Origin of the sequence: Pseudomonas phytophila, assembly GCF_025643095.1 — a bacterium.
Classification (GTDB): Bacteria; Pseudomonadota; Gammaproteobacteria; order Pseudomonadales; family Pseudomonadaceae; genus Aquipseudomonas; species Aquipseudomonas quasicaspiana.
The window spans coordinates 4,635,515-4,866,200 of record NZ_CP081201.1; the positions used below are offsets into that span (position 1 = coordinate 4,635,515).

Consider the following 230,686-nt stretch of genomic DNA (forward strand, 5'->3'; position numbering starts at 1 on the left):
ACGAATTACTACGGCAAGACCGAGCGCAACGTCACCCACTACTACCAGACCGTCGAGCACAACCTGCTGGAAGAAATGACTGCCGAGCTGGAAGAAAGCAGTCAATACCACGAACGCCGCGAAGCGATTCGGGCGTTCAACGCCAGCAGCCCGATCCTCAAGAAAGGCCTTGCACTGACCCCGGTCAAGTTCGGCATTTCCTTTACTGCCAGCTTTCTCAATCAAGCCGGGGCGCTGATCCATATTTACACCGACGGCAGCATCCACCTGAACCACGGCGGCACAGAGATGGGTCAGGGCTTGAACGTCAAAGTCGCGCAAGTCGTGGCCGAGGTGTTCCAGGTCGATATCGACCGGATTCAGATCACCGCAACCAACACCGATAAAGTGCCTAACACCTCACCAACTGCTGCTTCCAGCGGTACGGATCTGAATGGCAAGGCGGCGCAGAATGCGGCCGAAATTCTCAAGCAGCGTCTGGTGGAATTCGCCGCGAAACACTTCAAAGTCGAAGAAGCCGATGTCGAGTTTCGCAACGGTCATATTCGCGCTGGCGAACAGCTGGTGTCGTTCCAGTCTTTGGCGCAACTGGCGTGGATGGGGCAGGTTTCGCTGTCCAGTACTGGCTATTACAAAACGCCGAAAATCTTCTACGACCGCAGTCAGGCACGTGGCAGACCGTTCTACTACTTTGCCTTTGGCGCCGCTTGCAGTGAAGTGATCGTCGACACGCTGACCGGCGAATACAAGATGCTGCGCACGGATATCCTCCATGACGTCGGTGCGTCCTTGAACCCGGCCATCGACATTGGTCAGGTCGAAGGCGGCTACATTCAGGGCATGGGCTGGCTGACCACTGAAGAGCTGGTGTGGAATGACAAAGGCAAACTGATGACCAACGGACCGGCGGGCTACAAGATTCCGGCGGTCTCGGATATGCCGTTGGACCTGCGCGTCAAACTGGTGGAAAACCGCAAAAACCCGGAAGACACCGTGTTCCACTCCAAGGCTGTAGGCGAACCGCCATTCATGCTTGGCATCTCGGCATGGTGTGCAATCAAGGATGCGGTGGCGAGCCTGGGCGACTATCGCCATCAACCCAGTATCGACGCGCCTGCGACGCCGGAGCGGGTGTTATGGGGGTGTGAGCAGATGCGTAAGACCGAGTCGCCTCAATCGCGAGCAAGCTCGGCTCCCACAGGGGACCGTATTCCCCTGTTGGAGCCGAGCTTGCTCGCGATAAGTTCGACACCGGTGTCAAGCCCGGAGGTAAAACCATGAATAACTGGATCAGCGCCCTCGCCGACTTGCAAACCCAGGGTGAAGCCTGCGTCTTGGTCACCATCATCGAAGAGCGCGGTTCGACGCCACGCAATGCCGGTTCGAAGATGGTGGTCAGCGCCGAGCGTATCTTCGACACCATTGGTGGCGGGCATCTGGAATACAAGGCCATGGAAATCGCCCGGGAAATGCTTGCAAGCGGCAGCCAGAACACTCGACTGGAGCGTTTCAGTCTCGGCGCAAGCCTGGGCCAGTGTTGCGGTGGCGTGAATGTGCTGCTGTTCGAGCCCATGGGCCAGCCCCAGGCGCAGATCGCGGTGTTTGGCGCCGGTCACGTAGGCCGGGCGTTGGTACCCTTGCTGGCCAGCCTGCCTTGTCGAGTGCGCTGGATCGATTCCCGTGAGCAGGAATTTCCAGCGCAGATCCCCACCGGCGTTCGCAAGATCGTCGCTGAAGACCCGCTGGATGAAATTGATGAGTTGCCCAAAGGCAGTTACTGCATCGTCATGACCCACAACCATCAACTGGACCTGGAACTGACCGCCGCAATTCTCAAGCGCGGCGACTTTGCCTACTTCGGTTTGATTGGCTCGAAGACCAAGCGGGTCAAATTCGAGCACCGGTTACGTGATCGCGGTTTTGATTCGGCACTGTTGCAGCGCATGCGCTGTCCGATGGGGCTGAGCGAAGTCAAAGGCAAGCTGCCTATCGAGATAGCCGTGTCGATTGCCGCCGAAGTCATCGCCACCTACAACGTCAATTTCGGGCAGCACAGCGCCAGCGCCGAGCCTGTTGCCAAACTCCTGCCGGTGTCACGCCGCAGCCAGGTGTAACAAACATGTCTCCTGTAGGAGCTCATGAGCACCGCGAGGCAGCGATAGCGTTCTATCTGCTACACCGCCGCTATCGCTGCCTCGCGGTGCTCTTACAGAAAAGTATTCCAATTTAGATCGTTGCGTTTTGTTTGACAGGACCTATATGAACCCAAGTAAAAAAGCCTACCGCGCTGCCATTCTGCACAGCGTTGGCGACCCGGCCGAAGTCGGCATCGATGCTTCTTACGAGTATTTTGCCGATGGTCTGATGCTGGTAGAAAACGGCAAGATTGTAGCCCTTGGCCACGCAACCGAACTGCTGAATACACTGGGTCACGATGTCGAAGTGACCGAGTACAAGGACGCATTGATCACGCCTGGCTTCATCGACACCCACATCCATTTGCCGCAGACCGGCATGGTCGGCTCCTACGGCGAGCGCCTGCTGGACTGGCTCAATACTTACACCTTCCCGTGTGAAAAACAATTCGCTGATCCGGCGCATGCCGCCGAGGTCGCGGACATTTTCCTCAAGGAACTGCTGCGCAACGGCACCACCACTGCGCTGGTGTTTGGCAGCGTGCACAAAGAGTCGGTGGAGGCGTTCTTTCAAGCGGCAGAAAAGCTCAACCTGCGGATGATCGCAGGCAAGGTGATGATGGATCGTAATGCTCCGGACTACCTCACCGATACGGCAGAGTCGGGCTACGCCGATAGCAAGGCGCTGATCGAACGCTGGCACGGCAAAGGCCGTTTGCACTACGCGGTCACGCCGCGTTTTGCGCCGACCAGCACCCCGGAGCAACTGACGCTGGCGGGACAACTGCTCACCGAGTATCCCGACGTGTACATGCAGACTCACATCAGCGAGAACGTCGAAGAGGTGCAGTGGGTAAAAGCGCTATTCCCGGAGCGCAGCGGTTATCTGGACGTGTATGACCATTTCAAACTGCTGGGCGAGCGCTCGGTATTTGCCCACGGCGTACACCTCTGCGACAGCGAATGTGCACGCCTTGCCGAGACCGGTTCAGCCATCGCCTTCTGCCCGACGTCGAACCTGTTTCTGGGCAGTGGCCTGTTCAACCTGCCCATGGCTGAAAAGCACAGGGTCAACGTCGGCGTCGGCACTGACGTGGGCGGCGGCACCAGCTTCTCGATCCTGCAGACTCTCAACGAAGCCTACAAAGTCATGCAGATGCAGGGTGCAAAACTGAGCCCTTTCAAATCGCTCTACCTGGCTACGTTGGGCGGCGCGCGGGCGTTGCGCCTCGATGACCGCATTGGCAGTCTGCAGGTGGGTAATGAAGCTGATTTTCTGGTGCTGGATTATCACGCCACGCCGCTGCTGTCCTATCGCTTGAAACAAGCCAGAGACATTGCCGAGATATTGTTTGTGCTGATGACACTGGGGGATGACCGGACGGTGCTGGAAACGTATTCGGCTGGGGAGTTGGTGCATAGCAGATAAGGCGGAACTGCCGCAAAACCCTTGTGGGAGCCGGGCTTGCCCGCGATAAGGCTGAATGCGATCTAAAATGAACCGCGTCCAGCCTTATCGCGGGCAAGCCCAGCTCCCACAAAGTTATGGGCTGCTGCGCGACAGCGTCCTCTGAAGTAAGCCATCGCGGGCTAGCGTTGCTTTGCTAGGCGATCACTTTCTCCTGTGGGAGCCGGGCTTGCCCGCGATGCAGACGCTGCAGTGTTGCAGGGCAACCGAGTTGTTCTTATCGCGGGCAAGCCCAGCTCCTATCAAACAAAATATAACTATCTGATTTGGAATGCTTTTTACTGTGGGAGTGAGCTTGCTCGCGATAGCTCCAGTACAGGCAATATATTCATCGACTGACAGGCCGAATCGCGAGCAATGTGGATCGCCACCCCGGTCACTCCTACAGGGTGCGTGTTTGCTGCGCGACAGCGTGGTGTCAGGGACACCGGGGCGACTCCCACAGGGATATGCAGTATTGCTCAACCCTTCTTCCCCACCATCACATGCGAAAACACCGCCTGCAGATCATCCGACGCGCTGTCCTCGTCCAGACGGAGTTTTCTGTCGATGTGATCCATGTGATGCATCATCAGCTCTACCGCACGCTTCGCATCACGCGCTTCGATGGCGTCGATCAACTGGCTATGTTCATCCCATGAACAGTGCGTGCGATTGCCGCTTTCATACTGGGCGATGATCAGCGAGGTCTGCGAGACCAGGCTGCGCTGGAAACTGATCAGCGGACTGTTATTGGCCGCCACCGCCAACTGCAAGTGAAACTCACCGGACAGGCGAATGCCTGCGCCACGATCGCCTCTGGCAAAGCTGTCGCGTTCGTCGCTGACCATCTGCCGCAAGGCCGACAACTGCTGGGCCGTTGCATGCTCGACCGCCAATTCGGTAATGGCTTTCTCTACCAGTCGACGCGCGAAAAATACATGGCGCGCTTCATCGATACTCGGGCTGGCGACCACTGCGCCACGATTGGGACGCAAAAGCACCACACCTTCGTGGCCAAGGCGCGACAAGGCTCGACGAATGATCGTACGACTCACGCCAAAAATTTCACCCAGCGCCTCCTCGCTCAGCTTGGTACCCGGGGCAAGGCGCTGTTCGAGAATTGCCTCGAAGATGTGCGCGTAGACAACGTCGTCCTGAGTACCGCTGCGTACTGTTTTTTCGATGCGTGGCTGCTTTTTGAAGGGTTGCAACAGTTCGTTCATGAGCGCTCGAGGCAGTCGCCGGTAAAATGTCCGCGCATTGTACACGGCGACTTGTTCGCCAGGCATCGCGACACCCGCAAGGTGCCGCGAAGCCTTTGAGCGCGGTGTTGATCAGCGCTGGTGCATCGAGATGTCATCGGGCAAGCGCATGACGAACACCTGTGTGCCACGGTCCGCCAGGCTGGTGATATTGGTGCCCCCCAATAATTTGATCACTTTGCCTTGCTGCCTGGCCTGTTCAAGGGTGTGGGAAATGGGTTCTGCGGCATAGATGCGAATCAAGGGTTCGACCATCCCGTCTCCGTCCAGAGGATCGCGGAATGCACCACTCGGAGGGGTCGTAATATCCCCGGTTGTTGAACGACGAAGATAGAGCAGGTAGACCTCTTCCTGCCCTGGGCGACGAAACGCCATGAACTCACGCCCACCGACCGCCAACTGGTCATGCAGGATTTCGTAGCCGTTGCGCGTCAATACATCGGCCATCAGACCTCTGAGGCTCTGGATGCTGCCTGGTAGCCTGGCCTCGGAAGCCGATCTGATCAGCCATTCCACTGTCACGGGATGGTGGGTGGCAAAGTCCAGGCGTTCAAAGCTGTCCAGCGCGCTTTCGTTACCGATGCTCCAGTGCAGTTGATTGTCGGCCTGATTGGTCGGATAGGCCTTGTTGAGCATCAAAAGCGGATCGTTAAGTTGCGCCAGCGGCGCCGTTTGGCCGGTACGCCACGCATTCACGGTAGCTTTGAGGTTGATCATGCGGGTTGCGGTCACGGCTGACGTCGACGCGTCGGCCATCTCGAACAGCTTATGCGCCAGCACCAGATTCGTGATGTCGGTAAACCCCGGGCGACTCTCTGCGAGATAGGCCTCGATTTTGCGATTGAACAGCGGGCCCTCCACTGCCCACTGACCTGTCGCTGGCTGATATTTCGCCATCATCGGCTGATCGAAGGGATTGCGTCGAATCACCTCACTGAGTTCCGCAAAATTGCGGCACTGTGAATGGCTGCCAGGATTGCGAATGAACGCAGTATTGGTCCTGCGCTGTCCGCCGGCGGGCAGGATTTCGTAAAACTTCTGACCGATGCGGATCACGTCGTAATCATGAGCGAAGTCGAGCCGGTAAATCGGCGGGTTGACGCTGATCTGATCCAGCACGGCCATATTGTCCACCTGCTTTTCCCATCCCTTCCACGCATCGGCGCTGGCCGCCTGCCGGGAAGATCCCGCGACGGGTTGCGGCGGACGACGGTCCGGTTCAACCTGTGGCGAATCAGGCTCCTTGCGTTTTGTTGGCAACGGTACGGTCTGAGTCGCTGGCGGGAGTCGGTACTGCTCAGCCCAGTCAGGCAGCGACCTGGTCTTGCGGTAATGCTCGGCGAGCAGCAACTCCATGCGCTGTTGTTGATCGACAGGAAAATTGAATTGATCCAGCAGTTCACGGGCTTGCCTGGTTCGAAAAGCACTATTGCCATGGGCTTCAACCAGCAGTATCTCCGCGATCATTGAGCGTCCACCGCCCTTGAGGCCGACGTCGCTGTGATAGACCCATTCCCCGCCCACCTGACGCACTGGCTGCTCGTAACCATGCGCAGCGGTTTTTTTCAGGCGCAAGGTTTGCTCACCCGGTCGGCGGTAAATCCGGTAAGCGGAGCCCTGTTGATGGATGAACAGCTCACCGTTTTTCAGCCAGGTGCCCGCGTCATTTCCGCTCTGCGCGACGGCGCCTGACAGCGAGATATCGGCCTCGTAACCGACAAATTTTGTGATTCTGGAACGTCCGGACATCGATGGTAATGCGCGCCCCAGGCTCGTTAGCTGCCGCAAGCGGGTCGCTCGACGGGCTACCACCACGAGAGCGCTCACGGTGCTCACTCCGGGGATTACCGAAAGCAGCACGTCGATCACCGAAAGCATCGTGCTACCGGCCGTCAACAGACCTTCATCAAGCTTGCCCGCCCTCAATGCCTTGCTTGCAGCATGACCGTCACTCCAGCCGTCTTGCACACTGAACAACACGCCCAAACCCGGCACGAACGAGACAACACCTCTGAAGAACATCAGATACAACTGATTGCGCCGCTGATTGTGCTCCCCTTTGAGGTCGTGATTACTGCGCGCTTCGGTCAGGGATTTTTCGTAAAGCAGGTCCTCACGCACATGCAGTTGCTGCTCGCTGATCAACAGATCCAGCGCGGGCACTATCGCGACAAAACCTTCAAATCCACGCCTGAGTGCTTCCCGGATATAACGCTCGGCGGCAGCTTGCTCACTGGCGTTCTCCACACAGGACGCCAGCCAGGCCACCCGTGCAGGCAGACGCAGCAAGCTGCTGATCAGACGCTCGCGAGCTTCCTGCACACTGTCGGCCTCTATGAAGCACTCTCCATCCGGCGCCTGGGGCAGATACATCAGCACCTTGCCGCTCGCCTTGTGCTCGATGACGCTGATGCCTCGCAAGGTCCGGCTACTGCGCTCTCCTGTCAGAGCCTGGCCCGGTTTGAACACCAGTCGATTGATAAACACCCCTGCCTGGCTCAACACGGCAGTGGATCTGGCTTTAGCCGCCTGGGTCAGCAGTGCATAACCGGCCTCGCTCAATAGGCGACGCTGGCGTGCACAGAAGCCATCGAGAATGATGTGCAGCTCATAGGCTTTGATCATCAGCTCAGCGTCGCGGGCCGATGCCGGTGAGCGCAACTGGAACACCGAGCGCAGCAGGCTGCGATACTGTCCGGCGATATCCAGCTCGGGAATGATCTTGAGCAGGTAGTCTCCGGTAATGCGCTGCAAACCTGCCATCTGAGGCGATGGTGGATACGAGAGTTCAAGCATGCCCAACCTTGCGATGGTGTTCTCATCGCGGGCATCGAAGTTTTCCCGGGCCAGCCCGGACAGGCTCGACTGCACACGCGCTTCGCTGCCCTTCCAGGGCTTGTGATGCAATGGGCTTCCATACTGCGGATCAATATCAACGTGACGATGGACGCTCTTCGGCAGATCTATGATCAGTTGATCGGCATCGATGTCCATCCTCAGGTCGTTTTTGATACGAGCATTCAGTTGCTGAGCAGTGAAGGCATTGAAGGTCGGAAGCTTAGCCGCCAGATGCGACTCCAGGCGACCCGCAGCACTGTGAAATTCAGCCAGTCGGGTTGCGTATTCCTGACGTATTTCGAGAGGTGCATTGAGCAACCATACGGGAAATTGCGGCACCAGTTCGGCGGTACGTTGCTGTTCGGCAATCAGGTCGATGGCCCGCTCACGGGTTTCGCCAAGGGCTACACCGAGGTTGCTCACTCGCTCACGACTGTCCATCTCCAGGAGCGCGCTTGCCCGCGATGGCGTTGAATCAGACGATGATGTTTTGACTGAACGGCCGCCATCGCGGGCAAGCGCGCTCCTACAGGAGTTGGGCTGCGTACACAGAACTTCAAGCTCCCTGAGCTGGGTGTTCACCCCATGCTGAATCGGCTTTATGGTGATCACACGGGTCACGAATGTGAGCGGCGCCGCCATGGCCGCAGCGCGTTGCGTCTTGCTGACATGGCGCCACAGCGTGGTTTCCGCCCCTGTGCCCAAGGTAAAACCCAGCCGGTCCTTGAGCGTCTGCAACGATTCGAATTTTTGCAGACCGCCCGCTTCACCGGGCACGTACAGCAAAGCCGGTTCGATCAGCGCTGGAGTTTTCAGCGCCTGTTCAGTGGTGACGATCATTGCACCGCTGAACACCAAGGGCTCGTCCGGATCGCCAACGCCCACATCGAGATGCAGCACGTCGTCATCCGGCTCATCCGCAAGCCCCAGCGCATACTGAAGCCGCTGCAGGTCCGCCGCACTCAGCGTGCCTTCGCAGATCTGTAATTGAGCCAGCGCCAACAGCGCTGCCTGCCGCTGCGCAATCAGTTGCGGTTTCAGCGCCAGCAATGCTTCGCTGTCGAGGGGGGCCGCAAGCAGCGTGCGCAGTGACTTGCCAGCAGCATGGAGCCGCATGCGGCACGTCTGATAAGCAGACAACACATCAACCTGTTCACAAGCCTCGCCCACGTGATTGAGGATGCGTTGCAGGTGATCGGCGATGCGCCGCTGATTGAGGCTTTCCGGGAAGCTTTCCGGCAGGCTGTCGAAGGCTATCAGGTCGCAAGCCCGGCCCGTCCAGTGGATGCCGGCGTCCGGGGTTGCGAGGGTTGTCGAATCATTCACAGGGTCATGCTCCATTGATCAAAGTCTCTGGAGCGTCCCGAATCTGCGAATGACTAAGTGACTACATAACTATTGCTTACAAAACTATTGCTGACAAAACAGTCAGCTGCCGCGATACGTCGAATAGCTGTAGGGCGAAACCAGCAGCGGTACATGATAGTGGTCCTGCCCTGCATCAATCCCGAACCGCAGCACCACCACATCAAGAAAAGCCGGCTCTGCCAGCTGTGTGCCCCGCGCCCGATAATAGTCACCTACATGGAACTGCAACTGGTAGACACCGGAACGGTAATCTTCGCCGTGCAACAAAGGCGCATCGCAACGACCATCGCTGTTGGTCACCGCGTCGGCAAGCAATACCAGGCCTTCGTCTTGAACCCGATACAGCTGAATTTTGATGGAGCTGCCGGGGCAACCATGAGCGGCGTCCAAAACATGCGTCGTCAATTTCCCCATGACCAATCAATGCCCCGTTATGAAAGTAATGAGTTTGCGGTCGCACCCTATGAGTGCAGGCAGGCGACCAGACGATGTCGAATTAAGACACTTTTACGAAAATCTGTACACAATAAATACCGTTGGCAAAGCTCGGTGACAGCCTCTGTTCTGATGGACGCCGATTTATCGGGACCTTAGGAATTGAATGGTTTTTTTGTGGATAACCTGACCAGTCAGGCAAGTTTCTTGCAAGCGTTCTTCCCAAGGTTTCGAAACCAGCTGGATGGGAAATGGTGGTTACAATCCTCAAATCACTTTGTATACAATCTGCCCATCACAGGACTATTTGAATGAAAGGAAGACTGCAGTGAGTGCTGACTACCCTCGCGACCTGATCGGTTACGGCAGCAACCCGCCCCACCCACGCTGGCCGGGCAACGCGCGTATTGCGCTGTCCTTCGTGCTTAATTACGAGGAAGGCGGCGAGCGCAATATTCTGCATGGCGACAAGGAGTCCGAAGCATTCCTGTCCGAGATGGTCTCCGCTCAACCGCTGCAAGGCGAGCGTAACATGAGCATGGAATCGCTCTATGAATACGGCAGCCGCGCGGGCGTATGGCGCATCCTCAAGGTGTTCAAGCAATTCGATATCCCGCTGACGATCTTTGCCGTGGCCATGGCAGCCCAGCGTCATCCGGATGTGATCCGCGCCATGGTCGCAGACGGTCATGAGATTTGCAGCCACGGCTATCGCTGGATCGACTATCAGTACATGGACGAAGCCAAGGAACGCGAGCACATGCTCAAAGCGATCCGCATCCTCACCGAGATTACCGGCGAACGTCCGCTGGGCTGGTACACCGGCCGCACCGGGCCCAACACCCGGCGTCTGGTCATGGAAGAAGGTGGCTTTCTCTACGATTGCGACACCTACGACGACGATCTGCCCTACTGGGAGCCGAACAACCCGACCGGCAAGGCGCATCTGGTGATCCCGTACACGCTGGACACCAACGACATGCGCTTTACCCAGGTGCAGGGTTTCAACAATGGCGATCAGTTTTTCCAGTACCTTAAAGACGCCTTCGATGTGCTGTATGCCGAAGGTGCAGACGCGCCGAAGATGCTCTCCATCGGTTTGCATTGCCGCCTGATCGGTCGCCCGGCACGGCTGGCCTCTCTGAAGCGTTTTATCGAATACGCCAAAAGCCACGAGCAGGTCTGGTTTACGCGTCGGGTCGACATCGCGCGCCACTGGCACGCCGAACATCCCTATCAGCCGGAGACTGCGCGGTGAGTCATTTCACGACACTAAAGCCGTCGACACTGAGCCGCGATGAGTTCATTGCCACTTTTGCTGATATCTACGAGCACTCGCCGTGGGTCGCAGCCGCCGCTTACGATCAAGGCTCAGTCGATGAGCTGGACGATATCGAGACCCTGCATGTGCGAATGAGCCAAATCCTGCTCGGCGCCGATCATGAGCAGCAGCTCGTACTGATCAACGCCCACCCGGACCTTGCCGGTAAAGCCGCCGTGCAAGGGCAACTGACCGAAGCCAGCACCAGCGAACAGGCCGGCGCCGGTATTCACCAGTGCACGCCTGAAGAGTTTCAACGCTTCACTGAACTCAACGACGCTTATAAAGCCCGATTCGCCTTCCCGTTCATCATGGCGGTCAAAGGCAGTAACCGGCACCAGATACTCGCAGCCTTTGAGACCCGCATCGATAATACGGTCGACGCCGAATTCGCCTGCGCCCTGGCCGAGATCAACAAGATTGCCCTGTTTCGTTTGCAAGCCCTCTAACCGCCCTACCCAGGCCACTGATCAAAAGGCAGACCTAAAAGAATGAAAGCTTACGCCGCACCCTTCGAGAAGTTCGTCAACCTGGCCGACGCGCGCCTGGGCACCAAAATCCTTTCCGTCACTGACGACTGGTTCGCCGACGCCAACCGCCTGTTCCAGCCAACCGCTGCGGTGTGGAAAGAAGGCGTGTTCGACGACAACGGCAAGTGGATGGACGGCTGGGAGTCGCGTCGCAAGCGTTTCGAGGGTTACGACAGTGCAGTGATCCGTCTGGGTGTGGCGGGCTCGATCAAGGGCGTGGATATCGACACGTCCTACTTCACCGGTAACTATCCGCCATCGGCCTCTCTGGAAGCGTGCTTCCTGGCCAGCGGCGATCCGGACGAGAACACTCAGTGGACTGAAATCCTGTCCGCCGTAGAGCTGAACGGCGACAGCCATCACTACCATGAAATCAATGCTGAACAGGCTTTCAGCCATCTGCGTTTCAATATCTATCCTGATGGCGGCGTTGCACGTCTGCGCGTGTACGGCGTGCCGTTCCGTGACTGGTCGGCGGTGGGCGAATCCGAGCAGATCGATCTGGCCTCGGCGCTCAACGGTGGCCGTGCTCTGGCATGCTCCGATGAACACTACGGCAGCATGAGCAACATTCTCAATCCGGGTCGCGGCGTGAACATGGGCGACGGCTGGGAAACAGCACGTCGTCGCACACCCGGCAACGACTGGGTGATCATCGCCTTGGGTCATGCGGGAGAAGTGGAAAAAGTCGTGGTTGATACCCTGCACTTCAAAGGTAACTACCCGGACAGTTGCTCGATCCAGGGCGCGTTAGTCAAAGGCGGCACCGACAGCCAGATCGAAACCCAGAGTCTGTTCTGGCGCGAACTGCTGCCAAGCCAGAAACTGAGCATGCACGCCGAGCACGAGTTCGCCGAGCAGATCAAGGCGCTGGGCCCGATTACCCATATCCGGTTGAATGTATTTCCGGATGGTGGCGTGAGTCGTCTTCGGGTGTTGGGTAAGGTTTCACGCTAAACCGGTACAGACTGTGTGAAAACGTAGCGAGCGACGGCAAGACAAGGCAAAAACAGGCGAAAAACGGCCGGGGTCGCGTCCGACTCTAGGTGTTCTAAATGAGCATTTTTCGCCTGTTTTTAACGCAGCATTGTGCGCGTAGCACCGAAGGTGCCCAGCCTGCAGTAGTTTTCACACAGTCTGTGTAGGAGCGCGCTTGCCCGCGATTGCGGTGTGTCAGACAACGAAGGTCCTTCGGCCCTTATCGCGGGCAAGGTGGAGCGCCACCCCGGTCGCTCCTACAGCAAATCAAATGAATTCAAACAGAAGACCCAGCATGCGCACACTGACCATCGAACCGTTGACCAAAGAAGCTTTTGCCCCGTTCGGAGATGTCATCGAAACCGACGGCAGCGATCACTTCATGATCAACAACGGTTCGACCCAGCGCTTTCATCGTCTGGCCGAGGTGCAAATCGCTACGCCGGACGACAAGGCGATCATCAGTATCTTCCGCGCGGAGGCGCTGCAGATGCCTTTGATCATCAGCATGCTGGAGCGCCATCCGCAGGGCAGTCAGGCGTTTGTGCCACTGCTCGGCAACCCTTTTCTGATCGTGGTCGCGCCCATTGGCGATGAACCTGATTCAGAGCTGACCCGCGCTTTCGTGACCAACGGCAGGCAGGGTGTTAATTACCATCGCGGCGTCTGGCACCACCCGGTGCTGACGATCGAAAAGCGGGATGACTTCCTGGTGGTTGATCGCAGTGGAGCTGGCAATAACTGCGATGAGCATTTTTTCGCTGAGAGCCAGAAGCTGGTTCTCGACCCCCACCCGTAGCAGCCTGAGCGTCCGGCAAGTGACGCAGGCTTGAGGTAATACCGTGGAAGCACATCTGATGGAATGGCTGAATCTCAGCGTGCGCTGGATTCACATGATTGTCGGTATCGCCTGGATCGGCGCATCGTTCTACTTCGTCTGGCTGGAGAACAACCTTAATCGGGTCAACCCGCGCGACGGTCTGTCCGGAGATTTATGGGCCATTCACGGTGGCGGCATCTACCACCTGGAAAAATACAAACTTGCACCGCCGACCATGCCCGAGAACCTGCACTGGTTCAAATGGGAAGCCTACTTCACCTGGCTGTCAGGCGTTGCCCTGCTGTGTGTGGTGTTCTACACCAATCCAACCTTGTACCTGCTCGCACCGGGCAGCAGTCTGTCTGGCGTTGAGGGCGTGGCACTAGGGCTGGGTTCGCTGTTCGTCGGCTGGTTCGTTTACAGCTTTCTCTGCGATTCGGCGCTGGGCAAACGCCCCGCTCTGCTCGGCCTGATTCTGTTTGTGCTGGTCATCGCGGCGGCGTATGGCTTCAGCAAAGTCTTCAGCGGGCGCGGCGCTTACCTTCATGTCGGCGCGATCATCGGTACGATCATGGTCGGCAACGTGTTCCGCATCATCATGCCCGCCCAGCGTGCGTTGGTAGCCGCCATCGCCGAGAACCGCACACCCGATCCATCGCTACCAGCCAAAGGCTTGCTGCGTTCGCGCCACAACAACTACTTCACCTTGCCGGTGCTGTTCATCATGATCAGCAACCATTTCCCGAGCACTTACGGGAGCGCGTATAACTGGCTGATCCTGGCCGGGATCGGCGTGTTGGCGGTGCTTGTCCGTCATTACTTCAATACTCGGCACAACAGCCACAAGTTTGCCTGGACCCTGCCCGTCGCAGCACTGGGCATGATCTGCCTAGCTTACGTCACCGGCCCTGCGCCAATGCCAAAGCCTGCCCAAGCGACGAAGATCGAATATCAGCCATTGCCGGGCACTGCCGTCGGCGGCTATCGCCACGACGAAGTTCGGCCAGCCCCACCTCCGGAACCTGTGGCCGAGGTTGCCGCTGCAAGCCCAGGCATCGACTTTGGCAAGGTGCAGAGCGTGATTCATGAACGCTGCACGGTGTGCCACTCCGCCAAACCTACCAGCCAGCTATTCAGCGCTGCGCCTGCCGGCGTGATGTTCGACACCGCAGAACAGATCAGGCAAATGGCCCCGCGCATCCAGGCCCAGGCCGTAACGTCGCAAATCATGCCACTGGGCAACATTACCCAGATGACTCAGCAGGAACGGGAATTGATAGGAGCGTGGGTGACTGCAGGTGCGCAGACCCACTGATCTTTGGCCGAACTAACTGTAGGAGCTGCCGAAGGCTGCGATGGCAATCTTCCTGATAAACCGCCATCGCAGCCTTCGGCAGCTCCTACAGTAAGCCAATGAAACTTCCACACACGCCCCACAATTGCTCGCCCTGCCCTGTCCCAGAGCACTTGCACTAAACTTCCGCACCCCATATCCTCCGCCGCCGCGTTAAAACCCACCCTGTTGCAATGCTGACTGAACAGACAACTAATTGACCAACCGGTCAACTGTGACGTTTTCTGAAAAAAAGCCTCGATCGACTGCTAAAAATGCAGCCGACAGCACTTTCGTGCGCTTTTCAATCGGCATTGGCTCAGCTCTTGCTATGTAGTCAAAGCTGACCAAACAGACATGTTTTAAATGCGGAAAAGTGCCTAAAAAGAGCACCAAAAAAAGACCATCACGATCCATCAGGGGAGCATTGAATGAACCGTATTATTTCCAGCGCGATAGTTGCCGGTAGTCTTCTGGCGTCCGGACAAAGCATGGCCGACGGCCTGCTGCAATGGCAGAGCAACAGCCTGACTTACCTCAACGGCCGCGACTTTACAGTCAACCCGTCAAACCAGCAGACGTTCACTTTTGAACACGCTGACGGCTGGAAATACGGTGATAACTTCCTGTTCATCGACAAGATCTTCTATAACGGCAAAGGCGACGCCACCAACGGTGATAACACTTACTACGGTGAAATATCCCCGCGCCTGTCCATGGGCAAGATCTTTGGTCAGAAATTCGAGTTCGGCCCGATCTCCGATGTATTGCTGGCGGCCACTTACGAGTTTGGTGAAGGTGATAACGAGTCGTACCTGATTGGTCCGGGTTTTGATTTGAACATTCCGGGCTTCGATTACTTCCAGTTGAACTTCTACAAGCGCTACACCGACGGTCATCGTGCAGGTTACGGCGCCTGGCAGGTCACGCCGGTCTGGTCCTACACGATCCCGGTAGGCAAGTCCGACATCCTGATCGACGGCTTTATCGACTGGGTGGTGGACAACAAGTCCGACCGCAACGGAGAATACAAATCCAACGTTCACTTCAACCCGCAAATCAAATACGACCTGGGCAAAGCCATCAACTTGCCTGAGCGTCAGCTGTATGTGGGTATCGAGTACGATTACTGGTCAGACAAATACGGTATTGAAGACACCAAGTTCTTTGATACCAACCAGAACACCGCAAGTTTGCTGGTGAAAGTGTTCTTCTGATAAACCTGCGAAATCTGTAGGAGTGAGCTTGCTCGCGATAAATGATAACGCGGTATGTCTTCTGGCTGCGTCTCATGCATCGCGGGCAAGCCTCGCTCCCACTGGAGTCTCGTGAGCCCAGAGTTCTGCGTATCTACTCCCACGGCAACGGTTTTCCCGCCCGCACTTTCGAGTTGATCGCACGCAGCAACTCCAAAGGATCACTCTCGGTTTGCGCGTGACTCTGTTCATCGACCCAGGCCGAAACCTGCTTGCGATCCAGATTGGGCCGCAAATGCAGAATCTCGACCAACTGCCGCTCACATTGCTGGGCGTACGCAACAACACTGGAAAACAGTGGGCTATTCATTCAAGTCGACCAGCCATCAGGCCCTGATTAGTTTCCAGACTTTCCCCGCTACCGTGACCAGCAGCAGGACCAACGCACCAGCTATGATACCGGCGACCGCGTCCAGCAGAGTAGGTACAACCATCGAAAAACCGCCGACCGTTTGGGCCGCCTGTTCTGTTACGCCTTCTATCCAGTGATGAGCGATCGGCACACCATGGGTGAGGATGCCGCCGCCCACCATAAACATCGCGGCAGTCCCGACGATGGAAAGGATTTTCATTAATACCGGTGCCAGCCACAGCAACCCTGAACCGATACCTTGAACGGCCGACTTGGCGCTTTTCTTCAGATAAAGGCCTAGATCGTCCAGCTTCACGATGCCCGCCACCAGACCATATACACCGACAGTGATCAGTACCGCGACGATAACCAACACGCCGACCTGATCCAGAAAGGGCCGGGTGGACACGACGCCAAGCGCCAGTACGATGATTTCTGCCGAGAGGATGAAGTCAGTGCGAATCGCACCTTTGACCCTGTCTTTTTCGAACGCAACCATGTCGACATTCTTGTCGGTTGCAGCCTCCCGCCGTTGCTGACGCTGTTGTTCGGTTTCGGGGTGTAGCCATTTGTGGGCAATCTTCTCAAAGCCTTCGAAACACAGGTAGGCACCGCCGATCATCAACAAAGGCAGAATCGCCCAGGGTGCAAACGCACTGATCAACAACGCTGCCGGTACCAGGATTGCCTTGTTGATCAAAGATCCCTTCGCCACCGCCCAGACCACCGGCAATTCACGGTCGGCGGACACCCCTGTCACCTGTTGCGCATTCAGCGCCAGATCATCGCCCAGCACGCCAGCGGTTTTCTTTGCGGCCAGAGAGACATCATCCAACAGCGTCGCGATGTCATCCAAAAGGGTAAGCAAGCTTCCAGCAGCCACAATCAATATCCTTGAATACGTCATTTAAGTTCGATAGCGCAGCACAATTGATGCCACGCGGCGGCCATTGAAGCACAGCGCGGCCAGAGTCGTTGTCCGATGTTGAGGCGTTCTTGAGGCGGGTGCTACCATGCGCGACCGCCGACCGGGCAAGGAAACCTCTGGTTTATGAGCAGTATTCGCGAGCGCAACAAAGAGCTGATCCTGCGTGCCGCCAGTGAAGAGTTCGCCGACAAAGGCTTCGCGGCCAGCAAAACCAGCGATATCGCTGCCAAGGCTGGTGTGCCCAAGCCCAATGTCTACTACTACTTCAAATCCAAGGAAAACCTTTACCGCGAGGTGCTCGAAAGTATTATCGAGCCGATCCTTCGCGCTTCCACTCCCTTCAATCGCGAGGGCGTTCCCGCCGAGGTGCTCAGCGCCTATATCCGTTCGAAGATTGTGATTTCCCGCGACCTGCCGTTTGCCTCCAAGGTATTTGCCAGCGAAATCATGCACGGTGCGCCGCACCTCTCGCCCCAGCAGGTTGAACAGCTCAACGGGCAGGCCAAACACAATATCGATTGTATTCAGGGCTGGATCGACAAGGGCCTGATAGCGCCCATCGACCCGCATCACTTGATGTTCACGATCTGGGCCGCGACCCAGACCTATGCCGACTTCGACTGGCAGATATCGACGGTGACCGGCAAGGCGAAGCTGGAAGACAGTGATTACGAAGCTGCGACCCAGACAATCATTCGATTGGTGCTCAAAGGCTGCGCTCCGGATATTGAATAGTTCTTGCAGGAGCTGCCGAAGGCTGCGAAGGCACTGCTCCTGACACACTGCTGTTCGCAGCCTTCGGCAGCTCCTACAAAGGGTTGTTAGCAAGACAACGCCATTTTTCGCAGACAACAAAAAACCCGCCGAAGCGGGTTTTTTGTATGACCATTGCGACATCCTGTCAGTAGCCGTCCTGGCGATGGTCGATCATCCCTGATCCCGAAGCGCTTCCTTCGCTGCGGTGATGGATCCAATCTACCGTTCAAATGTGACAGCTCATAGAGCGAAACTCCTGTCCTCGTGTAAGCCTTTCGCTATACCGCAAAACATTTCGAGAAATCTCCTGCCGCTCGCTCAGGTTTATCCTTTCAGCGCCGACATCCACTTTAGTAGCGGTGGGCTAGACGACGGGTGTCAAAAGGCTATTATCGAAGCGAGACCGACTTCATTGTGAATCTCACGGCGCAAAGCGCTCTACACAATAAAAAATAAGACGGAGCAACCGGTCATGACAATGCGCAGCTTATCCATCAGCCGAAGACTCTGGCTGATCCTCGTCGTTTCCGTGTTGATGCTGTTTATCCTGACAGCCGCCATGCTAAAGCAAGTGCACACGGACCTTTACGCCGCCAAGGCGGAAAAGACCATGCACGTGGTACAGAGCGCCAGTGGCATCCTGGATTATTACCAAGGCCTGGAAGCGGCTGGAACGCTGACCCGTGAGGTCGCACAGAAGCAGGCACTGGATGCCATTCGCGGCATGCGCTACAACAAGGACGATTACTTCTGGATCAACGATATGCGTCCAGTGATGATCATGCACCCCATGAATGCCAAGCTGGTCGGTCAGGACCTGTCAGCCATCAAGGATCCGGACGGTTTCGCAGTCTTCAATGAAATGGTTGCCGTCGCCAAAGAGAAAGGCGCAGGCATGGTTCAGTACCGCTGGCCCAAGCCGGGAGCCAGTGAACCCGTCCAGAAAATTTCCTACATAAAACTGTTCACACCCTGGGGCTGGATTCTCGGCTCCGGTGTGTACGTCGATGACGTGAAAGCAGAATTCCAGCAACAGACGATCAATGCTGCCTTGTTCAGCCTGGCAATCATCGTGATCATGGTGCTGCTGGTCATCATGATTGCACGCAGCATCGTCCGCCCTCTTCGCGACTCCGTGCAGGCCATGGCCGACATCGCCAGTGGCGAAAGCGATCTGACCCGCTCTCTGGAAACTCAAGGCAACGATGAAGTCACGCAACTGGCCAGGCACTTCAACGCCTTCACTGCCAAGCTGCGCGGTGTCGTCTTACAGCTTCAGGCATCGGCCAATGGCCTGGAAAAAGCCTCATCAGATCTGGGCATCAATGCCGAACAGGCCCAGGCACGCAGCCAGCAACAGTCACAGCAGATGGAGCTGGTGGCGACCGCAGTCAACGAAGTGACCTACGGCGTCCAGGATGTAGCAAAAAACGCCGAGCACGCCGCCAACGAAATGCGCGACGCGGAATCTCAGGCGCATCAGGGTCAGGTCAACATCGACAGCAGCCTGCGCCAGATCGATCACCTCTCCGGCACGATCAATCAGGCGGTAGAAGTGATTCGCACGCTGTCTTCGGAAAGCACGCAAATCGGCGGCGTACTTGAGGTGATCAGCTCGATTGCCGAACAGACCAACCTGCTGGCCCTGAACGCAGCTATCGAAGCGGCGCGAGCCGGTGAACAGGGTCGCGGCTTTGCCGTGGTGGCCGATGAAGTTCGCTTGCTGGCCCAGCGCACACAGAAGTCGACAGCAGAAATTCAGAGCATGATCGAACGCTTGCAGACTCACTCTGACGCAGCGGTGAAAGTCATTGCCGACAGCAGTCGCTCATCGCAACTGACCATCGAGCAAGCCAATCAGGCCGGGCAAAGCCTGACGTCGATCAGTCAGGCCCTGCGCAACCTCAACAGCCTCAACGCATCGATTGCCAGCGCGACTCTGCAGCAATCCCATGTAGTAGAGGACATCAACCAGAACGTCACCCAGGCGGCGCAACTGTCCCAGAGCACCGCCATCGCAGCTGAACAGTCCACAGGGGCAAGCGTGCACTTGCGGGAAATGAGCGAACACTTGAATGGGCTGTTGAGGCAGTTCCGGGTTTAGACATTTTCGAACCGGTAGGAGCCAACTTGTTGGCGAGGTGGTGCATCAGGAAAACCGCTCGCCAACAAGTTAGCTCCTACCGGTTTTGTGCGCCCCAGACAATGCAATCCAAAACCGGAAATTTGCGTAGACTGCTCCGATCTTGAATTCGGAATGCACCATGGACAACACCATCAGTCGCCGCGAACAGTTGCGCATTGTTATCTTCCAGAACGATACGCCTGCCGGACGACGCTTCGACAAAACGTTACTCGTGGTTATCCTTTGCAGCCTGATTGTGGTGGTTCTCGACAGCATTCCTGCGGTACACGCCAATTACGGTGACTGGTTGGCGTATGCGGAATGGGGCTTCACCGCCATATTCATCGTTGAATACGTTCTGCGACTCTACTGCTCTCCGCAACCTCTGAAATACGCCTTTAGCTTCTATGGCCTGGTGGACTTGCTGGCCATCGTGCCCGGCATCCTCGCAATCTATTACACCGACGCGCAGTACCTGCTTATTGTGCGCGTCGTCCGCATGTTGCGAATTTTCCGGGTGCTCAAACTCAGCCCATACCTGAAGCAGGCCAATTACCTGCTTTCGGCGCTACGCGGCAGCAAGCAGAAGATCATCGTGTTTTTGCTGACTGTGTCTACGCTAGTGGTGGTGTTCGGCACGCTGATGTACGTGATCGAGGGTCCCGAGCATGGTTTTACCAGCATCCCGAAAGGCATCTATTGGGCGATCGTGACCCTGACGACTGTGGGCTATGGCGATATCGTGCCCAGAACCGCGGTCGGCCAAATGCTCTCGGCACTGGTGATGATTACCGGTTATTCAATCATCGCGGTTCCCACCGGGATCTTCACTGCGGAGCTCGCCACGGCCATGCGTGGCGAACAGCTCAAGCATGATTGCCCGGTCTGTTCGAAGAACAGTCACGAGCACGGCGCGGCGTTTTGTTCGCGCTGTGGCAATGCGCTTTTCCCGCGTGTTGAAAACAAGGCATAAGCAAATGCCTTTTAAGTCTTTAAGAGCGTGTAGCTGCGCGGCTATAGTCGCGGGCACTATGCCATGAACATCTGGCCATCAACATCTGGTCATCAACATCTGGCCATCAATGTCGGTACATCCAAAAAAAGGAATTGCGCAGTGAACAAACTTCTCGCCGCTTCGTTACTCGCCGCTGGCCTGGCTTTCGGCAGCGCGGCCCAGGCCGCCCCGACCCTGCTCAACGTGTCGTATGACGTAATGCGTGACTTCTACAAGGACTACAACGCTGCGTTCCAGAAGCACTGGCAGGCCGAGCACAAGGAAAACATCACTGTGCAGATGTCCTTCGGCGGCTCCAGCAAGCAAGCCCGCTCGGTCATCGATGGCCTGCCGGCTGACGTGATCACCATGAACATGGCCACCGACATCAACGCTTTGGCTGACAATGGCGAACTGGTACCGAAGAACTGGGTAACCCGCCTGCCAAACAACAGTGCGCCGTTCACTTCGGCCACCGTGTTTATCGTCCGCAAGGGCAACCCAAAAGCCTTGAAAGACTGGCCTGATCTGATCAAGGACGGCGTGGAAGTCATCGTGCCCAACCCGAAAACTTCCGGTAACGGCCGCTACACCTACCTGTCGGCGTGGGGCTATACCCTGAAAAACGGCGGTGATGAAGCCGCTGCCAAGCAATTCGTCGGCAACCTGTTCAAACACGTACCCGTGCTGGATACCGGTGGCCGTGGCGCAACTACCACGTTCATGACCAACCAGATTGGCGACGTGCTGATCACTTTTGAAAACGAAGCAGAAATGATCGCCCGTGAATTCGGTCGTGATCAGTTCGAAGTGGTTTATCCGAGCGTATCCGCAGAAGCCGAACCGCCGGTGAGCGTGGTAGATAAAGTTGTCGACAAGAAAAACAGCCGCGCCGCCGCCGAGGAATACCTGAAATACCTGTGGTCCCCGGAAGGTCAGGAAATCGCTGCCAACAACTACCTTCGTCCTCGCGATCCAGCAGTACTGGCCAAATACACCGACCGCTTCCCGAAAGTTGATTTCCTCTCGGTAGAGAAGACCTTTGGCGACTGGCGCACCGTGCAGAAAACCCACTTTGCTGATGGCGGGGTTTTTGATCAGATTTATACCGGCAAGTGATTGGGGTGATCTGAAATGAAAAACGGCGACCTTGGGGTCGCCGTTTTTGCTAATCAACTGCGTATGTCCATCGAATGCCTCACAAATAAATTGTCAGGTGAAGAAGCTGATAACCACAGTCTCGCTCACCGCCCCCTTTTGCCCATATTTTCCGGCAAGGATGATTGAGTCCGCTTCCAAGCGCATGGCGCTCGCCAAATTAACTCCGGGCCCAAAGCTAGCGGTATTCCAACCTCGCCTTGCAAAAGAAACATCAGCGGCTCCGTCGGCATTAAAGCGCGCCACGATAAATTTGGCAGATGCCGGATCAACGTATAAGTTTTGTTCTGATACCGATCCCGCCACAACCACCTTGCCGTTTGATTGCCAGCCTGCAAATACAAATGCCAGAAACTCTCCCTGCGCACCGAATACCACAACCTTTCCGCTATTGAATGACGTGTCCGGAAGCCCTGTACCCTCCAGCTTCACAACGACACCCTTTGAACTGTGCACGCCGCCTGTATAAGTACTCATCTCTCCGGAGCAGACTAGACAGTTGTCAGACGCCTCAGCAACCGATTGAAAGTAATATATAGTGGAGTAATCTTTTCCCGAGAGATTTTCAGGCAGATCAATCATGACAAGTCCTTGATTACCGAACGACGGATCGCACGAGCCATCGTCATTTAACTTAAGGACCAGACCTTTTGGCTCGGACATAAACACGGAGTCAGCATATATTTTTACACCGCCGCAAATGGCAATTTGCCCATTCGACAGTTCCGTGACGCCTTGCAAAAACACATAGTCTCCTTCATAACCTGGCACCACGATCTGAATGACTCCATCATTACCAAAGCTTGTATCAAGTTCACCACTTGGAAGGAATCTGACTACCAGACTTGGGCCGGGCGCTGATGATGTTTGAGAGACGAAAAAAAACTTCCCGGAAGCTGAGGTAATAGTTGCGCCCGTCTGAACCGGGCTCACATTCAAAACGTCTACCAAGGCAGGTTGGGCAGCGCCCGCAGATTGCTTAAAATAAGCAAGGTCAGAAAAATTATGTACTCTCAGCCCTCCAATACCGAAATCTGCATCCAGGTCGCCATCACTGTTGAAGCGTACCAGTGCCACTATTGGACCCCGATCAGGTCCAACAATGGCGCGCACCAGGACGGCTACACCGCCATCTGTATGAACAGCCATGGATGAACCAATAATGCCCTGTGAGAGCTCAGTCCCCTCAAAGCTGACTTCGGCCAAGCCATCTACACCAAACGCTGGATCGACAGTATTATCAGGATGAAACCGGGCGACAATCACACGAGCATATCTAAATAACGACGATGGATTGATTGCGCTCGCGACATACACCTTACGACTGCCAGACTGTCGTGAAACTCCGAAAACGTTTTTCAGCTGATCGGTAGGCGGCATTGCGCGAAAGGAGGCCCTTACTTCACCAGAAGCACCGTTAACGTCCATGATCCATAGTCCTTTATAGTCACTCTTTAAGTTAAGCTGCGGAAACCGACAGATAAACGCTCACAATTACACCACCATGTAACACCCTGCAACGTCGTAATGCAACGCCGGGCGAAGACGATTTGGCTATTAGCAGGCGCTTTATAACTTCAATATCTCTAACCGATCGGAGGTTTCAAAAACCACCTACTTACGCCATCCGTTACAACTTCGAAGTCACGGAAATAAAACTATTTATCTGACATTCGAAGCGTTTCCCTCAACGATGGTTTTCCCCGCAGGTGTTTTTTGAGGCGGAATGAAACTCGCTCAATGTGGCGGCATTTTTTACTGGGGATTGCGATTCACTTGAAATGCCTGGGAGCTCAAGAGCGACGTGAGACAACCATGATGATCGGCCCGGATGGCCCGCTTCGCGACCGTTGTAACCTCCGATGCTCTCTAGGGTTCGCGCTTTCTCGGGTAACAACCTGAGCAGTAGGAGTCGCCCCGGTGTCCCTGACACCACGCTGTCGCGCAGCAAACACGGACCCTGTAGGAGTGACCGGGGTGGCGATCCACATTGCTCGCGATGCGGTTTTTTCTGGCGATAAATTATCGCCAGACTTGGCTCTACCGCGAGCGAGCTCACTCCTACAGAAAAATACTTAAATTCATATAGTTATTTTATGTTGGCGAGCACGAATCCACCTATTAATCAATTCCCGAACTGCTTACCCAACCCAGCCGGCACACCGCTGGAATCCGTCTCCTGCCATGGCCCGTTACGGCCAGTGGACCAGGTCCAGCCATTGTTCCAGCGGTAGTAGGTGCGCTGGCGGTAGAAGGTGTCTGTTTCATCGTCCAGAACGTGTACACCCAGGCTCGCGTCCCAGTGGCTGTTGCCACCCGGTGGCGGTGCGAAGTTGCTGGAGGTCTTCGGGCCTGCTGCAGGTGCTTTCGGGGTCGGCGTGGGTGTTGGCGTGCTCGGCGTACCGGGTTGGGATTTACCAGGCAGCGTCGGGATCGGCTCCTGGCTGCGCGGTCCGGTGGGCTGGACCGCACAGGCGCTCAAGCCCATAACCAGACCCAATAACGTAATACGTGCGGCTGCGCGGTACATAAGCGTGTGCTCTCTACTGATCAGGGCTGTCGATGGTCAGTGTCTGCAAGACCGTGGTGTTGCTCGCCAGCGGTTTGCTGCGGCCGATCCACTCGCCGGTGGTCGGCTGACCTGCGCGGGATATCCGTGCCACGAGTTGGACTTCCGGAAAGTTCGACAGTTTCAGTTGCGGCATCATCGCGTCCGCATCGCCCAGTTCGACTTCAATGGGCAAGTCTGCCACCGTCACTCGCTTGACTGCCAATGGCGCCGGAGGGCCGCCTACCGCGCGGGCGAAGATGAATACGCTGTCACCCGGCGCTGCTTTGGCTTTCAGGTCAGCGGCCAGAGTGACACGCACTTTGATAGATGCGGTTTTATTCACCACTGCGGCAGGCGGTTCAACCTTGCCACCGCTTTCGGCGAGCTTTTCAGTGGCGCGGGCAATGCCGCCTTCCAGTGCTTGCCGGGATGGATCCTGCGCAGGCAGAACAGCCAACAGGCGCTTCCAGTAATCAACGGCCTGTTGGTAATGCTGGCTTTCAAAAGCAGCAATCCCTAACAGACCAAGGCTGGTGACTTCCTTGGGGTCCCCCTGCAACGCCTCATTGGTCAGGGCTTGCACCTGAGGGCTGAATTTCTTGTCACTGGCAAAGTACAGCGCTTGCGCCCACTGACCGAGCAGTTCGGGCTGACGACCTGCCAGCGCGACGGCTCGTTCGAACATTGCAGCAGCGTCAGCCGGGCGATCCTGAGCCATGTAGGTGCGGGCCAGGAAGTATACCCCCTCAGCCGAATCCGGCTGGGCTTTAACGGCACGCTCCAGGCGATTGGTCATCTCGGCAATCGAGCCAGGAGGCTGGGCGAATTCGCGAGTCAGCTCAACCTTGTCACTGGCACCAAAATGCAGATAAAGACCGATACCCATCAGCGGCACCAGAAATGCAACCAGCAGTGGCAAGGTTTTGCCCAGGCGCGAGGTACGCAGCGGTTCAGCCCCCTCTGTGTCTGCCAGCAACTCACGGGCCGCTTCGGCGCGCCCGCTGTCCATTTGCGTCGAGGTCAGTACGCCCTGCTCCTGCTGACCTTGCAGTTCGGCAACGCGCTCCTGATATAAAGCAACGTTGAGCGCGGTACGGTCTTCTTCACTTTGCGCGCGACGGCCACGCAGGACGGGGATCAGCAGGAAACTCATGGCCACCAGCAACAGCAGGCCGGCGGCTAGCCAGAAATCAATCATTCGCGGTTTTTATCCAGCAGATTTGCGAGGCGCTGACGCTCCTCGTCGGAAAGCACATCGGTTTCCTCGCGACCCTGGCCACGACGACGCACGACAATCACACCAATCACCACCAGGCCACCGATCAGCAACCCGGCAGGCCCAAACCACAACAGCCAGGTTTTGGCGCTCAACGCAGGCTTGTAGCGCACGAAGTCTCCGTAGCGATCAACCATGAAGTCGATGATCTGCTGATTGCTCTGCCCTTCGCCGAGCATGCGGAAAATCTCTTTGCGCAGGTCTGCCGCGATGGGGGCGTTTGAATCGGCGATGTCCTGATTCTGGCACTTGGGGCAGCGCAGCTCTCTGGTTAGCTCGGCATATCGCGCGCGTTCGGCGTCATCACGAAACTCGTAAGCATCGATGGCGGCATGCGCCACGCTGACAATACCAAGGCTGAAAACCACTGCGGCGAGTAAACGCTTCATTGACGCGCCTCATCCACAAGGCCCTGATACAGGCCAGCGAGTTTTTCACGCCAGACGGTTTCATCCACGACACCGACAAACTTATGACGAATGATGCCCTTGCTGTCGATCAGGAAGGTTTCCGGTGCGCCATAGACGCCGAGGTTCAAGCCCAGGCTGCCTTCGTCATCACGAATGTTCAGCTGATACGGGTTATGAAAATCCTTGAGCCACTTCAAAGCATCAGCGTTGATGTCCTTGTAGTTGACCCCGTAGATCACCACGCCCTGCTGCGCCAGCTTGTTCAGCACTGGATGCTCAACCCGGCAGGCGACACACCAGGTGCCCCAGATGTTCACCAGTGCCGGTTTGCCAAGCAGATCAGCACGGGTGATGATCCGGTCGCTTTGCACATCCCGCAGAGAAAACTCCGGGAATGGTTTGTCGATCAACGCCGAGGGCAGCTCGGCCGGGTTCAGATACAAACCGCGATACAGAAACACCGCGACGCCAAGAAACAGCACCAGCGGCAACAGCATGATCCAGCGCCTCATACCGCAGCCTCCATGCCCAAGGCATCACGCACCTTGCTTTTCACTTTGACCCGATAGCGCTTGTCCATCGCCGCCAGCACACCGCCCAAGCCTGTGATCAAGCCACCGAACCAGATCCAGCGCACAAACGGTTTGACGTGAACACGTACGGCCCAGGCACCATCGCCCAGCGGCTCGCCCATGGCCACGTAAAGATCGCGAGTGAAACCAGCGTCGATCCCGGCTTCGGTCATCATCGACTGCTGCACGGTGTAGAGGCGCTTTTCAGGGTGCAGGATGGTCACTTGCCTGTCGCCTTCAAGTACGCGCACGGTGCCGCGATCAGACGTGAAATTCGGTCCCTGATAATGCCGGGCACCCTCGAACACGAACGTATAACCGCCCAGCTCCATGGATTCGCCTGGCGACAGGCGCAAGTCCCGCTCGGCGCTGTTCTGGCTGGACAACACCACGCCGAGGGCGCACACCGCGATACCGATATGAGCGAGCTGCATCCCCCAGTAACTGCGGGTCAGACTGCGTGAACCTTTGATCAAACCTTTGTGGCGGGTCTTGTCCAGCAGATCGCGGACACCCGCCAACAACACCCAGGCAGCCAGCATGAAAGTCGCCATCACGGCCCAGTGGAAATCATCCATGGCGAAACCGGCGATCACCGCCAGTACGGCGCTGCCGATCAGCACCGGCGCGAGCATGCTTGCCAGCCATTTGACCGGAGTGTCTTTCCAGCGCACCAGCACACCAATGGCCATGACCGCCATGAGCAAGCCCATCAAGGGCACGAACAGCGCGTTGAAATACGGCGGGCCTACGGACATCTTCGCGCCACTCATGGCGTCGAGTACCAGTGGATACAAGGTGCCGAGCAGAATCATCGATGCGGCGACCACCAGCACCAGGTTGTTGCCCAGCAGCAGGGTTTCCCGGGACCACAGGCCGAAGCCAACGTGGCTTTTGACCACCGGCGCGCGGAAGGCAAACAGGGTCAGCGAACCGCCGACCACGAACAGCAGGAAAATCAGGATGAAAACGCCGCGCTCCGGATCAGAGGCGAAGGCATGCACCGACGTCAGCACGCCGGAGCGAACCAGGAATGTCCCCAGCAGGCTCAGAGAAAATGCAGCGATGGCGAGCAGTACCGTCCAGCTTTTGAACACGCCCCGTTTTTCGGTCACAGCCAGCGAATGTATCAACGCAGTGCCGACCAGCCATGGCATGAACGAGGCGTTTTCCACCGGATCCCAGAACCACCAGCCGCCCCAGCCAAGTTCGTAATAGGCCCACCAGGAGCCCAAGGTAATGCCGACACCGAGGAATGCCCAGGCGACGATGGTCCACGGACGTGACCAGCGCGCCCATGCAGCGTCGAGCCGCCCGCCCAGCAACGCGGCAATGGCAAACGCGAACGCCACCGAGAAACCGACATAGCCCATGTAAAGCATCGGCGGATGGACGATCAGCCCAATGTCCTGCAGCAGCGGATTAAGATCGCGGCCGTTGGCGGGCACTTGCGGCAGGATGCGGGAGAAAGGGTTGGAGGTCAGAATCAGGAACAGCATGAAGCCGACGCTGATCATGCCCATGACGGCCAGCACCCGGGCAAGCATCACTTGCGGCAACTGACGGGAAAATATCGAAACAGCGAACGTCCAGGCACCGAGAATCAATGCCCAGAGCAGCAGCGAGCCTTCATGCGCGCCCCATACGGCGCTGAACTTGTAGTACCAGGGCAAGGCGCTGTTGGAGTTTTCGGCGACATAAGCCACGGAAAAATCGTCGACCATGAACGCGTAGGTAAGACAACCAAAGGCGAAGACCAGAAAGCTGAACTGCCCCCAGGCAGCGGGTTGTGCGAGGCCCATCCACAGACGGTCGCCACGCCAGGCGCCAATCAACGGCACGCTGGCCTGCACGACGGCGAAGCAAAGCGCCAGAATCATGGCCAGATGGCCGAGTTCAGGAATCATGATCAGCCCTGCTTCGATGGTGTTGAAGAAATCGGGGCGGGTTGACCGCTTTCCTTGAGCGCCTTGGTGACTTCCGGCGGCATGTACTTTTCATCGTGCTTGGCCAGCACTTCATCGGCGACGACCACGCCGTCTGCGCCGAGCTTGCCAAGGGCAACAATACCCTGCCCTTCGCGGAACAGGTCCGGCAGGATGCCACGGTAGGTAATGGTTACGGCCTTGTTGAAATCGGTGACGATGAATTTCACGTCCAGCGAGTCCGGAGAGCGCTGCAAGGAGCCTTTTTCCACCATGCCGCCCGCACGAATCCGCGTATCCAGCGGCGCTTCGCCATTGGCAATCTGGGTCGGGGTGTAGAACAGGTTGATGTTTTCTTTCAAGGCACTCAAAGCCAGAGTTACGGCGATGCTGACACCGGCGAGGATCGCCACGATGATCAACAGGCGCTTTTTACGCAGCGGATTCACTTCTGTTTCTCCCAGCGCAGGCGACGCGCCTCTTGTTGCAGGTAACGCCGACGTGCCAGCAGCGGCAGCGCCACATTGATCGCCAGCACCACAAAACAGATGCCATAGGCCGACCAGACGAACAGACCATGATGACCCATGGCCAGAAATTCGCCGAATGAATCAAATTTCATGGTGCCTCTCCCTTCACCGGCTGCTGCCCCAGGGATTTGAGCACTTCGGCCTTGACCCAACTGGCCCGGGCTTCACGCTTGAGCACCTCAAGGCGCATGCGCAGCAAAACGATCGCGCCGAAGAAGCAATAGAAACCCAGTACCGTAAACAGCAGCGGCAGCCACATTTCCGCAGGCATCGCCGGTTTTTCGGTGAGGCTGAATGTGGCGCCCTGATGAAGGGTGTTCCACCACTCCACCGAGTATTTGATGATCGGAATATTGATCACCCCGACAATGGCCAGCACTGCACAGGCCTTGGCGGCGCTGTCGCGGTTGCTGATGGCGTTGCTGAGGGCGATCAGGCCCAGATAAAGGAACAGCAAAATCAGCATCGAGGTAAGGCGCGCGTCCCAGACCCACCACGAGCCCCAGGTGGGTTTGCCCCAGATAGCCCCGCTGATCAGTGCCAACGCCGTCATCCAGGCACCGATGGGCGCAGCACTTTGCAGCGCGACGTCGGCGAGTTTCATTTTCCACACCAGCCCGACCACGCCGCAGACAGCCAGCATCACGTAGCAGGACTGGGCGAGCATGGCGGCCGGAACATGGATATAGATGATGCGAAAGCTGTTGCCCTGCTGGTAATCCGGTGGCGCGAAGGCCAGGCCCCAGACGACGCCGATGCCGATCAGCAACACTGCGGCGATACTCAGCCAGGGCAGCAGACGCCCACTGATGCCGTAGAACCATTTAGGGGAACCGAGCTTGTGGAACCACGCCCAGCTCAACCCGCGTTTAGCGTTGTCTTTCATCACGCTGCCTTTCATCAAACTGCCTTCTCACGGTGTCGCTCGGGTTTGCTGCTGACTAAAAGAGTCATTCAGGCAGAACCTCATTTATTCGCCGACGCTGATCTTCAGGCCAGCCGCTATTGCAAAGGGGGTCAGGGTAACCGCAAGCGCGGTCAGGCTGCCGAGCCAGAGCAGGTAACCCGTCGCAGGCATACCTTGCAGTGCCGCTTGCAGCGCGCCACTTCCCAGAATCAGGACCGGGATATACAACGGCAGAATCAACAGGGCCAGTAACAAACCGCCTCGCTTCAGCCCCACCGTCAATGCCGCGCCGACCGCACCGAGCAGACTCAATACCGGCGTCCCCAACAGCAATGACAGTAACAACACCGGCAGGCACTGAGTGGGCAAACCCAGCATCAGTGCCAGCAGCGGCGCCAACAATACCAGTGCCAGCCCGGAAAAGGTCCAATGAGCCAGCACTTTGGCCAGCACCAGCATCGCCAGAGAGTGCGAGGAAAGCACCCATTGCTCCAGAGAGCCGTCCTCGAAATCGCTACGGAACAGGCCGTCCAGCGAGAGCAGCACCGATAACAGAGCCGCTACCCAGACTAATCCCGGCGACAAGGTTTGCAACAGTTGCGTCTCCGGACCGACCGCTAGCGGGAACAACGCAATGACAATCGCGAAGAACACCAACGGGTTGGCCAACTCGGCGGGACGCCTGAACAACAAGCGTGCCTCGCGTGCGATCAACAGGGTAAACACATGACTCATACGGCCCATTGCCCCAGATCAATATCGCGATAACCGGCCGGTGTTCGGCTCAAGGTGTGGTGAGTGGTCAACACAATCATGCCGCCCCGCTCGCAATGTCCGGCCAGATGTTCCTCCAGTTGCGCGACGCCTTGCTTGTCCAGCGCCGTGAAAGGTTCGTCGAGGATCCAGACCGGCGGGCAGTCCAGATACAGGCGCGCCAGAGCTACCCGTCGCTGTTGCCCGGCCGACAGCGTGTGACACGGGACGTCTTCGAAGCCTGCAAGACCGACGGCTTCGAGAGCCTGCCAGATAGCCGTTGATTCAACCGGACGATGCAACGCACTCAGCCAGACAAGGTTTTCCACCGGGGTCAGCAAATCCTTGATGCCCGCAGCATGGCCGATCCAGAGCAGATTACGAGCCAGCTGGATTCGCTGTTCGCCCAACGGCAAGCCGTTGACCAGTACCTGGCCCGCAGTCGGCTGCATGAGCCCGCAGAGCAGGCGCAACAGACTGGTCTTGCCGCTGCCGTTTGGGCCACTGATCTGCAGCATGTCGCCAGCATTTACGTGCACGTCGAGGTGCTCGAAAAGCATTCGCCAGTCGCGCTCGCACGCCAGATCAATGGCTTGCAGAAAAGGTGCAGAAGGAGTCATCAGGGGTCCCGGTGCCGCATAGTCGCATCAGAACACAGCGCGGAAAATGCGGTCTGAGGAAATGGCTGTTCAAGTCAGCTTTGAAACGGCCGTTACATTGGCAACTTCATTTGTATCGGTGGCTGCCACAGCGGGCCGCATTATACATGGCATGTCCGCCACAAGAGGGCATTTTCAACAGGTCGCGATTCCATGACAGGTGACATCACCAGCCTTCAACCGACTACCGCCGCTGCCGCTCTGGGCCGCGCAGGCCTCTCCCCGGCGCAAGTGCTTCAACTCCTCCAGCCGATGGAAAACCTTATAAAGCCGGGCGAGACTGTCGCTGCCGAGGTGATCACCCTCAAGCAACTGCAACAGAATTTTCAGTTACTGATCAAGATCGCGTTGGGTAATGGTCTACAGACCAGCGTCAGTGTAACCAGCCCCCTGCCCCTCACGCCGGGCACTACGCTCTCAATCTCGCAAGCGTCCCCCAATGCGCTGACCATGACCTTGCAACAGGTCAACACTGCATTGAATAACCTGCAGACCAGCATCGACACTGAAAAGTTACCGCAAGGCACATTGCTGCAGGCGCGGGTGCTGACGACTCAGGTCGTGGCTGATGCCGTGAATCAATTGACCGGCTTGGGGACGGCGCAACCTGGTACACAATCCGCCGCACAGCCAGCCCTGTATAAATCCATTGTGGTTCTGCTTAATACGGCCTTGGCGGGCACCAGCCTGAGCATCGAAAGCCCTCAGCCGTTGCGCCCCGGCTCATTGCTGAGCGCCCAGGTGCAGGGCAGCCAGTCGCTCAATTTCGTGCCGCTGCCCAGCAACCTTGATCAATTGGCGGTGACCCAGCAACTCACCACTCAGCAAAACCGTCAGGGTTCGCTGGACGTGCTGATCAATGCGCTGCGCAACCTTCAACCCCCTCCTTCTACATCGTCTGCGCCCTCAACACCGTTGCAAGCGAGCATTCAGCAGTTGCTGGCGGACTTGCCGGACATGGAGCAGATGAGCAATCCCCGCGTCGTCGCCCAGGCGATCAACGCCAGCGGCCTGTTCATGGAGGCAAAGCTGCTCTCGGGAATGAACCCGATGGCGATGCCAGACATGAAGGCCAACCTGATGCAACTCATCGCGCAGTTGCTGCCCGGCTTGCCCGCCAACACCAGCTATGACGCTGCCGCCGCCTCCAACATGCTGGCCCGAACCATGCCCGGTGTATTGCGTAGCGCGCTGGGCACTATGGGACTGGTCGCGCCACCGCCATTGCCAGTCCATTTCCCGCTGCCCTCGCGAGCGATCAAGAGCGGCAAAGAGGATGACCTGGAGATTCTGCTGAAACTCGCTGCCGCAGCCGTTTCACGCGTGCAGAGTCATCAGTTGGGTAGCCTGGAGCAGACCCGGACCAACGCTGACGGTACTCAAGTGACCGCTTGGCAACTGGAAATCCCGATGCGCAACGGCCAGGACATCGTGCCGATGCAGGTCAAGATACAGCGCGAAGACATGCCGGAAAAAGACAGCAATCAGGAGAAGGACGACAGCGAGCCGAAGGACGTACGGGAGAAACTCTGGAAGATCGACCTGGCCTTCGATCTGACGCCCCTTGGCGCACTTCAGGTTCAGGCGCAATTGCACCGTGGCAAGTTGTCGAGCCAGCTGTGGGCCGAACGCGCTGACAGTGCTGCCCTGATCAGCAATGAACTCGGGTATTTGCGCGAGCGGTTGATCGCCTCCGGCCTTGAAGTCGGTGAGTTGGCTTGCAGTCAGGGCGTGCCCCATCAAGGACCGCGCACTACCCTTCAACAACGCTGGATCGACGAGAACGCCTGATGAGCAAACCCGACCAAAACCCGCGCCAGGCGATCGCGCTGACTTACGACGGCACACACACGCCGACTCTGAGCGCCAAAGGTGACGATCAGTTGGCCGAAGCTATTCTGGCCATTGCCCGGGAATATGAGGTGCCTATTTATGAGAATGCCGAGCTGGTCAAGTTACTGGCGCGTATGGAGCTGGGGGACAGCATTCCAGAGCCGCTGTATCGGACCATTGCGGAGATCATTGCTTTTGCATGGCATTTGAAGGGCAAGTTTCCGGTGGGCCAGGATCCGGATGCACCGCCGGTGGAGCGGGATATTACGCCTAAGTGGTGAAGCTACTTTTGCGTACATATCCGTTGCTGGGGTGAAGGCTGACGTTGGTTGCGCTTTTACAGCGCCTCACTTTTGATAGAGCGCAAAAGTAAGCAAAACGCTCTTGCCCCATCACTTAGCACCTCGCTGTCGCTCGGTGTACCCGCCCGCACATCCTGAACCGTGGGCCGCCGCAATGGGCCATCCATGGCCCGGTGCGGCTAAACCGGCATCCTTGCCGGTTTACCCACACTTCAGAATCTGCGTTCGGCCAGCGTGATTAACGGGGCGCCTCAGATCAAAATCAACAGCGCGGCGGCCTGATAGCCGACCTGATGCGTGAACTTACCGATATTCGGTAGGAGCTGCCGAAGGCTGCGATTCGGTGTGTCATACGAAGAATGCGTTGGCTGTCGGGACGTCTCGCGAACAAGTTCGCTCCTACCGTTCGGCGGGAGTAAGCAAAACGCTCTTGCCCCAACACTCGGCACCTCGCTGTCGCTCGGTGTACCCGCCCGCAGATCCTGAACCGTGGGCCGCCGCAATGGGCCATCCATGGCCCGGTGCGGCTAAACCGGCATCCTTGCCGGTTTGCCCACGCTTCAGAATCTGCGTTCGGCCAGCCTGATTTAACGGGGCGCCTCAGATCAAAATCAACAGCGCGGCGGCCTGATAGCCGACCTGATGCGTGATCTTACCGATATTCGGTAGGAGCTGCCGAAGGCTGCGATGCGGTGTGTCAGATGAAGAATGCGTTGGCTGTCGGGACGTCTCGCGAACAAGTTCGCTCCTACCGTTCCGCGGTGAAACCGCTGTTTTTGATTTTGATCTTTGGCGCCCCGTTAAACCACGCCGGCCGTAATTCGATATTGCTGTGTGGGGCAAACCGGCAGGGATGCCGGTTTAGCCGCCTCAGGCCATGGATGGCCGGTGGCGGCGGCCCCACACAGCAATGTCGGATTACGGGCATGCCGAGCGACAGCGAGGCACCTAGTGGTGGGGGCACAGACTTTTTGGTTACTTTTGGGGCGTTTGCCAAAAGTGACCCGCCGTAAGGGCGGAACCATAGCTTCAGTTCAAAGAGATAATGGATATGTGCTCAGTACCAATGGGCCCGCGCAAGCGAACACCACCCTCACCCCTGATTATGACTATGCAGCTTGCTCATCAACTGAGCCTCTGCCTGAGTCAAACCACAAGCCTGAGTGAGTTCATCGACACTGGCGCCCATGCCAACCAGGCGTGCGGCCTGGGCGAAAGAAAGGGTTGATGGGTCACGCTGCTCCAATGCGGTGAGTTTGTCGGGCAAAGGCCCGACAGTCGCCCGCAGCTCGTGCAAGGCCTCACCCATTTTGACGGTACCGCTCTGGAAATGGTCCACCCGCCTGGCCAGCTCCCGAAAGCGCTGATCACGTAAAACGTCCAGCTCTTCCCTTTTCAGTTCGAGCTGGCGCTGACGCTTGGTGTATGTGATGAACCAACCCAGGGTCACTACCCAGAGAATCCCCAGGAAAATGACAGCTACCTCAAGCATCAATCAGATGTTCTCCAGCTCGGACCACTCTTCTTCGGACATCATCTTGTCCAGTTCGACAAGGATCAACAGCTCGCCGTTCTTGTTGCAGACGCCCTGAATGAACTTGGCGGATTCGTCGTTACCCACGTTTGGTGCAGTTTCCACCTCAGACTGACGCAGGTAAACCACTTCAGCAACGCTGTCGACCAGAATACCGACCACTTGCTTGTCAGCTTCGATGATCACGATACGAGTGTTGTCGCTGACTTCAACCGGGTCCAGACCAAAACGCTGACGCGTGTCGATCACGGTCACGACGTTACCGCGCAGGTTGATGATACCCAGCACGTAGCTTGGAGCACCCGGTACGGGAGCGATTTCGGTGTAGCGCAGCACTTCCTGAACCTGCATCACGTTGATGCCGTAAGACTCGTTATCCAGGCGGAAAGTAACCCACTGCAGAATAGGATCTTCGGAACCTTGTGCGGACGACTTCTTCATAACCCCAACCCCTCGCGTGTGTGCTGTGCAGGAGGCGTGCTGTACGCCCCCTCTTGATTATTTGGTTTTGTGCATCTGCTTGACCGCGCCACTGGCTATCAACTCGGCCAACTCTGAAACATCCAGCAAGGCGCACATGTGCTCTATCACTGTGCCCGCCAACCAGGGACGTTGCCCTCGCTGGGTACGCCATTTGATCTCCTTTGGGTCAAGGCGTAGCGAGCGACTGACCTGATGCACCGCCAACCCCCACTCGTAGCCTTGAACCGAAATTACGTACTGCAAGCCCTGGCGAAAATCATCGCGATAGCGATCCGGCATGATCCAGCGCGCGGTATCCAGGACTTTCAGGTTACCGCTCTGGCTCGGCAGGATTCCGAGGAACCATTCCGGCTGACCAAACAGCGGCGTCAAATCATGTCCGGCCAAGGGATAAATCGACCCCAGGCAAACCAACGGTACTGCCAGCGTCAAACCGGCCACATCAAACAACAGGCATTCGAACGGCTCTTCTGCCCATGCAGGTCGGCCGTCGCTGGCAGGCGGCGGCGTGGGTGTGCCATGGGCGGTTGCCAGATGCACGTCGGCAACCGGCTCAATCAACTCAACCTCTTGCACCGGAACCACTTCCGCGACTTCCGGCACCACTTCGACTTCAACCCGCGCCACCACTGGAGCCGCAACCGGCACGACCACTGGCGCAGCGACTGCAACCGGCACAGCGACAGGCGCAGGTGCGGCAACGGCCACCGCTATCGGTGTCGCCAGCGCCTGCATGCGCTTGTCATGTTCCTGCTCCTCACGCACCGCTGCTTCGAAATCATCCTCAGCCGAGAACTGCGGTTCGGCTGGCAATACTTCGGGCAAATCTTCGGTGGCGTCCTGAAGCAGCGCATCCAGATAAGACTGCAGCGCCAACTGCGGTCGTGTTGCTATCTCTACAGGCCGATTCAGGTTCATACAGGTGCCACACAATGATTGACGCGTTTACCGCTTGAAAGAGTTATCGGCCAATGTAAGCCCCGACTTGAATGGATCTGTGTGCCCGCTGCAAATAAAGATGACATGCTCATGTCAGGCCACCTGCGCCATGAGTTGTTCGGACAGCAAATGCTTGAGCAGTGCCCGATAAGCCAGCACCGCGCGACTTTTGTTATCAAACTGCGAAGGCGTCACGCCCTTGCGACTGGCGTCTCGTAAACGGGTATCCACCGGCACATAGGCTTTCCAGACGTGCTCGGGGAAACTGTCGCGCAGGAATTTAAGGGTGCCCATGGAGGCCTGGGTACGTCGGTCGAATAAGGTCGGCACGATGGTGTACGGCAATGGGACCTTGCGCGAACGGTTGATCATCGCCAGCGTGTTCACCATGCGCTCCAGACCTTTGACGGCGAGAAACTCGGTCTGCACCGGGATCACCAGTTGCTGACTGGCCGCCAATGCATTGACCATCAACACGCCCAGCAACGGAGGGCTGTCGATTAACGCGTAATCGAATTCCTGCCAAAGCTGCGCCAGGCTTTTGGCGATGACCAGGCCCAGGCCATTCTGGCCGGGTGACTGGCGCTCAAGCGTTGCCAGCGCAGTGCTCGACGGCAGCAACGAAATACGTTGATCGCTGGTGGGTAACAGCAACTGACCTGGCAGGCCGTCCGGAATGCTGCCCTTGTTCAAAAACAGGTCATAGACACTGTGTTCAAGGGTGTCCGGGTCGTGACCGAAATAACTGGTCATCGAGCCATGGGGATCCAGATCGACCACGACCACGCGCTTGCCCGCCTCGGCCAACAGCCCGGCTAACGCGATGGTGGAGGTGGTTTTACCAACGCCACCTTTTTGATTGGCTACTGCCCAGACTCTCATGTGTGCTCTTCCTCCCGCCATGGCGGTGGCCATACCGAGAAACGACTATCGTACGGGTGACGAAGAATTGACGGTATTGCTGCGCACCGCCGGGTTGACAGGCGCAGGTGCAGTTTGTGTGCCAGCACGGCGCAATGCAGCATCCGGTTGCGCATTGGCTGAACCGGAAGCGGTCAGGCTGCGACGCACATCAAGATTACGGGAGATCACCAGCACGACCCGGCGATTGCGGCCACGCCCTTCCGCCGTAGCGTTGGAAGCCACAGGCTGGAACTCGCCATACCCAACGGAAGCCATACGGGCCGGGTTCAAGCCTTCCATCGCCAGCATGCGCACGATGCTAGACGAGCGCGCCGAAGACAGTTCCCAGTTGGTCGGGAACTGGGAAGTGCTGATCGGCTGATCATCGGTAAAGCCCTCGACATGAACCGGGTTGTCGAACGGCTTGAGAATCTTGGCGACTTTTTCAATGATCGTGAACGCCTTGTCACTGGGGATGGCGTCCCCGCTGCCGAACAGCAGGCCGGAACTGAGCTCGATTTCGATCCACAGTTCGTTGCCACGCACCGTCATCTGATTGGACTTGATCAGGTCACCGAAACCATCACGCACTTCATCGGCAATTTCCTTGAGCGGGTCGGTCACGTTCTGGCCAATGCCCGCATCGACTTGCTCACTGTCCTTGACCAACGGCTCGGCCGGCTTGACCGATAAAGGACGCTGCTCGCCAATGGGAATCGGCTTCATGCTGCGCTCGGGTTCGTTGAACACGCCCACCAGCGCTTCGGAAAGGATTTTGTACTTGCCTTCGTTGACCGAAGAAATCGAGTACATCACGACAAAGAAGGCAAACAGCAGCGTGATGAAGTCCGCATAGGACACCAGCCAGCGCTCGTGATTTTCGTGCTCTTCGGGTCGACGACGTCGAGCCATGGCGTATTACTCCATGAAGCCTTGCAGCTTGAGTTCGATGGAGCGCGGGTTTTCACCCTCGGCAATGGACAGCAGACCTTCGAGAAGCATTTCGCGATAGCGCGACTGACGCAGGGCGATGCTCTTGAGCTTGTTGGCAACCGGCAACAGGATCAGGTTGGCCGAAGCCACGCCATAAATAGTAGCGACGAAAGCCACGGCAATACCGCTGCCCAGCTGGCTCGGATCAGCGAGATTGCCCATGACGTGGATCAGGCCCATGACGGCGCCGATGATGCCGATGGTAGGCGCATAGCCGCCCATGCTTTCAAAGACTTTGGCGGCCTGGATATCACGATGCTCCTGGGTCATGAAATCCACCTCCAGGATGCTGCGAATCGCTTGTGGTTCAGCACCGTCAACCAACAACTGCAGGCCTTTACGGGCATAGCTGTCAGGCTCAGCATCGGCCACCGACTCAAGGCCGAGCAAGCCTTCCTTGCGGGCGGTCATGCTCCAGTTGATGACCCGGTCGACACCACTCGCCAGGTCAATGCGTGGCGGGAAGAGAATCCAGACAGCAATCTGAATGGCACGCTTGAACGCGCTCATCGGTGCCTGCAGCATCGACGCCGCCAGCGTACCGCCAATCACGATCAAGGCCGCAGGACCATTGAGCAAGGCGGACAGATGCCCACCTTCCAGATAGTTACCGCCGACAATTGCAACGAACGCGAGGATGATACCGATCAGACTCAAAACATCCATCAGACACACGCCTCCACGAGGTGCCGGCCGATATCGTCCAGACTGTAAATCGCGTCAGCCAGATCAGCTTTGACGATCGCCATTGGCATGCCGTAGATCACGCAGCTCGCTTCATCCTGAGCCCAGACGTGGCTACCGCCCTGCTTGAGCAGACGCGCACCTTCGCGGCCGTCTGCACCCATGCCGGTCAGCACTACGGCCAATACCTTGTCACCGTAGGATTTGGCCGCCGAACCGAAGGTAATGTCTACGCACGGCTTGTAATTCAGACGCTCGTCGCCCGGCAGGATCTTCACCGAACCACGGCCGTCAATCATCATTTGCTTGCCGCCTGGCGCCAGTAGCGCAAGGCCTGGACGCAGAATGTCGCCATCCTCCGCTTCCTTGACGCTGATCTTGCACAGCTTGTCCAGACGTTCAGCGAAAGCCTTGGTAAACGCTGCGGGCATGTGCTGAATCAACACGATCGGCGCAGGAAAACTGGCAGGCAGCTGGGTCAGTACGCGTTGCAAGGCAACCGGACCGCCTGTCGAGGTGCCGATAGCGACCAGCTTGTAGTTCTTGCGTTTCGGTGTCCCTGACAACGGCGGGTGCGAGCTGCTTGCCGCCGGAGCTGGCGCGGCTGTCGCACGCGGGGTTATCGGCCGCGCTGGAGCCGGAGTCGGACTTGTAGTTCTGTTGGTGACCGGAGTCGCAGCCGGCGCATGGGCCGGGCTGTGAATCGGTGCATGAGACGACGCATGAGTCGGAGATGAGACGGGAGCTGCCACGGGCGCAGCAGAACCGCTCAAGCCGCGGCGATTACTGCGCGAAATGCTGTGGACTTTTTCGCACAGCAGTTGCTTGACCTTCTGCGGGTTACGCGAAATGTCTTCGAAATTCTTGGGTAGGAAATCCACCGCGCCGGCGTCCAGTGCATCCAGCGTAACGCGGGCACCTTCGTGAGTCAGCGAGGAGAACATCAGCACCGGGGTTGGACTGCGCTGCATGATCTGGCGAACGGCGGTAATGCCGTCCATCATGGGCATTTCGTAGTCCATGGTAATCACGTCAGGCTTGAGCGACAGCACCAGATCAATCGCTTCCTTGCCGTTGCTCGCAGTACCGACAACCTTGATGTTTGGGTCTGAAGAAAGAATTTCCGTGACGCGGCGGCGGAAGAAACCGGAGTCATCCACCACCAATACCTTGACTACCATAAACACTCCATTACAGGCTGCACGGAAACGACTGCGCTGTGCGACATGCCTTTGAAGCGCGATTCGGGCGATGACAACAAATCGACCGAACGCATCCCAAAGGGCCACGAGACGCATACGCTCTATTGCCAGCTACGCACGCGACTCGACGTTGTTGTTATTGCCTTCTCGTGCATTCGCAGCGTTTCGACACAACCTGACCAGGCGCCACAGGCAGTTGCCTGCCGGTGGCACCAGAATCAAATACGCCGTGCGGCGTACCGCTTGAGCATACTCGGCACATCGAGAATCAAGGCAATGCGACCGTCACCGGTGATGGTGGCGCCTGACATGCCAGGCGTTCCCTGCAGCATTTTGCCCAGAGGCTTGATGACCACTTCTTCCTGGCCGACCAGTTGATCGACAACGAAGCCGATCCGCTGAGTGCCCACGGAAAGAATCACCACATGCCCTTCATGCTGTTCTTCATGGACGGCCGAACTGACCAGCCAGCGCTTGAGGTAGAACAGCGGCAGCGCCTTGTCACGCACGATCACGACTTCCTGACCATCGACGACGTTGGTGGTCGACAGGTCAAGGTGGAAGATCTCGTTGACGTTGACCAGCGGGAAAGCGAAGGCCTGGTTGCCCAGCATCACCATCAGGGTCGGCATGATCGCCAGGGTCAACGGCACCTTGATGACGATCTTCGAGCCCTGGCCCTTGGTCGAGTAGATGTTGATCGTACCGTTGAGCTGGGCAATCTTGGTTTTCACCACATCCATGCCCACACCACGACCCGATACGTCGGATATCTCGGTCTTGGTCGAGAAGCCCGGTGCGAAGATCAGGTTGTAGCAGTCGGTATCGCTCAGACGATCTGCAGCATCCTTGTCCATCACGCCACGCTTGACCGCAATCGCGCGCAGGACGTTAGGGTCCATTCCCTTGCCGTCATCGGAGATCGACAACAGGATGTGGTCGCCTTCCTGCTCGGCAGAGAGAATGACGCGACCGCCACGGGGCTTGCCGGATGCTTCGCGCTCTTCCGGTGTTTCCACACCGTGGTCAACCGCGTTACGCACCAAGTGGACCAGTGGATCGGCAAGCGCCTCGACGAGGTTCTTGTCCAGGTCGGTTTCTTCACCCACCAGTTCAAGGTTGATTTCTTTCTTGAGCTGACGAGCCAGGTCGCGAACGAGTCGCGGGAAGCGACCGAAGACTTTCTTGATCGGCTGCATCCGGGTCTTCATCACCGCGGTCTGCAAGTCGGCCGTTACCACATCCAGGTTGGAAACCGCCTTGGACATGGCTTCGTCGCCGCTATTGAGACCCAGGCGAACCAGACGGTTACGCACCAGCACCAGTTCGCCGACCATGTTCATGATCTCGTCCAGGCGCGCGGTATCGACCCGCACGGTGGTTTCCGCTTCTGAAGCGACCGGCTTTTCAGCAGGTGGCGCAGCCGGTTTGGCAGGCGCGGGAGCAGGCGTCGCGGCCTTGGCGGGCGCTGGTGCAGCAGCCGGAGCAGGCTTCGCCGCTGGTGCCGCGGCTTTGGCAGGTGCTGCAACGGCGGCCGCAGGCGCAGCAGTCGCGACGGCTGTTGCTGCTATTTCCGGCTCGAACTTGCCCTTGCCGTGCAGCTCATCGAGCAAGGCCTCAAATTCGTTGTCGGTGATTTCGTTGTTCTTGCCAGCCGATGCAGCCCCGGCAGCAGCAGGCGCTGACGCAACTGCGGTAGCGGCTGGAGACACCACTGCGGTGGCATCGAACGAACCTTTGCCGTGCAACTGATCAAGCAGCGCTTCGAATTCATCGTCGGTGATATCACCGCTTTGAGCCTTGCCAGCCGGTGCTGCAGCGACCGGAGCGGCAGCAGGTGCCGCGTCAGGCGCAAACTGACCTTTGCCATGCAACTGGTCGAGCAGCGATTCGAATTCCGAGTCGGTGATTTCGTCAGTTGCAGCTCCGCCCGTAGCAGCCGGTGCGGCAACAACCGGTGGTTGCTCCTTGGCGGCATTGAGCGAATCAAGCAGGTTTTCGAATTCGGTATCGGTGATCTCGTCGGAAGCCGCTTCAGCGACAGCTTCGACAGGTGCCTCCTCCACGACTTCAGCAGCGGGCGCTTCGTCAGCAGACGCAGGCTCTGCCAGACGCGCCAGGGCAGCCAGCAATTCCGGTGTTGCCGGAGTCACTTCACTGCGCTCACGCACTTGGCTGAACATTGCGTTGACCGCATCCAGCGCTTCAAGGACCACGTCCATCAGTTCCGAGTCTACGCGACGCTCACCCTTTCGCAGGATGTCGAAGACGTTCTCGGCGATGTGGCAGCACTCCACCAGCTCATGGAGCTGGAGGAAGCCGGCGCCCCCTTTTACAGTGTGAAAACCGCGAAAAATTGCATTGAGCAGATCTGCGTCATCCGGTCGGCTTTCCAGCTCGACCAACTGTTCAGACAACTGCTCGAGAATTTCGCCGGCCTCTACCAGAAAATCCTGAAGGATCTCTTCATCGGCGCCGAAGCTCATTGGGGTGCTCCCTAAAATTAACCGTCAACAGACCAGACTTAGAAGCCCAGGCTCGATAGCAGATCGTCTACATCGTCCTGTCCGGACACAACGTCTTCCCGTTTATCGGCATGAATCTGCGGACCTTCACCCTGTTTGATATGTTTTTCTGGATCTTTTTCTGCGCGGATGGATTCGTCGTCATGTTCGATGCCCGCAAAGCGGTCCACATGACTGGCCATGAGCACCAATTTGAGCAGATTGCTCTCGACTTCAGTGACCAACTGCGTGACGCGCTTGATCACCTGACCGGTGAGGTCCTGGAAGTCCTGAGCCAGCAGAATGTCGTTGAGGTGAGAGGAAACCTGGTGGGTATCCTTTTCAGTGCGCGTCAAGAAACCATCGACACGACGCGCCAGCTCACGAAACTCATCAGCGCTGACCTCACGGCGCATGAAACGCCCCCAGTCCGCACTCAAGGCCTTGGCCTCGTCGTTCAGACTGTGCATCAGCGGGGTGCTTTCTTCGACCAGGTCCATGGTGCGGTTGGCCGCGTTTTCCGTGAGCCTGACGACATACGACAGGCGCTCGGTGGCATCCGTGATCTGGGACACCTCTTCGGCTTGCGGCATGTTCGGGTCAATCTGGAAGTTGACGATCGCGCTGTGCAACTCGCGCGTCAGCTTGCCGATTTCTTGATACAGGCCACGATCCCGAGCCTGGTTGAGCTCATGGATCAGTTGCACGGCGTCGCCGAAACGGCCTTTTTCAAGGCTCGCCACCAGCTCGGTTGCGTGTTTTTTCAGGGTCGATTCAAACTCGCCCATTGACGTTTCGTTGTTCTCCATAAAGCCCTCGCGGCATACATCAGCTATTTACGCGCTCAAAGATCTTGTCGATCTTTTCTTTCAGCGCCTGAGCCGTGAATGGCTTGACGACATAACCGTTGACGCCGGCCTGAGCCGCTTCAATGATTTGGTCGCGCTTGGCTTCTGCGGTCACCATCAACACCGGAAGGTGCTTGAGGCGCTCATCGGCACGCACTTTACGCAGCAGGTCGATACCAGTCATGCCAGGCATGTTCCAGTCCGTTACCAGAAAGTCAAAGGAACCACTTTCCAGCATCGGCAACGCGGTAAGCCCGTCATCGGCTTCGGACGTGTTGGTGAAGCCCAGATCACGCAGCAGGTTTTTAATGATCCGCCGCATCGTTGAGAAGTCATCAACGATGAGGATTTTCATGTTCTTGTCCAATTCGACCTCCAAGCAGTCTTTGACGCGTTCAGCACCTGAACGCGCTGTTCAATCAATACCGGCACAGCTCACATCGGCTGCACGTAAACGACGGGCTTGGCAAATCAACAACTATGGAAACCGCACAGCAAATCCACGGACTGCATGAAAGCTATTGCTTTTAACAGTCCGTGGCGCGAATGCCTGTATGGCTCCAGCCTTGTCCACTGTCCCACGTAACGCTTTGCACAGCCTGCTCACACGAGACACACAATCACCAGGGATTGCGTACCACCTGTCAACGCGCTCGCCACTCTCCCAAACGCCCTCGTAAACGAGCTGCGCACTGGCTGTGTAACTGGCTGACTCGAGATTCGCTGACCCCCAGGACCTCACCGATTTCCTTGAGGTTCAGCTCCTCGTCATAGTACAGCGCCAAAACCAGACGTTCACGCTCCGGCAAGTTGGCAATTGCATCCGCCAACGCAGCCTGGAAACGTTCATCTTCCAGGTCGCGCGACGGCTCAAGCGAACCGCTTGCGCCATCCTCATGCAGTCCTTCATGTTCGCCGTCCTGCAAGAGGTCGTCGAAACTGAAGAGGCGACTGCCCAAGGTATCGTTCAAAATCCCGTAATAATCATCGAGACTCAATTGGAGTTCGGCCGCAACCTCGTGATCTTTAGCGTCACGGCCGGTTTTTGCTTCAATTGAGCGAATTGCGTCACTCACCATGCGCGTATTGCGGTGAACCGAGCGAGGAGCCCAGTCTCCCTTGCGCACTTCATCGAGCATCGCACCCCGGATTCGAATCCCGGCATACGTCTCGAAACTGGCACCCTTGGTGCAATCGTACTTGGTGGAAACTTCCAGCAAGCCGATCATCCCCGCCTGAATCAAGTCTTCGACCTGAACACTGGCAGGCAGGCGCGCCAATAAATGGTAAGCAATGCGCTTGACCAGCGGAGCATACCGCTCGATCAACTCATATTGCGAGTTTCGGGACGCTTTGCTGTACATCTGATAGCCGCTCGCGGTCATTGAACAGGCCCTGCACTTGTCTGGTAAACCAGTCGCTCAACGAAGAACTCAAGATGTCCACGTGGGTTGGCAGGCAGCGGCCAGGTATCGACCTTCTGCGCAATGGCCTTGAATGCCAGCGAACATTTAGAGCGTGGGAAAGCTTCGTATACGGCGCGTTGTTTCTGGACGGCCTTACGCACACATTCGTCGTAAGGCACTGCACCGACATACTGCAAAGCGACGTCCAGGAAGCGGTCAGTCACCTTGGTCAACTTGGCGAACAGGTTGCGCCCTTCCTGCGGACTCTGGGCCATGTTGGCCAGGACCCGGAAACGGTTCATACCGTAATCGCGATTGAGCAACTTTATCAGGGCGTAGGCGTCAGTGATGGAAGTGGGCTCATCGCACACCACCAGCAAGACTTCCTGAGCAGCCCGGACAAAGCTGACCACCGACTCGCCGATACCGGCGGCCGTATCGATGACCAGCACGTCAAGATTGTCGCCAATGTCACTAAATGCCTGGATCAGGCCGGCGTGCTGCGCCGGGCTCAGATGAACCATGCTCTGCGTGCCGGAGGCAGCAGGCACGATCCGGATCCCGCCCGGGCCTTGCAACAAAACGTCGCGCAGCTCACAACGACCCTCCATCACATCGGCGAGGGTGCGTTTAGGCGTCAGCCCCAGAAGGACATCGACATTCGCCAGGCCAAGGTCGGCGTCCAGCAACATGACGCGCCGGCCGAGTTCGGCCAAGGCCAGTGAAAGGTTCACTGACACGTTAGTCTTACCGACGCCACCTTTGCCGCCGGTCACCGCGATCACCTGTACGGGATGCATGCTGCCCATTTAATTCTTTACCTTGTCTTGCGTAGACCGAAGCCAGATTGCAGGCGACACGCTCAATGAAGAGCAATGCCAGGCAGACCACCGATGCAGGTAACTCTCAATAGTTCGCTTCACTTAACCGACCCGTTTGTTGGGGTTGTGGTAAAGGTCGGCGAACATATCCGCCATGGCCTCTTCGCTTGGCTCTTCTTGCATCTGCACGTTGACCGCGCGTGTCACCAATTGGTGGCGGCGTGGAATGTGAAGATCGTCAGGAATTCTAGGCCCATCAGTGAGATAGGCAACAGGCAGCTCATGACTGATCGCAAGACTGAGCACTTCACCCAGGCTGGCGGTTTCGTCCAGCTTGGTCAGGATGCATCCGGCCAGACCACAGCGTTTGTAGCTGTGATATGCAGCAGTCAGCACCTGTTTCTGGCTGGTGGTTGCCAGGACCAGATAATTACGGGATTTGATACCGCGCCCTGCCAGACTTTCCAGCTGCATGCGCAACGCCGGATCACTGGCTTGCAGGCCCGCGGTATCGATCAACACGACGCGCTTGCGCAACAGCGGATCAAGCGCTTGCGCCAGCGACTGGCCAGGATCGACGTGAGTCACCGGTACGTTGAGGATACGGCCCAATGTCTTGAGCTGCTCCTGAGCGCCGATACGGAAACTGTCCATGCTGACCAGAGCGATATTCTGTGCGCCGTACTTGAGTACGTAGCGCGCTGCCAGCTTGGCCAGCGTGGTGGTCTTGCCCATGCCAGCCGGGCCGACCATGGCAATCACACCGCCCTCTTCAAGCGGCTCGACGTCCGGCACTTCAATCATGCGCGCCAGGTGGGCCAGCAACATGCGCCAGGCCTGACGTGGCTCGTCGATATCAGGGATCATTTCCAGCAAGTCGCGGGACAACGGGCCAGACAAGCCGACACGTTGCAGACGACGCCACAGGTTGGCCTGGGCCGGACGACTGCCCTGCAACTGATTCCACGCCAGGGAGCCGAGCTGGACTTCCAGCAGCTCACGCAGGCCATTCAATTCGAAACGCATCGAGTCGTAACCGCGCTGACCACCAGCAGGTGCCGCCGGAGCAGCCTGCGGCTGTGCGGAGGGACGTGGCGGCTCTTCCAGAGTCGGCTCGATGTGGGTGTCAGCGGTGCTCAATGGCAAACCGGCAAACAACTGGCGATTGGTCGCGCCGTCGCTGTCGCTGCGGTTGTTCAGTTCTGCCTGGGCCGAGACGATGCGCGACTGGGTTTTGCGCAACTCGTCCTCGAGCTCGATATTAGGCACACGAGGTGCGAGCGCGGACAGTTTGTAATCCAGAGCGGCAGTCAGCTCTACGCCACCGGCAATGCGCCGGTTACCGATGATGGCCGCTTCTGCGCCCAGCTCATCACGAACCAGTTTCATGGCTTGACGCATATCGGCGGCGAAAAATCGCTTAACTTGCATGACTCACTACCTCAGCCGTTAGGCCCGACAGTCGCTACGATGGTTACTTGCTTGTTGTCAGGAATTTCCTGATACGCCAACACGTGCATATTTGGTACAGCCAACCGTCCAAACCGCGACAGCATGGCCCGAACCGGGCCTGCTACCAGCAGAATCACTGGTAAGCCTTGCATCTCTTGACGCTGGGCGGCGTCGATCAGCGAACGCTGAAGTTTTTCCGCCATGCTTGGTTCAAGGAGAACGCCTTCTTCCTGACCCTGACCAGCCTTCTGAAGACTATTGAGCAATATCTGTTCCAACCTTGGCTCCAGCGTGATAACTGGTAGCTCCGGCTCAATGCCTACAATGCTTTGGACGATTGCGCGGCTCAATCCGACCCGGACTGCAGCCACCAGCGCGGCGGTATCTTGACTCCGCTGAGCGTTGTTGGCGATAGCTTCGGCGATGGTGCGGATGTCCCGCACAGGAACCTGCTCGGCCAACAGCGCCTGCAACACCTTGAGCAAGGCAGACAACGACAGAATGCCTGGAACCAGCTCATCAGCGAGCTTGGGCGAGCTTTTAGCCAGCAATTGCATCAGTTGCTGCACTTCCTCATGACCAATCAGCTCATGAGAGTGCTTGTAAAGAATCTGGTTGAGGTGAGTCGCGACCACCGTACTGGCGTCAACCACGGTATAACCGAGAGACTGAGCCTGGCTGCGCTGGCTGATTTCGATCCAGACGGCTTCCAGACCAAACGCCGGGTCCTTGGCGGTAATACCATTGAGCGAACCGAACACCTGACCCGGGTTGATGGCCAGCTCGCGATCCGGATAAATCTCCGCCTCAGCCAGCGTGACACCCATCAGCGTCAAACGATAGGCGCTGGGAGCCAGGTCCAGGTTGTCGCGAATGTGTACGGTCGGCATCAGGAAGCCCAGCTCTTGAGAGAGCTTCTTGCGCACGCCCTTGATCCGCGCCAGCAGTTGACCACCCTGATTACGGTCTACCAGCGGAATGAGGCGATAGCCCACTTCCAGGCCGATCATGTCGATGGGGGTTACATCATCCCAGCCCAGCTCTTTGGAATCCTGAATACGCGTCGGGGAAGGCAGCATTTCCTGCTGACGCTTGACCTCTTCCAGCGCGACGACCTTGACCTGATTCTCTTTCTTCCACAGCAGGTAGCCAATGCCGCAAGCGACAAGGCCCAGACTTATGAAGGAAAAGTGCGGCATGCCTGGCACGAGGCCCATCACGATCATGATCGCGCCAGACACACCCAGCGCTTTCCAGGAAGTGAACATCTGGCGGTTGATCATCTTGCCCATTTCTTCCGAACCGGAAGCACGGGTCACCATGATCGCTGCGGCGGTGGACAAAAGCAGTGATGGCAATTGCGCCACCAAACCGTCACCGATGGTCAGCAAGGTGTAAATCTTGCCGGCGTCAGCAAATGTCATGTTGTGCTGCAGCATACCCACGAGCATGCCGCCAATCAGGTTGATGAAGAGAATCAACAGACCGGCAATGGCGTCACCACGAACGAACTTGCTGGCACCGTCCATGGAACCGTAGAACTCGGCTTCCTGAGCGACTTCAAGACGGCGACGCTTGGCTTCAGGCTGGTCGATCAGACCGGCGTTCAAGTCGGCGTCGATTGCCATTTGCTTACCGGGCATGGCGTCCAGGGTGAAACGCGCGCTCACCTCGGAGATCCGTCCGGCACCTTTGGTGATTACCACGAAGTTGATGATCATCAGGATGGCGAATACCACGATACCGACGACGTAGTTACCGCCGATGACCACTTCACCAAACGCTTGAATCACTTTACCGGCAGCGGCGTGACCGTCCTGACCGTGCAGCATGACCACACGTGTGGAGGCAACGTTGAGCGCCAGCCTCAATAAGGTGGCGACCAGGAGGATGGTCGGGAATACCGAGAAGTCGAGTGGACGCAGTGCGTACACACAGACCAGCAGAACCACGATGGACAGCGCGATGTTGAACGTGAAGAACACGTCCAGCAGGAACGGCGGGATGGGCAACATCATCATTGCCATCATGACCAACAGCAGCAACGGAACGCCCAGCTGGCCGCGGCCGAGGCCTGCCAGATTGCTACGTGCGCTACTGATTAACTGAGAGCGTTCCACCGATTATTCACCTGCGCGCTAAATCAAAACTTTGACGCCGATGGCGACCTGATATGACCTATTGCAAGAAGCTTTCCAACTGTGGAATCGGTGATGAAATAGCGGGTGGGGTCTGTAAGAAAGTGTGAGATTTTTTGGAGGGAGGGGGGATTTTGTGTACATATCCATTGTTGGGTAACGGCTGATATTGGTTGCGCTTTTACAGCGCCTCACTTTTGATAGAGCGCAAAAGTAAGCAAAACGCTCTTGCCCCACCACTCGGCACCTCGCTAATGCTCGGTGTACCCGCCCGCAGATCCTGAACCGTGGGCCGCCGCAATGGGCCATCCATGGCCCGGTGCGGCTAACCCGGCATCCTTGCCGGGTTGCCCACGGTTCAGAATCTGCGTTCGGCCAGCGTGGTTTAACGGGGCGCCCAAGATCAAAATCAAAAGCTCGGCGTGCAGTGGTCAACTTTTTCCGGACACCTCAATCGGTGATTGTCAGGCTGCTTGCCGCTCATATTGATTGGGCGGCACATAGCCCAGTTTCGAGTGCAATCGCCCCTCGTTGTAGAACCGCACGATGTAGTCCGTGATGTCCTTTATCGCTTCGGCGTGGTTGGCGTAATCCTTCCTCCAGGTACGCTCCATTTTCAGGTTCAAAAAGAAGCGCTCCATAACCGCGTTGTCCCAGCAGTTACCCTTGCGGCTCATACTGCAACGCATTCCATTGCGGGTCAGCAGCGCCTGATAAGCCGCTCCTGCGTACTGACTGCCTCGATCCGAGTGGACGATCAAACCTGGCTCAGGTTGGCGTTGAGCGATAGCCAATTGCATGGCGCTGATTACCAGCTCGGCTCGCATATGAGGGGCCATGGCCCAGCCCACGATCTTGCGCGAGAAAAGGTCCATGACCACTGCCAGGTACACCCAGCCGCCGCGTGTGCGGATATAAGTAATGTCTGCAACCCAGGATTGATTGATCGCCGCAGGGTTGAACTGGCGATTTAGAAGGTTTTCAGCCACCGGCAAGTTGTGATTGCTGTTGGTTGTGTGAACAAACTTACGCTTCCAGACCGGGCGCAGACCTTGTTGTTTCATAAGGCTGCGCACCTTGAAGCGACCAATCGACAGGCCTTCTTTACGCAATGCGCTCACCACACGACGACTACCATAGCAACGCTCCGACGCTTCAAAGGCTGCCTTGATCCTGGCCGCTGCCGGACAGGCGGGCTTGGGTTTCAAACGACGCTGTTGGGCCTCATAAAGACCGGAGCGACTGATCCGCAGTACCCGACAGAGACGAGCCACCGGGTAGGCCTTACGTTGTAATTGGTGAACCAGTTGATGGATCACTTCAATTCGCGGGCAAAGAAGGCCGTAGCTTTTTTTAGGATGTCATTATCCATTTTCAGCTCACGAATCTGCTGCTCCAGTTGGCGAATACGCTGTTGCTCGCTGGTCAACGGGTTGCCAATTCCCGGGCCACCTAACAGCTCGGCCTTGTATTGCTCAACCCAGCGACGCACTGCCGTATCGCTCAGGTTCATATCAAGGCAGACAGAGTTCACACTCTGGCCTTGATCGACGATGAGCTTGCAAACATCAAGCTTGAAAGCGGCATCGAATTTTCTGTATTTCTTGGTCATGGTGACTCCTCAATGGATATAGTTTCCCCTATTGAGGTGTCCGGGGTCATTAGACCAGCGCAGCGGCCTGACAGCCGACCTGATGCGTGAACTTGCTACCTCTGCTCCGACCAGCACGGACCATGTGGGAGCGGTGCTTGCCCGCGATTCAGGCGCTGCGGTACGTCAGATGAGCCGCGTAATCGTTCATCGCGGGCAAGCACCGCTCCCACATAAAACCGCGTATATCCAGGCCCTGCTTTTGATCTGCTTTTGATTTTGATCTGAGGCGCCCCGTTAGACCACGCCGGCCGGAATTCGATATTGCTGCGTGGGGTAAACCGGCAGGGATGCCGGTTTAGCCGCCTCAGGCCATGGATGGCCGGTGGCGGCGGCCCCACGCAGCAATGTCGGATTACGGGTATGCCGAGCCTAGGCGAGGCACCAAGTGGTGGGGCAAGAGCGTTTTGCTTACTTTTGCGCTGTTCAAAAGTGAGGCGCTGTAAAAGCGCAACCAATAGTCGCCATGAACGCGGTAATGGATATGTACGCAGATGCAGTCAGCAAAAATCAAGAATCCCGCTGCAAATCCGGCGGAATGGTGATATCACCCAGCGGATCCGGACGCTTGCCCTGCCCTGCATGGTACTGACGAATCTGATACACATACGCCAGAACCTGAGCCACCGCCAGGTACAAACCGGCCGGGATTTCCTGATCAAGATCCGTGCTGTAGTAAATCGAACGGGCAAGACCCGGCGATTCAAGAATCAGAATCTGGTTATGCGCAGCAACCTCCCGAATCTTCAACGCCACAAAATCCACACCCTTGGCCACCAGCATCGGCGCCCCACCCTGATCAGGGTCATATTTAAGAGCCACGGCAAAGTGCGTCGGGTTAGTGATGATCACATCCGCCTGAGGAACCGACTCCATCATGCGGCGCTGCGATGCGTCTCGCTGCAACTGACGAATGCGCTGCTTGACCTCCGGACTGCCTTCGGAGTTCTTATACTCGTCGCGCACTTCCTGCTTGGTCATCAACAGCTTCTTGTGCGCTTCCCATAGCTGGAATGGCACGTCCACCGCCGCAATGAAAATCAGCCCGCACGCCATCCACAACGTACTCCAGCCCACCACTTGCAGGCTGTGAATAATCGCCTGCTCCAAGGGCTCGTGAGCAATCGAAACCAGTGCAGCCTTTTCCATGTTCAGCACCACCAATGCCACGATCAGCACAATGACGAACTTGGCGAAGGACTTGAGTAGCTCAATCAGCGCGGTGGGAGAGAACATGCGCTTGAGGCCCGCAAACGGGTTCATGCGGCTGAACTTGGGAGCCATTGATTTGGCGGCGAACAACCACCCACCCAGGGAGATCGGGCCAATGATCGCGGCAGCGAGCATGACCAGGAAAAAAGGCATCATGACGACCAGCGCGAGTTTGCCGGTCGACAAGAGCATCTTTGCCATGGACCCCTGATCCATGAGCACTTCACGGGTGATGGTGAAATTCGAAGTCATCATGTAGGACATTGCCTGAGCAATGTCCGACCCTTCGACCAGAAGCCCGATAGCGCCTGCCATCATGATTGCCAGGGTATTCAGCTCCTTGGAGCGGGCAATCTGGCCTTCCTTACGGGAATCACTTCGCTTTTTATCCGTGGGTTCTTCTGTTTTGTCCTGACCATTCTCGTTCTCAGCCATGTCAGCGAGCCCTCACCATATCGCGGAAGCCCTGCAGCGCTTCAGTTGCCAGCGGTTGGTACTGATTGAGAATGTCGGCCAGGCTGATCCACAGGATGACAAAGCCCATTACCAGCGTCAGCGGAAAACCAATGGAGAAAATGTTCAGCTGCGGTGCTGCACGGGTCATAACGCCGAAAGCGATGTTGACGACCAGCAAGGCGGTAATCGTCGGCAACACCAGCTTCAGACCGGCAGCCATGACCCAGCCCAGGCCATTGGCAAGCGCCCAGAAGTTGGATACCAGCAAACCACTCCCTACCGGCATGGTCGTAAAGCTCTCGATCAGGGTTTCTATCACCACCAGGTGGCCGTTCATGCCGAGAAACACCAGCGTGACCAGCATGGTAAAGAATTGACCAATCACTGCCGATGACACGCCGTTGGTAGGGTCAACCATCGAGGCGAAGCCCATGCCCATTTGCGTGGAAATGATTTGGCCGGCAATCACGAAAGAATGAAAGAACAGCTGGAGAAACAGCCCTAGACCCGCGCCGATAATGATCTGCTCACCGATCAGCAACAAGGCGGTCAGGTCCAGCGCGTTGACCTCGGGCATGGGCGGCAGGACTGGCGCCACAACCACGGTGATGGCCAGCGCAAGATAAAGCCGCACACGACGAGGGACCAGTGTGGTACCGATGATCGGCATGGTCATCAATAGCGCAACAATCCGGAACATCGGCAGCATGAAGCTCGCTACCCAAGTGCCGATCTGCCCGTTGGTCAGGGCTAGAATCGGTTCCACGGGGTCAGCCGATCACGGTCGGGATGCTGGTATACAACGCGAGGATGTATTCCATGAACACCTTGAGCAGCCAGGGCCCGGCGACGATCAACGTGATGAGCATCACGATGAGGCGCGGCAAAAAGCTCAACGTCTGTTCGTTGATCTGAGTGGCCGCCTGAAACATGGCGACCAACAGACCACAGAGCAGACTGGGCACTACCAGAATCGCCACCAGCAATGTGGTGAACCACAGCGCCTCGCGAAACAGATCGACAGCTACTTCTGGCGTCATTGCGCAGACTCCTGATCAGGACGGGTCATACACCACCGAAACTGCTGGCCAGCGTGCCGACGATCAACGCCCAGCCATCTACCAGCACAAAAAGCATGATTTTGAACGGCAGGGAAATAATCAACGGCGAGAGCATCATCATACCCATGGCCATCAGCACGCTGGCGACCACCAGGTCGATGACCAGAAACGGAATGAAGATCATGAAGCCGATCTGAAACGCTGTCTTGAGCTCGGAAATGACAAACGCCGGAACCAGGATCGTCAGCGGAGCCTGATCAGGAGAGGCGATGTCAGTGCGCTTGGAAAGCCGCATGAATAACTCAAGGTCGCTGGTGCGGGTTTGCGCCAGCATGAAATCCTTGATCGGTACTTGCGCCTTGGCCACTGCATCCTGAGCCGTCATGGTTTCCGCCAGATAGGGCTGCAAGGCATCCTGATTCACCCGGTCAAACACCGGGGCCATGATGAACATGGTCAGGAACAGCGCCATGCCGGTCAGGATCTGGTTCGACGGAGTCTGCTGCAGACCCAGGGCCTGACGCAGAATCGAGAAGACAATGATGATCCGCGTAAAACTGGTCATCAGCATGACGAACGCCGGGATAAAGCTCAGCGCCGTCATGATCAGCAGGATTTGCAGGCTGACCGAGTATTCCTGCTGACCGTTTGCACCGTTGGCCAACGTAATTGCCGGGATCGACAACGGGTCGGCACCGAACGCCACAGGCGCTGCCAGCACCAGCAAAACTGTCAACAGAATACGCAGCATTACTTCTTATCCTTCTGAACCTTGTTGCCCATCAAGTCCATCAAACGCTGCGCAAACTCGGAGTTCACCGGCTGGGTCTCCGGCACCCGCACTGGCTCGTTGAGCACATGCAACGGCGTGATTCGTCCCGGCGTGACGCCAAGCAGAATCTGTTCGTTGCCGACCTGAACCAGTACCAGGCGATCACGCGGGCCGATAGCCCGCGAGCCGACCAGCTCGATCACCTGAGCATTGCCCGGTACGCCGCGCTGAACCCGACGCATCAGCCAGGCCAGCAGAAAGATGAGACCGACGACCAGCAGAAGGCCGAACAGCAACTGCACTATCTGCCCGCCCATGCCTGATGACGCCGCGGCAGTCGCCTGAGGCGCCACCGCCTGAACGGCGGGCTCAGCCGCCAAAGCGCTCAGCGGCATGACGAGGAACACGGCTACGGCTTTGATCATCTTCACTAGCGCAGCTTCTTGATACGTTCGCTTGGGCTGATCACGTCAGTCAGGCGGATGCCGAACTTCTCATTGACCACAACCACTTCGCCATGGGCGATCAGCGTACCGTTGACCAGAACATCGAGCGGCTCACCCGCCAGACGATCCAGCTCGATCACCGAACCCTGGTTGAGCTGCAGCAGGTTACGAATACTGATATCGGTACTGCCCACTTCCATGGAGATGGACACCGGAATATCCAGAATCACATCAAGGTTGGGACCATCAAGCGTTACCTGAGCATTGCTCTTGGGCACGCTGCCAAATTCTTCCATTGCCATACGGCTGGACGCCGCCGAATTACCGGCATCTGCAGCGAGCAGCGCATCGATATCGCTCTGCCCGTCATCACCGGTTTCTTCCAGTGCTGCCGCCCACTCATCGGCCAACGCCTGATCTTCAGCAGACGTCATATCGTTTTCATCAGCCATCGGTTGTCCTCGGTGAACATTGATTCAGTGACACAAAAATTTTCGGCGAGAAAAACTCAACGCCGCTCTATCGGTTCGATGACTTGCAGGGCCAGATTGCCTTGATGCGATCCCAGCTTGACCTTGAAGGAAGGCACGCCGTTGGCGCGCATCACCATCTCATCAGGCATATCAACCGGAATAATGTCGCCCGGCTGCATGTGCAGAATGTCGCGCAGCAACAACTGACGACGAACAACCGTCGCGCTCATGGGCACTGCTACATCCAGAACATCCTGCTTGAGTGCATTGATCCAGCGCTCATCCTGGTCATCCAGATCGGACTGAAAGCCCGCATCCAGCATTTCCCGAATAGGCTCGATCATCGAGTAAGGCAAGGTGACATGCAGGTCGCCGCCACCTCCGTCCAGCTCGATATGGAAAGTCGATACGACAACCGCTTCGCTCGGACCCACAATGTTGGCCATCGCCGGGTTCACTTCAGAGTTGATGTACTCGAAGTTCACTTCCATGATCGCCTGCCAGGCTTCTTTCATGTCGATGAAAGCCTGGTCCAGCACCATGCGTACCACGCGCAGCTCGGTCGGCGTAAATTCACGCCCTTCAATTTTGGCGTGACGACCGTCACCGCCAAAGAAGTTATCCACCAGCTTGAACACCAGTTTGGCGTCAAGGATGAACAGCCCGGTGCCACGCAACGGTTTGAGCTTGACCAGATTGAGACTGGTCGGCACATACAGCGAGTGAACGTACTCGCCGAACTTCATCACCTGCACGCCACCTACCGCCACGTCGGCTGAGCGACGCAGCAGGTTGAACATGCTGATGCGGGTATAACGGGCGAATCGCTCGTTGATCATTTCCAGAGTCGGCATCCGACCCCGTACGATCCGATCCTGGCTGGTCAGGTCATAACTTTTGATGCTGCCGGGTTCAGCAGCGTTTTCAGTTGCAACCATTCCATCGTCCACGCCGTGCAACAGCGCGTCGATCTCATCCTGGGACAGCAGGTCTTGCACGGCCATGTCGTGTTCCTACTGCAATACGAAGTTAGTGAAAAGCAGTTGCTCGATCACGGTTTTGCCCAGTTCTTTCTGGGCGACTTCCTGAACGCTGGCGGTCGCTTTCTGACGCAGCATTTCCTGACCGATAGGCGACGCCAGGGACTCGAAAGGGATGCCGGCAAACAGCATCACCAGATTGTTGCGGATGACCGGCATGTGCACTTTCAATGCCTCAAGATCAGCCTGATTGCGCGCCAGCATGGTGATGCTGACCTGCATGTAGCGCTGACGACCGTTGGAGTTGAAATTGACAACGAATGCAGGCGTGAGCGCTTCGAAAATGGCCGGGTGTTTGGCATTGGGATCCGCCGCAGCGACAGCCGCCGGGTCTACCTTCGGCTCGGAGCTGTGCATGAAAAACCAGGTCGCGCCGACTGAAAGGCCGACGGCCAGCAATAAAGCCACTACCACAATGATAATGAGCTTGAGTTTGCCTTTTGAGCCGGGTTCTTTAACTTCGTCGCTCTTCGCCATGCCAATAATCCGTCACTATTCGGGGGGTTCACTAATGCGTGACAGAGGAAGAGCAAGTGTTATGCCAGAGTTGGGAGAGGATGGTCAGGACGGGGGTTTTAATGAGGTGATTTTTCGAGGGTTTATGTATTTGCAGCATCAGGCAGCGCCGGAATTAGAGCACTGGCTTTAGCCGTGAGGGCCAACACTTATACTACCCTCGTAGTCAGAACCAATGCCCTCCCGGCTAAAGCCGGTCCTACGGATCTTTGTTTGCTCCGCGACTGAGCGGCGCCAGGCACACCCCGCTCAGTTACTTGGCAGCAGTTCACCCATCAGGCGTAGAAATCGATCTCGCTGGTACCGACAACCCGCTGAACCGGCTGACTGATCGCAATGCCAGTATCTGCGTCGATACCGTCAACCGAGCCGTCCACGCCACTGACGCCCGAACCACCGTTGCCAGTGCCACGGGCATTGTTAGCCTGCTCTTGCTGCTGGGCCTGGTTCTGCTGGTTGCGGGACTGGTCGGAAACGTTCACGTCAACCTGCCCCATACCCTGCTGGGTGAAAGAATCGCGCAGGCGGGACATCTGGCTTTCCAGCGCTTCACGAACCCCCACATGAGCACTCATGAAGGTCACTTGAGTCTGCTGGTCAGGCGCCATGTTGATACGAATATCGAGGCGACCCAATTCAGCAGGCTCCAGCTGGATATCAGCCGATTTCAGGTTTTGACTCGACAGATACATGACGCGCTCTACCACGCCTTCACTCCAGCCACTCTGGTGCATCGCCAAAGGCTGGTTCATCAGAGGTACCGCAGGCGCTGCCACACGAGGCTGTTGAGCGGCTTGACTCAGGGCTGCCAGACGATCAGCGAAGTTATCCACCCGAGTATCGCCAGCAGCTGATTTGACATCCTTGAGACCACTATCGAGCAAGCCGTCGAATGATTTATCGCTGCTCTCGGTGCTGGGCTCGTCCGAAACAGATGAACGCTCATCCAGTGCTGCCAGGTTATTGGCGAGCTGGGATGGATCCGTTGCGGCGTTATCCAGCTTGGCGTTCTTGCCTGCCTGATTCGTTGCGTGAGCATTTTGCGCTTGCTGAGCCTGCTGCGCCTTGGCTGCTGCATTCTCCAGAGCAAACTGCAGCGCGGGCATGTCTTCGAGCGGATCAGCGCTCGGGTCGAAAGATGCTTCAGCCGGATCAGCGGCCTGCACGGTCGGCAAGGCGGTTGAGGCAGAAGCGACATCAACTTTCGGCTTGTCGATGTCTAGCTGGGTCGTGGCCTGACTGGCAATGGCTTGCAATGCAGGATCAAGCGCGGGATCAAGGGCCGGGTCTGGCGTTACTACCTGGGCCAGTGCCGGATCAACCTCTTCCTCGGCCTTGCCGTCGCTTGCGCTGGCAACTGGCTCGGCAGGCAAGGTATTGCCGCTATCGGCAACCGTCGTCGAGTCCGAAGCGGCAGTATCGTCCTTGTCGGAAGCTGCCTTGTCTGCAACCTGTTTGTCTTTATCGGCGGCAGATCTGGCCTTGACCGGAGCGTCGTTGCCCGCAGCCGATTTAGCCTGAGCCTGCTTGGCATAGACGTCAGAGAAGCTGGAGTTGTCGTCTTTGCTGCTGTCAGCCTGCCTGGCTGAGTTGCTGGCAGAACTGGCCTTCTGCGCAGCCACTGGAGTGGCTTGAAGAAGAGCATTGGGGGCGAGTGGCATGTCGATCTCCGCGAAAAACAGCTGAATACGCAGAACAGAGCAAGATACGGGCCAAAGACGATCAAGAGCAGCCCCGGTGTCCATGGTGCAGCTCTCTCGCAGCCAACACGCCCCTCCAGGAGCGCGATAGCGTCAGCAAAGCCGATAGATTTATCGAATGACAGACCGAGTCGCGGGCAAGCGCGCTCCTACAGGTAAATAACATTCCAAATGGTAGGCGCATTTGTTTGATAGAAGCGCGAGTCGACTCAGGGGTGTGCGATAAAAAACTGGCGTTCCGCGTCGAATAACCGACGCACAGTCGAGTATTCGTGATCAAGGGCGGCCAATAGATCGCCAAGACCGACGCTTTCCTCCCGACGGCTGCGCTCTTCAAGCTCACGGCACAGGTCGGCAAGGCGCAGCGCGCCCATATTGCTGCTGCTGCCTTTGAAGCTATGGGCCACCAGGCTCAGCTCCTGCAGATCAAACGCAGCCACTCCCATAAGCTGACGCAAACGGGAAATACGGTATTCAGAGTCTTTGAGGAACACATCCAGAAGGGTGGGATACTCGTCTTCCATGACTTCCTGCAACGTCGTCAATACGCTGTAATCCAGATGAATGACTGACACCTTGTTCACTCCTTTGATCAAGAACCCGGGGTTATGCCTTTGCCCCCCAGCAGAATTCCACGCGTGCGATCCGTCCGTCCTCAGACCACGAAGCCTCGTCACTCAGCTCTCGCACCAGCGCAAGACCGCGACCGTACAGCTCATTGAGTGTCGGCGGCAACGCAAGAATTGTATCAATGTTGAAACCATTACCGCTGTCCTCCACCTGCACACTCAAACGGCCGCCCCCATCCAGGGGGATGACCTGAAAATGTATGCGAATGAAGCCACTCTCCAGCGCGGCAAGCCGCTCTGCCCGCTGCTGATAATAGCGGGTAAATCCTGACGCGTTACTTTTCAGCGAAGAATCAAGCCCCAGAACGCCGTGCTCCAGCGCATTGCTATAAAGCTCGGTCATTACGGTGTAAAGCGCACCGCTCTGATGACGCAGGCCATGGACCTCCAGCAACAACTGCAACAGATAAGGCAGTGGATTGAAGCGCCTGAGGGTCGACGCCCTGAACTCGAACGTCGATGACCAATCCAGCGGCGTAGAGGTACCGCTGTCCGAGTAAGTCACGGTTTGCGGTCCCAGCTCTGCCTGCTCGACAGCTGTGATTTCCACCATGCTGACGTCATCCCGGGGCTGCCCGCCGAAATCATTCAACGCTCGCTGAATCTCCGTGATCAACAGCTGCGGATCGCGATTGGCTTCCAGCACCTCGTGTAGCCGCGCCACACCAAACAACTGCTCTTTGTTGTCTGCGGTGTCGATCACCCCATCCGAAAGCAGGAAAACCCTGTCGCCCAAGGCGAATGGATGAACCTCGGTCCGGTCATCGAACGAGCCCGAGTCCAGCACGCCAAGCGGCAAATGCCGGGAAACCAGTGCAGTACGCTCCCCTGTCGCAGCACTCAGCAGATAACCGTCAGGCAAGCCGCCATTCCAGACCTGAAACTGGCGCTGACTGAAGTTGATACAGACCATGGTCGCGCAGCAGAACATGTCCACAGGCAGGATGCGCTTGAGCTTGGCGTTCATCTCGCGAAGGGTTTCGGCCAGACCGAAACCCTTCGCAGTCATGCCGTAAAACACTTCCGCCAGAGGCATCGCACCGACCGCCGCCGGCAAACCGTGCCCGGTGAAGTCGCCCAACAACAGATGCATGTGGCCGGCGGGTGTGTAGGCAGCAAGCAACAAGTCGCCATTGAATAGCGCGTAAGGCGATTGCAGATAGCGAATATTGGTTGCGTCCAGGCAACCGGAATGCGCTACCTGATCAAATACTTCCTTGGCCACTCGTTGCTCGTTGAGCAGGTAATCATGGTGGCGGGCAATCAGGTCGCGCTGCCTGAGGACGGTCTCCTGCAGCAGCCGCAAGCGGTTCATGGCATTGATTTTTGCTGTCAGAACCGTCTGGTTGTAGGGCTTCGCAATGAAGTCGTCTCCCCCGGCATCCAGGCAGCGCGCCAATGCAGCACCTTCCGTCAGCGAGGTCAGGAAAATAATCGGAACCAGCGCCTCACCGGCCAGCTCCTTGATTCGCCGGGCAGCCTCGAAGCCGTCCATCACCGGCATCATGGCGTCCATCAATATCAGTTGCGGCCGATCTGTCTCGAACAACGCAATCGCATCGGCGCCATTGTCAGCGCACAACACACGATGCCCTTGTCGGGCCACGATAGTGGACAGCAACAGGCGGTCACTGGCGTTGTCGTCAGCGATCAGGATGCACAAGGATTCGCTGGACGGCTGCAAGGCTTCAACCTATCTGGAAAAGCTTCGAGAAATTGGAGATGGTCAGGATCGTGATGACATCAGGGCAACAATTGATCAGGCGAATCCGCGAACGCTCGCCCCCGGCATGATCACGCAGCAACAAGAGCATGCCCAGCGCCGAACTGTCCAGGTAAGTGGTGCCACTCAGGTCAACGACATAACGCAACTCGCTGCCCGACCTTTCATAAGCTTCACGAAAGTCCTGATGGGAAGCGAAGTCAAAGCGCCCAGAGATTGAGATGGTCAGTTGCTGACCGTCGGGAGAAAGCTCAGAAGTGACCGGCATGTAGAATTCCTGAGAGACGTACGTCACGTTATCAAGGTTTAGCACTGGCTAGTGATACCTGCAAATTCCTGTGTGGGAGCCGGGCTTGCCCGCGATGGAGCTTGACGCGATACAAGGTGAATTGCGTCCAGCCTCATCGCGGGCAAGCCCGGATACCACAGGAAAAATCATTAAAGTTCAATAAGTTGCGATGCAAATCTGTTTGTTAAAACGGCGCATGCCTGGGCAGGCGTTGCGATAACTCATCCAGCAGCTTCTGTTCGCGCTTGTCTTCCAGTTGACGGGCTTCGTCGATGTAGCGCTGGACCAATTTACGCAAGCCTTCAACTCGTGCATAAGCCTGCTGCCAACTGACGCGGGCTTTTTCGACATTGTCCTGATGCCAGGCCAGACTCCTGCGCTGCTGATCGACAGCGGTATCCAGTTGGGTAAGGAAGCGCTGATAACCCAGCAGCCACTGCCCGGACACGCCATGGGCGCCCTTGTCGATCCATTGTTGCTGGTAGTCCAGGCGAAACTGCTCAAGATCATTAAGCTTGCCTTCGGCGATGCGCACTTGCCCCTGGAAATGCCCCAACCGCTGGACGGCCGCGCGCTCGGCGCTTTCGGCCATATCCACCACGGGCGCCAGACGCGCTGCGCGACTTACGGCCATGACTTATCAGCCACCCGCAGCAGGACTGAAGACTGCAGCCAACTGGGCACTGCTGTTCTCCATGCTCTCGTTTTCGTTGAGCCCCTGACGCAGAAAGCGCACCAGGGTTGGCTGCAGATGAATCGCCAGGTCGGTTTCCCGATCCCCACCGGGCACGTAGGCACCGACGCTGATCAGATCGCGGCTCTGTTGATAACGCGACCACAACTGCTTGAAGTGCTGCGCCTGATTCATGTGGTCGGGGGTGACCACCGCAGGCATGACCCGGCTGATGGACGCCTCGATATCGATGGCCGGGTAATGCCCTTCCTCAGCCAGCCGACGGGACAACACGATGTGGCCGTCGAGCACGCCTCGCGCCGAGTCCGCGATCGGATCCTGCTGGTCGTCGCCTTCGGACAGTACCGTGTAAAACGCCGTGATCGAGCCGCCGCCCGCTTCGGCATTACCGGCGCGCTCTACCAGCTTGGGCAACTTGGCGAACACCGAAGGCGGATAGCCCTTGGTTGCAGGAGGCTCACCGATAGCCAGAGCAATTTCCCGTTGCGCCTGAGCGAAACGGGTCAGGGAATCCATGAGCAACAGCACGTTCTTGCCCTTGTCACGAAAATATTCGGCGATTCGCGTGCAATACATAGCCGCCCGTAGACGCATCAGCGGCGCATCATCCGCAGGGGATGCGACCACCACCGAGCGCTTGAGCCCTTCTTCACCCAGGCTGTGCTCGATGAACTCTTTAACCTCACGACCCCGCTCACCGATCAGGCCCACGATAATAATGTCGGCCTCGGTAAAGCGGGTCATCATGCCGAGCAGGACGCTTTTGCCGACGCCCGTACCGGCGAACAGCCCTAGACGCTGGCCGCGGCCGACCGTCAATAATCCGTTTATGCTGCGAATGCCCACATCGAGGGGCTGACTGATCGGGTTGCGCTTGAGCGGATTAATCGTCGGGCCGTCCATCGGCACCCAATCCTCGGCCCTAACGGCGCCTTTGCCGTCCAGCGCGCGACCCGCGCCATCAAGCACGCGGCCCAGCATTGCCATCCCCATGGGCAACCGGCCGGTGTCCGCCAACGGCACAACGCGCGCACCGGGCGCGAGACCGGACACGCTGCCGACGGGCATCAAGAATATCTTGCTGCCGGAAAAGCCCATGACTTCGGCTTCGACTTCTACCGGATGATGACTGTCATCGTTGATCACCATGCAGCGACTGCCCATGGCAGCCCGCAGGCCCTCGGCTTCAAGGGTCAGACCGACCATGCGCAGCAAGCGCCCTTCCACCACCGGCTGCACGGGCATTTCGATGGTTTCGGCATACGAACCCAGGCGCTTGCCGAAGCTGGTGCGATCAAGGCGCATCGGATTTCTCGACATCAGAACTGGCAGACGCTGGCGCGACTGGAGGGTTGTTCAGTTCCAGACTCAGGTCTGGAGCTGCCGGATGCAGTGACTGCTCGTGCATCTGGTCATACATTTTGCCAATGGCCAGCGCCAGGCGTGTCTCGATGCTGGCATCGATCCGGCTGTGCTCGGTTTCAATCCGGCAACCGCCAGCCTGCAATGTGTCATCTTCAACGATGCGCCAGGTTTCCTCATGACGCTCGCGCATGGCTTTGACCAGATCAAAATCCTGCGGATTGATGAAGATCCGCACATTATTGGCGCCCATAGGCAACAGCTTCAGCGCATCGCGCAGGACATTGCCAATCTGCCGTGAATCGGTGGTCAGCTCCCGCTGAATAACCTTGCGAGCGATGTGCTCCACCAGATAAATCACCGATTGCTCGATTTGCTTGTCCTGGCTGCCGATCGGATCAAACAGCTGGGTCATGAGCAGGTCGAGGCTGGCAAGCTTTTCCTTGAGGGCAACCTCGGCTTCCTGACGAACCTTGAGTTGCGTGCTGTGAAAGCCTTCCTTCTCGCCCGTGGCGAAGCCTTCGTTGTAGGCCTCCTGACGGATGCTCTCCAACTCTTCGAGCGTTATCGGCTGGACTTCTTCCAGAGGGACTTCTTCGATGGTGTCGACCGATTCCTCGATGACCGGTTCCGGCTCGGGTTCAGGCTCTTTGTACGGGTCGAAACTGGGCAGCGACCACACGTCAAAACCGCCGACGTCCTTGGCGCGGATGAGCTCGCTGACCGGTTCTTTGTTGGAGCTGGACATTTATAGTGCCTTAGAGTCTGTGATGTTTCAGCGCAGGCCGCCTTGCCGGACGACTGTCGCCAGGCAAGGCGGTGGACATCGGAGACTATATCCCCGGTCAGCTTTTCCGACAAAACGTCAACAGACTAGATCATTTCCTCGCCACCTTTGCCGCCAAGAACGATTTCCCCGGCCTCGGCCATACGGCGAGCAATTGTGAGGATTTCTTTCTGCGCGGTTTCCACGTCGCTGACGCGGACCGGGCCCTTCGCTTCCAGATCGTCGCGCAGCAGTTCGGCGGCACGCTTGGACATGTTCTTGAAGATTTTTTCTTTGATCGCCTCGTCGGAACCCTTGAGGGCGAGTACCAGCACGTCCGAAGACACCTCGCGCAACAGCGCTTGGATACCGCGGTCGTCCACGTCCGACAGGTTGTTGAAGACAAACATGAGGTCTTCGATCTGCGTCGACAGATCTTCGTCGACTTCGCGGATCGAATCCATGAGCGCGCCTTCGATGGAGCTGTCGAGGAAGTTCATGATATCCGCAGCACGCTTGATACCACCCAGGGTAGTACGCGACGTGTTGGCGTTACCCGAGAACTGCTTCTCGAGAATCTGGTTCAGTTCTTTAAGGGCCGCTGGCTGCACGGTGTTTAGTGACGACACCCGCAGAATAATATCCAGCCGCACCTTGTGATCAAAATGCCCGAGCACTTCACCTGCCTGATCGGCATCCAGATACGCCACAACGATGGCTTGAATCTGCGGGTGCTCGAAACGGATAACGTCAGCCACAGCGCGTGGCTCCATCCATTTCAGGCTGTCCAGACCGCTGGTGTTGCCACCCAGCAGGATGCGGTCGATCAGACCGTTCGCCTTGTCTTCGCCCAATGCCTGGGTGAGCATTTTACGGATGTAACCGTCAGAGCCGACGCCCAGGCTGGTCTGATCGCCAACGATTTCGACGAACTCGGTCATCACCTCTTCGACCTGTTCGCGATGCACGTTGCGCATCTGCGCCATGGCCACGCCGACCCGCTGGACTTCCTTGGGCCCCATGTGGCGCAAGACTTGCGCAGCATCGGTTTCGCCCAGGGAAAGCAGCAGTACGGCAGCTTTCTCGACTTTACTCAGTTTGGCTACAGCGGCTCGATCATTCATCAGTGTTAATCCACTCTTTCACGACCTGGGCCACACGACCCGGATCTTCAGCCACCAAACTCTTGATTGCGTTCAGCTGTGCGTCATAACCCTCGGTCGGGCTAGGCAGCAGAATACTTTGCGGGCCACCCAGGCTGACGCGGTCGTTGGACAGCTCATCGGAGCCACCACCGCCCATGCCACCCATACCGCCCATGCCGTCGTCAAAACCGGCGAGTTGCTTGCTCTTGCCGTTGGTGATGTTGTTCAACACCGGACGCAAGACACCGAACACCAGAACCAGAATGAAGATGACACCCATCGCCTGTTTGACGATGTCCCAGAACCACTGCTGCGAGTAGAACGGAATATCCGGGATGACTTCGCCCTGCTCGGCCGAGAACGGCACGTTGACAACGCTGACGCTGTCACCGCGGCTGGCATCGAACCCGACAGCGTTCTGCACCAGGCGGGTAAAGCGGTTCAAGTCTTCTGCGCTCCACGGTGTGCGTGTCGCTTCACCATTGGCCGGGTTGATCTTGAGCTGGTCATCCACCACCACGGCAACCGACAGACGATTCAAACGGCCCTGCTGTTGCTTGGTGTGACTGATGGACCGGTCCAGCTCAAAGTTCTTGGTCGACTGCACGCGCTTGTCAGCCGGGTATGGCGCCAAGGCTGGCTGACCCGTGGCCGGGTCCATGATTTGTTGGCCGTTTGCATCCAGCAACGGCTGGCCTGGAGCAATGGCGGCAGCAGCACCGGCTGCACCGGCGCCCGGGGTTTGCGGTGCGGTTGCAGGGCCTGGCGGCTGGTTGCTCAACGCGCCCGGAACACCTGATGCACCTGAACTGCTGGAACGCTGCTCGTTGACCGACTGCTCGCTGCGCAAGGCAGGCTGATCAGGGTTGAAGCTTTCTGCCGTTGACTCGACAGCACTGAAGTCCACATCAGCGGACACTTCCGCCTTGTAGCGATCAGTGCCCAGCACCGGACGCAGGATGTTCTGCACACGCTGAGTCAACATGCCTTCCATGCGACGGGCATAGTCAAACTGCTTGCCCGCCATGGTCAGCTCGGAGTTCTCCGCCTGATCAGAAAGAAGATTGCCCTTCTGGTCGACGACAGTGACCTGAGACTTGGTCAGCTCTGGAACGCTGGTCGCCACCAGATTGACGATGGCCATGACCTGGCTTGGCTCAAGGGAGCGGCCAGGGTAAAGCTCAACCAGAATCGAAGCACTTGGCTTGCGATCATCACGGACGAACACCGAGCTTTTCGGGATCGCCAAGTGCACACGGGCACCCTTGATGTTATTCAAGGACGAAATGGTCCGCGCCAGCTCACCTTCAAGGCCACGACGATAGCGCGTCGCTTCCATGAACTGACTGGTCCCCAGGCCTTGATCCTTGTCCAGGATTTCAAAACCGACGTTGGCGTCAGTCTGGGCGATGCCAGCAGATGCCAGCTGAATGCGTGCACGTTGCACGTCATCAGCTTTCACCAGCAGCGCGCCGGAATTAGGCTCGACGGTGTAGGCAATATTGGCCGTGGTCAGCGTGTCCATGACCTGTTTGGCGTCCATGCCGGCCATGCTGCCGTACAACGGACGATAGTCAGGTTGCTGCGACCAGAGCACTACGGCAAAGCCGATGGCCACACTGGCAGCCAGGCCGACCATAAGGCCAACCTGACGCAACATGGTCATCTCGGAGAGGTTTTCCAGGAAGGCCAGACCGAACAACGGTTTGCCTGCAGGAGCGCCTGCCTTGGCCGGAACGCTATCGGCGAGTGTTTCTGCCATGACTCAATACGTCCTTAAACCGGCATCTGCATGATGTCTTGGTAAGCCTGAACCAGCTTGTTTCGCACCTGGGTCAAGGCTTGAAAAGACACACTGGCCTTCTGGGACGAGATCATCACGTCAGTGAGGTCCACGCCGCTCTTGCCGATCTCGAAGGCGCTGGACAGCTGGCTGGAAGCCTGCTGAACGTCGTTGACCTTGTTGACGGCCTGGCCAAGCATGTCGGCAAAGCTGCTGGAGCCGATTTGCGGCGTAGCTGCAGCCTTGGGCGCAGCCATGGCATCCATCTGCATGGAGCGCATGTCCAACATCAAGCGATTAAATTCAACACCTTGGCTCATGGACGTTTCTCTCATAAGGGCCGCAAATTTTTGACACCGAGTCAGCGGTCAATAATGTCAAAGCAACAAGAGTGCCAGCTACATAGCAGCATATGGCCATCACGATGCATCCAATCTATCAGCGAATTCCGCTAAACCCTGCTCTGGATAAGCATTTGGCTGATCCAGAGAGGTTAAAATTTTTAAATTTCAGGTCGATCTGCGACAAATAAGCGCAGGCAGAAAAACTGTATCGGCTCTAAACGACAAACCATCAGGTCGCGAACAGATAACCTTCCACGTCCATCCCCGCGTCGCGCATTTGTGCCAGCTTGTAGCGCAACGTACGAGGGCTGATACCGAGGCGTTCCGCTGCTTCTTTGCGACGACCACGCTCAGCGCGCAGCGTGTCGATGATCATCTGAAATTCGCGCCGCCGCAGGTCATCCCCCAGCGCGCCAGCCGAATCGCTGCCCGCCAGCTCCATGGGTGCCGACACAGCCACTGGCGCGGCTGGTGCCAATGAACCGCCAGCTGTTCCACTCAACGATGGCGCTGGCGCATAAGACACGGGGCCGGTCAGACAGAAATCTTCAGCCTGAATCACACCGCCCTGCTGCAAAATCAACGCCCGTTGCACAGCGTTATCAAGCTCCCGGACGTTACCCGGCCAGGCATAACTCACCAGACAGGCTTGCGCCTGCGCCGAAAGCCTGACGGCGGCGTGCTTCATTTTATTGGCATGCTTGGCCAGCAGACGCTCGGCGAGCGGCAGAATATCGGCAGTCCTTTGACGCAGCGGTTGCCAGGCCAACGGAAAAACCGAAAGGCGGTAATACAAGTCTTCCCGGAAGCGACCTGCCGCTACTTCACCGGCCAGATCACGGTTGGTGGTCGCAACCACGCGAATATCCAGGGTGATCGTCTTCTTGCCGCCGACCCGCTCAACTTCACGCTCCTGAAGAACCCGAAGCAGCTTGGCCTGCAAACCCAAGGGCATTTCCGAGATTTCATCCAGCAAGATCGTGCCGCCGTCGGCCTGCTCGAATTTGCCAGCCTGGGCGGCGATAGCGCCGGTGAAAGAGCCCTTCTCGTGCCCAAATAACGTGGCTTCCAGCATGTTGTCGGGAATGGCTGCGCAGTTAATGGCAATGAACGGCTTTTCCGCGCGGGGCGAATGCTGATGGATAAAACGCGCCAGCACTTCCTTCCCCGTCCCCGACTCCCCTGAAATCAACACGGTCGAATCGCTTTTCGCCACGCGGCTGGCCAGGTTGAGCAACTGCGCGCTGGCAGGTTCGACGGCGATAGGACCTTCGTTACCTGCCGGCCCCAGACGCCCCAACGCATGTCGCTCTACCAGACCCAACAAAGCCTTGGGTTCGAATGGCTTGACCAGATAGTCGGCCGCGCCATGACGCATTGCATCTACCGCGCGATCCACTGCGCCATGAGCTGTCATCAACAGCACCGGCAATTGCGGGTGACGCTCGCGCAGCAAACCTAGTAACTGGTGCCCATCCATGCCGGGCATGTTGACGTCACTGATGACCAGCCCGAACGACTCATCGGCCGCCGCCAGCAACGCGTCTTCCGCGCAGGCGACGGCGTGATAATCATGCCCCGCCAGTTCAAGGGTATCGCCCAGCGCTTCCCGCAATGAACGGTCGTCCTCGACCAGCAACACCTTGATCGCCATCAGCAGATTTCCTTTGCAGCGGAAGCCGGAACCAGTGGCAACGAAACGATCGCACAGGTGCCGCGCCCTACACGGGATCGGTACTGCACGCCGCCCTGGTGCGCACGGGTAACCGCTGTCACCACCGCCAGCCCAAGACCTGTTCCCGTGGTCTTGGTGGTAAAGAATGGCTCGCCGATTCGGGCAAGTGCAGCGGCATCGATGCCACTGCCGTTATCACTGACACAAACCCGCAAAACGTCACCACGGGCATAAGCGTGGATTTTCAGACGCGTGCGCCCGGCGCTGGCCTGCACGGCATTCTCAACCAGATTGAGCAAAGCACCGACCAGCGTGTCGCGATTGCACAGCAACTGCCCTGGGACATCGTCACACTGCCACCGCACGGACAGATCGTCGGTTTGGGTGTGCGCCGCAGCCTGCAGTGCCGCAAACAGCTCGTGCGGTGTAATGCGATCCGTCAACGGCAACTCGCCACGGGCAAAGACCAGCATGTCGCGAACCTGATGCTCAAGCTCATGCAAACGCTCTTTGAGCCGTCCGGCGAAACGCTGCTGGGTTTCCACCGGTAACTGTTGCTCTGTCAAATGACTGGCATAGATCAGCGCAGCAGAGAGCGGCGTACGAATCTGGTGGGCCAGCGAGGCGACCATTCGCCCAAGAGATGACAGGCGCTCATGGCGCGCCAGTTGCCCTTGCAGGCGACGGGTTTCAGTCAGGTCGTTCAGCAAGACCAACTGCCCAGGCTCGGCATCCAGTGAACGCGTGGAGATGGACAGACGACGTCCATCCTTTAGAGAGATTTCATGACCATCGTCTTCGCGAGGCGCAAAGCAACGGCTGATCACGTGCCTCCAGAGCTCACCCACCAGAGGTTGCCCGAGCAGATCCACCGCAGCCGGGTTCGCTTCGCGTACAACACCCATGGCGTCAATCACGATCACGCCGCCGGGCAACAGATCCAGAAGGTTCTGCAAACGGAATGCAAGCCGTTCTTTTTCTGCCAGCTCCTGCATACGCTGAGCACTGACCACCGCCAGTTCGCCTTTGAGCTCAGTAACCCGTGCTTCCAGCAAGCTGTAGGAGTCCGTCAGTTGCGACGACATCTGGTTGAACAGCTGAAAGGCATGCTCAAGGCCCTGACGACTTTCCAGTTCGAGGGACAGCGGAACTTGGAGTGCAGAATCAGACGACAGCTGCTGAACGGCCTGGGACATAGGTAATCTCTCGCGTGGCGAACCGTCAGTAAAAACGGTATGTTCCAGGAGACTTAGCAATCCTCGTGCCGAAAAAAAAGCCCCTGATAATTCAGGGGCTTGGCTTTATTTCAACGCAACAAGCGTCAATCATCTGCCTGTTCATCACCGTCGCGACGCGTCATGCCGTACTTGCGCATCTTCTCGACGAGGGTTGTACGACGAATCCGCAGACGCTCGGCGGCGCGAGCCACAATGCCGTTGGCATCGTCCAGCGCCTGCTGAATCAGACCCTGCTCAAGACCACCCAGGTAATCCTTCAGATCCAGACCTTCCGGAGGCAGAACCGCGCTGTTGGCGAAGTTTGGCGTATGACCATTGATCGCAACGCGCTCTTCGAGATCGCTACGAATACCTTCAACCATCTGCTCATCTTCATCATCGACGTAGCGGAATTTCTTCGGCAACTCCGCGACGCCAATCACGCCGTATGGATGCATGATCGCCATGCGCTCAACCAGATTGGCGAGCTCCCGCACATTGCCTGGCCAGGCATGACGACACAGCGACATGATCGCTGCCGAGTTGAAACGAATAGAGCCACGCTTCTCGTGCTCCATGCGCGAAATCAATTCGTTCATCAACAGCGGAATATCTTCAACCCGCTCACGCAGCGGGGCCATTTCGATCGGGAATACGTTCAGACGGTAGTAAAGGTCTTCACGAAAACTGCCGATCTCGATCATGGTTTCGAGGTTTTTGTGCGTCGCGGCAATAATGCGAACGTCGACGCTTTGCGTCTTGTTGCTGCCCACCCGCTCAAACGTGCGCTCCTGAAGAACCCGCAACAGTTTGACCTGCATGGGCAGCGGCATGTCGCCGATTTCGTCAAGGAACAACGTACCACCGTTGGCCAACTCGAAACGTCCGGCACGACTGGTAATGGCGCCGGTGAAGGCGCCCTTCTCATGGCCGAACAGTTCGCTTTCCAGCAACTCGGCAGGAATCGCCCCGCAGTTGACCGGCACGAACGGCGCGTCACGACGCTTGGAATGGTAATGCAGGTTGCGGGCGACCACTTCCTTGCCCGTACCGGACTCGCCAAGGATCAGCACGGTGGCGTCAGTGTCGGCGACCTGCTGCATCATCTGGCGTACGTGCTGGATTGCGCGACTGGTGCCTACCAGGCTACGGAACAGGTTGGGTTCGCGATGCCGACCGCGCTCACGCGCCTGATCGTACATCTCGCGGTAAACCTGGGCCCGGTGCAGCGAATCGAGCAACTTGCTGTAGCTCGGCGGCATCTCGAGGCTCGAGAGCACGCGGCGACGCAAATCTTCGGGAAGTTCGGCAGGAGAAGAATTTTCTCCCAAAAGCAATACAGGAAGGAACTCATCCCATGCTGCGACTGTCTTAAGCAGTCCTTGAAGACTGCCCGGGGCATTGACACTGCCGACAAGCACGCAAAGCACTTCGCGAGTGGACGTCAGAGAGCCGACAACCTGCTGCCAGTCCTGGCTTGAGCAGGAAAGATTTTCTTCGCCAAGAAAATTCAGAATAACCGCCAAATCACGGCGGCGCTGGCTGTCGTCATCGATCAGGAGAATCTTGATTTCACGCCACATGCAATAGCAACTTCCCTAGTCAACTCAATGCCCATACATGGGGCAGCTTGGTATCCCGGCCACTGCTTATACCGAGAACCAGAAAATAGTAAACATCGCTAGTTAAGTCAAAATACCGTAAACAGTCAAATTTATGGCGTAAAGCTTTTTTTGACCAACCGGTCACGAATCAAATAGATGGTAAACCTTTGCTGCATTTTTGGCTTGGTTGATTTGCGTCATTTCATCGACGATAGCCTGACGCTCACCGGTAGCAGTGTCGATGAGTTGCCGGTAGACCGTCAATAACTCTTCAAGATTGCTGCGCAACTCAGGACCATCAGGCGCATCTTCGCGGATAACGTCTTCGACACAGGCACGACAGGCCAGGTCCAGCTTGACGATCGTTTCCCAGTCACGCTCGGCCAACGCGCCAACCAGCGCTTCGCGAGTTTCTTCGATACGCTTGAGTGCAGCACTCATGTCTATATCCTCAGTACAAGCCTGTTATTTGATCTTAGTGGCCCGCGATTGCGTCCCAGCCTTCTTTGACTGTGCCCAGCAAACCGCCAACTTCATCGAGAATTTTCGGGTCGCTTTTTATATTAGCTTCAGCCAGGCGTTTCATCATATAGACGTACAGGTTATCAACGCGAGTCAGCGTATCGGCAGAATTTTCCATATCCAGGCCTTCACGCAAACCGCCGACGATCTCGATGGCCTTGCCGATCAACACACCTTTGGAGGCAATGTCCTTGCGCCCGATAGCGCCCTTGGCCTGAGCAATACGATCCAGCCCGGCCTCCATCAGCATTTGCACCAGACGGTGAGGGGTAGCCTCCGAAGCCTGTGCATGGGAGTTCACTTTCTGATACTGCCGAAGGGCTAACATCGGGTTCATGATGTACCTCGTCAAAGATTTAAAACTTCGTATGAAAAGCTTATCGACGTATTGGCGAAAAACTTTAGGACAGAAGCCAAAAACCCGGCATGCGTATGGACGCAGCCGGGCCTTTGTGAACCAACCAGCCTCAGGAAGCAGAGGTACGGGCGTTCAGTGCATCGAAGAACGAGGTGATGCTGGACAACGTTGATTTCATTTGCCCAACAGCCAGGTCCATGGCGTTGTATTTGGCAGTCAACGTCGCGGTCAGGGTCTCAACCCTTAGATCCAGCGCGGCCTTCTGAGCGAGCAGGTCAGCCTTGGTCTTGTTCAACTGAGTGGTACGGACGTCCATGACGCCGCCCGTCGAAGTGTACGGGTCCAGCGCCTTGCTCATCCGCTTCAACAAGCCGTCGCTGCCATCCTCCTTGGTACCCGCGAACAGCTGCTGCACATCGCCGCCAAGCCCCTTGGCCATGGCCGCAGTGTACTTGCCAGTATCAAACGCCAGCTTGCCGCCCACTTGATCGGTTTGAATACCCAACTGCGAAAGGGTCGACAGCTTGCCACCCGAAGACGTGTCGTTCAGCACCGAACGAATGGTAGCCAACAAATCACGCGCCAGTGAATCACCGCCCAGCGCCGCAACGCCAGTCAAATCACCATTGGAGTCAGTCGTGGCCTTGGTCAGCGAGTTGATGGTACTGACAACGGTGTTATAGGCATCAACGAAGGCCTGTAAAGAGGTCTTCAAACCGTCGGAGTTGGCACCCACAGTTACTACTGTCGGCGTCTTGGTTTCAGCAACCGCCGTGAAGCTCAAGCCCGAGACAGCGGTGTCGTAAGTGTTGGTGGAGCTTTTGATCGACAGACCACCAACCTTGATCTCGCCATCAATTGGCGCGTCGCCGATTCGACCAGCACTGGTCGCATCGGAAGCATCCAGCGCACCCGAACCGATGGTCAGGCCGCTAACGCTGCTACTCGTAGTGATATCCGAACCGGCACCGGTTTTTGTCGAACCGAACACCAGGCGCGAGCCTGTAGCGTCAGTGATGATGTTGGCACTGACCCCACTGGTGGAGGTTTTGGAGTTAATCAGGTCTCGAACCGACTGCAGTGTCGAGCCTTCTGGAATGTTGAACTGCGTATCAACGCTATTTTGAGTGATGGTCAGGGAACCACTCGGAATAGCACTGGCAGCCGCCGTGTCAAAGGATGCCGAAGCCACGCTTGAACTGGTGGCCAGTTTCACGACCTCGACTGCGTAAGTACCCGCAACCGCAGTGTTTTTAGCAGTTACAGTCAATACGGTAGGCGCCGACGACGTTGCAGAAAAGCCGTTGAAAGCGGGCGTGTCTGTCTTTCCGAGATTAGTCAGCGCAGTCTGGAAGGCATCAAGCGCAGAGTTCAGCGTGCTGATCCCTGACAACTTGGTGGTGTTCAGCGTCGTCTGCTTGGCTATCTGGTTTGTTTTGGCGGACTTGTCCGAGTCAACCAAAGATTTAACAAGGTCACCAATTGGCAGACCCGAACCCAGGCCTGCAGATGTGACTGTACCAGCCATAAATTTCTCCTTCAGATTTCAGAAGTCTTTTGCCTTTTCAAAAAACAAAAGAGCCCATCACATCGCTCACACCAGCATCAAACCCTGGCGTCGAACAATAAGCTGTGTGCGTTATGAAGGCTGTCGGCGATTTTCAGTGCCTCCGCTGACGGCAACTGTCGCACGACTTCCCCGGTGTCACCCGCTATCACTTTTACAACAATTTCGCCCGACGACTCGTCGATCGAAAACTCGAGATTGCGTTTCACCGATTGCACAAATTTTTCAATTTCCTGTACTGCAGACTCAAGCCTCTGAGACTTTTCCGCTTCCGAAACCCTGAGCGCCTCTTTACTTTCGGATGAATCCGAAACTACGGCAGGTGTCAGCACAACCGCAGCCTGAGGGACCTCAGCCGGTTTTTCAGCAACAGCAGGCGTCGGTTTAACGGCCTGGTAAGACAAGCTCAATTTAACGCTCATGTCCATATCCATCACCTCCTCAAAGTAAAAAAGCGGAGGAGTACGAACCGCATACTCCCCCGCCAAGTCTTACACCGATATTACTGAAGCAGTTTCAGTACAGCGGATGGCAGCTGGTTGGCCTGCGCCAGAACAGCTTGCGAAGCTTGTTGCAGAGTTTGTTGCTTGGTCAGGTTAGCAGTCTCTTCAGCGAAGTCGGTATCCTGAACGCGACCCAGTGCAGCGGTGGCGTTTTCGTTTACGTTCTGCAGGTTGGAGATGGTGCTGGTCAGACGGTTTTGCGAAGCACCGAGGTTCGAACGGGTTTCGTTGATGGTCGACAGAGCGATATCGATTGCGCTGATTGCGGAGTCGATGTTAGTTGCAGCAGCGGCAGAGTCAGTACCAGTCAGAGCCAGAACGCCGCTGTCCACGGACAGAGCTGCTGCGCCGAAGCCAGTGCTCAGAACCAGGTCGATGTGGTTAGCGTCGCCAGTGTTGGAGCCGACTTGCAGAGTCATAGTGCCAGCAGTACCGTCGAGCAGGTTTTTGCCGTTCAGGTTGGTGCTGTTAGCGATACGAGTCAGTTCGTCAGACAGCTGAGCGAATTCGGCGTTGGTCGCTTTCTGCTCGGAAGTACCGTTGGTGCCGTTACGTGCCTGGATTGCCAGTTCACGCATACGCTGCAGAAGGTTGGTGGATTCTTGCAGAGCGCCTTCAGCGGTCTGAGCCATCGAGATACCGTCGTTGGCGTTTTTGATTGCTACGGTCTGACCGCGAACCTGGCTGGTGATACGGGTTGCGATCTGCAGGCCGGCTGCGTCGTCTTTGGCGCTGTTGATTTTCAGGCCAGAAGACAAGCGAGTCATGGAAGTGGACAGAGCGTCGGAGGCGCGACCCAGGTTCTTCTGAACAGCAAGGGAAGCAACGTTAGTGTTTACGCTTAAAGCCATGATGAAATCCTCATTGGTTGGGTGCTGCGGCTTCCGGCCCTGGCGACAGCCGGGTTGGCACAGAGAACCTTCGTAATAGTTATCGTCGTCTACCCTGTTTGCTTTAGGTGTATTTGAAAAAAAATTCCAGCGAACGAGTAATTTTCTTTAAAAACAATGACTTGACAAAAAAACGTATTATCCAGAAGGTCTTGCAACTTTCGATAAAACCAGAACGCCGTCAAAAAACTGCCTTGATCTGGCCTTTAGCCTTCAAGCAATCCTGCGAGTTCGTACTGCATATAGTCGGCCAGTCCAAGCCAATCCTGAGCCTGTTGACACGCCAGCATGGTCGTCAGCAACTGCACCCATTGCTGCTGGACATCGGGGGAACGCTTATCGAGATGGCAGCCAGCACTTTCGAAGACATCAATCATATCCAGCGCCGCCTCGACGCTACGCCCTAAACGAAACAGACCGGCGCATGCGGTGCAGTGCGCGATACTTTGCTCGACCGTCGTCATTGCACGAACTCCTTATTAAAAGCTGTGCCGGCAATCATCGCCCCTGCCCGGCTGCTGTTAAGGAACTGCACGTCAGGGTGCAAGTGGATATAGCGCTCAAGCTCGCCAAGATAGCGGCGGAAATTCAGCTGCGTCCTGACTCGTTGACCATAGCCGTCCAGCACCCATTGCCGCGCGTGATCGATAGAAGGACCTAGCACTCCATCACCCCACCCGGCATGGGTCTTGTTCATCGGGTAAGCGAAATCGGTACCGAACAGCGTCACCCGCGACGCCCCCATCTGCACCGCCAGATCCACCGCCGGATGAATCACGCTGCCGCCGCCGAACAACTCGCCACGGCTAACGTGCTTGCGCAACTCGTCATGGATCGATCCGGGTGAATAGCTGACGTAGCGCGGCCCTTCCCAGGCCTGGATCACCAGAGGGTCACTCAACGGCTTATAGACCAGCACGATTTCTGCCGAGTCAGCCGGTGGCAGGTGTGCAGTCGTGATCTTCTGATCAATGCTCACCACAAAGTCCGGCCTTATGCCCTGGGCAAGCAAAGGCTTGTAAGCGGTATCGACACAGATAAACAGAGGGCGCTGCTCGCCCCCACGAATGCTCAGCAGCTTTTCAAAGTGCTGCTCAAGAGTTGGGCCGGTGCCAATCACGTACATTTCCCGGTCCATGTGCGCACCGAAAAGCTCGGTCACATCCCTGTCGGACCTGACCAGATCAAGGTTCGCCAGCAAACGCTCAACGATGTGAGGCGCTTGCGGATCGAACTCACGGTTATTGAAATGCAGATGGACTTCGCTGACCAGTCGGTCCCGAATCCGCGCATTGACCTCGTCCGCCAACTCCAGCTCGGCAGGCAAGGCAAAGAACGGCAACTGAATCTCGCGGTCATCAGCGGCATAACCCAGCTCTACCCGTGGATCGCTGAGCCAGGAGGTCTGATCCGCAAGCCTGAGCACCAGCGAGAATAAAGCCCCGTTAAGGATATGCACCTGCAAGCGCTGCAAGTCGGAACGCTCCAGCAATACCTGCTGCAGGTCGCCAAGCCCGGTGCCATATAAATGCAGCAGTGATTTTTCAGCCGGCAGGCTGGCGGCCTGCAACCGCGCCTCGGCGTTCCGGTCATGGCGACTGGTCAGTTGTATGCCCGAGACACTCAGGGTCGCTTCAAGCCCATTAACCAGTTCGACCTGCAGCGCCTCGTAATCCTCATCCAGCAACCTGGCAAACACCTGCGGCCAGCGATCCTGAAGCACCGCGGCATTTATCTGGAAGTTATCAGCCATGAAACCTCACCAAACACCGGACAAAAAAATAGCGCTCAAGAGTAACCGTCTTGAGCGCTATTTTTTACTGCAATATTCGATCAGGGCCGATAAATGATCGCCGACCCCCAAGACAAGCCAACGCCAAAACCGCTGAGCGCAACGCGTTTCCAGCTGGCATCCAGCACATGCTTCTCAAGCAGCAATGGAATGCTGGAAGAAATGGTATTACCCGTTTCCAGCATGTCTTTGATGAATTTTTCCGGCTCGCCCTCAAAGCGTCGCGCCACGGCATCGACAATTGCCGCGCTGCCCTGGTGAATACAGAACGCGTCAATATCGCTTTGATCCAGATCCGACTCCTGCAACAACTCATGCAGGTGTGCAGGCACCTTGAGCAGTGCGAAGTTGAAGACCTGGCGGCCATTCATGAAAAACACGCCATTGCTGACTTTCAAGTGAGCGGCGCCGGAGCCGTCGGTCCCGAACTTGGCCTTGCCCAGTTGCCATGGCGCGTCCTCGCCCATCCAGGTTGCAGTGGCGGCATCGCCAAACAGCATCGTGGTGTTGCGGTCTTCCGGATCGACGATCTTCGAATACGGATCGGCGGTAACCAGCAGACCGTTTTTCAGGCCTGCTGCCTCCATGAAACCTTTGAGTGCATAAATGCCGTAGACATAACCGGAGCAGCCAAGGGAGATATCGAACGCTGCCACATTCGTTGGCAGGCCCAGTTTGTCCTGAACGATAGCGGCAGTGTGTGGCAAGCCTTCCTCATCACCGTTCTGCGTGACAACAATCAGCGCATCGATGGACTCGCGTTTGAGGTCCGGATTATTGGCGAACAGGGCATTGACTGCCTCGACGCACAGATCGGAGGTTTCCTGTGCATCATCCTTGCGCGGTAGAAAAGCGGAGCCGATCTTGCCAAGGATGAATTCGTCATCCTTGCCGAATTTCGCACCTTGGGCGTAGTTGTCGACGCCAGCCAGAGGTACGTAACTCGCTATGCTTTTTATGCCAATCATCATGGCTTCCCAATATAAATAGCTGAATATCACCGTTTGCCCGATGACTCGGCATCGAAAACAAATGGCTTTTGACCCATGAAAAAAGAGCAGCGAAGGAGTTTGACCGGTCCCGGATTACCGTGAAATCAGCCTGACGCCATCATCGCCCGCGAGCACGATACAGTGAAGATGCGCGTTATGACTCATAGGTCACTAAGTTTTATACCCTTTTAGCGCATGGCATGACACTGTTGAGGGCTGTCATCGTGCAGGGATTCACTAAAAAACTTCAAGATGTCATGGATATATGAGTGGGGTTTCTTCATATCTGTCGTGTCGCTACTCTTGTGTACATATCCGTTACCGTGTTCATGGCTGATATTGGTTGCGCTTTTACAGCGCCTCACTTTTGAAAGGAGCCCAAAAGTAAGCAAAAGGCTCTTGCCCCACCACTTGGCACCTCGCTGTCGCTCGGTGTACCCGCCCGCAGATCCTGAACCGTGGGCCGCCGCAACGGGCCATCCATGGCCCAATGCGGCTAACCCGGCGTCCTTGCCGGGTTGCCCACGGTTCAGGATCTGCGGGCGGCCATCGTGGTTAACGGGGCGCCTTAGATCAAAATCAAAAGCAGATCAAAAGCAGAGCCTGGATATACGCGTTTTTATGTGGGAGCGTGGCTTGCCCGCGATTCAGGCGCCGCAGTATGTCAGATATACCGCGGCGCCTGAATCGCGGGCAAGCCACACACAAAGTCCGTGCTGGTCGGAGCAGAGGTAGCAAGTTCACACAAACAGGTCGGCTGTCAGGCCGCCGCGCTTTTGATTTTGATCTGAGGCGCCCCGTTAAACCACGCTGGCCGAACGCAGATCCTAAAACGTGGGGCGCCCTTGAGTTGAAGAGGGGCAGGCGCCGGGTTAGCCGCATTGGACCATGGATGGCCCGTTGCGGCGGCACACGGTTTCAGATCTGCGGGCGGGTATCCCGAGCCTAGGCGAGGGACAGAGTGGTGGGGCAAGAGCGCTTTGGTTACTTTTGTCTGGGCCGGCTTCCGGATGTTCAAAAGTGAGGCGCTGTAAAAGCGCAACCAATAGAAGCCATGACTACGGTAACGGATATGTACACCGAAGTGCGAGCAAACCAAGAAACATAAACGCCCCCACAAACATCGCAAGGGCGTCAGGACTCAGCAGAACTAAACGAACAACTGCGACCAGTTCACACCGCTCGGCTCACCCAGTGTGAACCCCTCCCCCGTCAACGACAGGTTCTTGTTGTAAGCCTGATCATGCTCGAACTGTCCAGCCCACTTGCCCTTCAAAGCAGCAAGAGCCTGCGGCGCGTCCGGCATAACACCCGAATGACAGATATGAGCCTGCGGCGTCCATACCGTCATGAAACCCAGCTGGCCAATGTTCAGGCACAGATCGACATCACTGAAGGCCTGCGCGAAATCACTTTCGTCAAAGCCACCCGCCTCATCAAACAGTTCCTTACGCACCATCAGACACGCCGCCGAAATGGCCGAGTAGTTTTGCGTCAACTGCAGACGACGCATATAACCCGCTTCCTCCGAGTCCAGGCCAACAAACGGCGAGCCCACACCGCCATTCAAGCCCAGGATCAAACCAGCCTGAGTGATCTTGCCCTCTGCGTCCGTCAGCCTTGCACCCACCACACCGACCTCGGGACGCTGAGCCTGGTTGAGCAGGTTGCCTATCCAGTTCGGACCGACCACCTCACCGTCGGCCGCCAGCCACAACAGGTACTCGCCACGGGCCTGAGCGGCCATGGCATTACACGACGCGGAAGGACTGAGCTCCGCCTCGACTTCAAGCACCCGCACCCGGCCGCCAGGCTGCTCCAACTGACCCAGCCATTCCAGCATTTGCGGCGCCATGCCCTGATGACTGGCCAGCAGCACTTCAAAACGCAGGTAGCGGGTGCGTTGCAGGATACTGACCACGCAACGCTGGAGAGGCTCAAGCTCGACCTCGCCGTGCAGAATGACGCTCACCAATGGACGCTCGGTATGGCGATAGTCGATGTGATGGATACCATTGGCCTCGCAAGTGACCTGCGCCTTATAGCCACGGGCACCCAAATGGCGAGTCAATGCCAGTCGCTCCTGAGTATTTTCAGTAGTCGACGGCGTATCACAAATCATCAACGGCTCATCGAGATGAGCCAGCCAGCCCAGACCGCCTTGCTGGATAATTCTCAACAGCAGGTCGAATTCCAGGGCCTCGGTGAATTCAGCAGAGTAACCACCGGCCTCAATCAGCACATCACGACGGACCAGCCAGTGGCGGGCCATCAAGGACGGAATGCTTTGCAGCAAATCCAGGTTGAAGCCTGGCCGGAAAACATCACGCAACGCCCCGGTTGCCTGACGATGAATCTCGTCTGCGCAGACGGCGCGGCACTCCGGAGCAGCCAGCAACTCCAGGCCAGCTACCAGCAAGCCCGCAGCCGTGAACTGGTCACCGGCCTCTGCAAGCATCAGCCAGTCCGTGGATAGCTGGCGAGCAATCTGGTTGAGTTTCTCGACATAGTTGCTCTGGGTAACTTTGACGAAATGCAGCGTGCTGCCGAACGTCGTCGCACTCGGCGGCTCATCCGTGGTGAACACCACCACCTTGAAGCCCTTGTAGAGACCTTCGACCAGACTGTCGAGGGTGGTCTGCAATTTGTGTATGTCGTTGTCGAGGTTGAGCACCAACAGACCAAACTGCGGCGGCGTGCCTTTAGTCCGGAGATAGCGGCCGATTGCGCCCTGCTGCTCAGCGCTTGGGGTACGTGCTGCCAACCAGTTCAGCAAACGACCGGATTGCATGCCGGCGAACGTCTTCTGGCTATCATATTCATGAAGCGAATCAAGACGCTCGGCCCAGGCGCTCATCTTGCTCGCCTCGTCATGCTCCTGATTGAGCTCAAGCTGGTGTGCCAGTTCTTTGACCACCCGACGGTTGAAGGCATTGAGTTGCATTGCATCCCACAGACGGGAGATCCGTGTCTCGACCGTATCGCTGGCACGAGCGGTCAATAGCTCTTCCTGCAGGGCCCATGCACCTTCCAGCATCGTAAGCTGAATGCGCGCGGCAGGCATCGCATGCAGGAAAAACTCGATTTCGGTGAGTTGGTCAAAAAATGCCTGGTTGTAAAAGGGCATTTCCACGTACTGCATAGGACCAAAACGACGTTCAGGGCCCACCTCGGGGACGTTCCAGGTGGATTCGAAAATCGGTTCGTTAGTCAGCGAGCGGCGAGCCATCAGACATTCGCCCATCGCGGTGAAGCCATCCACCACCACCTGACGGCGCTGCTCCACGCTGAGATCTTTCATACCCACTGGCAGCGATGCGCAGAAATCAATAAACGCTTCACGCTCCCTGACCGATTGCTCATCAGTGAACAGAAGGGAGTGGGAGACTTCTGTCTTATGCTCAGAGCTGCCGATGTTGATTTCCCTTACGACATACGGAGCATTCAGCACTCGAGCCTTGGCCGAGGCGACCAGGAAATACGTGTGACCAATTTCCTGCCACTGAAGCGTGGTGTTTTCAGGCAGTGCTGCGTACCACTCCAGCAACAGAGAAGTGCGAGTAACCGCGTAGAACGGCGGCACGAACTGCCCCATGAACTCGACGACACGCTCATGGGGCGAGTCAGAACCATAGTCTTCCTGAATCTTCTTGTCGCGACGGAAGTATTTGACGTGTTTGCCCAAGGACGCATACATCAGGCAATAGCCGTGGCACATGCCGTAGTCAGGGTTGTCTTCCAGAAAGTCCACCGAAGCCTGCAAGGTGTCGTGCAGGATGAAATCGTCATCCGCCACGAACAGCATATAAGGCGTGGTGACCAGCGGAACACCGTAGACCAGTTTGGTCTGCATGCCCCAGTAACCGAACTGCGGCAAGTGCTGGTAGTCGATGTTGGCGACCGTCTGCGTAGGCAGATCAGTAGTTTCCTCTGCAGACGAGTCCAGTACCAGAATCCTGCAAGGCAGCGTCTGATAGTAGCGCAACGCCCGACGCAGAAAAGCCGGTCGATTATGACTGATGACCACCAGCGTAAGCAGTTCATTCAACGGCGGGCGATGGCTGGAAAGGTGCTGGCCTTGCATAAATAGTCCCCGTGCAACAGGCGATAAAGGATTCAATGACTTCGCGTTCAACGATCAGCGAACACGGCGCAGATAGCCGTCCATCGCCACGGTGATCAGCAATTTGTTGTGAATCGACTCATCGATCACAAAATCGGAGTTTTCCTTGAGGTATGCCCATACGGCGGTCTTCGGGTTGTCGCCCTTGCCCCATGGGCGATCCGGGAACGCGTCTTCGGGCATGTCTTCCACCACCGTATCCATCACCACGCAATAGCTGTCCACGGAAACCAACGGGGAATAGAGGCGCAACTCTTCAAGCACGTGCTCGTGAGTGTGATTGGAGTCCAGGACCACAATGACTTTCTTGCCCGCCGCAATAGCGCGCACTTGCTCGGCAGTTGCCGGATCAATGCTGGACGCCTCGATCATCTTGATACGCTTGCTCATCGGGTGGCTTTCAATGGCCTCGCGGTTGTGCGGACGAATATCCCGGTCAATCCCCAAGACTTCGCCGTGCCCCTGGAGCTCAAGCAGGGAAGCGTAATAGATGATGGAGCCGCCATGAGCGATGCCGCACTCGATCACCAGATCCGGCTTGATGCGCCAGATCAGTTCCTGCATCGCCATCATGTCTTGAGGCAACTGAATGATCGGGCGACCCATCCAGGAAAAGTGATAGGTGTATTTGTGCCGGGCCGACTCGTTGTAGAACTCTTGGGCAAGGGCCTTGAGCTTATGGTCCTGGCCTTGGTCGTTAACTTGCTCTTCGCATTCACGCTGGAATACTTGCAGTGCTGTATCAGTCATTTTGCTGTTCTCGATAAAGATGAGTTGAACCAGTGGCCAGAGGCCTTGCGAGAAAAATCCTGCCAATGTGCCGACGCGAATCGGCGCGCATGGTGGCGCTCAATAGCGTCAAGCTTCCTGCCGCCCTTCACTCAAGAGTCCCAGCAGTCGCTTGTTGTCACCCCAGAACGCCATGGGTTCGTGGGGGGAATAACCGTAATGCCCCAGATTCAAATGCAACGAGGCCCCTCTCTCCCGCAACCGCTGCTCGACCAGCGCTCGAACCGAGATCGGCTGACCGCTGGCGCAATTGACGATGCCCGAGAAATCCCGGCGGTGCAGCACGCCGACAAGATGGTTGGCAACCACTTCAATGGCCAGATAGTCCCGCAACTGGTCACCCGCCGACATGTTGAAGGAGCTGTCACCGGCATCAATCGCCCGGTCGAGGCTGGCCAGCAGACTGTTGCTGTTTTGCCCCTCGCCGTGCAGATAGAACAGACGAACCCATTGCAGCGTGAAAGCTTGCTGCCGCTGCAAGCTTTCCAGAAACAGACGCAAGGTGTTTTTAGCCAGGCCGTATGGATTGGTCGGCTGAGCCACGGCGCTTTCATCAAGAGCACCGCTTTGCATGCCGTACTCGAAGCAGGTGCCCGTCACCATCACTTGACCGACACCGGCCTCCACGACAGCTTTGATAAAGCGGTAGTCGGCGAACAGGTTCTGCTCGAAATGAAACAAACCCTGGTAGTTAGGCAGGCCTGGCCACGCCAGGTGCACGAGGGCATCAATACCCTCGGTCAGCGCCGCCACATCGAGATCATCAGCGTGAATATCCGCGCTGACGAACTCAACGTCGTTTATCCACGGCATGCTTTGTGCGACCTGAGCATTGCGGGCAACGGCGCGGACACGGCAGCCTTTGCTCAGCAAAGCGCTGACCAGATGGCGGCCGACAAAGCCTGTTGCTCCGGTGACCAGAACATGCAAAACCGTCACAGGACTTTCAACTCAGGAATGGCCACGACAAAGCGCCCTCCCCAACTGCTCACGCCCGCGAACTGCCCGGTGATTTCATCGATAAGGTTCCAGGGCAGCACCAACACGTAATCAGGCTTTTCCAGCGTGATGCGCTCAGGCCCGACTACCGGAATGCGACTGCCCGGCAAGAACTTGCCTTGCTTGTGGGGGCTGGCGTCAGCGACCCACGCCAACAGATCGGGCTTGATACCGGCGTAGTTGAGTAACGTGTTGCCCTTGGCCGCCGCGCCGTAGCCGACCACGCGTTTGCCATCGGCCTTGGCCTGCAGCAAAAAGCGCAGCAACTCATGCTTGATACGCTCGGCAGCCGGAGCGAGGCTGGCGTAGAACCGGTCAGTTTTAACCCCAGCACTTAACTCGGCCTCAAGTACACGCTGCACGGCAGGCAACTGTTCATGTTGTCCACCGTCAGCGCGCTGCACGAAGACCCGAAGCGAGCCGCCATGAGTGGGCAGTTCGCTGACGTCGAACACGCTCAGACCATTACGCTCGCACAGGGTCTGTACCGCAGTGAGCGAGAGGTAGGAATAGTGCTCGTGATACAACGTGTCGAATTGCGCGCCTGCCATCAGCGTCAGCAGATGAGGAAACTCGAAAGTCGCCACGCCGCCGGGCTTGAGCAAGGTGGCGAAACCGCTCAGAAAATCATTGATGTCCGGGACATGGGCCAACACGTTGTTGGCGGCCATCAAATCTGCAGCCCAGCCCTGCTCCAAAAGCTGCGAAGCGCTCTCACGGCCAAAAAACAGCTCGCGAATATCCAGACCTTTGGCCCGCGCCGCCTTCGCTGTGCTGTGCGTCGGCTCGACCCCCAGACAGGCAATCCCGCGCCGGGCTACGTACTGCAACAGGTAGCCGTCGTTGGCCGCGACTTCCACGACCCGGCTCTGCTCATTCAAGCCAAAACGCTCGACCATGATCGCCACGTAATGCTCGGCATGCTCCAGCCAGGTACTGGAAAAAGAACTGAAGTAAGCGTAATCGGCATCAAACAGGCTGTCGGCTCGCGTGTAGTCTTCTGTCTGCACCAGCCAGCAGGATTGGCAGACCTGAACTTTCAGCGGCACCCACTGCTCGGCGCTGTCCAGTTGCTCTGCCCGCAGATAGGCATTGGAAGGCGGCGAAGTGCCCAGATCAATCAGTGGCAGACTCAAGCCCGTACCGCACCCACGGCAATTCATAAACGCACTCCGGCGAATTGGGCATCCAGCAAGGGATGCGAAAGATCTCTTTCCGACAGATTCTTGACGGGCAACGGCCAGGGAATACCCAAGCGTGGGTCATGCACGCTGAGTCCACCTTCGTGACCCGGTGTGTAATCGGCGCTGTGCAAATAGAGTAATTCGGCATCGTCGGTCATGGCCTGAAAGCCATGGGCGAAACCCGCCGGGAGCAGCAGGCTGCGGCCATCACCAGCACGCAGGTACTCGACATGCCAGTGCAGGAAGGTGGCTGAATCAGGGCGCAGATCTACCGCAACATCCCAGACTTCACCCCGCAGGCAGCTGATCAGCTTGGCTTCCGGCAGGCTGGCGTTCTGATAATGCAGGCCGCGCACAGTCCCTCGCTCGCGGGTACAGGAATGGTTGATCTGACGGATATGAAAAGGCTGGCCAAACTGGCCCAGGCTGCCTTCGCAAAACAACCTGGAGAAATGCCCGCGCTCATCGGCATGATATTTATGTTGAACGCTGAACAACCCGTCCAGCGGCAACGCATGCAACATGAACTCGCTCAATGCGACCCCCGATACAGATTCAATTGAGTGAGGGTCACCTCACGCATGTCTTTGCCAGCCTTCCACGCCAGGTGCCAGTCCAGCGTCTGCTCCACGCATTGCTGCAACGACCAGCGAGGTTTCCAGCCCAGCACCTGCCGGGCACGGCTGCTGTCCAGGCGCAAGAGACCGGCTTCATGCAGATCACTGGGCTCGATACGCAAGCCGGGGGCTTGAGGCCAGCGACGGGCAAGCAGTTCGACCACTTCGCCCACGCTGCACATGTCTGCTTCACCAGGACCAAAGTTCCAGGCACCGGCAAACTCCGGGCCTTGCTGATACAACCCGGCCGCCAACAACAGATAACCGGCCAGCGGCTCAAGCGCGTGCTGCCAGGGTCGGACTGCCTGCGGGTAGCGCAGGGTTACCGGCTCACTGGCAGACCAGGCCTTGAGCACATCAGGTATCAAGCGCTCCGGTGCAAAATCGCCACCGCCCAGCACGTTACCGGCCCGGGCAGTGGCCAGCGCCAGGCCGTGCTCGGCGTAACGTTCTGCCGGAAAAAACGAAGCCGAATAAGACTGGGCAAGCAACTCGCAACAGGCCTTGCTGCTGCTGTACGGATCATGCCCGCCCAAAGGCTCGTCCTCGCGATAGGGCCAGAGCCATTCCTGATTCGCGTAAACCTTGTCGGTGGTCACCAGCACGCAAGCACGCACACCGCCGACCTGGCGGATGGCTTCAAGCACGTTGAGCGTGCCCATGACATTGCTTGAATAGGTCCCCAGCGGATCGCGATACCCTTCACGCACCAGCGGTTGCGCAGCGAGATGCAGAACGATTTCCGGCTGGGTCTCGGCGATGATTTCCAGCAGAGCACCCAGATCACGCAGATCGCCGCGCTGGTCATTGATGCCCTCGGCAACTCCGGCCAGCTCGAACAGGCTTGGCTCGGTGCCAGGCTCAAGGGCAAAGCCCGTAACGCTGGCGCCCATACTTTTCAGCCACAAAGCCAGCCAACTGCCTTTGAACCCCGTGTGACCGGTCAACAGAACGCGCTTGCCGCTCCAGAACTGCGAACTCAGCCCCACTGCTTCCATGGGGCCTCCCCGCTCTGCCACAGTTGTTCCAGGTGATTCTTGTCACGCAGGGTGTCCATGGGGTGCCAGAAACCATCGTGCTGGAAAGCCTTCAATTCGCCACGCGCGGCGAGGCCCATCAGGGGTTCTGCTTCCCAGGTGGTATCGTCCCCGGGGATCAGCGGCAACACTTTGGGTGACAACACAAAGAAGCCACCGTTGATCCAGCCGCCATCACCACGAGGCTTTTCAGAAAAACCGAGCACAAGGTCGCCATCGCGCTCCAGCGCACCATAACGTCCTGGCGGCTGAACGGCAGTGACCGTCGCGAGCTTCTTGTGAGAGAGATGAAAGTCCACCAGAGCGCTGATATTGAGATCGGACACACCGTCGCCGTAGGTAAAGCAAAAGGCTTCTTCGTTTTCCAGATAGCGGCCAGCACGGCGCAAGCGACCACCGGTCATGGTCTCTTCACCGGTATCGATCAGGGTCACGCGCCAGGGTTCGCTGTAGTTCTGATGAACGTCCATGCGGTTGTTACACATATCGAAGGTGACGTCAGAGGTATGCAGGAAGTAGTTGGCGAAGAAATCCTTAATGGCGTAGCCCTTGTAGCCCAGGCAAATCACGAAGTCGTTGATACCGTGAGCGGAGTACTGCTTCATGATGTGCCAGAGAATTGGCTTGCCGCCGATTTCGATCATCGGCTTGGGCTTGAGATGTGACTCTTCGCTGATCCTTGTACCCAGCCCACCGGCCAGAATTACTGCCTTCATCTCATCCCCTCTTCCACTTCACAGTGCCCCCGTCGAGCTTTCGGGGGCTTTGCAAACCATCTGGACAAACCGTCAACGCTACCTGGATAGCGCTCATCGGCTGGCGCAAATACACGTTTTATGACGATATAAAGGGGAATATGCAGGAAGCGCGCCAGCCTGGATTGCCCAGGCCAGCTTCAACAAAAGGTCAGTCGAGGTGCATCAGTCGGCCAGCCAGCCATTGACCCAATGTTCAAGGTTATCGCTACGCAGAACGAAATCCCGAAGCACCATCTCACGCAACTGATCACCCATGCGATAGCTGGCCTCAGGGTCGGCCAGGTGCATGCGAATCGCCTCCAGCCATTCCTGGGTGCTATTGCTCTTTACCCGGGTGCAGGGCAGATAACCACGATAGGCCGCAGTGTCGGTACACACTACCGGATAGCCACAGGCGCCGTACTCCAGCAAGCGCAGGTTGCTCTTGCAGTCGTTGAAGATGTGGAATTCCAGCGGTGCAAGGGCCAGATCAAGGTTCAGGCTGGCCAGTTTGGCCGGGTAAGCACTTAGGCTGATGACGCCATGAAACTCATGGATGTAAGGACGCAACTCGTCGGGGCACATGCCAAAGAACACCCATTCCACCTCGTCGGCCAACTCGCGAACAACCTCGGCAATGATCTCCAGGTCGCCGCTATGACTGGTGCCGCCGCCCCAACCCACCCGCGGTTTTTTGGATGTCCGGCGGCGGCTGCGTAGATTGCTCCACATGGACGCCTCCAGCATATTCGGCACCACCCGAATATCGTTGTGCATGCTCGAGAGCGCGTCGGCCAACGACTCGGTGGTGACCACCACGCGATCACAAAGACCTATGGCGCGGCGCACCATACGTTCCATTTCTTCCTGCTCAGGCTTGTTGCGGGCATGCAGGTTTTTCTTCGTGGACTCTATGACGTAGTCATCCAGTTCATAGATGCGCCGCGCCCTGGAGTAGGTTTTCATCGGCACGATTTCATTGATCGGGCCTTCGCTGTAGCGACATTGCAGGATGATCACGTCCGGATCCAGCCGCTCGAATTCAATAATCGACGGCGTGGAGTAGTAAACCTGTCCTGCCGCCCTGCCCGCTGCCTGAAGCTCGGCCAATGGCTGAGTCACCCGGTAATGTCCAACAGCACCAGCATTGATAGGCAGGGCCGCGACCACTGGCAGCGTCTTGCGCACGAACGGACGCCAGCCATTAACCAGCCCTGGGTCAAGGCCAAAACTACCGCCACCCAAGGTATTCAGTGACAGGTTGACGTTGTAGGCCGGATCCCGGGCAATGATCGGCAACCACCGTTTGTAGTAAGTCTGCGTCTCTACAGCCTTGCGCTCCTCCAGCCCGGCATCGACCGTGACCGGTCGATTGCCAAGGGCCAGTTGAGCATAAGGCGTCCAGACCACCAGATAACCTTGCTGGCGAATTCGCAGACACAGGTCCACATCGCCCAGGGTGCTGGAAAAACTTGACTCATCCAGCCCGCCCACCTCATCAAACACCTGCTTGCGCACCAGTAGACAGTCAGCCCCGACCGCACTGAGATCATGGGCAACCTGCAAACGGTGCATGTAACCAGCCACACGACCGGTAACTCCGTTGATTGCTGAGCTTGCCGGACCATGAAGCCCGAGGATCAACCCGGCGTGCACGACATTGCCAGACGGACCGAACAGCTTGGCTCCCACCACTGCAACCTCCGGACGCTGTCCGTGGTTGAGCAACTCATCGAGCCAGTCCGATTCGGTCACCACCGCAAAGGCGTTGAGCATGAGCAGATAATCGCCTCGGGCATGGTCGGCAGCGAAGTTATAAAGCGCGGCAGTGTTGCCCTGCTCCGGATAGCTCAACACGCGCAACTTGTCACCGCCCAGCTGCGCCATGGCTTCCAGCCAGGCCAGGGTGCCAGGCTGCTCGCTGCCATTGTCCACCAGCAACAGCTCGTACTCTGTGTAGGCCGTTTTTTCCAGCAGACTTTCTGCGCATCGCTGCAAGGCCGCTATCTGATCCTTGCAGGTGATGATGATCGACACCAGCGGGCGCGCTGCGTGCTGGTAATCGATCCGGTTGAGCAGCGGCATGCTGCCCTGACGCAGATCATGCTCAACCCCCAGACGCTGAAGATGTGCGCGCAGCACCGCCGGGTTTTGCTCGACCACTTCCGGCTGGGCCAGCCAACCAGACAGACCTAGCGGCGCCTCTACCAGAATGTTGCTGATGTGTTCCACAACATGGGTGCCATGGGTTTCTACCAGACGCCAGAGCACATCGTGAGGGGCCAGCTCGCCATACCCTGCATCAAAGCCACCGACGGCAAGAAACTGCTCGCGGTTAAATGCCAGCATTCGGCCCACGTAGGGGTAACTGCGCAGCAGATCCAGGTTGAAATCAGGCTTGAAGATCGGGTCTACAGACTCACTGTCGCGCAGCCCGCCTTCATCACTGTAGAGGCAAAAGGCATCGGCAAAGGCGACGATCCGCTCGGCCATCACCAGCAAGGCCGGCGCGATAACCCGGTCGCCCGCCTGTAGCAGATAAAACCAGTCCGCGCCCTGCAACTGCCCCAAAACCTCATTGAGCTGTTGCTGCCAGTTGTTCTGCAGCGGCATGCGCAGCGTATTACCCTCCAGAAGGGTCTCGGTGCAGCTGCGGGAAAGCACCAGCATCAGATGCGGCGGATAATCCTGCGCTTCGAGACTCTGCAAGGTTACCGCCAGCTCGCCGCCAGTGACCTGATCATCAATGATCACCGGGACGATTTTTGGCTGCCAGGACCATCCATCCAGGGTCTCAGGCAAGAGGTCGCGCTGCACCGCGGAGAGGGAGCGACACGCCAGCCATTGCTCATACAACTCTGAAAAACTCTGAGCCTTGACGCCGACTCGCCATGGAAGCGTGGTCTGCCGGGTCCCCATCGAACGGCTGATGCAAATCTCTTCCCAGATCCGCGGGGCCTCGTGGGCCCGGCTCAGCGGCAGATAACGAACCCAGCCATGGGCCGGTGCCGACTCACCACTACGCCCTTTGAGCATCTGCAGCAACCATTCGCGTTCGACGCGCACGGCGTCCTTCATCGACGGCTGTGTGCTCAAGCGATCGGGGTACAACCGCTCCACGCTGAGGATATCGTTGAGCAGCACGAGGTTGCCGCGACGCAACAGGCAAACATACAAAGCAAAATCCAGGCTTGCGACAAAGCAATGATCCGGCTGGGTCAGGGCTGGCAGCAGCTCCTGAATATCGGTGCGCCGGAATAAAGTACTGCTGAACCCACCCAGAAAATTGACCGGGAAAGACTCGATAATCGCCAGCAGATCATCGCCCTTGAGGATCGAACTGTGCGGACAGATCACGTCATTTTCCAGACGCTGCGGAAGCTGTATGTTGTCCGCATCCCAGAGCATTCGCTGTGCACAAACCAGGCTAGCATCGGCTTGCTCTATCAGTGCATTGGCCTGAGCTTCGATACAGCTGGGGAAAACAAGATCATCATCACAGAGAAACTTGATGAACTCGCCCTGTGCTTCATTTAAGCAGGCCAGCAGGTTACCCGTCAGGCCCAGATGCTCGGCGTTACGCACGTAGCGAAGGCTGACGCTCGCGGCGTCGCTCAACGAATCGAAGATGGACTTGATTTCGCTGCCGCGACTGTCATCACAGACGATGACTTCAAGATTGGAATACGTCTGGTGCAGGGCACTGACCAGTGCAGCGTTGAAAAAGCGCGGGTTGTAGGCGGGGATGACGATACTGACGAGAGGAGCTGGATTCACTGGACATACTCACGAGCGGCGGGCCTGCCTTACGGATCAAGCCCCTTAACCGCTGAAAAAAGACGGTTTGCTCGGCGATGCGCCGCATTTCTGCGGCGTTGCACTTACAACTGACTGAACAGATTCAACTGCGCCAGCTTGGTAAATACCAACTGCGAAGCCGTCAACATGGTCTGCTGCATGGTCAAACGCCCGATAGCATCCACCGGATCGGAGTCGGTAATCTTACCCTGCTCCAGCGTGTTGTTGCCCTTGAGCAGATCATTGGTTATGCCCTGAGCATCGGCACGGGACTGACGGGCACCACCGGCGGAAATGGCGGTTGAAACCCTCTCGGTGCCGCTGGTGATGTTACCGAGGGCAGAATCCAGAGCAGCCTGCAATTTCTGGGCGGCCTGTGGGTCTCCGTCGGCCGGGGTACTCAGCGCGGTGATCACCGATGAAAGGGTATTGAGCACGTTCTGGGTCTGCTGAGTACCACCCTTGACCACGAACTGGTCATTGATGTCAGGCGTACCATTGATTGTGAAATTAATACCGGAAGCACTGATGGTCGTGTTCGGTGGTGTCAGCGTCATCGTGCCGCTGGAAACCGGCGTGCTGCTGCTGGTGATCGGCGATGCATACAGCGCGTAGTCGGTAGCCGAGGTGAACTTGAGGACCGCGCCACCGGCAGGGAACGTATTGTTATACGCCGCCAACTCTAAAGCAGTGTTACCCACTGCCGCATCAGTGATCACTGCACCCGACGTGTTGCCGTTGCTGCGCGTAGTACTGATTTTGTCTGTCGTAGCCGCCAGAGTGAAGGTACGCTCAGGAGGCCCGGCAATAGCCGCGTCAGCAAGCGCCGGATCAGCCCGTTCGGCATCCGTAAGGTTCACATTGAGGGAAAACTGTACGCCACGAAAATTAACCGTCTGGGACCCAGCATTTGCCGAAGAGAAATTACCCCCGCTGCTGGCATCGATAGTGACGTCAGTGTTGGTCGCAAGACTCGTGATCTTGTACTGCGTGCTGCTCAGAAAGGTCAGCTCGTAGGGCTGCCCTGCCAGATACTCTGCCGAATAAGCGGCATTGGAACTGACGATACCCCCGGACAGGCTGATCTTGCCGTCATTGGTTCCAGGCGACGTCAGAGTCGACGAGGTACGGGTGGTGTTGACCGCCGTTTCGAAAGCGTCCCAGCCTGTAGTGTTGCTCGCAACGCTCAAGCCGTCGCCAATGGCGAGGTTGATGGAGGTCTGGTCACCGTTGTAAGAATACGTGCCATCCGAATTCAGGGAATAAGGTGCTGTCGTCGTCTTCGAGCCGGAAAACAGGTACTCGCCGTTGGCATCCTGGCTGTTCATGAGCCCCAGAATCTGGGTCTGCACCGCTTTCAATTCGCTGGCGGCGGATTTACGGTCGTTGTCTGTGTAAGTACCGTTACCTGCAGCAATAATCAGCTCAGACGCCCTTTGCAGCGCATCTTTGATACTGCCCAACGCCGTTTCTGACTTGGTCACGTTGGTGCCAATCGTACTGATGTTGGAACCGTACTGAGTCAGCATCGAGTTCTGTTGGGACAATGCCAGCACTCGCGCGGCACCGACCGGATCATCGGCAGCAGTATTGAGCTTGATCCCGCTGGAGACCTCTTCGCCCGTCTGGTTTACCTTGGCATAGGTGCGCTGGTAATTGGCGGTACTGGTTTCGTAAAACTGAGCAGTTGAAATACGCATGGATTACGCCCCCTTAAAGACTGTTGATCAGCGTGCTGAAAATGGATTGCGCCGCTTTGATGATCTGCGAAGACGCTGTGTAGTACTGCTGATACTTGATCAGGTTGGCGGCTTCCTCATCAAGGGAAACCCCGGATACTGCGTCGCGCGAATTTTTTGACTGGGTCAACAGTGCGGCAGTCGCAGTCGTATCGCTAAGCCCCTGAGCAGCCGCGGAACCGACGTTTGAAACGAGAGTGCCATAAGCAGCCGACATGCTCTGCCCAACGGTACCGTTGACACCTACGGTCTGCTTGGTCTGCAGCGTCAGCAAATCAGTCGCGTTGCGGTTGTCAGCAGACCCCGCGCCGGTCAGAGCAACGTTGTAGGCATCATTGCTGTTGGGCGCACCCGCAATGGTCATATCGAACGAAAAGGACTGAGCAGCGCTGGCAGAGTCGGTGTAACCCACATTAAAGGTCAGCGTGTTGCTTTGCCCTGGCACGATATTGCCGGTGATGGCGGTACCGGTCTTGTCCAGCACCGCGTTGCCCTGAGCGTCCAGCAACTGATAGCTCTGAACACCCCCTGACGCGGTACCGAACAGCAGCTTCAGCGGCGTCGAGCTGGTGATTGCATTACGCAGGTCAGCCGTTGCCGTGGTGTCGTAAATATTCGATTTAGTCGTGAGTGTCGGCTGGGTAAAAGTACCGGTACCCGAATTGCCTGCTGCGGCAGTCGCCGTCAGCGGTGCCGCCGCAGCGACAGTGCGCGGATCGGAAATCACGGTTGACAATGCCGAGGCCGCATTGCGGGTCGGCGTCAACTTGAAGCTGTCACCAAACCCCATGTCGTTGCCATTGAGGCTGACCGAGAAGCCATCGAACTGCTTGGGCGGATTGTCATCCAGACTGCCACTGCCGACCGACGTGCCGTCAGGCAAAGACCGAACAATAAATTTCTTGTTGTCACCGCTGTCGTTGAAAACAACCTCGTAATCGCTGGAGGTCAGTTTACTGGTGTCAGTGATCGTGACATCAAGATTGCCCGAGCCGGCGGTGTTGGTCGAACGACCGATACTGCGCTGGCTGGTCTGGCTCGGGTCGTTGATGCTGCTGAACAGATTGGAGCCAAAGTTGCCGTTGAGGTCGATGCCCTGATTCAACTGACTGTTGACCTGATCGGAAAGCACCAGCGCCATCCGGCCTAGTTCGTTGGTAGCCGGGGTCAAGACCTCGCTGCGATAACGCAACAGGCCACCGATGGTGCCGCCAGTGATCACCGACGTCACGTCTACATTCGCGGTGCCGTAAGTCAGCTTCAGGCCGTATTGCAGCGGATCGGTCGCACTCGGTGCGGCAGTCATTGTGTACGCAGTGCTGCCAGTGACCAGGGACTGCCCGGTACCGATGTAGACATCGAAGCTGCCGTTGGTCTCGACCACCTTGGCACCGACCAGCTCATTGAGCTGACGCACGGCCTCGTTACGCGAGTCCAGCATGGTATTGGGTGTCGCGCCGGTCGCAGTCGCCGAGGTGATCTGCTTGTTGAGCGAGGCAATAGTCGACGACAGCTTGTTGACCTGATCGGCCGTGGAAGACAACTGGCTGTTAACCGAGCCGTTCTGCGAACTCAGTTGTGAGCTGATCGAGTTGAAACGAGCACTTAACGCGCCTGCCTGGGTCAGGAACAGCTGCCGGGAGTTGGAGTCAGTAGCGAGTTTCGATACACCCTGCAACTGGGTGAAAAACTGCGACAGTGCCGTTGCAACACCCGTGGCGCTGTCCGACAGCAAGGTATCGGTCTTGGAAGCTTGCCCTGAATAAGCCACCGCATCGGCACTCAGCGCGGTACTGGTTTGCAATTGGGCGTCCATGTAGCTGTTGTAGATCCGACGAACGTCGGACAGCGTGGTCCCGGTACCGATATAGCCAGCACCCAGATTCTGCTGCAACGAAGCAGTGGTCATGACCTGCTGACGCGAATAACCCGCGGTATCCACGTTAGCCGTGTTATTACCGATGGTGTTCATCGCCGCACTACTCGCGGACAGACCCGACAACCCAATTGAAAGCAGCGACATGATTAAAACCTTATAAAGTCGTGGAAGAGCCCGTAGCGGCGGCGTAGTTCTGGTAACTCTTCATCTGTTTCGCAATCTGCGAAATCTTGCTGGCATAGTCAGGATCCGTAGCGTATCCAGCCTTCTGCAATTCTTTTACAAACTGTTCAGGGTTATCGGCAGAATTCACGACTTCTTTATAGCGATTGTTGTTCTGCAACAGGCTGACCAGGTCGTGGAAGCTGTCTGCATAGGAGTCATAGGAACGGAAATCCGCCGTCTCCTTGACCATCTTGCCGTCACGGAACTCGCTGGTAATTGCCCGCGCCTGCTTGCCATCCCAGCTACCCGTCGCCTTGATACCGAACAGGTTGTGACTGCTGCTGCCATCCTGCTGACGCATGATCGACTTGCCCCAACCGGTTTCCAGTGCGGCTTGCGCCACCAGGATCGCCGGATCGACGCCGATGCGCGCAGCAGCATCCTTGGCCAGTGGCAACATGGTCGCCATGAACTCATCGGAATTGCCGAACGCACGTTTGGCCGGAGCCAATGGCGGCTGAGCAATACTGCGCACGTATTGCGGGGTCGCTGGCGCCAGATTCGGGTCCATGGTCCAGTCGCCGTTTCCACTGCCTGTGCCTTTACTGGCCACGTTGTTGCGAGCAATAGGCGACAGCTCAGTAGCACCCGACGGCACGATGCCCGCCAGCAGACGATCAGTAAGTTTGCTGGGCAATGCCAAGCGGCGGGAATTGAGCGCTGCCACATCGTTGCGCCCTTCTGCCACTGCAGCGGTCCTGTCACTCGCGGCCGAACGCGTCGCCCACAGCGGACGTTGCTGAACGCTGGCAGCCAGACCGTTGGCGGCAGTCGAAGCATCGCCTTTTGCCGCATCAGCGGTAGCAGCCGTGTGCATGTTGCGAGTCTTGGACAATTGACGCATCAGCACGTCTTGCAGGCCGATACCATTGCCCCGCCCGGACAACGTCACGGACAACTGCTGGTCATACATGTCCTGATACTGCCGGGTTGCGGCGGTATTCATCGGATTGTCCTTGGCCAGCACTTCGTTGGCAGAGCGCATTGCCTTGAGCATCTGACTGACGAACAGCGACTCGAACTCCTGCGCAACCTTTTTCAGGTTGGCATCGCTGTTCACGTCACCGGTTTTCAACGAGCTCAGACGATTGAGGTCGGTGTACGCACCTGAGTCGATACCTGAAGAAACCGGGCTCTTTGGCATGTCCATTAACAGTGTCCTCAGATCACGATCAGGTCGGCCTGCAATGCGCCGGCCTGTTTCAATGCTTCAAGGATTGCCATCAAGTCGCCGGGAGCAGCGCCCACCTGGTTAACGGCACGAACAATCTCATCCAGCGTGGTGCCAGGGCCGAACTTGAACATCGGGTGCAGCTCTTGCTGAGCATTGACCTTGGAGCGTGGCACCACAGCCGTCTGGCCATTGGAGAGCGGCCCTGGCTGACTGACAATCGGGTCTTCGGTGATGGTCACCGTCAGGCTGCCGTGAGTCACGGCGGCAGGCGAAACCTTGACGTTCTGACCGATCACGATGGTGCCGGTACGCGAGTTGATGATGACTTTAGCGGCGGTCTGGCCCGGATCGATTTCGAGGTTTTCCAGCACCGACAGATAGTCAACGCGCTGACCCGGATCCAGCGGCGCGGTCACACGAACAGAGCCGCCGTCGAGCGCCTGGGCAACGCCAGGGCCGAGCAGGTCATTGATCTTGTCCACTACGCGCTTTGCGGTAGTGAAGTCCGAACGGTTGAGGTTCAGCGTCAGCGTATTGCCCTGATTGAAGCCGCTCGGCACTGCTCGCTCAACCGATGCACCACCCGGAATACGACCGGACGACGGCACGTTGACGGTGATCTTCGAACCGTCCCGGCCTTCAGCATCAAAGCCGCCGACGACCAGGTTGCCCTGAGCGATTGCATAGACGTTGCCGTCGACACCTTTCATCGGCGTCATCAACAGCGCACCACCGCGCAGGCTTTTCGAGTTACCGATCGACGACACGGTGATATCAACGGTCTGGCCTGGTTTGGCGAACGCGGGCAAGTCTGCGTACACCGCTACTGCCGCGACGTTTTTCAACTGCACGGTACCGGAACCGGTTGGCACCTTGATACCAAACTGGGCCAGCATGTTGTTGAAAGTCTGCAAGGTAAACGGGGTCTGAGTGGTCTGGTCACCCGTGCCATTGAGACCCACGACCAGGCCGTAACCGATCAACTGGTTGGCCCGTACGCCGGAAATACTGGCGATGTCCTTCAAACGCTCGGCATGGGCGCCGAACGCGGTAGACAACAGCAGTGCTGCCGCGAGCAATTGCTTGAGATTGATCATGTTTATCCCGCTATCAGAAAGGGAACAACGGGCTGAGGAAGAACCGGTCAAACCAGCCTGGCTGGCTCGAATCGGCAAATGCACCAGTACCTGAATACGTAATGCGCGCGTCGGCCACACGAGTGGACGAAACGGTGTTGTCAGTCGCAATGTCGTCAGCACGAACCAGACCGGCGATGCGCACCAGTTCGTCACCGGTGTTCAGCGTCATCCACTTCTCGCCGCGAACCGCCAGAATGCCGTTGGGCATGACGTCGGCAACGGTCACCGTGACCGAACCGGTCAAGCTGTTGCTCTGGGCAGCCTTGCCGTCACCGGCAGTGGTGCGTGCGCCGTTGTAGCCAGCGCCGAGACTCAAATCGTTACTGCCAATCGGGTTGTTGGTGGTCAGCCCAGAACCGAACAGCGAGGTCAAACCGATGTTCGCCGTGCTGTTCTTGGAGATGCCCGAGCTTGCAGCCTTGCTGGCGGCCATCCGCTCCGACAAGGTAATAGTGATGATGTCGCCGACCCGGAAGGCCTTGCGGTCGCCATACATGTTCTGCTCGAAACCCGCCTGATAAATCGAGCCGTTGTTCGCTGCAGCAGGCAGCGGCGTACGCGGCATCACCGGCGCGTAATAAGGGTCATTAGGCTTGGCATTAGGCGCAACGCAGCCTGCCAGCAGAGCGATTCCACAGAATGGCACCACCAACACAGAAAACCGCAGAACAGATAGCCGTTTCATGACACTTAAAACCTCGCGGTGTAACTGGCGCCGGGCAGGCGCCGTATCGAATTGAGCGGGTACAGCAACAGGTCAAACAGGTCGATCAAAGCGTTACAGGTTCTGCGTCAGGTTCTGCAGCATCTGGTCAGCCGTCGAGATCACTTTCGAGTTCATCTCGTAAGCACGCTGAGTGGTGATCATGTTGACCAACTCTTCAACGGTGCTGACGTTGGAAGCTTCAAGAGTGTTCTGCAAAGTCGTACCCAGGCCGTTCAGGCCAGGCGTTCCGACTTGCGGCGCACCGCTGGATGCAGTTTCCAGGAACAGGTTGCCACCTTGCGCTTGCAGACCAGCCGGGTTGATGAAGTCAGCCGTCTGGATGTTGCCGATAATCTGTGGCGTTGCAGTCGCACCGGCCAAGGTGATCGAAACAGTACCGTCCTGACCTACGGTGAAGGTCTGGGCGTTCTGCGGTACGACGATGGCGGGTTCCAGCGCATAACCATTGGCGGTCACGATCTGGCCGTTGCCGTCCAGGTGAAACGTACCGTCACGGGTGTAGGCGATGGTGCCGTCAGGCTGCATGATCTGCAGGAAGCCACGACCGTTCACTGCGATATCCAGTGGGTTTTCGGTGGTTTCCAGGCTACCGGCGGTGAAGTTTTTCTGCGTACCGACGATGCGCACACCAGTACCCAGCTGCAGACCGGACGGCAGTTCGCTGTCCTGGGTCGACTGAGCACCCGGCTGACGCTTGATCTGATAGAGCAGGTCCTGGAACTCGGCGCGATCACTTTTAAAACCCGTGGTCGAGACGTTTGCCAGGTTGTTGGAAATGGTCGTCAGGTTCATGTCCTGAGCGGCGAGACCGGTTTTCGCGACATATAGTGCAGGAAGCATTCTTTCTCTCCTCGTGCGTCGGTTTATCGACGCAAGCTGTCAATGGTTAGCCCTGCAAGATGCGCGTGGCGGATTCGTCGTTCTGCTCAGCGGTTTTCATCATCTTGACGTGCAATTCAAATTGGCGGGACAAGGCCAGAACGGAAGTCATTTCTTCCACGGCGTTGACGTTGCTCGCCTGCAAAAAGCCCGACTCGACCTGAACGTTGGCGTCGGCTGGAGCCGCTGCACCGCTCTTCAGGTGGATCAGGCCATCTGGGCCTTTTTCCATGGTTTTCATATCAGGTCTGACGAGCTTGATACGGTCGACCTGAGCCATGACTTGAGCGCTCTCGCCCAGGGAACGAACGCTGATGGTCCCATCAGCGCCGATTTCAATCTGTTGTTGCGGCGGCACGGCGATAGGACCGCCGTTGCCCATGACCGGCAAACCATTGCCAGCCCGAAGCACGCCGACGGCATCGATATTCATGCCTGCACTGCGTGTATAAGCCTCGCCACCATCAGGTGTCTGAACGGCAATCCAGCCATCGCCCTTGACCGCGATGTCGAGATCACGACCGGTCTGGATCATTGCGCCGCCACTGAAGTCAGTACCGGGACGTTCGCTCATCGCGTAGGCACGCGAAGGCTGAACCTCGCCAAACACTGGCATCGAGCGCGCTTGTTCAAGGTCGCGCATGAAGCCGTTTGTCGAGACGTTAGCCAGGTTGTTGGCATGAGCCTTTTGCGCAACGGCGTTTTCAGATGCACCGCTCATCGCGACGTAAAGCAACTTGTCCACAGTCTTCCTCCTCTGACAGACGTTTGCCGTCTGTAGCTGTTCTAACAGGGAGATAGCAATATCCGGACCAACTTGTCGGCGTTGATACAAAGCACTGATTGTTCAGCAAAAACAGGCGTGCTCGTCGTGAGGACTGAAGTACGGGATGGAAATGCGGCGGCGGATTGCCACATTTGCTTCGAGGGGTCGGATGGGCCGCCAAAAAAACTACGCTGTGTGTTTTTGTATGGCGATTTTGTGTACATATCCGTTGTCGCGGTAATGGCTTCTATTGGTTGCGCCCTTACGGCGCCTCACTTTTGATGGAGCGCAAAAGTAAGCAAAACGCTCTTGCCCCACCACTTGGCACCTCGCTGTCGCTCGGTGTACCCGCCCGCAGATCCTGAACCGTGGGCCGCCGCAATGGGCCATCCATGGCCCGGTGCGGCTAACCCGGCGTCCCTGCCGGGTTGCCCACGCTTCAGAATCTGCGTTCGGCCAGCGTGGTTTAACGGGGCGCCCAAGATCAAGATCAAAAGCAGATCAAAAGCAGATCAAAAGCAGGGGTTTCACCTCGGACCGGTAGGAGCGAACTTGTTCGCGAGACGTCAGCACAGCCAACACAGACGTTGTCTGACACACCGCTTCGCAGCCTTCGGCAGCTCTCATCAAACACAAAATAACTAACTGAATTTAAATGCTTTTTCTGTAGGAGTGAGCTTGCTCGCGATAGCGTCAGGCCAGGCGGTAACTTTTCAACAGGTCAACCGTTATCGCGAGCAAGCTCACTCCTACAGGATCCGTGTTTGCTGCGCGACAGCGCTGTGTCAGGGCACAGAGCGATCTCCTACAGGACATCGGCAAGTTCACACAATCAGGTCGGCTGTCAGGCCGCCGCGCTTTTGATTTTGATCTGAGGCGCCCCGTTAAACCACGATGGCCGAACGCAGATTCTGAAGCGTGGGCAACCCGGCAGGACGCCGGGTTAGCCGCATTGGGCCATGGATGGCCCGTTGCGGCGGCCCACGGTTCAGGATCTGCGGGCGGGTACACCGAGCGACAGCGAGGCACCTAGTGGTGGGGTAAAAGCCTTTTGCTTACTTTTGGGCCCAAAAGTGAGGCGCCGTAAGGGCGCAACCAATAGAAGCCATGAACGCGACAACGGATATGTACACAAGACATAAAAGATCTGTAGCCCCCCACACAGTGATAGTCTTACACCCAGCACTTACCCCGAGAGCACCAGCCAACCGACATGAAAGCTCATGCAGGTTTTACCTTGATCCTTGCCGCATCCATTGCATTGGCAAGCATCACTGTACAAGCGAAAAACGCCCGCTATTACCGGTGGCAAGGTGCGGACCGCATCGTCTGCGCGCAAACCAGCCCCGGCGAGGGCTGGAAGCGACTGAACGGCTCCTTTATCAAGTCCGACTGCTCAATCTGATCAGGTCGACTGAATCAACGTCTGCATCAACGTCACCTCGGTTGAAATCGCTTTAGAGTTCGCCTGATAGGCCGTCTGCGCCTGAATCAACTCAATCAACTCATCAGCCAGCGTCACGTTGGAACCCTCCAGCGACTGACCAATGATGACCCCCAGCGTCCCGACACCCGGCTCATCAAAATTGGCAGGCCCGGACGCACGCGTCTCACTCCAGCGCGTGTCACTCTGCGGCTGTAACCCCTGAAGATTAGCGAAACTGGCAAGCATTACCTGACCGACATCACGGGTAAGACCGTTGGTAAAACCCGCCCGCAGCACGCCATCGCGGCCCATGGTCAAACCGCTTAATTTCCCCGAAGGATGTCCATCCACCTGCTGTGCCGAACGATTCGAAGCACCGTTGTGCTGGCGCAACCCCGTCAAATCGATGGCAATACCGCCATCGCTGCCCGCCGCACCGTTGGATACCCAGCTCTCACGACTGGTCCCGCGATCACGAACAATTGCCGGCACCCAGCCCTCGAGCTGCAGGCTATCTGTACCGTTGCCGGTCATTCCCGGCATACCGACCAGCGACTTCAATGAGCCGTCCCGATTGAAAACAACGTTGGCCGTCATAGGCTCTGTGGACTCGGGCGCCTGAGGATTACGGTCATTAATCAACACATGCATCCGCCAGCTGTTAGTCCCGTCCTTGACGAAGTATTTCTTCAACTCGTGCTGATTGCCCTGCCCGTCAAAGATCGCGTTGGCGAATACCCTGCTGTAGGTCTTCAGATTGGTGGGATCGAAGACCGGCACAGGCCGGACCATCACAGGATCGCTGTCATCGAGGGCACTTGCCGCGCCATCGTTCAGGGACAAAGACACCGCCCCGCCATCTGCAGCACCATTGAAAACCCAATTACCGTTCACTTCTTTGGCGGGCCGCCAGCCATGCAGCGAAAACTCGGTGTCCGATACCTTCCGGATATGTTGTGTGTTGCCAGAGTATTGCAGCGTTCCGTTTGCCGCTTTCTCCAACGTGACATGCTGCGGAGCCGTGCTGCCAGGGTCGACGGGATTACGACCATCCACCAATACATACATCGACCATTGATTCTCGTCGGTCTTGACGAAGTACTGCTTGAGCTCGTGATCCACAGGCGGGGCTGGCGCGACGCCTGCGTCCTGAATGGTTCGGCTGGTCATGCGCGTGTAAGTCGCAGGGTTGTCCGGATCAAAGGCAGGCAACTGTGCAAGGGACGGCAGCGACGTATCCAGATTGACTGTTTCGGCAATTTTCGAGGTTGCCTTGGGCTCAATATTGGAAGCATTAATCTTCAGATCACTGCGTACTCCCGTCATGATCTCGCCTCTCTCGTTGGCCGCGTATCCCTGCAAACGCGCGCCTTCGCTGTCGACGATGAAATTGTCGGCATTCTTGAGGAATGCTCCGGCACGCGTATAAGCCAGCGAGCCGCGCTCACTCACTACAAAGAAACCATTGCCCTGGATCCGCATATCCAGGGCACGGCCCGAAGTGGTCATGGTGTCACCCTGGTTGAAGTTCTGCCGCACCTCCGATAAACGCACACCATCACCCGCAGCGTTCTGCCCACTTCCCAAGTGTGAAGACGAATACAACGCGGAAAATTGCGCACGCGAGGATTTAAAGCCAACCGTTCCGGCGTTGGCAATATTATTGCCCGCTACTTCAAGCCGTTTGTTAGCAGCTTTTATTCCACCAATAGCAATATTAAACGACATTGAAACTCCCTTTTACCGTCGACGGCTTTTATTGAGGAGTTTTTATTCTCACATTATCGCGAGTAGGAAATTTCCATAGTCGTTGAGTGACCGATCTGGAAATTAATATTCAAATGTAGGACGCCGTTTATTATTTAACGCCCATAAAAAAGCCCCTTCGAAAAGGGGCTCTTCAAGCAGCGTATACAGCGACGTTTATCACGTCATCTGGATAGTGGTCTGCATGATAGTGCTTTGCGTAGAGATGGTCTTCGCGTTCGCCTGATAGTTACTTTGTGCCTTGATCAGGTTAACCAGCTCCATTGTCAGGTCAACGTTGGAGTCTTCCAGCGCCTGGCCGGAAATTTCGCCCAGCGTACCCGACTGAGGAGCACCGGTAACCGGAACGCCTGAGGCGAAGGTTTCACGCCAGTTGGTACCACCGGCTGGAGACAGACCCTGCACGTTGGCGAAGTTGGTCAGCGAAACCTGACCAATCACCTTGGATTGACCGTTGGTATAACTGGCAAACAGGTTACCGGTAGCGTCAACGCTCATGGAACTGATCTGACCGGTCGCATAACCATCCTGAGACTTGGTGATAGCGCCCGACACAGAAGCCGTTTGAGTAGTCGACAGCATGTCCAGCTGGATACCGCCGACAGCAGCCGCCGCACCGTTATCAACCCAGTTTGGAACCGTCGCAGTGCCCGCGTTGTAAGCCGGATCCCAGTTGGATATCTGGAAGGTACCGTCAGTATTGACCACGACGTTCGCAGTCGACGTCGGCAACGGGTCAGTAATCAGTGCCCCTGCAGAGTCAAAGCTCAATACCGTCTGATCCGGAGTGGTAGCGGTCGCCAGATCAGCGTTGGCAGGGTCACTGATGCTACGGCCATCAATCAGCGAGTACATCGTCCAGGTGTTAGTGCCGGACTTGGCAAAGTATTGGTCCAGGGTGTGCTGGTTCCCCTGCGAGTCATAGATCGCAGTGCTGATAGGGAAATTGTAAGAAGCGGTATTACTCGGATCGAACGGAGTGACAGCAGGCACCGTCGCGGTAGAGTTCATGTTCGACGCGAGCGAGATCTTAGCAGTCGGATTTGGCGCCTGGTTCGAAGAATCGACCCGCAGGTTTTGGGAGACCCCCGTTACCACGTTACCGTTGGCATCAACGTTATAGCCCTGCAGGTTCATGCCGGAACTGTTAACGACGTAACCTTCCTTATCGGTATGAAAAGCGCCTGCGCGAGTGTACAGCTTCTCGCCATTGTTGCTGATCATGAAGAAACCGTTACCGTTAATCGCCAGGTCGAGGCTGTTGGCGGTGCCGGTAGTCAAGGTGCCCTGAGTAAACTGCTGGGACACTGCAGCGGTTCTTACGCCACTGCCAACGTTGGTATTGCCGGAAGTACCGCGAATGGATTGCGCGTACTGATCAGCAAACTCCACACGGGAAGCTTTGAACCCGTTGGTTGCAACGTTGGCAATGTTGTTGCCTGCTACGTCGAGACTTTTATTTGCTGCGTAGAGCCCACTAAGACCGGTATTGAATGACATGTAACACTCCTTCGCCGTCGAGTCGGCTCTAAATTCCGATAGTTTGTACTTTGGACAGCGCGATAGTTTGACCGCCCGCCAGGTTAAGCATCATTTCCCCACCATTGACCCCGGTGGTCACACTGTTGACCGTGGCAGGCAGATACGTGGCGAGACCTGTCGCAGCACCGTCCAGAGAGCCTGAAGCCACAAAGCTGTAGTTGCCGGAAGCGACTTTTTCACCCGCTTCGTTGGTGCCGTCCCAAGTGAAACTTGAGGTACCCGCAGACTGGCTACCCATGTCCACGGTCTTGACCAGATTCATCTGCGCGTCATAAATCTTGACGTTGGTTGTCGTGCTGGAAGAAGGCACAACTACAGAACCCGTCATGCCCTTCGTGGTATCAACCGAGGTTGAACCCGCATTCACAATTACTGAACGGCCTACCAGAGAAGAAGCTTGCAGTGCTTGCGAGGACTGATAGAGGCCAGCAATGCCGTCTACCGTGGTCGTCAGGTTCTGCATGCTTTCCAGGCTGCTGAACTGCGCCAACTGGGCAACGAACTCACCGTTGTCCTGTGGCTCGAGCGGGTTCTGGTTCTTCATCTGAGTAACCAGCAACTGCAGGAAAGCATCTTTGCCCAACGCGTCGTTGGAACTGGTCTTGGTTGCAGTAGGGTTTTGCAGCGTACTTATGAATTTCGCGGATACATCGTTTTCAACGGCCATTTACGCGCCCCTTATCACTGACCGAGGGTCAGGACTTTTTGCATCATGGATTTGGCGGTGTTCATGATTTCCGCGTTGGTCTGGAACGAACGACTGGCGGAAATCATGTCGGCCATTTCTTCAACGACGTTCACGTTCGGGTAGTACACGTACCCATTGCCATCGGCAGACGGATGATTCGGCTCGTAGCGCGCTTCGAGGTTGGAAGCATCTTCAATGATGCCGTTGACCTGTACGCCCTGACCGGCTTCACCTTGATCCTGGAACAGCGAACCGCCGCCCTGCTGGCTTTGCTGGAAAACGGTCGCGAACACCGGGTGACGGGCGCGATAAGTCTGGTCCATGCTCGAAGACACAGTCTCGGCGTTGGCGATGTTACTGGCGGTGGTGTTCAACCGAGTGGTCTGAGCACTCATGCCGCTACCGGCAATGTTGAAGACGTTGGCTAGAGACATGAATTACTCTCCACGAAGAGCTGCAACCAGCCCTTTGAATTTACTGTTGAGCAAAGTGAAGCTGGCCTGGAAACCGACGGAGTTTTCCGCGTAGTTGGCGCCTTCCACCTGAGCATCGACGGTGTTCTGATCCAGCGACGGTGCCGACGGCGTGCGGTACATCAGTGTGCCGTCAGTGTTGCCCATGCCTTCAGCTTCGATATGACGGTTGTTGGTCATATTCATCGCAAACTTGCCGTTGCTGACTTTGTCGCTTTCGGCGGCCAGCACGGAAGAGAAGTCCAGATCACGCGCCTTGTAGTTCGGCGTATCGGCGTTGGTGATGTTGTTAGCCAGGACTTCGGCACGCTGAGCGCGGAAGCTGAGTGCCTTTTCGTGAATGCCTAGCGCTTTATCGAAGCTAATACTCATTTCGGGAAACCTTTACCGGTTGACCAGATTTTCTTGATAGAGACATAGCAATCAGCGTGCCAGTTTAGGAAATGCCCTGTTTCAAAGGGCTGCAGGGCTGAGCGGCAGGAGGGATGACAGAAAAGCGGCAAGTCATTTCCGCTGAGAGCGGCATAAGCGGCAAGGTAAGTGCCGTAAAGTTGCCAGGGTGGAGTCAAATGTGCTGAGTTCTATGGTGTTCTTATCGCGGGCAAGCCTCGCTCCCACAGGCAGAACGCAATCTCATGTGGGAGCGAGGCTTGCCCGCGATAAGAACACCACCGACTCAACAGACCTGACATCAATCAATCGCCACTACCAAAACAAAAAAAGAGACCCTAAGGTCCCTTTCCTGAACAGCACAAGAGCTTACTTCGCCTGGTAAATAATCCCCGGGCTGCATTGCACCATCTGGTAGTGATCCGGCAGACCATTCAGCGCCTCGGACGCACCGAGGAACAGATAGCCGCCCGGCTTGAGCGTGCCGTGAATACGCAGCAGGATGTCTTTCTTCACCTCGGCCGAGAAGTAGATCAGCACGTTGCGGCAAAAGACGATGTCGAACTTGCCGAGGCTCGCATAGCTGTCCAGCAGGTTAAAGGCACGAAACTCGACCCGGCTCTTGATCGGAGCCTTGACCACCCAACGCCCCGGCGACTTGACGTCGAAGTAACGTTGCAAGCGGTCCGGAGACAAACCCCGACCGATTGCCAGGCTGTCGTACTCACCCGACTTGCAGTTGGTGAGCATCAACCCCGACAAGTCAGTGGCAACAATCTGCGCCCCGTTCTTCAACTGCCCGGAATTGCTGCGCTCAAACTCGTCGATGGTCATCGACAGCGAGTACGGTTCCTGACCCGAAGAGCAGGCTGCCGACCAGATGCGCAGACGCTGACCGGGAGCAGCCTTGATCGCTTCGGGCAGCACCTTGTTCTTCATCACCTCGAACGGATAGGTGTCGCGAAACCACAGGGTTTCGTTGGTGGTCATCGCATCCACCACCTGCTCGCGCAAACCGCTGCGTGGCTGTGACTGGATACGCTGAATCAGCTCCCCAAGGGTTTTGATGCCTTGCTGTTCCATCAACTTGTTGAGGCGACTGGAAACCAGGTACTGCTTGTTCTCACCCAAAAGGATGCCACAGGCTTTTTCCAAAAATACCCGGAACTGCTCGAAATCCAAATTACCCGTAGCCAAAATGCCGCCTCTCAAATCATGTAAAACCACCAGGAACGACGTTCCTAGCTGATGTCTGCTGCCTTGATTCTGTCCACAACGCGTGCTGCGAGATCATCAGGCCGGAATTTGGCAAGGAAGTCATCCGCGCCAACTTTCTTCACCATAGCCTGATTGAACACACCTGACAGAGAAGTATGCAAAACGATGTGCAATTTTTGCATCCGAGGGTCATTACGAATCTCGGAGGTAAGCGTGTAGCCGTCCATTTCCGGCATCTCGATGTCGGAAATCATCATCAGGAATTCTTCTTCAGGCTTCTTGCCTTCAGCGACCATCTGCTTGAGGTAATCCAGTGCCTGACGACCGTCGTTGAGCGCAACCACTTCCACGCCAACAGTCTGTAGACAGCGGCTGACCTGTTTGCGCGCCACTGACGAGTCATCGACCGTCAGCACTCGCAGAGAAATGGCTTTGTGATGGGTTTCCTCGTCGATCACACCGACAGACACGGCTTCCGACATCGGTGCCACTTCCGCAAGAATTTTCTCGACGTCGATGATTTCCACCAACTGGTTATCGACCCGCGTCACTGCCGTCAGGTAGTGATCGCGACCCGTTCCCTTGGGTGGCGGATGGATCTCTTCCCAGTTCATGTTCACGATGCGCTCAACCGAGTCCACCAGAAAACCCTGAACCTTGGTGTTGTACTCAGTGATGATCACGAACGCGTTATCAATCGACATCTGTCCTGGCAAACCGGTTGCCATGGCGAGATCGAGAATCGGGATCGTCCCGCCACGAATGTTGGCAACGCCGCGCACAATCCGACTGGATTTGGGCATCACAGTGAGCTTGGGGCATTGCAGCACCTCCTTCACCTTGAAGACGTTGATCCCATAAAGCTGTTTGCCATTGAGACGGAACAACAAGAGCTCAAGGCGATTCTGCCCAACCAGCTGTGTTCGCTGGTTCACTGAATCCATTACACCGGCCATGCTGCGACTCCCCTATCAAAGTAACCATCGCCACAGCACCTGGTCAGGTAAGCGGCACGGGCCTTGCTTTTCATACGTCATGAATGCAAAAACGACAATTTCCCGACACGCCATCTTCAAGAACCGCATCTTGCTCTGTTCGCTGGCTTTGCTGTGTCTTTCTGCCTTGGTGAATACCAGCCGGGCAGACAGTTTCACATTGCCTGAACAACTTATCGGCGTCACTCAGGGGTTTCTTGAATTCACAGTTGAAGACTATTTGGCGACTGCCCAGATCGAAGGGCGGTATGAAATTGAAGTGCGTCAATTGGACCCGCGTCTGCGCATGCCTTTTTGCGACAAGGAATTGACAGCAAGCCTGGAAAGCCCGCGCCCCGTAGGCCGCGTGACTACCCGGGTCCGCTGCGAGGGCTCGTCGCCCTGGACGGTGTTTGTGCCCGCCCAGGTGCGGTTATTCCGCAATGTGGTGACTGCCGTTCGTCCACTCAAGCGTGACGCGGTAGTTACCGAGCAGGACATCGCCATGCGCGAGCGCGACATCGGTTTGCTGGGTCAGGGATTTCTATCTGCCGAAGATCAGGCGATAGGACAGAAGATCCTCCGACCAATGGTCATCGATCAAATCATTGCACCCAACTTTCTGGAACAGCCCCAGATGGTTAAAAAGGGTGATCAGGTGGTGATCACCGCTCGCAGCGGCTCCATCTCCGTGCGGATGCCGGGCGAAGCGTTGTCTGACGGGACGTTCAACGAACAGATACGGGTCAAGAATCTAAACTCGAAGCGCATCATAAAGGCCAACATTACCGGGCCTGGACAGGTGGAGGCCCCTATGTGATCAGCAATGCGGCGCGATAGAACACTGGCGTGAAACGCTTGTTTTTCCTAGACTGCGAAACAACTTCTGCGGTTCGAGGTCCATTGGCTGCGCAAAACGCAAATGGATTTCACTTAGCAGGCTAAAGTTTTTTTGCATTTGGTCGAAACCATGGCAAGCGTCCAATTACCCAGAGGTTTTTATCATGGTCATTGACTTCAACAGACTGAACAGCGGCAACGCGGTTAGCGGCACTACACGTACCAACAGCGTTAAAGAAACAGGCAAGACAGAAGCAGCGGTTAAAACCGGCGCACTGGAAAAAACCGCCAGCACCGGCGAATCCGTAAAACTGAGCAGTGAGTCTCAACAGTTGCAAAAGATCACTGACAAGCTGGGCGAACTGCCGACCGTCAACAGCGCCCGCGTGGCGGAGTTGAAACAAGCGATCGCAGACGGCAGCTATAAAGTGGACAGCAACCGTGTAGCCAGCAAGCTGCTTAATTTCGAAGCTTCGCGCTAGCCCAATGCTCGCGCGGTATCTTCTGGACGCTTAAAAACCAGAGCATGCGATGCAAGACACTACTTTGCTCCAACTGATGACCGACGACATGGTCCCGGCCCAGCAATTGCTGGAAATACTGCAGGCAGAATCCCTTGCCCTGATCGGCCGCGACATGGTCGAGATGGAGCACGTTCTGGCTAAAAAGCAGGCGCTGGTGGTATTGCTCGAACAGCATGGCCGCAAACGCAGCCAGATCCTTAGTGGGTTAGGACTGAGTCCGGACCGCAAGGGGCTGAGCGCGCTTGCTGCCAGCTCATCGCTGGGCGAACAGTTGATCAAGGCAGGCGACGAGTTGAGCGCAGTGATTACTCAGTGCCAGCTCGTCAACACACAGAATGGCAGTTCTATCGTTATGCAGCAGGCTTCTACTGCGCATCAACTGCGGATACTGACCGGTGACATGCCCACGTTGTATGACAATCGTGGGTCGACATCGGGCCGTGCAAAACCACGGCCGTTAAGCCAAGCGTAGTTTTCTGTATCAAGGCGCTTTGCATGCTGGCAAGATGCCTGCAATTGCATTGCTGTCGTATTTTGCCTGGAGATGGAAAAAAGTGAATGGCTCAAGCGCGGACGATGCTCCGCAGCCCCCAAAGGTACTGAATACGCCTTTGGAAATTGCCGCCAATTTGCGGCTGCTACTTGAAAGTCATGATCCCCTGATCATCACTTTTCATGAGCGCACACAACGTTTTCAAAGTTATTTGATTGAGGTCGACCGCGAAAGCGATGTCATTGCCCTCGATGAAATGATCCCCCGTGACGGCGAAAAATTCCTCGCCAACGGCGAAGCTTACCGGGTCGAAGGCTTTCATGACGGCGTACGCATCGCCTGGGAAAGCAACAACCAGATGACCATTCATGAAGTCAACGGCGAACGTTTCTACCGCGGTCCGTTGCCAACTGAAGTTATCTATCACCAGCGTCGTAACGCGTTCCGTGCAGCACTGAAACTGGCCCAACTGGTCAGCATCGAGATGGGCGGCGACCGACTCAAATTCCCTTTAAGCGGCAAATTGCTGGATATCTCGGCGACGGGTTGCAAGCTTCGCTTTGAGGGCGATGTTTCAGAACGCATGCAGCTGGGCCAGGTGTATGAGCGTTTCGTTGCTCAACTGCCGTTCGGCACCATGACCGCCCCGGTTGAATTGCGTTACCTGCACTTCGAAGAAAGGGTCAATACCACCTTCGCCGGGATCCGTTTTCATAACATGAGCGGGCTGGTGCAGCGTCAGGTTGAACGTTTTGTGTACCAACTGCAGCGTGAAGCCCGTCGCTTCGACAAGGACGACGACTTCTGACAGCTGTCTTTGGCTGTTAAAAAAGGCGATTGCGCGGTGAGCGTAATCGCCTTTTTTGTTCATCCTGCCTGCAGTGACGCGGAACCTGTAGGGGTCGCCACGGTGTCCTTAACACCACGCTGTCGCGCAACAGACACAGGAACTGTAGGAGTGAGCTTGCTCGCGATGGCGTCAGGCCAGACGGTAATTTCCAACAGGTATACCGTTATCGCGAGCAAGCTCACTCCTACAGGGTCCGTGTGCCGCGAGACAGCGCGTGTCGGGGACACCGGGCTCCTACAGGAAATGCATTTCGATTTAGTAATTTTACATAGTGTTCACGAGCCTAAGGCCGGTTGATCTCCTCATCCTGCACAACCCCATCGGCCTCCCCTTCAGTCCTGGCCTCAACCGGCGCTTCAACCTCAGGCGCCGGTTCAACCACCGGTTCAACCGTGGTCTGCATCTGGTCCTGAACCACCTGCTCATCAACCCGCGGGTCAAGCGCAACCACCAGTGGCGAACTGGACATGCTGTCCGGCATCGCGACGTGGTGCAGTGGCGCGTCGTCCACCTGGTGCAGGTGAGTCACGGCTTTAGGTCGGATCAGGAACACCAGCGCCAGTGAAGTCAGGCAGACGAAGGCATAAAGCATATTGCTGCCTAGCGCCTTCATCAGCGCACCTGCCGCCAGCGGACCAATACTGGCGCCAATGCCGAAAGTCATCAGCAACATTGCCGTCAGCGACACCCGGCGCTCACCTTCCACGTGGTCGTTGGCGAACGCGACGGCCAGCGGGTAAAGGCTGAATTGAATCAACGACACAATGAAGCCGACGACAAACAACACCTCCAGCGGCATGCTGGGCAGGATTGCCAAAGGCAACGCCACGACCGTCAGGACGCCGGCAAAAGCTCGCATCAGTTGAGCACGATCATAACGGTCAGAAAGAAGCCCCAGTGGCCACTGAACCAGCAGGCCGGCCAGAATACAGCAAGCCATGAACATACCGACATGCTCGGTCGACAGGCCCTGTTGCGCTGCATACAGAGGCGCCAGACCATAGAAAGCACCGACGATAAGCCCCGCCCCCAATACGGTTGTCAGCGACTGCGGAACCCGACTGATAAAGAAGCGGGGCTCCAAAGGCGCGGGATGCAGGGGTGCCGGGTGAATGCTGCGGGTCATCGCCACAGGGACGAGACACAAGGCAAAACACATCGCCACCAACATCAACAGCTCTGGCCCCAATCCGGGGTGGACCACCAGAATCATCTGACCCAGCACCAAACCCAGGTAGGACGCGATCATGTAGCCACTGAAGACCATGCCACGCTGCTTGGGAGCTGCCTGCTCATTCAGCCAGCTCTCGATCACCATGTATTGGCACATCATGCCCAGGCCCACGATCATCCGCAGGAATAGCCAGGCTGGCAGCCAGTCAATCAGGCCAAGGCCCAATACCGCTGCCCCGACAATACCCGCACAGGTGGCATAGGCACGAATATGCCCGACACGACCGATCAGGCGATGCCCGACCTTGCCACCCAGCACCAGCCCCACGTAGTTGGCGGCCATCAGCGCACCGATCCACAGGCCATCGACCTGGTCAGCGGACAATCGCAAGGCAAGGTACGTACTCAGAAGACCGGAGCCGGTCAACATCATCAGGGAGGCAAAATACAGACCCTGAAAGGACTTCCAGATTTGGCGCATCGACTTTCCAAAAATTAGGAGCCGCCGAAATGGACGGCTCCTGAAACACGATTCTTAAGCCTGGGCAGCCAGAATGCGCCGTTCCCAGGGGGTGATTTCATCAAAAAAGCTGGTCAGTTCCAGGGTCTTCGATGCGATGTAGCCTTCGATGAACTCAACGCCAAACAGTTCCTTGGCCAACTGACTGCGTTTCAGACGCTCCAGAGCGGCATGCAAGGTACATGGCAATGACAATTCATCCGGCACATGGATGTCGCCCTGGGTCGGGGCCGTCGGCTCCAGTTGCTGATCGATACCATGAAGCCCCGCTGCCAGACTTGCAGCTATCGCCAGATAAGGGTTGGCATCAGCCCCCGGCAGCCGGTTTTCAACGCGTCTGGCTGCCGGTCCACTGGCCGGAATACGTAATCCCGCCGACCGATTGTCATGTGACCAGCAGGCGTTATTCGGCGACGCAAACGGATGACACAAGCGCTGATATGAGTTCACATTCGGGGCAAACAGCGCCGTGAAGTCAGCCATGCAGGCTTGCTGACCGGCAATGAACTGCCGAAACAGCGCCGTTGGCTCGCCCTGCTCATCGCTAAACACATTCGCGCCAGTGACCGAGTCAACCACACTCTGATGAATATGCATCGAACTGCCCGCCGTATGCGCCAGCGGTTTTGCCATGCACACCACGATCAAACCATGCTTGAGCGCCACTTCCTTTAGCAAGTGCTTGAACAGCAGCGTCTGATCGGCGAGCAGCAGCGGATCGCCGTGAAGCAGATTGATCTCGAACTGGCTGACACCCATTTCATGCATGAAGGTGTCACGGGGCAGCCCCAGTGCAGCCATGCATTTATAGACTTCGCTGAAGAACGGCCGCAGACCATTGTTGGAACTGACACTGAACGCTGAGTACCCTTCCTCGCGACGGCCATCGATTCCGGCTGGCGGCTGAAAAGGCCTGGCCGGATCGGGATTTGGCGCAAAGACAAAAAACTCCAGCTCGGTAGCAACCACCGGTGCCAGTCCACGCTCGGCGTAACGAGCGATCACTGCCTTGAGCAAGCTTCGGGTAGACAGGTTACAGGCGCCACCGCCCAGCTCTTCGGTATCACAAATCACCAGCGCGCGAGGCTCGACACTCCACGGCAAGCGATGGATCTGCTGCGCATCGGGGATCATTGCCACATCACCGTCATCGCTGCCGTAAAAACGCGAAGGCGGATACCCGCCCATGATGCATTGCAACAGAACACCCCGGGCCATCTGCAAGCGCCGACCTTCAAGGAAGCCTTCGGCAGTCATCACTTTGCCGCGGGGTATTCCATTTAAATCAGGGGTGATGCATTCAACTTCATCAATGCCCGTCAATCGCTGTGCGAGCGTTTTGTGGCCATCGCTGGTCATGACTCGAATCCTTCCTTTTTCTTACGGAGCGCTCCGTAGCTGGACGTACAAAATACGCATCACGTGTGGAGACTTTCAAGTATCAGAGGCTGATCAGCAGCAGGAGCGACCCGAACAGCTGAAAAAAACCCACCGTTTAAGGTGGGCTAATGAGTGCGCCGGAGTCTCCGGCCGATGTTGGAGAGCTCAGTAAGCGACGACTACGGCAGGTAGATCCGAAACAGCCCGCCCCCTAAAGCACCGCCATTAGCCAGCTCAATCCGCCCATGCACTCCATTACGCTGATGCTGCTCAGCAATACGAGCGGCGAAGTAAAGTCCGAGGCCGGTGCTGCCGCTGGCCTGGTTGATACCCAGTGCGTAATCAGCCTGCTTCTCAAGCATGCTTGCGGAAAAGCCGGCACCGTCGTCATTGATCGCGATGCAGAGTTGCCCGTCCTCTTCGCTGACGGTGATGGCGATGGTCTTGCGGGCATAACGAATGGCGTTGATGGTGACGTTACCCACCACCGTGCCGATCAATTCGCGGTCGAAGAAACCCAGGGGGATGAGCGCATCGACTTCGCAGGTCGCCACGATACCGCGACTGTTCAACACCTCTTGATGATGGGCCAGTTGCCCTTCGATGAAGTCGTCCATCTCATGGTAGTCAGGGCGCAGGGGCAGCTGATTGACGTCCAGCTTGTAGAGACCGAGTAACTGCACGAGCATGCCGTTGAGCCGGGCAAACTCGTACTCGATCACTCCATGTTCCGGGGTGTCTCGCTGCTCGTCGGTCAACTTCGCCAGCCATCGGTTGTGAGACTGACCCAGTGTCGACAGGGAGTTCTTCATATCATGTACCGTCGACGCAATGACCATGGAAAAATCCATACTCGTTTCGTTTTCGCTCATGCTCCAAATGCCTTGCTCTGCAGTTTTTGATAACGCTCGAAACGCGGGTCACTCTCCGGCATCTTGCCAACCATTTTCAGGCAGGCGCGACACTCTTCCAGTTTCGCTGCGTCAGGTGCTGTCGCCATGGAATGGAGCAATGCCTGCGCCAGGTTCAAGGCGATACTGATGTTCTTGGCTTGCAGTGCCAGAGCGCGACGGAAAAAATCCTGCGCATCGTTGAGATTACCGGCCTTGTAGGTGCGCACGCCCTGAACGTTGAGCTCGATGGCGGCTTTGTTGGCACCGAGGATCGTGGGGTCATCCGTCTGTTTGGCGATGCTTTGCATCACCTGCGGGTCATCACCGTAAATCTCGGCGCAGCTTTTCAACACGCCCGCCCCCGCCTCTTCATGCCCAAGACTCTGCAATTGCGAAGCAACGGCCAACGCGGCATCAGCACTCAGGAACTGGTCCATGCTCTGCAAGCGACCCATCGCATCCGCAGTCAGCTTGGCCGCCATCTCAGGATCGGAGTGCTTGACGCTGGCGGCCTTCATCAACCGCGTACGCACCTGCAGCCCCTGGTCGGCACCGTTTTCCTTGGCGACGTCACTCAGCGTCTGATTGATCTCGACACGAGCACGCGCATCCAGGCCTTGATCACCACCGCGACTGATCAATGCCTGAGCGAAACCAAGATTGGTTTCCGGATTCTTGAAACGCGAAAACTGACCTTGGTTGACCGCTTGGCGAAAGGCCTTGGAAGCGCCGTCAAAATCGTTGTTGTCCAGCGCCAGCTTGCCGAGCAATGTTTGTCGGCGCACTGCCAGTGGAGAAATCTTGACAGCGTCTTCCAGCACTTTCTGGGCACGCACAACATCACCACGTGCAACCAGCGCCTCGGCCAAGCCATCGTAAAGGGTTGGCATACCGGGAAAGGCTTTTATGGCCGCATCAAAAACGGCCTGGGCATCGGCGTGCTTGTTGCGCTTGAGCAATAGATTGCCGAGGGCCGCGTAAGCCCAAGGGGCCGGGCGATCAGCCAGAATCGACTTGAGGAATGCTTCAAGGGGTTCAAACTGTTTGAGGTCGCGCAGCGCGTCCGCCTTGTACCGCAGACACAGCGGTGCGTAGCGCGGGTCCTGCTTGGTCAGGGCCACGCACGCGGCGAGCACTTCGGCAGGCTTGCCGCGATCCAGCGCTTGCAGGATTGGCTTGAGTACGCCCTTGCGCTGCACCAGTTTTTCAAGACGCTGCGCCAGGCCTGCCCGGTTGAAAGGCTTGGTCAGATAAGCATCCGGCTCCCATTCCAGCGCACTCATTACCATGGCCTGGCTGTTTTCCGCCGTGACCATGACAAATACGCTTTCGTGGCTCAACAACCGGTCGACCATCAGGTCTTCGAGCACATGCTGGCCGTTTTTCTTGCCGTCACCGAGATTGAAGTCATGCAGAACAAAATCGTAGCGCTTCTGCGAACACATCTTCAGCGCCTGCTCTCCGGTGTCGGCGGTGTCGACATCCCTCACCCCCAATTCACGCAGCATAGAGCGCACCGAGCTGCGGAAGTCGGAGAAGTCGTCGACGATCAGAAAACTTTTTTGGTTGTACGCCAGCATCAGGGATCCTGTCAGGGAAGAAAGAAGATGAGCCCAAAGGCAAACATATAGACGGGTCCAGCTTCGCTGCCCATTTTTGGCGTGCAATTACCAGTAAATAGCATTACGCCATCACGCACATTCTACATCAAAGCCCTGCTCCAGAGCTCTGAACGGCACCTTGCGGCCCTGCCCGGTTCACGTACATCACCACCGCGTGAAATCAAACGGGCCATCGCCGATATGACGTTTATCGGCACCCTGCCAGTTTTCTAGAGCCTGAATAATGGTCGGTGACTGTGTTTTGATAGGCGCTCTGTGGGAGTCCGAAATAGAACTGCAAAACGGGAAAACTCACAAAGTAAGTTTCTGTAGGAGCGCACGAGCAACGCGAGGCCGCGATTGCGGTGTGTCAGACAGAACGCCATCGCGGCCTCGCGTTGCTTGTGCGCTCCTACAGGACCACCGTTTACTGAGCGACTTGAGCATCAAAAGCAAGGAATTCGAAAAAACCTGCGTATCCCCTGTCCCTTTTTTTCGCCTCACCGGTCATCACAGGTAAGTGAACAAATATGAGAGCCTACCTCCATGTCCCCAGCGTCGCCTTTTCGTTTGCGCCCCTTGCTGCATTTCAGCCTTTTGCTGACTTTGAGTTCCAGTCCTCTCTTCATTTCGTCCAGTTGGGCCGAGGGTGCAGACCGTCGCACTTACGAGGTGCCCGCAGGCAGTCTGGGCGCGGCGCTTACCCGCTTTGCCGGTCAGGCTGGCGTCAACCTGTCGGTGGACCCAGCCCTGGTAAGTGGTCGTAACAGCGCCGGACTGTCTGGCGATTATGCGGTGGAAGAAGGCTTCTCACGCTTGCTGCAAGGTTCCGGCCTGCAACTGGTGTCGGTGGCGGATCATGCCTACACCCTGATCCCGGCGCCGGAAGGCAGCAGTAGCCTGCAACTGGCGCCGACATCGATCCTTGGTGCAACAGGCTCGACAGACGGTCAGGCTTACGCCGGAGGCCAGGTAGCTCGCCGCGGATCGCAGGGCCTGCTTGGCTCACGGGATTTCATGGACACGCCTTTCAGCATGACCACCTACACCAGCAAGACGGTCAAGGATCAACAGGCCAGAACCCTGGGCGACCTGGTCGCCAGCGATCCTTCGGTACGTGCGACCAACCCCGCAGGCGGGCGTTACGAACAGTTCACCATCCGCGGCTTGAGCCTGTTCAACAGCGACGTTTCCTATAACGGTCTGTACGGCATTTTGCCGACCTATACGATCGACATGGAAATGGCTGACCGGGTGGACATCCTTAAAGGCCCGAGTCAGCTGGTCAACGGCATATCACCGCGAGGCAGCGTAGGTGGCGGCATCAACGTGGTGCCCAAGCGCGCCACGGACAAGCCCATCACCGAGCTCACCGGCAGCTACGCCTCCAATAACCAGCTGGGAACCGCCATCGACGTCGGCCGCCGGTTTGGTGACGAAGGCAAGTTCGGCATCCGCTTCAACGGCGTCAAGCAATCAGGCGACACCGAATGGGACCACCAGAGCGTCGACCGGGAGATGGCGGTGCTCGGTCTGGATTTCCGTGGCGAACGCCTGCGTCTTTCGACGGACATCGGGCACACCGAACGTGACACCGATGCCCCCCAGGAACGCGTACAGATCGGTGCCAACGCGCAAGTACCCAACGCCAACGACGTGCGTCGCAACTACGCGCAAGCCTGGAGCCAGGCGCGCACCCGAGATACCTTTGGTGCTGTGAACGCCGAGTATGACGTCAGCGACTCAGTCATGGTGTATGGCGGCGTGGGCGCGCGTAAAAGTAACCACGACTTTCTCCGTCATGCGGTTTCAATCACCAATGATGCGGGCGATTTCAGCGTCCAGCCCCGTGACTTCACCCGTGATGAAAATGTCCGAACTGCCACTGCAGGCGTGCGCAACTGGTTCCAGACCGGTCCTGTGAGCCATGAAGTCAATCTGGCCGCCAGTTACTTCTACATGGACTTCGAAAATGGCGGGGCACGGTACGCCGCATCCCCGAGCAACCTGTTCGATCCAGTAGACACGCCAACGCCCAGCAATCCCACACGGCAAGATGCAAAGGTTTACACAGAGAGTCGCTACAACAGCGTGGCCTTGTCCGACACCCTGGGCTTTTTCGATGACCGCCTGCTGCTGACACTGGGTGCCCGCTGGCAACGAGTCGAGGTCGATGACTGGAGCGATAACGTCAAAGGTGATACGGGCTATAACGAAGAGAAGATCTCACCATCGGGCGGCATCCTCTACAAAGTGACCGATCAACTGTCGGTGTATGCCAATTACATGGAAGGCCTGAGCCAAGGCAAGATTGCTCCTTCTACCGCAAGTAACGCAGACGACATCTTTCCGCCCTTCCTCAGCCGACAGGTTGAGGTGGGCACCAAATACGACCTGGGCACCTTCGCTTTCACCGCCAGCGTCTTCAGAATCAAACAGCCGGCTTACGAAAGGAACGAGATCTCCACCCGCTTTGGTCCAAACGGCAAGCGTGAAAACACCGGCGTCGAACTCACCCTGTTCGGCGAGCCACTTGAAGGCGTCCGCCTGCTGGGCGGCGTGATGTACATCGACAGCGAACTGACTGGCACAGTCAACGGCACCTTCGACGGCAAACGCGCCCCCGCCACACCTGAATACAACGTCAATCTGGGGGCCGAGTGGGACGTGCCAAATGTTAAAGGCCTGACCCTGACCGGCCGCGGCATTTACTCCAGCTCCCAGTACCTGAACCAGGCCAACACTAAGGAAATCGACTCGTGGGAGCGGTTCGACGTAGGCGCACGCTATGCGTTCAAGGTTGACGACAAGGACGTAACCCTGCGCGCTAACATCGAAAACGTTATGGATAAACGCTTCTGGAGTTCGGCAGGTGCGTCGGATGACAGCGAGCCAGGTCTGACGCTTTCTACGCCACGGACTTATCTGGTTTCGGCAACGATCGGGTTTTAAGCGCTAATGGATGAGCAGCGCCCAAGGACGGGCGCACCCTGCTCGCCTCTTCTCCAACGGTGCAATGCCGTGCAGGAACCTGAGTGACCGGTATCGGGTCGCATGCAAAGTTGCTTTATTCACGCGTCCCCCTCCCCCCGTAGGAGCGCACGAGCACCGCGAGGCCGCGATAGCGGTTTTTCAGGCAGATCGCTATCGCGGCCTCGCGGTGCTCGTGCGCTCCTACAGACTGATTCCAATCGCATGTTGATGACAGGAGCTTTCAACCTGAACCCCGTAACCCCGGATGGCCGTTATTTCATTGTCAAAGGGCAACTGTGGCGCTGTTCCAATCCTGCACTGGATGAGAATGAGCGCCAGCGCCTGGTGAAAGACCTGATGGCCGCACGCTGCTCCGTCAAGGCAGCAAAGGCGTCGGGTGATCCTGATGAGATGACGGCGGCGAGATCAGCCGTTCAGTCGGCGAAAGTGGCCTTGGGGGAACGTGGGCCGGTGTGGTGGAAGGACGGTGCACCGGACTTCAACAGGCACAAGGTCGTCAATACACCGTACGCGGAGTGGTATCGGTCGCTGGGAGACGTCACTTCTTAGCACCAGGAAATAGTGGTAGCCCGATAGACGCCGGTTTTCAGAAGAAAAAGGAGACCAGGAGACTGCAAGAAGCTTTGAGTCAGATGGTGTCCCAGGGCAGGTTCGAACTGCCAACCTTCCCCTTAGGAGGGGGATGCTCTATCCAATTGAGCTACTGAGACGCAGTGGCCAGCACACAGAACTGTGCCAGCGAGGACGGCGTGCATGTTAACGACACATGACCATTTTGTCATGTCGTCTTTGGCTTACACGGCTGTGGTCCATATCCGTTTAATTTGCCCGAAATCTGCACGGTCATGCATTTTGCAACGCTCCATATGGCCATCATTGCAAAACGCATGCAAACACCCTCCTGCAGACATTTCAAGCTATTGATTTATAAGGGTTTTATTAGCAATCAAAGTTGGCATGCAGACTGCACTATTACTGACGGTAGAGACCCTTCCTTAAGAAAGTTCCATCGGAGGTAAATGAAAATGAACATCACCCTTTCAGTGTTGAACGCTGCAGCGCTGGTTGCACTGGTGGCTTTTCATTTTCAGGACGATGGTAAAGCAGAGCAAACCGCGCTGCAGACTCAGCCGCACCACCTGCTGCGCCAGGCACCGCAGCTGGCGGTCATGACTGATCGCAGCAACAAGCCTCAAGCTGTGACGCTTGCCAATGACGGCGATTCCCAAGCCTCTGGCTCAGCAAATCTGAGAACTGAGCCTCGCTGGGTTTTCTGAAGTCTTCCACGCCTCCGTGATGCAACGAATAATCGAAAAGAGAACCGCCATGTCCAAGTCCGCTGTGTCATTCATCCTCCTTGCCTTGCTGGCTGTAGCTGTTGACTTTCAGTTGCCTGCAACGGCTGAAGGGCTGAGTAGTGCTGCAAAGATCGCTGCTGGTGTGTTTTCGGTTCTGTTTGTTGTCGCTCTGATCCTCGGTCGCCGTTTCAAATTCGACCCGGTACTTCGTTAACTGCAACCCCCTCCTCTGCGGATCCATCATTTGCGATCCAGCGAAGCGTCAAGCGCGGGACTGGCGGGCTACCCGTCACGTCTGTCGGCCAGCATTCGTATTCCACTGGCAACCTTCTAAGCTGACAAATAGCCATCACGGCAGTCATGGGCTCGTAAAAGGTACGAATTCGCACCTTACAGATGAGCGGATGCTTTAGGGCTTTGCTAATTCGCTCGCAATTCTGATAATTGGTGCTGGCTAATCGCCTTTATCTGAGTCAATATTTGTCACAGAATTGACGCCAAGGATATGGCAGATTGGGGCATGATGCTGGCCTCTTGAGAACACGGTTGAACATTTCGCCAAAAGGGCTGTCACAGATTGACATCCATGCGGCGACTTGCAAGAACCGCTCCCCCTGAACTAACCGGTTAAATATATGAGCCCTATGAAACAGGCTACTTATTCCAGCCGCACGGCTGACAAGTTCGTCGTACGTCTACCAGACGGCATGCGTAATCGTGTGCAAGAGGTAGCTAAAAACCACCATCGCAGCATGAACTCAGAAATCATTGCTCGCCTCGAACAAAGCTTGATTCAGGAAGGTGCACTGGGCGACGAACCTAGCCTGCGCCTCGACAGTCCTGAGCTGTCCCTGCATGAACGTGAATTGCTGCAACGCTTTCGTCAATTGTCCCACCGTCAGCAGAACGCACTGGTGTCACTGATTGCACACGACACTGAGCTGGCTGCAGACAACGAAGACTGATCGCAAGATCAAGTTTTTCAAGCCAGCGTAATTGCTGGCTTTTTTTATTCGCGGATTTTTATTGTTTAGTTATTTGTAGTACCACCTTGTAAGACATATCCTCGAACCATAAAAAAACCGCCTGCGAGGGCGGTTTTTTTATGCAGCTAAAACAACTAAAGCAGGAAGATGGTGGCCAGCCCCAGGAAGATGAAGAAGCCACCACTGTCGGTGACTGCTGTGATCATGACGCTCGCCCCCATTGCCGGGTCTCGGCCGAGCTTGGACAGCGCCATAGGGATCGTGACCCCCATCAGAGCTGCCAGCAGCAGATTGAGTGTCATGGCCGCTGTCATCACGACACCCAGCGACCAGCTGCCATAGAGCAGATACGCCACGACCCCAATCACCCCACCCCACACGACACCGTTGATAAGCCCCACCGCCAGCTCTTTGCGCAGCAGGCGCTTGGTGTTGCCGGTATTGACCTGGTCGAGCGCCATGGCCCGCACGATCATTGTGATGGTCTGATTACCAGAGTTACCGCCAATCCCGGCCACAATCGGCATCAAGGCTGCCAGCGCGACCAGCTTCTCGATAGAGCCTTCGAACAAGCCAATCACACGCGAAGCCAGGAATGCAGTGATCAGGTTGATTGCCAGCCACGCCCAACGGTTATGCAGTGAGCGCCAGACGGAAGCAAAGATGTCTTCCTCTTCACGCAAACCGGCCATGTTGAGGACTTCGGTTTCGCTCTCTTCACGAATGAGGTCAACCATTTCGTCGATGGTCAGACGGCCGATCAGCTTGCCGTTCTTGTCCACCACCGGCGAGGAGATAAGGTCGTAACGCTCGAACGCCTGAGCGGCCTCGTAGGCATCACCATCCGGGTGAAAACTCACCGGATCATTGGCCATGACCTCCGACACCTGCTTCTCAGGGTCATTGACCAGAAGGCGCTTGATGGGCAGCACGCCCTTGAGCACGCCGTCGTAATCGACTACGAATAACTTGTCGGTGTGCCCCGGCAGCTCTTTCAGACGACGCAGGTAGCGCAGAACGACTTCAAGGCTCACATCCTCACGGATCGTGACCATCTCGAAGTCCATCAGCGCGCCGACTTGCTCTTCATCGTACGACAGCGCAGAACGCACACGCTCACGCTGCTGAGTGTCCAGAGCTTCCATCAGCTCATGGACAACATCCCGGGGCAGCTCGGGGGCAATGTCCGCCAGTTCGTCGGCGTCCATTTCCTTGGCGGCAGCCAGAAGCTCGTGATCGTCCATGTCGGCGATCAGCGTTTCCCGAACGGAATCGGATACTTCGAGGAGGATGTCGCCATCGCGGTCCGCCTTGACCAACTGCCAGACCGTCAGACGATCTTCGAGAGGCAATGCTTCCAGGATGTAGGCGACGTCGGCAGAGTGAAGATCTTCGAGCTTGCGTTGCAGCTCGACCAGGTTCTGCCGGTGAACCAGATTTTCTACACGGTCTTGATTCTGACCTTCCTGACGATGAGTCAGGTCTTCAACAATACGCTGGCGCTGCAGGAGCTCGATAACCTGAGCCAGACGATCCTGCAAACTATCCTGCGTTTTTTTTACTTCGATTTCGGACATAGGCGAACTCCACTCCCAGCAGCGGAGCACGCCGGGAGATCAATCAGTTAATGCATGATTGCTTAAAGAAACTGTTGAGTAACTACTGGGTAAGTCCATGGAGGTTTTCCACAAGCCCCGGCGGGGCTGACGGGCGCAATCATACACCGCTTGACCACATTGCACGCTACAAAATTCTGGCCAGAACAAGCGCTTGCAACACAAACTTCATAATCTGCGCGGCAATAGACCTTCGACGACACATCCCGCCAAGAAAACACCTGCCCGGCCAAATGACCTTGACTAGTCTTTTGCGACATCCGTCACGGAAGACCCCAGATGAACCAAACGCACGCCCGCCTTCTAGGCCTCGCCCTGCTATGCTCTTCAACCTTGCTGCAAGCATCGAGCGTTCTGCGCTGCGAAGACGCTACCGGCAACATCACCTTCACCACCCTGGGCTGCCCAAGCGGAGAGGACGTACAGTGGCAAGACGCTTACAACGCGCCGCCCGGCTCGGTTACGCCGTTGCTTCCCGGCGCTGAACAGCAGGACAGATCCGGTAGAAGATCAGCACAAGCCGCTCAATCAAAAGCTGCTCAATCAGAAGAATTGGTAATAGTCGGTCAGCGTGACGACGGATGCGGCAACCGCCTGAGCCCCGAGCAACGTCGACGGGCGATCATCAATCAGCAGACGCCACCCGGCATGACGCGCAAGGACGTAGAAAGCTTGCTGGGCAGACCCGACAAGGTCTCAAGCAGAAATGGCGAGACGCGATACGTGTATAACGAGAAGAAAGGCCGCAGTAGCCAGGTCACATTCGACGAGCACGACTGCGTAAAAGGCAAACGCTAGAAAGCAAAAAGCCCGTATCAGACGATACGGGCTTTTTGGTGTTTGGTGCACTCGACAGGATTCGAACCTGTGACCGCTCGGTTCGTAGCCGAGTACTCTATCCAGCTGAGCTACGAGTGCATTAGCGCTTGATAAACCAGATCACCGCTGGTTACAACAAAGTCACCTGCATTACTGCAAACAACTCTTAAATGGTGCACTCGACAGGATTCGAACCTGTGACCGCTCGGTTCGTAGCCGAGTACTCTATCCAGCTGAGCTACGAGTGCATTTGTTGCCGCGCATTATAGGCCGTCGAATCTTTTGGTCAAGAACTTTTTTCTAGTAAATTCAACAACTTACCGATTAAAGCCAGATACAACGTACTACGCAAATAATGGCGGAGAACGGGGGATTCGAACCCCCGACACCCTTGTGAGGTGTACTCCCTTAGCAGGGGAGCGCCTTCGGCCACTCGGCCAGCTCTCCGCAACACGGGGCGTATAATAACCACCCTTTTCCCCGTTTGCAAACCAAAAATTCAATAAAAATTAATGGCTTGGTTCTTCGTCCTTCTCTTTCTTGATGCGCAGGTAAATCTCTTCACGGTGGACAGCGACTTCCTTGGGTGCATTAACACCAATGCGCACCTGGTTACCTTTGACGCCGAGCACGGTCACGGTGATTTCTCCATCACCAATGATCAGGCTTTCTGCGCAACGACGAGTCAGAATCAGCATACCTTTCTCCTCACGCACTACATTCAGGAACAACAGTCTGCAAACCGAAGGCGACAACCGCGGCAGTAGCGCGGCTGTCACCAAGGTATCGACCGGCAAAAGCAAAAGAACAGTTTTCGCCCGGCAATAACGCAAGAGGCGCAGTCAGTCCGCGCCCCTTGCCGATACCATCACTCGCCCTGTCGAGGCGCATCCAGCTCAAAAGCGGTGTGCAGCGCACGTACCGCCAGCTCCAGATACTTCTCTTCGATCACCACCGAAACCTTGATTTCCGACGTCGAGATCATCTGGATATTGATGCTTTCCTTCGCCAGCGATTCGAACATGCGACTGGCAACACCTGCGTGAGAACGCATGCCCACGCCAACAATCGATACCTTGGCGATTTTGGTATCGCCAATCACTTCACGGGCATTGATTTCACGCGCAGTGTTTTCCAGCACCTGCAGGGCAGCCTGGTAGTCATTGCGGTGAACAGTGAAGGTGAAATCGGTGGTGTTATCGTGCGCAACGTTCTGCACGATCATGTCGACTTCGATATTCGCGGCGCTGATCGGCCCGAGAATCTTGAACGCCACACCCGGGGTGTCTGGCACGCCACGGATGGTCAGCTTGGCCTCATCGCGGTTGAAAGCGATGCCGGAAATGATCGGCTGTTCCATGGATTCCTCTTCATCAATGGTAATGAGGGTACCTGGACCCTCCTTGAAGCTGTGCAATACGCGCAGCGGGACGTTGTACTTGCCGGCAAACTCCACCGCGCGGATCTGCAATACCTTGGAACCGAGGCTGGCCATTTCCAGCATCTCTTCGAAGGTAATCTTGTCCAGACGCTGAGCCTGGGAGACCACACGTGGATCTGTGGTGTAAACACCATCGACATCGGTGTAGATCTGGCATTCATCGGCCTTCAGCGCCGCAGCCAATGCCACGCCAGTGGTGTCAGAACCACCACGACCCAGGGTCGTAATGTTGCCGTTCTCGTCCACGCCCTGGAAACCGGCGACCACAACCACACGGCCAGCCTTCAGGTCGGCACGAATCTTCTGGTCATCGATCTGCAGAATACGCGCCTTGTTGTGCGCGCTGTCCGTCAGGATACGGACCTGATTACCGGTGTACGACACTGCTGGCACGCCACGCTTCATCAGCGCCATGGCCAACAGGGCGATCGTCACCTGCTCGCCTGTCGATACGATCACATCCAGCTCACGAGGAACCGGCTGATCGCTGATCTGCCTGGCAAGGTCGATCAGGCGATTGGTTTCGCCACTCATGGCAGAAAGCACAACCACAAGGTCGTCGCCCTGCTCACGGAATTTCTTGACCTTGTCGGCAACCTGCTCGATACGCTCTACAGAGCCCACCGAGGTGCCTCCAAATTTCTGTACGATCAAAGCCATCTCAAAGCCGCCTCTGCCCGATTAAGGGCGCCCATTAAACGTTAAATCCAAGCGCCGGGCGGCCACGCCTGTGCGTGGCTGCTCCGGAAGGTCGACTTAAATACCCTGCTCGACGAAAGGCACGGTCAACGCCAGCGCTGCATCCAGCGCCCCCGCGTCAACACCACCACCTTGCGCCATATCAGGACGACCGCCGCCTTTACCACCTACGGCCGCAGCGGCCTGCTTCATCAAATCACCGGCTTTGAGTTGGCCAGTCAGGTCCTTGGTTACGCCTGCAACCAGTACGACCTTGTCTTCATGCACACTGCCGAGCAGGATCACTGCGCGACCGAGTTTGTTCTTCAACTGATCGACAAGCGCCAACAGCGCTTTGCCATCCAGACCGTCCAGGCGCACGGCCAGCACTTTCACGCCTTTGACATCCAGCGCGGAGGAAGACAGATCGTCGCCCGCTGCGCTGGCCGCCTTGGCCTGCAATTGCTCCAGTTGTTTTTCCAGCAGACGGTTGCGCTCAAGCACAGCCGTCAGCTTGTCCAACAGGTTCTCGCGGTTGCCTTTGACCAGCGTCGCGGCTTCCTTGAGTTGATCTTCTGCAGCATTGAGGTAGCCCAGCGCAGCTGCGCCGGTGACCGCCTCAATGCGTCGAACGCCAGCGGCCACGCCGCCTTCGCTGACAATCTTGAATACTGCGATGTCGCCGGTGCGAGTGGCATGAATACCACCGCACAGCTCGACGGAAAAATCACCGCCCATGCTCAGCACGCGCACGCTGTCGCCGTACTTCTCGCCGAACAGCGCCATGGCGCCACGCGCCTTCGCAGTTTCGATGTCGGTTTCGACCGTCTCGACTGCCGTGTTCTTGCGGATTTCGTCGTTGACGATGTCTTCCAGCGCTTTCAACTGCTCAGGCTTGATGGATTCGAAATGGCTGAAGTCGAAGCGCAGGCGCTGACTGTCGACCAACGAGCCCTTTTGCTGAACGTGCTCGCCCAACACCTTGCGCAAGGCTGCGTGCAGCAAGTGAGTCGCGGAGTGGTTCAACGCCGTGGCGTTACGCACCTCGGCATCGACTTCGGTGTTGACCGAAGCGCCCACCGTCAAGGTGCCGGCAGCGACAACGCCATGGTGCAGGAAAGCGCCACCGGTTTTGGTGGTGTCACGAACATCGAAGCGTACTTCACCAGCGCTGAGGTAACCGGCATCACCAATCTGGCCACCCGACTCGGCGTAGAACGGCGTGGTATCAAGGACTACAACGCCCTCTTCGCCTTCGCTCAACTGCTCGACTTTCTGACCGTCTTTATAGATGGCCACGATCTTCGCTTCGCCGCGAGTCGCTTTGTAGCCAGTGAACTCGGTCGCCACGTCGACTTTGACAAGGCTGTTGTAGTCCATGCCGAACGAACTGGCAGAACGGGCGCGAACACGCTGCGCATCCATCTCGCGCTCGAAACCTTCCTCGTCGAGAGTCAGGTTGCGCTCACGGGCGATGTCGCCAGTCAGGTCCATCGGGAAACCGTAGGTGTCGTAGAGTTTGAACACCACGTCACCCGGCACGACATTACCTTTGAGTTCAGCCAGATCCTGTTCGAGGATCTTCAGGCCCTGCTCCAGGGTCTTGGCGAACTGCTCTTCTTCGGCCTTGAGCACGCGCTCGATGTGCGCCTGCTGCTGAACCAGCTCAGGAAACGCAGTACCCATCTCGGCAACCAGCGCCGCAACGATCTGATAGAAGAAGCTGCCCTTGGCGCCCAGCTTGTTACCGTGACGGCAGGCACGACGAATGATCCGACGCAGCACATAACCGCGACCTTCATTGGACGGCAGCACGCCATCAGCAATCAGGAAGCCACAGGAACGAATGTGGTCAGCCACGACTTTCAGCGAAGCCTGACTGTCGTTACCGCAGCCAATGGCTTTGGCCGAAGCAGCCAGCAGGCTCTGGAACAGGTCGATTTCGTAATTGGAGTTCACGTGCTGCAGAACAGCACTGACGCGCTCCAGGCCCATGCCGGTGTCTACCGACGGCGCAGGCAGCGGGTGCAACACGCCGTCAGCGGTGCGGTTGAACTGCATGAAAACGTTGTTCCAGATTTCGATGTAACGGTCGCCGTCTTCTTCCGGCGAGCCTGGTGGGCCGCCCCAGATTTCAGGGCCGTGATCGAAGAAAATCTCGGTGCAAGGACCACACGGGCCTGTATCGCCCATGGTCCAGAAGTTGTCGGACGCGTAAGGCGCGCCTTTGTTGTCCCCGATACGGACCATGCGCTCGGCAGGTACGCCGATGTCTTTGGTCCAGATATCGTAAGCCTCGTCGTCACTGGCGTAGACCGTTACCCAGAGTTTGTCCTTGGGCAGGTTCAACCATTTTTCCGAGGTCAGGAAGGTCCAGGCGTAGGTGATCGCATCACGCTTGAAGTAATCACCGAAGCTGAAGTTGCCCAGCATTTCGAAGAATGTGTGGTGACGCGCGGTGTAGCCGACGTTTTCCAGGTCGTTGTGCTTGCCACCGGCACGCACACATTTCTGGCTGGTCACTGCACGGGTATAGGCTCGCTTTTCCTGGCCCAGGAAGCAGTCCTTGAACTGGTTCATACCTGCGTTGGTAAACAGCAGGGTCGGGTCGTTGCCCGGAATCAGGGAACTTGAGGCTACACGGGTGTGGCCTTGCTCTTCGAAGAAGCCAAGGAAGGCTTCACGGATTTCTGCGCTTTTCATAGGTTCTTCCACGGAGACTGCGGCCAGAGGCAAGTGCAAAACGTCATATGACGTAGCGACGGCAAAGGGCCGCATTATATAGGCGTTGCGTCAACGGTACAGTCTGTTTGTACGATAGAACAAAGCTACTGGACTATCGGCGCTTCAAGTGCGGGAAAAGTCAGCAAATGCTGTGATTACGGTCTCGAGTTGCTGACGGGAAACATCCAGGTGAGTGATCATCCGCAGACGCGGCGCAGCACTGAGCGTGATACCGCGTTCGGCACAGAACGCCTTGAGCGCCTGAGCGCGATCGCCGATGTGCACATAAACCATATTGGTCTGCACCGGTTCAACCGAGTAACCCAGCTCCGTCAGTGCAGAACCCAGAAATGCGGCATTGGCGTGATCATCGGCCAGACGCTCGACCTGATGCTCCAGCGCATACAGGCCCGCTGCCGCCAGCATCCCGGCCTGACGCATGCCGCCGCCGACCATTTTGCGCAAGCGGCGGGCCTTGTCGATGAACGCCTGAGAGCCGCACAGCACCGAACCAATCGGCGCACCCAGCCCCTTGGACAGGCACACTGACACCGAATCAAAATGCTGAGTTATTTCCCGCGCATCAACGCCCAGTTTCACTGCGGCGTTGTATAACCGGGCGCCATCCAGATGCAGCGCCAGGCCATGTTGCTGAGTGAATGCGCGGGCTGCCGCCAGATAGCTCAACGGCAGGACCTTGCCCTGCATGGTGTTTTCCAGGGCCAGCAGACGGGTGCGGGCAAAATGGAAATCGTCAGGCTTGATGGTTTGCAGCACCTGATCCAGGTCCAGCGAACCATCGGCCCGGTTTTCCAGCGGCTGCGGTTGAATGGAGCCCAGGACCGCTGCGCCGCCACCTTCATACTTATAGGTGTGGGCCTGTTGGCCGACGATGTATTCATCGCCACGCTCACAGTGGGCCATCAAGCCCAACAGGTTGCTCATCGTGCCGGTCGGGACGAACAGCGCAGCCGCGAACCCGAGTCGGTCCGCCAACCAGCCCTCAAGACGATTGACCGTCGGATCTTCACCGTAGACATCATCACCCAGCGGTGCCTGCGCCATGGCGGCGCGCATCCCATGAGTGGGCTGAGTCACTGTGTCGCTGCGCAAGTCGATAACCGTCACGGTAAAGCTCCCTGGAAAAGACGAACCTCAGTTGTGAGGTTACGGATAGGAATAATCAAGGCGCTGGTGTTGAATTCCAAGACTTTCTTATAAGAAAAAGTCAGGACGACTGTAGGAATGCGTCCAAGCACATTCAGTAAAACTGTGATAAAAAATGCGCGCCGTTGAAATATTTCAGCGGCAACGTTCTCAGGGCGGGGTGCAATTCCCCACCGGCGGTAATGACGCGCAATGCGTCTAGCCCGCGAGCGCCTGCATACGCAGGGTCAGCAGACCTGGTGAGATTCCGGGGCCGACGGTCATAGTCCGGATGAAGAGAGAACGGGATTGGCACCACCGCAACGCATCGCGCATCGTCACGAACGGATTTCGTTCCCATGATTGCCGGGCTTAGCCTGACCTTCCCATTCGATCCAAAGTGCCCTGTTTTTTTATAGACAGGAGACAGAACAGATGCAACCCACCGCAATCGACAGCAAAAGCAAAAACCACGCGAACGAGCGTATCGCTTTTATCCAGGCCTGCTGGCACAAGGATATTGTCGATCAGAGCAAAATCGGCTTCATCGCTGAAATGGCTAATCATGGTTACACCGAAGCGGACATCGATTTCTTCGAAGTCGGCGGCGCCTTTGAAATCCCATTGCACGCCAAACTGCTGGCCAACAGCGGCCGCTACGCGGGCATCGTCGGCGCAGCCCTCGTTGTGGATGGCGGGATCTATCGCCACGAGTTCGTCGCTCAGTCGGTGGTCAGCGCGCTGATGCAAGTACAGCTGGAAACTGAAGTGCCGGTGTTCTCGGTAGTCCTCACCCCTCACCACTTCCACGCAGGCGAAGAACACCTGAAGTTCTTCTTCGAACACTTCCTGCACAAAGGCCAGGAAGCGGCGAAAACCTGCGCGGATACCGTTGCTAAAGTGCGTGCGATTCGCCGGAGTGAAGGGCAGAAGAAAGTCGGCTGATTGACTGGTATCGCTCTCACGGGTTGGCGATGAACCTGTGGGAGCGAATTCATTCGCGAAAGCGGCATTACAACCGACAGATATCTATCGAATGTACTGCCCTATTCGCGAATGAATTCGCTCCGACAGGTGCTCTGCAATTCTGAGATCGCGCAAAATCTGCGAGAGCGCCGCAATTATCGCGTCAGGCTCAGACCAGCCCGTCCGCTGTAGCCGGCACGATCAATATCCCCGCCCGCAGCCCGTTTTTGACCTTGGGATTCGGGAAGATGATCCTTGCGCCCTCTTCTTCTACTATCCAGCGTGAATGGCTCAGGTCGTCAGCCAGAACGTAGCCTTTATCCAGCGGCGAAAAGTTTTCCACGTCCAAGGGCAAGTGCAGCCTGAAACCATCGCTGTGCTTGATGATTTCCCGGGCAACGCTGAACAGCTGCAAACCCTCAAGACTTTCGTCCACCGCGGGCTCAGTGCCTTCGATCATCTGCTCCAGACGCGTGCGCAAGCGAGTCAGATCAACTTCCTGGTTCTGCCCGAACGGTCGCGCCTTGCCCAGCTCAAGGGTAAAAGCCTCGGCCCCGAGCTTGTCGTAGGTATAGGCGCTGAATACGATAGAGGGTTTTTTCTGCAGCAATACCGCCGTCATGCCTGCTGCCTGCAACCGCGCCAGCTCCCGGCGCGAATGCTGACGCCCTTCTTTCCAGGGATACAGCGCGAATTGTTCGATCTTCGAACCACGAATCGCCGTGTGCAGGTCGTAGTGCAAACGGTAGCGATCCGGAATGCTGAAAAACGTCGCCGCCAGCCGCTCCAGCTCGCAGGCGCGTAACGCCTCAGCTCCACCGCTGTGCTCATGACGACCGTTGAACAGCCGATTGACGTCCTGCTCAACATACCGCTCGCCACGGCGCATGGCGTCGGGATTACCGAACAGGAAAAGAATACGTGCCCGCGGCTGTAATTCGGCGCGGGCAATGCTGCGGATCAATTCATCCAGCAGCTCGATAGGTGCCGTCTCGTTGCCATGGATTCCGGCGGACAACAGCAAATCCGTGCCGTTGTCCCGATCCTGGGCAGGACGCACTTCCAGCGCACCTTCGCTCAGCCATCGCAATCGCACTCCGGCGACTGTCACTTGAGTCTTTTCTGCCGGTTCACGTCCAGCCAAAGTCAGGTCAAGCAGTTTACCGAGGGCGAGCATAGGCACTGTTCCCGTAGTGGGTGAAGTGAGTCTTAGTGATTGCAGTCCGGGCCGTGCACATGCTCTTCGTCTTCACCGACGTCGGCAGGCTCCATTTCCAGCTGCAGGCTGACCAGGTTGGTCGCCAGAGGACGCAACAACAGGTTGGCGTACTCGGCATCACCTTCTTCGACATCGACGCCGATCAGCAACTGGCCGCGGCCATCGTGCTGAATCCAGATTTCCTTGCCCTGCCAGACGACCGCAACGCGGGTGCAGGAGGTTTCCAGTTGGGTGCCATCGGTGTCTTCAAGGATCAACTGCAGGGTGTCGCTCATAATCGGTGTTCTCTATGGATAGGTAAGGACGGCGGGTCGTGCCAGGCACCACCCGCCAGAATTTCAGGCCAGCTGAAAAGGATAAACTGCGCCCAGTTTAAGGATTTGCGTCAATTCATCCAATGCTCCGCGGCATTCGACCAGCAATTGCGGGTCTGCCAGATCATCTTCGCTCATGCGGTCACGATAATGCCTGTCGACCCACTGGGTCAGCGTGTCGTACAGCGGCGCGGTCATGATAACCCCGGGATTGACCGCCGCCAGCTCGGTTTCATTGAGCGCGACCCGCAGACGCAGGCACGCCGGGCCGCCGCCATTCTGCATGCTCTGCTTGAGGTCAAAGACTTTAACCTCCCTGACCGGACCAGCACCCGCGGTCAGCTCTTGCAGGTAACGCCAGACTCGCTCATTGCCGCGACACTCTTCGGGCACGACCAGCAACATGGTGCCATCGGGGCGGGACAATAGCTGGCTATTGAACAGGTACGAACGCACCGCATCTTCGACCGAAACTTCAGCACGCGGAACGCAAATCGGCTGGAGCTGGCCGCCGCAACGGGCAAGCTTGTCCTGCAATTCAGCCAGCATGCGCTCGGTATGGAGAAATGCGTCCTCGTGATAGAACAACACTTCGCCGTTACCCACGGCAATCACATCGTTGTGAAACACACCCTGATCAATCACCGCCGGGTTCTGCTGACCGAAAACGACGGCGCTGTCACTCAAACCATGCAAGCGAGCCACGGCCTGGGATGCTTCGAGGGTCTGGCGCGCAGGGTACTTCTGCGGCTCAGGAAATCGCGAATCAAAAGCGCTGCGCCCGAACACGAAAAACTCCACCCCCGCCTCGCCATAGTCACGGCATAGACGCGTGTGATTGGCGGCGCCCTCATCACCAAACTGGGCAACAGAAGGCAACGCAGCGTGGTGGGCAAAGTGTTGCGAATTGGCGAACATGGCCGCCAGCACACGGCTGGTGGTCGGGTGCTCGATGCTACGGTGGTATTTGCAGGCCAGGTTGGCGGCGGTGAAATGCACGCGGCCATCAGCGGTGTCGGCGCTCGGGCTGACCGTCGCGGCGTTGGCGACCCACATGCTCGAGGCTGAACAACTGGCAGCCAGCAGAGGTTTGGCTTGCCTGGCAGCCTGCTCGATCACATGTGCGTCTGTGCCGCTAAAGCCAAGACGGCGCAGACCGGCGATATCCGGACGCTCCTGTGGCGCGAGGACACCCTGGGTAAAACCCATGTCCATCAACGCCTTCATCTTCGCCAGGCCCTGCAACGCAGCCTCGCGAGGATTGGAGGACTGCAGGCAGTTGCTTTGCGAGGCGACGTTACCGTACGACAGACCGCCGTAGTTGTGCGTCGGCCCGACCAGGCCGTCAAAATTGACTTCGTATGATTTCATCGGCTCGGCTCCGTGGATCTTTTCTTATAAGCGTAAGGTTCAATCATCGCTTCGCAGCCTTGGGCAGCTTTATCAAACAACATATAACTTACTGAACTGACATGGATTTTCTGTAGGAGCTGCCGAAGGCTGCGAAGCATTCATCCTGACACTCCGCCATCGCAGCCTTCGGCAGCTCCTACAGGTTCAATGTTTACTGCACGACAGTCATGACAATCGCACACCCGGCGTCAGGGTCGCGGGCAAGGTCAGGCTGCTGCTCTCCAGCGAGGCCACCGGATACGCGCAATAATCCGCCGCGTAATACGCACTCGCCCGGTGATTACCGGAAGCCCCTACCCCGCCAAACGGTGCGCTGCTCGCCGCGCCAGTCAGCTGTTTGTTCCAGTTGACGATCCCTGCCCGGCTCTGCAGCCAGAACTGTTTGTAACGCGCTTCGGAATCCGACAGCAGACCGGCAGCCAGGCCGTACTGAGTGTCATTGGCCAAGGCGATGGCGTTATCAAAATCCGAATAACGCAGCACCTGCAATAGCGGCCCGAACAGCTCTTCATCAAGAGGATCGCTGACCTCGGACACGTCAATAATGCCTGGTGTGAGCAACGCCGACGTGGCGTGTGGCTGGGTCATTTCCAGTAACGCCAAAGCGCCATTGGAAAGCAATTGCTCCTGAGCCGCCAGCAAGGCAGTGGCCGCATGCAGCGAAATGACCGAGCCCATGAACGGCGCGGGCTGCTGATCGTAAGCGCCCACTTCGATGTTGCGCGTGACCTCAACCAGACGCTCAAGAAACGCATCGCCCCAGACGCCCTGTGGCACCAGCAAGCGTCGCGCGCACGTGCAGCGCTGCCCGGCGGAGATGAATGCCGACTGAATAACGGTGTACACCGCAGCTTCTACATCGCTGACTTCGTCGACGACCAGCGGGTTGTTGCCGCCCATTTCCAGCGCAAGGATCTTGTCGGGACGACCGGCAAACTGCTGATGCAGAGCATTGCCAGTACGGCTCGAACCGGTGAAAAACAATCCATCGATGCCAGAATTGGCGGCCAGGGCGATACCGGTGTCACGACCGCCCTGCAGCAGATTCAATACACCGGCAGGCAAACCGGCCTCAATCCAGCACTTGACCGTCAGTTCGGCGACTTTCGGGGTCAGCTCGCTGGGTTTGAACACGACGGCATTGCCCGCCAGCAAAGCCGGGACAATGTGTCCGTTGGGCAGATGCCCGGGAAAGTTGTACGGCCCGAACACCGCGACCACGCCATGGGGCTTGTGGCGCAGCACCGCGTTCGCGTCGCCCAGCGGGCCGCTCTTCTCGCCGGTGCGCTCCCGGTAGCTCTGTACGGAAATAGCGATTTTATTGACCATGCTGGTCACTTCGGTCGCCGACTCCCAGAGCGGCTTGCCGGTTTCTTCACCAATGCACTGCGCCAAAGCGTCTGCCTGGCTTTTCAGGCTGGCGGCGAAAGCTTCCAGCACCGTGATGCGATCTTCCAGGGTGCGACTCGCCCATGCGGGAAAAGCCTGACGCGCAGCTTGCACGGCAACGTCTACCTGAGCGGCCGTTGCACCTTGCCCGGACCATACAACCTGCTGAGTCACCGGATTGAGCGACTCGAACGCCTCGCCCTGCCCGGCCTGCCAGTTGCCTGCGATATACAAGGTGCTCATCAGACAGCCTCCCGCGCCGGGGACAGCGGAACCGCACGGACATTGTCGCCCGCACTCAGGCGCAGGCGCTTGGCGGTCGCCGGGGCAACCACCAATGTACCGGCCGCAAAGCGCGCCGCGCCCACAGTGATTCTGCACTCCTCACGCTTGCGGTTATGAATCAGGAATTGTGTGGCATCGTCACCCGGCGTACCGATGGCCAGCACCAAAGGCGCACTGTCGCGCACGGCGCGGATCTTCGCAGTCTCGCACTCAACCGCTGGACCGGCGTCGAAGATATCCACGTAACCCTGATAGCTGAAGCCTTCGGCCTTGAGCATGGTCAGCGCTGGTTCGGTGTCGGCGTGCACCCGGCCAATCACGTTACGGGCATCTTCGGAGAGGAAGCAGCTGTACAGCGGAAACTTGGGCATCAGCTCAGCAATGAACGCCTTGTTACCGACGCCCGTCAGGTAATCCGCCTGGCTGAACTCCATCTTGAAGAAGTGTCGCCCCAGACTTTCCCAGAACGGCGACCGACCATTTTCATCGGACATACCGCGCATCTCGGCGATGATCTTGTTGCCAAACAACTGCGGGAACTCCGCGATAAACAGCATCCGCGCCTTGGCCAGCAGACGCCCGTTCAAACCGTTACGGAAGTCGCTGTGCAGGAACAGCGAGCACAGCTCGGAATTACCGGTCAGGTCATTGGCCAGAAACAGGGTCGGGATTTCCCGATAGATATTCAATTCCTGAGAAGCGCTGACCGTCAGCCCCACTCGATAGTTGTACCAGGGCTCGCGCAGGCCAACCGCCCCAGCGATGGCGGAAATACCCACTACGCGGCCGTCATCGTCTTCAAGCACGAAAAGGTAATCCGCATCACCGCGCCCGGCTTCGCCGCGAAAGGTCTTTTCCGCCCAACCGACCCGGTGCGCCAAGCGTTCTTCATTGGCGGGCAAAGTCGTCAGGCCAGCGCCTGTGCTGCGCGCCAACTCGATCAGCGCTGGCAGGTCACTGCTGCTTACGGGACGAACGATCATGCTATCTCCTCAATACCACTTCCCTCGGGAAACGGCGAAACTCGCTAAACCAGCCATCCACATTCAAAGGCGTATCAGACCGCCACGACCCGCACGCTGGCATCTTCACCAACACCCAGGGCCTCGGCTGCTGCCAGACTCAGGGCGACCGGCTTGCCTGGCGCCCAGTCCAGTTCCAGCAATATCGCCCGGTAATCCTGCAACAAGCCATTGGCAACCAGATACAGACGGCCGCCGGAACCGGTGTCAGTGGACCGTTGAGCATCGATTTTGACGGGCACCAAACGGCTCTGAGCGATGGAGCGAATCCCGGAAACACGCGCATGCAGGGTCGGGCCACCGTCGAAAATGTCGATGTAGTGATCGGTCTCGAAGCCTTCGCGCATCAGGATGTCGAAGGTGATCTGGGCCCGCGGATGCACCTGGCCCATAGCTTCCTGGGCGGCGTCCGGCAATAGCGGCACATAAATCGGGTAATGCGGCATCAGCTCGGCGAGGAATGTCCGGCTTTTCAGCCCACACAGACGTTCGGCTGCGGCATAGTTCAAATCGAAGAAGTTGCGCCCGATGGCATCCCAGAACGGCGAGTCGCCATTTTCATCGCTGTAACCGACGATCTCGGTCACCACCGAATCCGCGAAACGCTCCGGGTGGCTGGCGACAAACAGCAGACGCCCCCTGGAATTAAGCTCCGACCATGCACTGCCCACCAGTTCAGGGACCACATAGAAACTGGTCAACAGGCTGTTGCCGGTCAAGTCGTGGCACTGGGACAGCACGTGAATCTTGTTGTGGATCTTCAGCTCGCGAGAAGCGTGAACGAAGGTTTCGTTACGGAAGCTGTAAAAGGGTTCGGAATAACCCGCCGAAGCGACAATCCCTGAACAACCCACCAGCCGCCCGCTTTCGCTGTCTTCCAGTACGAAGAAGTAGGTTTCTTCGCCATTGAAGCTCACTTCGGCCGCGAACGAGGCTTCCGAAGCGGCGATCTTGTCGCCAAGCCGCCCCGCATCGTCAGGCAGGGACGTGACACCGATCGGGCTGTCGGCAGCGAGGCGTTGAACCTCGGCCAGATCAGCCATTTGCGCGGGGCGCATCACGAGCATGGTGCCACTCCTTACCAGAACACAGACCGGGCAAACCCGGCACAGAAAAAAAGCGCCACGTGGATCAACGCCACATGGCACAGGAAAATGTCCGACGCTTACCGTGCAGGCAAACGCCGGAAGGTGTTGCGGTGGATCAGCCCGCCATCAAGCCTGAGTCAGCTTGGCCACAGCGCGCTCGAAGCGATCCAGACCTTCGTCGATGTCAGCGTCTTCGATCACCAGACTCGGAGCAAAACGCACCACGTCAGGACCGGCTTGCAGAATCATCACGCCTTCATGCTCGGCAGCGTTGAAGAAGTCCTTGGCCTTGCCTTTCCAGGCATCGGTCAGCACGCAACCGATCAACAGGCCCATGCCACGTACCTGGGTGAAAACACCATACTTCTCGCCGATCTGCTCCAGGCGGGCCTTGAACTTCGCATGTTTGGCCGTGACGCCGTCGCGGACTTCCTGAGTGTGGACCACATCCATCACTGCGTTACCCACAGCGCACGCCAGGGCATTGCCTCCGTAAGTCGTACCGTGAACGCCGACCGCGAAGTGCTTGGCGAGCTTTTCGGTGGTCAGCATGGCTGCCATCGGGAAACCGCCGCCAATGCTCTTGGCGCTGGACAGGATGTCCGGCGTAACGCCGTAATTCATATAGGCAAACAGACGACCGCTACGGCCCATGCCACACTGCACTTCATCGAAGATCAGCAGCGCTTTGTGCTCGTCGCACAGTGCCCGGGCACCTTGCAGGTATTCAAGTTCGGCAGGCAATACGCCACCCTCGCCCTGAACAGGCTCCAGCACCACGGCGCAAGTCTTGTCAGAGATCGCGGCCTTGAGCGCTGCCAGATCGTTGAATGGCACGTGGCTGATGCCAGTGATCTTCGGCCCAAAGCCATCGGAGTACTTGGACTGACCACCCACGGTCACGGTGAACAGCGTACGACCGTGGAAGCTGTTCAGTGCGGCAATGATTTCGTACTTGTCCGGACCATACAGATCGTGGGAAACGCGGCGCGCCAGCTTGAAAGCGGCTTCGTTGGCTTCGGCACCGGAGTTACAGAAGAACACGCGCTCGGCGAATGTCGCGTCCACCAGCTTCTTCGCCAGACGCAGGGCTGGCTCGTTGGTGAAAACGTTGGAAACGTGCCAGAGCTTGTTGGCCTGCTCAGTCAAGGCACCCACCAGCGCCGGATGGCAGTGGCCCAGTACGTTGACGGCAATCCCGCCGGAGAGATCAACCAGCTCACGACCCGCCTGATCCCACACTCGGGAACCCGCACCGCGCACAGGGATAAACCCGGCTGGAGCGTAATTAGGGACCATTACCTGGTCGAAATCGGCGCGTTGCACCGCAGCTTGCTCAACGGACATCGGAGTCTCCTGAAGAGGAACGCCTGCCTGAAACTGGCGAGCGATGGGAAGATTGTAAGGACTGGTTTGACTCCGGCCTTGCCGCCAGGCGACAACTTGTTACAGCACAAAACCGGGTTTTTCAGTGACTTTCGGCAATGCGACATTAACCATCGCAAAGGCGCAGTTTAAACGTTGCGGGAGGATTGTTGCAGATACAGATGATTTGATTTGTTGGAGCGAGTGGGCGGCAATCCGACTTGCCCGCGAAGAACGATGAATTGACTTGCCTGGATACATTCCTCTGTAGGAGTGAGCTTGCTCGCGATAGCGTTCTTTCAGTCACCTATATGTATTCTGAAAAGCCGTCATCGCGAGCAAGCTCACTCCTACAAGTCCTCAACCACCAAAACTAGCAGGACTCACCCCCGCTCTGCAGGCACCGACGACAATTCAAACGGGCTGCTGCTGCGGCGTTGGTTGCGGTCTTCACGGGGGGTCGCGCCGAAGAAGTTGCGGTAGGCGCTGGAGAAGTGTGGCCCTGAGGAGAAACCACAGGACAAGCCAATCTGGATGATGGATTTACTGGTCTGCATCAGCATCTGTCGCGCCTTGTTAAGGCGCAGCTCCAAGTAATACTGACTCGGCACGCGATTGAGGTACTGCTTGAAGATCCGCTCCAGTTGCCGACGCGAGACACACACGTGCTGGGCAATTTCATCGGTGGTCAGGGGCTCTTCGATGTTGGCTTCCATCAGCAGCACAGCCTGAGTCAACTTCGGATGGCTGGACCCCAGGCGATTCTGCAACGGGATACGCTGACGCTCACCACCTTCGCGGATGCGCTCCACTACCAGTTCTTCGGACACCGCGCCCGCCAGTTCGGCGCCATGATCACGCGCCAGCACAGCCAACAACAGATCCAGCACCGACATGCCGCCACACGCAGTCAAACGATCACGATCCCAGTCAAACAGATGGCTGGTGGCAATCACTTTGGGGAAACGCTCGGTAAAATCATCCTGCCAGCGCCAGTGCACCGCAGCGCGATAACCATCCAGCAGCCCCAACTGAGCCAGTGGGTAAACCCCTGCTGAAAGTCCGCCAATGACGCAACCGGAACGCACCAACTGCTTGAGCGCCGAGGCTAGCGTGGCGTTCACCGTCACAGGTGGCTCATCAGCCAGCAAAAACAGCTTCTGACAACCTTCCAGCCGCCCCGCCCAAGGCTCGCCGGGCAATTGCCATGCACCCTCGGCGGGCGCTTCGGCTTGCAGAAACGACAGTTCGTAAAGCACTTCCGGATGGACGCGCTGGGCGACACGCAAGGCTTCCTCGGCCAGCGCCAGAGTCAGGGCTTTGGTGCTGGGCCAGATAAGAAAACCAATTCGTTGAGCGGTCATGGCATGCAATCCGAAACGTGTCGCTGTTGTTAAAACTGTGTGCACAGCTTATGGGGCGGGCGTCGACGCCCAGGCTGAATCTACTGCAATCAGCTCATGCTGCTTGCGGCGCAGCATGAACGGTTACGTCTCGAAACGCATCGCCAAAACGTAGCTTTTCGTTACTTCAAGCTACCCGAGAGGAATTGCTGCAAACGTTCGGACTGCGGATTGACCAGGACTTCACGAGGATCACCGCGCTCTTCGACCACGCCTTTGTGGAGAAAGATCAATTGGTTGGAGACTTCACGGGCGAAGCCCATTTCATGCGTCACCACGACCATGGTCCGGCCTTCCTGAGCAAGGGCCTGCATGACTTTGAGCACGTCACCCACCAGCTCAGGGTCCAGCGCGGAGGTCGGTTCGTCGAACAGCATCACCTCCGGCTCCATTGCCAACGCACGGGCAATCGCCACACGCTGCTGTTCGCCACCGGACATATGCCCCGGATAGGCGTCCTTACGGTGAGCAACGCCTACTTTGGCCAGGTAATGCTCAGCTTTTTCCAGCGCTTCTTTTTTCGACACACCCAACACATGCACCGGAGCTTCGATGATGTTTTCCAGCGCCGTCATGTGCGACCACAGGTTGAAATGCTGGAACACCATGGACAGACGCGAACGCATGCGTTGCAGTTGTTTCGGATCCGCAGCGCGCATGCTGCCGTCTTTGTTGGCGACCAGTTGAAGCTCTTCATTGTTGAGCAGAATCTTGCCCGCATGGGGCTGCTCCAACAGATTAATGCAACGCAGGAAGGTGCTTTTGCCCGAACCACTGGAGCCAATGATGCTGATCACATCGCCCGCTTTGGCGGTCAGGGAGACTCCCTTGAGCACTTCATGGCTGCCATAGCGTTTGTGCAGGTCCTGGACTTCCAGTTTGTTCATGCTTTCAGTTCTCACAAATGGGTCAGTCATTGAGCAAGCGACCCTGACGTCGGGCAGTACGACCCGCCACCTTGGCCAGCCAGAAGCCCGGCTGGGCGTAACGCAGTCGCTCGATGGCAAACAACACCCCGGCGGTATTCGAGCAAACAGTACTGACCCGGTCAGACAGCGGATCAATCACTTCAAACAGCGGCTCACCCACTTCGACCCAGGCGCCTGCTTCACGCAGGAAACTCACCACGCCAGGGTGCGGGGCGAACAGCAATTCAGTGCCTTCGAACGGCATCCCTTCGCACTCTTCATGGGCTGCCTGCGGCCAGTCACCACTGATAAAACCTTGCCCGGCAAGAAACGCCAGAATGCCTTCGGCATGAGCCTCGGCCTCAGGTTTACCGGTATCGGCCTGACCGCCCAGTTCAATGGTAGTTGCCAGGCAGGCCAGCGGGATCTGCGCATCAGGGAAAATCCGCGACAGGCGCAACCACGGTAGCGAACAGGCCTCGTCGAACGAACTGCCACCCGAGTCTTCCGCCAGCAAGGCCACTTGCACATTCAAATGCGCAGTCAGGGAGCGCCATTGCGGCCAGTGCTGCGGCAAGGCGTACATGTGCAATGCAGCATCGGCGTCGCAATGCAGGTCGAGCACCACATCGGCCACGCAGGCGTGACTCAGCAGAATCCGCTGCATGCCGCGCAGCTCACTTTCAGCTGGAGGCAAATTAGCCAGCACCGTGGTCATGGCCTGACGGATCAATTGCACATTGCTGTGCGGGTCATCGCCCAACTGGCCTTCAAGCAACTCGGCCACCGGCTCGCTCAGTTCGGAAAAATCGCGATTGAAATTCTTGCCACTGCCGAACTCGAAGCGGCCCTGGTGCGCGCCTTGCAGCAGCTGGCCCAGGCCAATCGGGTTGGCGACCGGTACCAGTTCGATAACGCCCTTGAGCGCGCCCTGCTCTTCCAGTTCGGCCAGACGCTTCTTCAGCTCCCAGGCCGTGCGCATACCCGGCAGTTCATCTGCGTGCAGGCTGGCCTGTATGTAGGCCTTGCGCTCGCCGCTGCCGAAACGAAACACGCTGAGGTGACGCTCGGTGCCGAGGGTGCTCCACGGCAATACATGATCGGTTCTTTGCATGTCAGGCCTTCCGGGGTGCGAGGTAGCCCAGCCAGCGGCGTTCAGCCAGCTTGAACAGGCGCACCAGAATGAATGTCAGGCACAGGTAGAACACGCCTGCGGTGATAAACGCCTCGAAGGGCAAAAAGCTTTCGGAGTTGACCGCCCGGGCCGCTCCGGTGATGTCGACCAGAGTCACGCTGGACGCGAGACTGGTGGTCTGCAGCATCATGATCACTTCGTTGCTGTACTGCGGCAGCGCTCGACGCAACGCCGAAGGCAGCAGGATGCGGCGGTACATTTTGGATTTTGACATGCCCATGGCGCGTGCCGCTTCAATCTCGCCCGCAGGCGTAGCCTTGAGGCTGCCAGCGATGATTTCCGCGGTGTAGGCGCTGGTATTGATCGCAAACGCCAGACAAGCGCAAAAGGTCGCACTGGACAGCCATGGCCACAGGAAGCTTTCCCGGACCGCAGCGAACTGCGACAGGCCGTAATAGATCAGATACAGCTGCACCAGCATCGGCGTGCCACGAATCACGTAGGTATAAAGCCACGCAGGCATATTCACCCAGGGCTTTTTCGACACCCGCATCAGACCCAGTGGCAACGCCGCCAACAGACCAAACACCAGGGCGATGCCGAGCAATTCAAGGGTGGTCAGCAGACCGGCGAAGTACAGCGGCAGACTGTCCCATATGACGTTGTAATCAAAAATCACAGGTCAGCCGCCCTTACTCCAACGGAGTAACGTTTTTCGACAAGGCGCAGAGCCAGCAGCGAAACGCTGGTAATCAGCAAATAGATCCCGGCCACCGCAAGGAAAAAGGTAAAGGGCTGACTGGTGGCGTCGCCTGCCTGCTTGGCAAGAAACATCATGTCCTGCAGACCGACCAGCGAAATCAGCGCGGTCGCCTTGGTCAGTACCAGCCAGTTGTTGGTGAAGCCGGGGATCGCCAGGCGAACCATCTGCGGCACCAGAATTCTGAAAAACACTTTGGAGTGACTCATCCCGTAAGCAAGGCCCGCTTCGGCCTGCCCTTTTGGAATGGCCATGAATGCACCGCGGAAGGTTTCCGACAGATAAGCACCGAAGATGAAACCCAGGGTGCCGATACCGGCAGCCAGCGGGCTCAGGTCGATGTAATCGTCGTGACCGAGCATCGGCGCAATGGTGTTCAACGCACCCTGACCGCCATAGAAAATCAGCAGGATCAGGACCAGATCGGGAATCCCGCGAATCACGGTGGAATACACGTCACCCAGCCAGGCCAGCCAGCGCACCGGCGACAAACGCAACGACACACCGATCAGACCCAGGACGATTGCCAGCGCCATCGACGACAGGGCCAGTTGCAGCGTCAGCCCTGCGCCCTCGAGGATGACAGCCCCGTAGCCATTCAACATGTTGTGCAGTCCTCATGGGTGTAAAAAATGGCGCTAGCCACAACACCGAAACCGGCTTCTGGCTGCGCCATCCGTGACGACAGGTTTACTTGCCGTAAACGTCGAAGTCGAAGTACTTGTCCTGAATCTTCTTGTACTCGCCGTTGGCGCGAATCGCAGCGATTGCGGCGTTGATGCGCTCAACGTTGGCTTTGTCGCCCTTGCGAACAGCAATGCCGATGCCGTCACCAAAGTAAGCCGGGTCAGTGAATGCCGGGCCGACAAAAGCATAGCCTTTGCCCGAATCGGTTTTCAGGAAACCGTCCTGCAGCAGGGTCGCGTCCGCTACCGTGCCGTCCAGACGACCGGCCTTGAGGTCCAGGTAGATTTCGTTCTGGGAGCTGTAGGACTTGATCACAGCGCCCTTGGGCTCAAGCACCTTTTTCGCGAAAGTGTCGTGGATCGTTCCACGTTGCGCGCCGATCGTCTTGCCTTTGAGTTCATCCAGGCTGTCGCTGACGGTGGTGCCTTCCTTCATGACCAGGCGCGCCTGAGTGCTGTAGTAGCGATCAGTGAAATCAACCGACTTCTTGCGGTCTTCGGTGATGGACATCGAAGAAAGGATCGCATCGATCTTGCGCACTTTCAGCGCCGGGATCAGGCCGTCGAATTCCTGCTCGACCCAAGTGCACTTGACCTTCATCTCAGCACACAGCGCGTTGCCGATATCGTAGTCGAAACCGACGATGCTGCCGTCCGGTGCTTTGGAGGCAAACGGAGGGTACGCTGCTTCAATACCGATTTTCAGAGGCTTTTCGTCTGCGAACACTGGCTGCGCCAGAACGGTCAGCGCCATTGCGCCAAGCAGCATGAGCTTTTTCATTGTCAGGACTCCGTCGGTAAAACACGACAAATGGCAACGTGAGCAAGAGCCCAGGATGCGAAGAGGACTATTGGAGATAGACGCCAGGCGACTGGGACCGGTATGCGGACCTGCAAGCCTGCGGCGAGTGAGCGGCATTTTAACGGGACGCTCGAAGTCGATATTTCTTCAATGCGACAACTAGTTACAAATGCACTGAAAATCACGGCATGCGCATTGACAACCAAAAATGGTTATGCAAAGGCGAAAAGAGGGATAACCCGTGATTGCAGCAAAATGCGCGCCCATTATTGGCAAAGCCTTGTAATACGGCAAGGGCGGGATTGCCGCATGTTTATCTGCCAGCTATTTGAGCCGCAGATTCTTACAGATGTGAGGTGCGTTGCCCCATAAGCGGGAGTGGCGTTACCTGAGCGGTGGGGTGGGTAACAGGTCGATATATATCCTGGTTGGATGAAGCTGAGATTTCGTGGAGCCTGAGGTTTTTGTGCTGCTCCTATCGCGAGCAAGCTCGGCTCCCACATGAAATCGCATTCACATGTGGGAGCCGAGCTTGCTCGCGATAGGAGCGCTTCGGTTTTGATTTGGAAAACAAAAGCCCCACCCGGCTCACACCGGATGGGGCTCTTTCAACCGCTGACTATCAGGCCACTTTCATGGTCTTGTGCGTATCGATCAAATGCTGCACCACGCTCGGATCGGCCAGGGTCGAGATATCGCCCAGCGAATCGTATTCACCCGTGGCGATCTTGCGCAGGATGCGGCGCATGATTTTCCCGGAGCGGGTTTTCGGCAGGCCTGGTGCCCACTGAATCACATCTGGCGAAGCAATCGGGCCGATTTCTTTACGGACCCAGTTACGCAGCTCGTTGCGCAAAGCATCATCCGGCACTTCACCGCCGTTGAGCGTCACGTAAACGTAGATGCCCTGCCCTTTCAGGTCATGAGGTACGCCGACCACTGCGGCTTCGGCCACCTTCGGATGCGCAACCATCGCACTTTCGATTTCAGCCGTGCCCATGCGGTGGCCAGAGACGTTAAGCACGTCATCCACGCGACCGGTGATCCAGTAGTAACCGTCCTCGTCACGACGCGCACCGTCACCCGTGAAGTACATGCCGCGGAAGGTCTTGAAGTAGGTATCGACGAACCGGTCATGGTCGCCGTACAAGGAGCGCGATTGACCCGGCCACGAATCGAGGATGACGAGGTTGCCTTCGGCAGCGCCTTCGATCAGGTTGCCAAGGTTATCCACCAACGCCGGAATCACGCCGAAGAACGGACGCGTTGCCGAGCCAGGCTTGAGGGCCGTCGCGCCCGGCAGCGGGCTGATCAGAATGCCGCCGGTTTCGGTCTGCCACCAGGTATCGACGATCGGGCAGTTTTTCTTGCCAACCGTGTTGTAGTACCAGTTCCAGGCCTCCGGGTTGATCGGCTCGCCTACCGAACCCAGCAGGCGCAGGCTTGAACCGTCAGCGCCTTCAACGGACTTGGTGCCTTCAGCCATCATCGCGCGGATGGCAGTCGGTGCGGTGTAGAGGATATTGACCTTGTGCTTGTCGATGATCTTCGACAGACGCGTGATGTCCGGATAGTTCGGTACGCCTTCGAACAACAGCGTGGTGGCGCCGTTGGCCAGCGGGCCATAGACGATATAGCTGTGGCCCGTGACCCAACCAACGTCAGCGGTGCACCAGTAAATTTCGCCCGGTTTGTAGTCGAACACTCGCTCATGAGTCAGTGCGGCATACAACAGATAACCGCCCGTGGTGTGCAGCACGCCTTTCGGTTTGCCCGTTGAGCCAGAGGTATAAAGGATAAACAGCGACTCTTCGGCACCCATTTCTTTCGGCGCACAGGTCTCGGACGCCACTTCCAGCAACGAGTGGTACCAGATGTCACGGTGGCGGTTCCATTCGATGTCGCCGCCAGTGCGTTTGCAGACGATGACTTTCTGCACGCTGGCGGTTTCCGGGTTGGTCAGCGCCCGGTCAACGTTGGCTTTCATAGCGGTTTTCTTGCCGCCGCGCAGGCCTTCGTCAGCAGTGATGACCACTTTGGATTTGCAGTCGATGATGCGGCCAGCCAGTGCTTCCGGCGAGAAACCACCAAACACCACCGAGTGGATCGCACCGATACGGGCGCAGGCCAGCATGGCGACCACGGCCTCGGGAATCATCGGCATATAAATAGTGACAACGTCGCCACGGTGCACATCCTGACCGCGCAACGCGTTGGCGAACTTGCAGACTTCAGCATGTAGCTCGCGATAAGTAATGTTGCGGCTTTCGGAAGGATCGTCGCCCTCCCAGATGATAGCGATGGTGTCGCCGCGCTCTTCGAGATGGCGATCCAGGCAGTTATAGGCGACGTTCAGGGTGCCATCGGCAAACCACTTGATGTCGACACGGTGGTCATCGAAAGAGGTCTGCTTGACCGAGGTAAAAGGTTTGATCCAGTCCAGACGCTGAGCTTGTTCACGCCAGAAGCCATCGGGATTGACCACCGACTGCTGGTACATGGCCTTGTAGGTCGCCTCATCGGTCAGCGTGCTCGCTGCGACTTCTGGGCGGACGGGGTACAGGGAAGCTGCACTCATCTTGGTTACCTCGGTGGATAGTTGTTGTTTTATGCCCCTGTTGTATCCGCCTGTCGGCGTCGGGACCATTCGACGATGGTCTTACCGTTCAGATAAACAGGCCCGTTAGGACCATTGAAAGGCACAGACAAGAACGCAGTCAACCGTTCATAAGCCTCTGGCCCGGTGCTCTCAGGGATTGTTGTCAATTCGCTCAATAGTGTTTATCAAAAGTGTTTCTATATGAAGTGCGGTGACAGGCATAGAATCGACTTCGCCAAACAAGGCACCTGATAAATAACTGACAGCCCCCACGGCGAGTTAATCATTAAAGGCTACACATCGCTTTACAAGGGCGGTGTATCCCCTCTCGAACTCAAGAAGGTAAGACAGAAATGAAAGTTTCACTGTTGGTTCTGGCACTCTGTGGTTTCAGCACATTTGCAATGGCTGAAGAATCCGGAGCAAAAGTTGCTGCCCAACAAGCACGCGTCGAGCAGTACACCTACGGCAGCCACCCTGATATTGCCAAAGTCATTTCCATCACCGCCATCCCTGACGTCTGCAAGGTCGTGCCAATGCGCATGACCTATGAAGACTCCAAAGGCCAGCAACACGTGATGGGCTATCAGGTCATGGGTAACGGCTGCAGCAATAGTTGAGGTTTTCGGGACAACGCTATTACGGGGTCAAGCACACCCTCTGTGGGAGCGAATTCATTCGCGAAGGGGCCGGTACACTCACAACCCGTGTATCGCCTGAACGACCGCCTTCGCGAATAAATTCGCTCCCACAGTTAATCCCTCTTCAACTCAGAAAGACATGTGCTGCCTGATAATTAATACCATTAGGCGTTTAGGCGTTAATAAAACGCCGACCATTAAAATTCGATTTACACACGATCAGGCTTGTTAGAACCCACCCCATAATCCCGCAACTTGTTAGCCACTGTTGTATGGGATACACCCAAACGTTTTCCAAGTTGTCGACTGCTGGGATATTCCGCATATAAACGCTGCAATAACGCCTTTTCAAAACGACCGACTATCTCTTCCAGCCCTCCGTCCATGGAGAACTGTGCCAACGGATCGCGCAGGCCGTAATCCGGCAAGCGAATGTGTTCGGCTTTAACCGTCCCGCCCTCGCACAACGAAACTGCCTGAAACAGGACATTCTCCAGTTGCCGAACATTGCCCGGCCACTGGTAATGACTCAAACGCTCCATGGCGGCAGTTGCCAGTTTCGGTAGCGGACAGCCTATCTGGCGGCTGGCCTGATCCAGAAAATGCTCAACCAGCGGGCCAAGACCATCCAGGCATTCACGCAACGGCGGGATGTGCAGGCTCAAAACATTGAGGCGATGGTAGAGATCCTGGCGAAACTCGCCCTTCGCACATAACTCAGACAGGTCAACCTGCGTCGAGCACATGATGCGCACATCGAGAAAAACATCTTCGTCGCTGCCGACTCGCCGGAAGCAGCCGTCCTGCAGGAAACGCAGCAATTTGGCCTGCATGCGCGAACTCAGTTCGCCGACGCCATCCAGAAATAGTGTGCCTCCCGCCGTCAGCTCCAGCAGACCCAGTTTGCCCTCGGCTCGCGCGCCGTCGAATGCACCTGGGCCGTAACCGAACAGCTCGGTCTCGGCCATGGCATCCGACAGGCCCGAGCAGTTCATTGCCATCAACGGCGACTGGCCACGGGGGCTGGCGAGGTGGCAGGCGCGGGCCAGCAGCTCTTTGCCGGTGCCCGTCTCACCTTCAATTAATAGGGGTGCGTCCAGCGGGGCCATGCGCCGCGCCTCACGCACCACTGCGGCCATGACTCTGGAGCTCTGGAAAATACTGTCGAATCCGCGCAGTTCTTCCTTGCGAACCTGATAGATCTGCTCACCCACCCGATCCGCACGATGCAGGGTCAACACTGCCCCCGCCATGGCTTCACTGTCGTCGTGGCGAGACTGCAAGGGCGCGATATCCGCAAGAAACACATCGCCCCGAATGGTCACTCGCAAGCCATTGATCCGGGATTTGTTGCTGCGGATCAACTCCGGCACATCCAGGTCCTCGGCATAACGCGACAACGCTATGCCCGGCACCTCATCCACACGCACGCCCAGCAACTGAGCGGCGGCCCGGTTAGCCGCGACAATCGAACCACCCATGTCGATGGACAGCACCGGAAACTCCAGAGCGCCCAGCAGCGCATCCAGCTCCATATGCCGTCGCTCGCTGGGCATCAGCCCGACACGCTTGACGCCAAAGACGCCGGCAATGGCTTCGAAGCGCGGGCGCAATGACTGAAATTGCAGATTGATCAGGTTCGGGCAGTGCAGATAGATGGCGTCGCCATGCTCCCCGCCCACCTCACCCCGGGCGACGTTAACGCCGTACGAGGCCAGGAGCTCGAGAATGTCGCGGGTCATACCGATGCGGTTCTGGCAGTGCACTTTGATGCGCATGGCAGATGAGTCCTGTGGCTGTTGTTATTTTTGTGATGAGGCGAAGTTTAGCGTCAAGAATTCGTTACACCAGAACCCCGTAAAACTTACTCCACCACAAGATAATCAGGGATTCGCCCATCCCGTAAAGATTTCTTTACGGGATTTCGCCATTAACGGCCTTTGTCAGATCAAAACGCCGACAGCCTGCAAGCCTGAAATGCGCTATTGATGACCTTGGGCGTTCGCAACAAACCCAATAAAAAGAACCCCGAGGAGAGCTGTATGAGCCCTGCGAAATACGTGGCACGGGAACCCGACGATCATGGGGTGATTGATTACCCCAGCGCCGAGCATGAGGTATGGAACACGCTGATCACCCGGCAAATGAAGGTGATTGAAGGCCGTGCCTGCCAGGAATACCTCGACGGCATCGAGCAGTTGGCCCTGCCCCATGACCGCATTCCGCAACTTTCGGAAATCAACAGCGTTATGGGTGCGACCACCGGTTGGCAAGTGGCGCGGGTGCCGGCGCTGATTCCGTTTCAGACCTTTTTCGAGCTGCTGGCCAACAAGCAGTTTCCGGTGGCGACGTTCATTCGCAGTCAGGAGGAACTGGATTACCTGCAAGAGCCGGACATCTTTCACGAAATCTTCGGCCATTGCCCGCTGCTGACCAATCCCTGGTTCGCCGAATTCACCCATACCTACGGCAAGCTCGGCCTCAGCGCCAGCAAAGAACAGCGTGCGTATCTGGCGCGGCTGTACTGGATGACCATTGAATTCGGTCTGGTCGACACGCCGCAAGGTCGGAAAATCTACGGGGGAGGCATTCTTTCCTCGCCCAAGGAAGCGGTCTACAGTCTCTCGAATGCGCCCGAACATCAGGTGTTCAATCCTCTGGAAGCGATGCGCACGCCTTACCGTATCGATATCCTGCAACCCTTGTATTTTGTGTTGCCTGATTTGAAGCGGCTGTTCGACCTGGCTCAGGAAGACATCATGGGGATGGTCGAGCAAGCCCTGCAGTTGGGTCTGCACGCACCGAAATTCCCGCCCCGCCCTTCATCCAGCTCTTCATCCAAGCCCCCCCAAGTGGCCTGAACAGGAAACCTATTGATGACCAATCTCTCCCAAGCCAGCTGCGAAGCCTGCAGCGCCAACGCCCCGCAAGTCAGTGAAGCCGAACTGCCTGAGCTGTTGAAGCAGATCCCGGACTGGAACATCGAGGTCCGCGACGGTGTGATGCAGCTGGAAAAAATCTACCTGTTCAAGAATTTCAAGTTCGCGCTGGCATTCACCAATGCTGTGGGTGAGATAGCCGAAGCAGAAGGTCATCACCCGGGTCTGCTGACCGAATGGGGCAAAGTCACCGTGACCTGGTGGAGCCACTCCATCAAAGGCCTGCACCGCAACGACTTCATCATGGCGGCGCGCACGGATGAGGTGGCGAAAAGCGCTGAGGGGAGAAAATGAAACTTCTCAGGCTGACATAAACCTCTGTGGGAGCCGCCCCGGTGTCCCTGACACCACGCTGTCGCGCAGCAAACACGGACCCTGTAGGAGCGCGCTTGCCCGCGATTCGGTCTGTCAGTCGATGAATATATTGCCTGTGCTGACGCGATCGCGGGCAAGCGCACTCCTACAGATGAAAAAGTAATCCAAATCAAATAGTTGTAGTTTGTTTGATAGGAGCTGGGCTTGGTCTGGGGGGCATTCCGACGATGCATGAGACGCAGCCCGAAGACATACCGCGTTATCGTTTATCGCGGGCAAGCACCGCTCCCACAGGACCGCATTTCAACTCAGACTCGTGTGTGCCCCTCCTGAACCAAGAGCGCTACAACGCGGGACAATAAAACCCGGTTTTTGTTTCCGCACATGACCAACGGTCAAGATAAAAATCTGTTTGTCATTATCTCTGCTGTATCCTGCCCAAGCTTTTTAGAAGCACTGGTTCTGCCCAGCAACTAAAAAACTTGTGCAAGGAGCATCGAAAATGCATGAAATTCCAAACTTTCCCCCTGGCCAGAAAGAGCCTGAGCAATCGACACTGGCTCAACTGGAACTCGGTCAACCGGTCGACATGAAAGCCGGTGTACAGGCCGAACAAGGCCAGCAAGCCTCCAGCGAAGACTGAGGGTGATTTTTTCAGACGTATCGGAAACCAGCCTCGCTGTGTTTTCATACGTCTGATTGCCGATGACCACAGGCTGCACATGAAAGACTTCAACGAAGCACAAGCCAATACCCTGATCGGCACCGCCGAACTCATGATCAAAATCTGGGCACAGCTGAGCCCGGAGAAGAAGCAAGCCCTGCTCGACCGCTTCGGCAATCAGGAAAACGCCCTCGCCGCGCTGGTGACGACCCAACTGGTCGCGCCTGAACAGTCTCAATAAGGCTCTGCCCCTTCCTGACCGCATACCCTCGCTGTAATTTTTTTTGACCAGACCTCCAGCCCAACGCTCGTTCGCCGCTATCATTGAGCACTTGTTTGCCTGCCAGGGTTCGACCTGACCTGCAGCACCCGTTAGATTTCCCCCGCCGCAACAGTGGACCGCTTACCCATGCCTGATACACCCCGCAGTGATTCCCAACGCCCCATGGCAGTCACTCTGCAAGTTGTCTCCATCGTCATGTTCACTTTTATCGGCTACCTGAACGTCGGTATCCCGTTGGCGGTACTACCAGGATACGTCCACACCGATCTGGAGTTTGGCGCAGTGACTGCGGGGCTGGTGATCAGCGTGCAGTATCTGGCCACCCTGCTCAGCCGCCCGTATGCCGGACGCATCATCGATAACCTCGGTCCCAAAAAAGCCGTGCTGTTCGGTCTGGCCGGTTGCGGCCTCAGTGGCGTGTTCATGCTGCTGTCGAGCTGGTTGCAGGCGTGGCCCATGGTCAGCCTGATCAGCCTGTTCTTCGGCCGACTGGTGCTGGGCAGTGCCGAGAGTCTGGTGGGTTCCGGATCGATAGGCTGGGGCATTGGCCGCGTTGGATCGCAGAACACCGCCAAAGTGATTTCCTGGAATGGCATCGCCAGTTACGGTGCGCTGGCCATCGGCGCGCCGCTGGGGGTGATGCTGGTCAGCACACTGGGGCTTTGGAGTATGGGTGTGAGCATCATTCTGCTCGCCCTGCTCGGGCTGAAACTGGGCTGGAACAAAGAAGCAGTGCCGATCGTCCATGGCGAGCGCATGCCGTTCATTCACGTGCTGGGCAAAGTATTTCCCCACGGCATGGGTCTGGCGCTGGGGTCTATCGGATTCGGCACCATCGCTACGTTCATCACGCTGTATTACAACAGCCATAACTGGCCGAACGCCGTGCTGTGTCTGAGTCTGTTCGGCGCGTCATTCATCGGGGCGCGGCTGTTGTTCGGCAACATGATCAACCGGATTGGCGGCTTCAAAGTGGCAATCGGTTGCCTGAGTGTTGAAAGCCTTGGCTTGCTGCTGTTGTGGATGGCCCCGTCCCCGGAGCTGGCATTGGCAGGCGCGGCGTTGACTGGCTTTGGCTTTTCGCTGGTATTCCCGGCCCTGGGTGTAGAAGCCGTAAATCTGGTGCCCGCCTCGAGCAGAGGCGCAGCGGTAGGCGCTTATTCCCTGTTCATTGACTTGTCGCTGGGGATCACCGGTCCTGTGGCCGGAGCGGTGGCGGCAGGCTTTGGCTTTGCCTCAATCTTCCTGTTTGCAGCGCTAGCCTCTCTCAGCGGTCTGGCCCTGAGCGTCTGGCTATACAAGCAAGCGAAAGCAGCGCGCCAACAGAGCGCTTGATCAGAAATCCACTTTGCCGCGACCCGCCTTGATCGAGCCACGCTTGGTCTTGGATTCCAGACGGCGGGTCTTTGAACCCAGCGTCGGCTTGGTCGGCCGACGCTTCTTCTCGACCTTGGCCGCGTTGACGATCAGTTCGGCCAACCGCTCAAGCGCATCGGTGCGGTTCTGTTCCTGAGTGCGGTACTGCTGGGCCTTGAGCACAAGCACGCCTTCACTGGTGATCCGGCTGTCGCGCAACGCCAGCAACCGCTCTTTGTAGAAAGGCGGCAGCGATGAAGCGTTGATGTCGAAACGCAGGTGCACCGCACTGGAAACCTTATTGACGTTCTGCCCACCCGCGCCCTGGGCACGGATGGCAGTCAATTCGATTTCGGCATCGGGAAGGTGCACGTTGTTGGAGATTACCAGCATGGTGTTTTCACATTACCTTGGAACGATGCATACCCTGTGGGAGCAGAGCCTGGTCTGCTCCCACAAAAAAATGCTTCAATCCCGAGTCTATTAAGAGCGCATCCCGCGCCCGCTGACCAGCAACCGCGCGCAGCCGATATACAGCACGATGGTCGCGATCACCATGAACGCCATGGCAATGCTGATGCGGATGTCGGAGACACCCAGGATGCCGTAACGGAAAGCGTTGACCATGTGCAGAACCGGGTTGGCCAGCGACACGGTTTGCCAGAACGGTGGCAGCAGGCTGATGGAGTAGAACACGCCCCCCAAATAAGTCAGCGGGGTCAGCACGAACGTCGGGATGATAGAGATATCGTCGAAGTTGCGCGCAAATACAGCGTTGATGAAGCCCAATAGCGAGAAGATCGTCGCCGTCAGCAACACCACCACAATGGTCACACCCAGATGGTGAACCTGCAGATCAGTGAAGAACATCGACAGCAGTGTCACGATAAAGCCCACCGCCAGACCGCGCAGCACACCGCCCAGCACGTAGCCGATCAGGATGGTGTGGGGCGAGACCGGGGAAACCATCAGTTCCTCAACCGAACGCTGGAACTTGGCACCAAAGAAACTCGACACCACGTTGCCATACGAGTTGGTGATCACCGACATCATGATTAAACCCGGCACGATGTATTGCATGTAGGTGAAGCCGCCCATGTCGCCAATCTGTCGGCCGATCAGGTTGCCGAAGATCACGAAATACAAAACCATGGTGATCGCTGGCGGCAGCAAGGTTTGCGGCCAGATGCGCATGAAACGACGTATTTCGCGATAGACAATAGTGTTCAGGGCAACCAGATTGGGGCGCAGTTCGGAAGTCGTTTCGTTGCTCATACCGCCACCTTCGCCAGATTTTTTTCCACCAGTGACACGAACAACTCCTCAAGGCGATTGGTTTTGTTGCGCAGGCTCAGCACTTCAATATTCTGCGCCGCCAACTGGCTGAACAGTGCGGTGATGCCAACGTTCTTGTCGACTTGCACTTCCAGGGTATGACTGTCGATCAGCGTGCATGGATAACCCATCAGCTGTGGCGCGACATGGTGTTCGTGCTTGAGATCCAGCAGAAAGGTTTCCACGGTCATCTTGTTGAGCAATTGCTTCATGCCCGTGTTTTCCACGATCACCCCGTGGTCGATGATGCCGATGTTGCGACACAACTGCTCGGCCTCTTCCAGGTAGTGCGTGGTCAGAATGATGGTGGTGCCCTGCTCGTTCAGCTCGGTGAGGAACGACCACATGGAGCGACGCAGCTCGATATCAACCCCGGCCGTTGGCTCATCAAGGATCAGCAGACGTGGCTGGTGAATCAGAGCCCGGGCGATCATCAGACGTCGCTTCATGCCGCCAGACAGCGAACGTGAAGGCACGTCGCGCTTATCCCACAGCCCTAGCTGGGTCAGGTATTGCTCGGCGCGTTCCTTGGCGATCTTCATCGGGATGCCGTAGTAACCGGCCTGGGTCACGACGATATCAAAGGCTTTTTCAAACTGGTTGAAGTTGAATTCCTGAGGCACCACGCCGATACAGCGCTTCAGCGCAGCGGGCTGGCGGTCAAGATCATGGCCAAAGATATTCACCGTGCCGCTGGTTTTGTTGACCAGCGTCGAGATGATGCCGATGGTGGTGGATTTGCCGGCGCCGTTCGGGCCGAGCAAAGCAAAAAAATCACCTTCAGCGACGTCCAGATCGATACCACTCAGGGCCTGGAAACCGTTGCCGTAGGTTTTGGTTAGCTGCCGGATGGATAGAGCAGAACTCATGTCGGAAAAATTACCAGTGAAGAAATAGGGGATGTAGATGAGGGCTGACACACATGATTACAACTCCAGCCAGCACCGCAATGGTGCTCGGCCGGACCGTTCAAGTACAGCGCGATCTATTGATAGTACCTATCGACGCGGCTCATCTAACTCGGTCAGGTGAGCGCGGTCATGACCGCCGCCTGATAAGCAGGCCGGGCTTTAAGCCGCTCATACCAGCTTTCGAGGTGCGGCATGGCAGGTCGTTCAATCGGCATTTCGAACCAGGCGTAAATAAAGCTGCCCAGCGGGATGTCACCCATGCCGAATTCGGCACCGGACAGATAAGGCTGCTTCTGCAGCGCTTCATCGACAACGATCAACAGGCTCTGCAGGGTTTTGATCGCGCCGTTGATCTGCACCCAGTCCTGCTGCTCGGCCGGGGTGCGTAATACGCCCCAGAACACATCGCGAAAAGGACCGGCAAAGGTCGAGGTGGTCCAGTCCATCCATTTGTCTGCGGTTGCGCGCTTCTGAACATCGGAGGGATACAGCGCTGAGTCAGGCGCATGACGGGCCGCCAGATAACGCACGATGGCGTTGGATTCCCACAACACAAAATCGCCATCTTCGATCATCGGAATACGCCCGTTGGGGTTCTTCGCTCGATATTCAGCGCCATCCACCAGCCCGAACGCCCCGCCTGCGTCCAGCGCCTCGTACGGCAGACCCAGTTCCTCAGCGATCCAGAGTGCCTTGCGCACATTGGAAGAGTTTTTCCGACCCCAGATTTTAAGCATTGTTTTCTCCTTGAAGATGGGCGACAGGATAGGCCATTTACAGCGAAACGCGATGGTCGTGCGCGATCCTGTGGGAGCAGAGCTTGCTCGCGATAAGGCTGGACGCAATCCAAACTAAACCGAGTAGTCTTCATCGCGAGCAAGCTCTGCTCCCACAGGTCCCAAGACACATGGTGGCCAGATCAAACATTGAAACTCCCTCCCCCCGCCAGGGTCACTATCCATGCACCCGCTCGGGCGACCTTCTTGACGAAACACGCCCCGGCTCATGATAGTGGCTTCTCGCTGCTGTCATCACGGAGGATTACTTATGCTGTTGTTGTGGATTGTGGTTCTGGTCGTAGGCATCGCCTGGCTGGCGCACCGCCGCGTTGCACCTATGCCTGCGCTGGGCGTGGTGGCTGCTTACCTGCTGGCGATGGGCATCATCAGCCATGCGCCGACCTGGTTGATGGTGATCTTCTGGATCCTGCTGCTGGCCGTGGCATTGCCGCTGGCGCTGCCGGACCTGCGGCGCAAACATTTCACTGCGCCGATGTTCACCTGGTTCAAGAAAGTGTTGCCGCCCATGTCGGAAACCGAGCGCGATGCCATCGACGCGGGCACGGTCTGGTGGGATGGCGAGCTGTTCAGCGGCCGTCCTGACTGGGACTTGTTGCTCAGCTATCCGAAAGTCCAACTGACCGACGAAGAACAGGCATTCATCGACGGCCCGACCGAAGAGCTGTGCGCGATGGTCACCGATTGGGAAATCGGCCAGGCCATGGACCTGCCGCCCCGCGCTTGGGAGCACATCAAACAACACGGTTTCTTCGCCCTGATCATCCCTAAAGAGTTCGGCGGTAAAGGTTTCTCGGCCTACGCCCACTCACAAGTAGCGATGAAACTGGCTACCCGCAGCGGCGACCTGGCCTCGACGGTTATGGTCCCCAACTCACTCGGTCCTGCGGAACTGCTGCTGCATTACGGCACCGACGAGCAACGCAATCACTACCTTCCGCGTCTGGCTCGCGGCGATGACATTCCGTGTTTTGCGCTCACCGGGCCGCTGGCAGGCTCCGACGCAGGCGCCATGCCGGACACCGGCATTATCTGCAAAGGCCAATGGCAGGGCGAAGAAGTGATCGGTCTGCGCCTGAATTGGGAAAAGCGCTACATCACCCTCGGCCCCGTCGCCACCCTACTCGGCCTGGCGTTCAAGGCCTACGACCCGGAGCACTTGCTGGGCGAAGAAGTCGATCTGGGCATCAGCCTGGCACTGATCCCGACTGAAACACCGGGCGTTGAAATCGGCCGTCGCCACCTGCCGCTAGGCGCCGCATTCATGAACGGCCCAAACTCTGGCAAGGACGTATTTATCCCGCTGGAGTACCTGATCGGTGGTCAGGAAATGCTCGGAAAAGGCTGGATGATGTTGATGAACTGCCTGTCGGTGGGACGCTCCATCTCCTTGCCAGCTGTGGGCACCGGCGCTGCCAAGTTCACCAGTCTGGTCACAGGCCAATACGCCCAGGTACGTGAGCAGTTCAACGTACCGCTGTCGGCCTTCGAAGGTATTCAGGAATCCCTGGCGCGGATCGGCGGCAACGCGTGGCTGATGGACAGCGCACGCATGCTCACCGCTAATGCTGTGGACCTTGGCGAAAAACCTTCAGTGCTCTCGGCGATTCTCAAGTACCACCTGACTGAACGTGGCCGCGAATGCATCACCCACGCCATGGACGTACATGGGGGCAAGGGCATCATCATGGGCCCAAATAACTATCTGGGCCGCAACTGGCAAGGTGCGCCGATCTTCATCACCGTTGAAGGCGCAAACATCCTGTCGCGCAACCTGATGATCTTTGGCCAGGGCGCGATTCGCTGCCATCCGTTCGTCCTCAAGGAAATGGCCTTGGCCGGTCGCGCAGACCATGACCAGGCACTGCTCGAGTTCGACAGCCTGCTGCTCAAGCACATCGGTTTTGCCGTGAGCAACGCTGCCAGCACGTTCATCCTCAACCTGGGCTTCGGTCACTTCGAGAAAGCTCCGGGGGACAGCCTGAGTCAGGGATACTACCGCGCGCTGAATCGCCAGGCCGCAGCCTTCGCCATGCTGGCCGACCTGAGCATGATGTTGCTCGGCGGCGAACTGAAGCGTCGCGAGCGTCTGTCTGCGCGACTAGGCGATGTATTGAGCCACCTGTATCTGGCGTCGGCAGCCCTCAAGCGCTACCACGACCTGAACTACCCTGAACATCTGCAACCGGTGTTCCGCTGGGCAATGGAAGAAGCACTGGGTGAGTCCGAACGCGCACTGGACGAGCTGCTGAGCAACTTCCCGAACCGTGTGCTGGGCGCTCTGTTGCGCGTTGTTGTGTTTCCGTTCGGACGTCGCCACAAAGGCCCGTCCGATGCGCTGGATGCACAGGTTGCCGCTGTACTGGGCCGCGCCAAAGGCGATCCGACCCTGGAAGAATTGCTGGCGGGCTGCTACCGCCCGCAATCGCCGGACGACGCTGTTGGCGCCCTGCAACATGCCAGCGATCTGTTGAACGCCGCGAAACCACTGCACAAAAAGCTGCATGTGGCTTTCAAGGGCGGCCAGTTCAAACCGGCCGCAGGCGAGCACGTGATCGACGCAGCGCTCAACGCCAGTGTGCTTCAACCGGCCGAGGCCGAGACGCTGCGGGCAGCCGAGGCGGCACGACGCAAAGTCATCGACGTGGATGATTTTGCCAAGGAAGAGCTGACTCTGAGCGAAGGTAAAATTCGCTAACGACTGGCGGAACTGTTCAGTTCAACCCCACAGCAGGCGCGCAGAGCTTTATACTCTCGCGCCTGTTTTTTTGTCTTTGAGGATTGCCCCATGGCCGACGCCAATCTCGACCACCAACTGAACCTGCTGGCACACCTGCGCAGCATCCTGGTCGCACTGGGCGAGGCCGAGCAGGTTCCCGAAGAAAGCCATGCGTTGTTCATGGAGCGCTTCGACGAGCTGCTGACCCTGCTGCCGCAAGACCCTATCGAAAGCCAGTATCTGGGCCAGGACATTCTGTGTCAGGTGATCCAGCGCTACCCGCAAATCGCCCATCTGGTGCCACGCGACCTGCTGTGGTTCTTCGCCGGTGACTGCCTGCACTTCATGCCTGACGAAGAAATCGAGCTGTACCAATCGCTGGAAGAGCGTCGCTACGAAGCCGAGCAGAACGACGAGCCGTTTGACTGGAACATGGAAAAGCAACTGCTGGCCATGCCTTCTCAGGGCAGTAAGCACTGATCGTGATTCACAATCGCCAGACATCGATCCCCCTGACGCCACGCACTCAACCGTGCTGACGTCTGAATCGATCTGACTGGTACTGGGCGTATTGCTGACTGCCGCTGCGCTGCGCTGGCACGGGAGGGGTTCGTCGTCGCTGGCGGTCGAGCAAGCGGAAGTAAAGCGCCTCGTGATCCGGTTTCGGGTGGTTGGAACTGCGCAGCCTTTCCAGTGTGCTATGGCCTGGACTCGCAGGCCCCTTGATCAGCTCGATAGCGTCCGCCGCCGGAATTCCGTCGAGGATTTTATTGAACGCAACGGTGACCTGCAGATCGCCAGCAAAGATGACACGAGAGGCTGCAAGGGCATTTCCCTGTTCCGGTGCAAGCACCTTGCGTAACGAAGCCGGGCTCAGGTTCAGTGCTGCAATACCTTCAAAGTAACCTGCAAGCATGGCATTGCAGACGGTGATGGATGTTGCTGTCCAGCCACCATCAGGGGGCACGCAAATGTCCGGGATGATATTGGGCTGGTCCTGCTCGGGGTTGCCAAGCAGTTTGACCACCTCACGCGAGCGCAGGCCACTGCTTGCCAACGCATCGAGGTAGGCCTTGATGCAGGCAGGTTCTTCATACCTGGCCGCGCCCTGCAGGCAAGTGTCGCCCTCAGAGTCCTTGCCTTGCAGCAGCCGGTATTTCTCCTGCGTATCGAGCAAATCACATTTGCTGACGCGCGCGATGAAGGCCGAAATCATGTCGGCATGGCCGAAAGAAGCAGCATCCGCCATCGCGGTCTGGCCATTTGCAGTGGTGGCGCCAAGCAGTCTCGCCAGCCTTCCTTTACCAGGCTGCAGGGTTTCCAACTGATCAAAAAGAAGATGGAAATCTTCGGCGTTCTGATTCTCCATCGCCACAGTCAGATTATTATCGTTAGGGTCGCCACGGATAACATCGAAAAAATCGGCGTCGTTCAAACGAGCAGTCTCTAGTAACGCAAGGTAATCGGCGACGAAATCAGGGTTCCGGGACGGCAAATGCAGGGAATACCCCAGAGGTTTGCGATGTTTTTCAATACTGGGCGCCAGCAATTTTCTGGCACTTGAACTGGGTACTTTCAACTTCGCCATGCCGGTTACAAAAACCCGCAAACTCAAGCGCTGATTTTCATGGTTCAAGCCTTTCGGATCGACACCTTGCGCAAAATCTCTGAGCCGTTTTTTAGGTGCGCTTAGATAAGGCGTGGCCTTGCTGCCAACCAGCCCCTTGCGCTTCATGTAGTCGCACAGCCCCAAAAACGCTTGCAGAGAACTGACTGCCCAAAGCGTATTGAGCAGTGACCTGTCAGCCTCCATGGGCAATCTGGAACCCTTGCGGAAGTACTTCATGTCGTCTGCGGGATGCCCAACATCCCTGCTGACGGCTTGTATGAACGGATAACGGCCTTGTTCAAAGTAAGCACTGTTGTCGGGAAAGGCTTTATCAAAGGTGATATCCGCGACGCTCTGATCCGGATAACGCTCAAGCCGACGGTGAACGTTGGAATCGTTGGGGTCGTAAAAAGCCAGGGTAATGCGACCCTCTTTATTTTGAATATGTATGGGCAAATCATGGTTATGGGTGCGCAGCATGATTCGCGCCTCAGGAAGCCGTTTGTCGACCACCTGACGGAACGTGTCGTCCAGCCAGCGTCCAAACTTGTCCGGAATAAGGAGTGGGTTGTTACGCCCGACGATGAGCTCCAACGCGTCTGTTCCAGAGTCAGCGCGTGCATGGGGGTTGCTGGGGTGATCGTAGAACGCCTGCAAGTGGGCTTTGGATTTGGCCGCCCGGTCCAGGAAATCCTTGCCACCGCGCATGTCGGCAGGCTCGTCACCAAACAGATAGTTGAAAGCGAGATGACGACATACCGCCAGTGGCCGAGTGACTTCCATATTCAAATCAACAATGGGGCCACGTTTACTGGAGAGATAGACTTCATCCTTGCCGGGTTTGATCGGGTCCTGCCTATTACGAGGCTGAGGCCTTGATCCGCTGGCCTTCGGACGACGCGTCCTGGAAGAAGAGGTCTCCGGCTGGCGTGTATGGCTACTACTCTCAGGGCGCGGCCTTACAACCGGGCGAAGGGGCAAACCAAGAAAATGATTTAACGGCATGGGGATGAAATCCTCTGAATGGCATTCCCCTCTGTGGTGATTCCAGCCTGCCCGGTTCCTTGCCGTGACGGACACCCTGCCACAACGCCAGGGAACTGGATAAGCACACGGGCCACTCAGGTAGATACCGTTCTGCTGAGTACACCTCATGATCAATATTTCTCATCCATCCCTGACATCGGTCGCCTTGAAAGTCGGTAAACCGGACAAGCCCTCAGTGTCGGCCAATCTTCACGTAGCCGATAACATTTCCATGGGCGCGAAGATGCATTTTCCCGGCCCATGGCTGGATAAGAAACGGGCATCACTCAGCCCTCTGCAGCAAAAAATGTTCGACGTGGCCTTGAAGGTATTGAGCGGCGAAGAACGCCCAAAGTCCGTCCGGGCCTCTGAAACTGGTCGCGAGATCGAGCTGGATCGGCCAGCCCATGGTGCAACCACTCTCAGTATCGGATTGGAAAAACCCATGTCCGAGGTGCTGGACTATCTGGGCATGAGTGACGGCAAAGGTAGAGCCCTGCTGACGTTGGGCACGAAGATGGCAAATGCCGTATCCCCTCCGCCTACCCCTCCACAGCCTGAAAGCCCTGCGAAGTCCACGCACAAGGACTTTCTGAAGAGCGGAAACCTGAGCGCTACGATTCTGGGAAACTTGCTAAATAAAACCTCGAGTCACGGTCGGCAAAACACCGGGGTGAATAACGCCATGAACCAGCCACAACAGAGCTCTGCCACAGCGCAGCGGCTACCAACTCGTGCGCCCCTTGAAGATGCCAGTGCCAATGTCAACTCAGACGTCGATTCCCAGGGTCCGCGAGTTGAAGCACCGCGTCCCCCTGCGACGACGGAGACGGGCACGAGCCGCCGAAAGCCTTCGACAGAACTGTCGAAGAACAGCGCCACTCAAACAGGGCAGCCAGATCGATAGCGATATCAGTCTTTTTAACCTATCCATCCTGCCTGGATTTAAACCAGAAGCATCGCCAGGTCTCGCGTCAAAGGAACCGTATTTCGGCCTGAAACCACTCAAAGGTTCCAGAACCCACCCAGGTCCCTGTCCGTGATATTTAATACTTCTGCCATTCTCCCCCGCCCGGGCCAGACCACGGCGAGCGTGAATGCCCCGACTACTGGCAACGCTAGCCCGGACCAGTTTCTGGCAGGGAAACATCGGGATATGGTCGCGCAATTCAAAAACCCCAGCTCTTTGCGCAAAACCCATGATAACCATGCCATTGATGAGCGTGGACACCTGCCCTTGAGTCAACTGCGCGATTATCTACTCAGGCAAGGTGCACTGGACACAAAGGGGAAATCTGCTGAACACAGAGCCGCGCTGGGAGCGCTTAACGAGACGATCACGACGGCGTACCAGAAGAGCGCGACGTTCCGCAGGCTTTTCAACCATAGCTGGGCTACACGCCTGCGTACTCCGTCGGAGCGCTGCCTGGTTGAGATCGAGGGCGATCTAACGAACACTCAAGAGTCTGTCCTGCGGTTACCCGATGTACTCACCCGCGGCCCAAGACCGAAATATCCCGCAGCGCATGGCCCGGAGAGAGCTTCCCAAGAGCGAATCCTGCTCGGTCAGGTGGTCAGCCAACTCACTCAGCTACCCGAGCAAGAGCCGGGGCACCCCCTCGGGCCCAATCCGGAATATGTGAACATCATTCTCAAAGAAATGGGCAAGCGCGACCCTGCACAGATTGCCCTGCCCAACCAACCGGCAGCCATCAAAAATTCAGCTCAGGACGTCAGCGCTAAAACCTCGCTCAACCGTTTGATGCTGAACATCGACTCAGGGCCCAGCCCCTCGACGACTGGAAAGACTTTCAAGGACAGTGTCAGAACACACTTGAATGCTTTCGCCGACAGGCATCTGGAACTCATCGCCCAACGCCCCAATCGGCGTCAGCTCACAGCACTGGTGCGCGAGGAAACCCAGGCGAGCAAACAACTACCGGAAATATTGATGCGCCTGTTTGGCCAGGTCCGTGGGGATGAAAAACCTATGGCACTGCTGGAAAAGATCGCTGCGCAAAATCACAGACAACAGCTATTTACCTACCGGATCGATAAGCAACGTAGCCCTTTGGAAATGATCAACAGCCGCGACGGCGACTGCACATCATTTGCCAGATTGTTTTCGCTGCTAGGCGAAGCAGCGGGAATAACAGGGCTGGAACTGTTCAGCATGGACGGCGAGATGCATGTGCAGCTTTCTTCGCAAAGCCCGGAAATAGCCGGGGCGAAGCCTGGCGAAGCGCTAATGATGGCTCGCCATACCATCCTGCAACGCGGCGAAGGCGAACAACGCGAATACTTCGACCCGGTGTTCGGGCAACAAGTGAACCCGGCCTGGTATGGCATAGACCAGAACCGCTACCTGATGCGTACCTGACCGAAAGCGCCGACACCCTGGCTACGCAGCCTGCAGCGCCTCGGTAGTCTGAATCTCATCCAGGGATTGCATCGTTGGACCGGTAAGCCGTGGGCAACGCTGCTTGAAAATCACGCTCAGTGGAACCGTTTCAACTGCTTCGCCACACAGATGTATCCATAGTTGTCACACAGAAGGCAATGAATATGAATATGCGCGTCTCCCCTGATATGCCCAGCCAGATCCCTCTCAACGGTCAGGAGGGGATGCACTCAAACGACGCTCCGGGCCAGGGAGTCAAAGGCGCGGTAGTGCCGATGAAAGCCTTCGTGGCCGGTAATGGCGGTGGCGGCATCTCCTTCGGCCAAGGCAACACCACACAAGTGCCCCGCCAGCCAAACAGCCAATTTGCAGCCGGCAAGAATCAAGACGCGCCCTCGCCCTCGGCGCTCATCTCGTTGTTCAAGGAAGTACTGGAACGCCTCAGCACACCCGGCGGTGATCAACCCGAGGAAGCAGCGTTCGGTAAGCCAGCTCAGCCGCAAGGCACAGGTGCGCAGCGCACCGGTAAACCAGACGGCGTTGACAGAACCTTCGGCGTGACAGCCCCCAAGGCCACTCATGCCCCCACAGGCGCAGCTCCCACGGCCAGAACGGGTCAGGATGCCGAGTTTCTCGATAACTCCAAATACTCCACACCAAAAGATCTGGAGAAATTCGGGCCGATGGTGGCCAACTTGCCGCCCGCGCAGCAAGAGCAGGCTGCGAAAGAACTCAACCGCCCCATCGCGGCAGCGAAGATGGCCGCTGCGGGCGGTCCGGACGCAGAAAAAGCCAAAGCATTCATCGATGCCAATCCGGTGCTCAAGACCGCAGCGGATGTCGGCAAGCGCGGTGGTCAGGCTGACGGAAAAACCACTGATGGTGATTACAAGTCGCTGGCAAAAAATCTCGAGAAAGCACGGGACGCAGGGGCGAAATCCGTCAATGAGTACGTGAAAGCCAATCCCAAGGCTGATCCGCAGTCGCTGCAGATGGTGACCAATGCGGCGCTGCTGCGGGCCAACGAACCCATTACCAAATGCGCCGATCCGAAAAAAGCTGCTGGGGGTGATGAAAAAGTTGGCAAGTACACCACGGTCGATGACCTCAAGGCGTTGTCCTCTGGCAACCCTGGCTTGTCCAGCCTGCTGACAACCTCAGCGAAAACGTTTGCCCAGCCAGGCTTCTCTGACTTGCTCGACCAGGGCGGACTGGAAGGCAAGGCACTGGCGAAGAAAAGCGCCGACGGCGATATCAGCACCCGGAACATAGAAGACTGGATCAAGAAACAGGCCCCTACAAACGGCGGCGAATTCGCGGCCATGATGAGCAGCGCCGCGACACTCAACGCCACGGCAGGCGTTGATATCAGCGCCCTGAACGAAGACGTTTTTGCCAATCCTGACAAATACAGCGGAGACCAGAAAGCAGCGGTCATGGTCAAACTGCAGAAAACCCTGGAGAGCGTGGAAGCCGGACAAAGTCTGCGCAAGACCGAGAAGACTGAAACGGCTCTGAAGGAAAAAATCGCACAGTTGCAAGGCGATAAAGACGTACAAGCCTTCCTCGACAAATCGATTCCCGAACAGCAGAGGAAGTTGATCAGCAACGACCCTACTCTGAAACAAGCGGTCAATCAGCGTTACCAAAGCCTGACCTCGGGTAACTCACTGGAAACCGATATGCGGGGCGATTTTGATGCGGTGACCAAAGACAAAGACGGCAAGCCGATCAAGGATCCATCCTCTCCTGATTACAGTGCTTCGGTCGGCAACCTGAGCGCCGAATTGCAAATGCAAAAAGATTTGCGCGGCCCTGACGCAGGTATTCCCACAGCCAGCGATGTAGTGGCGAACCGTCCGGATTTGAGCGCCGAACTGCAACTCTCTTACCAACAGAATTTTGCCCAGGGCGGCAAAATGAATGAGCAAATGAAGTCGAAGGACGCCAAGCCGGAAAAAGTACTGGCCGACGTCGACGGCCAGAAAGCAGCCTACGACGCTGTGTTGCCGCCAGAAATTACCGCCGCCAGCCAGGACGCCTACACCGAGGCCACGCTGGCCGCCTTGAAGACCACCAAGGCTGGCGTCGACATGATTACCGACTTCAAGGACGCCACTGCCGGGCTGGGCAATAAAGATCCACAAAGCATCACCGCAAAGGACTTGAAAGCCGAAGCTGAAAAGCGTGCCAATACTGCCCTTGACGGCAAGGGCATTGCGGGTGGCGCTCTGGGCGCGGCTGGCGGTGTGTATGCCATGACGTCCGTTTCCGGATTGCTGGCTCAGGGTAAGGATGCCGAGGCAGGTAAAGCGATCTACGACAGTATCCGTGGCGCGGGCACCGCTGCGCGGGTTGGCTATGACCTGGCAACCAAATCAAGCGCTGCTGGTGGGGAGATCGCCGGTAAAATCGCGGGGCGTGCCGTTGGCGCGGTTGCCGGCCGTGTTGCGGGCATGGCGGCTGCCAGTGCCGTCGCAAGCGCCGTGCCGGTCGTTGGCTGGATCGCCGATGCGGCCATGGCGATAGGTTTCGGCATCAAAGCGATTATCGATGCGGTGCACAAAAAACAGGATCAGAAGGCTTTCGATCACAATGTAGATCCAACGCTGGACCAGTTCGGTATTCCCAAGGCGCATTGATCTTCTGAGGCGGTGACGGCGTAGGCATCTGTACATATCCATTACCGCGTTTATGGCTGATATTGGTTGCGCTTTTACAGCGCCTCACTTTCGAAAAGCGCGAAAGTAAGCAAAGCGCTCTTGCCCCACCACTCGGTCCCTCGCCTAGGCTCGGGATACCCGCCCGCAGATCTGAAACCGTGGGCCGCCGCAACGGGCCATCCATGGCCCAATGCGGCTAACCCGGCGTCCTGCCGGGTTACCCACGGTTTCAGATCTGCGTTCGGCCAGCGTGGTTTAACGGGGCGCTTAAGATCAAAATCAAAAGCTCAGCGGCCTGACAGCCGACCTGGTTGTGTGAACTTACCGATCTTCTGTAGCGCCCGCGTCGTTCAGACGCCGCGCTGTCGCGCAGCAAACACGGGCCCTGTAGGAGTGAGCTTGCTCGCGATTCGATTTCATGGTTGACGAATTTATCGCATGAACTGACGCCATCGCGAGCAAGCTCACTCCTACAGAAAAAGCATTTAAATTCAGTAGGTTATTTTATTTTTGATGAGAGCTGCCGAAGGCTGCGAAGCGGTGTGTCAGACGATGTATGCGTTGGCTGTGGTGACGTCTCGCGAACAAGTTCGCTCCTACCGGGCCGAGGCGATCCCGCCGTATTCGCTTTGCTTTTGATCTGCTTTTGATCTGCTTTTGATCTTAGGCGCCCCGTTAAACCACGCTGGCCGCTCGCAGATTTGAAACCGTGGGTAACCCGGCAGGACGCCGGGTTAGCCGCATTGGGCCATGGATGGCCCGTTGCGGCGGCCCACGGTTTCAGATCTGCAGGCGGGCATCCCGAGCCTAGGCGAGGGACCGAGTGGTGGGGCATGAGCGCTTTGGTTACTTTCGCGCTCTTCGAAAGTGACGCGCCGTAAGGGCGCAACCAATAGAAGCCACTAACGCGGTAAAGGATATGTACACAAACATCCCTCCCCATGGAGAAGGAAAAGATGTGCATATACCTATGCTCTACTCAGCGATCAGCAACCATGCGCTTCAGTCGTTCCTGAATCTTGCTTTTATAAAGCCGCGCCGGTTCGCCACCCGCCGGGCGATGGTACATGCCAGCAGCGCTGACCCAGTCTCCGGTTTGCTGATAATACTGACGTAGCAACAAGGCAGCGCTTTGCAGGTTATTGATCGGGTGGAGCGCATCGCAGGGCTCGCGAAACCGGGCGCGACCGATATAACCCCAGTTCTGCTGAGTCAGGCCGATATCCACCGCATACACACCCTGCTCGGAGATTGCCTTGAGCACCGCGCGGCAGGCCTCATCGCGAGTTTCGAAACGCAGCGGCTTGCCTTTAACGTTCAGGGTCCAGGGCCATGGGTAATACCCGATGCGCAACTGCGTGTTGCTTTCAGTCTGCGCCACCGCATAAAGCAACTGCGCCGGAACCCCGGCGGCCTCGGCCACCTGCCGGTACGCGGTTGGCGGACCTGCCCAGGCGGGATCAGCCGCTAATACGCCGAAGAACGCCAGCAGCGCACCTAACTGCCCCGTCCTCACCCGACGTTCCCGCCTCATGCCAACATCTGCCAGTTGCCCCGCGAATCGGCAGCGCCTTTGTCATCGATGGATACTGACCAGAGGCGTCGAATACTGATGCTGATATTCATAAAGCTTCCTTGACGGTAGAAAGACAAACATCGGCCATCAGTAACGGATGTCCGGCATGTTGCGCTGGTTGAGATGCTGTTGTTGAATTCGCTGGCGCAAGCGCTGCTGCTCGACAATGCGACGTTGGGCATTGCGCTGCTGATTGATCTGGTCTTGCTGTCGGCGCTCCTGGAGGTAGCGCTGCTGAGTCCGGCGGTTATCCTGCGCTTGCTGCGCAGCCCGGCATTGCGCAACGATGGTTGCCAGCTGTCCGCGCCATTTAGCTGCACCGACGTTGTCCTGATCTGCAATTGCCTGAGCCAGACGCTGGCTTGCAGCCCTGTGAGCCTGGTAGCAGGCGCTGGGGGTCGGCCATGCCGCTTGTGCCAGACAAGGCATCAACACCATGACCAGGCACAGCATGATTTTCATGATCACATCTCCACTTGCGTCACCACCTATCAGTCTGTGTGGTCACAGCATGCGAAAACGTTGCATGTAATCGATCAGTCGATCAGGTCACGCCAGCCAGGGTCGATATCGAGCGCCAGGCCAGCATTGTGAAGGGTGTCCAGCAATCGATAGAGCGCGCTGCGATCAGCGATAGGGCACTGGGCGGGATAGTCGCCAACTGGATGGGGCAGGAAAAGCATGGCAGGGAAGTCATCTGCCGCCAGGCCGCCCGGGCGAGGCCTGATGTCTTGCTCAAGCGGGGCTATTCCGGCGGCGTCGTCATCCAGCGCGGCGAGGATCATTTCGATGCGTCCGGCCAGTTCGGCGCACGCTGGATCAACAGGCTCAGGGTTGTCGCCCAGGCTACGCCGATAGGCAGCGTTCCAGACCTGGGTTTCTTCATAGCTGGGGCCACCGCAATCGAGCAGCGGTGCCAGCAATAAAAGCTCGTAATCCCCCGCCTTACCGACCGGCTCAGCCCGAGTGGTGGCAAGCGTCAAGGGCATGCTGCCTTGCCAGAGGCTCCACTGGTCCGGACTTTCGCGCCGCGCCAGGAGCGAAAGAATCTGATTGCCGATACCCAGAGTTTGCAAACTCTGTATCCCGTTGCGTTCCCCGCCCATCGCCAACAACTCACCCTCGTTAAGCATCTGGCGCAAGCGGCTGTCGCTGAGCAAGGCGGGATTTACTGCAAGGCTTGTGCTCTGAGGCAAGGCATCGGGCGATGGCAACAGGTCTGGCTGGCTGAAACCCGTCAGGCTGTCGAGCTCCCACAACGGCCGCCCATCGACCCACAATTGGGTCAACCCCGAGGCTCTGGCCCGCACACCGAACACAATGCGCCTGCGTTCGGAAAACCGCTGGAATGCATAGGCATGGGCGCCCGGCATACCGGGCCACGCAGCATTGCCGGCTTTCTGCAAGCATTGGTCAAGGGGATCTTGAGCGGCCCGTAACGGCACGGGCGCCAAGCCGGGCTGTATTTGCCGCGGACCGCCAATCTTGAAGTTCGACATGCTTACCTCTCACGCGCGAAAACCTTCTGGCAGATTATCACGCAACTGCGTGCGGGCCCTGGACAGGCGGGAGCGAATTGTACCGATCGGCACACCCAACACATCGGCAGCATCCTGGTAACTGCCTTCGGTTTCGACAGTGACTTCCAGCGTATGACGCATGACGGCTGGCAGTACGGCGATAGCTTGAACAGTGCGCTCCAGGTCTCGATAACTTTCTATGTGACCGCAAATATCCAGACTTGGCTCGGCATGCGCAAGCTGCTCCTCGAACTCGACGTGCATGGGCCGACGATAGAGTTTGCGAAAATGATTACGGATCAGATTCAGGGCGATACCGCATAACCAGGTCTCGGGTTTGCACTGCTGCAAAAAGCGGCTTTCGGCATTCAGGGCTTCGACAAAAGTTTGCTGAAGAATGTCTTCGGCATCCTCCTGATTAATGACGCGCTTATGTATGAAATTCTGCAGTTTCTGAAGTTGTTGTTGGGTCAACTGGGCGAAGCAGGAGGTGCCGGTCCGCGTGGGCAGTAAGCTCTGGTTCATCGCGTTCATACTGAATTATTCCCTTAGATCCTCGTCGTGAGCGCTTCACGGCGATACTAAGACTCCTATAGCGAAACCTGTGCCAGGCTTTAAAAACCACATAACTAATTGTTTTTAATAATATTTTTAATCCAACAGAAATGTTTTGTGCGCAAGCTTTTGCAAGCCCCCTCGAAAAGCTTCGCAACATCTTGCAAATCTTCCTGATCAGACGCTGGCCTGTTTTCGCGTGGAACCGGATAGCGCCTGCGACCACACAGAGAGGTGTACTCCAGACGCGTAGACGGCTCATGTCCCTCAACCACATCACCCCCCTGCCGCACACCACTGTGCATACAGCGACGCCGCAGCCCGCTGCTTCTCCTGTCGCAAAGGCAGGGGCGACCAGCGTGCATCAGCAAGGCGAGTCCGCGCACATGATGCAGCAGATGAGCGCTGCACTCGCCTCTATGAGCAAGCCTCTCAGCCAGCGCGAAGTGGTGTGTGGACAGCACGCCAGCAGTCAGCCGATGAGCCTGCAACAGTTGTTGCAGGGAATAGGCAACCATGCGCCGACGCAACTGAACGCCCGGTTGAACAAAATGCGCCAGCAGCTACGGCAGCAGAAATCAGTCAAGGAGATGGTCAAGGACCAAGGCGACAATCCGCTTCGGACGCACCTGCTGCTCAGCGAAATCGCTCACCAGGCCGAGGAACAGGGCAATGATGCAGAGGCCGAACAGGCCCAGGCGCAACTTGACGCACTGGATGCCGAGCACGGCGAGGAAATAAAGACCGGTCTGAGCATCACTCCAGCGCTGACCCACGCAGTGAAAGACCCGGATCTGCGCGATAACTTGCGCACTATTTATTACCAACACCTGATCAAGAACCCGTCACTGGGTAACTTCATGGAAGCGGTGCTGCATCTGTGCGGTGAGAAAAATTTCATCAAAGGCCTGCGGGCCCTGCAACAAGCCCTTGCCGACGATATCGCCAACCTTGCGCAATTGCCCCAGGAGGGCAAGTTGCGCTCGTTGATGGAAAGCCTTGGGCGCACCACTCAGCTCAACAATCTGGTGCATGGTTGCTCGGACCTGGCCAGCCGCATGGCGGCTAAAAATCCGGCCATGACCTTGAGCGGCCTGCTGTTGATGCGTCAATTGATGCAACTGGCCAACCAGTCGATGAACGTACGCGACACCCAGCAACTCTCGGAAAAAGTTGGCGGCCCATCGCCGACGCTGCAACTGACCTTCCTCAACGGCCTGCGTCATCTGCTTGCCGACCTGCCCAACGGTCTGTGGCGCGACGACAAGACGCGCCAGACCTCATTGCGCAACGTCTTGCTGATCATGGACGAGCTCGGGCAAAGCGAACGCAAGGCCCTGCCAGACCGGAGTAGCCGTTTATGAATGCCGTGCTCAATGGCTTGACCCGGGTGGCGATAGCCGCCTCCAAGCGCTCAGAAGTCGCAGGCGCAATCATCGTCATCGGCATCGTCTTCATGTTCATCACGCCCTTGCCTACAGGGCTGGTGGATGTCCTGATTGCGGTCAACATCTGCGTGTCCTGTCTGCTCATCATGCTGGCGATGCAACTGCCCAAGCCCTTGGCGTTTTCGACGTTCCCGGCAGTGCTGTTGCTGACAACCATGTTCCGCCTGGCCTTGTCGATCGCGACTACGCGGCTGATTCTGCTCGAACAGGATGCGGGGCACATCGTCGAAGCCTTCGGCAACTTCGTCGTCGGCGGCAACCTGGCGGTGGGCATGGTCATCTTCCTGATCCTGACCGTGGTCAACTTTCTGGTCATCACCAAGGGCTCCGAGCGGGTTGCGGAAGTGGGCGCGCGCTTCACGCTGGACGCCATGCCTGGCAAGCAAATGTCCATAGACAGCGATCTGCGCGCCGGGCTTATCAGCGTCGATCAGGCCCGCCAGCGTCGAGCGGATCTGGGCAAGGAAAGCCAACTGTTCGGCGCCATGGATGGCGCGATGAAGTTCGTCAACGGCGACGCCATCGCAGGCCTGATCATCGTCGCGATCAACCTGATTGGCGGCATCTCCATTGGTGTGATGCAGCACGATATGAGCGCTGGCGACGCCATGCACCTGTATTCAGTGTTGACCATCGGCGACGGCCTGATCGCGCAAATTCCGGCGCTGCTGATCTCGGTCACCGCGGGCATGATCATCACGCGTGTACCCAATGAGGAAAGCGACGAAAACTCCAACATCGGCGGAGACATTGCCAAGCAGTTGGGCGCGCAACCGAAATCACTGGTCATTGCAGCAGTGGCGATGCTCGGTTTCGCGGCACTGCCGGGCATGCCGACCATGGTGTTCGTCATCATTTCAATCCTCGTTGGCACGCTGGGCGTATTCCTGATGCGCAGCCGGGCCCCCAAGGCCCAGGCCGTCGCCGCCTACGTCCCCCCGGAACAGAATGGTGACCGGGACATTCGTGAGTTCTTCCCCTGCCGCACGTTCCTGCTGCAGTTCAACCCAGGCCAGGACCAGACAGAAATCATGGCCTTGATCAGCCAGGTACGGCAGCGCCGCAACCAGCTCGTGGCACAGTTCGGCATCACCCTGCCCTCTTTCGACATCGAGTATGCGGGTCATTTGCCTGCAGACGAATTCCGCTTTCTGGTTTACGAAGTGCCTGCGATCCAAGCCACCTTCACCCAGGATTTTCTGGCCGTGGAACGACAACTGCTGGCTGCGGAACCGATCAATGCTCATCCCGGCCATACTGCTCGCGAAGAGGCCGACCTGCTCTGGATACCGGCCGACGATCCCACACTGCAAGAGCCCGAGTTGCACCCCAGCACCTCTACCCAACTGATCGTCGAACGCATGTTCCGCGCCATGCAAGCCTGCGGCCCACAATTCATCGGGCTGCAGGAAAGTAAAGCGATCCTCAGTTGGCTGGAGCGCGATCAGCCGGAACTTGCTCAAGAGATGCAGCGGGTCCTGCCTCTCGCTCGCTTTTCGGCAGTTCTACAACGTCTCGCCAGCGAGTGCGTGCCGTTGCGCGCTATTCGACTGATTGCCGAAGCCCTGATTGAGCACGGCCAGCACGAGCGCGAAATCGGCGCCCTGACCGATTACGTACGCATCGCGCTGAAGTCGTTGATCTTCCATCAATACTGCGGCCCTGAAGGCTTGCAGGTCTGGCTGCTGTCACCGGAAAGCGAGCACCTGATGCGTGACAGCCAGCGCCAGACCCAGAACGAAACTTTTTTCGCCCTGCCCGCCGAAGCCAGCCAGCAGTTGGTTGATCAATTGCGCCAGGCCTTCCCGCGTCGATCCAGGGCGATGGCCGTGTTGCTGGTCGCCCAGGATTTGCGCAGCCCGTTGCGCACATTGTTGCAGGACGAATTCCATGAGATTCCCGTGCTGTCTTTTGCCGAGCTCAACAGCACTGCGCAGGTCAAGGTGCTAGGCCGCCTGGATCTGGACGACCAACTGCAAACCATCGCCGACGAAAATGCGGCATGAGTCTGCCTACCCGTTCAAGGAGTGAGTGATGTACGAACTACGCGTATTGAACGGCTTGCACCGCGGTGCGGCCTTACCGCTGATTGGCGACCACTGGCTGGTCGGGAGCGACGAACAACACGATCTCCTGCTGCAGGATCCCGGCATTGCCCGACGCCACTGCAGATTAACGTGCGACGGCGAAACCTGGCGCCTGGAAGCAGAAGACGGCTCGCTGTTCGACGAGCAGGGCCAGCCCTGTGACAGCCTGAATGCGCTCACCGCTGAACAGACGTTCCGGCTGGGCACTGTGCAGTTGAGCATCATGGCAAGTTCAGCGCAGTGGCCAGCGGTGGTCGAACCGAAGCCCTCCAGCGAATCCGCCCCGTCAGGCTTCGGCGAATCCCGCGCCGAATCCCAGGCTCCCCCCTCGCCGTCACAACCCGCCAAACGCCCGGCCCTGCATAAGCGCCTGGCCATTGCAGGGATTGTGGTCACGCTGGCGGGCAGTGCCTGGGCATTGACCACACCGGGGCCCGTGAGCCCCTCGCCTACGACCACTCAGCCCCGCGAACCTTCAGCCCTGAGCGCTACGGACACCGCGGAAAAACTGCAAGTCATGCTCCGCGAACGTGAATTGCGCGATACGGTCAGCGTGAGCACCAGCGCCGAAGGCATCGTACTCAAAGGCTCGTTAACACCTGAACAGATGGCGCTGTACAAACGCATGCTGGAACGCTTCGGCCAGCAGCAGAAAAGCGCGGTGGCGGTGCTCGATCAGGTCAAACCATTCGGTCGAAAACTGCCTTTCGAGATCGTGCAGATCGCCAGCGGCAAGCGTGCCCACGTGGTGTTGGCTGACAACCGCCGGTTATTTCTCGGCGACGAAGTGGATGGGCTGCGCCTGACCAAGATCGACAAGAACCACGTCGAGTTCGACGGCGACGAGCACTACGAGGTGAAATGGTGAGCGCAGCGCTGGCCGAAACTGTCCCGTTGGCAGAGTGGGCCGACGCCTATAGAGCGCGCCTGAACAAGCTCTCGTCGGTGGTGGTCAGCGGTCGGGTCAGCGCAGTCAACGGCATCCTGCTCGAATGCCAGGTCCCGGCAGTACGCATAGGCGACCTGTGCCGCGTTTACAAAACCGGTGGCGAAGCGATGCTGGCGGAGATCGTCGGTTTTACCGAAAACTGCACGCTGCTTAGCGCTCTGGGTACGCCAGAAGGCATCGAGCAAGGCGCGCGGATCGAGCCACTGGGCGTTGTCCACTCGGTGAGTGTCGACGACAGCTTGCTCGGCAGCGTGCTGGACGGATTTGGTCGACGTCTGGACGGCCAGGGTGACGGTGCGTTCGCCTTGCCCGGCGACCACCGTCCGACCCAGCCAGTAATTTGCGACGCCATTCCACCCACCCAGCGGCCCCGTATCGTCGACGCAATGCCTACTGGGCTGCGTGCCATCGACGCGGCCATTACCCTGGGTGAAGGTCAACGCGTAGGGCTGTTCGCCGGTGCAGGCTGCGGCAAGACCACGCTCCTCGCAGAGCTGGCGCGCAATATGCCGTGTGACGTGATCGTATTTGGCCTGATCGGCGAGCGGGGTCGTGAACTGCGCGAGTTTCTCGATCACGAACTGGACGACGAACTGCGTGCGCGTTCGGTGCTGGTCTGTGCCACCTCGGACCGTTCAAGCATGGAGCGCGCCCGCGCAGCCTTTACCACCACCGCCATTGCCGAAGCCTACCGACAGCAGGGCAAACGCGTACTGCTGCTCGTCGACTCGCTGACCCGCTTCGCCCGGGCCCAACGCGAGATCGGCATTGCAGCAGGCGAACCCCTGGGACGCGGTGGCCTGCCGCCCTCGGTTTATACTCTGCTGCCGCGTCTGGTGGAGCGCGCCGGACGTAGCGAGCAAGGCTCAATCACCGCGATTTACACCGTCCTGATCGAACAGGACTCGATGAATGACCCGGTCGCTGACGAAGTCCGCTCGCTGATCGACGGCCACATCGTGATGTCGCGCAAGCTCGCCGAGCGTGGCCATTATCCGGCCATTGACGTGCAGGCCAGCCTCAGCCGTATCACCAGCAGCGTGACCGACAAGCAACATCAGCGCGGCAATATCACCCTGCGCCGTTTACTGGCGGCCTATCAGCAAGTGGAAATGCTCCTGCGTCTGGGCGAGTACACCCCCGGCAACGATGCAATGACTGACTGCGCCGTGCAGTTGCACGACCAGATCAACGAGTTTTTGCAGCAAGACCTGCGCGACCCGCTGGACCTGCAAGACACCCTTGAACAACTTTATGCGTTGACAGCCCATGCGCCGTAGGCCGGCTGTTGAAGAAGCCGCACCGGATGCCGATCCGCAGCGCGACGCGCTGGTCGAGGTGGTGACCTTGCTCTCGCCGCTGCGCGAGTTGCGCAAGCACAGCCTGGAACGACGTTGCCGCGAAGCCCGGCAGGAAGCCGAGCAGATGCAGGCGGCGATAGAACAGGCTGATAAAGACTGCGCCGAAGACCTGCGCCAGCAAAAGCAGGCACGCAAGGCCTTGGCATTGCAGTGTGAGGGTCAAGTCATGAGCCTCAACGCTATCCAGCATTGGCACCAGCAAGAGCAACAACTCATGGACCGACAAACCGAGCTGCGCGTCCACGTCCAACGCCTGAATCTTGAACTTGACGCCCAGCATGTTCGTGTCAGCGAAGCCGAGGCTCAATTGCGCGCCAGCCAGCGTGCCCTGGAAAAACTGGCCTGCCTGCGCGAAACCCTGGCCTTGCCAAAGGAGACGACATGAATCTCAGCAGCCCTGCACACGCAATTCTCGAGCATCGCACGCCTGCCAAGCCGGAACGGCAAGAGCCACAGCACGACACGTCTCGCGACAGACCGCAACCGCAAGGTGCTCGCCCGCAAAGCCGTGGCCCCAACGAAATTGATAGACCTCGAGAGACTTCGGCGCGAGACAGCGGCAAAGCCCGACATGGCGATTCCGAACGCATGGCCGACGGGCTGTTTTTCCAGCAACTGCTGGCGCCATTGGGCGGCATGGGTGGCCAAGGGCAAGGCGGCTCACGCGGCCAGTCGTTCGCAGGCCAGGCTGACGGGATGGGTAGCGCAGGTTTCGCTGCCTGGAACCAACTGGTCGATGACCTCGCCGGGCGGCTGCCCGCTGGCACCGGCCAGTCTCTGCAAGCCACGCTGTTCATGCCGAACCTGGGCCGCATCGGCCTGAATGCGCGTAATCGTTCACCACGCGGTTGGGACATTGATCTGGATTGCGCAGAAGCGCATGCCGCCGAGCATCTGCGTCAGAACCACCCGCGCTGCCAGGACGATCTGAGCCGCGCACTGTGTCAGCCCGTCAACCTCAGCGTGCGCCACCGGGGGTGCGCATGAATGCCCAGGCGCTGCCCCTGCGGCAGGTCAGCCACGTTCAGGTCCGCCTGTCCCGCAAACTGGCCGGCGAGCCGTGGATGGCATTCAACGTGGAGGGCCAGACAGGCCATCTGACGCTCAAAGCCAGCCGCCGCGCGCCTATCGCCGCTGAGCTGCAATGCTTCGACAGCGCATTAGGGACTTTTGGGCTCAGCGATGCTCAACCGGTGCTTAACGCATGGTCGAGCTGCCCGGGTTTTGCCGGGGCTGTCGGGTCTGTAAAAGCAGACGCCGACGAAGACTGGCTATGGCCGCTATACAACGCAGGCCTGTCGGCAGAACTGGCCGCTGTCATGGGCACACTGAAACCGCTTCCAGTCTCTGAAACAGCGAAGGCCGACTGGGTGTACTGCGAGATGAGCCTGCAATTGAGTCAGGGTCGCGTCGACAGTGTGCTCGCAGTCTCTGCCCCTGCGCTCGCCGATTGGCTCGACCAGCCCGCATGGAACGTAAATCCACCACGCGACCACTCAGGGTTAACGCTGGCTTTCGCGCTGCGTCTGGGCAGTCTGAATCTCCCCCGACAAACGCTCGAAACCTTGCGACCTGGTGACGTGCTATGCCCCACCGAGGCTGACTTCGACACCGCAGGTTTTGGTGTGTTGACCCTGGGGCAGCGGCGTCTTCAGGTCCGTGTTTGCGAACAGCCCGAACGGTTGCAACTGGAAGTTCTGGAAATCGAGGAGACGACGGTGTCAGACCGTAATGAGCTTGACGAACCGATTGCCGAGTACACCGACCCTTGGGCGGATGAAGACGGTTATTCCGATGAGGTCGATACCGAAAACGCTTTCGCTGAAGAGGCTGATCCCGACTCCGATGCAGATCAGTACTACACCGAGCCTGCCGGGCAGATTGAAGACGAAGATGACTATGCAGATCAGGCCGATCAGGCGCCTCAGTCGCCGGCAAGTCCTACCGAAGCTTTCGCCGACCTGGCGATGCCGCTGACTCTGCGGTGCGGCCAGATCCGCTTGACCCTGGGCGAACTCGCGGCCCTGGGACCCGGCGCGATCCTTGAAGTCCCAGGCGTCACGCCAGGGCTGGCCGGTCTCTATTACGGTGAACGAAGGCTGGCCCAAGGCGAACTGGTGGATGTAGAAGGCCGTCTTGGCTTGCAGATTACCCAGCTGGATGAGCGCGGATGACGCTCAATGACACGAATCCAATCATGCTGGCGCTGTTTCTCGGCGCATTGTCGCTGCTGCCATTCCTCTTGGTGGTGTGCACGTCCTTCCTGAAAATCGCTTCCGTACTGCTCATCACCCGTAACGCCATCGGCGTGCAGCAAGTGCCGCCGAACATGGCGCTGTATGGCATTGCCCTCGCCGCCACGCTGTTTGTCATGGCACCGGTGTTTTCCGAAATTGCCACCATCGCTCAAGAGCACCCCCTGCAACTGAATGACACAAAAGGCCTGGGCAAAAGCGCGCAGGCCCTGCTCGCCCCTCTTCAAGCATTCATGACCCACAATGTTGAGCCCGACGTGCTGACTCACCTGCACGAAAACGCCCTGCGCATGTGGCCCAAGGCAATGGCCGACGCCGCCAGCCGCGAAGACTTGCTGCTGCTGATCCCGGCCTTCGTGCTGTCGGAGCTGCAAGCGGCATTTGAAATCGGCTTTCTGATCTATATCCCTTTCATCGTCATTGACCTGATCGTCTCCAACCTGCTGCTCGCGTTGGGTATGCAAATGGTTTCGCCGATGACCATTTCCCTGCCCTTGAAAATCCTGCTCTTCGTGCTGGTCAGCGGTTGGACGCGCTTGCTCGACAGCCTCTTCTACTCCTATATGTGAGGTCGCGATGGAAGCCTTGAACCTGTTCAAACAGGGCATGATCCTGGTGGTGCTGTTGACCGCACCGCCGCTGATCGTGGCGGTCGCGGTCGGTGTGCTGACGTCACTGGTCCAGGCATTGATGCAAGTCCAGGATCAAACCCTGCCGTTTGGTCTCAAGTTGCTCGCAGTAGGCGTGACCCTGGCAATGACCGGTCGCTGGATCGGCGTCGAGCTGATTCAATTGACCAACCTGGCGTTCAACATGATTGCCCAGACCGGTAAGGGCTGAGCATGTTCGACGCTCAGTTCGCTTACGAGCTGCTCAATGGCATCGCCTTGTCCATGGCCCGCCTCTACCCTTGCATGTTTCTCGTCCCTGCGTTTCTGTTCAAGCACCTCAAAGGCCTGCCGCGCTATGCCGTACTGACGGCGCTGGCGCTGATCCCCGCCCCGGGCATCGGTCAGGAGTTGAGTCGGCTGGGCAAATCGTGGTCGGACATCTTCTTTCTGATTTTCAAGGAAATGATACTGGGCACCCTGATGGGCCTGGTGCTGTACCTGCCATTCTTTTTATTCAGCGCGGTGGGCGTGTTGCTCGACAACCAGCGTGGGGCGCTGACAGGCGGCCAGCTCAACCCGGCACTGGGCGCCGATGTGACGCCGTTATCTCATCTGTTCGAAGAAACCATGATCATGCTGTTGATGATCATTGGCGGGTTGCCGCTGCTGATGCAGGTGATCTGGGACAGCTATCAGATCTGGCCCGCAACGAGCTGGTGGCCAGCGCTGCAAGGACAAGGCTTCGATGTCTATCTAGGCATACTGCAGGACACTTTCACCCACTTGTTGCTGTATTCGGCACCGTTCATTGCCTTGTTGTTGCTGGTCGAAGCGGCGATGGCGTTGATCGGTATCTACAGCCCTCAACTGAACGTGTTTATCCTCGCGATGCCGGCCAAGTGCGTGATCGGGCTCGCGTTTCTGGTGATCTACTTGCCGACCCTGATGGACCTGGGCACCGAGCGCCTTGAGCTGCTCAAGGACGTGCGGCATACCCTGCTGCTGATGGTCCCCGGTCCTCGCGAACCCACGCCATGAGCGAGAAGAATCAGGACGCAACGCCCAAGCAGATTCGCGATGCACGCAAGCGTGGGCAAGTCGCGCAGAGCCAGGATCTGCCCAAGCTTTTGATCCTGGTGGTAGTCAGTGAAATCACTCTGGGCATGGCCGACGTCAGCATGGAAAAGCTGCAGGCGCTGATCAACCTGTCGATGACGCGCATGGATCAACCCTTCCTGCGCACCGTGGGTGAAGTGGTCACTCAGGGCGTGTGGCTGGTGGCCGCTTTTGCTGCGCTGAGTGTGGGCGTCGCCATGCTTATGCGCCTGGTCGGGAGCTGGATGCAATTCGGCTTCCTGTTCGCCCCCGAGGCGCTCAAGCCGACCATGGAAAAGCTCAACCCGTTCAGCCACCTCAAACAGATGTTCACCATGCGCAGCCTGGTCACATCGCTGTCCGGCGTGGTCAAGGCTGCGATCATCGCAACCGTCATGTGGTTCATCGTCGAGCCCGCGCTCGGCACGCTGGTCAGCCTGGTGCACACCGATCTGGTGACGTTCTGGCACGCCCTGTCGACGCTGTTCCACCGGATTCTGCGGGTGACTTGCGGGATATTGCTGGTACTCGCAGTGGCGGACTTTGCCATCCAGAAGTACTTCCACGCCAAGCAACTGCGCATGAGCATGGAAGACATCAAGCAGGAATACAAAAACTCCGAGGGCAACCCGGAGGTCAAGGGCCACCGCCGCCAACTCGCCCACGAATTGCTCAACCAGGCACCCAAGGCGCCGCCAAAACCGGTCAAGGATGCCGACGTGTTAATCGTCAATCCGACTCACTACGCAGTCGCCCTCTATTACAAACCTGGCAAAACAGCCCTGCCGCGCATCCATTGCAAACATCTGGATGCCGGCGCCCTGGCGCTGATCGAGGAAGCAAAGCGCGAACGCATCCCGGTGGTCCAGTGCGTGTGGCTCGCCCGTGTTCTGTACCGCGTGCCCGAAGGTCGCTTCATCCCGCGCGACACGCTGCAGGCGGTGGCGCAGATCTATGGCGTGATCAAGCAACTGGACGATGAAGCCAAACGGGAAGTCATCCTGGCGAACGATATCGACATGCTCTGACCACAAATATCGTAAGCCCTGAAAAGCCTTTCCAGCGTCTTGCAGACTGTGTGGGAACCGTTTCAGAGCTATGAACCACACACAGGTATCAGCCCTGAGCGAGCATTCACGGAATGATTAATTCACTACTATCGCGCTTGCATGGCCAGTCCCAGACGGTCCAGCAGCCACCTGCGGCGCCCCCCCTGCACAGTCAGGCCAAGGCCCCGAAACTCAATCAGCTTCGCGATCGCCCATCACATGTTGGTGTGGCGAACTCGCTGATGAAGGCGGGCAGCAAATTCACCGGCATGTTTCGCGCCCGTCAGCGTGACGTCGGCAAGCACGAACAACGCGAGTGGCACGACGACCTGATGCGCGTGCCACGGGACGGTAAAACCACCGACCTGCAAATGGTCAACTCCAGTTCCGCCCACGCGATCACCCAGAAACTAAACGCCGAAGGCCGCTACAAGGATATTCGCGCGATCAATCAGCATCACCTGGGCCCCGGGGTGAAGGGCTACCAGATGCAGGACCAGGACGGCCACTGTCACCAGGTGCAGCAAAGCGATGCGGTGATCAGCACATTGAAGTCGTCGATGCCCCAGGGCGTCAGCACGCTGATCGCGGCAGGCAAAGGCCACCAGGCAGAAAGCAGCGGCATTTTCACCGACAGGCACAACGTCCAGCACACGTTGCACAATCGCACCCTTTACAGCTTCGACCGGGCGACGCAACGCTGGGCCCAGGCACAGCCTCTGCAGAACAACATCTCACGGCTGTCGCTGGATCAGCGCGGCGAGATGATCAAGTACCTCCACAAGGGCGACATACGCGACCACAGCGCGATCAAGAGCCATGTGGTCCAGCTAAAGCGTGACGGCAAGATTCGCCTGACCGAAGGCCATGATCCTGACAAAGGCGTCGAGCTCAGCCTGCTCAAGCACGATGGAACCCCTATCGATGTCGAGCGCGTCGGGTTGCTCAAGCCCAGTCACACCCACGGCAGCCCGACGCTGTTTGTACTGGACAAGAAAGGTGGGCTTCATCACAAGCTGCTCAACGATGACTGGCAGTCAAAATCCAGCATGGCGCTGCAGGAAGTGAAACCAAGCTTGAATCAGGCGATCGGCGTCGAGGCCGCCGACAAAGCGGCAATCGAGGGCTTCATCGCAGACGCCGGTACGCTCAAGGCGGTAATACGTGACGGCGTAGGCTTGCGCCACAGTGCGCCGCTCATTCAGCCGATGACTACCTCGAATAAAGATGAGCCCACCCAATGCAGAATGGGTCCCGGCTGGCGGCTGAGCGAGCAGATGCATCTGGTCAACCAGAACGGCCTGCCGGAAAGGATCGGCGTCGATGACACGCAAGTCCGCCTCCACGGCGGCGCTGCGCTGGGTCTGAATAAAAACCGAGACCTGTGCGGCTGGAACGAGACCACCCAGAGCTGGGACAAGCTCCACGTCAAGGGCGTCACTCAACTGGTGCGCGGTCTCGACGACAAGCCGTATGTGATTCAAGACGGTAAACCCAAGGTAGTGGAAGCCAGCTTCGCGCAGCCCAAACTGAAGCTGGGCAACGGTGAACCGGTGGCATTGGGTCGCTCGACCGCTGCGGAGGTGGGCCGAACGTTGAGCGAAGAGAAGGTCAGCCATTGTGCGGTCCTCGACGACAAGAATTTTGCCCTGCTCACCGAAGCGGCCCCACGGGTCCCAGCGAAGCTCAAAGCCAGCATCGAAGGGCTGAATGTCGATATCCCGCTCCCGCGTGATGCGCAAGGCAAAGAACTGGCTGTCACCAGCGTGGCGCTTGATCAGTCTCGTCAACTGTACGTGACGGCGGGCGGCAATCTGTACCGGCTGCCCCACGATCAGTGGACCCAGAGCCATCACGGCCAGACCGCAGCGTGGAAGCCGGCCGGGCTGCAAACCAAGGCACCTTCTGCGCCTGCGGCGGCGGCTGCGGTTGCTGCTCCTGCACAGGCTCCTGTTTCGGCGACGGCGACGGCCATTGCCATGGCGACTACCGCGGCGACAGCTTCAGCTACGCCGGGTGCTCCTGGTACGCCGCCGACGTCAAGGATCGGAAATCCAATTTCGCCAGGCATCACCGACCCGTCCAGAAAAGACGGCACAGACGTGCTTTTGGACCAGGTCAAAAAGACGCTCGCACCCGGTATTTCCCTGAGCGCTGCAGACTTGTCCAGCGCGACTGTAAGTATCGGCAAAGTCGAAATGGGGCCAAACAAACGCCCGGTGATCGAAGCCACGCTGTTGCCTCCAAGTACGACTGATGCCAACGGTCAGACGGTTCAGCCCGGACCGTCCACCCATTCGCTGGAATTGTCCTACGGTCGTCTCGGCGAAATAGTGCTGCGCCCGGCCAAGGCACAGGCCAATCCAACGGCCAACAGCCAGATGGAAAGCATGCAGGCGCGCAATCACAAGACAGCCAAAATCGGCAATGCCAACGGCTCGGCGACCACCACCATGTTTGGTTCCACCACAGACAATGTGCGTACTGGTGGCGCGAAGAACATCTTCAAGACCGCTGCCGAAGGGTTTCGCAAGATGGGCGAGTCCTATCAACACCACTTCCACCCTTTGGAAACCCCCAAGGCAAACGCCAAGGAACTCAAGCAAGCATTCAATTCAGGCGAGAACATCAAGCAGAAGCTGCAGGCTGCGGGCCACCATGCCTTGACCCCTGGCCCGCGCAGCCGCTCGGGCATGAGCCCGATCTACCAAGAGTCGCTGCGACTGTATAAGCGTTTTGATAGCGCTAATACCAAGGCCAAGGCCAATACCACCACCAACACAAACACCAACACCAATAGAACCGCCAGGCCGATGCTGGAGGCAGGGATAGCGCTGCTGGACAGCAAGGCTGTGCCAAAAACCCGCGCCGACCTGGAAAAAGCGCAACTGCATACCGGCCTCGAAACACTGCACAAAGACATCGAGAACAGCAGCTACCAGGCAATCGTCCGACTGGGCCAGATTCACAAACTGCTCGATGAGCGCGGTAAAGCCCTGGATCCCGCGGCAGCCAACGTCCCGGTCGCGGCCCCGGGCGCAGGCATAGTCAAAGCCACCGGCGCAGTCAAAGTCATGCAGGATGCCTTGCTCGACAGCGGACTCAGCCCCACCAGCAAGGCGCAGACCAAGCTCGAAGAATTGGTCCAGCTAGGCCTGACGCTGCCAGTCCGCCAACTGGAACCGGGCTACGACAACACAGGCCGTAACGAAAGCAAGAGCAGCCTGCTGGAGGATCGTGTGCTGCTCGATGCCCAGACGCTTCTTCAGGTGCGCGATCTTCTGGGGCGAGTGAACAGTCAACAAGGACAGACCCAGATCGTAAACAGCGAAAATGTCGGGCCTGGCAAGAGCACTACGCTGGATCAGTTACAAGGCCTGCGCATGGCCTATGAAAACAGCGACATCAAACTGTTCAGCGACAACGGCATCGTCAGCCACCGCCAACTTGAGAAGCTGCACCAGGCTCGCGACACTGTAGCCCGGGAGCTTACCGGTCGGCATGGCCTGAATTACAACACCACGCGCTCGTTCTCCGAAGATCTGCGCGCCATCGGCGACCATTTCGGCAACCTGCAGGTGGGCGACGCCACCTCACTGCTGCGCAGCAAGGGTGCGACCTTTACATCACCTGCGGTGTTCGTCCCGCTAACCCCGGATGGCGGCGGAATTTACTTCAACTTCGGCATTGGGCGCGAACATGGGATTAGCCTGGAAACCGAAGGCGGTGAAGATGCGACGACACTGGGCCTGAAAAACAGCCGTAACAGAAACGAGTTTCTGAACGTCGGCTACTACCACGCACCCTCGGCGGTTTTCTCACGCTTGTTCAGCTCCGAGCCGAAGGGCAATCCGAGCAGTGCCGGCGAATTGTACAGTGCCGACGCCAGTTTCAAACTGACTCAGAGCCGCGCAATAGCAGGCTGGTTGACTGCCAGCAACGCCAGCATGGCTAACGTCATGGAGAACCTGCTGGATCCCAGTGCTTCATTGGCCGACCTGTATCGCCTGGGCAAGGACAAAGGCGGCTCGGTGGAAAAAAGCAAAGTTAACCAAGGGTCAATCGGAGTCGGTAGCGGCGTCGATCTGGGACGCCTGAACCTGGGCGGTACGCTGCTGCGCAACGAAAGCGGCGGCGTATGGAACGCCTTCCTGCGCGCTACTGCCGGGATCAACGCAGAAGCCACGCTGGTGAGCTATTCCAACACCAAGGTCACCACCCACAAAGGCGAAGGGCAAGATGCTAAAGCTGTAAAACGCGCCTTCGAGGCACTGCCCTCCGCCAGCGCAGGGGCGTATGCCCGGGTCGGTTTTGCTACCAACGGCAACGCGCACCCTGACCAGACGGCCAATAACATGGGCGTGAATAATCATATTCTGGTCGGCCAGACCGTCCTGCCCGATGCTCTCAGCGTCAGCTTCGCGCTGGACCGGGCCAAAAACGACAAATTCACCCTCAACTTCAAGCCCGGCAAAGCCGTGACCACGCCTCAGTTGCACGACGTGGAAAAGTCCTTGGGCAAGGTGCTCAAAGACAAAGAGATTGCCAAGGCACTGGCAGAGCGAAAAGCCCTGCTGACCGAGCTGGAGCGCTGCGCACCCGAGCCAACACAGGCCTTGGCTGCCCTGCCCTCAAGCCCTCTGGGAGGCCGCGCGTTGCCGCCAACCGTGCCACCTCGGCCAGCGCGAGAACGCGTGGCTAACTTGAGCACGCTGTTACCGCGCCTGAATGACAGCATGCCCAAGAATGATGAGGTCGACGCGTTGCAGAAGGCCATCGCCAGCCTGCCTGCAGCGCCGACCCAGGAGCAGCGCAACAAAGTACTCAACGATGCTCGAACCCTGGCTGTCGCAATGAAAGCTGATATCAAGGCGACGGAGGATTCCAAACTGCTGGAAAAAGCCAGTAAAGCCATTGATGCAGGCGAGAAAGTCGCAAATCCGGAAGGCCATCTGGCGGCACTAAAGGGTGTGGTCGACCATCTCGACAATCTGCCTCACGACAACGAGACGCTGCAAGAGCTGCGTTACAGCGTCCAGCAACTGGTCAAGAACAACGATCTGTCCAAGAGCGGCGGACGCCTGCTGGCATCTGGGGAACACAAGTTCACCAACACAGGATTGCAACTGCGCAAAGGTGGTCTGGTCGGTGACTCAGCCCCTTGGCGCGACAGGACCTCAACCCAGAACGCTAACGCCATCGCCACCTTCATCAACAAGAGCCCCGTGCTTCAGGAAATGGCCCGCCGCGCTGAACACTCCGGTCCTACGTCCATGGAGGTGACCCTTGAGCTCAAACCCAAGGTACTGGAAAGCATCGAGAACAGCCTGAACAGGCAAGACCCGAAAATTCAGAAAAAACTCGAAGAAGCCTTGAGAAATGACGACAACGTGCGGATCAAGCGCTTCACCTTGCTGCGCGGCGCAACCCAGACCGACGCCAAGGCAACGCCAAGCCTGTTGTTAAGCGCCAAAAGCAGCGCATCGGTCACCGATTCGGTGGTACTGGCATCGCTGGACCTCAAGTACAGCCAAGAAGAGGAGCACCGGCCAATCAGCATTACGCCTGGCGGTCTCCTGGTACGACCATTGGTGGACAAGGCAGTGCGCGATGACATGAGTGCCAAGGGCTATGCCATTAAAGGTTCACGCAACAAGAAGGATCTGCACAGCGAAGAAGACGCTGGCCGGGCCAAGCCTGGGGAAAGCACCGTCGAGCATTCCAGCAACAGTGCCAATACCGGCAGCGGGCCACGCAGTACAGGCGCTCTGTGATGGTTACAGGCGCCGCGCCGGAAGTTATTCCTCGTTTCCCTCAACCTTGTTTTACCAACCCTGAAAGGAAAACATCATGATCCCAGCAATCGTCGCTTCCGCAGCACGCGCAGCCGCTCCAATGGCTAAAGATCTCGGTAAAGACCTAGGGGCAAATCTTGCCCAGGGTGCTGGTCAGCAACTGGCCAGCAGCGGTCTCGACGCCGTCAAAAACCTGATGAGCGGCGGGCCAAGCGGTGAACCGGTGTCCTACGCTAGCGCGAACGAGAACAAACCGGCGACTTACTAAGTCTCTCCTCTCCAGGCCGGACGTTGCTGCGGTATGCGGCGCGTTCGGTGCTTATTACTTCCTATCTTTGGGCATATCCGTTGTTGTGGTAACGGCTTTAATTGGTTGCGCCCTTACGGCGCCTCACTTTTGATAGAGCGCAAAAGTAAGCAAAACGCTCTTGCCCCACCACTCGGTCCCTCGCCTAGGCTCGGGATGCCCGCCCGCAGATCTGAAACCGTGGGCCGCCGCAACGGGCCATCCATGGCCCAATGCGGCTAACCCGGCGTCCTGCCGGGTTACCCACGGTTTCAGATCTGCGTTCGGCCAGCGTGGTTTAACGGGGCGCTTCAGATCAAAATCAAAAGCAGATCAAAAGCAGATCCGCCCGATGCCTTTCAGAGCTACAGGTCGTTGATTGGACGCGATTTATGTGGGAGTCGCCCCGGTGTCCCTGACACCACGCTGTCGCGCAGCAAACACGGCCCCTGTAGGAGTGAGCTTGCTCGCGATTCGGCCTGTCAGTCGATGAATATTGCCTGTACTGGAGCTATCGCGAGCAAGCTCACTCCTACAGTAAAAAGCATTCCAAATCAGATAGTTATATTTTTTTTGATAGGAGCGAGGCTTGCCCGCGATGAACGATAACGCGAGTGTATCTGACTGACCGAGGCGCCTGTATCGCGGGCAAGCCTCGCTCCCACAAGATTCGTGCTTGTCGAGCGACAACGCTTAGTCGAAGGTAGGCCGGTAAGTTCAAACAACCAGGTCGGCTGTCAGGCCGCCGCGCTGTTGATTTTGATCTGAGGCGCCCCGTTAAATCACGCTGGCCGCCCGCAGATTCTGAACCGGGGGCAACCCGGCAGGACGCCGGGTTAGCCGCACCGGGCCATGGATGGCCCATTGCGGCGGCCCACGGTTCAGGATCTGCGGGCGGGTACACCGAGCACCAGCGAGGTGCCAAGTGATGGGGCAAGAGCCTTTTGCTTACTTTTGGGCTCTCAAAAGTGAGGCGCCGTAAGGGCGCAACCAATACAAGCCATTAACGCGCTAACGGATATGTACACAAAAAATCCCGACATGGAAAAGATGTGTACATACCTATGGAAGGATGCAGCGGGGTCAGCGCACCAACACACGACGCAAAGTAGCCAGCCGATCAGCGAACCCCATGATCCACTGACTGAAGCTCAACTCATTGAGCACACTGAGATCCTGCTGAGCACATAGACGAACCGTGTTCTGCGCATCCAGAGCCAACCAGCAACCGCCCAACTGGTCAGGCTTGAAATTCAGCTGCAGCAAGCGTTCGTGGATGCCACGCTGCGTCTGATCAAGATCAATCCGGGCATGGACGAACGCAACATCACCCGGTGCCGGAACTTCAATATTAGCCAGTTCCTGACCCTGCTCGTCAGCCAGCGCACAGAGGCCATCCTTGAATACCAGTTCACTGCCAGCCTGCGCGGCCAGCGCCGCCAGCAAACGGTCGGCATGAGGTGTGGTCATGGGTTCTGCTCCTTATCAATGAAAATCTGCTTTGCCGGACATGGCGCGTGTCAATGACGCGCCAGACCTTCGCCCAAGTGCTCGAGCCCCATGAGCTGCAACTGATGAGCGCTGATTTCATCCAGCGCGGCACTGTCCAGTTCGCCCGGTAAACAATGCCAGACCACGAAATCGCGGCGAGAATCCAGGAACAGAAAGTAATCGTTGTAACGCTCCGGGTCATCGAAACGACGCTCCAGCGCATCACCTAACTGCGAAGGTCCAAGACTGTGCCAGTCAACCTGCAGGGCCAGGCCCCAGTCCAGGCATTCGCGACGTGTGCAAAAGGCTACGCCAGCAGCTATTTCCCAGATAGCAGGGCGTCCTGCCACCACCTCGGCGTAAAATTGCGCCTTGTCAGTATTACGAGCGGGCATAGGGTTAATCCTCCAAGGGCACTCGAGTGAATTCGGCCTGTTCATCCCCCAGGCCGAGGCCGTCGCGCATATCCGATGGCCACCAGATAACGACCTCACGGTCGTTGGAAACAGGCCGGTCACACGCCTCTTTGGCGCACCCGCGGTGGCCAAAGGAAGAGCAACCGGCCAACAACATCACGGTCAAAGCGAGCAAGACAGCTTTCATGGCTGGCTGACCTCCACAGTAGTGAGCAATGAACGACGTTGCGGCGCGCCGCTGTTGACTTTGGGTGGACGCAAAGCAATGAACACCTCGGCCTCTCCACCCGGCGGCACCCAGGCACTCGGCCAGACGCTAACGCCGACCGCATAACGACCTCCACAGCTGGCCTCATCAACGCGTTGTGGCGTATCGGACGTGTTGCGCACCAGCGCGACAGCGACGCCAAACCCTGCATCACCGGCATACCATTGCGCACGGCGTGGATCGAGTTGCAGGTCAGGATTGCCGTCGCACAACGTCTCGGGACGCAGCGGTATGGCAGCGGCGGTAAAGCCCGCAGGCAAAGTCCCCTGAATCATCGCGCTCAAGGCCTTGGTGACCACTGTGCGGTTCGGTCGCTCGGTGCCTTCGCGGCGCTTTTTGATCTTGTCCAGACGATCCTGCACATGGTTAGGGTTGGCGTAGTCGACGTAGCGCATCGGGTTCACTTGATCACCAATCAGGCGCGGCGTCAGGATGAACAAGCGCTCGCGGTTGGACTCACTGCGCTCGCTGGCCGTGAACAGCAACTTGCCAATGATCGGGATCGCGCTCAGATAAGGCACTTTCTTGCGACGCTCGTTGTTTTCATAGACATGAAAACCGCCCACAACCAGCGAGGCCTTCTCGGCAATGACCGCCTGGGTGCTGACGTTGCCACGGCGCACCGAAGGCTGCTCGGCTCGGATATTGGATTCCTGGATCTGCCCGTCCTCAATATCGACGACCATCTGAATCATCTGATCCTTGGCACCGGACGCCGTGATAGAACGCGGAATAACCTGCAGACTGGTGCCCGCTGTCAGCGGCTGGAAGTTGGCAACTCGCTCACCGATAGCCTCAAGAATTTCGGTCTGGCTGAAGTCGATTACCGCTGGCTGGTTTTCCAGGGTCAGCACCGAAGGATTGCCAATGATCGTCGCCGAGCCTTTGCCTTCCAGTGCGCGCAGGCCCAGGAAAAATTTGTCCCGATCCTGAACATACATTGTCGAGCTGCGGCCGTTCTCGGCAATGCTCGCGCCGCCGCTGAAGTTACCGGCGCTCAACCCCCAGTTGCTGGACAACTCATCCATCGAGTTGCGGTCGACGTCGACAATGATGGCGTCGATCTCAATCACGTTACGAGGCTTGTCCAACTCCTCCACCAGATCCTTGTAGATCGAACGCCGCTCGGGATCGTCGTAGATCAGCACGGCATTGTTGCGCACGTCCGCCTCGACCCGGATGTGATTGCGCGAGCGCGAGGAGCGCCGCTCGCCTTCCGTAGGCGCCACATAATTCTTGCCGCTGAAATTGCTGGCAACTGAGTCGTCGAACAGCTGCGGAAAATTACTCGCATCGGCGCCGAAACCCGTGCTCATGCCACCCATGCCTGCCAAGGGCAACGTGCCGGTGCGCAGGGCATCAGAGGTCAGCCCGCCGCCCATTGAGGAGCGACGTTCCAGCAGGTTTCGCAGCAGCGTGGCAACGCCATCGACTTTCAGGCTTTCGCCGCGGTATTTGATCGGTCGGTCGGCAGCGTTCGCGTAGCGCAGCGGCAAATAGATGACTTCCTGCTTTTCATCGCGGCTTTGCTGCTTTTTGCTGAAGTCTTCAATCAACTCGACATAACGACGCGGGCCCCGCACCAGCACCACGCCCTGCTCGGGCAAAGCGCCCCAGCCGAAGCGCGGATCGAGCAAGCCGACGTCGGTCAACGCCTGACTGAGGTCATCGACTGACTTTTCATCCACCTCGATACGCTTGGATTGCTGTTGATCAAGCGGACTGATGTACAGGCTGTTGTTGTAAACGAACCACTGAAATTGATGCTCCAGCGCGAGGCGGTCAAGAAACGCCTCCGGGCTTTCGCTGCGCATCCGCCCGTTGACGGTGCCGCTGATGTCTTCCATCTCCAGACTGACGCCGAAACTCTCGGCGAAGTCCTTGAGGACCTGCGTCAACGGCGCATTCTTGGCGTCATAGGCATACGGGGTGTCACGCCATTGTTCCGGTACGACGGCAAACGTGGGCGTAGCCCAGAGCATCGCGGCCATCAACGGCAGGCAGGTCCAGGCAGTTTTACCCATTCATCAATCCTCTGTGCAAAAGTCCCAGACCCAGCGACGCGGGCATGGCGGGTCGGCCTGCCGTTTTGCGCGGGGCCTGTTCGGCGAGTACCAGCGCCCAGGCGGCTTGCTGGTTGGCCAGGTTTTCAACGGTGGCGACCAGCGCCGCAGTGTCGACATCGGGGGGCAACCAACGCACCAGGCAGGCACGTTGCTTATGACGGTCATAAGCCAGGGCAATCGGGTCTTCCCCCATCAGGCTGGCTTCGACCAGGCGCAACAGGGGGGCGAGCTGATCATTGTGTGTGCCCATGCGCCCAGGTAGTGCGACACGACAGAAGAAGCCGCCTTCGCGGTTTTGCACCTGGATGCTGGCGCCGTCCACCCAGCATTCGAAAAGCCCGCCAGCCTCGCGGCGGCAGGCTTCTAGCTGGGTGTACAACTCACTGGAAGCCATCGAGCACCGACTTGGTCATGCCGTGCTTCGCGCTCAAGGCTTGAGTCAGCGCGAAGTTGGCCGAAGTGGTGTTCATGGTTTCCTCGAAAATGGCCTGCATGTTCTCGACACTAGGATCGTCGGCGGCAGCTTCGCTCGCGTATTCGTAGTTGCGGCTGGCTCGGTCGTAGTTGTTGTCCAGTCGTCTTTCCAGGGCATTGGTTGACATGGCGTGCTCTCTCGAAATGGGATGACTATCGATGAGTGGTCACGCCGGACAGAACGGTTCCGTCACTGATGAGATTGATCACGCCAGGTCAAGAATGCGCTCACGCAGCCGTTCCCAGTCGAGGCTGAAATCCCCGCTTTCAGTGCTCAACCAGAGCGTACCGGGAGCGAGGCCGGTGTCGCGTTCGAGCTGCCAGTGCGTGTGCGGTTGTTGTTGCAACCAAGCGTCGACCGATTCATGAAGGTCCACGGAGCAACGCAATGTGGCGCGCACCGGACGGGTCTGGCTCTGGGCAATCTGGCGCACCAGTGCCAATGCGCGTTCTTCATCGGACAGCGTGCCCAGCAGACTGGCCAGCGTCTCGCTTAACAGGCTCCGGGCCTGCTCGACCAACGCCTCACGCTGGGCCTGCCGTTCGGCCTCCCAACCCTCCAGCATGGCATTGGCGCGATCCCAGAACTGCGCTTGAGCATCGGCCAGCAGTTGCTCACCCTGAGCCCTTGCATCAGCGAGCAACGACTCGGCCTGCACATGGGCGCGCGCAAGGTGCTCACTGGCGAGCACCACATCGCTGAAATATTCGCGGCGCAGCAATGGCTCGGCAACGCCAGGCTGCGGAGCATCAAAACTGAGCGTGCGACGAATGAACATCAGGTTCCTCCAGGACACGTTGCAACGCGGCGCGCCAGAGCATATCCAGACGCTTGGGCTCGGCGCAGGGTGATGCGGTTATGGTGGTTGCGACAGCCCGCGGCCAAAGCAGCCTTAGCCGCTGCCATTGCGCTTCGCCGCGCCATTGAGCCAGCAGTTGCAAAGGGTCGACAGGCTCGTCAGGCAACCAACTGCCCGGCCGTAACGCCTTGGCCACGCTGCGACACCAGGGCCGCAGATTTTCATCCGGCAGTTGTCGCGTTGCCCGCGCGGTGCACAGATGCTCGACAACCGCGAGCAATGACTCCCGATGTTCGCCGGCTTCGAGCAAGCTGACGATTATCGGGTCCGGGCGCGACGGGCTGCTGGCCTGAACACCGAACGCAGCGCCCAGACGATCAGGATGCACCGCTGATAGCCAGGCAAACTGGGCATCGCTCAAATGTCGTTCGCTGATCACTTCAGACCAACTGGCGTCAGCCCATTGCCAGGGCCGAGCCCACCATTGCAGCCACTGCTGCCCCAGTGCCGGACTCATGCCCCGCGCTCGTCAAACCGGCCAACAGCGGTACCTGGCGCCCTGGGTGCCGAACGCATGCCCACCAGCTCAAGCAGTTTTTGGCGTAACGCCGGGCGTAGCCACAGAATCAAACCCGCGAATAAAAAGAAAATCCCCAACGCGCCACCCAGCATCATGCCTTTGAGAGCGTCGACTTCCTGCTCTGGCACCATGAACGGTCCGTAATGAACCAGAACCTGCTCCTCTTGATAGGCACGTGCGTTGACGAAGACCACCGACAGTTTCTCGGTGTTATCCACCGCCGCTGCCATGCCGGGAATACTGCTGGCAACCATCCGCCGGATTCGCGGCAACACGGTATCTGGATCAAGGCTCGCAGCATGTTTGATGAACACGGCTGCCGAGGCTGGCTGTACCGGTTCGCCGGGCGCTACTCGCTCTGGAAGCACCACGTGTACGCGAGCGACAATGACGCCATCAATCTGCGACAGCGTCGACTCCAGCTCTTGTGACAATGCATAGATATAACGCGCGCGCTCTTCAAGAGGCGTGGAGATCACCCCTTCCTTCTTGAAGATTTCACCCAGATTAGTGCGCGTGCGCCGTGGCAGACCCGCCGCCTCCAACACCCGCACCGCTCGATTGATGTCCGAGGCGGACAGCAGAACGCTGACCCCTTCTTTGTTGCTGCGCTTGCTGGCGTCGATGTTCTTGCTCGACAACTCGGCGATCACATCATTGGCATCGTTTTCAGAAAGCTTGCCGTGCAGTTCTATCTGATCACCGCAAGCGCCCAGCATCAGCGCCAGCCCGATCAGGCTCAGGTATTGCAGAAAATGCCTCATCAGCCCACCCATCACTGCATGTTGGTGAGTTTGTCCAAGGCTTGCGAACCCTTGCTGATCATTTTCACCGACAACGACGTTTGCAGAGAGTAATCGCTCAGCGCCCGGGTCGCTTCCATGAACTTCTTGGGGTCCGAATGCAGCGACGCCTCGCGCAGCGCCTTGCCAGCGTCCCTGGACATATCCTCCAGAGACAGAGCCTTGCGCGTCAGCGGGTCCATCACCTGCTCCGAAAAAGCCCCCGCCCCCTGAGTCGGCTCTGGCCTTTGCATGGCAGCCCTGAACCAGTCAGCATCGCCTTGCGTAGGGTTATCCAGCTCCACTTCCGGCTTGAGCGCCGTGGCGGAGGCCGAGCTGTTTTCAAGTTTCCCAATCGTCATATCGACCTCCTTCACGGTTTTCAGCTGAACAGCTTGTTCATGATCGAACCGGCTGTATTCTGGGCATCCTGCTGCAGCGCTTGATCCTGAGCCTTTGGACCAGAACCCTGAGTGGTATTGCCGTCCTGACCCTGCCCCTGCAACAGCTTGAGCAGATCATCGAGGCCCATGGTCACCGTCCCGTTGCCGCCGCCGAAACCGCCGCTACCGCCCACGGCACCGCCACCGCCACCGCCACCGCCACCGCCACCGAATCCTCCACCACCGCTACCACTGCCGCTGCCTTGATCCGGAGAAAGGGGGATTCCGCTATTGGCCAGCATGCCTGAAGCCGGTGCTGTGCCGCTGCCGGCAGCCTGGCCAAGCATGGCGAGAGCATCCTGAAACTTGGATGCTTCAGCGCCGTCAAGGAAAGTGTCCGCCTTGCCACTGCTGTCAGTTTCGTTGAGTTCGTCCGACCATGACTTGGTCTTGCCGTCAGCGTTGTCCGGCGATCCGAATTTCTCCGGATGCTGGTCCATGAAGTTAGCGACATCTTGCAGCAGGGCTTTGTCTTCGCTTTTGAACGTTGCGCCACCTGAGCCATCCGTCGCAGGCTCCAACACGCTGCCGAGCTTCTGCTCTGCCAGTCCACCGAGCAGTGATGAAAGCGCATCGCCGCCACCGCCAGCTGCACCGCCGCCGCCCACACCACCGCTACCGCCACCAAAACCGTTGCCAGCACCGGCACTGCCTGCACCGCCTGCACTGCCGGTGCTCCCGCCCAACAACTGGCTCAGCAGTTTCAGAAGATCGTCAGGACTCATGTCCTTCACGGAACCGGCAGCAGGTTTTTGATCAGACATACCGCTGGAGCCCTGACCGCCAGCAGCCTGGCTTTGCGATCCCAGCTTCTCCATCAGTTGGGTAAGCAGTTTTACCAGTGGGTTTTCGCTGTTGACCTGCCCTTTGCCATCGGTCATCGACTTGACCAGCGTGTCAAGGGCAGCGTCCGTGCTCTGCGGGCGTTGGCCACCGCCTGCTGCATTGGGGGAATTACGCGTCTGCTGCTCATTACTGAAACTGGTCGGGCGACTGTTCTCAAGATTTATCGAAATGGTCATGCCTATACGTCCTCTTTGTAATCAGACATCCAGAGTGCGGGCGGGGCCATGTCGCACCTCCACTGAGGGGACACAGCCACCGCCAGAATGATCAGTAATTGATCCCCTTGGCGGTTGAAGCGACGTTACTGAGGTGCTTGAGGTCGCTGTCCTGGCTCATCGCCTCGACGGTGTTCTTGGCGTCGGTCTCGATTTTCTTGATGCCCGCGTTGGTGACTTTGGAGTCCGCAGCCCCGGTGGCATCAGTCATGCGCCCGGCGTTTTCTGCCGAGTTGCTTTCGTAGCCACCGTCGGTGCCGGCAGTAGCGGCTTTGAAGTTGCTGCTAAAGCTGTTGCCCATGTTGTTCATGCTGTTGAAAAAGCTTTCCATAATCTTGCACCTCAGCGGAATGATTGATGTAGGAACTCAGGCCCGGCAGGGTTCAAGCGCCGGTCCTGTTCAATGAGTGGGCATGAGGTTGAAAGCAGTTCCACGTTTAATCCGGGGACTGTGCGTCCTGATGGCTGCGGGAGATGCGCGGGGCGGTGTGCGGGACATAAAAGCCCGCTGCCTGGCGCCAGTCAGAAAACCGGGAGACGCAAGGGCAGAAAAGAAATAGGCAGGAAAGAGCGTGGTGTCAGACTGAAAGGCTTTTGATGCGGTGATACAACGTGCGGCTCGGAATACCCAGTTCGAAGCTGGCCGCTTCTACGCTTTGCTGATGGCGCTTCATGGCTTCATCAATGAGGATACGTTCAATGACCCGTAACTGCGCCTTGAGCTGCAATGGCTCTGGCGAGCAAGGCTCAGCCAACGGCGAGAAGCCCAGTACGGAGCGCTTTGCGCTGGACTTGAGTTCACGAATATTGCCCGGCCAGGTGTGTGCAAGCAGTTGTTGAGTCATCGCGGGAGTCATTACCGGGGCCGGTCGACCGACCAGCGATGCCTGCTTGGCGAGGAAGCGATTGAACAACGGGATAATTTGTTCGCGACGCTCACGCAGCGGTGGCATCTTGATGCTGACCACGCTGAGACGAAAGTACAGATCGCGGCGAAAGGTGCCCTCTTCAACCAACTCTTCAAGGGGGCGTTGCGAAGAGGTGATGACGCACATGTCCACCGGGATGAACTCGGTTGATCCCAAGCGTTCAACGCCACGGGTTTCCAGCACACGCAGCAGCTTGGCCTGTAACGACAGCGACATGCTGTCAATCTCATCCAGGTACAGCGTACCGCCCTGCGCAGCCTCGACATAACCACTGCGCGATTTACTGGCACCGGTGTAAGCACCGCTGACCACACCAAACAATTCGCTCTCGGCCAGGCTCTCCGGGATGGCCGCGCAGTTCATCGCAACGAACGCACCACGTCTTCGCGATAAACGATAAATCTGCCTTGCCAGGGTGTCCTTGCCGGTGCCTGTTTCGCCAACCAGCAGCACATCAATATTCAGGGGGGCCATGTTGGTGGCCAGGTACTGCAAGTCAACAAAATCGCCGAAATAGGCAATTTCCTTCAGGTCTGATTCAAACTCGCGTCTATCCATGTTGGAGTACCCTCTTCGCACTTACATCCAGTATCGCGACCCCCTGACAGGCAGTTTGCAATGGCAAACTACTCAGGTCGCATCACTCAAGTGGTACCATTTTCAAAGGACACTTCTACTCTCAACATAAAGCCGCAAGAGAATTTGGAGGGGACAGGTCGTTTGAAAAAGCTTGCGTAACGTAGACAAAAACAGACAACAGAAGTTCAGATAAAAGTTATATTTCAACAGTGCGCGATATAGTGCGCAATTAATATCGATTCTTCTCTGAAAGCATCGCTCTAGAGCCTTCCGCATCACCAAAAGCGACCTCTGACAGGGCTCTTTACGACACGGCAGGCGAGCGTAACTGTCGCAGGTGACAGTTTTATGAATGGCTATTATCTATAACTTATCTTCCGCAAGTTTCCAAGCACAATCAGACTGTCACACAGTGATTACTTATATGCTTTTACATGGCCACCATACGCGGATTGTTAACATCACGGTATAAAATCGTATCACTGTCAGTGAATAAGAGTATTTGAACACTTTTATCCCCTGTGCCTACAGGGCCATTGAGAAATCATCGCTGCAGTGAGCCCTACACTGGCCGGCTGTTTCAACAATTCCGGATGGTTGAACAGGTAGGCATTAACAGCGTTGACCACCTGCCCCGCATCGACATCCTCCCGACTGCAAAACAACAAGCCTGCATTGGCATCGTAGACACCCTGGACATAACCCAATGCCTGCATCTGAGCCAGGTTCAACGGCTGCCCCTTGCGAATTTCGCGCAGCGATACCTGCAGGTCATGCCCGCTGAAAAATGCCCCTTGGACCGTCTCGCACAGTCCTGCGAGCATCAACGCCCCGCCCACGCAGAATGAACGCATCAAACGGTTTCCCCGGAGACGACGCCTGGAGACACCGCCATGGCGGGCACGCGAGTTCTTGTGCACAGCATGCGCAATGGGAAATCTGTCATCCGCCATCAGTCCGATCCCGTGGTGATCTGAATGCTGAGTGGTCAGTGCCTGAAAAACGGTTCCACGATTAAGCAGATTTTTTTTGGCGAGCGTTCACTCGCTAAAAGCAAAGCTGGACATAACCTGCTGAGTGAGACCCTGACGAGAGGCGGCCAGCTGTTTGAGCAGAACGCTGTCGCGCTCAAGATACCTGAGCTGCCGAAGGCTGCGATGGCGGTGTGTCAGAGTAAATGCTTCGCAGCCTTCGGCAGCTCCTACAAAATATGAATTCAAACTTATAGGATTGCATTTTCTGGACAACGCCCCTGCTACCCAGGGGCGTTTATGTGAAATCAAGCGGCGTTTTTAACCTGCTTCAGCGAGCGCGCCACCAGATCGCCAAACGAACTGACCGGCCCTTGCAGGTTGCCCAGGAAGCGCGGGTAGATCAGCCAAAGGTCCATAACAGGCTTGAAGTCCTTGACTGGCAACACCGCCAGTTGCTCGCGATGAATGCTGCGTTCAAGCAAAGGGCGTGGCACCAGCCCCAAACCCATGCCGTCGGCTACGAGGCCCAACTGCAGTTCAGTGCCGAAAGTTTCCAGGTTGACCTTCAAGCTCAGTCCCTGATCCGACAAGGTACGCTGCAAACCGGCGCGGAAACCACAGCCATCAGGATTTAGCACCCAACCCTGCTGATAACAGTCGGCCAGTTTTACCGAGCCTTTGGGCAACGCAGGACGTGCGCAAACCACTACCAACTCCATCTTGCCGATGGACTCGCCAATGATGTTTTCCGGGAAAATCTTGCCTGCCGGAAACAACGCCGCGGCGGCATCCAGTTCGCCGTTCTCGATTTTGCTGACCAGGTTACTGCCCCAGCCGGTGGACACCTGCGCACGCAAATCCGGGTACTCACCGCGCAGCTGCTTGAGGGCATCCAGCAGCACCACGTCACCAATAGTTTGCGGCACGCCCAGACGCAGCAGACCGCTCGGCGGTGTATCGCTGGCAACCAGCTCACGCAAGGCATCCATCTCACGGAGGATCGACAGACAACGCTGATACACCTGATTACCCATCTGCGTCGGCTTGAGCGGTTTGGTGTTGCGGTCGAACAACTCGACGCCCAACGCCTGCTCGAAATTCTGTACCCGCCGAGTAATCGCCGGTTGGGTCAGGTCCAGGGACTGCGCCGCATGGCTGATCGACTGGCAACGAATCACCGCCACAAAGGCATCGATATCATCAATTTTCATTCGGACCGCACATAAAGAGACAGAGGAGAGATAGGCGAAAATCATAGTGGGATTTGCGGTTTTTGGATAGCGGCGGCAGATTTCTGAATTGGCCATACCAACGCCATCGCGGGCCAGCGCGCTTAGATATTACGGTGGGTAGGAGCGCGCTTGCCCGCGATTGCGATTTGGCGTTCGACAGATAGCTCAAGATAGACACTGCTCACGGAATAACTTTCTCAGCACCTTTGGTTATAACCTAATCATAAAATAATCGCATATTAGACTAAGCCATTATGTTTATATTAAGCCACGCATTAACCTGGCGCTGGTATAGACATGACGCACACACGACATCCCGAACGGCTAAGAGAATTCATTGGCGCACTGGCCGAGCTGATCGACAGCAATCCTCGCGAGGGTGATCTGCTGCATCGTGGCGGCAAGCTGCTGGGCCAACTGGTCAGCTACGACGACTGGCTGCCGGACGAGTACGCCATTCCCAGCCCCGAGCGTTATCAACAGTTCCTTCTGCACGCCGACTCACGGCAGCGCTTTTCGATTGTCAGTTTCGTCTGGGGCCCCGGCCAAAGCACACCGATTCACGACCACCGCGTGTGGGGCTTGATCGGCATGTTACGTGGCGCTGAATACTCCCAGGGCTTTGCCCGCAGCCCGGATGGTCGACTGGAAAAAGAAGGCCAGGCGATTCGCCTCGAACCCGGTCATGTGGAAGCCCTGTCGCCTCGCAGCAATGACGTGCATCAGGTCAGCAATGCCTTCAGCGATCAGGTCTCGATCAGCATCCACGTTTATGGCGCCAACATCGGCGCAGTGCGGCGTGCGGTGTATCAGCCCGACGGCACCGAAAAACTGTTTATCTCCGGCTATTCCAACGCCTTTCTGCCCAACATCTGGGATCTGTCCAAAGAGAGCCCTGCCAAAGAGAGCCACGCACAATGACTCAGTTGAACACTCGCTCCTTCGCCGATATCCGCCAGGCGCTGCTGGCTCATGAAGAACTCGCCCTGGTCGACGTTCGCGAGGAAGCACCCTTCGCCGAAGCGCACCCTTTGTTTGCGGCCAATATCCCGCTGTCCAAACTTGAGCTGGAAGTGTTGTCGCGCATCCCGCGCCTCGACACCGCCGTGACGGTCTACGACAACGGCGAAGGTCTGGCTCAGCGCGCCGTTGAGCGTTTACAGGCATTGGGTTACAGCGATGTAAAACTGCTTGAGGGTGGCCTGCAAGGCTGGCGTGAGGCCGGCGGCGAGCTGTTCATCGACGTCAACGTGCCCAGCAAAGCCTTCGGCGAACTGGTTGAACATCATCGCCATACGCCTTCGCTGGCGGCTGAAGAAGTGCTGCAATTACTGGAATCCAAAGCTGACGTGGCGGTGCTCGACGCACGTCGCTACGACGAATACCAGACCATGAGCATCCCCAGCGGGATCAGTGTGCCCGGAGCTGAACTGGTGCTGCGTGCTCGCGAACTGGCGCCGGACCCGAACACCCGCATCATCGTCAATTGCGCGGGCCGTACCCGTAGCATTATCGGCACCCAATCGCTGGTTAACGCCGGTATTCCCAATCAGGTGAGCGCTCTGCGTAACGGCACCATTGGCTGGCTGCTGGCGGGTCAAACACTCGATCATGGCCAGGCTCGTCGCTTTGGCGCCGTGAGCGACGACACCCGTGAAGTGGCCGGTGCCGACGCCCGCCGCGTGGCCGACAAGGCTGGCGTGCGCCGTGCAAGCCGCGCCGAGCTGAGCAATTGGCAAGCAGACCCATCGCGCACCACTTACTTGCTGGATGTGCGCACGCCGGAAGAATTTGCCAAAGGCCATTTACCCCACGCGCGCTCAACCCCGGGCGGCCAACTGGTTCAGGAAACCGATCACTACGCCAGCGTGCGCGGTGCGCGTCTGGTGCTGGTGGACGACGACGGCGTACGCGCCAACATGTCGGCGTCCTGGCTGGCCCAACTGGGCTGGGAAGTGTTTGTGGTCGACGACCTGCAAGCCAGCGACTTCAGCGAACAAGGGGACTGGAACGCCCCGATTCCTGCGCCTCTACAAGTGGAAGAAATCAGCCCGCATACCCTCGCCGAATGGCAGCAGCATGGGGACGTCGCAGTGCTGGATTTCACGGCCAGCGCCAACTACGTCAAGCAGCATATTCCCGGTGCATGGTGGACCTTACGCGCGCAGTTGCAAGATGCGCTGCACAAAATCCCTAAAACCGAGCGCTACGTTTTGACCTGCGGCAGCAGCAAACTCGCGCGCCTTGCCGTGCCAGAAGTTGAAGCCCTGACCGGCAAGCAGGTGTTCCTGCTCAAGGACGGCACCGCAAGCTGGATCAAGGCCGGTCTGCCGCTGGAAACCGGCGAGAGCCAATTGGCCTCGCCGCGCATTGATCGCTATCGCCGCCCGTATGAAGGCACTGATGCACCGCGCGAAGCCATGCAGGCCTATCTGGACTGGGAGTTCGGTCTGGTGGACCAGCTCGCCCGTGACGGTACGCACGGGTTTCATGTGATCTAGAAGATGTTAACGCCTCTGTAAGCAGGACCGACCCCTCCAGGCGGAGGTCCTTGCCAGCACTCTATTAGCCTGGAGATACACCCATGTTGTTGAACACCTTTAATTTCAAGCAACTGCTGCTGGGCGCTCTGTTGAGCGTAACCCTTGGCCAGCAGGCCATAGCGGCCGATCTCGAACCGTTGCTGGTCGCCAATCAGAAATCCACGATCAAGGCACTGTTGCAAGTCTCCGGCGAACTGAAAAACGTGCCTTACGAAATCAGGTTTTCCGAATTCCCTTCTGCCGCCCCCTTGGGTGAGGCATTGAACGCAGGTGCCGTTGATATTGGCGCATTAGGCGATGCGCCCTACGTGTTTGCGCTGGGTGCTGGCGCGCCCCTGAAAGTCGTCAGTATTACCCACGCCGAAGGCCGTTTCACCACCGCGTTGCTGGTGCCCAAAGACTCACCGATCAAGACCGTCGCCGACCTCAAGGGCAAGCGCATCGTTACCGGGCGTGGCTCCATCGGCCACTATCTGGCGATTAGAGCTTTGCGCCAGGCAGGCCTGAAAACCAGCGATGTCACCTTCATCAACCTGCTGCCGGGAGAGTCGCGCATTCTGTTGTCCAGCGGCGGGGCCGATGCCTGGGCCACCTGGGACCCGTACACTACGGTCGCCACCACCCAGAGTCATGACCGGGTACTGGTCAGTGGCAGCGAGCTATTGAGCAATCACCTGTACCTGGCCGCGACCAGCAAGACCATCGCTGAAAAACGCGTGCAACTCGATGACTTCGTGGCACGGGTCGAGCGCGCCTATCTGTGGAGCAACACCCACCCTGCCGAGTACGCCAAGGCCCAGGCTGCGATCACCGGCCTGCCGATCGAGGTTCATCTGGAAATTGCCAACGCCACCAAAATGAACCGGGTAGAGATCGACGACAACGTGATCAAGGGCTTGCAGGCCACCGCTGATATTTACCAACAGGAAGGCATCCTGACCAAATCGATCGACGTCTCAAAAGGCTTCGACAAAAGCTTCAACGCTTCGCGTGCTCAGGTTGTGCAAACAGCCGCTCACTAATCCTCACGCAATCCTATTTTCAGATTCAGGAGCACGCTCATGAACAAGCCTCGTCAAAAAGAGCCACGTCAATTGAAGCTGGGCGCAATGGTCCACGGTGTCGGTCACGGCTGGGGCGAATGGCGTCACCCGAACGCATTGGCAGATGCCAGCGTTAACTTCGGCTACTACAAGCAACAGGCGAAACTGGCAGAAGCGGCCAAATTTGATTTCGTGTTCATCGCTGACAGCCTGCACATCCATGAAAAATCCAGCCCGCATTACCTCAACCGCTTCGAGCCGCTGACCATTCTCTCGGCGCTGGCCGCAACCACGGAAAATATCGGTCTGGTGGCTACCGTCACCGTGAGCTACACCGAACCGTTTCAGGTGGCGCGGCAAATCTCTTCGCTGGATAACATCAGCGGTGGCCGTGCTGGCTGGAACGTCGTCACGTCATGGCTCAGCGGTACTGCCGACAACTTCAGTAAGGGCGAACACCCGCCGCATCCCGTGCGCTATCGCATTGCCAAGGAGCACGTCTCAGTGGTCAAAGGCTTGTGGGATTCCTGGGAAGACGACGCCTTTGCCCGTAACAAAAAAACCGGTGAGTTTTTCACCCCCGGCAAACTGCATGCCCTGAACCACAAAGGCGAGTTTTTCTCGGTCAAAGGCCCGCTGAATATCGCCCGCTCGAAACAAGGCCATCCGCTGATTTTCCAGGCAGGAACATCCGAGGACGGACGCAACTTCGCAGCCGAATATTCAGATGCGATCTTCGTCCATGCCGAGTCGCTGGAAGAGGCACAGGCTTACTACCGGGACCTGAAAAAACGTGCGTCGGGCTTTGGGCGTAACCCATTGGACTTGTCGATTTTGCCGGGCATCCGCCCTATCGTCGGCCGCGATGAAGCAGAAGTTGAAAGCCGTTATCAGCAGGCCGTGGAGCTGGTGAGCATCGAAGACGCCATCGTCGCGCTGGGCCGTCCGTTCAATGATCACGACTTCAGCCAATACCCGCTGGACGCGCCATTCCCTGAGTTGGGCGACCTGGGTTCCAACAGCCAGAAAGGCGGTTCGGACCGGATCAAACAACTGGCGAAGGATGAAGGCCTGACCCTGCGCGAAGTGGCGCTGTTCTTCTCCCGACCACGCCGCGAATTCGTCGGCACGCCCGAGCAGGTTGCCGACACCATTCAGACCTGGTTCGAACACGAAGCGGCAGATGGCTTCATCATCAACTCGCTGCTGCCGGATGGCTTGCAGTACTTCGCGGAACTGGTGGTTCCGGTCTTGCAACAACGAGGTTTGTTTCGCAGCGAATACACCGGTTCGACCTTACGCGAGCACTTCAATCTGCAAGTGCCGCAAAACCGCTACGCGCAGCTGGAAGAGGCTGCGGAGCTGGCCTGACTCCTGTTGGAGCGAGGCTTGGTCTGGGCCGCATCCGGACGAAGAACGGTACCCGAGATAGCTGACGTACCGCGGTGACAGCTTCGCGGGCAAGCCTCGCTCCAACAAGTACATAAAGGAAACCCCATCAATGAGCGTATTTCCCCTTCGCCCCGTTGCCGCCAGCGACATCGAATCCGCCGAGGCTTTCACCGCGCGGCTGACCTCAATCACCGCCGCCCTGGCCGCAACCGCCGAACGCTATGACGACAGCGGCGAGTTTCCCCATGAGAACTTTCGCTTATTACACGAGCACGGTTTGCTCGCCCTGACCGTACCGATTGAGCTGGGCGGCGGCGGTGCTGATTTGCCTCAAGCGCTGCAAGCCATCAGCGCTGTCGCTCAGGGCGAGCCATCCACGGCGTTGATTCTGGTCATGCAATACATCCAGCATGCACGCCTGCAGCAGAGCAAAAGCTGGCCGGAGCATCTGCGTCTGCAAGTGGCCAAAGAAGCGGTGCGCGATGGCGCGTTGATCAACTCTCTGCGCGTAGAACCCGATCTTGGCACCCCTGCTCGCGGAGGTCTGCCTGCGACTACGGCGAGGCGTACCACCGAGGGCTGGCGCATCAGCGGCAGCAAGATTTACTCCACCGGCAGCCATGGCCTGACCTGGTACAACGTCTGGGCGCGCAGCGACGATGCCGATCCTTTGGTGGGTGCCTGGCTGGTACACAAGGACACGCCAGGCATTCGAATCGTCGAAGACTGGGACCACTTGGGCATGCGTGCCACGTGCAGCCATGAAGTGATCTTTGAAGACGTATTGGTGCCACTGGAACACGCCGTCAGCGTCAGCCCATGGAGTGCACCGCAGGCAGAGCTCGACCCGGCAGGCTTCATGTGGATGTCGGTCTTGCTGTCCTCGGTCTACGACGGCGTCGCCCGCTCGGCGCGCAACTGGTTCGTGCAGTGGCTGGAAGAGCGTAAACCGTCCAACCTCGGTGCCGCGTTATCGACCTTGCCGCGCTTTCAGGAAGTAGTCGGTGAAATCGATACATTGCTGTTCAACAACCACAGCCTGCTGCAATCGGCTGCCACGGGGCTGACCCCGCCAGCCCATGCTGCGCAGATCAAATACCTGGTGACAACCAACGCTATTCGCGCCGTGGAGCTGGCGATAGAAGCAGCGGGCAACCCTGGCCTGTCGCGCAGCAACCCGTTGCAGCGCCACCTGCGCAATGTGCTGTGCGCACGGATTCACACACCACAGAATGACGTGACGTTGACAGGCGTCGGCAAGGCGGTGTTTGCAGAGCGGGAGAAAGCGAATCGGTAGGTGAGGAATTGTTCTGCGTCTGGCCTGCCCCCTGAATGGAACGTTGGACGACGTCAAACGCCCTGAACGTTGCAAGAGGTCTTTAAATCGGCGCTCAGAGGCCGAGCCCTGTTAGCAGCGTTCCAGGGTATTCACAGATCTAATAACTACGACTAAAACACATTAAAAATGTGTACTGAGATACGGGCGTATCCTGCAAGTTCCCAATTAATACTCCGGTTTATTTAAAGCCATGAATAATTTCTATGTGGCTTATAGAAATCCCCGCCCCAAACAGTGATCGTACAACTTCTTTTTTTGCTGAGTGCCGCCAAGGCCGAACCTTACGCCCTCAAAAAATATTTTTAAAACCAATGAACTCACTGCAGTTTCAGCGGTATTTGCTCCTCGCTAAAACCGTAATCAGTATTATCTGAAAGTTATCAATCTTTTATTAAAGTTTCTCAAACCGCCACCGATAAAACTCCAACTGGACTATTGGCAAGGAGCAGCCTCATACCGTATTTCTAAAAGTACTCGGAGCATTATTCATGCTGAAAATGATTCATCGCGGGCTTTCGAATATAGCCGTTCATACCAAGCTTGCACTGGGCTTTGGCATGGTCATGCTGCTCACCGTACTCATCGCCGCGGCAGGCTGGTCGGGTATCAAGGAAATGGGCGAACGAAGCCAGAGAATCGATGACATCGGCAAGCTCGGTTCCTTGACCAGAGATATACGTATTGAGCGACTTGCCTACATCATCACGCCTGACAACGAGCGAGCCGCCAGCTGGTTAAAAGCCGTGGATAATCTGGACCGGCATCTCGAGTACGCCCGTCCGATGTTCAGCTCCGCCCTCAACGTCCCCCACCTCAACGCTGCCAGTGATGGATTGAAAGACTATCGTGTTCAATACGATGCAGTCGTCAAGGCCACAAACGCACGAGAGGCAACACGGGAAGTATTTGGCAACCATGCCGAAGATGCGGCAAAAAACCTCGAACGCTTGAACGTCTTCGCCAACGCTGAAACGGGCGATGCCGCCATGCGTGACAGCGTGACACGTGCCCGTGCCTTGTTTCAGCGCATGCGCTTTGATGTCAGGGGTTACACGTATACGTTGAATACAGACGCTGAGCGGCAAGCCAAGGAATCCATAGCTGAAGTCATACGCTTCATCGAAAGCCTGAAAGGGTCAGGGCTTCCGGCAGAGACGCTTCAAAGTATAGGCACGTCGCTGAAGGCTTATCAAAGTACCGTGCAGCAGTTTTCTGATGCTCAGGCAAAGATCACCGAGTCTCAGGCTAATATTTCCAAAGACATCAAAATACTGTTCGCCGCGGCCGATGAGCTTACAAAAAATCAGACAACCTTGCGCCTGCAGGACCTTGCCCAATCTCGAGACTTGCTCATCATCGGTCTGGTTATCGCATTGATTGTAAGTGCCCTTGCAGCCTGGATTATTACTAGCCTTATCGTTACGCCTCTGTTGAAGACCCTGGCTGTCGCTGAACGCGTCGCCAACGGCGATCTCACTCACGATCAGATTTCCGATCGCCGAGACGAACTGGGCCGACTTGAAAACACCATGCAAAAAATGACCGTCAAGCTAAGGGGCTTGATCGGCGGTCTCAAGGACGGTGTCGTGCAGATCGCAAGCGCTGCAGAGCAGTTGTCTGCCGTGACCGAGCAAACGAGCAGCGGTGTCCAGAGCCAAAAATCCGAAACGGATCAAGTCGCGACGGCGATGCATGAGATGGGCGCGACAGTCCAGGAAGTTGCCCGCAATGCGGAGCTCGCTTCCGGCGCAGCAGTCAATGCCTCAAGAGAGGCCCGCGAAGGTGACATCATTGTTTCCCAGGCGGTAAACCAGATTGAAAGCCTGGCACTTGAAGTCGGGCATTCAAAAACCGCCATGGATGACCTCAAGCGCGAAAGCGACAAGATCGGCGGCGTGCTGGATGTTATCAAAGCCGTGGCGGAGCAAACCAACCTCCTGGCGCTCAATGCTGCCATTGAAGCAGCACGGGCAGGCGAAGCAGGCCGCGGCTTTGCGGTGGTTGCGGATGAGGTAAGGAGTCTTGCTCAGCGCACCCAGACTTCCACCGAGGAAATTGCAAATCTGATTCACGGACTGCACAAAGGAACCGAGCGGGTTGCTGCGATTCTGGATAACAGCCGCAGCCTGACAGACAGCTCTGTTGAACTGACTCGCAAGGCCGGAACATCCTTGAACAGCATTAGCCGCTCCGTCTCTGAAATCGAGTCCATGAATCAACAGATCGCCGCCGCTGCGGAACAGCAGAGCGCCGTCACCGAGGAGATCAATCGCAGCGTGCTCAATGTGCGCGATATCTCAGAGCAGACAGCCGCCGCCAGCGAGGAAACCGCGTCGTCCAGCGTAGAACTGGCCCGGTTGGGCGTTCAGCTACAAACGATGGTCAGCCAGTTTAAAGTCTGATTCTTTGGGCCAGGAATGGTCTATGGGAGCCGAGCCTGGTCTGGGCGGCTCCCATCAAACAAACTACAACTATTTGATTTGGCATACTTTCCACCTGTAGGAGCGCGCTTGCCCGCGATTACGTCAGCGGAGACGATACATTCATCGACTGACAGACCGAATCGCGGGCAAGCGCGCTCCTACAGGTCTCTGTTTGCTTCGCGACAGCGTGGTGTCAGGGACACCGGGGCGGCTCCCACAAGGGAAGGAATTTCAATTCAAAAACCGATACTGCTCAAACCCCACGAAGTATGACGACTTTCGATACCTCTCCTCGATAAAAAGAACCACCCGTCTCCCTCCGAAACACCTACACACCCCATAAAAACTGCAAATACCCGTTGACACATCCAGTCGACCGGGAAAATAATCGCCCCATCGTTGTATGACGACATACAGCAAAGCCACCTAATAATCACAATATCCAAGGCAAGCTTTCTATGAAAATCACCCGTATCAGTGTCGAGGTCTTTTCCCATCCGTCCCGTCGCGCCGTCGACAGCGCAGGTCATGCTCATCCTGGCGAAGAGAAACCGGTCAATCTGGCCATGCTGCGCATCGCGTGTGACGACGGCAGCGAAGGTTATTCCTTCGGCGCTCCAGAGCTGATTCGTCCGCACATCATCGAGTCCTTCGTGAAGAAAGTGCTGATCGGCCAGAACCCGATGAACCGCGAAAAAATCTGGCAGGAACTCGCTCACTGGCAACGGGGCAGCGCCAGCCAGTTGACTGACCGCGCGTTGGCATTGGTCGAACAGGCGCTCTGGGATCTGGCCGGACGCGCACTGAAACAGCCGGTCTACAAACTGCTCGGCGGTTATCGCGACAAGGTGTTGGCCTACGGTTCGACCATGTGTGGCGACGATTTGCCAGGCGGCCTTTCCACTCCGGATGAGTACGGTCAGTTCGCCGAAAAACTGGTCGCTCGCGGCTACAAGGCCATCAAGCTGCACACCTGGATGCCACCGATTTCCTTCGCGCCAAACCCGCGCATGGATGTAAAGGCCTGCGCTGCAGTGCGTGAAGCGGTCGGCCCGGATATCGCGCTAATGCTCGACGGATATCACTGGTACAGCCGCGTCGATGCGTTGTACATCGGTCGCGAACTGCAGAAGCTCGACTTCGCCTGGTTCGAAGAGCCCATGATCGAAGACTCGGCCGAGTCCTATGCCTGGCTAGCGGCCAATCTCGACATCCCGGTACTGGGCCCGGAGAGTATCGACGGCAAATATCACAGCCGTGCGAGCTGGGTGACGTCCAGATCCTGCGATATTCTGCGCGCCGGGGTTGCTGGTGTAGGCGGTATCAGCCCGTGCCTGAAAGTCGCGCACATGGCCGAAGCGTTTGGCATGGATTGCGAGGTTCACGGCAACGGCGCAGCCAACCTGCAAGTGATCGGAGCCATCAGCAACTGCCGCTGGTACGAGCGCGGCCTGCTGCACCCATTCCTGGACTACGAGCAGGTTCCGGCTTATCTGAACACACTGGTCGACCCCATGGATGATGAAGGCTACGTGCATTTGTCGGACCGCCCGGGCCTGGGTGAAGACATCAACTTCCACTACATCGAGGCCAACACACACCAACGTTACTGACAGGCAGCACCGCACAGGGGCGACATGAGCGCCTCTGGCACAAGAGTCTTAATAAATATAAGAAAGGACTGCCCTATGAAACTCTGGCCTTCGCGCCTGCGCCAGTTGCTGTGCGTGGCGCTGACTGCGACGCTTCTGCACACCCCGCCCGGCATGGCGCGCGGTGAAACACCGGTTGATCAACTGGTAGTTGGCATGAGCATGATCAACCTGCTCTCTCTGGACCCTGCCGCTGCTACCGGCCTTGAAGTATCCGAGGTCAATTCCAACGTCTACGACATGCTGCTCGAACAGGATGCCAGCGCGCCCGATACGCTCATCCCTGCCTTGGCCGAACGCTGGGAAGTCAGCCCCGACCGCATGCGCATCACCTTTCACCTGCGCCCCGACGTGACCTTCCATTCGGGTCAGCCACTGACCGCGCAAGACGTCGCGTGGTCACTGCAACGGGTCGTCACCCTCAATCGCGCGCTGGCTTCGACCTGGAAAGCCTACGGCTACACCGCGCAGAACGTCGCGCAACTGATGCGTGCCGAAGACCCGCTGACATTCGTCCTCGACCTTCCACGGCCGACCGATCCGCTGCTGGTGCTCAACACACTCGCAACCTCGCCAAGCGCCTTCGTCATCGATCGTCATACCGCGATGCAACATGCGCAGGGCGAAGACCAGGGTGCCGCATGGCTGACGACGCACACCGCAGGCTCCGGCGCTTTCAAGCTGGACATCTGGCGCGCCAACGACGTGATCCTGATGACGCGTTTCGATAACTACTGGCGCGGTCCGGCGAAAATGCGTCGGGTCATCATGCGCAACATGACTGAATCCCAGGCACTGCGCCTGATGGTCGAGCGCGGTGATCTGGACGTGGCCCGAGGCATGGCCGCTACCGATATCAAAGCCCTGACCCGCTCCCCCGAAGTCAACGTACAGACCATCGCTCGCGGCACCATTTACTACATCGCGCTGAGCATGGAGCAACCGCTGTTTCAGGACATCCGGGTGCGCAAGGCGATACGCCTGCTGATCGACTATCAAGGCATCAACGACGTGGTCATGCCCCACTACGGCGTGGCTAACCAGCGCCCGCTGCAACTGGGTCTGGCGGCCCGACTGGATGACCCCGGTTATCGTCTGAATGTGCAGGAAGCCAAACGTCTGCTGGCGGAAGCCGGGCACGAAAATGGCTTCACGATTACCCTGCGCTCACTGACCGATTCACCCTTCATCAATATCGCCACCAGCCTGCAATCCACCCTGGCTCAGGCCGGTATTCGCGCCACGATCATTACCGGCACCGGCAACCAGATTTACGGCGCCATGCGCGACCGGCGTTTCGACATTCTGGTCGGACGTGGCGGTGGCGGCGCGGAACGTCATCCTCATTCCAGCCTGCGAGCATTGGTCTACAACCCGGATAACCGCGAAGCAGCAAAGCTGAGCAACTTTCAGGGCTGGCGTACCTCGTTCTACAGCGCCGAGCTCAATCAACTGATCGAGCAGGCCGAGCAGGAACGCGATGCGCAACGCCAACTGGCGCTCTATCAACGCATTCAGACCCTGTACGACCAACAGGTCGGCGCCATCCTGCCGATTTCGCAGATGACCGACGAGGTCGTTGTGCATGCCGACGTGCGTGACTACATCGGCCATAGCGCCGCCACGACGCGTCTGCACGACGTCTACAAACAACGTTGATCCGGACTCAGTCGCTTTCGCAAGGCAGGAATTCTTATGACGAGTGCATCTGTTTCATTGTGGGGCAGCCGCATGGCTGGCACGACCCGGCGCAGCGGCTCAGTGCTGGCGACGCTGTTTGGCCTGTTGCTGCTCACGTTCTTCATCGGTCGGGTCATGCCGCTGGACCCGGTTCTGGCCATCGTCGGCCCGGACGCTGACGCGTCGACGTATGCACAGGCTTACAAAGAACTGGGGCTCGACAAGCCGCTTTGGGTGCAATTTGGTGGCTACCTCAACGACTTGCTGCACGGCAATTTCGGCAACGCGCTGCTGACAGGTCACCCAGTCATCGAAGACATTGCCCGAGTGTTCCCCGCCACTCTTGAGCTGGCCACGCTGGCCATCGTCTTCGGTGTTCTGGCCGGGTTGCCGCTGGGTGTCTATGCGGCAACTCATCAGGGTCGTGCCGGTGACCATATCGCCCGGTTGTTCACTCTGTTTGGTTACTCAACGCCGATTTTCTGGTTGGGCATGATGGCCTTTCTGGTGTTCTACGCCTGGCTGGGTTGGGCCGGTGGGGTGGGACGTATTGGTCTGGCTTACGATGGTCTGATCCCGACACGCACCGGCTTGCTGCTGATCGACACGGCCCTGTCCGGCGACTGGGAAGCTTTTCGCAGCGCCCTGCGGCACATCCTGTTACCCGCCATCATTCTCAGTTTCAACTCGGTGGCTTACATCAGCCGCATGACCCGCAGCTTCATGCTTGAGCAACTGTCTCAGGAATACATCATCACGGCGCGGGTCAAGGGCCTGTCCCAGCGGCGGATTGTGTGGGGTCATGCGTTTCGCAATATCCGCGTGCAACTGCTGACCATCGTCGCCCTCGCCTACGGCGGATTGCTTGAAGGCGCGGTATTGATCGAGACGGTATTTGCCTGGCCCGGCTTTGGCCAGTACCTGACCAGCAGCCTGCTGCTGGGTGATATGAATGCGGTGATGGCGTGCGTGCTGTTGATCGGGCTGATTTTTGTCGCCCTGAACCAGATCAGCGACGCCCTTTATAAAGTCTTCGACCCGAGAACCCGCTGATGACGACTTCTCAAGCTACCTCTATGGCAGCGGCAGTGCCCGCTTCGAGTCTGGCGGCCCTGACCGGCAGCGCGGCACGCATGATGCGTTTTCTGTTGCGCAACCCGATGACGCTGGCCGGGCTGATCGTGATTTCAGTGCTGATGATCGTTGCACTGTTCGCGCCCTGGATCGCCAGCCATGACCCGCTACAACAAGACCTGACCCGCGCTTTGCAAGCACCCGGTGCGGCGCATTGGTTCGGCACCGATGAGTACGGCCGCGACGTGTTCAGCCGACTGGTTCATGGCTCGCGCATCACCCTGTACATCGTGCTGTTGGTGACGGTAATCGTTGGCCCAATCGGCCTGTTGATCGGCACAGTATCCGGCTATTTCGGTGGTTGGGTCGACAGCCTGTTCATGCGCATCACCGACATCTTCATTTCGTTCCCGAGCCTGGTCCTGGCCTTGGCGTTTATTGCCGCGCTCGGTCCTGGCCTGGAGCATGCAGTGATCGCCATCGCCCTCACCGCCTGGCCACCGATTGCGCGTCTTGCGCGAGCTGAAACCCTGTCGCTGCGTAACGCCGACTTTGTTGTCGCCGTGAAACTGCAAGGTGGCTCGCCGCTGCGCATCATCGGTCGACACATCATCCCGATGTGCCTGTCGTCAGTGATCATCCGCCTGACCATGAACATGGCCAGCATCATTCTGACCGCTGCGGCACTGGGCTTTCTCGGTCTGGGCGCGCAGGCACCGCTGCCGGAATGGGGCGCGATGATTTCCAGCGGTCGGCGTTACATGCTGGAAAGCTGGTGGCTGGTCGCAGCACCGGGCGCGACGATCATGCTGGTCAGCCTGGCGTTCAACCTGCTCGGCGACGGCCTGCGCGACGTGCTTGATCCTCGTAATGAATGACAGCAATACGGAACCTGTAGGAGCGCGCTTGCCCGCGATGACGTCCGCACAGGGGATAAATATATCGAATTCAAAATCGCATCGCGGGCAAGCGCGCTCCTACAGATAAAGCATTCCAATTCAGTTAGTGCGCGGCATCAGCAAATTTAATAAGAGGTAACAGCCATGTCTCAGTTATCCGCATCACAGAGCAAGCTCGTCGTAGACGACTTACGCGTCGAGTTCACCAACGCAGGCAAGACCACTCTGGCTGTGCAAGGCGTGTCGTTCAATCTGGGGCGGGAAAAGCTGGCGATTGTCGGCGAGTCCGGCTCGGGTAAGTCTACAGTCGGCCGCGCCCTGCTGCGCCTGCATCCGGCAACTGCGCGCATCACCGCCAAGACCTTGCGATTTGATGAGATCGACCTGCTCAGCGCCAGCGAGAAACAAATGCAGGGCGTTCGCGGGCGTCGCATGTCGATGATCATGCAAGACCCCAAATATTCGCTGAACCCGGTAGTGAAGGTCGGCGAGCAGATCGCCGAGGCGTATCTGGCCCATCACAAAGTGTCGCATCAGGAAGCCAAAGAACGAGCGATGGACATGCTCGCCAAGGTGCATATCCGCGATCCGCAGCGGGTCTATCAGCTCTACCCGCATGAAGTCTCCGGCGGCATGGGCCAGCGAATCATGATCGCGATGATGGTCATCACCGATCCACAGGTGATCATCGCCGACGAGCCCACCTCGGCGCTGGATGTCTCGGTACGCCGTCAGGTGCTGAATATTCTCGAAGAGCTTGTGAGTGAACGGGATCTGGGCCTGCTGTTCATCAGCCACGACCTGAATCTGGTCCAGCACTTCTGCGACCGGGTTCTGGTGATGTACGCCGGACGGGTCATGGAATCACTGGAAGCCGCCGACCTTGCCAGAGCAGAGCATCCCTATACGCGCGGGCTGCTCGCCGCGTTGCCGAGCCTGGACTTTCCGCGCAGCAGCCTGCCGGTGCTCCAGCGCGATCCCCTCTGGCTGACTCATTGAGGTATTTCCCATGGCGATGATCGAAGTCCAATCACTCAACCTCAGTTTCGGTACGGGTCCGACGCTCAATCAGGTGCTGCATGACGTCAACCTGCGCGTTGAAGAAGGCCAGGCGTTCGGCCTGGTGGGCGAGTCCGGCTCAGGCAAAACCACAGTGCTGCGCTGCCTCGCCGGGCAATACCAGCACTGGACCGGCGCACTGCAGGTCAACGGTCAACAGGTACAGCGCAAGCTGGATGCCGAGCATTATCGAACGGTGCAGATGGTCTTTCAGGACCCCTATGCCTCATTACATCCGCGGCACACCATTGATTCGGCGCTCAAGGAGCCGCTGGCGATTCACCGCATCGGCGACCGTGATGACCGGGTCAGCGAGATCCTGCGCAAGGTGGGCCTCAATGACAGCTTTCGCTTCCGCCATCCCCATCAACTGTCAGGCGGGCAGCGCCAAAGGGTAGCGATCGCCCGGGCGCTGATCCTCGAACCCCGGGTCCTGCTGCTGGATGAGCCGACCTCGGCACTGGATGTATCAGTGCAGGCGGAAATTCTCAACCTGCTCGCCGACCTGCGCCGCGAACAGAGCCTGACGTACCTGATGGTAACGCATGACCTGGCGGTCGTTGCCCACCTGTGCGAGCAGGTAGCCGTGATGCAAGGCGGCAAGATCGTTGAGATTCTCGACACGGGCGAACTGGCCCGGCATGAGGCGCAACACGCATACACCCGTCTGTTGGTTCAGGCGAGTCGCGACATGACCACCCATAACATCGAACAACCGGTCGCCTGCCTGGCGCTGTAAGACCACTGGAGTTTTAAACCGTCGCGTCCTTCGGCATTTACTGCCGAGGAACCCGGCTGCCTGAAATCTGCTGTGAATAAAACCTTCCACTTCATTTAACAAGAATAAAAAAACATGAAAACTACCCAAGCAATGATGACGTTTGCTGCACTGCTGACCTCCACGCTGGCCATGGCCGACAGTGGCTACGTCAATTATCGACATCAATATGCGGAAAGTACGCGAATGCACTCGGACCGGGTCAAGTTCGGTACCCGACTGGATAACGGTCTCGGGTTTGAAGGGGAACTTAAATACAAGACAGCCGGTGACCGGCAGGACGTTGCCTTTGACAATACCGTGGGCAACGGCCACGAACTGGGCATGACCTATCAGTACAAACTCAATGCTGACTGGATGCTGACCCCTTCTATCGCGCTGGAAAGTATTGAGAAATCCACCGCCTATAAAGTCGGCCTGAAAGCCACCTACCGCATCAGCGACACCCTGAATGCCTCGGCCCGCTACCGCTATGACTCCATCAAGCTGGATCGAGACAAGATCAATGAGGACATGCCCGACAACGCGATGGATAACCAGAGCATCAATCGTTATGACGTCTGGCTCAACTATGCCCCGCAAAACAGTAAATGGGCTTATGAATATCAGTTCACCTACTTCGATGCCGACTATATTCGCTACGACAACGGTAAAACTGACTATGAACAAAACGCCGTATTTAAATACAAGATCGACAAACGTTGGGTGCCGTTCTTCGAAGTCGGCGACATAAAAGTCGACAGTGCCGATGACAAGCGTCAGTTACGTCTGCGGGTTGGCGTGCAATACAACTTCCTGTAATAACCCGGCCTTCATTGAACGCTAGTTACTGTACAACTCCTGGCTTGCCTGGGTTTGATGCAAACGGATGCGGCTGCTGTTCAGGTGCAAGTACATGGCCGAACGCGCCGCATCCACATTCCCGGCGGCAATCGCCAGATAAATCTGCCGGTGCTCAGCATTGATCCCGGCCAGATACGCCGTGCGATCACTCTGCCCGGTGTAGGCCGAATTCATCCGGGTGCGGGGGATCAGCTTGGTGCCCAGGTGCTTCATGATATCGATCAGGTAGGTGTTGCCCGATGCCTTGGCGATTTTCAGGTGAAACTGGAAATCGGCATTGATCGTGGTCCCGGACTTTTGCGGCCCTTCGAGCAAGGCATCCAGCGCCTGCTTGATTTCCAGCAGGGCTTCGGGGGTACGCCGTTGTGCAGCCATGCCCGCCGCTTCGACTTCCAGACTCAAACGAAACTCCAGCAGATTAAGCACGTCAGGCAAGGTCGCGATAGTCGCTGGGCCAATCACGAAACCGGCAGGCGCAGGCATGTCCAGAACAAAGGTGCCTACCCCGTGACGGGTTTCCACGAGTCCCGCCGCCTGCATGCGCGACAACGCATCGCGCACTACCGTGCGGCTGACGCCCTCGGCCTCCATGATATGCAGTTCGGGAGGCAGTTTTTCACCGCGCTTGAGCACGCCATCGCGCATGCGCTGGGCAAAGCGATCAACCAGGGTCTCGGCTAAACGTCTGTGTTTTTTCTGGGACGAAAGGTCTGGGTCCGACATGGGCTGACTCGTTTTCGAAGAACCGACATTATAGTGCCAGCTGGCGCCAGCGTGGCAGCTGGCTGAGGTTATACTCTGCGGCCCAATGGAAACTTGAAATGAGTGACATGGAAATCCCGCCTGCAACCCCGGATCGGCGCACCAGCCTGGCTCAGCAATTGGTCAATGACTTCTCACGCAGAATCCGTGAAGGTGAGATCAAGGCCGGGGAAAAGCTGCCCACCGAGCAGGTGATCATTCAGGAGAAAGGCGTCAGTCGCACGGTGGTTCGCGAAGCCATGTCCAGGCTGCAGGCCGAAGGACTGGTGGAAACCCGGCATGGTATTGGCACCTTTGTAGTGGATGCCAGTCGCCCCAATGATTTTCAGGTCGATGAGCGCACCAGCGGCACGTTGCGCGATGCCATCGCGATCATTGAGCTGCGCCAGAGCCTTGAAGTGGAGTCCGCCGCCCTGGCGGCCGAACGACGCACGCCGGAGCAACTGCAGGCGATCCGCCAGGCACTCGACACCCTCAATGCTTGCCCGCCGGGCAGCGACACCGCGTTTGCCGATTTCGAGTTTCATCATCAGATATCGCTATGTACCGCTAACAGCTTTTTCACCGACGTGATGGAGCAACTGGGCAGCAGCATCATCCCGCGCTCAAGAATGCAGTTCAGCAACGCCCACTCACCGGATTATCTGGAAATCCTGCGCCGTGAACACGAGCAGATATTTGCCGCCATCGCCCATCAGGACCGCGATGCGGCAAGAGCGGCCATGCGCTTGCATCTGAGCAATAGCCTGGAGCGCTTGCGGCAAAGTCGGTTTCAGAATGGCTGAAATGCGATCCCTGTGGGAGCGAGGCTTGCCCGCGATAAGGACACCGCAATTCTGCAGGCAAATCACCCAAACCTTATCGCGGGCAAGTCGGAGTGCCGTCCAATCGCTCCTACAGGAAAACCGCGTCGCCTATGAGGTCATCAACGGCGGTTCAAACGCGGTAATCCCTGGCAACTCCCCTTCCCACTTCACGATATCCACCGTCGCCGTTTGTGCCGAGCAGCCTTGGGACAGACTTGATGAGCCTACATCCTCAGTAACCATGTTCGGGTTGCCGTGTTTTTCCAGGCTGCCCGGCTCGCCGTGCACCAGCGGATCGAACCACGCACCAGTGGCGATCTGGACCACGCCAGGGCGAATGTTATCCGAGACAATCGCACCCGCCAGAAACGCCCCACGGTCATTGAAGACCTTGACCACATCGCCGTCGCTGATACCCCGTGCCCGCGCATCGTCGGTATTCAGGGTCAGTGGTTCGCGTTGTTGAATCTTTGAAGAACGACTGTAGCTGCCATGATCATATTGGCTGTGGAGGCGGGTTTTCGGTTGATTGGATAACAGATGCAACGGGTAGTCTGGCGCCGTTTTGTCCAGCCACACCGGGTGCCCAGGGCAGTCGGCATAACCGAACCCGGCGATGCGCTCGGAGAAAATCTCGATACGCCCCGACGGGGTTGGCAACGGATGGGCGTCGGGGTCCTTGCGAAAGGCTTGCAGCAACACCGTATCCTGCTCCGGATATTCGACTTCAAACACGCCGTCGCGCCAGAACTGATCGTAGTCCGGCAACTGAATGCCAAACTCCCCCGCCCTGCCCCGTGACTCTTCGTAAATGTGTCGCAACCAGCCCGAGGCATCCCGACCTTCGGTGAAGCTATCGGCAAAACCCAGTCGGCCGGAAAGCTCGGCCAGAATCGCGTAATCGTCTCGGGATTCGCCCACCGGCTCGATCGCCTGTTGCATGGCGATCATGAAACGATCAGACGCCGAGCTGCCGATATCGCTACGCTCCAGCGCCGTCGTGGCGGGTAAAACGATGTCAGCGTACTTGGCCTGAGCGGTCCAGAACTGCTCGTGGACAATAATAGTTTCCGGGCGCTGCCAGGCTTTCAGCAGGCGATTGAGGTCCTGATGGTGGTGAAAGATATTGCCGCCCGCCCAGTACACCAGGCGGATGTCCGGATAATGCCGCTGCTGACCGTTGTAGTCGAACGCCGCGCCGGGGTTGAGCAACATGTCCGCCACCCGCGCTACGGGAATAAAGTCTTTGACGGGATTCTGGCCTTGGGAAAAACGCGGCCCGGAGAACGCTTTGCGACCGCTACCGGTGTTGTTCATGCAACCGTAACCCAGACCGAAGCCACCGCCGGGCAAACCGATCTGGCCCAACAGCGTGGCCAGCGTCACGGTCATCCAGAACGGTTGCTCGCCATGCACAGAGCGCTGCAAGGAATAGGCGATATTGATCATCGTGCGCTTGCTGGCCATGCGTCGGGCCAGATCAGTGATCTGCGCAGCTGGAATATCCGTCAGGGCTTGAGCCCATTCGGGGTCTTTAGGCTGACCATCGGTAAGGCCAAGCAGGTAATCACGGAAGCGTTCATAACCCACCGCGTAACGCTGAACGAAGTCTTCGTTGTGCAAACCTTCGGTGACCAACACGTAAGCCAAAGCCATCATCAAAGCAGTGTCGCTGCCCGGGCGCACCGGCAGCCATTCATTGCGCGTTGGCCCAATCAGATCATCCCGCAGCGGGCTGACGTTGACGAATTCCACGCCCGCTTCGGACATGTCTTGCAGGGCCTTGGTCAGCAGGTGATCACTGGCACCACCGGGGCTGGTCTGGGCATTTTTGGCAGGCAGGCCGCCGAACGCGACGAATAGCTCGCAATGCTGCGCAAGGTTTTTCCATGAGGTATGCGCTGCCAACAACCAGTCCATGTTGCCGACAATATGCGGCATCAATACGCGTCCGGCACCGAGGCTATAGCTGTCGACGCTGGCGACGTAACCACCAAAGCCATTAAGGAAGCGGTGCAGCTGACTTTGCGCATGATGGAAACGCCCAGCACTGCCCCAGCCATAACTGCCGCCAAAAATCGCCTGATTGCCGTGTTCGGATTTGACCCGTTTCAGTTCTTTGGCCACCAAATCCAACGCGACGTCCCAAGAAACTTCTACAAAGGGTTCCTGACCGCGTAACTCCGGGCTGCCACCCTGCCCCTCAAGCTGCCCCTCCAGAAAACCGCGCCGCACGGCAGGCCGCCGAATACGCGTGGGCGATGTAAGCGCGTCAGCCACTGAATCACCGATAGGTGAAGGATCGCTGTCCCACTCCACCGGCACCAAAGCTCGCAGTTCGCCATCGACGACTTGCGGGCGATAAGCCCCCCAATGCAGCGAAGTGAAACTCATGACGCGGTTCTCCTGTGGTTTAACCCGTATTCAAACGGGTTAAACCATAGCACTTAGTTTTTTATTCACTAAATGCATTTTCAGAATGGGTTTATATGCAAAGACTAACTATCAAAACTCCCCTGATCCACGCTATCGAGCGGCAAACGCGCTTTCATCAAACTACATGCAAACTGCTGGATTGGAATGCATTTTCTGTAGGAGCTGCCGAAGGCTGCGAAGCGTTGCTCCTGACACACCGCGATCGCAGCCTTCGGCAGCTCCTACAGATCCTGTGTTTGCTGGGCGATCTCCTACATATAAAAGCATTTAAATTTAGTTAGTTACTTTATTTTTGATGAGAGCCAGCTTGTTGGCTCCTACAGGGGTTAGCTCCAGAAATCGCACATGCCCTCACCCCACCGCGAGCTGCACGTCCTCTCCCTCAAAGCGCACAGGCCAGACCCGCAAACGCTGCTCCGGATACTCCAGACAGCTGCCATCCTTCAAACGAAAGTGCTGCTTGTACAGCGGCGAGGCAATGACCAGATCACCCTTGATACTGCCGATCAAGCCGCGGCCAATCACGTTGACGCCGGACTGCGGATCACGATTGTCCACCGCGTAAAGCTGACTGCCCTCTGCGTCCGGCAGGTAGAACAGCGCGACCTGCGCGCCGTCGAGCCAGACCACAACGCCAGAGTTGGTCACCAGATCTTCTCGGCCGCAAACCGTATGCCACGCAAGACTCGAATCAGGTGCAACAGGTTCGCTGTGTTTGATAGCTGTCAGGCTCATCAGAGTACCTCCTCGACGACGGGAATAAGGTTCAGCTCGGCAGCCGTGGCCGGACGACGCTGGCCGCGCTCCTCAACGAAATGGATGTCCGGGTCCGGCCGCTTGTCATTAACGAAGGTGCGGAAACGCTTGAGTTTCTCCGGGCTCTTGAGGGTGTTGGCCCATTCGCATTCGTAGCGATCGACCACCAGTTGCATCTGCGCCTCCAGCTCTGCGCCCAGCCCGAGACTGTCGTTGATGATCACGTCCTTGAGGTAGTCCAGACCGCCTTCCAGGCTTTCGCGCCATACCGAGGTGCGCTGCAGCTTGTCGGCAGTGCGGATGTAGAACATCAGGAAACGGTCGATGTAGCGAATCAGGGTTTCGTCATCCAGGTCGGTGGCGAACAGCTCGGCGTGGCGCGGACGCATGCCACCGTTACCGGAGATATAGAGGTTCCAGCCCTTCTCGGTGGCGATCACGCCAACGTCTTTGCTCTGCGCTTCGGCGCACTCACGGGTACAGCCGGAGACCGCGAACTTTAGCTTGTGCGGCGAGCGCAGACCTTTGTAGCGATCCTCGATGGTCAAGGCCATCTGCACGCTGTCCTGCACACCGTAACGGCACCAGGTACTGCCGACACAGGACTTCACCGTACGCGTCGATTTACCGTAGGCATGGCCGGTCTCGAACCCGGCTTCGATCAGCTCCGACCAGATGTCCGGCAACTCATGCAGTTGCGCACCGAACAGGTCGATGCGCTGGCCGCCGGTGATTTTGGTGTACAGGTCGTACTTCTTCGCTACCACGCCGATGGCGATCAGCTTGTCGGCCGTGATTTCGCCGCCCGCGATACGCGGCACAACGGAGTAAGTGCCGTTCTTCTGCATGTTGGCCATGAACGTGTCGTTAGTATCCTGCAAAGGCACCAGTGAGGCGTCCATGATTGGCTGGTTCCAGCACGACGCCAGAATCGAACCCACGACCGGTTTGCAGATATCACAACCGGTGTGGCCACGACCGTGTTTGGCAAGCAGTTCTTCGAACGTCTGCACACCCTCAACGCGAACCAGCGCGTACAACTCCTGACGGGTGTAGGCGAAATGTTCGCACAGGCTTTTATCGACGCTGACACCGCGAGCAATCAGCTCGTGTTCAAACACAGTTTTCAACAAAGCGGCACAGCCACCGCAACCGGTGCAAGCCTTGGTCTCGGACTTGAGCACGCCCAAATCGGTACAACCGCCATCAATGGCCGAGCAGATGGCGCCTTTGGTGACGTTGTGGCACGAACAAATGGTCGCGGTTTCAGGCAAAGACGCCGGGCCCAGAGTGGGTGCGCCAGAAGAACTCGGCAGGATCAGACTGGCCGGTTCGGCGGGCAGCGTGATCGCGTTCTGCATGTATTGCAGCAGGGTGTCGTAGTAGCTGTTGTCGCCCACCAGCACTGCGCCAATCACATGCTTGCCGGAGGCATCGACCACCAGGCGGCGGTAGCTGGCAGTGGTCTGATCGATGAATTGATAGCTGCGTGAGCCCGGCGTGTGGCCGTGAGCATCACCAATGGAGCCAACGTCGACACCCAGCAGTTTCAGCTTGGTGGACATGTCGGCGCCCATGAACGGATCAGCTTCGCCACCGCACAAGGTCGTCGCTACAGCCCGTGCCATCTGGTAACCCGGCGCGACCAGGCCAAAAATACTGCCGTTCCAGGCCGCGCACTCGCCAATCGCGTAAATATCCGGATCGCTGCTCAGGCACTTGCCGTCGATGCTCACCCCACCGCGAGGACCAATGTCCAGACCGCATTGCCGGGCCAGCGCATCCTGCGCACGAATACCTGCGGAGAAAACGATGAGGTCGGTTTCGAGGAACTCATCGTTGCCGAAGTTCATCCGGTAGCGGTATTCCTCACCCGCCGTGATCGACTGCGTGCCACGGGCCAGATGCACGCCAACGCCCAATTGCTCGATGCGATCCTTGAGGGCGATACCGCCCTGCTCGTCCAGTTGCACCGGCATCAAGCGCGGGGCGAACTCGACGACGTGCGCTTCGAGGCCAAGGCTTTTCAGGGCATTCGCAGCTTCCAGTCCCAGCAAGCCGCCGCCCACCACAACGCCGCGAATAGCGTTAGTCGCCGCAGTGCGGATCGCATCAAGATCTTCGAGGGTGCGGTAAACCAGACGTGAGTCACCGTGAGCCCCTTCAATCGGCGGCACGAACGGGTAGGATCCGGTGGCCAGTACCAGCTTGTCGTAATGCACGCTACCGGTGGCGGTGATGACCTTGTGGCCGTCGCGATCAATTTCCAGCACCTGAGTGCCCAAGTGCAGCGTGACGCCGGGCGTCTGATACAACGCAGCGTCGGAAAGCGCCAGCGACTCGGCATCACGGCCGGTGAAGTACTCGGACAAATGCACGCGGTCATAAGCGCGCATGAGCTCTTCGCCAAACACATGCAGTTGATAGTGCTGCAACGCGCCACCTGCGATCAATTGCTCGACACAGTGGTGTCCGACCATGCCATTGCCGATCACGATCAGGGTTTGCAGCGAGTTCGAAGAATCAATATCGGTATTCATGGATAGCACCCGACCAAAGCCAATCACGGAATAAAAAGCAAAAAAAAGCGCCTGAAACCTTGCGGTCTCAGGCGCCTTTGCCTGTTCGTTTTGGTGGTTAACCTGGCCTCTATGCCTGATCCACCTGAATTGCCCTGGCCTTGTTGGCTGATCGATCTTCGTTGACCGACGGGGCTGCCCACTCGACTACATTCGCGGCGGACCTGAGCAGGGATAATGCAGCGTTTGTGCCAGCCTGGGTGCAAATCGGGAAACACCTCGTAAAGCCCGACTGTCGATGCGGGTATGCGGGGTCGGCTTAGCTATAAGACTCATGATTCGGCGCATCCCCATGGTGCAAATCGGGCGCAGTCGGCTTTATATAAGTGCAGAAAGCTCGTTATCCTGAGTGCTTGATTGACTCAATTGGCGATGCATGAGATGCAATCTATATGACTCTCTCGCCAACAAGGAGCCATATAAGACTCTTCAAGCTAAGAATGTAAGCTATAAGGCTCTTTATCCAATAAAGTAATCTATATAGCTCATTTTTCTTGACGAGAGCCATATAGATTACATACTGCGTACCTCACCGAGGGGGCGCGCCATGAAAACCACATTGCTTGATCAAATCCGCCAACGTCGTCTTGCGCTTGGCTTGAAAATTCAGGAAATGCCACTGCTGGCAGGGCTCACAAGACAGCAGTACGGCAAAATCGAAGCGGGTGGCAACCCACGACTCAACACGCTCGATCAGATTGCTGAAGGGTTGGAGTCGGCGCTGGTTCTGGTCCCCAAGTCGAAGCTCGCTGCCGTTCAACGCATTCTTGCCAGCGAAGCTCAAACGGAGATCAATCAGCGCTACACCGAACCTAAAGTGCAAACTTCGACGGTCAGCGAAGAGGCTGAAAACCCCTGGGGAGACCTCTGATGGTCAAAGAAACGGTCTCAGCCTTACGATTGACCCTTCAGGGTGAAAACGTCGGTTATGTCGCGGGGTACTCCAACGGCAAGAACGTTTTCACACTAGCGCCCGAGTACGTCCAAAACGAGGCCAAAAATCCGCTGACGCTGTCCCACAACAACCCCGCGTCTCTGGCCCGGCAACTTGCAGCAAGCCATCCCTACATCAGCAGCCATAAGCTGCACCCGGTGCTCAGCAACCTGCTTCCAGAAGGCGCGTTACGCGACTTCCTGTCACAAGCGATGAAGGTTCATCGGGATAATGAATTCCCGCTGCTGACCTGGCTGGGCCGAGACCTCCCCGGCGCACTGATTGCCTACCCTCTGGAAGCCTCGGAAATCCCGCATCTGGCCCTTCAGTACCGTGGAAAAATCCAGCCCACCGTTATCGATATTCCTGATAGCCGAGCGCATTTTTCTCTGGCTGGCGTACAAATGAAATTCTCCATGCGCAACCAGGACGGGCGTTACATCACCGGCGACCCCGATGCTCCCGGGGACTGGATTATTAAAACGCCTTCGACCGTGCATCCGTTTGTGCCACTCAATGAATACACAGCAATGACACTCGCTGCCCTTGCTGGCGTGAACATCCCCGAAATCAAGCTGATCCCGATGACCCACATCGAGGCGCTTCCCAACATCAATCTGCCGAATGAGCAGTACGCCTATGGAATACGTCGATACGATCGATTGCCAGACAACAAGCGCGTCCACTCAGAAGACTTTGCCCAGATTTTCTTTGCCTACGCCCACGACAAATACCGCGCGGCCAGTTATGAACAGATAGGGAAGCTGATTTATCAAAACTCGCTTCAAGGCCAGCGAGATGCGGCGCAGATGGCGGTGAGACTCCTGGTCAACATACTGCTGGCAAACGGCGACGCGCATCTCAAGAACTGGAGCATGATTTATCCAGATGGCCGCAACGCCGAACTGTCTCCCGCTTACGACATCGTTGTGACCAAGGCCTACATCACCGATGAAAACCAGTACGCCCTGAATATGGGCGGTAGCAAAAACTGGTACGAAGTTTCCATGGAGGACTTCAAGAAGTGGGCGGAATATGGGGATATTCCGTGGCGTCCGGTTCTCTATAACCTCAGAGCGGCGCTGGAGAAAGCTCGTACCCTTTGGCCTGCGGCGCTGGATGAGAGCAGGATGGCGGACGACCACAAAAGCGTTTTACGCAAGCACTGGAAGCGGCTGCATGCTGATTTTCGGATTGGGTGACTTGCGACAGATCTTGCCTCGCTGATAAAACCACGCTGTTCACAGCAAACACGGCTGGATTGAAATGCATTTTCTGTAGGAGCTGCCGAAGGCTGCGAAGCATTTCTCCTGACACACCGCGATCGCAGCCTTCGGCAGCTCCTACAGGCCCTATGTTTGCCACGATACAGCCCGGTGCCTTGGACACCGGGGCCACTTCTACAGAAAAATATGCCAAATCAGATAGCTGGGCATTAAAAAACGCACAAACAAAAACGCCGCTCTATTGAGCGGCGTTTTCGTTAAATATGGAGCGGGAAACGAGACTCGAACTCGCGACCCCGACCTTGGCAAGGTCGTGCTCTACCAACTGAGCTATTCCCGCAATGGCGTCCCCTAGGGGACTCGAACCCCTGTTACCGCCGTGAAAGGGCGGTGTCCTAGGCCACTAGACGAAGGGGACACGCTAACTGAAACACATGGTGTGTATTTCAGTGCCCAAATCCAAGTCCGAAGACTGGGTTCTGGTTTCACTCAATCTCGCCCGGAAGCAAGACTGCATAAACTGGAGCGGGAAACGAGACTCGAACTCGCGACCCCGACCTTGGCAAGGTCGTGCTCTACCAACTGAGCTATTCCCGCAATATGGCGTCCCCTAGGGGACTCGAACCCCTGTTACCGCCGTGAAAGGGCGGTGTCCTAGGCCACTAGACGAAGGGGACACACGTACAACTTCACTACTTAACTTGCGTTCCGCTAGGTGCTTTACGCTGTAAGTGGCGCGCATTCTATGGATGGATTGAGGGGTCGTCAACCCCAATGTGAAAATTTATCTAAATCAATGACTTCGCCTGCTTTATCCAGCCGCCTGGCGCTGCGCGCTTCAGGTATTTATGGATTGGCCGACAAACTACAAGCAGTGCATCTATGCGCAATAGTGCTTAGCCACTACACTCACTTCAAATTTACTGACTACAGCTATATAGAGGTTCGCGCGGTGACTCCACTGATGATTACCCTGATGGTAGTAGCCGGCATTGCGCTCCTGATCGCGATCGGCTATCTCAACCATGTGGCAGAAAACTCCAAGCTGGATAAAGCGCGAACGAAGATCGAGCTCAGCGACCGACTGCGTCGCTGCACCGAAATTTCCGAAACGTTCCCGGGCCAACTGGTCACCCCTGCTTTAAAGCTGCTGATGACCCGTCTGGAACTCAACGTGGTACAGCGCATGCTGGCGCTGGATAAAAACAGCGCACAGCTCAAAACCCGCGTCGACGAGCTGAACACCCTGGTTGCACAAGGCGACGCCATTGCCGTGACCAACCCGGCCAGCCCGATCCTCACCGAAGCCAAGGCCAAAGATGTTCGCTTTCTATTAGAAGCGCTGCATGGCCAGGTCACTCGCGCTGCACATGACGGATTTCTACAAACCAGCGAAGCCAAGCACTGGATTCGCGAGATCCGCAATATTCTGGTGATGCTGCATATTGAATTCTTCAACAACCTGGGCCAGGCCGCACTGCAGCAGGACCAGCCTGGTCAGGCGCGTCTCGCGTTTGAACGCGGCGTGCAGTACCTGAAGAACCAGCCAGATCCTGTGACGTATCAAGCCGCATTGATAGCCATGGAAAAACAGCTGGCACGTGCCAACTCCATGGTACTGACCAACATTGCGCCAACCGCAGACGACGACAACGCTCTGACCGAAGGTCTGAAGGCGGACGACACCGAATCGGAATGGAAGAAGAAAGTCATCTACGACTGATAGACGACGGGTTGGCGCATACGCTCTGAGCGATGCGCCAACCAGAACTCAACAGTCCGTTGCTTTCAGAAAGATCGCTGCCAATCGCTCAATGCCTGCCTGATCCTGCTCCGAAAAGCGCCCCACCTTCGGACTGTCCAGATCCAACACCCCAATCAAGCGTCCTTCTTTTACCAACGGTACGACCAGCTCGCTGTTCGATGCGCTGTCGCACGCAATGTGCCCCGGAAACTCATGCACGTCTTCGACACGCTGGGTTTGCAGACTTTGCGCAGCAGCGCCGCACACACCGCGGCCAAACGGGATGCGCACACACGCGATTTGCCCCTGAAACGGCCCCAGCACCAACTCTTCATCACGGTTGAGATAAAAGCCGGCCCAGTTCAGATCATCAATCTGGCTATACAAAAAAGCCGAGAACTGTGCGGCGTTGGCGATAAAGTCTTTCTCATCAGCCAATAGAGATTCCAGCTGCGCAGCCAACAGACCGTAGCCTTCCAGCCCGGCACCGGTGTTTTGCAAGTCAATCATGGTTGTTGCTCCAACAATTTCAAACCTACCCAATAACGTGCGAATTGATAGGCGCACCGCCCATTGCGGTTGCCCCGTCCGGTTGCCCAGCGGATCGCGTGCTTGTCCAGTTCCTCATCACGCTGCCAGCTCAGGCCGGCCGCCAGGGCAAGTTGCGTGATCCAGTGTTCCACTACGTTCAGGTAGTGCTCCTGAGTGAACGGGTAAAACGACAGCCACAGCCCAAAGCGATCCGACAGCGCAATCTTGTCTTCTACGGCCTCGCTTGGATGCAGTTCGCCATCGACTTGCTGCCAGTTGAGATTGTCGCTTTCCTTTTCCGGCACCAGATGACGACGGTTGGACGTGGCATAAAGCAGAACGTTGTCCGGAGCCTGCTCGAGAGAACCGTCGAGCACACTCTTCAGAACCCGGTAATCGCTCTCCCCTGCCTCGAAAGACAGGTCATCGCAGAACAGCACAAAACGCTGCGGCAGCTTTTGCAGTTGCTCGACGACACGCGGCAGATCGCCCAGATGATCGCGCTCGATTTCGATCAGCCGCAGGCCCGCCTTCGCGTACTCGGCGAGTAGCGCACGGATCAGCGAAGACTTGCCTGTCCCACGCGACCCCCACAGCAAAGCATGGTTGGCCGGAAGACCGTCGATGAACTGACGCGTATTGCGACCCAGTTGTTCACGTTGCAGATCGACACCGATCAGATCAGACAAACGCATGTCGAGGCTGACTTCAAGCGGCATCAGGTAACCGCTGCGGCCTTCACGAACCCAGCGCGCGGCCATGGAGTGCGACCAGTCGACCGCTTCCCGTGGCGCTGGCAGCAGCGGTTCAAGCCGCGCCAGTACGGCGTCGGCGCGTTCGAGAAAAGCATTCAAGCGAGAGTCCACAATGGCTCCTTGATTAACACGCAGTAAACACGACGGGACTGGCCTGAGCAGTGAGGAAAGCGGTTCCGGTCACACCTGTAGATAAGATGTGCCAACGCCTTCACGGCTAATGCCAGTCCTGCAAATATTCATTTCAATTCAGTTAACTATAAGTTGCTTGATGAGAGCCAGCGCCGATCAGCTATGCTTGCCCCCGCGAAGGACACCAGAAGTGGCAATACCCTCATGGACATAGCGTTTACTCAACGGCTCTCGTATAAACAGGCCCGCCTGACAGTTTTGCTCGGCTTCATTCTGGGGATGTTGCTGAGCCTGATACAAATTGCTATCGATTATGCCAGCGAAGATGCGTCCATCAATCGTGAAATTCGCTCTCTGCTGGAAATCAGCCACAACCCGGCCTCACGCATTGCCTACAACATCGACGCCGAGCTGGCTCAGGAACTGACCCTGGGCCTGTTGCAATCCCCGGCGGTGGCGGGCGCCAGATTGACCGACAACAACAATGTGGTGC

Annotated in this window: 207 protein-coding genes, 8 tRNA genes, 1 pseudogene and 1 riboswitch (2 of these 217 cut by a window edge); of the genes and pseudogenes, 71 read left to right on the forward strand and 145 right to left on the reverse strand. The window is 57.4% G+C overall.

All coding sequences use genetic code 11. The features are described from left to right. From xdhB to guaD, 3 genes are all read left to right on the forward strand, one after another. Positions 1-1,281, forward strand: partial view of a xanthine dehydrogenase molybdopterin binding subunit gene (xdhB, locus tag K3169_RS20945; RefSeq protein ID WP_263267820.1) — the 3' portion only. It extends 1,185 nt beyond the left edge of the window; the window shows 1,281 of its 2,466 coding nt (coding positions 1,186-2,466); the start codon falls outside the window, past its left edge; its stop codon occupies positions 1,279-1,281. Then, positions 1,278-2,114, forward strand: coding sequence for a xanthine dehydrogenase accessory protein XdhC (xdhC, locus tag K3169_RS20950; protein ID WP_263267822.1), 837 nt, complete (start codon positions 1,278-1,280; stop codon positions 2,112-2,114). Before xdhB ends, xdhC begins: the two co-directional genes overlap by 4 nt. 145 nt (positions 2,115-2,259) lie before the next feature. After that, entirely contained in the window at positions 2,260-3,564 is a 1,305-nt protein-coding gene (guaD, locus tag K3169_RS20955) for a guanine deaminase (RefSeq protein WP_263267824.1), read from the forward strand. 500 nt (positions 3,565-4,064) lie between these two features. Here the strand turns inward: guaD and K3169_RS20960 are convergent, their stop codons facing one another. The 3 genes from K3169_RS20960 to uraH form a co-directional block, all read right to left on the reverse strand. Beyond that, entirely contained in the window at positions 4,065-4,808 is a 744-nt protein-coding gene (locus K3169_RS20960) for a GntR family transcriptional regulator (protein ID WP_263267826.1), read from the reverse strand. Between the two features lie 111 nt (positions 4,809-4,919). After that, positions 4,920-9,011, reverse strand: a complete 4,092-nt coding sequence (locus tag K3169_RS20965; protein WP_263267828.1) for a dermonecrotic toxin domain-containing protein — start codon at positions 9,009-9,011, stop codon at positions 4,920-4,922. A 102-nt stretch (positions 9,012-9,113) separates the two neighbouring features. Further along, the gene (gene uraH / locus K3169_RS20970) at positions 9,114-9,467 is read right to left on the reverse strand and encodes a hydroxyisourate hydrolase (RefSeq protein WP_122705989.1); all 354 of its coding nucleotides are present in this window, start codon (positions 9,465-9,467) and stop codon (positions 9,114-9,116) included. A 349-nt stretch (positions 9,468-9,816) separates the two neighbouring features. Here uraH and puuE point away from each other — a divergent pair, with 349 nt between their 5' ends. From puuE to K3169_RS20995, 5 genes are all read left to right on the forward strand, one after another. Then, the gene (puuE, locus tag K3169_RS20975; protein WP_263267830.1) at positions 9,817-10,746 is read left to right on the forward strand and encodes an allantoinase PuuE; all 930 of its coding nucleotides are present in this window, start codon (positions 9,817-9,819) and stop codon (positions 10,744-10,746) included. Further along, positions 10,743-11,258, forward strand: coding sequence for a 2-oxo-4-hydroxy-4-carboxy-5-ureidoimidazoline decarboxylase (uraD, locus tag K3169_RS20980; protein ID WP_231677516.1), 516 nt, complete (start codon positions 10,743-10,745; stop codon positions 11,256-11,258). Before puuE ends, uraD begins: the two co-directional genes overlap by 4 nt. Positions 11,259-11,300: 42 nt before the next feature. Next, the gene (gene alc / locus K3169_RS20985) at positions 11,301-12,296 is read left to right on the forward strand and encodes an allantoicase (protein WP_122705985.1); all 996 of its coding nucleotides are present in this window, start codon (positions 11,301-11,303) and stop codon (positions 12,294-12,296) included. A gap of 316 nt (positions 12,297-12,612) precedes the next feature. Then, entirely contained in the window at positions 12,613-13,116 is a 504-nt protein-coding gene (locus tag K3169_RS20990; protein ID WP_263267834.1) for an ureidoglycolate lyase, read from the forward strand. Between the two features lie 43 nt (positions 13,117-13,159). Then, the gene (locus tag K3169_RS20995) at positions 13,160-14,452 is read left to right on the forward strand and encodes a urate hydroxylase PuuD (RefSeq protein WP_263267835.1); all 1,293 of its coding nucleotides are present in this window, start codon (positions 13,160-13,162) and stop codon (positions 14,450-14,452) included. A 231-nt stretch (positions 14,453-14,683) separates the two neighbouring features. Here the strand turns inward: K3169_RS20995 and K3169_RS21000 are convergent, their stop codons facing one another. Beyond that, on the reverse strand, positions 14,684-14,887 hold the full coding sequence (locus tag K3169_RS21000) for a hypothetical protein (RefSeq protein WP_263267836.1): 204 nt from the start codon (positions 14,885-14,887) through the stop codon (positions 14,684-14,686). Between the two features lie 14 nt (positions 14,888-14,901). On the opposite strand from K3169_RS21000, the gene K3169_RS21005 reads away from it, so the two are divergent. Beyond that, positions 14,902-15,687 (forward strand): outer membrane protein OmpK, encoded by a 786-nt coding sequence (locus tag K3169_RS21005; protein WP_027902391.1) that lies wholly within the window; start codon positions 14,902-14,904, stop codon positions 15,685-15,687. Between the two features lie 133 nt (positions 15,688-15,820). On the opposite strand, the gene K3169_RS21010 is transcribed toward K3169_RS21005, so the two are convergent. Next, positions 15,821-16,036: a hypothetical protein gene (locus K3169_RS21010; RefSeq protein ID WP_027902392.1), complete on the reverse strand. Its 216-nt coding sequence runs from the start codon at positions 16,034-16,036 to the stop codon at positions 15,821-15,823. 16 nt (positions 16,037-16,052) lie between these two features. Further along, complete coding sequence (locus K3169_RS21015; RefSeq protein ID WP_027902393.1) at positions 16,053-16,961, reverse strand: DUF808 domain-containing protein; 909 nt, start codon at positions 16,959-16,961, stop codon at positions 16,053-16,055. Positions 16,962-17,129: 168 nt separating this feature from the next. On the opposite strand from K3169_RS21015, the gene K3169_RS21020 reads away from it, so the two are divergent. The 4 genes from K3169_RS21020 to K3169_RS21035 all read left to right on the forward strand — a co-directional run bounded on the left by K3169_RS21020 (position 17,130) and on the right by K3169_RS21035 (position 22,000). Further along, positions 17,130-17,741 (forward strand): TetR/AcrR family transcriptional regulator, encoded by a 612-nt coding sequence (locus K3169_RS21020; RefSeq protein ID WP_231677514.1) that lies wholly within the window; start codon positions 17,130-17,132, stop codon positions 17,739-17,741. A gap of 493 nt (positions 17,742-18,234) precedes the next feature. After that, positions 18,235-19,866, forward strand: coding sequence for a methyl-accepting chemotaxis protein (locus K3169_RS21025; RefSeq protein WP_122705981.1), 1,632 nt, complete (start codon positions 18,235-18,237; stop codon positions 19,864-19,866). A gap of 160 nt (positions 19,867-20,026) precedes the next feature. Next, a complete protein-coding gene (locus K3169_RS21030) occupies positions 20,027-20,860 on the forward strand; it encodes an ion transporter (RefSeq protein WP_099267334.1) in 834 nt (277 codons plus the stop codon). A 141-nt stretch (positions 20,861-21,001) separates the two neighbouring features. Then, the gene (locus K3169_RS21035; RefSeq protein ID WP_263267842.1) at positions 21,002-22,000 is read left to right on the forward strand and encodes a sulfate ABC transporter substrate-binding protein; all 999 of its coding nucleotides are present in this window, start codon (positions 21,002-21,004) and stop codon (positions 21,998-22,000) included. Positions 22,001-22,093: 93 nt separating this feature from the next. Here K3169_RS21035 and K3169_RS21040 read toward each other — a convergent pair whose 3' ends face one another. The 11 genes from K3169_RS21040 to ccmA all read right to left on the reverse strand — a co-directional run bounded on the left by K3169_RS21040 (position 22,094) and on the right by ccmA (position 31,583). Continuing rightward, positions 22,094-23,467, reverse strand: coding sequence for a hypothetical protein (locus tag K3169_RS21040; RefSeq protein ID WP_263267843.1), 1,374 nt, complete (start codon positions 23,465-23,467; stop codon positions 22,094-22,096). A gap of 697 nt (positions 23,468-24,164) precedes the next feature. After that, complete coding sequence (locus K3169_RS21045; protein WP_027898032.1) at positions 24,165-24,569, reverse strand: hypothetical protein; 405 nt, start codon at positions 24,567-24,569, stop codon at positions 24,165-24,167. A gap of 13 nt (positions 24,570-24,582) precedes the next feature. Next, the gene (gene ccmI / locus K3169_RS21050) at positions 24,583-25,788 is read right to left on the reverse strand and encodes a c-type cytochrome biogenesis protein CcmI (RefSeq protein WP_263267844.1); all 1,206 of its coding nucleotides are present in this window, start codon (positions 25,786-25,788) and stop codon (positions 24,583-24,585) included. Continuing rightward, entirely contained in the window at positions 25,785-26,255 is a 471-nt protein-coding gene (locus K3169_RS21055) for a cytochrome c-type biogenesis protein (protein WP_231677508.1), read from the reverse strand. The genes ccmI and K3169_RS21055 overlap by 4 nt, the downstream gene beginning before the upstream one ends. Beyond that, complete coding sequence (locus K3169_RS21060; protein WP_122705972.1) at positions 26,252-26,788, reverse strand: DsbE family thiol:disulfide interchange protein; 537 nt, start codon at positions 26,786-26,788, stop codon at positions 26,252-26,254. The genes K3169_RS21055 and K3169_RS21060 overlap by 4 nt, the downstream gene beginning before the upstream one ends. Continuing rightward, positions 26,785-28,755, reverse strand: a complete 1,971-nt coding sequence (locus tag K3169_RS21065; protein ID WP_263267847.1) for a heme lyase CcmF/NrfE family subunit — start codon at positions 28,753-28,755, stop codon at positions 26,785-26,787. Before K3169_RS21065 ends, K3169_RS21060 begins: the two co-directional genes overlap by 4 nt. A gap of 2 nt (positions 28,756-28,757) precedes the next feature. Then, a complete protein-coding gene (gene ccmE / locus K3169_RS21070) occupies positions 28,758-29,222 on the reverse strand; it encodes a cytochrome c maturation protein CcmE (RefSeq protein WP_027898027.1) in 465 nt (154 codons plus the stop codon). Further along, a complete protein-coding gene (gene ccmD / locus K3169_RS21075) occupies positions 29,219-29,395 on the reverse strand; it encodes a heme exporter protein CcmD (RefSeq protein ID WP_027898026.1) in 177 nt (58 codons plus the stop codon). Before ccmD ends, ccmE begins: the two co-directional genes overlap by 4 nt. Then, the gene (locus tag K3169_RS21080) at positions 29,392-30,189 is read right to left on the reverse strand and encodes a heme ABC transporter permease (RefSeq protein WP_122394920.1); all 798 of its coding nucleotides are present in this window, start codon (positions 30,187-30,189) and stop codon (positions 29,392-29,394) included. The genes ccmD and K3169_RS21080 overlap by 4 nt, the downstream gene beginning before the upstream one ends. An 84-nt stretch (positions 30,190-30,273) precedes the next feature. After that, positions 30,274-30,945, reverse strand: coding sequence for a heme exporter protein CcmB (ccmB, locus tag K3169_RS21085; RefSeq protein WP_122394921.1), 672 nt, complete (start codon positions 30,943-30,945; stop codon positions 30,274-30,276). Then, complete coding sequence (ccmA, locus tag K3169_RS21090) at positions 30,942-31,583, reverse strand: cytochrome c biogenesis heme-transporting ATPase CcmA (protein WP_231677505.1); 642 nt, start codon at positions 31,581-31,583, stop codon at positions 30,942-30,944. The genes ccmB and ccmA overlap by 4 nt, the downstream gene beginning before the upstream one ends. Before the next feature lie 192 nt (positions 31,584-31,775). Here ccmA and K3169_RS21095 point away from each other — a divergent pair, with 192 nt between their 5' ends. Together K3169_RS21095 and K3169_RS21100 are read left to right on the forward strand one after the other, a co-directional pair. Next, complete coding sequence (locus K3169_RS21095; RefSeq protein ID WP_099267342.1) at positions 31,776-33,413, forward strand: flagellar hook-length control protein FliK; 1,638 nt, start codon at positions 31,776-31,778, stop codon at positions 33,411-33,413. Further along, positions 33,413-33,736 (forward strand): EscU/YscU/HrcU family type III secretion system export apparatus switch protein, encoded by a 324-nt coding sequence (locus K3169_RS21100; RefSeq protein ID WP_027898021.1) that lies wholly within the window; start codon positions 33,413-33,415, stop codon positions 33,734-33,736. Before K3169_RS21095 ends, K3169_RS21100 begins: the two co-directional genes overlap by 1 nt. 1,114 nt (positions 33,737-34,850) lie before the next feature. Here K3169_RS21100 and K3169_RS21105 read toward each other — a convergent pair. The 59 genes from K3169_RS21105 to K3169_RS21395 all read right to left on the reverse strand — a co-directional run bounded on the left by K3169_RS21105 (position 34,851) and on the right by K3169_RS21395 (position 100,637). Next, entirely contained in the window at positions 34,851-35,252 is a 402-nt protein-coding gene (locus K3169_RS21105) for a DUF2802 domain-containing protein (RefSeq protein WP_122705966.1), read from the reverse strand. After that, positions 35,253-35,732 carry a chemotaxis protein CheW gene (locus K3169_RS21110; RefSeq protein WP_027898780.1) on the reverse strand — a complete coding sequence of 160 codons (480 nt, stop codon included), beginning with the start codon at positions 35,730-35,732 and terminating at the stop codon, positions 35,253-35,255. 57 nt (positions 35,733-35,789) lie between these two features. After that, complete coding sequence (locus K3169_RS21115; protein ID WP_122394631.1) at positions 35,790-36,692, reverse strand: CheW domain-containing protein; 903 nt, start codon at positions 36,690-36,692, stop codon at positions 35,790-35,792. Positions 36,693-36,806: 114 nt separating this feature from the next. Next, positions 36,807-37,595, reverse strand: a complete 789-nt coding sequence (locus K3169_RS21120; protein ID WP_027898778.1) for a ParA family protein — start codon at positions 37,593-37,595, stop codon at positions 36,807-36,809. 45 nt (positions 37,596-37,640) lie between these two features. Further along, positions 37,641-38,528, reverse strand: a complete 888-nt coding sequence (gene motD / locus K3169_RS21125; RefSeq protein WP_027898777.1) for a flagellar motor protein MotD — start codon at positions 38,526-38,528, stop codon at positions 37,641-37,643. A gap of 6 nt (positions 38,529-38,534) precedes the next feature. Continuing rightward, positions 38,535-39,275, reverse strand: coding sequence for a flagellar motor protein (locus K3169_RS21130; protein WP_099267345.1), 741 nt, complete (start codon positions 39,273-39,275; stop codon positions 38,535-38,537). Further along, the gene (cheB, locus tag K3169_RS21135; protein ID WP_263267856.1) at positions 39,275-40,474 is read right to left on the reverse strand and encodes a chemotaxis response regulator protein-glutamate methylesterase; all 1,200 of its coding nucleotides are present in this window, start codon (positions 40,472-40,474) and stop codon (positions 39,275-39,277) included. The genes K3169_RS21130 and cheB overlap by 1 nt, the downstream gene beginning before the upstream one ends. Before the next feature lie 239 nt (positions 40,475-40,713). Next, entirely contained in the window at positions 40,714-42,981 is a 2,268-nt protein-coding gene (locus tag K3169_RS21140; protein ID WP_263267857.1) for a chemotaxis protein CheA, read from the reverse strand. A 38-nt stretch (positions 42,982-43,019) separates the two neighbouring features. Further along, positions 43,020-43,808, reverse strand: coding sequence for a protein phosphatase CheZ (locus tag K3169_RS21145; protein ID WP_027898773.1), 789 nt, complete (start codon positions 43,806-43,808; stop codon positions 43,020-43,022). Positions 43,809-43,827: 19 nt separating this feature from the next. Continuing rightward, positions 43,828-44,202 (reverse strand): chemotaxis response regulator CheY, encoded by a 375-nt coding sequence (locus K3169_RS21150; protein ID WP_176469940.1) that lies wholly within the window; start codon positions 44,200-44,202, stop codon positions 43,828-43,830. A 289-nt stretch (positions 44,203-44,491) separates the two neighbouring features. Then, on the reverse strand, positions 44,492-45,232 hold the full coding sequence (gene fliA, locus K3169_RS21155; protein ID WP_027898771.1) for an RNA polymerase sigma factor FliA: 741 nt from the start codon (positions 45,230-45,232) through the stop codon (positions 44,492-44,494). Next, positions 45,229-46,062, reverse strand: a complete 834-nt coding sequence (gene fleN, locus K3169_RS21160; protein WP_027898770.1) for a flagellar synthesis regulator FleN — start codon at positions 46,060-46,062, stop codon at positions 45,229-45,231. Before fleN ends, fliA begins: the two co-directional genes overlap by 4 nt. A gap of 114 nt (positions 46,063-46,176) precedes the next feature. Beyond that, positions 46,177-47,505 carry a flagellar biosynthesis protein FlhF gene (gene flhF / locus K3169_RS21165; protein WP_099267348.1) on the reverse strand — a complete coding sequence of 443 codons (1,329 nt, stop codon included), beginning with the start codon at positions 47,503-47,505 and terminating at the stop codon, positions 46,177-46,179. An 11-nt stretch (positions 47,506-47,516) separates the two neighbouring features. Further along, positions 47,517-49,646, reverse strand: a complete 2,130-nt coding sequence (gene flhA / locus K3169_RS21170; protein WP_122705960.1) for a flagellar biosynthesis protein FlhA — start codon at positions 49,644-49,646, stop codon at positions 47,517-47,519. A gap of 482 nt (positions 49,647-50,128) precedes the next feature. Beyond that, positions 50,129-51,276, reverse strand: a protein-coding gene (locus K3169_RS21175; protein WP_263267706.1) for an IS3 family transposase whose coding sequence is annotated in 2 segments (ribosomal slippage) — positions 50,129-51,021 and positions 51,021-51,276 — 1,149 coding nt in all. Because the reading frame shifts where the segments join, the coding sequence is not laid out codon by codon here. A gap of 549 nt (positions 51,277-51,825) precedes the next feature. Further along, a complete protein-coding gene (gene flhB, locus K3169_RS21180; protein WP_099267350.1) occupies positions 51,826-52,962 on the reverse strand; it encodes a flagellar biosynthesis protein FlhB in 1,137 nt (378 codons plus the stop codon). 1 nt (position 52,963) lies between these two features. Beyond that, a complete protein-coding gene (gene fliR / locus K3169_RS21185) occupies positions 52,964-53,749 on the reverse strand; it encodes a flagellar biosynthetic protein FliR (protein ID WP_080237874.1) in 786 nt (261 codons plus the stop codon). A 4-nt stretch (positions 53,750-53,753) separates the two neighbouring features. Next, complete coding sequence (locus K3169_RS21190) at positions 53,754-54,023, reverse strand: flagellar biosynthetic protein FliQ (protein ID WP_027897996.1); 270 nt, start codon at positions 54,021-54,023, stop codon at positions 53,754-53,756. A 25-nt stretch (positions 54,024-54,048) separates the two neighbouring features. Beyond that, positions 54,049-54,795, reverse strand: coding sequence for a flagellar type III secretion system pore protein FliP (fliP, locus tag K3169_RS21195; protein ID WP_099267351.1), 747 nt, complete (start codon positions 54,793-54,795; stop codon positions 54,049-54,051). Beyond that, positions 54,795-55,241, reverse strand: coding sequence for a flagellar biosynthetic protein FliO (fliO, locus tag K3169_RS21200; protein WP_099267513.1), 447 nt, complete (start codon positions 55,239-55,241; stop codon positions 54,795-54,797). Before fliO ends, fliP begins: the two co-directional genes overlap by 1 nt. Positions 55,242-55,246: 5 nt before the next feature. Further along, on the reverse strand, positions 55,247-55,714 hold the full coding sequence (gene fliN / locus K3169_RS21205; protein WP_027897999.1) for a flagellar motor switch protein FliN: 468 nt from the start codon (positions 55,712-55,714) through the stop codon (positions 55,247-55,249). Positions 55,715-55,770: 56 nt separating this feature from the next. Then, a complete protein-coding gene (gene fliM / locus K3169_RS21210) occupies positions 55,771-56,739 on the reverse strand; it encodes a flagellar motor switch protein FliM (RefSeq protein ID WP_027898000.1) in 969 nt (322 codons plus the stop codon). Between the two features lie 9 nt (positions 56,740-56,748). Next, positions 56,749-57,252: a flagellar basal body-associated protein FliL gene (gene fliL / locus K3169_RS21215; protein ID WP_027898001.1), complete on the reverse strand. Its 504-nt coding sequence runs from the start codon at positions 57,250-57,252 to the stop codon at positions 56,749-56,751. Positions 57,253-57,566: 314 nt separating this feature from the next. After that, on the reverse strand, positions 57,567-58,952 hold the full coding sequence (locus K3169_RS21220; protein WP_263267865.1) for a flagellar hook-length control protein FliK: 1,386 nt from the start codon (positions 58,950-58,952) through the stop codon (positions 57,567-57,569). Between the two features lie 248 nt (positions 58,953-59,200). After that, positions 59,201-59,515: an Hpt domain-containing protein gene (locus K3169_RS21225; protein WP_049826699.1), complete on the reverse strand. Its 315-nt coding sequence runs from the start codon at positions 59,513-59,515 to the stop codon at positions 59,201-59,203. 82 nt (positions 59,516-59,597) lie between these two features. Then, complete coding sequence (locus K3169_RS21230) at positions 59,598-61,304, reverse strand: fused response regulator/phosphatase (RefSeq protein WP_231677945.1); 1,707 nt, start codon at positions 61,302-61,304, stop codon at positions 59,598-59,600. 4 nt (positions 61,305-61,308) lie between these two features. Then, positions 61,309-61,611 carry an STAS domain-containing protein gene (locus K3169_RS21235; protein WP_095094512.1) on the reverse strand — a complete coding sequence of 101 codons (303 nt, stop codon included), beginning with the start codon at positions 61,609-61,611 and terminating at the stop codon, positions 61,309-61,311. Positions 61,612-61,816: 205 nt separating this feature from the next. Continuing rightward, positions 61,817-62,266, reverse strand: a complete 450-nt coding sequence (fliJ, locus tag K3169_RS21240; protein WP_027900997.1) for a flagellar export protein FliJ — start codon at positions 62,264-62,266, stop codon at positions 61,817-61,819. 6 nt (positions 62,267-62,272) lie between these two features. Next, on the reverse strand, positions 62,273-63,631 hold the full coding sequence (fliI, locus tag K3169_RS21245; RefSeq protein WP_027900998.1) for a flagellar protein export ATPase FliI: 1,359 nt from the start codon (positions 63,629-63,631) through the stop codon (positions 62,273-62,275). Then, the gene (gene fliH / locus K3169_RS21250; RefSeq protein WP_122704534.1) at positions 63,621-64,436 is read right to left on the reverse strand and encodes a flagellar assembly protein FliH; all 816 of its coding nucleotides are present in this window, start codon (positions 64,434-64,436) and stop codon (positions 63,621-63,623) included. The genes fliI and fliH overlap by 11 nt, the downstream gene beginning before the upstream one ends. A 125-nt stretch (positions 64,437-64,561) precedes the next feature. Beyond that, positions 64,562-65,578, reverse strand: coding sequence for a flagellar motor switch protein FliG (fliG, locus tag K3169_RS21255; protein ID WP_027901000.1), 1,017 nt, complete (start codon positions 65,576-65,578; stop codon positions 64,562-64,564). Then, positions 65,571-67,361 (reverse strand): flagellar basal-body MS-ring/collar protein FliF, encoded by a 1,791-nt coding sequence (gene fliF / locus K3169_RS21260; RefSeq protein WP_099267355.1) that lies wholly within the window; start codon positions 67,359-67,361, stop codon positions 65,571-65,573. The genes fliG and fliF overlap by 8 nt, the downstream gene beginning before the upstream one ends. A gap of 14 nt (positions 67,362-67,375) precedes the next feature. Continuing rightward, entirely contained in the window at positions 67,376-67,702 is a 327-nt protein-coding gene (gene fliE / locus K3169_RS21265) for a flagellar hook-basal body complex protein FliE (RefSeq protein WP_027901002.1), read from the reverse strand. A 253-nt stretch (positions 67,703-67,955) separates the two neighbouring features. Further along, positions 67,956-69,380: a sigma-54-dependent transcriptional regulator gene (locus tag K3169_RS21270; RefSeq protein ID WP_027901003.1), complete on the reverse strand. Its 1,425-nt coding sequence runs from the start codon at positions 69,378-69,380 to the stop codon at positions 67,956-67,958. After that, positions 69,380-70,597, reverse strand: coding sequence for a sensor histidine kinase (locus K3169_RS21275; protein ID WP_099267357.1), 1,218 nt, complete (start codon positions 70,595-70,597; stop codon positions 69,380-69,382). Before K3169_RS21275 ends, K3169_RS21270 begins: the two co-directional genes overlap by 1 nt. A 125-nt stretch (positions 70,598-70,722) precedes the next feature. Continuing rightward, positions 70,723-72,201 (reverse strand): transcriptional regulator FleQ, encoded by a 1,479-nt coding sequence (gene fleQ / locus K3169_RS21280; protein WP_263267877.1) that lies wholly within the window; start codon positions 72,199-72,201, stop codon positions 70,723-70,725. Between the two features lie 162 nt (positions 72,202-72,363). After that, complete coding sequence (gene fliT / locus K3169_RS21285; RefSeq protein ID WP_027901006.1) at positions 72,364-72,663, reverse strand: flagellar protein FliT; 300 nt, start codon at positions 72,661-72,663, stop codon at positions 72,364-72,366. A 34-nt stretch (positions 72,664-72,697) separates the two neighbouring features. Next, complete coding sequence (gene fliS, locus K3169_RS21290) at positions 72,698-73,081, reverse strand: flagellar export chaperone FliS (protein WP_027901007.1); 384 nt, start codon at positions 73,079-73,081, stop codon at positions 72,698-72,700. Between the two features lie 130 nt (positions 73,082-73,211). Then, positions 73,212-74,630, reverse strand: coding sequence for a flagellar filament capping protein FliD (gene fliD / locus K3169_RS21295; protein WP_027901008.1), 1,419 nt, complete (start codon positions 74,628-74,630; stop codon positions 73,212-73,214). A gap of 77 nt (positions 74,631-74,707) precedes the next feature. Next, positions 74,708-75,097, reverse strand: a complete 390-nt coding sequence (locus K3169_RS21300) for a flagellar protein FlaG (protein ID WP_122704526.1) — start codon at positions 75,095-75,097, stop codon at positions 74,708-74,710. A gap of 74 nt (positions 75,098-75,171) precedes the next feature. Continuing rightward, positions 75,172-76,023, reverse strand: coding sequence for a flagellin domain-containing protein (locus K3169_RS21305; protein ID WP_122704524.1), 852 nt, complete (start codon positions 76,021-76,023; stop codon positions 75,172-75,174). A gap of 245 nt (positions 76,024-76,268) precedes the next feature. Beyond that, positions 76,269-76,526 (reverse strand): hypothetical protein, encoded by a 258-nt coding sequence (locus K3169_RS21310; protein ID WP_231667200.1) that lies wholly within the window; start codon positions 76,524-76,526, stop codon positions 76,269-76,271. Further along, positions 76,523-77,815, reverse strand: a complete 1,293-nt coding sequence (locus tag K3169_RS21315) for a motility associated factor glycosyltransferase family protein (protein WP_231667199.1) — start codon at positions 77,813-77,815, stop codon at positions 76,523-76,525. The genes K3169_RS21310 and K3169_RS21315 overlap by 4 nt, the downstream gene beginning before the upstream one ends. A gap of 80 nt (positions 77,816-77,895) precedes the next feature. After that, complete coding sequence (locus tag K3169_RS21320) at positions 77,896-78,822, reverse strand: ketoacyl-ACP synthase III (protein ID WP_027901013.1); 927 nt, start codon at positions 78,820-78,822, stop codon at positions 77,896-77,898. 1,174 nt (positions 78,823-79,996) lie between these two features. Beyond that, positions 79,997-82,930 carry a TIGR00180 family glycosyltransferase gene (locus K3169_RS21325; protein WP_263267884.1) on the reverse strand — a complete coding sequence of 978 codons (2,934 nt, stop codon included), beginning with the start codon at positions 82,928-82,930 and terminating at the stop codon, positions 79,997-79,999. A 54-nt stretch (positions 82,931-82,984) separates the two neighbouring features. Beyond that, complete coding sequence (locus K3169_RS21330) at positions 82,985-83,719, reverse strand: cephalosporin hydroxylase family protein (protein WP_231677966.1); 735 nt, start codon at positions 83,717-83,719, stop codon at positions 82,985-82,987. A gap of 108 nt (positions 83,720-83,827) precedes the next feature. Further along, a complete protein-coding gene (locus tag K3169_RS21335; protein WP_263272338.1) occupies positions 83,828-84,688 on the reverse strand; it encodes an NAD-dependent epimerase/dehydratase family protein in 861 nt (286 codons plus the stop codon). Between the two features lie 5 nt (positions 84,689-84,693). Beyond that, positions 84,694-85,920, reverse strand: coding sequence for a class I SAM-dependent methyltransferase (locus K3169_RS21340; RefSeq protein WP_263267886.1), 1,227 nt, complete (start codon positions 85,918-85,920; stop codon positions 84,694-84,696). Then, positions 85,917-86,477 carry a dTDP-4-dehydrorhamnose 3,5-epimerase family protein gene (locus K3169_RS21345; RefSeq protein WP_263267888.1) on the reverse strand — a complete coding sequence of 187 codons (561 nt, stop codon included), beginning with the start codon at positions 86,475-86,477 and terminating at the stop codon, positions 85,917-85,919. The genes K3169_RS21340 and K3169_RS21345 overlap by 4 nt, the downstream gene beginning before the upstream one ends. Further along, complete coding sequence (gene rfbG / locus K3169_RS21350) at positions 86,474-87,556, reverse strand: CDP-glucose 4,6-dehydratase (RefSeq protein WP_263267890.1); 1,083 nt, start codon at positions 87,554-87,556, stop codon at positions 86,474-86,476. The genes K3169_RS21345 and rfbG overlap by 4 nt, the downstream gene beginning before the upstream one ends. Further along, entirely contained in the window at positions 87,538-88,311 is a 774-nt protein-coding gene (gene rfbF, locus K3169_RS21355) for a glucose-1-phosphate cytidylyltransferase (protein ID WP_122396592.1), read from the reverse strand. Before rfbF ends, rfbG begins: the two co-directional genes overlap by 19 nt. Before the next feature lie 204 nt (positions 88,312-88,515). Then, positions 88,516-92,109: a glycosyltransferase gene (locus K3169_RS21360; RefSeq protein WP_263267893.1), complete on the reverse strand. Its 3,594-nt coding sequence runs from the start codon at positions 92,107-92,109 to the stop codon at positions 88,516-88,518. A 104-nt stretch (positions 92,110-92,213) separates the two neighbouring features. Further along, on the reverse strand, positions 92,214-93,830 hold the full coding sequence (locus K3169_RS21365; RefSeq protein ID WP_122396594.1) for a flagellar hook-associated protein 3: 1,617 nt from the start codon (positions 93,828-93,830) through the stop codon (positions 92,214-92,216). Between the two features lie 13 nt (positions 93,831-93,843). Beyond that, complete coding sequence (gene flgK, locus K3169_RS21370) at positions 93,844-95,892, reverse strand: flagellar hook-associated protein FlgK (protein WP_122396595.1); 2,049 nt, start codon at positions 95,890-95,892, stop codon at positions 93,844-93,846. A 10-nt stretch (positions 95,893-95,902) separates the two neighbouring features. Then, positions 95,903-97,123 carry a flagellar assembly peptidoglycan hydrolase FlgJ gene (gene flgJ, locus K3169_RS21375; RefSeq protein ID WP_122396596.1) on the reverse strand — a complete coding sequence of 407 codons (1,221 nt, stop codon included), beginning with the start codon at positions 97,121-97,123 and terminating at the stop codon, positions 95,903-95,905. 11 nt (positions 97,124-97,134) lie between these two features. Next, positions 97,135-98,244, reverse strand: a complete 1,110-nt coding sequence (locus K3169_RS21380) for a flagellar basal body P-ring protein FlgI (RefSeq protein ID WP_122396597.1) — start codon at positions 98,242-98,244, stop codon at positions 97,135-97,137. 13 nt (positions 98,245-98,257) lie between these two features. Further along, complete coding sequence (gene flgH / locus K3169_RS21385; protein ID WP_027898282.1) at positions 98,258-98,971, reverse strand: flagellar basal body L-ring protein FlgH; 714 nt, start codon at positions 98,969-98,971, stop codon at positions 98,258-98,260. A gap of 93 nt (positions 98,972-99,064) precedes the next feature. Next, positions 99,065-99,853, reverse strand: coding sequence for a flagellar basal-body rod protein FlgG (gene flgG / locus K3169_RS21390; RefSeq protein WP_027898281.1), 789 nt, complete (start codon positions 99,851-99,853; stop codon positions 99,065-99,067). A gap of 46 nt (positions 99,854-99,899) precedes the next feature. Next, positions 99,900-100,637, reverse strand: a complete 738-nt coding sequence (locus K3169_RS21395) for a flagellar basal body rod protein FlgF (RefSeq protein WP_027898280.1) — start codon at positions 100,635-100,637, stop codon at positions 99,900-99,902. Positions 100,638-101,871: 1,234 nt separating this feature from the next. On the opposite strand from K3169_RS21395, the gene K3169_RS21400 reads away from it, so the two are divergent. Next, positions 101,872-102,063 (forward strand): hypothetical protein, encoded by a 192-nt coding sequence (locus K3169_RS21400; RefSeq protein ID WP_263267899.1) that lies wholly within the window; start codon positions 101,872-101,874, stop codon positions 102,061-102,063. On the opposite strand, the gene K3169_RS21405 is transcribed toward K3169_RS21400, so the two are convergent. The 7 genes from K3169_RS21405 to K3169_RS21435 all read right to left on the reverse strand — a co-directional run bounded on the left by K3169_RS21405 (position 102,064) and on the right by K3169_RS21435 (position 109,118). Then, a complete protein-coding gene (locus tag K3169_RS21405; RefSeq protein WP_263267901.1) occupies positions 102,064-103,812 on the reverse strand; it encodes a flagellar hook-basal body complex protein in 1,749 nt (582 codons plus the stop codon). Positions 103,813-104,010: 198 nt separating this feature from the next. Beyond that, positions 104,011-105,351, reverse strand: a complete 1,341-nt coding sequence (gene flgE / locus K3169_RS21410; RefSeq protein ID WP_122704499.1) for a flagellar hook protein FlgE — start codon at positions 105,349-105,351, stop codon at positions 104,011-104,013. Between the two features lie 28 nt (positions 105,352-105,379). After that, positions 105,380-106,060, reverse strand: coding sequence for a flagellar hook assembly protein FlgD (locus tag K3169_RS21415; RefSeq protein ID WP_122704497.1), 681 nt, complete (start codon positions 106,058-106,060; stop codon positions 105,380-105,382). Between the two features lie 14 nt (positions 106,061-106,074). Then, positions 106,075-106,515, reverse strand: a complete 441-nt coding sequence (flgC, locus tag K3169_RS21420; RefSeq protein WP_027898659.1) for a flagellar basal body rod protein FlgC — start codon at positions 106,513-106,515, stop codon at positions 106,075-106,077. Between the two features lie 3 nt (positions 106,516-106,518). Then, on the reverse strand, positions 106,519-106,926 hold the full coding sequence (gene flgB / locus K3169_RS21425) for a flagellar basal body rod protein FlgB (RefSeq protein WP_099267377.1): 408 nt from the start codon (positions 106,924-106,926) through the stop codon (positions 106,519-106,521). Between the two features lie 387 nt (positions 106,927-107,313). Then, positions 107,314-108,141 (reverse strand): protein-glutamate O-methyltransferase CheR, encoded by an 828-nt coding sequence (cheR, locus tag K3169_RS21430; protein ID WP_027902538.1) that lies wholly within the window; start codon positions 108,139-108,141, stop codon positions 107,314-107,316. 44 nt (positions 108,142-108,185) lie between these two features. Then, positions 108,186-109,118, reverse strand: coding sequence for a chemotaxis protein CheV (locus tag K3169_RS21435; protein ID WP_027902539.1), 933 nt, complete (start codon positions 109,116-109,118; stop codon positions 108,186-108,188). Positions 109,119-109,197: 79 nt separating this feature from the next. Here K3169_RS21435 and flgA point away from each other — a divergent pair, with 79 nt between their 5' ends. From flgA to K3169_RS21455, 4 genes are all read left to right on the forward strand, one after another. Beyond that, positions 109,198-109,956, forward strand: a complete 759-nt coding sequence (flgA, locus tag K3169_RS21440; RefSeq protein WP_099267378.1) for a flagellar basal body P-ring formation chaperone FlgA — start codon at positions 109,198-109,200, stop codon at positions 109,954-109,956. Positions 109,957-110,140: 184 nt separating this feature from the next. Continuing rightward, complete coding sequence (gene flgM, locus K3169_RS21445; RefSeq protein ID WP_095094570.1) at positions 110,141-110,458, forward strand: flagellar biosynthesis anti-sigma factor FlgM; 318 nt, start codon at positions 110,141-110,143, stop codon at positions 110,456-110,458. A gap of 49 nt (positions 110,459-110,507) precedes the next feature. Continuing rightward, positions 110,508-110,972 (forward strand): flagella synthesis protein FlgN, encoded by a 465-nt coding sequence (locus tag K3169_RS21450; RefSeq protein WP_122396601.1) that lies wholly within the window; start codon positions 110,508-110,510, stop codon positions 110,970-110,972. Between the two features lie 82 nt (positions 110,973-111,054). Then, positions 111,055-111,801, forward strand: coding sequence for a flagellar brake protein (locus K3169_RS21455; protein WP_099267516.1), 747 nt, complete (start codon positions 111,055-111,057; stop codon positions 111,799-111,801). 325 nt (positions 111,802-112,126) lie between these two features. Here the strand turns inward: K3169_RS21455 and K3169_RS21460 are convergent, their stop codons facing one another. From K3169_RS21460 to K3169_RS21475, 4 genes are all read right to left on the reverse strand, one after another. Further along, positions 112,127-113,497 carry an MFS transporter gene (locus tag K3169_RS21460; RefSeq protein WP_263267907.1) on the reverse strand — a complete coding sequence of 457 codons (1,371 nt, stop codon included), beginning with the start codon at positions 113,495-113,497 and terminating at the stop codon, positions 112,127-112,129. A gap of 54 nt (positions 113,498-113,551) precedes the next feature. Further along, positions 113,552-114,793 (reverse strand): glutamine synthetase family protein, encoded by a 1,242-nt coding sequence (locus K3169_RS21465; RefSeq protein ID WP_263272340.1) that lies wholly within the window; start codon positions 114,791-114,793, stop codon positions 113,552-113,554. Between the two features lie 302 nt (positions 114,794-115,095). Further along, complete coding sequence (locus K3169_RS21470; protein WP_027902546.1) at positions 115,096-115,788, reverse strand: sensor histidine kinase; 693 nt, start codon at positions 115,786-115,788, stop codon at positions 115,096-115,098. After that, complete coding sequence (locus K3169_RS21475; RefSeq protein ID WP_231674089.1) at positions 115,785-117,389, reverse strand: response regulator; 1,605 nt, start codon at positions 117,387-117,389, stop codon at positions 115,785-115,787. The genes K3169_RS21470 and K3169_RS21475 overlap by 4 nt, the downstream gene beginning before the upstream one ends. Positions 117,390-117,956: 567 nt before the next feature. Here K3169_RS21475 and K3169_RS21480 point away from each other — a divergent pair. Further along, positions 117,957-120,362 carry a TonB-dependent receptor gene (locus K3169_RS21480; protein ID WP_263267910.1) on the forward strand — a complete coding sequence of 802 codons (2,406 nt, stop codon included), beginning with the start codon at positions 117,957-117,959 and terminating at the stop codon, positions 120,360-120,362. Positions 120,363-120,629: 267 nt separating this feature from the next. Further along, positions 120,630-120,953, forward strand: a complete 324-nt coding sequence (locus tag K3169_RS21485; protein ID WP_231677482.1) for a hypothetical protein — start codon at positions 120,630-120,632, stop codon at positions 120,951-120,953. A gap of 84 nt (positions 120,954-121,037) precedes the next feature. On the opposite strand, the gene K3169_RS21490 is transcribed toward K3169_RS21485, so the two are convergent. Beyond that, positions 121,038-121,114 (reverse strand) — tRNA-Arg (locus tag K3169_RS21490). A gap of 315 nt (positions 121,115-121,429) precedes the next feature. On the opposite strand from K3169_RS21490, the gene K3169_RS21495 reads away from it, so the two are divergent. The 3 genes from K3169_RS21495 to K3169_RS21505 all read left to right on the forward strand — a co-directional run bounded on the left by K3169_RS21495 (position 121,430) and on the right by K3169_RS21505 (position 122,667). Then, the gene (locus K3169_RS21495; protein ID WP_099267518.1) at positions 121,430-121,681 is read left to right on the forward strand and encodes a hypothetical protein; all 252 of its coding nucleotides are present in this window, start codon (positions 121,430-121,432) and stop codon (positions 121,679-121,681) included. 49 nt (positions 121,682-121,730) lie between these two features. Beyond that, positions 121,731-121,916, forward strand: coding sequence for a PA3371 family protein (locus tag K3169_RS21500; RefSeq protein ID WP_027900089.1), 186 nt, complete (start codon positions 121,731-121,733; stop codon positions 121,914-121,916). 421 nt (positions 121,917-122,337) lie between these two features. Then, positions 122,338-122,667, forward strand: a complete 330-nt coding sequence (locus K3169_RS21505) for an Arc family DNA-binding protein (RefSeq protein WP_027900088.1) — start codon at positions 122,338-122,340, stop codon at positions 122,665-122,667. Between the two features lie 155 nt (positions 122,668-122,822). Here K3169_RS21505 and mgtE read toward each other — a convergent pair whose 3' ends face one another. Next, a complete protein-coding gene (gene mgtE / locus K3169_RS21510; protein WP_027900087.1) occupies positions 122,823-124,265 on the reverse strand; it encodes a magnesium transporter in 1,443 nt (480 codons plus the stop codon). Between the two features lie 318 nt (positions 124,266-124,583). Between mgtE and bamE the strand changes: the two genes are divergently transcribed. After that, complete coding sequence (bamE, locus tag K3169_RS21515; RefSeq protein WP_122396608.1) at positions 124,584-125,102, forward strand: outer membrane protein assembly factor BamE; 519 nt, start codon at positions 124,584-124,586, stop codon at positions 125,100-125,102. A 43-nt stretch (positions 125,103-125,145) separates the two neighbouring features. Here bamE and K3169_RS21520 read toward each other — a convergent pair. The 7 genes from K3169_RS21520 to ltaE form a co-directional block, all read right to left on the reverse strand. Further along, positions 125,146-125,222, reverse strand: a tRNA-Arg gene (locus K3169_RS21520). Positions 125,223-125,294: 72 nt separating this feature from the next. Then, positions 125,295-125,371 (reverse strand) — tRNA-Arg (locus tag K3169_RS21525). A gap of 108 nt (positions 125,372-125,479) precedes the next feature. Beyond that, positions 125,480-125,570, reverse strand: a tRNA-Ser gene (locus K3169_RS21530). Between the two features lie 62 nt (positions 125,571-125,632). Further along, complete coding sequence (csrA, locus tag K3169_RS21535; RefSeq protein WP_002554426.1) at positions 125,633-125,821, reverse strand: carbon storage regulator CsrA; 189 nt, start codon at positions 125,819-125,821, stop codon at positions 125,633-125,635. A 170-nt stretch (positions 125,822-125,991) separates the two neighbouring features. Continuing rightward, entirely contained in the window at positions 125,992-127,224 is a 1,233-nt protein-coding gene (locus K3169_RS21540; protein WP_027900085.1) for an aspartate kinase, read from the reverse strand. Positions 127,225-127,320: 96 nt separating this feature from the next. Continuing rightward, positions 127,321-129,945 (reverse strand): alanine--tRNA ligase, encoded by a 2,625-nt coding sequence (gene alaS / locus K3169_RS21545; protein WP_263267915.1) that lies wholly within the window; start codon positions 129,943-129,945, stop codon positions 127,321-127,323. 144 nt (positions 129,946-130,089) lie between these two features. Further along, the gene (gene ltaE / locus K3169_RS21550; RefSeq protein ID WP_231677479.1) at positions 130,090-131,094 is read right to left on the reverse strand and encodes a low-specificity L-threonine aldolase; all 1,005 of its coding nucleotides are present in this window, start codon (positions 131,092-131,094) and stop codon (positions 130,090-130,092) included. A gap of 181 nt (positions 131,095-131,275) precedes the next feature. Beyond that, positions 131,276-131,421, forward strand: a riboswitch (FMN riboswitch). Positions 131,422-131,547: 126 nt separating this feature from the next. Here ltaE and K3169_RS21555 point away from each other — a divergent pair. Then, complete coding sequence (locus tag K3169_RS21555) at positions 131,548-132,057, forward strand: 6,7-dimethyl-8-ribityllumazine synthase (protein WP_095094594.1); 510 nt, start codon at positions 131,548-131,550, stop codon at positions 132,055-132,057. A 190-nt stretch (positions 132,058-132,247) separates the two neighbouring features. Here K3169_RS21555 and astE read toward each other — a convergent pair whose 3' ends face one another. The 14 genes from astE to acs all read right to left on the reverse strand — a co-directional run bounded on the left by astE (position 132,248) and on the right by acs (position 148,445). Then, positions 132,248-133,255, reverse strand: coding sequence for a succinylglutamate desuccinylase (astE, locus tag K3169_RS21560; protein ID WP_231677478.1), 1,008 nt, complete (start codon positions 133,253-133,255; stop codon positions 132,248-132,250). Positions 133,256-133,287: 32 nt separating this feature from the next. Next, positions 133,288-133,572, reverse strand: coding sequence for a hypothetical protein (locus K3169_RS21565; RefSeq protein WP_027900080.1), 285 nt, complete (start codon positions 133,570-133,572; stop codon positions 133,288-133,290). A gap of 63 nt (positions 133,573-133,635) precedes the next feature. Continuing rightward, entirely contained in the window at positions 133,636-134,982 is a 1,347-nt protein-coding gene (gene astB, locus K3169_RS21570; RefSeq protein ID WP_122704459.1) for an N-succinylarginine dihydrolase, read from the reverse strand. A 207-nt stretch (positions 134,983-135,189) separates the two neighbouring features. Beyond that, complete coding sequence (astD, locus tag K3169_RS21575) at positions 135,190-136,659, reverse strand: succinylglutamate-semialdehyde dehydrogenase (protein WP_263272342.1); 1,470 nt, start codon at positions 136,657-136,659, stop codon at positions 135,190-135,192. Continuing rightward, a complete protein-coding gene (gene astA / locus K3169_RS21580; RefSeq protein WP_027900077.1) occupies positions 136,656-137,681 on the reverse strand; it encodes an arginine N-succinyltransferase in 1,026 nt (341 codons plus the stop codon). Before astA ends, astD begins: the two co-directional genes overlap by 4 nt. Before the next feature lie 74 nt (positions 137,682-137,755). Then, the gene (aruF, locus tag K3169_RS21585; RefSeq protein WP_027900076.1) at positions 137,756-138,787 is read right to left on the reverse strand and encodes an arginine/ornithine succinyltransferase subunit alpha; all 1,032 of its coding nucleotides are present in this window, start codon (positions 138,785-138,787) and stop codon (positions 137,756-137,758) included. Positions 138,788-138,934: 147 nt separating this feature from the next. Then, the gene (locus K3169_RS21590) at positions 138,935-140,155 is read right to left on the reverse strand and encodes an aspartate aminotransferase family protein (RefSeq protein WP_027900075.1); all 1,221 of its coding nucleotides are present in this window, start codon (positions 140,153-140,155) and stop codon (positions 138,935-138,937) included. Between the two features lie 401 nt (positions 140,156-140,556). Continuing rightward, positions 140,557-141,537 (reverse strand): transcriptional regulator ArgR, encoded by a 981-nt coding sequence (gene argR, locus K3169_RS21595; protein WP_099267393.1) that lies wholly within the window; start codon positions 141,535-141,537, stop codon positions 140,557-140,559. Positions 141,538-141,698: 161 nt separating this feature from the next. Further along, positions 141,699-142,463, reverse strand: coding sequence for an ABC transporter ATP-binding protein (locus K3169_RS21600; RefSeq protein ID WP_027900073.1), 765 nt, complete (start codon positions 142,461-142,463; stop codon positions 141,699-141,701). A 22-nt stretch (positions 142,464-142,485) separates the two neighbouring features. Then, a complete protein-coding gene (locus K3169_RS21605) occupies positions 142,486-143,598 on the reverse strand; it encodes a succinylglutamate desuccinylase/aspartoacylase family protein (RefSeq protein ID WP_231666918.1) in 1,113 nt (370 codons plus the stop codon). Between the two features lies 1 nt (position 143,599). Then, complete coding sequence (locus K3169_RS21610; RefSeq protein ID WP_027900071.1) at positions 143,600-144,298, reverse strand: ABC transporter permease; 699 nt, start codon at positions 144,296-144,298, stop codon at positions 143,600-143,602. Next, the gene (locus K3169_RS21615; protein ID WP_027900070.1) at positions 144,295-144,984 is read right to left on the reverse strand and encodes an ABC transporter permease; all 690 of its coding nucleotides are present in this window, start codon (positions 144,982-144,984) and stop codon (positions 144,295-144,297) included. Before K3169_RS21615 ends, K3169_RS21610 begins: the two co-directional genes overlap by 4 nt. An 85-nt stretch (positions 144,985-145,069) precedes the next feature. Then, positions 145,070-145,846 carry an ABC transporter substrate-binding protein gene (locus K3169_RS21620; RefSeq protein WP_099267398.1) on the reverse strand — a complete coding sequence of 259 codons (777 nt, stop codon included), beginning with the start codon at positions 145,844-145,846 and terminating at the stop codon, positions 145,070-145,072. Between the two features lie 643 nt (positions 145,847-146,489). Further along, positions 146,490-148,445, reverse strand: coding sequence for an acetate--CoA ligase (gene acs / locus K3169_RS21625; protein WP_122704445.1), 1,956 nt, complete (start codon positions 148,443-148,445; stop codon positions 146,490-146,492). A gap of 374 nt (positions 148,446-148,819) precedes the next feature. Between acs and K3169_RS21630 the strand changes: the two genes are divergently transcribed. Continuing rightward, positions 148,820-149,086, forward strand: a complete 267-nt coding sequence (locus tag K3169_RS21630) for a DUF2790 domain-containing protein (protein WP_087273874.1) — start codon at positions 148,820-148,822, stop codon at positions 149,084-149,086. 230 nt (positions 149,087-149,316) lie between these two features. Here K3169_RS21630 and K3169_RS21635 read toward each other — a convergent pair whose 3' ends face one another. After that, positions 149,317-150,885, reverse strand: coding sequence for a sigma-54-dependent transcriptional regulator (locus tag K3169_RS21635; RefSeq protein WP_263267921.1), 1,569 nt, complete (start codon positions 150,883-150,885; stop codon positions 149,317-149,319). 264 nt (positions 150,886-151,149) lie between these two features. Between K3169_RS21635 and phhA the strand changes: the two genes are divergently transcribed. The 5 genes from phhA to K3169_RS21660 all read left to right on the forward strand — a co-directional run bounded on the left by phhA (position 151,150) and on the right by K3169_RS21660 (position 154,643). Continuing rightward, positions 151,150-151,968, forward strand: a complete 819-nt coding sequence (gene phhA / locus K3169_RS21640) for a phenylalanine 4-monooxygenase (protein WP_263267923.1) — start codon at positions 151,150-151,152, stop codon at positions 151,966-151,968. Between the two features lie 15 nt (positions 151,969-151,983). Further along, the gene (locus tag K3169_RS21645) at positions 151,984-152,340 is read left to right on the forward strand and encodes a 4a-hydroxytetrahydrobiopterin dehydratase (RefSeq protein ID WP_122704441.1); all 357 of its coding nucleotides are present in this window, start codon (positions 151,984-151,986) and stop codon (positions 152,338-152,340) included. Positions 152,341-152,863: 523 nt separating this feature from the next. Further along, complete coding sequence (locus K3169_RS21650; protein WP_164706047.1) at positions 152,864-153,004, forward strand: hypothetical protein; 141 nt, start codon at positions 152,864-152,866, stop codon at positions 153,002-153,004. Positions 153,005-153,083: 79 nt separating this feature from the next. After that, entirely contained in the window at positions 153,084-153,266 is a 183-nt protein-coding gene (locus tag K3169_RS21655) for a hypothetical protein (RefSeq protein ID WP_122704439.1), read from the forward strand. A gap of 168 nt (positions 153,267-153,434) precedes the next feature. After that, the gene (locus K3169_RS21660; protein WP_263267926.1) at positions 153,435-154,643 is read left to right on the forward strand and encodes an MFS transporter; all 1,209 of its coding nucleotides are present in this window, start codon (positions 153,435-153,437) and stop codon (positions 154,641-154,643) included. Here K3169_RS21660 and arfB read toward each other — a convergent pair whose 3' ends face one another. From arfB to K3169_RS21680, 4 genes are all read right to left on the reverse strand, one after another. Further along, positions 154,644-155,057 (reverse strand): alternative ribosome rescue aminoacyl-tRNA hydrolase ArfB, encoded by a 414-nt coding sequence (gene arfB / locus K3169_RS21665; RefSeq protein ID WP_231677471.1) that lies wholly within the window; start codon positions 155,055-155,057, stop codon positions 154,644-154,646. It abuts the gene before it with no gap. 90 nt (positions 155,058-155,147) lie between these two features. After that, the gene (locus tag K3169_RS21670) at positions 155,148-155,939 is read right to left on the reverse strand and encodes an ABC transporter permease (RefSeq protein WP_027897900.1); all 792 of its coding nucleotides are present in this window, start codon (positions 155,937-155,939) and stop codon (positions 155,148-155,150) included. After that, positions 155,936-156,868, reverse strand: coding sequence for an ABC transporter ATP-binding protein (locus tag K3169_RS21675; RefSeq protein ID WP_027897901.1), 933 nt, complete (start codon positions 156,866-156,868; stop codon positions 155,936-155,938). Before K3169_RS21675 ends, K3169_RS21670 begins: the two co-directional genes overlap by 4 nt. A gap of 155 nt (positions 156,869-157,023) precedes the next feature. After that, positions 157,024-157,647, reverse strand: coding sequence for a glutathione S-transferase family protein (locus K3169_RS21680; protein ID WP_231677470.1), 624 nt, complete (start codon positions 157,645-157,647; stop codon positions 157,024-157,026). 310 nt (positions 157,648-157,957) lie between these two features. On the opposite strand from K3169_RS21680, the gene K3169_RS21685 reads away from it, so the two are divergent. Both K3169_RS21685 and K3169_RS21690 read left to right on the forward strand, forming a co-directional pair. Beyond that, a complete protein-coding gene (locus tag K3169_RS21685; protein ID WP_263267930.1) occupies positions 157,958-160,405 on the forward strand; it encodes an acyl-CoA dehydrogenase in 2,448 nt (815 codons plus the stop codon). A gap of 90 nt (positions 160,406-160,495) precedes the next feature. Further along, positions 160,496-160,906, forward strand: coding sequence for a PA2817 family protein (locus K3169_RS21690; RefSeq protein WP_095094636.1), 411 nt, complete (start codon positions 160,496-160,498; stop codon positions 160,904-160,906). Between the two features lie 46 nt (positions 160,907-160,952). Here the strand turns inward: K3169_RS21690 and K3169_RS21695 are convergent, their stop codons facing one another. Then, positions 160,953-163,115, reverse strand: a complete 2,163-nt coding sequence (locus K3169_RS21695) for a hypothetical protein (RefSeq protein WP_263267932.1) — start codon at positions 163,113-163,115, stop codon at positions 160,953-160,955. 73 nt (positions 163,116-163,188) lie between these two features. Here K3169_RS21695 and K3169_RS21700 point away from each other — a divergent pair, with 73 nt between their 5' ends. The 3 genes from K3169_RS21700 (at position 163,189) to K3169_RS21710 (ending at position 168,104) form a co-directional block, all read left to right on the forward strand. Further along, positions 163,189-163,968 carry a hypothetical protein gene (locus tag K3169_RS21700; RefSeq protein ID WP_263267934.1) on the forward strand — a complete coding sequence of 260 codons (780 nt, stop codon included), beginning with the start codon at positions 163,189-163,191 and terminating at the stop codon, positions 163,966-163,968. A gap of 132 nt (positions 163,969-164,100) precedes the next feature. Beyond that, a complete protein-coding gene (locus K3169_RS21705; RefSeq protein ID WP_263267936.1) occupies positions 164,101-165,441 on the forward strand; it encodes a PipA/GogA/GtgA family type III secretion system effector in 1,341 nt (446 codons plus the stop codon). 191 nt (positions 165,442-165,632) lie between these two features. Beyond that, the gene (locus K3169_RS21710; RefSeq protein ID WP_263267938.1) at positions 165,633-168,104 is read left to right on the forward strand and encodes a type III effector HrpK domain-containing protein; all 2,472 of its coding nucleotides are present in this window, start codon (positions 165,633-165,635) and stop codon (positions 168,102-168,104) included. 1,000 nt (positions 168,105-169,104) lie between these two features. Here K3169_RS21710 and K3169_RS21715 read toward each other — a convergent pair. The 4 genes from K3169_RS21715 to K3169_RS21730 all read right to left on the reverse strand — a co-directional run bounded on the left by K3169_RS21715 (position 169,105) and on the right by K3169_RS21730 (position 171,755). After that, on the reverse strand, positions 169,105-169,659 hold the full coding sequence (locus K3169_RS21715; RefSeq protein ID WP_241154031.1) for a transglycosylase SLT domain-containing protein: 555 nt from the start codon (positions 169,657-169,659) through the stop codon (positions 169,105-169,107). 129 nt (positions 169,660-169,788) lie between these two features. After that, the gene (locus K3169_RS21720) at positions 169,789-170,163 is read right to left on the reverse strand and encodes a hypothetical protein (RefSeq protein ID WP_263267941.1); all 375 of its coding nucleotides are present in this window, start codon (positions 170,161-170,163) and stop codon (positions 169,789-169,791) included. A gap of 74 nt (positions 170,164-170,237) precedes the next feature. Beyond that, complete coding sequence (locus K3169_RS21725; protein ID WP_231678079.1) at positions 170,238-171,200, reverse strand: hypothetical protein; 963 nt, start codon at positions 171,198-171,200, stop codon at positions 170,238-170,240. 9 nt (positions 171,201-171,209) lie between these two features. After that, the gene (locus K3169_RS21730; RefSeq protein WP_049827211.1) at positions 171,210-171,755 is read right to left on the reverse strand and encodes an RNA polymerase sigma factor; all 546 of its coding nucleotides are present in this window, start codon (positions 171,753-171,755) and stop codon (positions 171,210-171,212) included. Positions 171,756-172,036: 281 nt separating this feature from the next. On the opposite strand from K3169_RS21730, the gene K3169_RS21735 reads away from it, so the two are divergent. From K3169_RS21735 to K3169_RS21795, 13 genes are all read left to right on the forward strand, one after another. Continuing rightward, complete coding sequence (locus K3169_RS21735; protein WP_027902904.1) at positions 172,037-173,140, forward strand: TyeA family type III secretion system gatekeeper subunit; 1,104 nt, start codon at positions 172,037-172,039, stop codon at positions 173,138-173,140. Further along, entirely contained in the window at positions 173,137-175,230 is a 2,094-nt protein-coding gene (sctV, locus tag K3169_RS21740) for a type III secretion system export apparatus subunit SctV (RefSeq protein WP_263267945.1), read from the forward strand. Before K3169_RS21735 ends, sctV begins: the two co-directional genes overlap by 4 nt. Before the next feature lie 28 nt (positions 175,231-175,258). Next, a complete protein-coding gene (locus tag K3169_RS21745; RefSeq protein WP_263267946.1) occupies positions 175,259-176,179 on the forward strand; it encodes an FHA domain-containing protein in 921 nt (306 codons plus the stop codon). Continuing rightward, entirely contained in the window at positions 176,173-177,540 is a 1,368-nt protein-coding gene (locus K3169_RS21750) for a FliI/YscN family ATPase (protein ID WP_263267948.1), read from the forward strand. The genes K3169_RS21745 and K3169_RS21750 overlap by 7 nt, the downstream gene beginning before the upstream one ends. Continuing rightward, a complete protein-coding gene (locus K3169_RS21755; protein WP_231678084.1) occupies positions 177,530-178,006 on the forward strand; it encodes a hypothetical protein in 477 nt (158 codons plus the stop codon). Before K3169_RS21750 ends, K3169_RS21755 begins: the two co-directional genes overlap by 11 nt. Next, positions 178,003-178,608 carry a type III secretion system HrpP C-terminal domain-containing protein gene (locus tag K3169_RS21760; RefSeq protein WP_231678085.1) on the forward strand — a complete coding sequence of 202 codons (606 nt, stop codon included), beginning with the start codon at positions 178,003-178,005 and terminating at the stop codon, positions 178,606-178,608. The genes K3169_RS21755 and K3169_RS21760 overlap by 4 nt, the downstream gene beginning before the upstream one ends. Continuing rightward, positions 178,605-179,795 (forward strand): FliM/FliN family flagellar motor switch protein, encoded by a 1,191-nt coding sequence (locus K3169_RS21765; RefSeq protein ID WP_263267951.1) that lies wholly within the window; start codon positions 178,605-178,607, stop codon positions 179,793-179,795. Before K3169_RS21760 ends, K3169_RS21765 begins: the two co-directional genes overlap by 4 nt. Next, positions 179,792-180,445 (forward strand): type III secretion system export apparatus subunit SctR, encoded by a 654-nt coding sequence (gene sctR, locus K3169_RS21770; RefSeq protein WP_027902898.1) that lies wholly within the window; start codon positions 179,792-179,794, stop codon positions 180,443-180,445. Before K3169_RS21765 ends, sctR begins: the two co-directional genes overlap by 4 nt. Before the next feature lie 7 nt (positions 180,446-180,452). Further along, on the forward strand, positions 180,453-180,716 hold the full coding sequence (sctS, locus tag K3169_RS21775) for a type III secretion system export apparatus subunit SctS (RefSeq protein WP_027902897.1): 264 nt from the start codon (positions 180,453-180,455) through the stop codon (positions 180,714-180,716). A gap of 2 nt (positions 180,717-180,718) precedes the next feature. Further along, on the forward strand, positions 180,719-181,525 hold the full coding sequence (gene sctT / locus K3169_RS21780; RefSeq protein ID WP_027902896.1) for a type III secretion system export apparatus subunit SctT: 807 nt from the start codon (positions 180,719-180,721) through the stop codon (positions 181,523-181,525). After that, positions 181,522-182,610, forward strand: coding sequence for a type III secretion system export apparatus subunit SctU (gene sctU / locus K3169_RS21785; protein ID WP_027902895.1), 1,089 nt, complete (start codon positions 181,522-181,524; stop codon positions 182,608-182,610). Before sctT ends, sctU begins: the two co-directional genes overlap by 4 nt. A gap of 113 nt (positions 182,611-182,723) precedes the next feature. After that, positions 182,724-188,405: an AvrE-family type 3 secretion system effector gene (locus tag K3169_RS21790; protein WP_263267952.1), complete on the forward strand. Its 5,682-nt coding sequence runs from the start codon at positions 182,724-182,726 to the stop codon at positions 188,403-188,405. A 76-nt stretch (positions 188,406-188,481) separates the two neighbouring features. Then, complete coding sequence (locus K3169_RS21795) at positions 188,482-188,694, forward strand: hypothetical protein (RefSeq protein WP_027902894.1); 213 nt, start codon at positions 188,482-188,484, stop codon at positions 188,692-188,694. Between the two features lie 1,101 nt (positions 188,695-189,795). On the opposite strand, the gene K3169_RS21800 is transcribed toward K3169_RS21795, so the two are convergent. The 14 genes from K3169_RS21800 to K3169_RS21865 all read right to left on the reverse strand — a co-directional run bounded on the left by K3169_RS21800 (position 189,796) and on the right by K3169_RS21865 (position 199,455). Next, positions 189,796-190,182, reverse strand: a complete 387-nt coding sequence (locus K3169_RS21800; protein ID WP_027902350.1) for a CesT family type III secretion system chaperone — start codon at positions 190,180-190,182, stop codon at positions 189,796-189,798. A gap of 50 nt (positions 190,183-190,232) precedes the next feature. Then, positions 190,233-190,598: a type III secretion protein HrpV gene (locus K3169_RS21805; protein ID WP_099267422.1), complete on the reverse strand. Its 366-nt coding sequence runs from the start codon at positions 190,596-190,598 to the stop codon at positions 190,233-190,235. A gap of 4 nt (positions 190,599-190,602) precedes the next feature. Further along, positions 190,603-190,806, reverse strand: a complete 204-nt coding sequence (gene hrpT, locus K3169_RS21810; RefSeq protein ID WP_027902348.1) for an HrpT family type III secretion system protein — start codon at positions 190,804-190,806, stop codon at positions 190,603-190,605. Beyond that, entirely contained in the window at positions 190,803-192,881 is a 2,079-nt protein-coding gene (sctC, locus tag K3169_RS21815) for a type III secretion system outer membrane ring subunit SctC (protein WP_373562186.1), read from the reverse strand. The genes hrpT and sctC overlap by 4 nt, the downstream gene beginning before the upstream one ends. 22 nt (positions 192,882-192,903) lie before the next feature. Beyond that, complete coding sequence (locus tag K3169_RS21820; RefSeq protein ID WP_049827157.1) at positions 192,904-193,347, reverse strand: hypothetical protein; 444 nt, start codon at positions 193,345-193,347, stop codon at positions 192,904-192,906. Continuing rightward, positions 193,334-193,555, reverse strand: coding sequence for a hypothetical protein (locus K3169_RS21825; RefSeq protein WP_049827156.1), 222 nt, complete (start codon positions 193,553-193,555; stop codon positions 193,334-193,336). Before K3169_RS21825 ends, K3169_RS21820 begins: the two co-directional genes overlap by 14 nt. 78 nt (positions 193,556-193,633) lie before the next feature. Beyond that, entirely contained in the window at positions 193,634-194,206 is a 573-nt protein-coding gene (sctL, locus tag K3169_RS21830; protein WP_263267953.1) for a type III secretion system stator protein SctL, read from the reverse strand. Continuing rightward, the gene (locus K3169_RS21835) at positions 194,178-194,744 is read right to left on the reverse strand and encodes a hypothetical protein (RefSeq protein WP_263267955.1); all 567 of its coding nucleotides are present in this window, start codon (positions 194,742-194,744) and stop codon (positions 194,178-194,180) included. Before K3169_RS21835 ends, sctL begins: the two co-directional genes overlap by 29 nt. Further along, on the reverse strand, positions 194,741-195,571 hold the full coding sequence (gene sctJ / locus K3169_RS21840; RefSeq protein ID WP_122704556.1) for a type III secretion system inner membrane ring lipoprotein SctJ: 831 nt from the start codon (positions 195,569-195,571) through the stop codon (positions 194,741-194,743). The genes K3169_RS21835 and sctJ overlap by 4 nt, the downstream gene beginning before the upstream one ends. An 11-nt stretch (positions 195,572-195,582) precedes the next feature. After that, a complete protein-coding gene (sctI, locus tag K3169_RS21845; protein WP_049827154.1) occupies positions 195,583-195,951 on the reverse strand; it encodes a type III secretion system inner rod subunit SctI in 369 nt (122 codons plus the stop codon). 20 nt (positions 195,952-195,971) lie between these two features. After that, complete coding sequence (locus tag K3169_RS21850; protein WP_263267959.1) at positions 195,972-197,054, reverse strand: harpin HrpZ family protein; 1,083 nt, start codon at positions 197,052-197,054, stop codon at positions 195,972-195,974. A 91-nt stretch (positions 197,055-197,145) separates the two neighbouring features. After that, positions 197,146-197,424, reverse strand: a complete 279-nt coding sequence (locus tag K3169_RS21855; protein WP_027902343.1) for a hypothetical protein — start codon at positions 197,422-197,424, stop codon at positions 197,146-197,148. A gap of 247 nt (positions 197,425-197,671) precedes the next feature. Next, a complete protein-coding gene (locus K3169_RS21860) occupies positions 197,672-198,580 on the reverse strand; it encodes a sigma 54-interacting transcriptional regulator (protein ID WP_099267426.1) in 909 nt (302 codons plus the stop codon). 533 nt (positions 198,581-199,113) lie between these two features. Further along, on the reverse strand, positions 199,114-199,455 hold the full coding sequence (locus K3169_RS21865; RefSeq protein ID WP_255882006.1) for a Rap1a/Tai family immunity protein: 342 nt from the start codon (positions 199,453-199,455) through the stop codon (positions 199,114-199,116). Between the two features lie 123 nt (positions 199,456-199,578). On the opposite strand from K3169_RS21865, the gene K3169_RS21870 reads away from it, so the two are divergent. After that, positions 199,579-199,815: a hypothetical protein gene (locus tag K3169_RS21870; RefSeq protein WP_263267963.1), complete on the forward strand. Its 237-nt coding sequence runs from the start codon at positions 199,579-199,581 to the stop codon at positions 199,813-199,815. 65 nt (positions 199,816-199,880) lie between these two features. Here K3169_RS21870 and K3169_RS21875 read toward each other — a convergent pair whose 3' ends face one another. Further along, a complete protein-coding gene (locus tag K3169_RS21875; RefSeq protein WP_263267965.1) occupies positions 199,881-200,786 on the reverse strand; it encodes a LysR family transcriptional regulator in 906 nt (301 codons plus the stop codon). Between the two features lie 318 nt (positions 200,787-201,104). Between K3169_RS21875 and K3169_RS21880 the strand changes: the two genes are divergently transcribed. The 14 genes and pseudogenes from K3169_RS21880 to K3169_RS21940 all read left to right on the forward strand — a co-directional run bounded on the left by K3169_RS21880 (position 201,105) and on the right by K3169_RS21940 (position 217,490). Then, positions 201,105-201,728: a cysteine dioxygenase gene (locus tag K3169_RS21880; RefSeq protein WP_027902340.1), complete on the forward strand. Its 624-nt coding sequence runs from the start codon at positions 201,105-201,107 to the stop codon at positions 201,726-201,728. Continuing rightward, a complete protein-coding gene (locus tag K3169_RS21885) occupies positions 201,725-203,308 on the forward strand; it encodes a rhodanese homology domain-containing protein (protein ID WP_263267967.1) in 1,584 nt (527 codons plus the stop codon). The genes K3169_RS21880 and K3169_RS21885 overlap by 4 nt, the downstream gene beginning before the upstream one ends. Before the next feature lie 83 nt (positions 203,309-203,391). Continuing rightward, positions 203,392-204,372, forward strand: coding sequence for an ABC transporter substrate-binding protein (locus K3169_RS21890; RefSeq protein ID WP_263267968.1), 981 nt, complete (start codon positions 203,392-203,394; stop codon positions 204,370-204,372). 39 nt (positions 204,373-204,411) lie between these two features. Next, the gene (locus tag K3169_RS21895; protein WP_263267969.1) at positions 204,412-205,764 is read left to right on the forward strand and encodes an LLM class flavin-dependent oxidoreductase; all 1,353 of its coding nucleotides are present in this window, start codon (positions 204,412-204,414) and stop codon (positions 205,762-205,764) included. 130 nt (positions 205,765-205,894) lie between these two features. Then, positions 205,895-207,082 (forward strand): acyl-CoA dehydrogenase family protein, encoded by a 1,188-nt coding sequence (locus K3169_RS21900; protein ID WP_099267432.1) that lies wholly within the window; start codon positions 205,895-205,897, stop codon positions 207,080-207,082. A gap of 605 nt (positions 207,083-207,687) precedes the next feature. After that, positions 207,688-208,668 (forward strand): annotated as a pseudogene (locus K3169_RS29865) (methyl-accepting chemotaxis protein); the annotation flags it as partial. A gap of 144 nt (positions 208,669-208,812) precedes the next feature. Then, positions 208,813-209,526 (forward strand): methyl-accepting chemotaxis protein, encoded by a 714-nt coding sequence (locus tag K3169_RS29870; RefSeq protein WP_411567059.1) that lies wholly within the window; start codon positions 208,813-208,815, stop codon positions 209,524-209,526. Positions 209,527-210,005: 479 nt separating this feature from the next. Continuing rightward, entirely contained in the window at positions 210,006-211,160 is a 1,155-nt protein-coding gene (locus K3169_RS21910) for a mandelate racemase family protein (RefSeq protein WP_231675041.1), read from the forward strand. A gap of 75 nt (positions 211,161-211,235) precedes the next feature. Next, complete coding sequence (locus K3169_RS21915) at positions 211,236-212,858, forward strand: ABC transporter substrate-binding protein (RefSeq protein WP_263267971.1); 1,623 nt, start codon at positions 211,236-211,238, stop codon at positions 212,856-212,858. A 36-nt stretch (positions 212,859-212,894) separates the two neighbouring features. Beyond that, positions 212,895-213,932, forward strand: a complete 1,038-nt coding sequence (locus tag K3169_RS21920) for an ABC transporter permease (RefSeq protein WP_099267435.1) — start codon at positions 212,895-212,897, stop codon at positions 213,930-213,932. Next, entirely contained in the window at positions 213,932-214,831 is a 900-nt protein-coding gene (locus tag K3169_RS21925) for an ABC transporter permease (RefSeq protein WP_122805673.1), read from the forward strand. The genes K3169_RS21920 and K3169_RS21925 overlap by 1 nt, the downstream gene beginning before the upstream one ends. Before the next feature lie 165 nt (positions 214,832-214,996). Continuing rightward, on the forward strand, positions 214,997-215,851 hold the full coding sequence (locus tag K3169_RS21930) for an ABC transporter ATP-binding protein (protein ID WP_122805674.1): 855 nt from the start codon (positions 214,997-214,999) through the stop codon (positions 215,849-215,851). Between the two features lie 10 nt (positions 215,852-215,861). Next, positions 215,862-216,650, forward strand: a complete 789-nt coding sequence (locus K3169_RS21935; protein ID WP_263267974.1) for an ABC transporter ATP-binding protein — start codon at positions 215,862-215,864, stop codon at positions 216,648-216,650. Positions 216,651-216,764: 114 nt separating this feature from the next. After that, entirely contained in the window at positions 216,765-217,490 is a 726-nt protein-coding gene (locus K3169_RS21940; protein ID WP_099267439.1) for an oligogalacturonate-specific porin KdgM family protein, read from the forward strand. Positions 217,491-217,511: 21 nt separating this feature from the next. Here K3169_RS21940 and K3169_RS21945 read toward each other — a convergent pair whose 3' ends face one another. Next, complete coding sequence (locus K3169_RS21945; RefSeq protein WP_087271095.1) at positions 217,512-218,255, reverse strand: FadR/GntR family transcriptional regulator; 744 nt, start codon at positions 218,253-218,255, stop codon at positions 217,512-217,514. 98 nt (positions 218,256-218,353) lie between these two features. Between K3169_RS21945 and K3169_RS21950 the strand changes: the two genes are divergently transcribed. After that, positions 218,354-219,079, forward strand: coding sequence for a FadR/GntR family transcriptional regulator (locus K3169_RS21950; RefSeq protein WP_411567011.1), 726 nt, complete (start codon positions 218,354-218,356; stop codon positions 219,077-219,079). A gap of 129 nt (positions 219,080-219,208) precedes the next feature. On the opposite strand, the gene K3169_RS21955 is transcribed toward K3169_RS21950, so the two are convergent. The 3 genes from K3169_RS21955 to nirB all read right to left on the reverse strand — a co-directional run bounded on the left by K3169_RS21955 (position 219,209) and on the right by nirB (position 224,832). Further along, positions 219,209-221,494, reverse strand: coding sequence for a molybdopterin guanine dinucleotide-containing S/N-oxide reductase (locus K3169_RS21955; RefSeq protein ID WP_263267975.1), 2,286 nt, complete (start codon positions 221,492-221,494; stop codon positions 219,209-219,211). Positions 221,495-221,887: 393 nt separating this feature from the next. Continuing rightward, on the reverse strand, positions 221,888-222,271 hold the full coding sequence (gene nirD / locus K3169_RS21960) for a nitrite reductase small subunit NirD (protein ID WP_263267976.1): 384 nt from the start codon (positions 222,269-222,271) through the stop codon (positions 221,888-221,890). After that, positions 222,271-224,832 carry a nitrite reductase large subunit NirB gene (nirB, locus tag K3169_RS21965; protein WP_263267978.1) on the reverse strand — a complete coding sequence of 854 codons (2,562 nt, stop codon included), beginning with the start codon at positions 224,830-224,832 and terminating at the stop codon, positions 222,271-222,273. The genes nirD and nirB overlap by 1 nt, the downstream gene beginning before the upstream one ends. A gap of 586 nt (positions 224,833-225,418) precedes the next feature. On the opposite strand from nirB, the gene K3169_RS21970 reads away from it, so the two are divergent. Then, complete coding sequence (locus K3169_RS21970) at positions 225,419-225,742, forward strand: helix-turn-helix transcriptional regulator (protein ID WP_263267980.1); 324 nt, start codon at positions 225,419-225,421, stop codon at positions 225,740-225,742. Then, on the forward strand, positions 225,742-227,007 hold the full coding sequence (locus K3169_RS21975) for a type II toxin-antitoxin system HipA family toxin (protein WP_263267982.1): 1,266 nt from the start codon (positions 225,742-225,744) through the stop codon (positions 227,005-227,007). The genes K3169_RS21970 and K3169_RS21975 overlap by 1 nt, the downstream gene beginning before the upstream one ends. A 288-nt stretch (positions 227,008-227,295) precedes the next feature. Here K3169_RS21975 and K3169_RS21980 read toward each other — a convergent pair. From K3169_RS21980 to K3169_RS21995, 4 genes are all read right to left on the reverse strand, one after another. Next, positions 227,296-227,371, reverse strand: a tRNA-Gly gene (locus tag K3169_RS21980). Positions 227,372-227,373: 2 nt separating this feature from the next. Further along, positions 227,374-227,449 (reverse strand) — tRNA-Glu (locus tag K3169_RS21985). Positions 227,450-227,552: 103 nt separating this feature from the next. After that, positions 227,553-227,628, reverse strand: a tRNA-Gly gene (locus K3169_RS21990). A gap of 4 nt (positions 227,629-227,632) precedes the next feature. Next, positions 227,633-227,708: transfer RNA gene (locus tag K3169_RS21995), tRNA-Glu, on the reverse strand. Positions 227,709-227,995: 287 nt separating this feature from the next. Between K3169_RS21995 and K3169_RS22000 the strand changes: the two genes are divergently transcribed. Further along, a complete protein-coding gene (locus tag K3169_RS22000; protein ID WP_080238342.1) occupies positions 227,996-228,754 on the forward strand; it encodes a hypothetical protein in 759 nt (252 codons plus the stop codon). 48 nt (positions 228,755-228,802) lie between these two features. Here K3169_RS22000 and K3169_RS22005 read toward each other — a convergent pair whose 3' ends face one another. Both K3169_RS22005 and K3169_RS22010 read right to left on the reverse strand, forming a co-directional pair. Next, positions 228,803-229,285: a GAF domain-containing protein gene (locus tag K3169_RS22005; RefSeq protein WP_122704386.1), complete on the reverse strand. Its 483-nt coding sequence runs from the start codon at positions 229,283-229,285 to the stop codon at positions 228,803-228,805. Further along, on the reverse strand, positions 229,282-230,172 hold the full coding sequence (locus K3169_RS22010) for an ATP-binding protein (RefSeq protein WP_099267445.1): 891 nt from the start codon (positions 230,170-230,172) through the stop codon (positions 229,282-229,284). The genes K3169_RS22005 and K3169_RS22010 overlap by 4 nt, the downstream gene beginning before the upstream one ends. Positions 230,173-230,397: 225 nt before the next feature. On the opposite strand from K3169_RS22010, the gene K3169_RS22015 reads away from it, so the two are divergent. Continuing rightward, on the forward strand, positions 230,398-230,686 hold the 5' portion of the coding sequence (locus K3169_RS22015; RefSeq protein ID WP_263267984.1) for a response regulator. Its footprint extends 2,054 nt past the window's final position; 289 of the gene's 2,343 nt are visible here — the first part of the coding sequence; its start codon is at positions 230,398-230,400; its stop codon lies off the right edge, out of view.

Excerpts from the sequence above, each read along its gene's own strand:
- xdhC (WP_263267822.1), top strand. The coding sequence starts at position 1,278 with ATGAATAACTGGATCAGCGCCCTCGCCGACTTGCAAACCCAGGGTGAA.
- guaD (WP_263267824.1), top strand. The coding sequence starts at position 2,260 with ATGAACCCAAGTAAAAAAGCCTACCGCGCTGCCATTCTGCACAGCGTT.
- K3169_RS20960 (WP_263267826.1), bottom strand. The coding sequence starts at position 4,808 with ATGAACGAACTGTTGCAACCCTTCAAAAAGCAGCCACGCATCGAAAAA.
- uraH (WP_122705989.1), bottom strand. The coding sequence starts at position 9,467 with ATGGGGAAATTGACGACGCATGTTTTGGACGCCGCTCATGGTTGCCCC.
- alc (WP_122705985.1), top strand. The coding sequence starts at position 11,301 with ATGAAAGCTTACGCCGCACCCTTCGAGAAGTTCGTCAACCTGGCCGAC.
- K3169_RS20990 (WP_263267834.1), top strand. The coding sequence starts at position 12,613 with ATGCGCACACTGACCATCGAACCGTTGACCAAAGAAGCTTTTGCCCCG.
- K3169_RS21000 (WP_263267836.1), bottom strand. The coding sequence starts at position 14,887 with ATGGATCGTGATGGTCTTTTTTTGGTGCTCTTTTTAGGCACTTTTCCG.
- K3169_RS21005 (WP_027902391.1), top strand. The coding sequence starts at position 14,902 with ATGAACCGTATTATTTCCAGCGCGATAGTTGCCGGTAGTCTTCTGGCG.
- K3169_RS21010 (WP_027902392.1), bottom strand. The coding sequence starts at position 16,036 with ATGAATAGCCCACTGTTTTCCAGTGTTGTTGCGTACGCCCAGCAATGT.
- K3169_RS21020 (WP_231677514.1), top strand. The coding sequence starts at position 17,130 with ATGAGCAGTATTCGCGAGCGCAACAAAGAGCTGATCCTGCGTGCCGCC.
- K3169_RS21025 (WP_122705981.1), top strand. The coding sequence starts at position 18,235 with ATGACAATGCGCAGCTTATCCATCAGCCGAAGACTCTGGCTGATCCTC.
- K3169_RS21030 (WP_099267334.1), top strand. The coding sequence starts at position 20,027 with ATGGACAACACCATCAGTCGCCGCGAACAGTTGCGCATTGTTATCTTC.
- K3169_RS21040 (WP_263267843.1), bottom strand. The coding sequence starts at position 23,467 with ATGGACGTTAACGGTGCTTCTGGTGAAGTAAGGGCCTCCTTTCGCGCA.
- K3169_RS21045 (WP_027898032.1), bottom strand. The coding sequence starts at position 24,569 with ATGTACCGCGCAGCCGCACGTATTACGTTATTGGGTCTGGTTATGGGC.
- ccmI (WP_263267844.1), bottom strand. The coding sequence starts at position 25,788 with ATGATTGATTTCTGGCTAGCCGCCGGCCTGCTGTTGCTGGTGGCCATG.
- K3169_RS21055 (WP_231677508.1), bottom strand. The coding sequence starts at position 26,255 with ATGAAGCGTTTACTCGCCGCAGTGGTTTTCAGCCTTGGTATTGTCAGC.
- K3169_RS21060 (WP_122705972.1), bottom strand. The coding sequence starts at position 26,788 with ATGAGGCGCTGGATCATGCTGTTGCCGCTGGTGCTGTTTCTTGGCGTC.
- K3169_RS21065 (WP_263267847.1), bottom strand. The coding sequence starts at position 28,755 with ATGATTCCTGAACTCGGCCATCTGGCCATGATTCTGGCGCTTTGCTTC.
- ccmD (WP_027898026.1), bottom strand. The coding sequence starts at position 29,395 with ATGAAATTTGATTCATTCGGCGAATTTCTGGCCATGGGTCATCATGGT.
- K3169_RS21080 (WP_122394920.1), bottom strand. The coding sequence starts at position 30,189 with ATGAAAGACAACGCTAAACGCGGGTTGAGCTGGGCGTGGTTCCACAAG.
- ccmB (WP_122394921.1), bottom strand. The coding sequence starts at position 30,945 with ATGAGTCATGTGTTTACCCTGTTGATCGCACGCGAGGCACGCTTGTTG.
- ccmA (WP_231677505.1), bottom strand. The coding sequence starts at position 31,583 with ATGACTCCTTCTGCACCTTTTCTGCAAGCCATTGATCTGGCGTGCGAG.
- K3169_RS21095 (WP_099267342.1), top strand. The coding sequence starts at position 31,776 with ATGACAGGTGACATCACCAGCCTTCAACCGACTACCGCCGCTGCCGCT.
- K3169_RS21100 (WP_027898021.1), top strand. The coding sequence starts at position 33,413 with ATGAGCAAACCCGACCAAAACCCGCGCCAGGCGATCGCGCTGACTTAC.
- K3169_RS21110 (WP_027898780.1), bottom strand. The coding sequence starts at position 35,732 with ATGAAGAAGTCGTCCGCACAAGGTTCCGAAGATCCTATTCTGCAGTGG.
- K3169_RS21115 (WP_122394631.1), bottom strand. The coding sequence starts at position 36,692 with ATGAACCTGAATCGGCCTGTAGAGATAGCAACACGACCGCAGTTGGCG.
- K3169_RS21120 (WP_027898778.1), bottom strand. The coding sequence starts at position 37,595 with ATGAGAGTCTGGGCAGTAGCCAATCAAAAAGGTGGCGTTGGTAAAACC.
- motD (WP_027898777.1), bottom strand. The coding sequence starts at position 38,528 with ATGGCTCGACGTCGTCGACCCGAAGAGCACGAAAATCACGAGCGCTGG.
- K3169_RS21130 (WP_099267345.1), bottom strand. The coding sequence starts at position 39,275 with ATGGATGTTTTGAGTCTGATCGGTATCATCCTCGCGTTCGTTGCAATT.
- cheB (WP_263267856.1), bottom strand. The coding sequence starts at position 40,474 with ATGGTAGTCAAGGTATTGGTGGTGGATGACTCCGGTTTCTTCCGCCGC.
- K3169_RS21140 (WP_263267857.1), bottom strand. The coding sequence starts at position 42,981 with ATGAGCTTCGGCGCCGATGAAGAGATCCTTCAGGATTTTCTGGTAGAG.
- K3169_RS21145 (WP_027898773.1), bottom strand. The coding sequence starts at position 43,808 with ATGGAGAACAACGAAACGTCAATGGGCGAGTTTGAATCGACCCTGAAA.
- K3169_RS21150 (WP_176469940.1), bottom strand. The coding sequence starts at position 44,202 with ATGAAAATCCTCATCGTTGATGACTTCTCAACGATGCGGCGGATCATT.
- fliA (WP_027898771.1), bottom strand. The coding sequence starts at position 45,232 with ATGACCGCGAGCGGCTATCAGATGTACAGCAAAGCGTCCCGAAACTCG.
- fleN (WP_027898770.1), bottom strand. The coding sequence starts at position 46,062 with ATGGGCAGCATGCATCCCGTACAGGTGATCGCGGTGACCGGCGGCAAA.
- flhF (WP_099267348.1), bottom strand. The coding sequence starts at position 47,505 with ATGCAAGTTAAGCGATTTTTCGCCGCCGATATGCGTCAAGCCATGAAA.
- flhB (WP_099267350.1), bottom strand. The coding sequence starts at position 52,962 with ATGGCTGAGAACGAGAATGGTCAGGACAAAACAGAAGAACCCACGGAT.
- K3169_RS21190 (WP_027897996.1), bottom strand. The coding sequence starts at position 54,023 with ATGACGCCAGAAGTAGCTGTCGATCTGTTTCGCGAGGCGCTGTGGTTC.
- fliP (WP_099267351.1), bottom strand. The coding sequence starts at position 54,795 with ATGCTGCGTATTCTGTTGACAGTTTTGCTGGTGCTGGCAGCGCCTGTG.
- fliO (WP_099267513.1), bottom strand. The coding sequence starts at position 55,241 with ATGATCAAAGCCGTAGCCGTGTTCCTCGTCATGCCGCTGAGCGCTTTG.
- fliN (WP_027897999.1), bottom strand. The coding sequence starts at position 55,714 with ATGGCTGATGAAAACGATATGACGTCTGCTGAAGATCAGGCGTTGGCC.
- fliM (WP_027898000.1), bottom strand. The coding sequence starts at position 56,739 with ATGGCCGTGCAAGACCTGCTGTCCCAGGATGAGATCGACGCGCTGTTG.
- fliL (WP_027898001.1), bottom strand. The coding sequence starts at position 57,252 with ATGGCGAAGAGCGACGAAGTTAAAGAACCCGGCTCAAAAGGCAAACTC.
- K3169_RS21220 (WP_263267865.1), bottom strand. The coding sequence starts at position 58,952 with ATGCCACTCGCCCCCAATGCTCTTCTTCAAGCCACTCCAGTGGCTGCG.
- K3169_RS21225 (WP_049826699.1), bottom strand. The coding sequence starts at position 59,515 with ATGGAAGACGAGTATCCCACCCTTCTGGATGTGTTCCTCAAAGACTCT.
- K3169_RS21235 (WP_095094512.1), bottom strand. The coding sequence starts at position 61,611 with ATGCCGGTCACTTCTGAGCTTTCTCCCGACGGTCAGCAACTGACCATC.
- fliJ (WP_027900997.1), bottom strand. The coding sequence starts at position 62,266 with ATGGCCGTAAGTCGCGCAGCGCGTCTGGCGCCCGTGGTGGATATGGCC.
- fliI (WP_027900998.1), bottom strand. The coding sequence starts at position 63,631 with ATGCGCCTTGATCGCACCAGCTTCGGCAAGCGCCTGGGTTCGTATGCC.
- fliH (WP_122704534.1), bottom strand. The coding sequence starts at position 64,436 with ATGTCCAGCTCCAACAAAGAACCGGTCAGCGAGCTCATCCGCGCCAAG.
- fliG (WP_027901000.1), bottom strand. The coding sequence starts at position 65,578 with ATGAATGATCGAGCCGCTGTAGCCAAACTGAGTAAAGTCGAGAAAGCT.
- fliF (WP_099267355.1), bottom strand. The coding sequence starts at position 67,361 with ATGGCAGAAACACTCGCCGATAGCGTTCCGGCCAAGGCAGGCGCTCCT.
- fliE (WP_027901002.1), bottom strand. The coding sequence starts at position 67,702 with ATGAGCCAAGGTGTTGAATTTAATCGCTTGATGTTGGACATGCGCTCC.
- K3169_RS21270 (WP_027901003.1), bottom strand. The coding sequence starts at position 69,380 with ATGGCGATCAAGGTGTTGCTGGTCGAGGACGACCGTTCATTGCGGGAA.
- K3169_RS21275 (WP_099267357.1), bottom strand. The coding sequence starts at position 70,597 with ATGTCCCAGGCCGTTCAGCAGCTGTCGTCTGATTCTGCACTCCAAGTT.
- fleQ (WP_263267877.1), bottom strand. The coding sequence starts at position 72,201 with ATGTGGCGTGAAATCAAGATTCTCCTGATCGATGACGACAGCCAGCGC.
- fliT (WP_027901006.1), bottom strand. The coding sequence starts at position 72,663 with ATGAGTGCTGCACTCAAGCGTATCGAAGAAACTCGCGAAGCGCTGGTT.
- fliS (WP_027901007.1), bottom strand. The coding sequence starts at position 73,081 with ATGAACCCGATGTTAGCCCTTCGGCAGTATCAGAAAGTGAACTCCCAT.
- fliD (WP_027901008.1), bottom strand. The coding sequence starts at position 74,630 with ATGGCTGGTACAGTCACATCTGCAGGCCTGGGTTCGGGTCTGCCAATT.
- K3169_RS21300 (WP_122704526.1), bottom strand. The coding sequence starts at position 75,097 with ATGGACATGAGCGTTAAATTGAGCTTGTCTTACCAGGCCGTTAAACCG.
- K3169_RS21305 (WP_122704524.1), bottom strand. The coding sequence starts at position 76,023 with ATGGCTTTAAGCGTAAACACTAACGTTGCTTCCCTTGCTGTTCAGAAG.
- K3169_RS21310 (WP_231667200.1), bottom strand. The coding sequence starts at position 76,526 with ATGACGACGGTCGAGCAAAGTATCGCGCACTGCACCGCATGCGCCGGT.
- K3169_RS21315 (WP_231667199.1), bottom strand. The coding sequence starts at position 77,815 with ATGGCTGATAACTTCCAGATAAATGCCGCGGTGCTTCAGGATCGCTGG.
- K3169_RS21320 (WP_027901013.1), bottom strand. The coding sequence starts at position 78,822 with ATGATTGGCATAAAAAGCATAGCGAGTTACGTACCTCTGGCTGGCGTC.
- K3169_RS21325 (WP_263267884.1), bottom strand. The coding sequence starts at position 82,930 with ATGCAAGGCCAGCACCTTTCCAGCCATCGCCCGCCGTTGAATGAACTG.
- K3169_RS21330 (WP_231677966.1), bottom strand. The coding sequence starts at position 83,719 with ATGACTGATACAGCACTGCAAGTATTCCAGCGTGAATGCGAAGAGCAA.
- K3169_RS21340 (WP_263267886.1), bottom strand. The coding sequence starts at position 85,920 with ATGAATTGCCGTGGGTGCGGTACGGGCTTGAGTCTGCCACTGATTGAT.
- rfbG (WP_263267890.1), bottom strand. The coding sequence starts at position 87,556 with ATGGAAGCAGTGGGGCTGAGTTCGCAGTTCTGGAGCGGCAAGCGCGTT.
- rfbF (WP_122396592.1), bottom strand. The coding sequence starts at position 88,311 with ATGAAGGCAGTAATTCTGGCCGGTGGGCTGGGTACAAGGATCAGCGAA.
- K3169_RS21365 (WP_122396594.1), bottom strand. The coding sequence starts at position 93,830 with ATGCGTATTTCAACTGCTCAGTTTTACGAAACCAGTACCGCCAATTAC.
- flgK (WP_122396595.1), bottom strand. The coding sequence starts at position 95,892 with ATGTCGCTGCTTTCAATTGGGTTGTCGGGTCTGTCCGCGAGTAGTGCG.
- flgJ (WP_122396596.1), bottom strand. The coding sequence starts at position 97,123 with ATGGACATGCCAAAGAGCCCGGTTTCTTCAGGTATCGACTCAGGTGCG.
- K3169_RS21380 (WP_122396597.1), bottom strand. The coding sequence starts at position 98,244 with ATGATCAATCTCAAGCAATTGCTCGCGGCAGCACTGCTGTTGTCTACC.
- flgH (WP_027898282.1), bottom strand. The coding sequence starts at position 98,971 with ATGAAACGGCTATCTGTTCTGCGGTTTTCTGTGTTGGTGGTGCCATTC.
- flgG (WP_027898281.1), bottom strand. The coding sequence starts at position 99,853 with ATGCTTCCTGCACTATATGTCGCGAAAACCGGTCTCGCCGCTCAGGAC.
- K3169_RS21400 (WP_263267899.1), top strand. The coding sequence starts at position 101,872 with ATGAAAGCTCATGCAGGTTTTACCTTGATCCTTGCCGCATCCATTGCA.
- K3169_RS21405 (WP_263267901.1), bottom strand. The coding sequence starts at position 103,812 with ATGTCGTTTAATATTGCTATTGGTGGAATAAAAGCTGCTAACAAACGG.
- flgE (WP_122704499.1), bottom strand. The coding sequence starts at position 105,351 with ATGTCATTCAATACCGGTCTTAGTGGGCTCTACGCAGCAAATAAAAGT.
- K3169_RS21415 (WP_122704497.1), bottom strand. The coding sequence starts at position 106,060 with ATGGCCGTTGAAAACGATGTATCCGCGAAATTCATAAGTACGCTGCAA.
- flgC (WP_027898659.1), bottom strand. The coding sequence starts at position 106,515 with ATGTCTCTAGCCAACGTCTTCAACATTGCCGGTAGCGGCATGAGTGCT.
- flgB (WP_099267377.1), bottom strand. The coding sequence starts at position 106,926 with ATGAGTATTAGCTTCGATAAAGCGCTAGGCATTCACGAAAAGGCACTC.
- K3169_RS21435 (WP_027902539.1), bottom strand. The coding sequence starts at position 109,118 with ATGGCCGGTGTAATGGATTCAGTGAACCAGCGAACACAGCTGGTTGGG.
- flgA (WP_099267378.1), top strand. The coding sequence starts at position 109,198 with ATGAATGCAAAAACGACAATTTCCCGACACGCCATCTTCAAGAACCGC.
- flgM (WP_095094570.1), top strand. The coding sequence starts at position 110,141 with ATGGTCATTGACTTCAACAGACTGAACAGCGGCAACGCGGTTAGCGGC.
- K3169_RS21450 (WP_122396601.1), top strand. The coding sequence starts at position 110,508 with ATGCAAGACACTACTTTGCTCCAACTGATGACCGACGACATGGTCCCG.
- K3169_RS21460 (WP_263267907.1), bottom strand. The coding sequence starts at position 113,497 with ATGCGCCAAATCTGGAAGTCCTTTCAGGGTCTGTATTTTGCCTCCCTG.
- K3169_RS21465 (WP_263272340.1), bottom strand. The coding sequence starts at position 114,793 with ATGACTGCCGAAGGCTTCCTTGAAGGTCGGCGCTTGCAGATGGCCCGG.
- K3169_RS21470 (WP_027902546.1), bottom strand. The coding sequence starts at position 115,788 with ATGAGCGAAAACGAAACGAGTATGGATTTTTCCATGGTCATTGCGTCG.
- K3169_RS21475 (WP_231674089.1), bottom strand. The coding sequence starts at position 117,389 with ATGCTGGCGTACAACCAAAAAAGTTTTCTGATCGTCGACGACTTCTCC.
- K3169_RS21480 (WP_263267910.1), top strand. The coding sequence starts at position 117,957 with ATGTCCCCAGCGTCGCCTTTTCGTTTGCGCCCCTTGCTGCATTTCAGC.
- K3169_RS21495 (WP_099267518.1), top strand. The coding sequence starts at position 121,430 with ATGAACATCACCCTTTCAGTGTTGAACGCTGCAGCGCTGGTTGCACTG.
- K3169_RS21500 (WP_027900089.1), top strand. The coding sequence starts at position 121,731 with ATGTCCAAGTCCGCTGTGTCATTCATCCTCCTTGCCTTGCTGGCTGTA.
- K3169_RS21505 (WP_027900088.1), top strand. The coding sequence starts at position 122,338 with ATGAGCCCTATGAAACAGGCTACTTATTCCAGCCGCACGGCTGACAAG.
- mgtE (WP_027900087.1), bottom strand. The coding sequence starts at position 124,265 with ATGTCCGAAATCGAAGTAAAAAAAACGCAGGATAGTTTGCAGGATCGT.
- bamE (WP_122396608.1), top strand. The coding sequence starts at position 124,584 with ATGAACCAAACGCACGCCCGCCTTCTAGGCCTCGCCCTGCTATGCTCT.
- csrA (WP_002554426.1), bottom strand. The coding sequence starts at position 125,821 with ATGCTGATTCTGACTCGTCGTTGCGCAGAAAGCCTGATCATTGGTGAT.
- K3169_RS21540 (WP_027900085.1), bottom strand. The coding sequence starts at position 127,224 with ATGGCTTTGATCGTACAGAAATTTGGAGGCACCTCGGTGGGCTCTGTA.
- alaS (WP_263267915.1), bottom strand. The coding sequence starts at position 129,945 with ATGAAAAGCGCAGAAATCCGTGAAGCCTTCCTTGGCTTCTTCGAAGAG.
- K3169_RS21555 (WP_095094594.1), top strand. The coding sequence starts at position 131,548 with ATGCAACCCACCGCAATCGACAGCAAAAGCAAAAACCACGCGAACGAG.
- astE (WP_231677478.1), bottom strand. The coding sequence starts at position 133,255 with ATGCTCGCCCTCGGTAAACTGCTTGACCTGACTTTGGCTGGACGTGAA.
- K3169_RS21565 (WP_027900080.1), bottom strand. The coding sequence starts at position 133,572 with ATGAGCGACACCCTGCAGTTGATCCTTGAAGACACCGATGGCACCCAA.
- astB (WP_122704459.1), bottom strand. The coding sequence starts at position 134,982 with ATGAAATCATACGAAGTCAATTTTGACGGCCTGGTCGGGCCGACGCAC.
- astA (WP_027900077.1), bottom strand. The coding sequence starts at position 137,681 with ATGATCGTTCGTCCCGTAAGCAGCAGTGACCTGCCAGCGCTGATCGAG.
- aruF (WP_027900076.1), bottom strand. The coding sequence starts at position 138,787 with ATGCTCGTGATGCGCCCCGCGCAAATGGCTGATCTGGCCGAGGTTCAA.
- K3169_RS21590 (WP_027900075.1), bottom strand. The coding sequence starts at position 140,155 with ATGTCCGTTGAGCAAGCTGCGGTGCAACGCGCCGATTTCGACCAGGTA.
- argR (WP_099267393.1), bottom strand. The coding sequence starts at position 141,537 with ATGACCGCTCAACGAATTGGTTTTCTTATCTGGCCCAGCACCAAAGCC.
- K3169_RS21600 (WP_027900073.1), bottom strand. The coding sequence starts at position 142,463 with ATGAACAAACTGGAAGTCCAGGACCTGCACAAACGCTATGGCAGCCAT.
- K3169_RS21605 (WP_231666918.1), bottom strand. The coding sequence starts at position 143,598 with ATGCAAAGAACCGATCATGTATTGCCGTGGAGCACCCTCGGCACCGAG.
- K3169_RS21615 (WP_027900070.1), bottom strand. The coding sequence starts at position 144,984 with ATGTTGAATGGCTACGGGGCTGTCATCCTCGAGGGCGCAGGGCTGACG.
- K3169_RS21620 (WP_099267398.1), bottom strand. The coding sequence starts at position 145,846 with ATGAAAAAGCTCATGCTGCTTGGCGCAATGGCGCTGACCGTTCTGGCG.
- acs (WP_122704445.1), bottom strand. The coding sequence starts at position 148,445 with ATGAGTGCAGCTTCCCTGTACCCCGTCCGCCCAGAAGTCGCAGCGAGC.
- K3169_RS21630 (WP_087273874.1), top strand. The coding sequence starts at position 148,820 with ATGAAAGTTTCACTGTTGGTTCTGGCACTCTGTGGTTTCAGCACATTT.
- K3169_RS21635 (WP_263267921.1), bottom strand. The coding sequence starts at position 150,885 with ATGCGCATCAAAGTGCACTGCCAGAACCGCATCGGTATGACCCGCGAC.
- phhA (WP_263267923.1), top strand. The coding sequence starts at position 151,150 with ATGAGCCCTGCGAAATACGTGGCACGGGAACCCGACGATCATGGGGTG.
- K3169_RS21645 (WP_122704441.1), top strand. The coding sequence starts at position 151,984 with ATGACCAATCTCTCCCAAGCCAGCTGCGAAGCCTGCAGCGCCAACGCC.
- K3169_RS21650 (WP_164706047.1), top strand. The coding sequence starts at position 152,864 with ATGCATGAAATTCCAAACTTTCCCCCTGGCCAGAAAGAGCCTGAGCAA.
- K3169_RS21655 (WP_122704439.1), top strand. The coding sequence starts at position 153,084 with ATGAAAGACTTCAACGAAGCACAAGCCAATACCCTGATCGGCACCGCC.
- K3169_RS21660 (WP_263267926.1), top strand. The coding sequence starts at position 153,435 with ATGCCTGATACACCCCGCAGTGATTCCCAACGCCCCATGGCAGTCACT.
- arfB (WP_231677471.1), bottom strand. The coding sequence starts at position 155,057 with ATGCTGGTAATCTCCAACAACGTGCACCTTCCCGATGCCGAAATCGAA.
- K3169_RS21670 (WP_027897900.1), bottom strand. The coding sequence starts at position 155,939 with ATGAGCAACGAAACGACTTCCGAACTGCGCCCCAATCTGGTTGCCCTG.
- K3169_RS21675 (WP_027897901.1), bottom strand. The coding sequence starts at position 156,868 with ATGAGTTCTGCTCTATCCATCCGGCAGCTAACCAAAACCTACGGCAAC.
- K3169_RS21680 (WP_231677470.1), bottom strand. The coding sequence starts at position 157,647 with ATGCTTAAAATCTGGGGTCGGAAAAACTCTTCCAATGTGCGCAAGGCA.
- K3169_RS21685 (WP_263267930.1), top strand. The coding sequence starts at position 157,958 with ATGCTGTTGTTGTGGATTGTGGTTCTGGTCGTAGGCATCGCCTGGCTG.
- K3169_RS21690 (WP_095094636.1), top strand. The coding sequence starts at position 160,496 with ATGGCCGACGCCAATCTCGACCACCAACTGAACCTGCTGGCACACCTG.
- K3169_RS21700 (WP_263267934.1), top strand. The coding sequence starts at position 163,189 with ATGATCAATATTTCTCATCCATCCCTGACATCGGTCGCCTTGAAAGTC.
- K3169_RS21710 (WP_263267938.1), top strand. The coding sequence starts at position 165,633 with ATGCGCGTCTCCCCTGATATGCCCAGCCAGATCCCTCTCAACGGTCAG.
- K3169_RS21715 (WP_241154031.1), bottom strand. The coding sequence starts at position 169,659 with ATGAGGCGGGAACGTCGGGTGAGGACGGGGCAGTTAGGTGCGCTGCTG.
- K3169_RS21720 (WP_263267941.1), bottom strand. The coding sequence starts at position 170,163 with ATGAAAATCATGCTGTGCCTGGTCATGGTGTTGATGCCTTGTCTGGCA.
- K3169_RS21725 (WP_231678079.1), bottom strand. The coding sequence starts at position 171,200 with ATGTCGAACTTCAAGATTGGCGGTCCGCGGCAAATACAGCCCGGCTTG.
- K3169_RS21730 (WP_049827211.1), bottom strand. The coding sequence starts at position 171,755 with ATGAACGCGATGAACCAGAGCTTACTGCCCACGCGGACCGGCACCTCC.
- K3169_RS21735 (WP_027902904.1), top strand. The coding sequence starts at position 172,037 with ATGTCCCTCAACCACATCACCCCCCTGCCGCACACCACTGTGCATACA.
- sctV (WP_263267945.1), top strand. The coding sequence starts at position 173,137 with ATGAATGCCGTGCTCAATGGCTTGACCCGGGTGGCGATAGCCGCCTCC.
- K3169_RS21745 (WP_263267946.1), top strand. The coding sequence starts at position 175,259 with ATGTACGAACTACGCGTATTGAACGGCTTGCACCGCGGTGCGGCCTTA.
- K3169_RS21750 (WP_263267948.1), top strand. The coding sequence starts at position 176,173 with ATGGTGAGCGCAGCGCTGGCCGAAACTGTCCCGTTGGCAGAGTGGGCC.
- K3169_RS21755 (WP_231678084.1), top strand. The coding sequence starts at position 177,530 with ATGCGCCGTAGGCCGGCTGTTGAAGAAGCCGCACCGGATGCCGATCCG.
- K3169_RS21760 (WP_231678085.1), top strand. The coding sequence starts at position 178,003 with ATGAATCTCAGCAGCCCTGCACACGCAATTCTCGAGCATCGCACGCCT.
- K3169_RS21765 (WP_263267951.1), top strand. The coding sequence starts at position 178,605 with ATGAATGCCCAGGCGCTGCCCCTGCGGCAGGTCAGCCACGTTCAGGTC.
- sctR (WP_027902898.1), top strand. The coding sequence starts at position 179,792 with ATGACGCTCAATGACACGAATCCAATCATGCTGGCGCTGTTTCTCGGC.
- sctS (WP_027902897.1), top strand. The coding sequence starts at position 180,453 with ATGGAAGCCTTGAACCTGTTCAAACAGGGCATGATCCTGGTGGTGCTG.
- sctT (WP_027902896.1), top strand. The coding sequence starts at position 180,719 with ATGTTCGACGCTCAGTTCGCTTACGAGCTGCTCAATGGCATCGCCTTG.
- sctU (WP_027902895.1), top strand. The coding sequence starts at position 181,522 with ATGAGCGAGAAGAATCAGGACGCAACGCCCAAGCAGATTCGCGATGCA.
- K3169_RS21790 (WP_263267952.1), top strand. The coding sequence starts at position 182,724 with ATGATTAATTCACTACTATCGCGCTTGCATGGCCAGTCCCAGACGGTC.
- K3169_RS21795 (WP_027902894.1), top strand. The coding sequence starts at position 188,482 with ATGATCCCAGCAATCGTCGCTTCCGCAGCACGCGCAGCCGCTCCAATG.
- K3169_RS21800 (WP_027902350.1), bottom strand. The coding sequence starts at position 190,182 with ATGACCACACCTCATGCCGACCGTTTGCTGGCGGCGCTGGCCGCGCAG.
- K3169_RS21805 (WP_099267422.1), bottom strand. The coding sequence starts at position 190,598 with ATGCCCGCTCGTAATACTGACAAGGCGCAATTTTACGCCGAGGTGGTG.
- hrpT (WP_027902348.1), bottom strand. The coding sequence starts at position 190,806 with ATGAAAGCTGTCTTGCTCGCTTTGACCGTGATGTTGTTGGCCGGTTGC.
- K3169_RS21820 (WP_049827157.1), bottom strand. The coding sequence starts at position 193,347 with ATGGCTTCCAGTGAGTTGTACACCCAGCTAGAAGCCTGCCGCCGCGAG.
- K3169_RS21825 (WP_049827156.1), bottom strand. The coding sequence starts at position 193,555 with ATGTCAACCAATGCCCTGGAAAGACGACTGGACAACAACTACGACCGA.
- sctL (WP_263267953.1), bottom strand. The coding sequence starts at position 194,206 with ATGTTCATTCGTCGCACGCTCAGTTTTGATGCTCCGCAGCCTGGCGTT.
- K3169_RS21835 (WP_263267955.1), bottom strand. The coding sequence starts at position 194,744 with ATGAGTCCGGCACTGGGGCAGCAGTGGCTGCAATGGTGGGCTCGGCCC.
- sctJ (WP_122704556.1), bottom strand. The coding sequence starts at position 195,571 with ATGAGGCATTTTCTGCAATACCTGAGCCTGATCGGGCTGGCGCTGATG.
- sctI (WP_049827154.1), bottom strand. The coding sequence starts at position 195,951 with ATGACGATTGGGAAACTTGAAAACAGCTCGGCCTCCGCCACGGCGCTC.
- K3169_RS21850 (WP_263267959.1), bottom strand. The coding sequence starts at position 197,054 with ATGACCATTTCGATAAATCTTGAGAACAGTCGCCCGACCAGTTTCAGT.
- K3169_RS21855 (WP_027902343.1), bottom strand. The coding sequence starts at position 197,424 with ATGGAAAGCTTTTTCAACAGCATGAACAACATGGGCAACAGCTTTAGC.
- K3169_RS21860 (WP_099267426.1), bottom strand. The coding sequence starts at position 198,580 with ATGGATAGACGCGAGTTTGAATCAGACCTGAAGGAAATTGCCTATTTC.
- K3169_RS21865 (WP_255882006.1), bottom strand. The coding sequence starts at position 199,455 with ATGCGTTCATTCTGCGTGGGCGGGGCGTTGATGCTCGCAGGACTGTGC.
- K3169_RS21870 (WP_263267963.1), top strand. The coding sequence starts at position 199,579 with ATGCTGAGTGGTCAGTGCCTGAAAAACGGTTCCACGATTAAGCAGATT.
- K3169_RS21875 (WP_263267965.1), bottom strand. The coding sequence starts at position 200,786 with ATGAAAATTGATGATATCGATGCCTTTGTGGCGGTGATTCGTTGCCAG.
- K3169_RS21880 (WP_027902340.1), top strand. The coding sequence starts at position 201,105 with ATGACGCACACACGACATCCCGAACGGCTAAGAGAATTCATTGGCGCA.
- K3169_RS21885 (WP_263267967.1), top strand. The coding sequence starts at position 201,725 with ATGACTCAGTTGAACACTCGCTCCTTCGCCGATATCCGCCAGGCGCTG.
- K3169_RS21890 (WP_263267968.1), top strand. The coding sequence starts at position 203,392 with ATGTTGTTGAACACCTTTAATTTCAAGCAACTGCTGCTGGGCGCTCTG.
- K3169_RS21895 (WP_263267969.1), top strand. The coding sequence starts at position 204,412 with ATGAACAAGCCTCGTCAAAAAGAGCCACGTCAATTGAAGCTGGGCGCA.
- K3169_RS21900 (WP_099267432.1), top strand. The coding sequence starts at position 205,895 with ATGAGCGTATTTCCCCTTCGCCCCGTTGCCGCCAGCGACATCGAATCC.
- K3169_RS29870 (WP_411567059.1), top strand. The coding sequence starts at position 208,813 with ATGCATGAGATGGGCGCGACAGTCCAGGAAGTTGCCCGCAATGCGGAG.
- K3169_RS21910 (WP_231675041.1), top strand. The coding sequence starts at position 210,006 with ATGAAAATCACCCGTATCAGTGTCGAGGTCTTTTCCCATCCGTCCCGT.
- K3169_RS21915 (WP_263267971.1), top strand. The coding sequence starts at position 211,236 with ATGAAACTCTGGCCTTCGCGCCTGCGCCAGTTGCTGTGCGTGGCGCTG.
- K3169_RS21920 (WP_099267435.1), top strand. The coding sequence starts at position 212,895 with ATGACGAGTGCATCTGTTTCATTGTGGGGCAGCCGCATGGCTGGCACG.
- K3169_RS21925 (WP_122805673.1), top strand. The coding sequence starts at position 213,932 with ATGACGACTTCTCAAGCTACCTCTATGGCAGCGGCAGTGCCCGCTTCG.
- K3169_RS21930 (WP_122805674.1), top strand. The coding sequence starts at position 214,997 with ATGTCTCAGTTATCCGCATCACAGAGCAAGCTCGTCGTAGACGACTTA.
- K3169_RS21935 (WP_263267974.1), top strand. The coding sequence starts at position 215,862 with ATGGCGATGATCGAAGTCCAATCACTCAACCTCAGTTTCGGTACGGGT.
- K3169_RS21940 (WP_099267439.1), top strand. The coding sequence starts at position 216,765 with ATGAAAACTACCCAAGCAATGATGACGTTTGCTGCACTGCTGACCTCC.
- K3169_RS21945 (WP_087271095.1), bottom strand. The coding sequence starts at position 218,255 with ATGTCGGACCCAGACCTTTCGTCCCAGAAAAAACACAGACGTTTAGCC.
- K3169_RS21950 (WP_411567011.1), top strand. The coding sequence starts at position 218,354 with ATGAGTGACATGGAAATCCCGCCTGCAACCCCGGATCGGCGCACCAGC.
- K3169_RS21955 (WP_263267975.1), bottom strand. The coding sequence starts at position 221,494 with ATGAGTTTCACTTCGCTGCATTGGGGGGCTTATCGCCCGCAAGTCGTC.
- nirD (WP_263267976.1), bottom strand. The coding sequence starts at position 222,271 with ATGAGCCTGACAGCTATCAAACACAGCGAACCTGTTGCACCTGATTCG.
- nirB (WP_263267978.1), bottom strand. The coding sequence starts at position 224,832 with ATGAATACCGATATTGATTCTTCGAACTCGCTGCAAACCCTGATCGTG.
- K3169_RS21970 (WP_263267980.1), top strand. The coding sequence starts at position 225,419 with ATGAAAACCACATTGCTTGATCAAATCCGCCAACGTCGTCTTGCGCTT.
- K3169_RS21975 (WP_263267982.1), top strand. The coding sequence starts at position 225,742 with ATGGTCAAAGAAACGGTCTCAGCCTTACGATTGACCCTTCAGGGTGAA.
- K3169_RS22000 (WP_080238342.1), top strand. The coding sequence starts at position 227,996 with ATGATTACCCTGATGGTAGTAGCCGGCATTGCGCTCCTGATCGCGATC.
- K3169_RS22005 (WP_122704386.1), bottom strand. The coding sequence starts at position 229,285 with ATGATTGACTTGCAAAACACCGGTGCCGGGCTGGAAGGCTACGGTCTG.